Source organism: Microbacterium excoecariae (assembly GCF_011326725.1).
GTDB lineage: Bacteria > Actinomycetota > Actinomycetes > Actinomycetales > Microbacteriaceae > Microbacterium > Microbacterium excoecariae.
This window is the reverse complement of sequence record NZ_JAANCO010000001.1, coordinates 1,933,322-2,164,007: the sequence shown is the minus strand read 5'-3', so window position 1 is coordinate 2,164,007 and position 230,686 is coordinate 1,933,322. Positions and strand designations below refer to the sequence as shown.

195 protein-coding genes, 2 tRNA genes and 3 riboswitches (2 of these 200 cut by a window edge) are annotated in these 230,686 nt (G+C 72.5%); of the genes, 110 read left to right on the top strand and 87 right to left on the bottom strand.

The genetic code is table 11. The features are described from left to right. The 3 genes in view from sdhA to sdhC are tightly spaced (at most 20 nt apart) and all read right to left on the bottom strand, a layout consistent with a single transcriptional unit that may run on beyond the window. Nucleotides 1-779 carry the start of a succinate dehydrogenase flavoprotein subunit gene (sdhA, locus tag G8E01_RS09990; protein ID WP_166319232.1) on the bottom strand. The gene continues 1,051 nt to the left of window position 1, outside the view, so 779 of the gene's 1,830 nt are visible here — the first part of the coding sequence; it begins with the start codon at nt 777-779; its stop codon lies beyond the left edge, outside the window. Between the two features lie 20 nt (nt 780-799). Then, entirely contained in the window at nt 800-1,255 is a 456-nt protein-coding gene (locus G8E01_RS09985; RefSeq protein ID WP_166319230.1) for a succinate dehydrogenase hydrophobic membrane anchor subunit, read from the bottom strand. Beyond that, complete coding sequence (gene sdhC / locus G8E01_RS09980; protein WP_166319228.1) at nt 1,255-1,689, bottom strand: succinate dehydrogenase, cytochrome b556 subunit; 435 nt, start codon at nt 1,687-1,689, stop codon at nt 1,255-1,257. Before sdhC ends, G8E01_RS09985 begins: the two co-directional genes overlap by 1 nt. A 221-nt stretch (nt 1,690-1,910) precedes the next feature. Between sdhC and G8E01_RS09975 the strand changes: the two genes are divergently transcribed. The 8 genes from G8E01_RS09975 (at nt 1,911) to G8E01_RS09940 (ending at nt 11,352) form a co-directional block, all read left to right on the top strand. After that, nucleotides 1,911-3,023 carry a mannose-1-phosphate guanylyltransferase gene (locus tag G8E01_RS09975; protein ID WP_166319226.1) on the top strand — a complete coding sequence of 371 codons (1,113 nt, stop codon included), beginning with the start codon at nt 1,911-1,913 and terminating at the stop codon, nt 3,021-3,023. Between the two features lie 153 nt (nt 3,024-3,176). Then, nucleotides 3,177-4,292: a BMP family ABC transporter substrate-binding protein gene (locus tag G8E01_RS09970; RefSeq protein ID WP_166319224.1), complete on the top strand. Its 1,116-nt coding sequence runs from the start codon at nt 3,177-3,179 to the stop codon at nt 4,290-4,292. Between the two features lie 124 nt (nt 4,293-4,416). Then, nucleotides 4,417-5,931, top strand: coding sequence for an ABC transporter ATP-binding protein (locus G8E01_RS09965; protein ID WP_166319221.1), 1,515 nt, complete (start codon nt 4,417-4,419; stop codon nt 5,929-5,931). Then, on the top strand, nt 5,928-7,172 hold the full coding sequence (locus tag G8E01_RS09960; protein WP_166319218.1) for an ABC transporter permease subunit: 1,245 nt from the start codon (nt 5,928-5,930) through the stop codon (nt 7,170-7,172). Before G8E01_RS09965 ends, G8E01_RS09960 begins: the two co-directional genes overlap by 4 nt. Before the next feature lie 53 nt (nt 7,173-7,225). Beyond that, a complete protein-coding gene (locus G8E01_RS09955) occupies nt 7,226-8,467 on the top strand; it encodes an ABC transporter permease (protein WP_166319854.1) in 1,242 nt (413 codons plus the stop codon). 8 nt (nt 8,468-8,475) lie between these two features. Beyond that, on the top strand, nt 8,476-8,877 hold the full coding sequence (locus G8E01_RS09950) for a cytidine deaminase (RefSeq protein WP_166319215.1): 402 nt from the start codon (nt 8,476-8,478) through the stop codon (nt 8,875-8,877). Nucleotides 8,878-8,908: 31 nt separating this feature from the next. After that, on the top strand, nt 8,909-10,198 hold the full coding sequence (locus tag G8E01_RS09945) for a thymidine phosphorylase (RefSeq protein WP_166319212.1): 1,290 nt from the start codon (nt 8,909-8,911) through the stop codon (nt 10,196-10,198). A gap of 20 nt (nt 10,199-10,218) precedes the next feature. Beyond that, nucleotides 10,219-11,352: an adenosine deaminase gene (locus G8E01_RS09940; protein ID WP_166319209.1), complete on the top strand. Its 1,134-nt coding sequence runs from the start codon at nt 10,219-10,221 to the stop codon at nt 11,350-11,352. 64 nt (nt 11,353-11,416) lie between these two features. Here G8E01_RS09940 and G8E01_RS09935 read toward each other — a convergent pair whose 3' ends face one another. The 7 genes from G8E01_RS09935 to G8E01_RS09905 all read right to left on the bottom strand — a co-directional run bounded on the left by G8E01_RS09935 (nt 11,417) and on the right by G8E01_RS09905 (nt 20,141). Then, a complete protein-coding gene (locus G8E01_RS09935; RefSeq protein WP_166319206.1) occupies nt 11,417-12,193 on the bottom strand; it encodes a DUF308 domain-containing protein in 777 nt (258 codons plus the stop codon). 78 nt (nt 12,194-12,271) lie between these two features. Next, nucleotides 12,272-13,429 (bottom strand): mannitol-1-phosphate 5-dehydrogenase, encoded by a 1,158-nt coding sequence (locus G8E01_RS09930; RefSeq protein WP_166319203.1) that lies wholly within the window; start codon nt 13,427-13,429, stop codon nt 12,272-12,274. A gap of 1 nt (nt 13,430) precedes the next feature. Further along, nucleotides 13,431-15,434 (bottom strand): PTS mannitol transporter subunit IICBA, encoded by a 2,004-nt coding sequence (locus G8E01_RS09925; RefSeq protein ID WP_166319200.1) that lies wholly within the window; start codon nt 15,432-15,434, stop codon nt 13,431-13,433. Nucleotides 15,435-15,598: 164 nt separating this feature from the next. Further along, nucleotides 15,599-17,245: a phosphoenolpyruvate--protein phosphotransferase gene (ptsP, locus tag G8E01_RS09920; protein ID WP_166319197.1), complete on the bottom strand. Its 1,647-nt coding sequence runs from the start codon at nt 17,243-17,245 to the stop codon at nt 15,599-15,601. A gap of 5 nt (nt 17,246-17,250) precedes the next feature. Further along, nucleotides 17,251-17,526 carry an HPr family phosphocarrier protein gene (locus G8E01_RS12820; RefSeq protein WP_166319194.1) on the bottom strand — a complete coding sequence of 92 codons (276 nt, stop codon included), beginning with the start codon at nt 17,524-17,526 and terminating at the stop codon, nt 17,251-17,253. A 129-nt stretch (nt 17,527-17,655) separates the two neighbouring features. After that, nucleotides 17,656-19,314 carry a phospho-sugar mutase gene (locus tag G8E01_RS09910; RefSeq protein WP_166319191.1) on the bottom strand — a complete coding sequence of 553 codons (1,659 nt, stop codon included), beginning with the start codon at nt 19,312-19,314 and terminating at the stop codon, nt 17,656-17,658. Further along, nucleotides 19,311-20,141 (bottom strand): purine-nucleoside phosphorylase, encoded by an 831-nt coding sequence (locus G8E01_RS09905; RefSeq protein ID WP_166319188.1) that lies wholly within the window; start codon nt 20,139-20,141, stop codon nt 19,311-19,313. The genes G8E01_RS09910 and G8E01_RS09905 overlap by 4 nt, the downstream gene beginning before the upstream one ends. Before the next feature lie 80 nt (nt 20,142-20,221). On the opposite strand from G8E01_RS09905, the gene G8E01_RS09900 reads away from it, so the two are divergent. Next, nucleotides 20,222-21,646 carry an NAD(P)H-quinone dehydrogenase gene (locus G8E01_RS09900; protein WP_166319184.1) on the top strand — a complete coding sequence of 475 codons (1,425 nt, stop codon included), beginning with the start codon at nt 20,222-20,224 and terminating at the stop codon, nt 21,644-21,646. A 62-nt stretch (nt 21,647-21,708) separates the two neighbouring features. Here G8E01_RS09900 and G8E01_RS09895 read toward each other — a convergent pair whose 3' ends face one another. After that, entirely contained in the window at nt 21,709-23,478 is a 1,770-nt protein-coding gene (locus G8E01_RS09895) for an acetyl/propionyl/methylcrotonyl-CoA carboxylase subunit alpha (RefSeq protein ID WP_166319181.1), read from the bottom strand. A gap of 90 nt (nt 23,479-23,568) precedes the next feature. Further along, entirely contained in the window at nt 23,569-24,210 is a 642-nt protein-coding gene (locus G8E01_RS09890) for a Maf family protein (RefSeq protein WP_166319178.1), read from the bottom strand. Between the two features lie 47 nt (nt 24,211-24,257). Between G8E01_RS09890 and G8E01_RS09885 the strand changes: the two genes are divergently transcribed. From G8E01_RS09885 to G8E01_RS09825, 13 genes are all read left to right on the top strand, one after another. Continuing rightward, the gene (locus G8E01_RS09885) at nt 24,258-25,514 is read left to right on the top strand and encodes a class I SAM-dependent RNA methyltransferase (RefSeq protein ID WP_166319175.1); all 1,257 of its coding nucleotides are present in this window, start codon (nt 24,258-24,260) and stop codon (nt 25,512-25,514) included. A 32-nt stretch (nt 25,515-25,546) separates the two neighbouring features. Further along, nucleotides 25,547-26,209 carry a response regulator transcription factor gene (locus G8E01_RS09880; protein WP_166319172.1) on the top strand — a complete coding sequence of 221 codons (663 nt, stop codon included), beginning with the start codon at nt 25,547-25,549 and terminating at the stop codon, nt 26,207-26,209. After that, complete coding sequence (locus G8E01_RS13065) at nt 26,199-27,470, top strand: ATP-binding protein (RefSeq protein ID WP_166319169.1); 1,272 nt, start codon at nt 26,199-26,201, stop codon at nt 27,468-27,470. The genes G8E01_RS09880 and G8E01_RS13065 overlap by 11 nt, the downstream gene beginning before the upstream one ends. Then, nucleotides 27,467-28,465 carry a hypothetical protein gene (locus G8E01_RS09870; protein WP_166319166.1) on the top strand — a complete coding sequence of 333 codons (999 nt, stop codon included), beginning with the start codon at nt 27,467-27,469 and terminating at the stop codon, nt 28,463-28,465. The genes G8E01_RS13065 and G8E01_RS09870 overlap by 4 nt, the downstream gene beginning before the upstream one ends. Nucleotides 28,466-28,726: 261 nt before the next feature. Continuing rightward, nucleotides 28,727-30,358 carry an acyl-CoA carboxylase subunit beta gene (locus tag G8E01_RS09865; RefSeq protein ID WP_205827267.1) on the top strand — a complete coding sequence of 544 codons (1,632 nt, stop codon included), beginning with the start codon at nt 28,727-28,729 and terminating at the stop codon, nt 30,356-30,358. Next, entirely contained in the window at nt 30,355-30,555 is a 201-nt protein-coding gene (locus tag G8E01_RS12810) for an acyl-CoA carboxylase subunit epsilon (protein WP_155047416.1), read from the top strand. Before G8E01_RS09865 ends, G8E01_RS12810 begins: the two co-directional genes overlap by 4 nt. A 70-nt stretch (nt 30,556-30,625) precedes the next feature. Beyond that, nucleotides 30,626-31,432, top strand: a complete 807-nt coding sequence (locus G8E01_RS09855) for a biotin--[acetyl-CoA-carboxylase] ligase (protein WP_166319160.1) — start codon at nt 30,626-30,628, stop codon at nt 31,430-31,432. Between the two features lie 10 nt (nt 31,433-31,442). Further along, entirely contained in the window at nt 31,443-31,958 is a 516-nt protein-coding gene (locus tag G8E01_RS09850; RefSeq protein WP_166319157.1) for a PH domain-containing protein, read from the top strand. Between the two features lie 30 nt (nt 31,959-31,988). Continuing rightward, nucleotides 31,989-33,110: a 5-(carboxyamino)imidazole ribonucleotide synthase gene (locus G8E01_RS09845; protein WP_166319154.1), complete on the top strand. Its 1,122-nt coding sequence runs from the start codon at nt 31,989-31,991 to the stop codon at nt 33,108-33,110. An 87-nt stretch (nt 33,111-33,197) separates the two neighbouring features. Further along, nucleotides 33,198-33,668 carry a 5-(carboxyamino)imidazole ribonucleotide mutase gene (gene purE / locus G8E01_RS09840; protein WP_205827543.1) on the top strand — a complete coding sequence of 157 codons (471 nt, stop codon included), beginning with the start codon at nt 33,198-33,200 and terminating at the stop codon, nt 33,666-33,668. 50 nt (nt 33,669-33,718) lie between these two features. Further along, nucleotides 33,719-35,095: an LCP family protein gene (locus tag G8E01_RS09835; protein WP_166319852.1), complete on the top strand. Its 1,377-nt coding sequence runs from the start codon at nt 33,719-33,721 to the stop codon at nt 35,093-35,095. A gap of 88 nt (nt 35,096-35,183) precedes the next feature. Beyond that, complete coding sequence (locus G8E01_RS09830) at nt 35,184-36,071, top strand: ABC transporter permease (RefSeq protein WP_166319148.1); 888 nt, start codon at nt 35,184-35,186, stop codon at nt 36,069-36,071. After that, nucleotides 36,071-36,832: an ABC transporter ATP-binding protein gene (locus G8E01_RS09825; protein ID WP_166319145.1), complete on the top strand. Its 762-nt coding sequence runs from the start codon at nt 36,071-36,073 to the stop codon at nt 36,830-36,832. Before G8E01_RS09830 ends, G8E01_RS09825 begins: the two co-directional genes overlap by 1 nt. Before the next feature lie 21 nt (nt 36,833-36,853). On the opposite strand, the gene G8E01_RS09820 is transcribed toward G8E01_RS09825, so the two are convergent. Next, on the bottom strand, nt 36,854-37,777 hold the full coding sequence (locus tag G8E01_RS09820; RefSeq protein WP_166319142.1) for a glycosyltransferase: 924 nt from the start codon (nt 37,775-37,777) through the stop codon (nt 36,854-36,856). After that, nucleotides 37,774-39,075 (bottom strand): UDP-glucose dehydrogenase family protein, encoded by a 1,302-nt coding sequence (locus G8E01_RS09815; RefSeq protein ID WP_166319139.1) that lies wholly within the window; start codon nt 39,073-39,075, stop codon nt 37,774-37,776. Before G8E01_RS09815 ends, G8E01_RS09820 begins: the two co-directional genes overlap by 4 nt. Nucleotides 39,076-39,224: 149 nt before the next feature. Here G8E01_RS09815 and G8E01_RS09810 point away from each other — a divergent pair, with 149 nt between their 5' ends. Next, on the top strand, nt 39,225-40,868 hold the full coding sequence (locus G8E01_RS09810; protein WP_166319136.1) for a glycosyltransferase family 2 protein: 1,644 nt from the start codon (nt 39,225-39,227) through the stop codon (nt 40,866-40,868). Here G8E01_RS09810 and G8E01_RS09805 read toward each other — a convergent pair. Next, complete coding sequence (locus tag G8E01_RS09805) at nt 40,858-41,955, bottom strand: glycosyltransferase (RefSeq protein WP_166319133.1); 1,098 nt, start codon at nt 41,953-41,955, stop codon at nt 40,858-40,860. The two genes, G8E01_RS09810 and G8E01_RS09805, sit on opposite strands and share 11 nt — an antisense overlap. 107 nt (nt 41,956-42,062) lie before the next feature. On the opposite strand from G8E01_RS09805, the gene G8E01_RS13060 reads away from it, so the two are divergent. From G8E01_RS13060 to G8E01_RS09770, 7 genes are all read left to right on the top strand, one after another. Next, entirely contained in the window at nt 42,063-44,192 is a 2,130-nt protein-coding gene (locus G8E01_RS13060; RefSeq protein WP_166319130.1) for a hypothetical protein, read from the top strand. 36 nt (nt 44,193-44,228) lie between these two features. Then, entirely contained in the window at nt 44,229-46,268 is a 2,040-nt protein-coding gene (locus G8E01_RS09795) for a DUF6541 family protein (RefSeq protein ID WP_166319127.1), read from the top strand. A 34-nt stretch (nt 46,269-46,302) separates the two neighbouring features. Next, nucleotides 46,303-47,505 carry a UDP-galactopyranose mutase gene (gene glf / locus G8E01_RS09790; RefSeq protein ID WP_338100790.1) on the top strand — a complete coding sequence of 401 codons (1,203 nt, stop codon included), beginning with the start codon at nt 46,303-46,305 and terminating at the stop codon, nt 47,503-47,505. Continuing rightward, a complete protein-coding gene (locus tag G8E01_RS09785; RefSeq protein ID WP_166319121.1) occupies nt 47,502-48,434 on the top strand; it encodes a hypothetical protein in 933 nt (310 codons plus the stop codon). The genes glf and G8E01_RS09785 overlap by 4 nt, the downstream gene beginning before the upstream one ends. Beyond that, the gene (locus G8E01_RS09780) at nt 48,431-49,225 is read left to right on the top strand and encodes an ABC transporter permease (RefSeq protein ID WP_166319118.1); all 795 of its coding nucleotides are present in this window, start codon (nt 48,431-48,433) and stop codon (nt 49,223-49,225) included. Before G8E01_RS09785 ends, G8E01_RS09780 begins: the two co-directional genes overlap by 4 nt. Next, nucleotides 49,225-49,977 carry an ABC transporter ATP-binding protein gene (locus G8E01_RS09775; protein WP_166319115.1) on the top strand — a complete coding sequence of 251 codons (753 nt, stop codon included), beginning with the start codon at nt 49,225-49,227 and terminating at the stop codon, nt 49,975-49,977. Before G8E01_RS09780 ends, G8E01_RS09775 begins: the two co-directional genes overlap by 1 nt. Before the next feature lie 76 nt (nt 49,978-50,053). Beyond that, nucleotides 50,054-52,114 carry an acyltransferase family protein gene (locus G8E01_RS09770; RefSeq protein ID WP_166319112.1) on the top strand — a complete coding sequence of 687 codons (2,061 nt, stop codon included), beginning with the start codon at nt 50,054-50,056 and terminating at the stop codon, nt 52,112-52,114. An 8-nt stretch (nt 52,115-52,122) separates the two neighbouring features. Here G8E01_RS09770 and G8E01_RS09765 read toward each other — a convergent pair whose 3' ends face one another. Both G8E01_RS09765 and G8E01_RS09760 read right to left on the bottom strand, forming a co-directional pair. Further along, nucleotides 52,123-54,180, bottom strand: a complete 2,058-nt coding sequence (locus G8E01_RS09765) for an acyltransferase family protein (RefSeq protein WP_166319109.1) — start codon at nt 54,178-54,180, stop codon at nt 52,123-52,125. A 2-nt stretch (nt 54,181-54,182) separates the two neighbouring features. Beyond that, entirely contained in the window at nt 54,183-55,874 is a 1,692-nt protein-coding gene (locus G8E01_RS09760; protein ID WP_166319106.1) for a glycosyltransferase, read from the bottom strand. Between the two features lie 73 nt (nt 55,875-55,947). Between G8E01_RS09760 and G8E01_RS09755 the strand changes: the two genes are divergently transcribed. Together G8E01_RS09755 and G8E01_RS09750 are read left to right on the top strand one after the other, a co-directional pair. Beyond that, a complete protein-coding gene (locus G8E01_RS09755; protein WP_166319103.1) occupies nt 55,948-57,030 on the top strand; it encodes a glycosyltransferase in 1,083 nt (360 codons plus the stop codon). Nucleotides 57,031-57,094: 64 nt separating this feature from the next. Further along, nucleotides 57,095-58,885, top strand: a complete 1,791-nt coding sequence (locus G8E01_RS09750) for a glycosyltransferase family 2 protein (protein ID WP_166319100.1) — start codon at nt 57,095-57,097, stop codon at nt 58,883-58,885. A gap of 9 nt (nt 58,886-58,894) precedes the next feature. Here the strand turns inward: G8E01_RS09750 and G8E01_RS09745 are convergent, their stop codons facing one another. From G8E01_RS09745 to G8E01_RS09725, 5 genes are all read right to left on the bottom strand, one after another. Beyond that, nucleotides 58,895-59,347 (bottom strand): DapH/DapD/GlmU-related protein, encoded by a 453-nt coding sequence (locus G8E01_RS09745; RefSeq protein WP_166319097.1) that lies wholly within the window; start codon nt 59,345-59,347, stop codon nt 58,895-58,897. Beyond that, nucleotides 59,334-60,347: a glycosyltransferase family 2 protein gene (locus G8E01_RS09740; RefSeq protein WP_166319095.1), complete on the bottom strand. Its 1,014-nt coding sequence runs from the start codon at nt 60,345-60,347 to the stop codon at nt 59,334-59,336. Before G8E01_RS09740 ends, G8E01_RS09745 begins: the two co-directional genes overlap by 14 nt. Beyond that, nucleotides 60,344-62,254 carry a glycosyltransferase gene (locus G8E01_RS09735; protein ID WP_166319093.1) on the bottom strand — a complete coding sequence of 637 codons (1,911 nt, stop codon included), beginning with the start codon at nt 62,252-62,254 and terminating at the stop codon, nt 60,344-60,346. The genes G8E01_RS09740 and G8E01_RS09735 overlap by 4 nt, the downstream gene beginning before the upstream one ends. 66 nt (nt 62,255-62,320) lie before the next feature. Then, nucleotides 62,321-63,655 (bottom strand): O-antigen ligase family protein, encoded by a 1,335-nt coding sequence (locus tag G8E01_RS09730; RefSeq protein ID WP_166319091.1) that lies wholly within the window; start codon nt 63,653-63,655, stop codon nt 62,321-62,323. Then, complete coding sequence (locus G8E01_RS09725; RefSeq protein ID WP_166319089.1) at nt 63,652-65,127, bottom strand: O-antigen ligase family protein; 1,476 nt, start codon at nt 65,125-65,127, stop codon at nt 63,652-63,654. Before G8E01_RS09725 ends, G8E01_RS09730 begins: the two co-directional genes overlap by 4 nt. Nucleotides 65,128-65,187: 60 nt before the next feature. Here G8E01_RS09725 and manA point away from each other — a divergent pair, with 60 nt between their 5' ends. The 4 genes from manA to G8E01_RS09705 all read left to right on the top strand — a co-directional run bounded on the left by manA (nt 65,188) and on the right by G8E01_RS09705 (nt 71,037). Beyond that, nucleotides 65,188-66,327, top strand: coding sequence for a mannose-6-phosphate isomerase, class I (manA, locus tag G8E01_RS09720; protein WP_166319087.1), 1,140 nt, complete (start codon nt 65,188-65,190; stop codon nt 66,325-66,327). A gap of 146 nt (nt 66,328-66,473) precedes the next feature. After that, nucleotides 66,474-66,809 (top strand): WhiB family transcriptional regulator, encoded by a 336-nt coding sequence (locus tag G8E01_RS09715; RefSeq protein WP_166319085.1) that lies wholly within the window; start codon nt 66,474-66,476, stop codon nt 66,807-66,809. Nucleotides 66,810-66,874: 65 nt separating this feature from the next. Continuing rightward, nucleotides 66,875-69,652: a glycosyltransferase gene (locus G8E01_RS09710; protein ID WP_166319083.1), complete on the top strand. Its 2,778-nt coding sequence runs from the start codon at nt 66,875-66,877 to the stop codon at nt 69,650-69,652. Between the two features lie 8 nt (nt 69,653-69,660). Then, nucleotides 69,661-71,037, top strand: a complete 1,377-nt coding sequence (locus G8E01_RS09705) for a DUF5719 family protein (protein WP_166319081.1) — start codon at nt 69,661-69,663, stop codon at nt 71,035-71,037. 18 nt (nt 71,038-71,055) lie between these two features. Here the strand turns inward: G8E01_RS09705 and G8E01_RS09700 are convergent, their stop codons facing one another. Next, complete coding sequence (locus tag G8E01_RS09700) at nt 71,056-71,520, bottom strand: hypothetical protein (RefSeq protein ID WP_338100789.1); 465 nt, start codon at nt 71,518-71,520, stop codon at nt 71,056-71,058. 23 nt (nt 71,521-71,543) lie between these two features. Here G8E01_RS09700 and G8E01_RS09695 point away from each other — a divergent pair, with 23 nt between their 5' ends. Next, nucleotides 71,544-71,756, top strand: coding sequence for a DUF3499 family protein (locus G8E01_RS09695; protein WP_166319079.1), 213 nt, complete (start codon nt 71,544-71,546; stop codon nt 71,754-71,756). Between the two features lie 9 nt (nt 71,757-71,765). Here the strand turns inward: G8E01_RS09695 and G8E01_RS09690 are convergent, their stop codons facing one another. Then, the gene (locus G8E01_RS09690; RefSeq protein WP_166319076.1) at nt 71,766-72,602 is read right to left on the bottom strand and encodes an RDD family protein; all 837 of its coding nucleotides are present in this window, start codon (nt 72,600-72,602) and stop codon (nt 71,766-71,768) included. A 16-nt stretch (nt 72,603-72,618) separates the two neighbouring features. Here G8E01_RS09690 and G8E01_RS09685 point away from each other — a divergent pair, with 16 nt between their 5' ends. Next, nucleotides 72,619-73,614 (top strand): stage II sporulation protein M, encoded by a 996-nt coding sequence (locus G8E01_RS09685; protein ID WP_166319073.1) that lies wholly within the window; start codon nt 72,619-72,621, stop codon nt 73,612-73,614. A gap of 13 nt (nt 73,615-73,627) precedes the next feature. On the opposite strand, the gene G8E01_RS09680 is transcribed toward G8E01_RS09685, so the two are convergent. From G8E01_RS09680 to G8E01_RS09650, 7 genes are all read right to left on the bottom strand, one after another. Further along, entirely contained in the window at nt 73,628-74,059 is a 432-nt protein-coding gene (locus tag G8E01_RS09680) for a transcriptional repressor (protein ID WP_166319070.1), read from the bottom strand. 66 nt (nt 74,060-74,125) lie between these two features. Beyond that, nucleotides 74,126-75,577: a catalase gene (locus G8E01_RS09675; RefSeq protein ID WP_166319067.1), complete on the bottom strand. Its 1,452-nt coding sequence runs from the start codon at nt 75,575-75,577 to the stop codon at nt 74,126-74,128. Between the two features lie 84 nt (nt 75,578-75,661). Next, nucleotides 75,662-76,972, bottom strand: a complete 1,311-nt coding sequence (locus G8E01_RS09670; RefSeq protein ID WP_166319064.1) for a DUF58 domain-containing protein — start codon at nt 76,970-76,972, stop codon at nt 75,662-75,664. Between the two features lie 4 nt (nt 76,973-76,976). Next, a complete protein-coding gene (locus tag G8E01_RS09665) occupies nt 76,977-77,954 on the bottom strand; it encodes an AAA family ATPase (RefSeq protein ID WP_166319061.1) in 978 nt (325 codons plus the stop codon). Next, nucleotides 77,951-79,135 carry a DUF4350 domain-containing protein gene (locus tag G8E01_RS09660; RefSeq protein WP_166319058.1) on the bottom strand — a complete coding sequence of 395 codons (1,185 nt, stop codon included), beginning with the start codon at nt 79,133-79,135 and terminating at the stop codon, nt 77,951-77,953. The genes G8E01_RS09665 and G8E01_RS09660 overlap by 4 nt, the downstream gene beginning before the upstream one ends. Further along, entirely contained in the window at nt 79,132-79,770 is a 639-nt protein-coding gene (locus G8E01_RS09655; RefSeq protein WP_205827265.1) for a DUF4129 domain-containing protein, read from the bottom strand. The genes G8E01_RS09660 and G8E01_RS09655 overlap by 4 nt, the downstream gene beginning before the upstream one ends. An 8-nt stretch (nt 79,771-79,778) precedes the next feature. Continuing rightward, nucleotides 79,779-80,999: a DUF7847 domain-containing protein gene (locus G8E01_RS09650; protein ID WP_166319052.1), complete on the bottom strand. Its 1,221-nt coding sequence runs from the start codon at nt 80,997-80,999 to the stop codon at nt 79,779-79,781. Between the two features lie 93 nt (nt 81,000-81,092). Here G8E01_RS09650 and mtrA point away from each other — a divergent pair, with 93 nt between their 5' ends. The 5 genes from mtrA to hpf all read left to right on the top strand — a co-directional run bounded on the left by mtrA (nt 81,093) and on the right by hpf (nt 86,722). Further along, nucleotides 81,093-81,773, top strand: coding sequence for an MtrAB system response regulator MtrA (gene mtrA, locus G8E01_RS09645; RefSeq protein WP_166319049.1), 681 nt, complete (start codon nt 81,093-81,095; stop codon nt 81,771-81,773). 7 nt (nt 81,774-81,780) lie between these two features. Further along, nucleotides 81,781-83,478: an MtrAB system histidine kinase MtrB gene (gene mtrB, locus G8E01_RS09640; protein ID WP_166319046.1), complete on the top strand. Its 1,698-nt coding sequence runs from the start codon at nt 81,781-81,783 to the stop codon at nt 83,476-83,478. Nucleotides 83,479-83,489: 11 nt separating this feature from the next. After that, nucleotides 83,490-85,190, top strand: coding sequence for an LpqB family beta-propeller domain-containing protein (locus G8E01_RS09635; protein WP_166319043.1), 1,701 nt, complete (start codon nt 83,490-83,492; stop codon nt 85,188-85,190). Between the two features lie 89 nt (nt 85,191-85,279). Next, on the top strand, nt 85,280-85,978 hold the full coding sequence (locus tag G8E01_RS09630; RefSeq protein WP_166319040.1) for a ComF family protein: 699 nt from the start codon (nt 85,280-85,282) through the stop codon (nt 85,976-85,978). 84 nt (nt 85,979-86,062) lie between these two features. After that, the gene (gene hpf, locus G8E01_RS09625; RefSeq protein ID WP_155047458.1) at nt 86,063-86,722 is read left to right on the top strand and encodes a ribosome hibernation-promoting factor, HPF/YfiA family; all 660 of its coding nucleotides are present in this window, start codon (nt 86,063-86,065) and stop codon (nt 86,720-86,722) included. 4 nt (nt 86,723-86,726) lie between these two features. On the opposite strand, the gene G8E01_RS09620 is transcribed toward hpf, so the two are convergent. Genes G8E01_RS09620 through G8E01_RS09590 form a run of 7 tightly spaced genes read right to left on the bottom strand, consistent with a single transcriptional unit; the run spans nt 86,727 to nt 93,667 of the window. Continuing rightward, nucleotides 86,727-87,500, bottom strand: coding sequence for an ABC transporter ATP-binding protein (locus tag G8E01_RS09620; protein WP_166319848.1), 774 nt, complete (start codon nt 87,498-87,500; stop codon nt 86,727-86,729). Then, complete coding sequence (locus G8E01_RS09615; RefSeq protein WP_338100787.1) at nt 87,497-88,297, bottom strand: ATP-binding cassette domain-containing protein; 801 nt, start codon at nt 88,295-88,297, stop codon at nt 87,497-87,499. Before G8E01_RS09615 ends, G8E01_RS09620 begins: the two co-directional genes overlap by 4 nt. Then, a complete protein-coding gene (locus G8E01_RS09610) occupies nt 88,294-89,121 on the bottom strand; it encodes an ABC transporter permease (protein WP_166319037.1) in 828 nt (275 codons plus the stop codon). Before G8E01_RS09610 ends, G8E01_RS09615 begins: the two co-directional genes overlap by 4 nt. Beyond that, the gene (locus tag G8E01_RS09605) at nt 89,118-90,077 is read right to left on the bottom strand and encodes an ABC transporter permease subunit (RefSeq protein WP_166319034.1); all 960 of its coding nucleotides are present in this window, start codon (nt 90,075-90,077) and stop codon (nt 89,118-89,120) included. Before G8E01_RS09605 ends, G8E01_RS09610 begins: the two co-directional genes overlap by 4 nt. A gap of 7 nt (nt 90,078-90,084) precedes the next feature. Next, on the bottom strand, nt 90,085-91,599 hold the full coding sequence (locus G8E01_RS09600) for an ABC transporter substrate-binding protein (protein WP_166319031.1): 1,515 nt from the start codon (nt 91,597-91,599) through the stop codon (nt 90,085-90,087). Between the two features lie 20 nt (nt 91,600-91,619). Then, nucleotides 91,620-92,306: a DUF1684 domain-containing protein gene (locus G8E01_RS09595; protein ID WP_166319028.1), complete on the bottom strand. Its 687-nt coding sequence runs from the start codon at nt 92,304-92,306 to the stop codon at nt 91,620-91,622. A gap of 35 nt (nt 92,307-92,341) precedes the next feature. After that, nucleotides 92,342-93,667, bottom strand: coding sequence for a coiled-coil domain-containing protein (locus G8E01_RS09590; RefSeq protein ID WP_166319025.1), 1,326 nt, complete (start codon nt 93,665-93,667; stop codon nt 92,342-92,344). A gap of 165 nt (nt 93,668-93,832) precedes the next feature. Here G8E01_RS09590 and secA point away from each other — a divergent pair, with 165 nt between their 5' ends. Continuing rightward, nucleotides 93,833-96,568, top strand: coding sequence for a preprotein translocase subunit SecA (secA, locus tag G8E01_RS09585; protein ID WP_166319022.1), 2,736 nt, complete (start codon nt 93,833-93,835; stop codon nt 96,566-96,568). 88 nt (nt 96,569-96,656) lie between these two features. Beyond that, nucleotides 96,657-97,883 carry a pyridoxal phosphate-dependent aminotransferase gene (locus G8E01_RS09580; RefSeq protein ID WP_166319019.1) on the top strand — a complete coding sequence of 409 codons (1,227 nt, stop codon included), beginning with the start codon at nt 96,657-96,659 and terminating at the stop codon, nt 97,881-97,883. 4 nt (nt 97,884-97,887) lie between these two features. Here G8E01_RS09580 and G8E01_RS09575 read toward each other — a convergent pair whose 3' ends face one another. Further along, nucleotides 97,888-98,307 carry an Rv3235 family protein gene (locus G8E01_RS09575; RefSeq protein ID WP_166319016.1) on the bottom strand — a complete coding sequence of 140 codons (420 nt, stop codon included), beginning with the start codon at nt 98,305-98,307 and terminating at the stop codon, nt 97,888-97,890. 141 nt (nt 98,308-98,448) lie between these two features. Here G8E01_RS09575 and G8E01_RS09570 point away from each other — a divergent pair, with 141 nt between their 5' ends. Next, nucleotides 98,449-99,036, top strand: a complete 588-nt coding sequence (locus G8E01_RS09570) for a hypothetical protein (RefSeq protein ID WP_166319013.1) — start codon at nt 98,449-98,451, stop codon at nt 99,034-99,036. A 7-nt stretch (nt 99,037-99,043) separates the two neighbouring features. Here G8E01_RS09570 and G8E01_RS09565 read toward each other — a convergent pair whose 3' ends face one another. Beyond that, entirely contained in the window at nt 99,044-99,310 is a 267-nt protein-coding gene (locus tag G8E01_RS09565) for a helix-turn-helix domain-containing protein (RefSeq protein ID WP_166319010.1), read from the bottom strand. Between the two features lie 97 nt (nt 99,311-99,407). On the opposite strand from G8E01_RS09565, the gene G8E01_RS09560 reads away from it, so the two are divergent. The 3 genes from G8E01_RS09560 to G8E01_RS09550 are packed head-to-tail and all read left to right on the top strand — an operon-like array spanning nt 99,408 to nt 102,706. After that, nucleotides 99,408-100,025 carry an SAF domain-containing protein gene (locus G8E01_RS09560; protein ID WP_166319008.1) on the top strand — a complete coding sequence of 206 codons (618 nt, stop codon included), beginning with the start codon at nt 99,408-99,410 and terminating at the stop codon, nt 100,023-100,025. After that, on the top strand, nt 100,022-101,200 hold the full coding sequence (locus G8E01_RS09555) for a nucleotide-binding protein (RefSeq protein WP_166319005.1): 1,179 nt from the start codon (nt 100,022-100,024) through the stop codon (nt 101,198-101,200). Before G8E01_RS09560 ends, G8E01_RS09555 begins: the two co-directional genes overlap by 4 nt. Nucleotides 101,201-101,203: 3 nt before the next feature. Continuing rightward, a complete protein-coding gene (locus G8E01_RS09550; protein WP_166319002.1) occupies nt 101,204-102,706 on the top strand; it encodes a histidine kinase N-terminal domain-containing protein in 1,503 nt (500 codons plus the stop codon). 47 nt (nt 102,707-102,753) lie between these two features. On the opposite strand, the gene G8E01_RS09545 is transcribed toward G8E01_RS09550, so the two are convergent. Then, complete coding sequence (locus tag G8E01_RS09545; RefSeq protein ID WP_155047469.1) at nt 102,754-103,002, bottom strand: WhiB family transcriptional regulator; 249 nt, start codon at nt 103,000-103,002, stop codon at nt 102,754-102,756. Between the two features lie 270 nt (nt 103,003-103,272). Here G8E01_RS09545 and G8E01_RS09540 point away from each other — a divergent pair, with 270 nt between their 5' ends. Together G8E01_RS09540 and G8E01_RS09535 are read left to right on the top strand one after the other, a co-directional pair. Continuing rightward, the gene (locus G8E01_RS09540; RefSeq protein WP_338100786.1) at nt 103,273-103,629 is read left to right on the top strand and encodes a histidine kinase; all 357 of its coding nucleotides are present in this window, start codon (nt 103,273-103,275) and stop codon (nt 103,627-103,629) included. 99 nt (nt 103,630-103,728) lie between these two features. Continuing rightward, nucleotides 103,729-106,227, top strand: coding sequence for an ATP-dependent Clp protease ATP-binding subunit (locus tag G8E01_RS09535; protein ID WP_166318996.1), 2,499 nt, complete (start codon nt 103,729-103,731; stop codon nt 106,225-106,227). 188 nt (nt 106,228-106,415) lie between these two features. Here the strand turns inward: G8E01_RS09535 and G8E01_RS09530 are convergent, their stop codons facing one another. The 5 genes from G8E01_RS09530 to xylA all read right to left on the bottom strand — a co-directional run bounded on the left by G8E01_RS09530 (nt 106,416) and on the right by xylA (nt 112,125). Next, nucleotides 106,416-107,153: a sulfite exporter TauE/SafE family protein gene (locus tag G8E01_RS09530; protein WP_338100811.1), complete on the bottom strand. Its 738-nt coding sequence runs from the start codon at nt 107,151-107,153 to the stop codon at nt 106,416-106,418. 32 nt (nt 107,154-107,185) lie between these two features. Continuing rightward, entirely contained in the window at nt 107,186-108,490 is a 1,305-nt protein-coding gene (locus tag G8E01_RS09525; RefSeq protein ID WP_205827264.1) for an O-acetylhomoserine aminocarboxypropyltransferase/cysteine synthase family protein, read from the bottom strand. A 74-nt stretch (nt 108,491-108,564) separates the two neighbouring features. Next, nucleotides 108,565-109,503 (bottom strand): quinone oxidoreductase family protein, encoded by a 939-nt coding sequence (locus tag G8E01_RS09520; RefSeq protein ID WP_166318987.1) that lies wholly within the window; start codon nt 109,501-109,503, stop codon nt 108,565-108,567. Between the two features lie 9 nt (nt 109,504-109,512). Then, on the bottom strand, nt 109,513-110,919 hold the full coding sequence (gene xylB / locus G8E01_RS09515; RefSeq protein WP_166318984.1) for a xylulokinase: 1,407 nt from the start codon (nt 110,917-110,919) through the stop codon (nt 109,513-109,515). 12 nt (nt 110,920-110,931) lie between these two features. Beyond that, on the bottom strand, nt 110,932-112,125 hold the full coding sequence (xylA, locus tag G8E01_RS09510; RefSeq protein ID WP_166318981.1) for a xylose isomerase: 1,194 nt from the start codon (nt 112,123-112,125) through the stop codon (nt 110,932-110,934). 130 nt (nt 112,126-112,255) lie between these two features. Here xylA and G8E01_RS09505 point away from each other — a divergent pair, with 130 nt between their 5' ends. After that, nucleotides 112,256-113,428, top strand: a complete 1,173-nt coding sequence (locus G8E01_RS09505; protein ID WP_166318978.1) for an ROK family transcriptional regulator — start codon at nt 112,256-112,258, stop codon at nt 113,426-113,428. Between the two features lie 44 nt (nt 113,429-113,472). Here the strand turns inward: G8E01_RS09505 and G8E01_RS09500 are convergent, their stop codons facing one another. Continuing rightward, entirely contained in the window at nt 113,473-114,072 is a 600-nt protein-coding gene (locus G8E01_RS09500; RefSeq protein WP_166318975.1) for a TetR/AcrR family transcriptional regulator, read from the bottom strand. 126 nt (nt 114,073-114,198) lie between these two features. Between G8E01_RS09500 and G8E01_RS09495 the strand changes: the two genes are divergently transcribed. Together G8E01_RS09495 and G8E01_RS09490 are read left to right on the top strand one after the other, a co-directional pair. Beyond that, entirely contained in the window at nt 114,199-115,023 is an 825-nt protein-coding gene (locus G8E01_RS09495; protein ID WP_166318972.1) for a sugar phosphate isomerase/epimerase family protein, read from the top strand. Beyond that, on the top strand, nt 115,020-116,147 hold the full coding sequence (locus tag G8E01_RS09490; RefSeq protein WP_166318969.1) for a Gfo/Idh/MocA family protein: 1,128 nt from the start codon (nt 115,020-115,022) through the stop codon (nt 116,145-116,147). Before G8E01_RS09495 ends, G8E01_RS09490 begins: the two co-directional genes overlap by 4 nt. 87 nt (nt 116,148-116,234) lie before the next feature. Here the strand turns inward: G8E01_RS09490 and G8E01_RS09485 are convergent, their stop codons facing one another. From G8E01_RS09485 to G8E01_RS09460, 6 genes are all read right to left on the bottom strand, one after another. Continuing rightward, entirely contained in the window at nt 116,235-117,680 is a 1,446-nt protein-coding gene (locus tag G8E01_RS09485; protein WP_166318966.1) for an aldehyde dehydrogenase (NADP(+)), read from the bottom strand. 38 nt (nt 117,681-117,718) lie between these two features. Beyond that, nucleotides 117,719-118,777 (bottom strand): mandelate racemase/muconate lactonizing enzyme family protein, encoded by a 1,059-nt coding sequence (locus G8E01_RS09480; RefSeq protein WP_205827531.1) that lies wholly within the window; start codon nt 118,775-118,777, stop codon nt 117,719-117,721. Nucleotides 118,778-118,779: 2 nt separating this feature from the next. Next, nucleotides 118,780-119,691, bottom strand: a complete 912-nt coding sequence (locus tag G8E01_RS09475; RefSeq protein WP_166318960.1) for a 5-dehydro-4-deoxyglucarate dehydratase — start codon at nt 119,689-119,691, stop codon at nt 118,780-118,782. Next, entirely contained in the window at nt 119,688-120,599 is a 912-nt protein-coding gene (locus G8E01_RS09470; RefSeq protein WP_166318957.1) for an NAD-dependent epimerase/dehydratase family protein, read from the bottom strand. Before G8E01_RS09470 ends, G8E01_RS09475 begins: the two co-directional genes overlap by 4 nt. Beyond that, entirely contained in the window at nt 120,596-121,951 is a 1,356-nt protein-coding gene (locus G8E01_RS09465; protein WP_166318954.1) for a Gfo/Idh/MocA family protein, read from the bottom strand. Before G8E01_RS09465 ends, G8E01_RS09470 begins: the two co-directional genes overlap by 4 nt. Nucleotides 121,952-122,018: 67 nt before the next feature. Then, a complete protein-coding gene (locus G8E01_RS09460; protein ID WP_166318951.1) occupies nt 122,019-123,092 on the bottom strand; it encodes a M24 family metallopeptidase in 1,074 nt (357 codons plus the stop codon). A gap of 68 nt (nt 123,093-123,160) precedes the next feature. Here G8E01_RS09460 and G8E01_RS09455 point away from each other — a divergent pair, with 68 nt between their 5' ends. From G8E01_RS09455 to G8E01_RS09435, 5 genes are read left to right on the top strand one after another with little or no spacing between them, the layout of a single operon-like run. After that, nucleotides 123,161-124,672 (top strand): family 43 glycosylhydrolase, encoded by a 1,512-nt coding sequence (locus tag G8E01_RS09455; protein ID WP_166318948.1) that lies wholly within the window; start codon nt 123,161-123,163, stop codon nt 124,670-124,672. 4 nt (nt 124,673-124,676) lie between these two features. Then, nucleotides 124,677-125,693, top strand: a complete 1,017-nt coding sequence (locus tag G8E01_RS09450) for a LacI family DNA-binding transcriptional regulator (protein WP_166318945.1) — start codon at nt 124,677-124,679, stop codon at nt 125,691-125,693. Beyond that, on the top strand, nt 125,690-126,502 hold the full coding sequence (locus G8E01_RS09445; protein WP_166318942.1) for a DUF6807 family protein: 813 nt from the start codon (nt 125,690-125,692) through the stop codon (nt 126,500-126,502). Before G8E01_RS09450 ends, G8E01_RS09445 begins: the two co-directional genes overlap by 4 nt. Next, the gene (locus G8E01_RS09440; protein ID WP_166318939.1) at nt 126,499-127,635 is read left to right on the top strand and encodes a Gfo/Idh/MocA family protein; all 1,137 of its coding nucleotides are present in this window, start codon (nt 126,499-126,501) and stop codon (nt 127,633-127,635) included. Before G8E01_RS09445 ends, G8E01_RS09440 begins: the two co-directional genes overlap by 4 nt. After that, complete coding sequence (locus G8E01_RS09435; RefSeq protein ID WP_166318936.1) at nt 127,632-128,951, top strand: serine hydrolase; 1,320 nt, start codon at nt 127,632-127,634, stop codon at nt 128,949-128,951. Before G8E01_RS09440 ends, G8E01_RS09435 begins: the two co-directional genes overlap by 4 nt. Here G8E01_RS09435 and G8E01_RS09430 read toward each other — a convergent pair. From G8E01_RS09430 to hrpA, 11 genes are all read right to left on the bottom strand, one after another. Further along, complete coding sequence (locus G8E01_RS09430) at nt 128,939-130,468, bottom strand: pectinesterase family protein (RefSeq protein ID WP_166318933.1); 1,530 nt, start codon at nt 130,466-130,468, stop codon at nt 128,939-128,941. The genes G8E01_RS09435 and G8E01_RS09430 overlap by 13 nt on opposite strands. After that, a complete protein-coding gene (locus tag G8E01_RS09425) occupies nt 130,465-131,403 on the bottom strand; it encodes a carbohydrate ABC transporter permease (RefSeq protein WP_166318930.1) in 939 nt (312 codons plus the stop codon). Before G8E01_RS09425 ends, G8E01_RS09430 begins: the two co-directional genes overlap by 4 nt. Further along, nucleotides 131,400-131,849 (bottom strand): hypothetical protein, encoded by a 450-nt coding sequence (locus G8E01_RS09420; protein ID WP_166318927.1) that lies wholly within the window; start codon nt 131,847-131,849, stop codon nt 131,400-131,402. Before G8E01_RS09420 ends, G8E01_RS09425 begins: the two co-directional genes overlap by 4 nt. Further along, nucleotides 131,846-133,144, bottom strand: coding sequence for a glycoside hydrolase family 28 protein (locus tag G8E01_RS09415; protein WP_166318924.1), 1,299 nt, complete (start codon nt 133,142-133,144; stop codon nt 131,846-131,848). The genes G8E01_RS09420 and G8E01_RS09415 overlap by 4 nt, the downstream gene beginning before the upstream one ends. Continuing rightward, nucleotides 133,144-134,652, bottom strand: coding sequence for an extracellular solute-binding protein (locus G8E01_RS09410; protein ID WP_166318921.1), 1,509 nt, complete (start codon nt 134,650-134,652; stop codon nt 133,144-133,146). The genes G8E01_RS09415 and G8E01_RS09410 overlap by 1 nt, the downstream gene beginning before the upstream one ends. Beyond that, a complete protein-coding gene (locus G8E01_RS09405) occupies nt 134,649-135,323 on the bottom strand; it encodes a YesL family protein (RefSeq protein WP_166318918.1) in 675 nt (224 codons plus the stop codon). Before G8E01_RS09405 ends, G8E01_RS09410 begins: the two co-directional genes overlap by 4 nt. Beyond that, on the bottom strand, nt 135,323-136,279 hold the full coding sequence (locus G8E01_RS09400; RefSeq protein ID WP_338100785.1) for an ABC transporter permease: 957 nt from the start codon (nt 136,277-136,279) through the stop codon (nt 135,323-135,325). Before G8E01_RS09400 ends, G8E01_RS09405 begins: the two co-directional genes overlap by 1 nt. Nucleotides 136,280-136,489: 210 nt before the next feature. After that, a complete protein-coding gene (locus G8E01_RS09395) occupies nt 136,490-137,470 on the bottom strand; it encodes an NYN domain-containing protein (protein ID WP_166318915.1) in 981 nt (326 codons plus the stop codon). Between the two features lie 121 nt (nt 137,471-137,591). Next, on the bottom strand, nt 137,592-139,802 hold the full coding sequence (locus tag G8E01_RS09390) for an NADP-dependent isocitrate dehydrogenase (RefSeq protein WP_166318912.1): 2,211 nt from the start codon (nt 139,800-139,802) through the stop codon (nt 137,592-137,594). Between the two features lie 110 nt (nt 139,803-139,912). Continuing rightward, on the bottom strand, nt 139,913-141,940 hold the full coding sequence (locus G8E01_RS09385; protein ID WP_166318909.1) for an acyltransferase family protein: 2,028 nt from the start codon (nt 141,938-141,940) through the stop codon (nt 139,913-139,915). Between the two features lie 44 nt (nt 141,941-141,984). Beyond that, complete coding sequence (hrpA, locus tag G8E01_RS09380) at nt 141,985-145,869, bottom strand: ATP-dependent RNA helicase HrpA (RefSeq protein WP_166318906.1); 3,885 nt, start codon at nt 145,867-145,869, stop codon at nt 141,985-141,987. Nucleotides 145,870-145,946: 77 nt separating this feature from the next. Here hrpA and G8E01_RS09375 point away from each other — a divergent pair, with 77 nt between their 5' ends. The 3 genes from G8E01_RS09375 (at nt 145,947) to G8E01_RS09365 (ending at nt 150,468) form a co-directional block, all read left to right on the top strand. Beyond that, the gene (locus G8E01_RS09375; protein WP_166318903.1) at nt 145,947-148,181 is read left to right on the top strand and encodes a glycoside hydrolase domain-containing protein; all 2,235 of its coding nucleotides are present in this window, start codon (nt 145,947-145,949) and stop codon (nt 148,179-148,181) included. 105 nt (nt 148,182-148,286) lie between these two features. Further along, nucleotides 148,287-149,558 (top strand): glycosyltransferase, encoded by a 1,272-nt coding sequence (locus G8E01_RS09370; RefSeq protein ID WP_166318900.1) that lies wholly within the window; start codon nt 148,287-148,289, stop codon nt 149,556-149,558. Nucleotides 149,559-149,631: 73 nt separating this feature from the next. Continuing rightward, nucleotides 149,632-150,468 carry an aldo/keto reductase gene (locus G8E01_RS09365; RefSeq protein WP_205827263.1) on the top strand — a complete coding sequence of 279 codons (837 nt, stop codon included), beginning with the start codon at nt 149,632-149,634 and terminating at the stop codon, nt 150,466-150,468. Nucleotides 150,469-150,526: 58 nt separating this feature from the next. Here the strand turns inward: G8E01_RS09365 and G8E01_RS09360 are convergent, their stop codons facing one another. Further along, nucleotides 150,527-152,059 (bottom strand): phospholipid carrier-dependent glycosyltransferase, encoded by a 1,533-nt coding sequence (locus tag G8E01_RS09360; RefSeq protein ID WP_166318897.1) that lies wholly within the window; start codon nt 152,057-152,059, stop codon nt 150,527-150,529. A 23-nt stretch (nt 152,060-152,082) separates the two neighbouring features. Between G8E01_RS09360 and rsmI the strand changes: the two genes are divergently transcribed. After that, nucleotides 152,083-152,898, top strand: coding sequence for a 16S rRNA (cytidine(1402)-2'-O)-methyltransferase (gene rsmI, locus G8E01_RS09355; protein WP_166318894.1), 816 nt, complete (start codon nt 152,083-152,085; stop codon nt 152,896-152,898). Nucleotides 152,899-152,902: 4 nt separating this feature from the next. On the opposite strand, the gene G8E01_RS09350 is transcribed toward rsmI, so the two are convergent. Beyond that, nucleotides 152,903-153,607 carry a FadR/GntR family transcriptional regulator gene (locus G8E01_RS09350; RefSeq protein WP_166318891.1) on the bottom strand — a complete coding sequence of 235 codons (705 nt, stop codon included), beginning with the start codon at nt 153,605-153,607 and terminating at the stop codon, nt 152,903-152,905. 113 nt (nt 153,608-153,720) lie between these two features. Here G8E01_RS09350 and G8E01_RS09345 point away from each other — a divergent pair, with 113 nt between their 5' ends. From G8E01_RS09345 to G8E01_RS09295, 11 genes are read left to right on the top strand one after another with little or no spacing between them, the layout of a single operon-like run. Next, a complete protein-coding gene (locus tag G8E01_RS09345; protein WP_166318888.1) occupies nt 153,721-155,103 on the top strand; it encodes a GntP family permease in 1,383 nt (460 codons plus the stop codon). 8 nt (nt 155,104-155,111) lie between these two features. Beyond that, nucleotides 155,112-155,882, top strand: a complete 771-nt coding sequence (locus tag G8E01_RS09340) for an SDR family oxidoreductase (RefSeq protein WP_166318885.1) — start codon at nt 155,112-155,114, stop codon at nt 155,880-155,882. 14 nt (nt 155,883-155,896) lie between these two features. Then, entirely contained in the window at nt 155,897-156,913 is a 1,017-nt protein-coding gene (locus tag G8E01_RS09335; RefSeq protein WP_166318882.1) for a zinc-binding dehydrogenase, read from the top strand. A gap of 25 nt (nt 156,914-156,938) precedes the next feature. After that, nucleotides 156,939-158,468 (top strand): gluconokinase, encoded by a 1,530-nt coding sequence (locus G8E01_RS09330; protein ID WP_166318879.1) that lies wholly within the window; start codon nt 156,939-156,941, stop codon nt 158,466-158,468. 46 nt (nt 158,469-158,514) lie between these two features. After that, entirely contained in the window at nt 158,515-160,089 is a 1,575-nt protein-coding gene (gene metG, locus G8E01_RS09325; RefSeq protein WP_166318876.1) for a methionine--tRNA ligase, read from the top strand. 8 nt (nt 160,090-160,097) lie between these two features. Then, entirely contained in the window at nt 160,098-160,976 is an 879-nt protein-coding gene (locus tag G8E01_RS09320) for a TatD family hydrolase (RefSeq protein ID WP_166318873.1), read from the top strand. Between the two features lie 35 nt (nt 160,977-161,011). Then, nucleotides 161,012-161,869 carry a 16S rRNA (adenine(1518)-N(6)/adenine(1519)-N(6))-dimethyltransferase RsmA gene (gene rsmA, locus G8E01_RS09315; RefSeq protein WP_166318870.1) on the top strand — a complete coding sequence of 286 codons (858 nt, stop codon included), beginning with the start codon at nt 161,012-161,014 and terminating at the stop codon, nt 161,867-161,869. Nucleotides 161,870-161,878: 9 nt separating this feature from the next. Then, entirely contained in the window at nt 161,879-162,946 is a 1,068-nt protein-coding gene (locus G8E01_RS09310; protein ID WP_166318867.1) for an aldo/keto reductase, read from the top strand. 13 nt (nt 162,947-162,959) lie between these two features. Beyond that, nucleotides 162,960-163,889, top strand: a complete 930-nt coding sequence (locus tag G8E01_RS09305) for a 4-(cytidine 5'-diphospho)-2-C-methyl-D-erythritol kinase (RefSeq protein ID WP_166318864.1) — start codon at nt 162,960-162,962, stop codon at nt 163,887-163,889. A gap of 25 nt (nt 163,890-163,914) precedes the next feature. Further along, nucleotides 163,915-164,676 carry a LamB/YcsF family protein gene (locus G8E01_RS09300; protein WP_166318861.1) on the top strand — a complete coding sequence of 254 codons (762 nt, stop codon included), beginning with the start codon at nt 163,915-163,917 and terminating at the stop codon, nt 164,674-164,676. Continuing rightward, on the top strand, nt 164,673-166,229 hold the full coding sequence (locus G8E01_RS09295) for a carboxyltransferase domain-containing protein (protein ID WP_166318858.1): 1,557 nt from the start codon (nt 164,673-164,675) through the stop codon (nt 166,227-166,229). The genes G8E01_RS09300 and G8E01_RS09295 overlap by 4 nt, the downstream gene beginning before the upstream one ends. A gap of 4 nt (nt 166,230-166,233) precedes the next feature. Here the strand turns inward: G8E01_RS09295 and G8E01_RS09290 are convergent, their stop codons facing one another. After that, nucleotides 166,234-168,012 (bottom strand): ABC-F family ATP-binding cassette domain-containing protein, encoded by a 1,779-nt coding sequence (locus G8E01_RS09290; RefSeq protein ID WP_166318855.1) that lies wholly within the window; start codon nt 168,010-168,012, stop codon nt 166,234-166,236. Nucleotides 168,013-168,028: 16 nt separating this feature from the next. After that, nucleotides 168,029-168,523 (bottom strand): MarR family winged helix-turn-helix transcriptional regulator, encoded by a 495-nt coding sequence (locus tag G8E01_RS09285; protein ID WP_155047502.1) that lies wholly within the window; start codon nt 168,521-168,523, stop codon nt 168,029-168,031. Between the two features lie 83 nt (nt 168,524-168,606). Here G8E01_RS09285 and G8E01_RS09280 point away from each other — a divergent pair. The 7 genes from G8E01_RS09280 (at nt 168,607) to G8E01_RS09250 (ending at nt 175,754) form a co-directional block, all read left to right on the top strand. Continuing rightward, nucleotides 168,607-168,678, top strand: a tRNA-Gln gene (locus G8E01_RS09280). A gap of 1 nt (nt 168,679) precedes the next feature. Continuing rightward, a complete protein-coding gene (glmU, locus tag G8E01_RS09275) occupies nt 168,680-170,140 on the top strand; it encodes a bifunctional UDP-N-acetylglucosamine diphosphorylase/glucosamine-1-phosphate N-acetyltransferase GlmU (protein WP_166318852.1) in 1,461 nt (486 codons plus the stop codon). Beyond that, nucleotides 170,115-171,149 carry a ribose-phosphate diphosphokinase gene (locus G8E01_RS09270; RefSeq protein WP_205827262.1) on the top strand — a complete coding sequence of 345 codons (1,035 nt, stop codon included), beginning with the start codon at nt 170,115-170,117 and terminating at the stop codon, nt 171,147-171,149. The genes glmU and G8E01_RS09270 overlap by 26 nt, the downstream gene beginning before the upstream one ends. 86 nt (nt 171,150-171,235) lie before the next feature. Further along, a complete protein-coding gene (locus G8E01_RS09265; RefSeq protein WP_166318846.1) occupies nt 171,236-171,970 on the top strand; it encodes a response regulator transcription factor in 735 nt (244 codons plus the stop codon). Then, on the top strand, nt 171,970-173,496 hold the full coding sequence (locus G8E01_RS09260) for a sensor histidine kinase (protein WP_240921239.1): 1,527 nt from the start codon (nt 171,970-171,972) through the stop codon (nt 173,494-173,496). The genes G8E01_RS09265 and G8E01_RS09260 overlap by 1 nt, the downstream gene beginning before the upstream one ends. A gap of 67 nt (nt 173,497-173,563) precedes the next feature. After that, nucleotides 173,564-175,024: an ABC transporter permease gene (locus G8E01_RS09255; protein ID WP_166318843.1), complete on the top strand. Its 1,461-nt coding sequence runs from the start codon at nt 173,564-173,566 to the stop codon at nt 175,022-175,024. A gap of 43 nt (nt 175,025-175,067) precedes the next feature. Next, on the top strand, nt 175,068-175,754 hold the full coding sequence (locus G8E01_RS09250) for an ABC transporter ATP-binding protein (protein ID WP_166318840.1): 687 nt from the start codon (nt 175,068-175,070) through the stop codon (nt 175,752-175,754). A 72-nt stretch (nt 175,755-175,826) separates the two neighbouring features. Here the strand turns inward: G8E01_RS09250 and gndA are convergent, their stop codons facing one another. Beyond that, nucleotides 175,827-177,278 carry an NADP-dependent phosphogluconate dehydrogenase gene (gene gndA, locus G8E01_RS09245; RefSeq protein WP_338100784.1) on the bottom strand — a complete coding sequence of 484 codons (1,452 nt, stop codon included), beginning with the start codon at nt 177,276-177,278 and terminating at the stop codon, nt 175,827-175,829. 445 nt (nt 177,279-177,723) lie between these two features. On the opposite strand from gndA, the gene G8E01_RS09240 reads away from it, so the two are divergent. Together G8E01_RS09240 and pth are read left to right on the top strand one after the other, a co-directional pair. Continuing rightward, nucleotides 177,724-178,320, top strand: coding sequence for a 50S ribosomal protein L25/general stress protein Ctc (locus tag G8E01_RS09240; protein ID WP_166318838.1), 597 nt, complete (start codon nt 177,724-177,726; stop codon nt 178,318-178,320). 85 nt (nt 178,321-178,405) lie between these two features. Further along, a complete protein-coding gene (gene pth / locus G8E01_RS09235) occupies nt 178,406-178,990 on the top strand; it encodes an aminoacyl-tRNA hydrolase (RefSeq protein ID WP_166318836.1) in 585 nt (194 codons plus the stop codon). Here the strand turns inward: pth and G8E01_RS09230 are convergent, their stop codons facing one another. Then, complete coding sequence (locus tag G8E01_RS09230) at nt 178,991-179,404, bottom strand: hypothetical protein (protein ID WP_166318834.1); 414 nt, start codon at nt 179,402-179,404, stop codon at nt 178,991-178,993. A 50-nt stretch (nt 179,405-179,454) separates the two neighbouring features. Here G8E01_RS09230 and mfd point away from each other — a divergent pair, with 50 nt between their 5' ends. The 4 genes from mfd (at nt 179,455) to hisS (ending at nt 186,402) form a co-directional block, all read left to right on the top strand. Next, a complete protein-coding gene (mfd, locus tag G8E01_RS09225) occupies nt 179,455-183,072 on the top strand; it encodes a transcription-repair coupling factor (protein WP_166318832.1) in 3,618 nt (1,205 codons plus the stop codon). Nucleotides 183,073-183,184: 112 nt separating this feature from the next. Next, nucleotides 183,185-184,357, top strand: a complete 1,173-nt coding sequence (gene nhaA, locus G8E01_RS09220) for a Na+/H+ antiporter NhaA (RefSeq protein ID WP_166318830.1) — start codon at nt 183,185-183,187, stop codon at nt 184,355-184,357. 64 nt (nt 184,358-184,421) lie between these two features. Continuing rightward, entirely contained in the window at nt 184,422-185,111 is a 690-nt protein-coding gene (locus tag G8E01_RS09215; protein ID WP_166318828.1) for a MazG nucleotide pyrophosphohydrolase domain-containing protein, read from the top strand. 34 nt (nt 185,112-185,145) lie between these two features. Further along, nucleotides 185,146-186,402, top strand: coding sequence for a histidine--tRNA ligase (hisS, locus tag G8E01_RS09210; protein ID WP_420826124.1), 1,257 nt, complete (start codon nt 185,146-185,148; stop codon nt 186,400-186,402). 19 nt (nt 186,403-186,421) lie between these two features. Here the strand turns inward: hisS and G8E01_RS09205 are convergent, their stop codons facing one another. Further along, on the bottom strand, nt 186,422-187,666 hold the full coding sequence (locus tag G8E01_RS09205) for an APC family permease (RefSeq protein WP_166318824.1): 1,245 nt from the start codon (nt 187,664-187,666) through the stop codon (nt 186,422-186,424). A 114-nt stretch (nt 187,667-187,780) separates the two neighbouring features. On the opposite strand from G8E01_RS09205, the gene nagA reads away from it, so the two are divergent. From nagA to G8E01_RS09155, 10 genes are all read left to right on the top strand, one after another. Then, a complete protein-coding gene (nagA, locus tag G8E01_RS09200; protein ID WP_166318822.1) occupies nt 187,781-188,935 on the top strand; it encodes an N-acetylglucosamine-6-phosphate deacetylase in 1,155 nt (384 codons plus the stop codon). Between the two features lie 98 nt (nt 188,936-189,033). Further along, nucleotides 189,034-190,314, top strand: a complete 1,281-nt coding sequence (gene eno, locus G8E01_RS09195) for a phosphopyruvate hydratase (RefSeq protein WP_166318820.1) — start codon at nt 189,034-189,036, stop codon at nt 190,312-190,314. A gap of 125 nt (nt 190,315-190,439) precedes the next feature. Further along, nucleotides 190,440-190,838, top strand: coding sequence for an FtsB family cell division protein (locus tag G8E01_RS09190; protein ID WP_240921407.1), 399 nt, complete (start codon nt 190,440-190,442; stop codon nt 190,836-190,838). 51 nt (nt 190,839-190,889) lie between these two features. Then, nucleotides 190,890-191,429, top strand: coding sequence for a DUF501 domain-containing protein (locus tag G8E01_RS09185; protein WP_338100783.1), 540 nt, complete (start codon nt 190,890-190,892; stop codon nt 191,427-191,429). Beyond that, the gene (locus G8E01_RS09180; RefSeq protein ID WP_166318816.1) at nt 191,426-192,748 is read left to right on the top strand and encodes a S8 family serine peptidase; all 1,323 of its coding nucleotides are present in this window, start codon (nt 191,426-191,428) and stop codon (nt 192,746-192,748) included. The genes G8E01_RS09185 and G8E01_RS09180 overlap by 4 nt, the downstream gene beginning before the upstream one ends. Nucleotides 192,749-192,771: 23 nt before the next feature. Then, entirely contained in the window at nt 192,772-194,121 is a 1,350-nt protein-coding gene (locus G8E01_RS09175) for an FAD-dependent oxidoreductase (protein ID WP_166318814.1), read from the top strand. Nucleotides 194,122-194,183: 62 nt separating this feature from the next. Beyond that, nucleotides 194,184-194,256, top strand: a tRNA-Leu gene (locus G8E01_RS09170). Nucleotides 194,257-194,321: 65 nt separating this feature from the next. Then, nucleotides 194,322-195,794: an alanine/glycine:cation symporter family protein gene (locus tag G8E01_RS09165; protein WP_166318812.1), complete on the top strand. Its 1,473-nt coding sequence runs from the start codon at nt 194,322-194,324 to the stop codon at nt 195,792-195,794. Between the two features lie 4 nt (nt 195,795-195,798). Next, nucleotides 195,799-196,818 (top strand): pseudouridine synthase, encoded by a 1,020-nt coding sequence (locus G8E01_RS09160; RefSeq protein ID WP_338100782.1) that lies wholly within the window; start codon nt 195,799-195,801, stop codon nt 196,816-196,818. Nucleotides 196,819-197,004: 186 nt separating this feature from the next. Continuing rightward, nucleotides 197,005-197,991, top strand: coding sequence for a TerC family protein (locus G8E01_RS09155; RefSeq protein WP_166318809.1), 987 nt, complete (start codon nt 197,005-197,007; stop codon nt 197,989-197,991). A 68-nt stretch (nt 197,992-198,059) separates the two neighbouring features. Here the strand turns inward: G8E01_RS09155 and G8E01_RS09150 are convergent, their stop codons facing one another. The 7 genes from G8E01_RS09150 to G8E01_RS09120 all read right to left on the bottom strand — a co-directional run bounded on the left by G8E01_RS09150 (nt 198,060) and on the right by G8E01_RS09120 (nt 207,039). After that, nucleotides 198,060-200,675 carry an exo-rhamnogalacturonan lyase family protein gene (locus G8E01_RS09150; RefSeq protein ID WP_166318806.1) on the bottom strand — a complete coding sequence of 872 codons (2,616 nt, stop codon included), beginning with the start codon at nt 200,673-200,675 and terminating at the stop codon, nt 198,060-198,062. Beyond that, nucleotides 200,672-201,334 carry a DUF1961 family protein gene (locus G8E01_RS09145; RefSeq protein WP_166318803.1) on the bottom strand — a complete coding sequence of 221 codons (663 nt, stop codon included), beginning with the start codon at nt 201,332-201,334 and terminating at the stop codon, nt 200,672-200,674. The genes G8E01_RS09150 and G8E01_RS09145 overlap by 4 nt, the downstream gene beginning before the upstream one ends. After that, nucleotides 201,331-202,212 (bottom strand): carbohydrate ABC transporter permease, encoded by an 882-nt coding sequence (locus G8E01_RS09140; protein WP_166318800.1) that lies wholly within the window; start codon nt 202,210-202,212, stop codon nt 201,331-201,333. The genes G8E01_RS09145 and G8E01_RS09140 overlap by 4 nt, the downstream gene beginning before the upstream one ends. Beyond that, nucleotides 202,212-203,189 carry an ABC transporter permease gene (locus G8E01_RS09135; RefSeq protein WP_166318797.1) on the bottom strand — a complete coding sequence of 326 codons (978 nt, stop codon included), beginning with the start codon at nt 203,187-203,189 and terminating at the stop codon, nt 202,212-202,214. The genes G8E01_RS09140 and G8E01_RS09135 overlap by 1 nt, the downstream gene beginning before the upstream one ends. A 62-nt stretch (nt 203,190-203,251) precedes the next feature. Further along, the gene (locus G8E01_RS09130; protein WP_166318794.1) at nt 203,252-204,784 is read right to left on the bottom strand and encodes an extracellular solute-binding protein; all 1,533 of its coding nucleotides are present in this window, start codon (nt 204,782-204,784) and stop codon (nt 203,252-203,254) included. Nucleotides 204,785-204,799: 15 nt separating this feature from the next. Beyond that, entirely contained in the window at nt 204,800-205,447 is a 648-nt protein-coding gene (locus G8E01_RS09125) for a YesL family protein (RefSeq protein ID WP_166318791.1), read from the bottom strand. A 176-nt stretch (nt 205,448-205,623) separates the two neighbouring features. Further along, the gene (locus tag G8E01_RS09120; RefSeq protein ID WP_166319832.1) at nt 205,624-207,039 is read right to left on the bottom strand and encodes an MDR family MFS transporter; all 1,416 of its coding nucleotides are present in this window, start codon (nt 207,037-207,039) and stop codon (nt 205,624-205,626) included. A 233-nt stretch (nt 207,040-207,272) separates the two neighbouring features. Here G8E01_RS09120 and G8E01_RS09115 point away from each other — a divergent pair, with 233 nt between their 5' ends. Beyond that, complete coding sequence (locus tag G8E01_RS09115) at nt 207,273-209,141, top strand: ABC transporter ATP-binding protein (RefSeq protein ID WP_166319830.1); 1,869 nt, start codon at nt 207,273-207,275, stop codon at nt 209,139-209,141. 6 nt (nt 209,142-209,147) lie between these two features. On the opposite strand, the gene G8E01_RS09110 is transcribed toward G8E01_RS09115, so the two are convergent. The 5 genes from G8E01_RS09110 to nadA are packed head-to-tail and all read right to left on the bottom strand — an operon-like array spanning nt 209,148 to nt 214,543. Continuing rightward, on the bottom strand, nt 209,148-209,837 hold the full coding sequence (locus G8E01_RS09110; RefSeq protein ID WP_338100781.1) for an NUDIX hydrolase: 690 nt from the start codon (nt 209,835-209,837) through the stop codon (nt 209,148-209,150). Continuing rightward, nucleotides 209,834-210,955: a cysteine desulfurase family protein gene (locus G8E01_RS09105; protein WP_166318788.1), complete on the bottom strand. Its 1,122-nt coding sequence runs from the start codon at nt 210,953-210,955 to the stop codon at nt 209,834-209,836. Before G8E01_RS09105 ends, G8E01_RS09110 begins: the two co-directional genes overlap by 4 nt. Next, nucleotides 210,955-211,806, bottom strand: a complete 852-nt coding sequence (gene nadC, locus G8E01_RS12795; RefSeq protein ID WP_338100780.1) for a carboxylating nicotinate-nucleotide diphosphorylase — start codon at nt 211,804-211,806, stop codon at nt 210,955-210,957. Before nadC ends, G8E01_RS09105 begins: the two co-directional genes overlap by 1 nt. Then, nucleotides 211,803-213,248, bottom strand: a complete 1,446-nt coding sequence (gene nadB / locus G8E01_RS12790; protein WP_240921237.1) for an L-aspartate oxidase — start codon at nt 213,246-213,248, stop codon at nt 211,803-211,805. Before nadB ends, nadC begins: the two co-directional genes overlap by 4 nt. Then, complete coding sequence (gene nadA, locus G8E01_RS09095; RefSeq protein ID WP_166318782.1) at nt 213,245-214,543, bottom strand: quinolinate synthase NadA; 1,299 nt, start codon at nt 214,541-214,543, stop codon at nt 213,245-213,247. The genes nadB and nadA overlap by 4 nt, the downstream gene beginning before the upstream one ends. A gap of 109 nt (nt 214,544-214,652) precedes the next feature. Further along, nucleotides 214,653-214,747: riboswitch (TPP riboswitch) on the top strand. Between nadA and thiM the strand changes: the two genes are divergently transcribed. The 6 genes from thiM to gcvP all read left to right on the top strand — a co-directional run bounded on the left by thiM (nt 214,736) and on the right by gcvP (nt 222,282). Beyond that, the gene (thiM, locus tag G8E01_RS09090; protein ID WP_240921236.1) at nt 214,736-215,557 is read left to right on the top strand and encodes a hydroxyethylthiazole kinase; all 822 of its coding nucleotides are present in this window, start codon (nt 214,736-214,738) and stop codon (nt 215,555-215,557) included. Its footprint overlaps the riboswitch before it by 12 nt. Further along, nucleotides 215,554-216,213, top strand: a complete 660-nt coding sequence (locus G8E01_RS09085; protein ID WP_166318776.1) for a thiamine phosphate synthase — start codon at nt 215,554-215,556, stop codon at nt 216,211-216,213. Before thiM ends, G8E01_RS09085 begins: the two co-directional genes overlap by 4 nt. Then, nucleotides 216,210-217,655, top strand: a complete 1,446-nt coding sequence (gene thiD / locus G8E01_RS09080) for a bifunctional hydroxymethylpyrimidine kinase/phosphomethylpyrimidine kinase (protein ID WP_166318773.1) — start codon at nt 216,210-216,212, stop codon at nt 217,653-217,655. Before G8E01_RS09085 ends, thiD begins: the two co-directional genes overlap by 4 nt. A gap of 72 nt (nt 217,656-217,727) precedes the next feature. Further along, nucleotides 217,728-217,819: riboswitch (glycine riboswitch) on the top strand. Beyond that, nucleotides 217,820-217,926: riboswitch (glycine riboswitch) on the top strand. 47 nt (nt 217,927-217,973) lie between these two features. Continuing rightward, entirely contained in the window at nt 217,974-219,083 is a 1,110-nt protein-coding gene (gene gcvT / locus G8E01_RS09075; RefSeq protein ID WP_166318770.1) for a glycine cleavage system aminomethyltransferase GcvT, read from the top strand. After that, on the top strand, nt 219,080-219,460 hold the full coding sequence (gcvH, locus tag G8E01_RS09070) for a glycine cleavage system protein GcvH (RefSeq protein WP_166318767.1): 381 nt from the start codon (nt 219,080-219,082) through the stop codon (nt 219,458-219,460). Before gcvT ends, gcvH begins: the two co-directional genes overlap by 4 nt. Then, a complete protein-coding gene (gene gcvP, locus G8E01_RS09065) occupies nt 219,457-222,282 on the top strand; it encodes an aminomethyl-transferring glycine dehydrogenase (RefSeq protein ID WP_166318764.1) in 2,826 nt (941 codons plus the stop codon). The genes gcvH and gcvP overlap by 4 nt, the downstream gene beginning before the upstream one ends. 67 nt (nt 222,283-222,349) lie before the next feature. Here gcvP and G8E01_RS09060 read toward each other — a convergent pair whose 3' ends face one another. Together G8E01_RS09060 and G8E01_RS09055 are read right to left on the bottom strand one after the other, a co-directional pair. Then, the gene (locus G8E01_RS09060; protein WP_338100779.1) at nt 222,350-222,769 is read right to left on the bottom strand and encodes an NUDIX hydrolase; all 420 of its coding nucleotides are present in this window, start codon (nt 222,767-222,769) and stop codon (nt 222,350-222,352) included. Further along, the gene (locus G8E01_RS09055) at nt 222,766-223,239 is read right to left on the bottom strand and encodes an NUDIX hydrolase (protein ID WP_166318761.1); all 474 of its coding nucleotides are present in this window, start codon (nt 223,237-223,239) and stop codon (nt 222,766-222,768) included. Before G8E01_RS09055 ends, G8E01_RS09060 begins: the two co-directional genes overlap by 4 nt. Nucleotides 223,240-223,256: 17 nt before the next feature. Here G8E01_RS09055 and G8E01_RS12785 point away from each other — a divergent pair, with 17 nt between their 5' ends. Next, nucleotides 223,257-223,850 (top strand): GNAT family N-acetyltransferase, encoded by a 594-nt coding sequence (locus tag G8E01_RS12785; RefSeq protein WP_240921235.1) that lies wholly within the window; start codon nt 223,257-223,259, stop codon nt 223,848-223,850. Next, the gene (locus tag G8E01_RS12780; RefSeq protein WP_338100778.1) at nt 223,847-224,272 is read left to right on the top strand and encodes a GNAT family acetyltransferase; all 426 of its coding nucleotides are present in this window, start codon (nt 223,847-223,849) and stop codon (nt 224,270-224,272) included. The genes G8E01_RS12785 and G8E01_RS12780 overlap by 4 nt, the downstream gene beginning before the upstream one ends. Before the next feature lie 117 nt (nt 224,273-224,389). Here G8E01_RS12780 and G8E01_RS09045 read toward each other — a convergent pair whose 3' ends face one another. Both G8E01_RS09045 and G8E01_RS09040 read right to left on the bottom strand, forming a co-directional pair. Continuing rightward, complete coding sequence (locus G8E01_RS09045) at nt 224,390-224,884, bottom strand: hypothetical protein (protein ID WP_166318755.1); 495 nt, start codon at nt 224,882-224,884, stop codon at nt 224,390-224,392. 170 nt (nt 224,885-225,054) lie between these two features. Further along, nucleotides 225,055-225,804, bottom strand: a complete 750-nt coding sequence (locus G8E01_RS09040) for a CPBP family glutamic-type intramembrane protease (RefSeq protein WP_166318752.1) — start codon at nt 225,802-225,804, stop codon at nt 225,055-225,057. Between the two features lie 217 nt (nt 225,805-226,021). Here G8E01_RS09040 and G8E01_RS09035 point away from each other — a divergent pair, with 217 nt between their 5' ends. The 4 genes from G8E01_RS09035 to G8E01_RS09020 all read left to right on the top strand — a co-directional run. After that, nucleotides 226,022-227,641, top strand: coding sequence for an ABC transporter substrate-binding protein (locus G8E01_RS09035; protein ID WP_166318749.1), 1,620 nt, complete (start codon nt 226,022-226,024; stop codon nt 227,639-227,641). A 149-nt stretch (nt 227,642-227,790) separates the two neighbouring features. Beyond that, nucleotides 227,791-228,720, top strand: coding sequence for an ABC transporter permease subunit (locus G8E01_RS09030; protein WP_166318746.1), 930 nt, complete (start codon nt 227,791-227,793; stop codon nt 228,718-228,720). Next, complete coding sequence (locus G8E01_RS09025) at nt 228,710-229,651, top strand: ABC transporter permease (RefSeq protein ID WP_155047529.1); 942 nt, start codon at nt 228,710-228,712, stop codon at nt 229,649-229,651. The genes G8E01_RS09030 and G8E01_RS09025 overlap by 11 nt, the downstream gene beginning before the upstream one ends. Beyond that, nucleotides 229,648-230,686, top strand: partial view of a dipeptide ABC transporter ATP-binding protein gene (locus G8E01_RS09020; protein ID WP_166318743.1) — the 5' portion only. 617 nt of this gene lie beyond the right edge of the window; 1,039 of the gene's 1,656 nt are visible here — the first part of the coding sequence; it begins with the start codon at nt 229,648-229,650; its stop codon lies beyond the right edge, outside the window. The genes G8E01_RS09025 and G8E01_RS09020 overlap by 4 nt, the downstream gene beginning before the upstream one ends.

Below are 230,686 nucleotides of genomic sequence, written 5' to 3'. Positions count from 1 at the left end.
CCGGTCGGGTGGAACTGGAAGAACTCGATGTCCTCGAGCGGCAGGCCCTTGCGCCACACGATGCCCACGCCGTCGCCCGTGAGGGTGTGCGCGTTGGACGTCGTCTTGAACATCTTGCCGAAGCCGCCCGAGGCGAACACGACCGACTTGGCCTGGAAGACGTGCAGGTCGCCCGTCGCGAGCTCAAGCGCGACGATGCCCGCGATCCGCGTCGTGCCGTCGTCATCCTTCACCGTGACGAGGTCGAGCGCGTAGAACTCGTTGAAGAAGTTGATCCCCAGCTTCACGCAGTTCTGGTACAGCGTCTGGAGGATCATGTGGCCCGTGCGGTCGGCGGCATAGCAGGCGCGGCGCACCGGCGCCTTGCCGTGCTCGCGCGTGTGGCCCCCGAAGCGGCGCTGGTCGATCTTGCCGTCGGGCGTGCGGTTAAAGGGCAGGCCCATGTTCTCGAGGTCGATGACGGCGTCGATCGCCTCCTTGGCGAGGATCTCCGCGGCGTCCTGGTCGACGAGGTAGTCGCCGCCCTTGATCGTGTCGAAGGTGTGCCACTCCCAGGAGTCCTCCTCGACGTTCGCGAGCGCCGCGGCCATGCCGCCCTGCGCCGCGCCGGTGTGGGAACGCGTGGGGTAGAGCTTCGTGACGACGGCGGTCTTCGCGCCGGGGCCCGCCTCGATCGCGGCGCGCATGCCCGCGCCGCCCGCGCCGACGATGACGACGTCGAACTGGTGGTGGTAGACGCCGTCGATGAGCTCGGCGTCGGGGTAGGTCTGAGAAGTCATTCCTCTGTCAATCTGTTTCGTCAGCCGACGGTGCCCTGCGCGACGCAGGCGTCCCAGAGCGTGCTGGACTCGGTGACACCGAGGCACGGGTCGAACGTGAACACGACGAGGGTGCCCAGGAGGATCATGAGGGCGGCGACGATGCCGATGACCCAGACGAGCACGGCGCGGGCCGTGCGGTTCAGCACGTAGTCGTTCACGATCGTGCGCATGCCGTTCGCGCCGTGGATGAACGCGAGCCACAGCATGAGAACGTCCCACCACTGCCAGAACGGGTTCGAGAGCTTGCCCGCGACGAAGGCGAAGTCGAGCGCGCTGATGCCGTCGCCGACCATGAGGTTGACGAAGAGGTGGCCGAAGATGAGCACGACCAGGAGCACGCCGGAGGCGCGCATGTAGAGCCAGCCCCACTTCTCGAGGTTGGATCCGCGGCGGCGCTGCGGGGCGCGCGGCGCGTCGAGGGTCTGCGCGGACATCAGTGCCCACCTCCGATGTGCGAGAGGACGTTCGGGATGTGGCGGGCGCTGAACCCGATCATCGTGACGGCCCAGATGCCGATGACGCCCCAGAACAGCTGGCGCTGATACTTCGCGCCCTTCGACCAGAAGTCGACGAGGATGATGCGCAGGCCGTTGAACGCGTGGTACGCGATGCCGGCGACCAGGACGACCTCGCCGAAGCCCATGATCGGGTTCTTGTACGTGCCGATGACCGCGTCGTACGCCTCGGGGGAGACCCGGATGAGCGCCGTGTCCAGCACGTGCACGAGGAGGAAGAAGAAGATGGCGACGCCGGTAATGCGGTGCAGCACCCACGACCACATGCCCTCGCGGCCGCGGTACAGAGTGCCGCGCGGGACCTTTGACGTGGTCTGGGACACATCCGGTGTCAGACGCGCGGTTGCGGACACGGTCGTCCTCTCTGATCGATTCGGGTGCCTCCGACACCCGCGCAGACACGCCGCGGCGTCCAGAGGACTACGCACGACGATACTCTCCGCACCCCGACGGCGGCGACGAAGGCGAGCCTAACTCTCTCGACGTCGAGAGAGATCTCCCGGTCGTCCGGGGAACGCGGCGGGCCCGCTCGGCGCGTCGCGGCCGCGAAACATCGGTGGGATACCGTGTCCGCATGGCCCACCCCATCGACGACTTCTTCGCCGTGATCCCCGCCGGCGGCATCGGCTCCCGGCTCTGGCCGCTCTCGCGCGCGGAGTCGCCCAAGTTCCTGCACGACCTGACCGGATCCGGGGTATCGCTGCTGCGCTCGACCTGGGACCGCCTGCTTCCGCTCGCCGGCCGCGACCGGATCGGCGTCGTCACGGGGCGCGCCCACGGCGTCAAGGTCGAGGAGAGCCTGCCCGACATCCTGCCCGAGAACGTGTTCACGGAGCAGGATCCGCGCGACTCGGCGGCGGCGATCGGGCTCGCGGCCGCCGTCCTCCTCCGTCGCGACCCGAACGTCGTCGTGGGCTCGTTCGCGGCCGACCACGTCATCAAGCGCCAGCGGGTGTTCGAGTTCACGGTGCGCCAGGCCGTCGCCGCCGCGCGCGAGGGCTACATCGCGACGATCGGGATCCAGCCGAGCGAGCCGGCCGTCGGCTTCGGCTACATCAAGACGGGGGAGGAGCTCGTCATCGATGAGGCTCCGCTCGCGGCCCTCGTGGAGCGCTTCGTCGAGAAGCCCGACCTGGACACGGCCCGCGCGTACTTCGCCGACCGCTCGTACCTGTGGAACGCGGGCATGTTCATCGCCCGCGCCGACGTGCTTCTCGACGAGCTCGCCGCGAACGAGCCCGAGCTGCACGCGGGCCTCATGGAGATCGCCGCGGCGTGGGACACGCCGGAGCGGGACGCCGTCCGCGACCGGGTGTGGCCGACCCTCAAGAAGATCGCGATCGACTACGCCGTCGCGGAGCCGGCCGCTGAGAAGGGCAAGCTCGCGGTCGTCCCCGGCCAGTTCGACTGGGACGACGTGGGCGACTTCGCCAGCCTCTGGAGCCTCGTCGCCGACGGGCACCGCGGCGACGTGACGGTCCTCGGGCACAACGAGAACGTGCTGTCGGACGAGTCGTCGGCCCTCGTGGTCTCGCAGACGGATCGCGTCGTCGCGATGATCGGCGTCGAGAACGTCATCGTCGTCGACACGCCGGACGCGCTGCTCGTGACGACCCCGGAGCACGCCCAGCGGGTGAAGGCGGCCGTCAGCTCGCTCCACCAGCGCGGGCGCGACAGCGTTCTCTGAGCGCTCGGCGGCGTTTTTGTAACTATCCCGTTTCGGCCGCAGAACCTGCTCGAATCGCCAAGGAAGTCCGGGGTAGCGTGTGCACAATGCCTCCGAAGCAGCGGCCCGCCTGGGGTCCGTGCGCGGCGAGGCCTTTCTCTTGAGGAGTTCAGCGTGACCAAGACGATCAAGCGCCAGGCCCTCGGCGGTCTCGCCGTCGCCAGCGCGGCGGTTCTGCTCGCCGGCTGCGGCTCGGCCCCCGAGGACAGCACGGCGGACGGCGGCGAGGAGTCGATCGACTTCCTCCCCTGCCTCATCTCCGACGAGGGCGGCTGGAACGACCGCTCGTTCAACCAGTCGGCCAAGGAGGGCATGGACCGCGCGGTCGAGGAGCTCGGTGTCGAGCCGATCGAGATGGAGTCGACGAATGCGAACGACTACGGCCCCAACCTCGAGGAGCTCGTCGCGCAGGGCTGCGACTTCATCGTGTCCGTCGGCTTCAACCTCTCGGCCGCGACGGTCGAGTCGGCGCTGGCGAACCCCGAGGTGAGCTACGCGATCATCGACGACTGGGCCGACAACGACTACGACGGCGAGACGGACGCGCCGAACATCCGCCCGCTCGTGTTCAACACGGCGGAGGCGGCCTACCTCGGCGGGTACGCTGCGGCCGCGTGGTCGGCGCAGTCGGGCGTCGAGAAGGTCGGCACCTTCGGCGGTGGCGAGATCCCGTCCGTCATGGTGTTCATGGACGGCTTCCAGCTCGGCGTCGAGAAGTACAACGAGGACAAGGACGCGGCCGTCGAGGTCGTCGGGTGGGACACCGAGGCGCAGTCCGGCCTCTTCACCGGCTCGTTCGAGGCGAACGACACGGCGCGCCAGACCGCGCAGCAGGTGCTGTCGCAGGGCGCGGACGTCGTTCTGCCCGTCGGCGGCCCGATCTACACGTCGGCCGTGGCCGCGATCCGCGAGTCCTACCCCGACTCGCTGATCCTCGGCGTCGACAGCGACATGGCCGTCAAGGAGCCGGACATCGCGGACGTCACGCTCGTGTCGATCATGAAGGCGATCGACCAGGCGACCTACGACGCGACGATCCAGGCGGCCGACGCGGGCGCCGACTTCGACGTCACGCCGTACGTCGGCACGCTCGAGAACGAGGGCGTGGGGCTGTCGAGCTTCCACGACTTCGAGGGCGAGCTGCCCGAGGGCCTGACCGACGAGCTCACGGCGCTGCAGGAGCAGATCATCGCCGGCGAGCTGACGGTCGACTCGCCCAACTCGCCGTAATTCGCATCGCCGCCTGATCCGCGGATCCGCACGGGGCGACTGGATATCCATCCGGTCGCCCCGTGCGACGTGCGAGCGCGGTTCCCCCTGTCTCTTACCCAGACCTTCGCGTTAGGTTGACCCCATGAAGCTCGAGCTCCGCGGCATCACCAAGCGGTTCGGCAGCCTCGTCGCCAACGACCACATCGACCTCACCGTCGCGCCGGGAGAGATCCACGCGCTGCTCGGCGAGAACGGCGCCGGCAAGTCGACCCTCATGAACGTGCTCTACGGCCTCTACCAGGCCGACGAGGGCGACATCCTCATCGACGACGAGCCGCGCGCCTTCCGCGGGCCCGGCGAGGCCATGGCTGCCGGCATCGGGATGGTGCACCAGCACTTCATGCTCGTGCCCGTCTTCACGGTCGCCGAGAACGTGGCCCTCGGGCACGAGACCTCGACACGCACGGGGTCGCTCGACCTCGAGGTCGCGCGCCGTCAGGTCCGCGAGGTTGCCGACCGCTTCGGGTTCCACGTCGACCCCGACGCGATCGTCGAGACGCTCCCCGTGGGCGTGCAGCAGCGCGTCGAGATCATCAAGGCGCTGGCGCGCGACGCGCACGTGCTCGTGTTCGACGAGCCGACCGCGGTGCTCACCCCGCAGGAGACCGACGAGCTGATGGCGATGATGCGTCAGCTCCGCGCGGAGGGCAAGGGCATCGTCTTCATCACCCACAAGCTCCGCGAGGTGCGCGAGGTGGCCGACCGGATCACCGTCATCCGCCGCGGCGCCGTCGTGGGCGAGGCCTCGCCGACCTCGACGAACGCGGAGCTCGCGAGCCTCATGGTCGGCCGCGCGGTCGAGCTCACGGTCCACAAGGAACCCGCGCAGCCCGGCGAGGGCGGCCTACGCGTCAGCGACCTGCGGGTACGGGACGCCGAGGGCAATGTCACGGTCGACGGCGTGAGCTTCGACGTGCGGCCGGGGGAGATCCTCGCCGTCGCGGGCGTGCAGGGCAACGGCCAGACGGAGCTCACCGAGGCGCTCATGGGGCTCGAGGAGCACGTGGACGGATCCGTGCGGCTGGGGGACACCGAGCTGCGCGGCCGGAGCGTGCACTCGATCCTCGAGGCTGGCGTCGGCTTCGTCCCGGAGGACCGCACGGTCGACGGGCTCGTCGGATCCATGACGATCGCCGAGAACCTCATCCTCGATCGCACCGACACCGGCGAGTTCACCCGCGCCGGGACGCTCCATCGCGCCGCGATGCGGGAGTTCGCGGAGGCGCGGATCGAGGAGTTCGACATCCGCGCGCAGGGCCCGGGCGTGGCCGCGGGCACGCTGTCGGGCGGTAACCAGCAGAAGGTCGTGGTCGCGCGCGAGATGAACCGCGACATCCGGCTCCTCATCGCCGCGCAGCCCACGCGCGGCGTGGACGTCGGATCGATCGAGTTCATCCACAGCCGCATCGTGCGCGCGCGCGACGAGGGCATGGCGGTCATCGTCGTGTCCACCGAGCTCGACGAGGTCGTCGCGCTCGCGGACCGCATCGCCGTGATGTATCGGGGCCGGATCGTCGGCATCGTGCCCGGCGACACCCCGCGCGACACGCTCGGCCTCATGATGGCCGGAGCCGACATCGAGGAGGCCGCCGCGTGAGCGCCGACACCGCACCGTCCACCGCCGCCCCGCGCACGAACGCGGTGATCCGCGACATCCTCCGCGGGAGCGTCGTCACGACGATCCTCGCGTTCGTGATCGCCTTCGTCGTGGGCGGCGTCCTCATCGCTGTGACGAGCGCCGAGGTCCGCGAGGCGGCCGGCTACTTCTTCGCCCGGCCCGGCGACACGTTCGCCGCCATCTGGGACGCGGTCGCGGGCGGCTACGAGGCCCTCTTCCGCGGCGCGATCTACAACACCCGCGCGGACGACTTCGCGACGGGGATCCGCTCGCTCACCAACTCGATCGGGTACTCGGCGCCGCTGATCGCCGCGGGGCTCGGCGTCGCGCTGGCCTTCCGCGTCGGCATGTTCAACATCGGCGCCCAGGGCCAGATCATCTTCGGCGCGGCCTTCGCCGCGCTCATCACCTTCCCCATGGGCCTGTCGGCCCCGCTGCAGATCGTCATGACGATGCTCGGCGCGGTCGTCGGCGGCGCGGTATGGGCCGGCATCGTCGGCGTGCTGAAGGCGCTCACGGGCGCGCACGAGGTCATCCTCACGATCATGCTGAACTACGTCGCGGTGTACCTCGTGACGTGGATGGTCTCGACCGCCGGCGTCCTGCAGCGCGAGGGCAGTAACCAGCCCATCTCGGAGGCGACCCCCGAGGCCGCGATCTTCCCGAAGCTCCTGGGGCCGCAGTATCCGGCGCTCGACTGGGGCTTCGTGTTCGTGCTCCTCGCGGCGGTGTTCGTGTACTGGCTGATCGAGCGCTCGTCGCTTGGCATGCGCATGCGGGCCGTGGGGGAGAACCCGCACGCCGCGCGGGCCGCGGGCGTGAACGTCGAGCGCATCTACGTCTACGCGATGCTCTTCGCCGGTGGGCTCGCGGGCCTCGCCGCGGCGCAGCAGATCCAGGGCGCCGTCACGAGCGGATTCACGAGTTCGATCGACGCGGGCTTCGGGTTCGATGCGATCACGGTGGCCCTGCTGGGGCGCAGCCGCGCGTTCGGCACCGTCGCCGCGGGACTCCTCTTCGGCGCGCTGAAGGCCGGCTCCTACTCGATGCAGGCATCCGAGGGGATCCCCGTCGATATCGTGCTCGTCGTGCAGGCGGTCGTCGTGCTGTTCGTCGCGGCGCCCCCGCTCGTGCGCACGATCTTCTTCCTCCCCCAGACCGAGCAGGAAAAGCAGGCGAAACAGCGGGCCCGACAGGCCAGGAAGGCGGTGGCCCAGTGAGCGACACGACCTCCTCCCCGAGCGCAGTGACGCCGGACGAGCGGCCGATCGAGATGCGCCGCGTGCGCACGCGCTCGTGGAAGCTCGCGATCACCCTCGGCGCCGTCACGGTGCTGCTTGCTCTCCTCTTCGCCTTCTCCCCGCGGCCCGGCCTCGCGGTCTTCCGGCTGGCGGGCGGCCCCTCCACCCTCCAGCTCGGCGACGTGTCGGTGCCCGCGATGCCGGCCGCGTTCGGGAGCCTCGTGCTGCTGGCGGCGCTGTCGGTGTGGGCCGTCGTCGACACGCTCGCGTACCGCCGCACGACCATCTGGGTGCCGATCGCCTACGCGGCCTTTGGGATCTTCGGATTCCTTGCCTGGGCCGGCGCCGACGGCCTCATCCCGGTCGTGAGCCTGCTCTCGGGCGCGCTGTCGCTGTCCGTCCCGCTCGTGCTCGGCGGCCTCGGCGGCGTGATCGGCGAGCGCGTGGGCGTCGTCAACGTCGCGATCGAGGGGCAGCTGCTGCTCGGCGCGTTCAGCGCGGCCGTGCTCTCCTCGATCACCGACAACCCGTTCGTCGGCCTGCTCGGCGCCATGGTCGGCGGCGTGCTCGTCGCGCTCGTGCTCGCGGTGTTCTCCATCAAGTACTTTGTCGAACAGGTCATCGTCGGTGTCGTCCTGAACGTTCTCGTCCTCGGCCTGACGACGTTCCTCTACGGCATCGTGCTCGTGCCGAACGAGCTGGTCCTCAACCGTGCGACCCGGTTCCCCAAGTGGCCGATCCCCGGCCTCAGTGAGATCCCCGTCGTCGGCGCGATCCTGTTCAACCAGACGTTCGTCGTCTACCTCATGTACATCCTCGTCGGCGTCGTCGCCTGGGGCCTGTACCGCACGCGTTGGGGGCTGCGGGTACGCGCCGTGGGCGAGCATCCCCAGGCGGCCGACACCGTGGGCATCAAGGTCAACCCGACGCGCTTCTGGAACGTCACGTTGGCGGGTGCCATCGCCGGCGCGGGCGGCGCATACTTCACGCTCGTGTCCGTGCCGCAGTTCGGCGAGAACATGACGGCGGGCCTCGGCTTCATCGCGCTGGCGGCGGTGATCTTCGGCCAGTGGGATCCGATCAAGACCGCGCTCGCGGGCCTCCTGTTCGGGTTCGCGAACCAGCTGCAGGGGCTGCTCGTGGTGTTCGGCACGCCGATCCCCAGCCAGTTCATGCTCATGCTCCCGTACCTCGTGACCATCCTCGCGGTGGTCGGGTTCGTCGGGCGCTCGCGGGCTCCGGCGGCGTCCGGCAAGCCCTACCGGAAGGGGTGACGCCCCTCGTGAACGAGATTGACTGGACTGCGCTGCGCGGCGCGGCGACCGACGCCATGGCGAAGGCCTACGCGCCGTATTCGGGATACCCCGTGGGCGCGGCGGCGCTCGTCGACGACGGGCGGATCGTCGTGGGGTGCAACACGGAGAACGCGTCCTACGGCGTCGGGCTGTGCGCCGAGTGCGGCCTGGTGTCGAACCTCGCCCTCTCGGGCGGCGGGCGCCTCGTGGCCTTCACCTGCGTCAACGGCAAGGGCGAGACCATCATGCCGTGCGGCCGGTGCCGGCAGCTCCTGTACGAACACGCCCACCCCGACATGATCCTCGAGACGGTCTCGGGGATCCGCACGATCGACGAGGTGCTGCCCGACGCGTTCGGGCCGCGCGACCTCGACCACATGGCCGGCTGAGGCCGGCCCACGCACCACACGAAAGAGGACGATGAGCGAGCCCTTCGACGCCGTCGACGTGATCCGGATGAAGCGCGACGGCGGGACGGTCCCCGAGCCGGCGCTGCGCTGGCTCGTCGACGCGTACACGCGCGGATACGTCGTCGACGCACAGATGTCGGCGTTCACCATGGCCGTGCTGCTGAACGGGATGTCGCGCGAGGAGATCCGCGTGATGACCGACGCGATGATCGCGTCGGGGGAGCGGATGAGCTTCGCGGGCCTCGGCAAGCGCACGGCGGACAAGCACTCGACCGGCGGCGTGGGCGACAAGATCACCCTGCCGCTCGCGCCGCTCGTCGCGGTGTACGGCGTGGCCGTGCCGCAGCTCTCCGGCCGCGGCCTGGGGCACACGGGCGGCACCCTCGACAAGCTGGAGTCCATTCCCGGCTGGCGGGCGGCGCTGTCGAACGACGAGATGTTCGCGCAGCTGCGCGGCGACGTGGGCGCCGTCATCTGCGCCGCGGGCACGGGCCTCGCCCCCGCCGATAAGAAGCTCTACGCCCTGCGCGACGTCACGGGCACGGTCGAGGCGATCCCGCTGATCGCCTCGAGCATCATGTCGAAGAAGATCGCGGAGGGCACCGAGTCGCTCGTGCTCGACGTGAAGTTCGGCTCCGGCGCGTTCATGAAGGACGAGGCCCGGGCACGCGAGCTCGCGGAGACGATGGTGGCCCTCGGCGCCGATTCGGGCGTGAACACCACCGCGCTCTTGACCGACATGTCGACGCCGCTCGGCCGCACCGTCGGCAACGCCAACGAGGTGCGCGAGTCGGTCGAGGTGCTTGCGGGGGGCGGTCCCGCCGACGTCGTCGAGCTGACCGTGGCGCTCGCGCGCGAGATGCTCGCGATGTCGGGCGTCGACGCGGACCCGGCCGAGGCCCTCGCCGACGGCCGCGCGATGGACCAGTGGCGCCGCATGATCCGCGCGCAGGACGGGGATCCGGACGCGCCGCTCCCGACGCCGCGCGAATCGCACGTCGTGACCGCCGAGCGCGACGGCGTGCTCTCGGCCCTCGACGCCTTCGACGTCGGCGTCGCCGCCTGGCGCCTCGGCGCGGGGCGCGCGCGGCCGACCGACGACGTCGTGCACGCCGCGGGCATCGATCTGCACGCGAAGCCGGGCGACGCCGTCCGCTCGGGCCAGCCGCTGTTTACCCTCCACGCCGACGACGCGGGCCGATTCGACCGCGCGCTCGAGGCGTTGAACGGCGCCTACGCCATCGGCGATACTCGACCCGTGGTCGCGCCGATCGTGCGCGATCGCATCACCGCTCGATGACCCGCCGGCAGGAGAAGCCCATGTCCCGTCCCCCGAAGAAAGCCCGCGGATCCCGTCACGAGGCGCTGATCGATGGCGTCCCCGTGCGCAGCCTCCCGAAGGTGTCGCTGCACGACCACCTGGACGGCGGCGTCCGGGCGGCCACCGTGCTCGAGCTGGCGCGCGAGCGCGGCATCGAGACGCCCGCCGACACGGCCGGCGCCCTCGCGGACTGGTTCGCCGAGACGGCCGAGTCGGATTCGCTGGAGGACTATCTCGCGACGTTCGACCTCACGATCGCCGTGATGCAGACGGCCGAGGCGCTCACACGGATCGCGCGCGAGTACGTGCTCGACCTGGCGAACGACGGCGTGATCTACGGCGAGGTGCGCTGGGCGCCCGAGCAGCACCTCGAGGGCGGCCTGACCCTCGACGAGGCCGTACAGGCGGTGCAGGACGGCCTCGAGGAGGGCGAGGACGAGGCCGAGGACGGCGGGCACTCCATCCGCGTCGGCCAGATCCTCTCGGCGATGCGCCAGTCCGACCGCTCGGCGGAGATCGCGCGGCTCGCGCTGGAGTTCCGCGACGCGGGCGTCGTCGCCTTCGACCTCGCGGGCCCCGAGGACGGCTTCCCGCCCTCGCGGCACGCGGAGGCGCTGGACCTGCTCGCGCGGGAGTTCTTCCCCGTGACCCTGCACGCGGGCGAGGCGGCGGGGCTCGACTCGATCCGCGGCGCGCTGCTCGACGGCCGCGCGCTGCGCCTCGGGCACGGCGTGCGCATCGCGGAGGACCTCGAGGAGATCGAGACGGAGGGCGACGAGGTGCACGTGCAGTTTGGCGAACTCGCGCGTTGGGTGCGGGACCGGGAGATCCCGCTGGAGCTGTCGCCGTCGTCGAACCTCGGCACGGGCGCGATCGCCGCGTGGGGCACCACGATGGAGGATCACCCGTTCGACCTGCTCTATCAGCTGGGCTTCTGCGTGACGGTCAACACCGACAACCGCCTCATGAGCCGCACGACGCTGACGCGCGAGATCTCCCGCCTCGCGGAGGCGTTCGACTACGACCTCGACGATGTCGAGCAGTTCCAGATCAACGCCGCGAGCGCGACCTTCCTGCCCGTCGAGCAGCGCGAGGAGCTCATCGACCTCATCAGCGAGGGCTTCGACCGGTAGGCCCTCCGCGAAAAACCGGGCGGTCGGCGCATGCGCCGACCGCCCGGTTTTTCGCGTGTGGGGGTTACTCCAGCCCGCCGAGGTCGACGCCGCACACGGCCGCGAGCTCGGTGCTCGCGCGCTCCATCTGCGCCGTGGCCTCCTGCATCTCGGCGGGGCTGTCGAAGTCGAGCAGGTCCTCGTAGGCGTCGGCCAGGTCCTCGAGCGGCGCCCGCACCTCGGAGGTCGTCATCTGGTCGGCGAGGTCGTCGAAGATCTCGTCCACCGCCGAGGCCGAGCCGAGGATGCCGGGGTCGACCCCGAGCAGGAGCTCGCAGTCGGCCTCGACGTCGGATCCGCTGCTGTCGGGGACGGAGGACTCGGGGCTCGGCGGGACGAGGTCCCCGTACTCGTCGAACGCGGTCGTGGCGACGCCGAAGATCGCGGCGACAGCCACGACGACGCCCGAGACGATTCCGACGACGCCGCCCGCGATCGCGACGATGAGCGCGGCGATGCTCATGCCCTTGCCGGCGGCGCGGCGCGCGAGGGCGACGATCGCGAGGACGAGCCCCGCAATGAGGAACGGCCAGCCGATCAGGGAGATCGCGCCGATCACGCCCGCGCCGGGCAGGAACACGAAGAAGCCGGCGCTGAGCAGCGCGGCCCCGAGGATGGCGAAGACGAGCGCGAGCACCGGGAGCGCGCGCCCGGGGCGCTCGCGCGGCGCGCGCCCGCCCTGCGGGGGCTCACCGGGGGCGGTCGGGTACGCGGGGGCGGGGTAGGCGGAGGCCGGCGGCGCGGCGGCGCCGGCGGGGGAGGGGTCCTGCGGGAATCCGGCGGGGGGCGTGGGCGTCGTCATGAGTCGATTCTCGCGCGTGCGAGGGGCACAGCGCACGCGCGGGGCGGAAGTGTCGGGACACCCCCACCCCGACGCGGGTCACGCCATGTGGCGCGCGACGACGTCGCGGACGGCGGCGAACAGCGGGTGCGCGGCATCGAGGCCCGTGACCTCCGACGTGAACGCGTCCGCGTCGCCCGCGGCGAGCCGCTCGTGCATCTCGACGGCCTGCGGATCCGCGGGATCCGTGAAGGCGAGCGCCGCGTCGATCGCGGCGACGAGCCCCGCGGTCGGCAGCCCGCGCTCGGCGGCCTCGGCCGCCGGCCCCACGAAGCGCTCGTGCCGGGAGAGCTTGCGCAGCGGCTGCCGCCCCACGCGCTGGACGGTGTCCGGCAGGGCGGGGTTGCGGAACCGCCCGAGGATCGTGGCCCGGTACGCGGCGAGATCCTCCGCCGCGAAGCCGTGCTTCGCCGCGAGAACGGCGCTCGTCTCCTCGATCGCCGCCGCGACGGCCGCCGCGACGTCCGGGTGCGCGAGCGCGTCGGAGATCCGCTCGATGCCCGCGCGCGCCCCGTGGTAGGCGGTCGCCGCGTGCCCCGTGTTGACAGTAAACAGCTTGCGCTCGATGTACGGCGCGAGGTCCTCGACGAAGTGGGCGCCCGGAATGACCGGGAGGTCGTCGCCGAACGGGCCCCGCTCGATCGCCCACTCGAAGAAGGGCTCGACGGTGACGTCGATCCCGCCGTCCGCGGGCTGGCCCGGAACGATCCGGTCGACGGCCGTGTTCGCGAACACCGCGCGGTCGAGGAGGTGTTCCTCGTCCGCGCCCGCGAGCTCGGCCACGTGCGCGCGGAGGGAGTCGGTCGCCCCGATCGCGTTCTCGCAGGCCATGACCTGCAGCGGCGCGCGCCCGGCGTCGCGGTTCCGGAGGCCCGCGAGGACGTGCGGCGCGATGAAGCGCAGCACCGTGGGGCCGACCGCGCAGGTGACGACGTCGGCCGTGGCGACCTCCGCCGCGACGGCGCCGGGATCCTCGGCGCTGTTCACGGCCCGGAACCCCGTGACGGTGACGTCGCGCCTGCCGTCGCCGACCTCGTGCACTGTGTAAGTCTCCGCGGCGTTGATCGCGTCGACGAGCGGCCCGGCGACGTCTGAGAACACCAGCTCGTAGCCGCCCTCGGCCAGGAGCATGCCGACGAAGCCGCGCCCGATATTGCCGGCGCCGAAGTGCACGGCCTTTTTGGTCCTCTCCGCCACGTCAGTTGATCCCGTCCGACAGGAGCGCGTACAGCTCGTCGGCCGACCCGGCCCGCCGCAGGCGCTCGACCATCTCGTCGTCGCTGAACTGCTGCGCGACGCTGGCGAGGATCTCGAGGTGCGCGCCGCCCTTGCCGGCGATCCCGACGACGAAGGTGGCCGTGTCGCCGTCGCCCCAGTCCACGCCGCCGTCGTAGCGGACGACGGAGAGGGCCGAGCCGAGGACCGTGTCCTTCGCCGCGTCCGTGCCGTGGGGGATGGCCAGGCCGTTGCCCATGTAGGTCGACACGGTCTCCTCGCGGTCGCGCATCGCGGCCGCGTATCCGCTCGTCACGGCGCCCGCGCCCAGGAGGATCCCAGCCGCCTCCTCGAGCGCCTCGTCGCGCGTGGCGGACCCCTCGTGGATCCGCACGTACTCGGGCTTCAGCACCCCGTCGGACGGGGCGGGCTCCGCCGGTGCGGGTGCGGCGTCGGGCGCGGCGCCCGCGGTCGGGGCGCCCGCGCGCTGGGCGCGGATCATCTCGACCACCTCGTCGTATTCCGGGGCGTTCATGAAGTTGCCGACCGAGACGTGCACGGCCGCGGGCTCGTTCTGCTTCGCGCGGTCCGTCAGCTGGGCCTGCGTGACGACGAGGTCCGCCGTGCCGTCGAGGGCGGCGATCGACTTGTTCGTCACGCTCACGCCCTCGATGCCGGCGTCCTTGACCTTCTTGCGGAGCACGGAGGCGCCCATGGCGGACGAGCCCATGCCGGCGTCGCACGCGAACACGACCCGCTCGATGCGCGTCGCCGTCGCCGTGCCGCCGGCCACGAGGCCCGAGAGCGCGGCGGATCCCTTGCCCTTGTTCGCCTGCGTCTGCGCGACGGCGGAGGAGAACATCGCGTCGCCCGCGGCGAGGTCGCGCTTGCGGCTCGCACGGAGGATCACGGCCGCGATGAGGAAGGTGACGGCGGCCGAGACGGCCACCGCGAGGATGACGCCGACGTAGTCGCCGCTCGCGGTCTGGAGCATGACGGCGATGATGGATCCCGGCGAGGCGGGGGCGCGCAGGCCGGTCTGGAACAGGACGTTCACGGCCACGCCCGACATGCCGCCCACGATGACGGCGATGAGCAGGACCGGCTTCATCAGCACGTAGGGGAAGTACACCTCGTGGATGCCGCCGAAGAAGTGGATGATCGCGGCGCCCGGGGCGGATCCCTTGGCGGCGCCCACCCCGAAGAAGGTGAACGCGAGGAGGAGCCCCAGGCCGACGCCCGGGTTGGCTTCGAGGAGGAAGAGCACGGACTTTCCGGTCTCGTCCGCCTCCGCGATCCCGAGCGGCGTGAGGACGCCGTGGTTGATCGCGTTGTTCAGGAAGAAGACCTTGGCGGGCTCGATGATGATGCTCGTCAGGGGCAGGAGGCTGTTGTCGACGAGGAAGGCGACGGCGTTGCTCAGCACCCCCGTGATCCAGTTGACGACCGGCGCCAGGACGTAGAACGCAAAGATCGCGGCGAGGAAGCCGAAGATTCCGGCGGAGAACATCGACACGAGCATCTCGAAGCCCGCGCGCACCTTGCCGTCCCACAGCAGGTCGAGCTTCTTCATGAGCCAGGCCGCGAGCGGTCCCATGATCATGGCGCCGAGGAACATGTGGATCTCGCCGAGCGGGGCCTCGCCCTCCGGCAGGCCCGCGTTGATGTTCGCGATAAGCAGGTCGCTTCCCGCGATCGCGCCGATCGTCGCCATCGCGCCCACGACGCCGCCACGCTTGTCGTAGATCATGAACCCGCCGGTGTAGGCGATCAGCAGCGGGAGGAGGTAGTGGATCGCCGGGCCGACGATCGTCGCGAGGTCGGCGTTCGGCGTCCAGCCCTGCTCGATGAAGAACGCCGTGAACAGGCCCCACGCGACGAGCGCGGGGATGTTGGGCATGACCATGCCCGACATGAAGGATCCGACCCGTTGCACGGCGACGCGGAATCCGTCGGGCGCCTTCGGGTCTGCGGTCTGCGTGGACATGGGAATTCCTGCCTTCGTCAGAGTGTGTCGGGGTCCCCGCGGTCCTTGCGCGGACGCCTGTGTGCGACAACCTATCGCCCGGGCGAATCGGTGCGCCAGGGGGTGACCTTTCGCGCCTGACGGGCCCGCCGCGCGCGGCGCGGCGGGCCCGTCAGGCGCGCGGATCAGGCGGCGGCGCGGGCCGCCTCGCGCGCCTCGTCCGCGCTGCCGGTCGCGAGGGCGGCCGCCGCGATCCGGCGGGCCTCGTCGAGCGTGTGCGCGAGCAGCGCCTGGCGCACGTCCGCGAGCGCCGAGGGCGACATCGACAGCGTCGAGACGCCGAGGCCGACGAGCACGACCGCGAGCAGCGGATCCGCCGCGGCCTCCCCGCACACGCCCACGGGCTTGCCGTTCGCGCGCCCGCCGTCCGCCACCATCTTGATCAGCCGCAGCGCGGCCGGATGCCAGGGGCTCTGGAGGTGGGCGACGCTGCCGAGCAGGCGGTCCGCGGCCATCGTGTACTGCACGAGGTCGTTCGTGCCGATCGACGCGAAGTCGGCCGTGGCCAGGATCTCCGAGGCCAAGAGGGCGCTCGAAGGGACCTCGACCATCACGCCGACGGTCTTCAGCCCCAGCTCCCGGGCGAGCGAGGTGAAGTACTCCGTCTCGGAGGTCGTGGCCACCATGGGCGCCATGACCCACAGGTCGGCGTCGGTCTCGGCGTCCGCCTGGGCGAGCGCCGTCAGCTGGTCGCGCAACACGTTCTCGCGGTGCTGGAGCGCGCGGATCCCGCGCCGGCCGAGCGCCGGGTTCTCCTCGTCGGCGTCCGTCAGGAACGGCAGCGGCTTGTCGGCGCCGGCGTCGAGCACGCGCACGACGACCTTGCGGCCGGGGAACGCCGCCAGCATGCGCCGGTAGCTCTCCCGCTGGCTCTCGACCGAGGGGGCCTCGTCGCTCGAGAGGAACAGGAACTCCGTGCGGAACAGGCCGACGCCTTCGGCACCGAGGGCCGCGGCCTCCGCCGCGCCGTCGGGCGAGCCGAGGTTGGCGAGTAGCGGCACGGGCGTGCCGTCCGCGAGGGCCCCGGGCGTGAGCGGCGCGGCCTGCGCGGCCGCGCGCGCGGCGCGGCGCTCCTCGGCCTCCGCGCGCTCGTCGTCCGTCGGGTCGGAGACCACGCGATCGTTCGCGGCGTCGACGAGCACGCTCTGGTTGTCGGCGAGGTCGATGTCCCCCGTGCCGACGACCGCGACGATGCCCTTCTCCCGCGCGAGAATCGCGGTGTGCGAGGTCGGACCGCCCTCGGTCGTGACGACCGCGAGGACCTGCTCGAGGTCGAGGAGCGCGGTGTCCGCGGGGGCGAGGTCCTCCGCGACGAGCACGAAGGGGTGGCCCGGCTCGGGCACGCCCGGCGCCGGCACGCCGCGCAGGTGGGCGATGACGCGCTGGGCGACGTCAGCGAGGTCGGCCGCGCGCTCGCCCAGGTAGCCGCCGAGCGCCTGCAGCTGCTCCGCGAACTCGGCGAACGCGGCGTGGACGGCGTACTCCGCTGTGCTGCCCGCGTCGATGCGGGCCGCGACGGAGTCCGCGAGCGTCGGGTCCTCGGCCATCATGGCCTGCGCCTCGAGCACGTCCTGAGCGGATCCGCCCGCCCGCTCGCCGCGCGCGTTCAGCTCCGCCGCGACGGCCTGGACCGCCTCGGACACGGCCGCCTTTTCGGCGTCCGCGCCGCGCGCGGAGGGGGCGTCCGAGGGGGGCGCGAGGCGCCCCGCCATGTGCGCGACGGGCCCGACGGCGACGCCCTGGCCGATTCCGACCCCGTGGATCTCGGCCACGCGGCTTACTCCGCGTCCGTGTCGGTCTCGAGCATCGCCGTGAGCTGCTCGAGCGTGGCCTCGGCGCCGTCGCCCTCGACCGACAGCGTGACGACGTCGCCCGAGTTCGCCCCGAGCGAGATGACGCCGAGGATGCTCGCGGCGTTGACGGGGGATCCGTCGCCCTTGGCGATCGTGACGCTCTGACCCGAGTTCTTGGCGGCCTCCGCGAACATCTTGGCGGGGCGGGCGTGCAGCCCGTGCGACGACGCGATGGTGACGGTGCGCGATACGGCGGTCATGGGTGTTTCCTCCCGATCGGCGGCGCACGGCGCCGCCAGACTCCGGGTCGCCGATTCGCGACCCCTGTGACATTGTGTCCCGGCGCCCGGCGCGTCTCAACCGGAGCGCGCCGAGCGTGTCTCGCTCCCCTAGCGCGAGCGCTCGTCCAACAGCGCGCGCACGGCCTCCTCGATCGCGGCGAGCGAGCGGCGCGCTCCCTCGGGGGACTCCCCGCGCGCGTCGAGATAGGCCTTGAGCTTGGGCTCGGTGCCGCTTGGCCGGAAGATCACGCGCGACCCGCCCCCGAGCGCATAGCGCAGGATGTCCCCGGCCGGGGACCCGTCCGCGGGCCGCGCGAGGTCCTCCGCGCGGGCGACCTCGATCGGCCCGAACGCCGCGGGAGGATCCGCCCGGAGCGACGCCATGACGCGCCCGATCACGGACAGGTCGGCGACGCGCAGCGACACCTGCGCGCTCGCGAGGTGGCCGATCTCGGCGGCGACGTCGTCCAGGAGGTCGGCGAGGGTGCGGCCGGCCGCGCGCGCCTCGGACGCGAGGCCGAGCACGGCGACCGCGGCGGAGATCCCGTCCTTGTCGCGGACCGTCTCGGGGTTGACGAGGTAGCCCAGGGCCTCCTCGTAGGCGAAGACGATGCCGGGGGCGCGCGAGATCCACTTGAACCCCGTCAGCGTTTCGTGGCTGTCGATCCCGTAGTGGGCGGCGATCGCCGCGAGCCCGGGCGAGGACACGAGCGAACAGGCGAGCGAGGCGCCGGGCGTGCCCGCCGCGGCGCGCGCGGCGCGGCGGCCCAGCAGCAGCCCGACCTCGTTACCGGTGAGCGCGCGCCAGCCGTCCGGGCCCGGGATGGCGACGGCGACGCGATCCGCGTCCGGGTCGTTCGCGATCACGAGCTCCGCATTTTCCCGCTCCGCGGTCGCGAGCGCGAGGTCGAGGGCGCCGGGCTCCTCGGGGTTGGGGAAGGCGACGGTGGGGAAGGCGCCGTCCGGCTCGATCTGTTCGGCCACGACGACCGGGGCGGGGTAGCCCGCGGCCGACGCGACCCGATGCACGGTCTCGGATCCGACCCCGTGCATCGCCGTGTACACCCAGCGCAGGTCGCTCGCGCCCGCGGGCGCCGGCGCGACGCGCGCGGTCGCCTGGACGTACGCCGCGACGACCTCCTCGTCCGCGATTGCGTATCCCGTGTCGCGGGGCAGGTCCGAGACGGGGGAGGCGGCGGCGACCTCGTCGATCCGCGCGGCGATCTCCGCGTCGACGGGCGCCACGATCTGCGATCCGGCGTCGGCGCCGCCGAGGTACACCTTGTACCCGTTGTCCTGCGGAGGGTTGTGGCTCGCGGTCACCATGACGCCCGCGGCCGCGCCGAGGTGGCGCACGGCGAACGCGAGGACGGGCGTGGGGAGCCGGCGGGGGAGCAGGATCGCCTCGAGCCCCGCCGCCTGGAAGAGCTCGGCGGAGTCGCGAGCGAACACGTCCGAGTTCTTCCGGCCGTCGTAGCCGACGACGATGCGCGGCCGCCCGCCCGGCGCGCGGTCCCGGAGGAAGCGCGCGAACCCCGCGGCGGCCTGCGCGACGAGGACGCGGTTCATGCGCTGCGGGCCGGCGCCGAGCGCGCCGCGCAGCCCGGCGGTCCCGAACTGCAGGCGGCCCGTGAAGCGCTCCTCAAGGTCGCGGCGCGCCGCGTCGTCGCCCCCGTCGGCGGCCTCCATCAGCGCCGTGAGCTCGGCGCGCGTCTCCGGATCCGGATCCTGGGCGAGCCAGGCGGTCGCGCGCTCGCGGGGCGTCATCGGATCCGCCCGATGACGTCGGCGAGGAGGCGGGAGATGCGGCCCTCGGCCGCCCGGCCCGCCTCGATGACCTCGGCGTGGCTGAGGGGGTCGGGGGAGATGCCGGCGGCGAGGTTGGTGATCAGCGAGAAGCCCAGCACCTCCATGCCCGCCTCGCGCGCCGCGATCGCCTCGAGCGCTGTCGACATGCCCACGATGTGCCCGCCGATGGCCTTGGCCATCTGGACCTCGGCCGGCGTCTCGTAGTGCGGGCCGCGGAACTGGCAGTAGACGCCCTCGTCCAGCTCGGCGTCCACCTCGCGCGCGATGCCCCGCAGGCGGGCCGAGTACAGGTCGGTGAGGTCTACGAACGTCGCGCCCTCGAGCGGCGAGTCGGCCGTCAGGTTGATGTGGTCGCTGATGAGGACCGGCTGGCCCGCGCTCCACGTGTCCTTGATGCCGCCCGCGCCGTTCGTCAGCACCATGGTGCGGGCGCCCGTGGCGGCCGCCGTGCGGACGCTGTGGACGACGCGCCGCACGCCGTGGCCCTCGTAGTAGTGCGTGCGCGCCCCGATCACGAGGACGTGCCGGCCGTCGGGCGTCACGACGCTGCGCAGCGTCCCCACGTGCCCCTCGAGCGCGGGCTTCGAAAAGCCCGTGACCTCGGTCGCGGGGATCACCCCGACGGTCTCGCCCAACAGGTCCGCGGCGCGACCCCAGCCGCTGCCCAGCGTGACCGCGATGTCGTGGCGCTCGACGCCCGTGAGCCGGGCGATGTCGGCGGCGGCGACCTGCGCGATCTCGAACGGGTCGGCCGGGTGGTCCAGCGGGTGCGTCTCGTGCGTCATGAGGAACACCCTAACCAGCCGCGCCGCGCGCGGAATGGGTGGGGCGGGGGCGCGGCTCGCGATGGGGAACAATGGAGGTCATGACCTTCGACTTCGAGCGCAAGCAGCGGATCGCGATCATCGGCGGCGGGCCGGGCGGCTACGAGGCGGCCCTCGCGGGCGCGCAGCTCGGCGCGGACGTCACCCTCGTCGAGAGCACGGGCGTCGGCGGATCCGCGGTCCTCACGGACGTCGTCCCCTCCAAGACGCTCATCGCGACCGCCGACGCGGCGCGCGCGATCGACGACGCCGGCGACCTCGGCGTGCAGTTCTATGCGCGCGGCGAGTCCGGCGCGCCGCTCAAGCCCGAGGTGGCGATCAACCTCCTCGCGATCAACAAGCGGATCCTCGCGCTCGCGGGCCAGCAGTCCGAGGACCTGCGCGCGCGCCTGATCGAGGAGGGCGTGCGCATCATCTCGGGCCACGGCCGGCTCGCGGGCGAGGACGCGGTCGTCGTGTCGACGGGCCCCGGCGGCACGGACTTCGACCGCATCGAGGCCGACACGATCATCGTGTCGGTCGGGGCGTCGCCGCGCGAGCTCCCCGCGGCGCGGCCGGACGGCGAGCGCGTGCTCACCTGGAAGCAGATGTACAACATGCCGTCCGTGCCCGAGCACCTCATCGTGGTGGGCTCCGGCGTGACGGGCGCCGAGTTCGCGTCGGCATATATGAACCTCGGGTCGAAGGTGACGCTCGTCTCCAGCCGCGAGCAGGTCCTTCCCGGCGAGGACGCCGACGCGGCGGCCGTGCTCGAGAAGGTCTTCACCCGCGGGGGCATGACGCTGCTCGCGAAGTCGCGCGCCGAGCGGGTCGAGAACACCGGCGACGGCGTCGTGGTGACCCTGTCCGACGGCTCGAGGGTCGAGGGGTCGCACTGCCTCATGGCGGTCGGATCCGTGCCCAACACGGCCGGCCTCGGCCTGGAGGACGCGGGCGTCCAGATGTCCGAGTCGGGCCACGTCCTCGTGAACCGCGTCGGGCGCACCTCCGTCTCGCACATCTACGCGGTCGGGGACTGCACGAGCCTCGTGCCGCTCGCGTCGGTGTCCTCGATGCTCGGGCGCACCGCCGTGTTCCACGCGATGGGCGACGCCGTCATCCCGTTCTCCGAGCACAAGATCGCCGCGAACATCTTCACCTCGCCCGAGATCGCGACGGTCGGCTGGACCCAGCACGCCGACGCGGTCGTGCACAAGCTCCCGCTCGCCGAGAACGCGCGCGCGAAGATGATGGGCGTCAAGGACGGGTTCGTCAAGCTGTTCGCGCGCGCGGGATCCGGCACCGTCATCGGTGGCGTCGTGGTCGCGCCGAAGGCCTCCGAGCTCATCTTCCCGATCGCGATCGCGGTGGACCGGCGCCTGACGGTCGACCAGGTCGCGCGCGTGTTCACGGCGTACCCGTCGCTCGCGGGCTCCATCACCGACGCGGCGCGCGCCATGCACGGCGTGAACCTGCGCGGGTTCTGACCGGCGCCACGCGCGCGAAAAGCGCCGCCCCGCGCCATGCGGGGCGGCGCTTTTCGCGCGCGTCAGACGATCTGCAGGAGCGCGTGACCCGAGCTGACGGTCTGACCGACGGGGGCGTTGATCGCCTGGATGCGGCCGTCCTTGTGCGCGTGGATCGGCTGCTCCATCTTCATCGCCTCGAGGACGAGCAGGAGGTCGCCCGTGACGACGTCCTGGCCCTCCTCGACCGCGAGCTTGACGACCGTGGCCTGCATGGGCGAGGTCACGGTGTCGCCCGACGCGCCGCCCGCGGCGCTCGCGCCCTGGTGGCCGCGGCGCGACGGCGGGGCGCTCGCGGGGCGCCCGACGGATCCGGCGGGCTGGGTGATGCGATCCGGCAGGCTCACCTCGAGGCGCTTGCCGCCGACCTCGACGACGACGCTGTGGCGCGCCTCGGGGCCCGCGGCATCGGCGGCCTCGCCGTCCCACGGCGCGATGACGCCCGCGAACTCCGTCTCGATCCAGCGCGTGAACACGCCGAACACGCCGTCCTGCGCCGTGAAGGCGGGATCCGACACCACCTTGCGGTGGAAGGGAATGACGGTCGGCAGGCCCGCGATCTCGAACTCCGCCAGCGCGCGGCGCGAGCGCTCGAGCGCCTCCGCGCGGTTGCGGCCCGTGACGATGAGCTTCGCGAGCATCGAGTCGAACGCCCCGCCGATCTCGTCGCCGGTCGTGACGCCCGAGTCGACGCGGACGCCCGGACCGCCGGGGATCTTGAAGGCGTGGATGGGGCCGGGCTGGGGGAGGAAGCCGCGCCCGGGGTCCTCCCCGTTGATGCGGAACTCGAAGGAGTGCCCCTGCGGCGTCGGGTCGTCGTAGTCGAGCGTGCCGCCCTCGGCGATGCGGAACTGCTCGCGCACGAGGTCGAGGCCCGTGACCTCTTCGCTGACGGGGTGCTCGACCTGGAGGCGGGTGTTGACCTCGAGGAAGGAGATCGTGCCGTCGGCGCCGATGAGGAACTCGCACGTGCCCGCGCCGACGTAGCCGACCTCGCGGAGGATCGCCTTCGATGCCGTGTAGAGGATCTCGTTCTGCTCGGCCGTGAGGAACGGTGCGGGGGCCTCCTCGACGAGCTTCTGGTGGCGCCGCTGCAGCGAGCAGTCGCGCGTGGAGACGATGACGACGTTGCCGGCGGCGTCCGCGAGGCACTGGGTCTCGACGTGGCGGGGCTTGTCGAGGTACTTCTCGACGAAGCACTCGCCGCGGCCGAACGACGCAACGGCCTCGCGCGTGGCCGAGTCGAACGCCTCGGCGACCTCGTCGAGCTCGCGGGCGACCTTGAGGCCGCGGCCGCCACCGCCGAACGCCGCCTTGATGGCGATGGGGAGGCCGAACTCCTCCGCGAAGGCGACGACCTCGTCGGCCGTCTCGACGGGGCCGGGCGTGCCGGGCGCGAGCGGCGCGCCGACCTTCTCGGCGACGTGCCGCGCGGTCACCTTGTCGCCCAGCGCCTCGATCGCCTCGGGGCTCGGGCCGATCCAGGTGAGGCCGGCCGCAATGACGGCGCGGGCGAACTCCGCGTTCTCGGCGAGGAAGCCGTAGCCGGGGTGGACCGCGTCGGCGCCCGAACGCCGGGCGATCGACAGGATCTTGTCGACGTCGAGGTAGGTCTCGGCGCTCGTCGAGCCGTCGAGCGCGTAGGCCTCGTCGGCGCGACGGGCGTGGAGCGCGTCGCGGTCCTGGTCGGCGTAGACGGCGACCGAGCTGATTCCGGAGTCGCGGGCCGCACGAATAATGCGGACGGCGATCTCCCCACGGTTGGCGATGAGCACCTTGCGGATTGCGGGCATGATCTCGAGCCTATCCAGCCGGGCCCGGCTCGATTTGAGCGACCTCGACAACAATCCCGGGGGAACCTGTGTGGGGTCGTACCAATTGGGTTAGGCCGAGGCGGACCAGAGCGCCGTCCACTCGGCGCCCAGCTCGCGCGCGAGCCGCCTGACGGTCGACAGCGACATGCCGACCACGGTGGACGGATCGCCCTCCACGCGCTCGATGAACCCCGCGCCGCGCCCGTCCACGGTGAACGCCCCGGCGACCTCGAGGGGTTCCCCCGTGGCGACGTAGGCCGCGATCTCGGCGTCCGTGACGTCGGCCGCGAAGCTGACGCGCGCCGTCGCGACGGCCTCCGCCTCTGCGGGCTCCCCGGATCCGACGCGGATCACGCAGTGACCCGAGAACAGCTCGCCCGTGCGCCCCCGCATCTCCCGCCAGCGCTCCGTCGCGGCGGCGGCGGTGTGCGGCTTGCCGTACACGCGCTCGCCCCGGACAAACATCGAGTCCCCGCCGATGACGAGCCCCGCGAAGCCCTCCTCGGCCAGGCGGCTCGCTACGGCCCGCGCCTTCGCGGTCGCGAGGACCTGCACGTGTTCGGCGGGGGAGACGGCGGCGCCGCGCGCGCGCTCGAGGTCCGCGATCACCCTCTCCTCGTCCACCCCGGGGGATTCGAGGCGGGGGTCGATCCCCGTCTGGAGCAGCAGGGCCCGTCGGGCGGGCGAGGTCGAGGCGAGGCACACGAGCATGCCCCCAGCGTAGGGGCGATGTCAGGCGGGTCTGCGAGGATGACGGGATGCAGACAGGCGACGTGCTCGAGCTCGATATCACCGGCGTGGCGCACGGGGGCGTGTTCGTCGCGCGTCAGGGGGCATCGGACTCCGAGCCAGGGCGGGTCGTCTTCGTGCCCGACACGCTGCCGGGCGAGCGCGTGCGCGCGCGCGTGACGCAGATCAAGAAGTCGTTCGCGCGCGCCGAGACGCTCGAGGTGCTGGAGGCGAGCGCGCACCGGCGGCCACACGTCTGGGCGCAGGCGGACGTCGCCGTGCCGCCCGCGGAGCGCCCCGGGGGCGCCGACTTCGGGCACATCGAGCTCGGTCATCAGCGCGAGCTGAAGACGAGGGTGCTCCGCGAGGCCTTCGAACGGTTCGCGCGCGGCGCGGTCCCGACCGCGGTCGCCTCCGCGGGCCCGGACGAGACTCCGGACGGCACCCGCTGGCGCACCCGCGTCAGCCTGCACGTCGACACCCAGGGGCGCGTGGGGCCGTTCGCGGCGCGGAGCCACGACGTCGTCGAGGTGAGCGCGCACCCGCTCGCGACATCCGCCATCGAGCGCGCCGCGCTCGGGCTGGCGGGGTTCTCCGCGGGTCGGGTGGACCTCGTCGAGGCGGCCGACGGCGAGGTGACGGTGGTGCCGCGGCCCGCGCGCCGCGCCCGCGGCCGGGCGCCGCGCCGCGCGGTCGTCTCCGAGGTCGTCGGAGGGCGCACCTTCCGCGTCGACGCCGACGGCTTCTGGCAGGTGCATCGCCTGGCCGCCGGCCGTCTCGATCAGGTGGTGCGCGAGGCGTTGGCAGAGCTGGAGCAGGCGGAGGGCGCCCACCACCTCGACCTCTACGGCGGCGTCGGACTCTTCGCCGCGGCGCTCGCCGAGCACGGTTCCGCCGCGCGCGTCACGACCGTGGAGTCCGCTCCGCGGGCCACCGAGCACGCGCGCGAGAACCTCGCCGGGGTCGACGCGCGCGCCGTGACCGCGCGCGTGGAGGACTTCGTCGAGGTCCTCGCCGACACCGCGGACGCGGGGGAGCGGGCGGCGCTCGCGCGGGGCGTGACGCTGCTGGATCCGCCGCGCTCGGGCGCGGGCCTGAAGGTGGTCGAGGCGATCGCGCGCCTCGAGCCCGCCGCCGTCATCTACGTCGCGTGCGATCCCGTCGCCCTCGCGCGGGACGTGGGCGCGTTCCGCGCGCTGGGATACGACACCGATCGGGTGCGAGGGCTCGACCTGTTCCCGTCGTCGCACCACGTCGAGTCGGTCTGCGTCCTGCGCCGAGCGTGAGCGCGGCCGGGCGTCCCGGTACGCTCGGTCACATGACCACGGTTGCGCTGATCGACGATCACGAGTCGGTGCGGCTCGGCCTGGCCGCGGCGCTCGCCCGTGACGGCCAGGTGGTCGTCTTCAGCGGCCCGACGGTCGGTTCCTACGAGTCGTTCGCGGCGGCGCGGGGCGCGGGTGCGGACGTGGTCCTGCTCGATCTGACGCTCGGCGACGGGACCACCGTGACCGAGAACGTGTCGCGGCTCGCGTCGGCGACGCGCGTGATCATCCACTCGGTCGCCGACCGGCCGACGGTCGTGCGCGAGGCGCTCGCGGCGGGCGCCGCGGGCGTCGTGAGCAAGGCGGCGCCCCTCGAGGACGTGCTCGGGGCCGTCCGGACCGTCGCGGCCGGCGAACCGCTCGACAACGTCGAGTGGGCGAGCGCGGTCGAGAGCGATCGGGCGTTCGCCGACGCGCAGCTGTCGCACCGCGAGCGCGAGGTGCTCCGGATGTACGCGGCCGGCCTGCCGCTCAAGGCGGTCGCCGGGCGCCTGAACATCGCCTACTCCACCGCGAAGGAGAACATCTCCCGCGTCCGGGCGAAGTACGTCGAGGTGGGGCGCCCCGCGCCCACCAAGGTCGACCTGCTCCGCCGCGCGCTTGAGGACGGCATCGTGCCCGCGGCGCGCGCGGAGGCGGACACCCGTGGCCCCTGACGGCGCGGCCCTCGCGCGCCACGCCGAGGCGGCGGGAGCCGCGGCGATTGAGCGCGCCTGGCAGCAGATGGCGCCGGACCAGGCGCCGGGCCGCCGGCGCGGGTTCACCGGCGCGCTCCTGGACCGCGCCATCGAGATCACGGTGGCCGTCGGATCCCTCGTGATGGGGGCGCAGGCGGCCGCCGTCGCGTGGCAGGACCCCCTCGCGCGCGCACACACGCTCCCGCTCGTCGGCGGCGTCCTTCTCCTCCTCGTCGCCATGGCCGTCGCGTGTGTGGCGGGGCGCGGCGCGCGGACGCTTGCCGCGGTGTACGCCGTGGCCATGCCGCTGTCGATCGTGGCCTGGGCGGTGTTCACCCCCGTCGCGCCGCCCTCGCTCATCGAGGAGCCGTGGCCCTATTTCCTGCTCGCAACGGCCACGGGCGCCGCCATCGTCGCGTGGGGTCTCCCCGCGCAGCTCGTGGTGGCGACCGTTCCCGCCCTGGTCTTCGCGGCCGCGCGCATCGCGACGACGGGGGGCGGCGCGGACGTCTGGGCCCAGCTGTTCTACGACGTCTCGATCGCGCTGCTCCTCAGCCTCACCTTTGTCGTCGTGGCCACGATGCTGCGCGGCGTGGGGGCGGGCGTCGACGAGGCCCGCCGGGCCGCCGTGGAGACCTACGGCCGCGCGACGGCGACCGAGGCCTCCGAGCGCGAGCTCGTCGAGATCGCGGGGCTCATGCACGACAGCGTGCTCGCGGCTCTTCTCGCAGCCGCGCGCGCCGAGTCGCCGCGCGAACGGGAGCTCGCCGTCGCGATGGCGCGCGAGGCGCTCAACCGCCTGGCCGATGCCGAGTCGGACGAACCCGTGGGAACGAACGAGGACGTCGACGCTCGCGCCATCGCGGCCGAACTCGAGCGCGCGGCGGCGCAGCTGGGGGTCGCGCTGACGGTCGCCCCGCCGGAGGGACCCGCTCCCCGGATCCCCGCGCGCGCGGCCCGGGCGCTCGTCCTCGCGGCGACGCAGGCGGTTGCCAACGCGGTCGAGCACGCTGACGCCCGCGGGCTCCGCGTCGCCGTGGAGGCGACGGCGACCTGCGTGCGCGTCGTCGTCTCGGACGAGGGGCCCGGCTTCGACCTTGAGGCGATTCCGGCCGACCGTCTGGGCATCCGGGGATCGATCTTCGCGCGCGTGGCCGCGGCCGGCGGCGATGTCGAGGTGCTGCCGGGCCCCGACGGCACCCGCGTCGTGATCTCCTACGATTCGGAGGCTGCGACGTGAAGGTCCGCCTCGCCCTGTCGCTCCTCGGGGGCGCGCTCGTCGCGTACTTCTCCGTGCGCGGCATCGTCGGCGCGCTGACCCACGGCAACGCCGGGGGCGCGTTCGTCGCCGTGGCGATGTTCGTCGCCGCGGCGCTCGTCGCGCTCCTCGCGCCCGGGTCCGCCCGCCGGACGCCGCACGGACCCGGCACCATGGCGCTGTGGGCGGCGCTCATCACGTGCGCGGTCGCCGCGCTGCTGCCGCTCGTCGCCACGCGCGGCATCCCGCCGAGCGACGCGCCGCAGGTGACCTGGTTCCTCGGGGCCGGCGGCGTCCTCATGACGATCGTGTGTGCACGGCGCCGGGCGGCGCTGGCATGGGCGGGGATGATCGCCCATGTGTGCGCCGCGACGACGGTGATGTCCGACCTCCCCGGGGTCCTGACGGCCGGTGGCATGGGATCGCTCCTGTGGGTCGGCATCGCGCAGCTGCTCGTCGTGTTCACCGACCGCGCCTACCGCGACACGGCGCGCCTCGCCCTCATCCAGCAGCAATCCTCCGCGTGGGAGGCCGTGCAGGACGGGCGCAGCCGCGAGCGGCGCGAGCGCGTGCAGGTCGCGATCGGGCTCGCCGGTCCGGTGCTCGCGCGCGTGATCGATCAGCGCGGGCTCCTCGGGGCGGACGAGAAGGCGGACGCCCTCTTCGTGGAGGCCACGCTGCGGGACGAGCTGCGCGGGCGCGGCCTCCTCGACACGCGCGTGCGGTCCCAGCTCGCGCGGCTGCGCCGCTCCGGCGTCGTGGTCTCGCTCTACGACGACGGCGGCCTCGAGGCGCTGGATGCCGCCGAGATCCAGGCGGTGCGTGGCGAGCTTGAGGCCGTGCTCGCCGGGGTCGAGGCCGCGCGCCTGATCGTTCGCACGTCGCGCTCGAGCGACGTCGTCGTGACGGTCGTGGGCCGCGGGTCCGACGGCGAGGACGACGTGACGGCGTGGCACGAGATCGCCCGGCCCCGATAACGCGGGAGGGCCCGGGGCGGCGATGCCGCCCCGGGCCGCGGTGCGAGACGATTACCCGAAAACCGCCCGCGAGTGAAACCGAACCGGATCCGCCTACCCTGGAGCGGAAACGTCGGCGAACGCTGTGCGTTCTCCCTGAACGATACGGCCCTTTTCCGGCGAGCACAGTCGGCCGTTTGGGGGACAAATGCGACCGCCGCCGCGCGCCGGGCGCGCAGGAGCATGGGGCATCGCGACACAGGGACGGCGCGTGCGTTGTGTATGTCCGCCAAGGGTGGGGCGGGGCGCGCGGATAGGGTGGAACGCGTGACCGAACCCGACATGTCGACAACCGCTGGCAAGATCGCCGACCTGCGCGCCCGCTACCACGAGGCCGTCGTCGCGCCCGAGCAGAAGGCCGTCGAGAAGCAGCACGCCAAGGGGAAGCAGACCGCCCGCGAGCGCGTCGAGCAGCTCGTGGATCCGGGCAGCTTCGTCGAGCTCGACGAGTACGTCCGCCACCGCACGACCTCCTTCGGGATGGACCGGTCGCGGCCCTACGGCGACTCGGTCGTCACGGGCATCGGCGCGATCCACGGGCGGCCCGTCGCGATCTTCTCGCAGGACTTCTCGACCTTCGGGGGGTCCCTCGGCGAGGTCGCGGGCGACAAGATCGTGAAGGTCATGAAGTACGCCCTCCAGGGCGGCATGCCGATCGTCGGCATCCTCGACTCGGGCGGGGCGCGGATCCAGGAGGGCGTGCTCGCCCTCGGGAAGTACGCGGAGATCTTCCGCCTCAACACGCAGGCGTCCGGCGTCATCCCGCAGATCTCGATCGTCATGGGTCCCGCGGCCGGAGGCGCCGTGTACTCGCCGGCCCTGACGGACTTCGTCATCATGGTCGACAAGACGAGCCAGATGTTCGTCACGGGCCCCGACGTCATCAAGACGGTGACGGGCGAGGACGTGGGCATGGAGGAGCTCGGCGGCGCGCACACGCACAACTCGCGCTCGGGCGTCGCGCACTATCTCGCCGACGACGAGGGCGACGCGCTCGACTACGCGCGCTCGCTCATCGGCTACCTGCCCGACAACAACATGTCCGACGCGCCGGACTACACCTCGGAGTTCGAGTTCGAGACGACCGACCTGGACCGCGAGCTCAACGGCGTGATCCCGGACTCGCCGAACCAGCCGTACGACATCCACGGCGTCATCGAGCGCATCGTGGACGGCGCGGAGTTCCTCGAGGTGCAGCCCCTGTTCGCGCCGAACATCGTCATCGGGTTCGGCCGCATCGAGGGGCGCTCGGTCGGCATCATCGCGAACCAGCCGCAGCAGATGGCGGGCACGCTGAACATCGACGCCGGCGAGAAGGCCGCGCGCTTCATGCGGTTCTGCGACGCGTTCTCGATCCCGATCGTGACGCTCGTCGACGTGCCCGGCTATCTCCCGGGCACGGACCAGGAGTGGACCGGCGTCATCCGGCGCGGCGCGAAGCTCCTCTACGCGTACGCCGAGGCCACCGTCCCGCTCGTGACCGTCATCCTGCGCAAGGCCTACGGCGGCGCGTACATCGTGATGGGATCCAAGCAGCTCGGCGCCGACGTGAACCTCGCCTGGCCGACGGCGGAGATCGCCGTGATGGGCGGGCAGGGCGCCGTGAACATCCTCTACCGCGGCGAGATCAAGCGCGCCGAGGAGGCCGGTGAGGACGTGCAGGCGGTGCGCGCCAAGCTGGCCGACGAGTACACCTACAGCGTGGCGTCGCCGTTCCTCGCGGCCGAGCGCGGCGAGCTGGACGGCGTGATCGAGCCGGCGCAGACCCGCGTGATGATCGCGAAGGCCCTCCGGTCGCTCCGCCACAAGCGCGCCGAGTTGCCGCCGAAGAAGCACGGGAACATCCCGCTGTGAGCGAGGACAGCCCGCTCATCCGCGTCGTCGCGGGGAACCCCACCGACGAGGAGCTCGCGGCGGTCGTCGCCGTCGTCTCGGAGAGCTTCGTGCACGAGGTCGAGACGGCGACCGTGCCCGAGCCGGCCGACCGCTGGGCGCGCTCCGGGCGCATGCGGCGGTATCGCCGCCGCGAGTGGGGGCGCTTCGCGGGCTGAGCGGATCCGCCCCGCCTCGCTCGCACCGCGTCAGCGTCGTCCGGCGCGGGCGCGCCCGTAGGCTCGAGGCATGTGGAATCTCGCGCGCGCCGTCTCGCCCCGCATCGAGGAGGTCCCCTCGACGGGATCGACGAACGCGGACCTCGCCGAGCGGATCCGCGCGGGGGAGGCCTGGCCGCACCTCGGGGCCTACCTCACGCGCGACCAGCGCGGCGGCCGGGGGCGCCTGGGCCGGGCCTGGCGGGCGCCCGCCGGATCGTCCCTCGCGATCTCCGTGGCGCTGGACGCCCGGCGGATCCCGCCGGAGCGCCGCGGGTGGATCCCCCTGGTCGCCGGCGTCGCCATGCGCGACGCCGCGTCGCGGCAACTTCCCGCTCCCGCCGGGGTGAAGTGGCCGAACGACGTGCTGGTGGGGGAGCGCAAGCTGTGCGGCATCCTCGCGGAGGTCGCGGGCCCGGCGATCGTCGTCGGGAGCGGCGTGAACACCCGGATGCGGGAGGACGAGCGACCGGTACCCACGGCGACCTCGTTCGCGATGGAGGGCGTGCGCGTCGACGAGGATCGCCTGCTGGCGGACTACCTCGGTCGCCTCGGCGAGCTGTCGGCCCGCCTCGAGCGCGCCTCGGTCCGGGACGTGGTGAGGGACGCCTGCGTCACCCTGGGCCGCGAGGTCACGGCGCACCTGCCGGGCGGCGACACCGTGACCGGGGTCGCGAGCGACATCGACGAGGACGGGCGCCTCGTCCTCCTCGCGCCGGGCCCGCGCGCGATCGACGCGGGCGACGTCGTGCACGTCCGCCCGGCACAGACCGGATCCGCCGAGAGCGTCGCTCCCTCGCCCGCGCGCCGGTGCGCCGCCGGCCCGCCGCGCGCGTGAGAATGACCGCATGAGGGATGGCTCGCCGCAGCAGGAGTTGCGCATCGCGACGTTCCGCGGATCCGCGGCGCGCCTCGCCGTGCCCGCGCTCGTGTTCATCGCGGTCGTGGGCGTTACGGGCTACCTGCTCGGCAACCTCCCCTCCCCGTTCGAGGACTGGATGCTCCTCGGCGCGGCGGCGGGGGTCGTCCTCGTCGCGGTCGTGATCCCGTGGTGGGTGTGGGCGTCCAGGCAGTACATCCTCACGACGCGGCGGATCATCGCGACCCGCGGCCTGATCTTCCGCCGCCGGCTCGAGCTGGCGCACGCCGGCGGCTACGTGATCGGCCTCACGCGCGGCCCGCTGCAGCGCGTCAGCGGCACGGGCACGCTCGTGCTGAGCGCGGGCGGACAGGAGATCGAGCTGCGGCGCGTGCACAATCCGCGCCTGATCAGCGAAACGCTGTCGGATCAGATCGAGATCAGCCAGATTCTCGCGCACCGCGAGGCGCAGGAGCACGCGGCGGATCCCTCCCTCGGCGGGTGAGGCGCCCGCCGGTCTGAGAGGATAAGGGCCATGACGAAGCGTGTCGGCGTAATCGGTGGGGGGCAGCTCGCCCGGATGATGATCGCTCCCGCGGTCGAGATGGGCGTGGAAATCAGGGTGCTCGCCGAGCAGCCCGGGATGTCGGCCCGGCTCGCCGAGAGCGCGGTGGGCGACTATCGCGACCTCGAGACCGTGCGGGCGTTCGCGCGCGACGTCGACGTCGTCACCTTCGACCACGAGCATGTGCCGCAGGAGGTGCTCCGCGCGCTCGTGGACGAGGGCGTCGCCGTGCATCCCGGGCCGCACGCGCTGCAGTTCGCGCAGGACAAGCTCGTCATGCGCCGGCGCCTCGCCGAGCTGGGGGTTCCGCAGCCCGACTGGGCCGGCGTCGCCTCGCGCGCCGAGCTCCAGGCCTTCCTCGACGATCACGGCGGTCGCGCCGTCGTGAAGACGCCGCGCGGCGGATACGACGGCAAGGGCGTGCGCGTCGTCGCCGACGCCGCCGAGGCCGACGACTGGTTCGCGGCGTTCGCCGGCGAGCGGATCCTCGTGGAGGAGCTGGTCGACTTCCGCCGCGAGCTCGCGCAGCAGGTGGCGCGCCGCCCGAGCGGCGAGATGCGCCCGTACCCGGTCGTCGAGACCGTGCAGAAGGACGGGGTGTGCGCCGAGGTCTTCGCGCCCGCGCCGGGGATCGGCGAGCGCGCCGTCGAGGTCGCGGCCGAGATCGGGACCCAGATCGCGGCGGGCCTGAACGTGACCGGGATGCTCGCGGTCGAGTTGTTCGAGACGGCCGACGAGCGCCTGCTCGTGAACGAGCTGGCCATGCGCCCGCACAACAGCGGCCACTGGACCCAGGACGGCGCCGTGACGAGCCAGTTCGAACAGCACCTGCGCGCGGTCCTCGATCTCCCGCTGGGCTCGCCGGACCCGCGCGCCGACGCGGTCTGCATGATCAACATCCTGGGCGGGCCGGCCGGCCAGGACATCGACGAGCGCTTCGCGGACGCTATGGCGGATCAGCCCGAGGCCAAGGTGCACACCTACGGCAAGGCATCGCGCCCGGGCCGCAAGGTGGGGCACGTCAACGCGACGGCCGACTCGATCGAGGAGGCCGCGTACATCGCGCGCGCCGCCGCCGCCTTCTTCGCCTGACGCGTGCCGCTGAGTGTCCTTCCCATGCAAGGCCCCTACGCTGTTACGGTGCTGAACTCGTCTGAAACGCCCCTCGTCGGCGTCGTCATGGGATCCGACTCCGACTGGCGCGTCATGCAGGATGCGTCCGCCGCGCTCACCGACCTGGGGGTCGCGCACGAGGTAGAGGTCGTCTCGGCACACCGCACCCCGGACAAGCTCATGTCCTACGCCCGCGGCGCGCGCGCCCGCGGCCTCCGGGCCATCGTCGCGGGGGCGGGCGGTGCGGCGCACCTCCCGGGCATGCTCGCGTCGATGACGCCGCTGCCCGTGATCGGCGTTCCGGTTCAGCTCGCGACGCTCGACGGCCTGGACTCGCTCCTGTCGATCGTGCAGATGCCGGGCGGGATCCCCGTGGCCACGGTCTCCATCAACGGGGCGAAGAACGCCGGGCTGCTCGCCGCGCGCATCCTCGGATCCGCGGATCCCGAGGTCGCCGACCGGATCGAGGCGTACGCGCGCGACCTCGAGGCCCAGGTGGAGGAGAAGAACCGCCGCCTCAAGGACTCGCTGGCGTGACGCGCGTCGCCGAGGCCCGGCCCGGCGAGAGCCTCCTCTCCGCCCAGCCGATGCGCACGCCCGACGTCGACGACGCGCGGCTCATGACGCGGCGCGCCTGGTGGCTCGTCGTGCTGAACTTCGTCATTCCCGGATCCGCTCAGGCGGTCGCGGGCGGGCGGCGGCTCGGCAAGGTCGGCCTCGCCGCCACGCTCGTCATGTGGGCGCTGGGCGCGCTGACGCTGCTCGGCGTCCTCCTGTGGCGCTCGGCCACCATGTCGCTGCTCCTCCACCCCGTCACGCTGTGGATCCTGGGGATCCTCGTCGCCGCGTACGCGGTGCTGTGGGTCGTCCTCTCGCTCGACACCCTGCGCCTCGTGCGCCTCGTGCGGACCCGCACGCCCGCGCGCTGGGGGATCGCCGCGCTGGCGATCGTGCTCGCCGTGCTGCAGGGGGCGACCGGGGCCGTCGCCGCACCACGGATCTTCGCGGCCGCGGGCGGCCTCGGCGCGCTCTTCACGAACGCGGCGCCCGTCGTCCCGCCCAGCGACGGCTACTACAACGTGCTGCTTCTCGGCGCCGACTCGGGCGACGGGCGCGACTCGATGCGGTTCGACAGCATCTCCGTCGTGTCCGTGAACGCCGAGACCGGCGCCGTTACGATCACGGGGATCCCGCGCGACCTGCAGCACTTCCCGTTCAGCGAGTCGAGCCCCATGACGGAGCTCTACCCGAACTACTTCGAGGGGCACTCCGACCCCTCCTGCGGGTGGTCGAGCGGCATCAACCAGCTGACCAACGCCGTCGTCTCGTGCCGCGAGGACGGCGGCGCGGGGCTGTACCCGGACGCCGCGGACGAGGGATCCACGCCCGCGATCGAAGCGACTAAGGACGCCGCGGAGGGCCTCCTCGGCATCGACGTGCACTATTACGTCGCGATCGACATGCAGGGGTTCGCGTCGCTCATCGACTCGCTCGGCGGCGTCGACATCACGGTCGACGAGCGACTCCCCGAGGGGCCGGGGCCGGCCTACGAGGGGCAGAGCGCCGAGGAGTGGGCGACGGGATGGATCGAGGAGGGCGAGCAGCACATGGACGGCGAGACCGCGCTCTGGTATGCCCGCTCGCGGTACACGACGAGCGACTGGGATCGCATGGAGCGCCAGCGCGAGCTGCAGGCCGCGATCATCGCGCAGATGACGCCGCAGAACGTGCTGTCGCGGTTCCAGGAGGTAGCCGCCGCCGGCACGAGCGTCGTGAGCACCGACGTGCCGCAGGGCCTCGTCTCGACCTTCGTCGACCTCGCGGTGGACGCGCGCTCGCAACCCGTCACGACCCTCGAGCTGAACCCCGACGCCGGGGTGGACCAGGAGTGGCCCGACGCGGACGCGATCCACGCCATGATCGACGAGGCGCTGCATCCCGCGGGCGCGGACTCCGCCGAGTGAGCGCGCGACCGGCTCCCAGGCTCCGCACGGGCCGGGAGATAGGATCCAGTGTGACGTTCTGCGGAAGAGTACTGCGAGGCGCAACAAGGTGACCACGATCGATCTGTCCGACTTCGAGCGGCCGGGCCGCGGGCGCGGCTTCGTCGACGTCTTCCGGCGGCGCTACCTGCTCTCGCTCCTCGTGCGCAAGGGCACCTCGACCCGCTACCGCAACTCGGTGCTGGGGTGGACCTGGTCGTACGTCAAGCCGCTCATCCAGTTCTTCATCTACTACGCCGTCATGGGGTTCATCTTCGGCCTCGACCGCGGGCTGAACAACTACCCGCTGTACCTCTTCTCCGGCTTCATCATGGTGAGCTTCTTCAACGAGGCCTTCGGGAACGCCACGAGCGCGGTGGTCGACAACAAGGCGCTCGTCAAGAAGATCTATCTGCCGCGGGAGCTCTTCCCGATCTCGGCGATCATCGGGGCGTTCATCCACTTCCTGCCGCAGCTCGCGATCCTCCTCGTCGTCGCGCTGAGCTACGGATGGGTGCCGTCGATCGTGCACATCGGCGCCGCCCTCCTCGGCCTGGTGATCGTCGGCCTGACCGCGCTCGGGCTGGGCCTGTTCTTCGCCGGCCTGAACGTCCGTTACCGCGACGCGAGCAACTTCGTCGAGGTCCTGCGCCAGCTCGCCACGTGGGCCTCGCCCGTGCTCTACACGTGGAAGCTCATCGAGGAGAACCTCGACAGCTGGATCCTGACCGTCTACATGATGAACCCGATCACGATCGCGGTCGAGCTGTTCCACTACGCCTTCTGGGAGCCGACCGTCGAGCCCTTCGCCGCGGGCACGAACGAGGGCGGATGGTTTGGGTTCGCGCCGCACTTCGACCTGTACACGATCGGATCCGTGATCCTCGCCCTGCTGTTCGTCGTGATCGGGCAGCTGACCTTCCGCCGCTTCGAGCGCACTTTCGCCCAGGACCTGTGATGTCGAACACTCTCGAACAGACCACGACGGCGCGACCGTCGATCATCGTCGACCACGTCACGAAGAAGTTCCTCAAGCGGAACACGCACTCCTTCAAGGAGGCGTTCGTGGGGTGGACGAAGGGCAAGAAGGTCCGCGCCGACTACTTCCGCGCGCTCGACGACGTGAGCTTCCAGGTGGGGGAGGGCGAGGCGGTCGCCGTCCTCGGCTTCAACGGATCCGGCAAGTCGACCACCCTCAAGATGGTCTCCGGCGTGCTCGAGCCCGACGCGGGACGCGTGTTCACGCGCGGCCGCGTCGCGGGGCTCATCGAGGTGGGCGCGGGGTTCCACCCGGAGCTCTCGGGGCGCGAAAACGTCTTCCTCAACGCCGCCATTCTCGGCATGTCGAAGAAGGAGACGGAGGCACGGTTCGACGAGATCGTCGCCTTCAGCGAGATCGGCGACTTCATCGACCAGGAGGTGAAGCACTACTCGTCCGGCATGTTCATGCGGCTCGCCTTCTCGGTGGCCATCCACGTCGACCTCGACGTGCTCCTCGTCGACGAGGTGCTCTCGGTCGGCGACGCGCCGTTCCGGAAGAAGTGCAACGACAAGCTGGAGGAGCTCACGCGCCAGGGCGTGACGATGCTCGTCGTGAGCCACAACATGCAGACCGTGCAGCGCCTCTGCTCGCGCGGCATCGTCATCCACGAGCACAAGGTGCTCTTCGACGGCCCGATCGACGAGGCCGTCGAGGTCATCCGCACGACGCCGCACTGAGCGCGGCGCCGCGCGGTCGGCCTACGCCCCGCGCGCGCGGCGGGCGAGGCGCTTGAGGGTGCGCAGCGTGCGCTCCGGCAGCGAATACCGCTCGACCTCGCGGATGATCCGCTCCTCGGACTCCCGGATCCGGTCGTCGATCATCTTCGACAGGAACAGGACGAGGCCGTCGCCGTTGTCGCGGACGTAGGCGCGCAGCGCCTCGTCGCGGATGCGGGCGTCGTGCAGGCGGTGGTCACGGCCGGCCGCGATGACGCTGTTGCCGTGGGCGCCGCCCTGGCCGGGGCGCTGGTGCCAGTAGGCGTAGGGCGTGGTGTCGTCGAGGTACTCCAGCGGCGCCTCGCGCAGCAGCTTGAGGTAGAAGTCCCAGTCCCCGATCACGGGCAGGGCCTCGTCGTACAGGCCGTGGCGCTCGTGCGCGGACCGGCGGTAGACGAATCCGATCGGCACGAACCGGTTGTAGAGGAGTTCGTCGGCGAGCGTCGGCATCGGCAGCTGCGCCTCCCACAGCTCGCGCTCGAGGACGCGGAAGTCGTCGCCGTCGGGCTCCTCGCGCACGAGCTCGATGCGGGAGACGACGCCCGCCCGATCGGCGTTCTCCGGCGCGTCGAGATAGGCGACCGCGCGCTCGAGGAACTCGGGGTGCCACGTGTCGTCGTCGTCGTGCAAGACAAGAAGATCGGCCGTGCTCGCGAGCACGCCCGCGTTCGCGCTCACCCAGCGGCCGTGGGAGCGCTGTCGGTGCAGCACCCGGACGCGGTCGCGGAAGCGCTCGGGCACGCGCGCGATCGCCTCGTCGACGGGCGCGGTGGCGCCGCCGTCGTTGACGATGACGCACTCCCAGTCCTCGAGGGTCTGGGCCGTGATGCTCGACAGCGCCCGCGCGAGAAATCGCGGCCGGTCCTTCGTGCGAACGACGACGGCGACGCGCGGCTCGGTCGTCACCGGCCCATTCCCGTGTAGGTCCACCCCGCCTGGCGCCAGGCGGCCGGGTCCAGCACGTTTCGGCCGTCGAACACGACCGGTCGCGCGACGAGCTCGGCGGTCGCGGCGGGGTCGAGCTCCTTGAACTGCTTCCACTCCGTGACGACCGCGACGGCCTCGGCGTCGGTGAGCGCCTCCTCGAGGCTGTCCGCGTAGGTCAGCTGCGGGTGCGCGCGGCGCGCGGTCTCCATGGCCTGCGGGTCGTAGGAGACGACCTCGGCGCCGAGGCCCTTCAGCCGCACGGCCACGTCGAGGGCGGGAGAGTCGCGAATGTCGTCGCTGTCGGGCTTGAACGCGAGGCCGAGCACGGCCACGCGGCGGCCGAACACCGGTCCGTCGAAGGAGTCCACGACCAGGTCGACGAGGCGCTGGCGGCGGCGCAGGTTGATTTCGTCGACCTGCTTGAGGAAGGCGACCGACTCGCCGCGACCGAGCTCCTCGGCGCGCGCGGTGAAGGCGCGGATGTCCTTCGGGAGGCAGCCGCCGCCGAAACCGACGCCGGCGTTGAGGAACTTGCGGCCGATGCGCACGTCGTGGCCGATGGCGTCGGCGAGCTGCGTGACGTCGGCCCCCGTGACCTCGGCGATCTCCGCCATCGCGTTGATGAAGCTGATCTTCGTCGCGAGGAACGAGTTGGCGGCGACCTTGACCAGCTCGGCCGTCGCGTAGTCCGTGACGAGGCGCGGGGTGTCGCGCTCGAGGATGGACGCGTACACGGCGTCGAGCGTGGCGACGTCGTCGTCGGCCGCGTCCCCGCCCACGCCGTAGACAAGCCGGTCGGGGGCGACGGTGTCCTGGACCGCGAAGCCCTCGCGGAGGAACTCCGGGTTCCACGCGAGGCGCAGCCCGGCGGGGCGGACGACGCCGGCGAGGCGCTCGGCCGTGCCGACGGGCACGGTCGACTTGCCGACGACGAGGGAGCCCGCCGTCGCGTGGGGGAGGAGGTCGCCGATAGCCGCGTCGACGTACGTGAGGTCGGCGCCCGCGCCGTCCTTGCGCTGCGGCGTCCCGACGCCGATGAAGTGGACCTCGGCGGAGGCGGCGTCGGCGTAGTCGGTCGAGAAGGAGAGGTTGCCGGAGTCGAGGCCCGCCTGCAGGATCTCGTTGAGCCCCGGCTCGTAGATCGGCGCCTTGCCCGACGAGAGCGTGGCGACCTTCGCGGCGTCCACGTCGATGCCGACGACCGTGTGGCCGAGTGAGGCCATCGCTGCCGCATGCACCGCGCCGAGGTAGCCGCATCCGATCACGCTCAACTGCATGGAATCTCTCCTTCATGGGGATCGTCGTCGCGCGCCGACGGCGCGCCCCTCACATCCTGCCACGGCGCGGGGGCGCGAACCCTCTGCGCGCCGCGAGGTGAGGGATCCCTCATCCGGGCCTCAGCGGGGCCGCCTATCCTGGATCCGCTATGCGCGAATCTTTCGGCGCCCCCGGCGCACCGCTTGTCTCCGTCGTCGTCCCGACCCACGACGTCGCGCCCTGGGTGCGCCAGAGCCTCGAGAGCATCCTCTCCCAGCGCGTCGACATGGAGGTCCTCGTCGTCGACGACCGGTCGACCGACGAGACGGTGGACATCGCGCGAGCCTTCGCCGCGCGCGACGAGCGGGTGACGGTGCACGCCGCCGAGACGCCGGGCGGCGGATCCGCGCGCAACGCCGGCGCCCGGCTCGCCCGGGGGCGCTACCTTATCTTCGCCGACGGGGACGACCTCATCCCGGACGGGGCCTACGCGGCCCTCGTCGCGAGCCTCGAGCGCACCGGGTCCGACATGGCGGTCGGCGACTACATCAAGTTCCGCGCCGTCGACACCTGGCGCCCGACCGCGGCCATGCCCGCCTTCTCGCACCACCGGTCGGGGATCACGCTCGCCGACGAGCCGACGCTCCTCTACAGCCGTCCCTGCTGGAACAAGGCCTACCGGCGGGAGTTCTGGGAGGCTTCCGGGATCGTCTTCCCCGACGTGCCGCGCTCGAACGACATCGTGCCGATGGTCTCCGCGCTCGTCGGGTCGGCATCGATCGACATCATTCCGGACGTCCTCTACGTGTATCGGGAGCGGCCGGGTGCAGGGTCGATGACCGCGCGCGCGGGGGCGTCCGCGTCGCTCGTGAGCTACCTCACGCAGGAGACCGCGTGCGCCGAGCTCGTGCGCGCCGAGCGCAGCGCGGAACTCGATCGCGTGTACGCGAACCTCGTGTGGGACCGCGATGGCTTCCAGGCCGTCGCGAAGTTCCTCGCCGCGTGGGAGCCGGGGGACGGCGACGGCGCGGTCGCGGGCCAGCTCGCGCGCCTGCTCGCCGCGACCGGCCGGCCGGGCGGCAACGTGCACCCGCTTCGGCGGCTTGCGCTCGAGCTCGCCGCGTCCGGGCGCCTCGCCGCGGCCGCGGTGGCCGCCTCGGCGGCCGAGGGATCCCCGGCGCCTGCGTCGGCGGTCGCCGGATTCATCGATCTCGCCTCGGACGACCCCACGGCAGGGCTGCCAGAGCCCGAGCGGAGCGTGATCGCCGAGCGGTTCGCGCGCCAGTTCGCCACGCGGGCGGCCGATCCCGCGTGGCGGGAGGCGGCGGCGGTCGCGCGGGAGGCGTGGGGCCCGCGCGCGACGCTCTTCTCGCCGGATCCGCGGGGCGAGCAGGCCGCGCGCGAGGCGGGGCGCCTCACGCGCGTGGCCGGGGGCCCGCTGCTCGTCGTCGAGGGTCGGGGTCACGAGCCGGGCGGTGCGCCCGCCCTGTTCGACGGCGAGGCGTCGATCGCCGAGGGCGCGGCGCGGGTGATCGATCCCGTCAGCGTCACGTGGACGGGGGACGACGCGTGGTCGGCCGTGTATCCGGTCGCCGCGCTCCCGCTCCACCGTCCCCTGACGCCGGTCCTGCGCGCGCCGGGCGGGGAGTGCGTCCCCGTGCCCGGCGAGCCGCCGATCCCGCCGTACGCGCCCCGCGACGCGTTCCTGTACGACGTGCAGGACGGGATCCTTGTCGTCCGCCGGCGCCGCCACTGGATTTTGCGGGCGGCCCGGCGCGCGGCGATCCTCGCGCGCGCCCGCCTCAGGCGCTGAGCGCGCGCGAGGACTCGGCGGTCAGCTCGGCGAGGAGCGCGGCGTAGCGGCGCGAGGTCTCCCACGGCGAGATCGGGCCGAGGAACGCGTCGAAGGACTCCGCCGTGACGCCCGCGAACAGCGCGGGGTCGGCCAGCAGGTCCGCGAGGGACTCGGCGGGGCGGGCCGGGTCGAAGAACGCGACCCACGGCTCGCCGGCGAACTGGCGCTCGAGGTGCGGATCCGCGGGCAGGACGACGGGAACACGGAAGGTCGCCGCGAGGTGCACGCTGCCGGAGTTGAGGATCGCGCGGTAGGGGAACACGGCGACGTCGGCCGCGGCGAACCAGCGCGCGATGTCGCCGTCCGGGACGAAGTCGAGGTGCGTGGCCGCGGCAAGGCCCGGCGGAATCGTCGCGGCAAAATCCTCGCGGGACATTTCCTTGACCGCGCCCGCGACGAGGAGCCGCACGTCGCGGTCGTCGCGGCGCGCCGCGGCCGCGGCCGCCGCGCCGACGAGCGCGTCGACGCCCTTGTAGGGGCGGATCTGCCCGAGGAACAGCACGGCCAGGTCGCGCGGGGCGAGGGAGAACGACGCTCGCGCGGCGTCCTGGCCGAGCCCCGTGTCGTACACGCCCTCGTAGCTGGGGTGGGGGAGGATCCGAACCTTCTCCGGGTCCAGCCGCACGATGTCCGCGAGGGCGGCGGGGGTGTGCGGGGCCATGATGTGGATGAGGTCGGCGTGGGACGCCACCTCGCCCATCAGCTCGATCTCAAGCTCCCGGAAGGTGAGCTCGTGCGGCAGGCGGTTGTGCACCGTCCACAGCAGGCGGACCCCGCGCTCCCGCATGCGCTCCAAGAGGCGGCGCACGGCGCGGAGCCGGCGCTCCGCGGCGGCCCGCGTCTGGGCCTGCTGCAGGATCGGCGTCGTCCAGTGCAGGTGCACGACATCGCCGCGGTTCAGCGTGCGCGCCGCACGCATGAGGTCGTCGTACGTGTTCGCGCCCTCGATGCGGTACCCCGCCGCCGTCCCCGCGAGCTGCAGGAGGTTGAGAAACGGATTGTCTCGATACGCGGGAAACACGAGCACGCGGGGACCGGAACGCATGGATCGATCGTAGGCCGCGCGGCTGGGTGGACGGACACTGGGGGATCCGGTGTACTTCTGTCACACTGGTGCCTATGCGTCGCATCCGTCACCACTATGATTCCGCCGTGCGCGGGCGCGCCTTGTTGGCAACGGCGGTCATCGCCGTGCTGTGCGGGGCCCTGCTGCCGACGACGGCGAGCGCGGTGACGTCCACGCCGTCTCCCACGCCGACCCCCGTCGAGACAGCGGCCCCCGAGGAGACGGCGGCGCCCGCGGAGCCGGAGACGACCCCCTCGGCCGATCCCACGGCGACGCCCTCCGCGCCGGCCGAGGAGGACGCGGCGCCCGCCGAGGACGTCGCACCCGACGAGGCGCCGAGCGAGGACGCGACGGCCGAGGAGGACGACGCCGCGCGGCTCGCGACCGAGGACGCCGGCGATCAGGCGATCCCGACCCCCGAAAACGGCGACTACATCGGCTCGAACACGGTCGACGAGGTCGACCCGGGCGGGTACCTCGCGGCGATGGGCGACGAGTTCCAGACGACGTCGCTCGTGGGCTTCGACGCGGGCGACATCATCGACAACGCGACGATGTACACGTCGGGAACCATGTCGGCGTCGCAGATCCAGACGTTCTTCAACGGCAAGGTCCGCTCGTGCCAGGCGGGGTACACGTGCCTCAAGGACTTCTCGATGCGCACCACATCGAAAGAGCCGAACAGCTACTGCACGTCTCGATACGCGGGCTCGTCGCGCGACACCGCCGCGCAGATCATCTCGAAGGTCGCGAAGGCCTGCAACGTCAGCGAGAAGGTCCTCATCGTCATGCTCCAGAAGGAGCAGGGCCTCATCACCCACGTCTGGCCGAGCGACTTCCGATTCGACATTGCCATGGGCTACGCCTGCCCCGACACGGGGCCCGGAAACAGCGCGAACTGCGACGCGACCTATTTTGGGTTCCAGAACCAGATGTACATGGCGGCGTACCAGCTGCAGCGGTACACGAAGGACTCCTACTTCAGCTGGTACCCCGTGGGCCGCTCGTCGCAGGTGCTGTGGCACCCGAACTCGAGCTGCGGATCCGCAGCCGTCACGATCAAGAACGACGCGACCGCGGCGCTGTACTACTACACGCCGTATCAGCCGAACCGCGCGGCGCTGAACGCGGGCTACGGCGTCGGCGACAGCTGCTCGTCGTACGGCAACCGCAACTTCTACAACTACTACACGGACTGGTTCGGCCCGACGCACGGCGGCGGCCTGCCCTTCGTCGTCGACGGGGCGATCGCCTCGAAGTGGCGCGCGCTCGGCGGGCAGGATGGCGCGTTCGGATTGCCGACCGGATCCGAGGTGTGCGGTCTCGTGGACGGCGGGTGCTACCAGCGATTCGAGGGCGGCGCGATCTACACGTCGGCCGTGGGCGGCACGCGCGCGGTGCTCAACTCCATGCTCGCGGCCTGGTCCCGCGCCGGCAAGGAGCAGGGGGAGATGGGATACCCGCTCTCGGACCGTTCCTGCGGGCTCTCGGGAGATGGCTGCTACCAGCGCTTCGAGTCCGGGGCGGTCTACTGGTCCTCGGGCAACGGCGCGCACGCCGTGACGAGCCGGATCCTCGCGGGCTGGTCCGCCGTGAACAAGGAAAACGGCGCGCTGCTGTACCCGACGACCGACATGGTCTGTGGCCTCGCGGACGACGGGTGCTACCAGGCGTTCCAGCGCGGTGCGGTGTTCTGGTCCGACGCGACGGGCGCCGCGGCGATTACGAACCGGATGACCCCCGCGTGGCGCGAGGTCGGCAAGGAGTCGGGAGACCTCGGCTACCCGACGTCGCGCATGATGTGCGGCCTCGTCGATGGCGGCTGCTACCAGCTCTTCCAGGGGGGCGCGACGTTCTGGAGCTCCGCGACGGGCGCCCACGCGATCACCGACGCGATGATGCCGACGTGGCGCGTGAACGGCAAGGAAACGGGCAAGCTCGGCTACCCCACGGAAAGCACGAGGTGCGCTCTGGCGGACGACGGCTGCGCGCAGCAGTTCGCGGGCGGCCAGATCTACTGGTCGGAGGCCACGGGGTCGAAGCCCGTGTGGGGATCGATGATGCTCCGCTACGACGAGCTGGGCAACGAGGAGAGCTGGCTGGGGTACCCGCGGACGCGCGAGCGATGCGAATACGCCGACGGCGGGTGCCGACAGTTCTTCGAGAACGGCTGGATTCACTGGACGCCCGGGAAGGGCACGAGGGTCGGCACGTGATCCGCACGGGCCCGATCGGCATGAGCGGTCGCCGCGGTGACCTGGGCTGAGATCGTCCCCGCCGTCGCCGCGGCTCTGGTGCTCTTGACCGGGCCGGGGCTGATCGCCACGGCGCCGCTCCGCCTCGGAGCGATCGCCCGCGTCGCCCTCTCCGGGCTCGTGTCGGTGGTCTGCCTGGGCGCGGGAGCGGCGCTCGGTGGCGTCGCCGGATGGGCGTGGCACCCGTGGCAGGCGCTGGTGATCGCCCTGCCGCTCGCGGCGCTCGCGGTCGTCGCCCGCCGTGTCGTGCCCCGCGGAACGCTGTCGGCCACGCGCGCCCGGCCCGGGGTGCTCGCGGGGGCGTGGATCGGCGGCGCCGTCGTGATCTGCCTGGTCGCGCTGTCGGGGGTTGCGTCTCCCGAGCGGATCTCGCAGACGTACGACAACGTCTTCCACCTCTCGGCGGTGAGCGCCATTCTCGACGGGTTCTCGGGGTCGCCGCTCACGCTGCGTTCCCTGATCGAGACGGGCGGGACGGGGCTGGCGTATTACCCCTCGGGGTGGCACCTGATCGTCGCGGGCACCGCTCAGCTCTCGGGGGCGTCCGTGCCCGCGGCGTTCCATGCCGCGTGGATCGCCGTCGCGATCGGCGCGTGGATGCCCGGCGCGGCGTGGCTCACGCAGGTTGTCGTCCCGGCCGCGGCGCGCGGCGTCGCGGTCCCCGCCGCGCTCGCGCTCTCCAGCGCGTTCGGCGCGTTTCCGTATGCGCTCCTGTCGTGGGGCACCATCTACCCCACCTACCTCGCGCACGCACTGTTGCCCGCCGCCGTGGCGATCATGGTCGCGGCGATCCGCCTGGGCGGCACGGCGCGGGCGCCGCGGGCCGGTGTCGTCGTCGCGGCACTCGCGAGCGCGGCGCTCGTCGCCGTCCTCGCGCTCGGCATCTCTCACCCCCGCGTGATCCCGACCTGGGTCGTCATCGGGGCGCCTTTCGTGGTGGCCCAGGTCGCGCGCGCCGCGCGCCGCGCCTGGCGCGCGGGCGGGCGCCTACGCGCCGTGGCCGTCCGGGCGCTCGTGGGGACGGGGGTCGCGACCGTCGCCGCGCTGGGCGCCGCGTTCGCCTACGCGGTCGTCGGTCTGGGGTTGTTCGACGAGCCGATCTCGGATCGGCTGAGCGGCCCCCAGGCGGCCGCCGTGCAGGGGGTGGGCGACGGGGTGTTGCAGGTCATCCTGCAGGCGCCGATGACGGGTGACGGCGCGGCCGTGGCCGCCCCCAGCCTCCTCCTCGCGGCGCTCGTCGCAGCCGGGGCGGTCGCGGCCTGGCGCGCGCGGCGGGCCTGGCTCGTGGTCGCGTTCGTGCTTGTCGCTGCGCTGTTCGTGCTCGCGGCGGGGTCTGACGGGGTGATCGCCAAGCTCGCCACCGGCGTCTGGTACAAGGATCGATTCCGACTGGCGGCGGCGATACCCGCCGTGGCGGTTCCCCTGGCCGCGTGGGGCGCGCTGGTGTGGGGGCGGATTGCGGCGCGCGCGCTCGGGCGCCGCGGCGAGGTGCGCCCGGTCGCGGCGGTGGCCGTCGCGGTTGCGGCCATGACCACCGTCGTCTCGGCCGTCGTCCTCGCCCAGACGGGATCCTCGGCCGCGATCGCGCGGGTGTTCTGGCAACCGGATGAGCGGGCCGACGCAGCGGTCATCTCGCGGGCGCAGGAGGACTTCTTCGCTACCGAGGTCCGCGCGAATGTGCCGGCGGATCAGCGGGTCCTCGGGGATCCGTGGGACGGATCCGCGCTCACGGGGCTCTACGCGGATCGCGAGCCCGTCTTCCCGCACGTCAACGGGCAGTGGGACGCCGACCGCCTCGCGCTCGCCTGGCACCTGGAGGAGATCGGGGACAACCCCGACGTGTGCCGTGCGCTCGACGCGCTGCGCGTGCGGTACGTGCTCTACGACCCGCACGAGTTCGGCGGGGGAGACCCGTCGGGCAATCACTTCCCGGGGCCGCACCGGGCCGTCGAGGCGGGGCTGTTCGAGCGCGTGGCCACGGACGGGGTCACCGAGCTGTATCGCATCGATCAGTGCGGCGACCTTCCGGCGGGTTGATCTCTCGCGCACGTGATCCGTTCGTGACATTCGGATGGGCCTGTCGGGTTTCCCGCGGCGTCGATGGAAGAATGAACGCATGGACACGGATCTTCTTGTCGTCGGCTCCGGCTTTTTCGGACTGACCATCGCCGAGCGGGCCGCGAACGCGGGCCGCAAGGTCACCGTCATCGACCGCCGCTCCCACATCGGCGGCAACGCCTACAGCGAGGCCGAGCCCGAGACGGGGATCGAGGTGCACCGCTACGGCGCGCACCTGTTCCACACCTCGAACGAGACCGTGTGGGAGTACGTCAACCGCTTCACGTCGTTCACGAACTACGTGCACCGCGTCTACACGAACCACTCGGGCGTCGTCTACCCGATGCCCGTCAACCTGGGAACGATCAACCAGTTCTTCCAGGCCGCGTACTCGCCGGATGAGGCCCGCGCGCTCGTGAAGGAGCAGGCGGGCGAGTTCGACGCCGCTACCGCGCAGAACTTCGAGGAGAAGGGCATTGCCCTCGTCGGCCGCCCGCTGTTCGAGGCGTTCTTCCGCGACTACACGGCGAAGCAGTGGCAGACGGATCCGAAGAAGCTGTCGGGCGACATCGTCAGCCGCCTGCCCGTCCGGTACACGTACGACAACCGGTACTTCAACGACACGCACGAGGGCCTCCCGACCGACGGCTACACGGCGTGGCTCGAGCGGATGGCCGACCACCCGAACATCACGGTGCGCCTCGACACCGACTTCTTCGACGCCTCGCAGCCGTTCCACAAGCAGGCCGTCGTGGGTCAGCTGCCCGTCGTATACACCGGCCCCGTCGACCGGTACTTCGACTTCGCGGAGGGCGCCCTCAGCTGGCGCACGCTGGACTTCGAGGAGGAGGTCCTGAACGTCGGCGACTTCCAGGGCACCCCCGTCATGAACTACCCGGACGCCGACATCCCCTTCACGCGGATCCACGAGTTCAAGCACTTCCACCCGGAGCGCGCCGAGAGCTACCCGACCGACAAGACGGTCATCATGCGCGAGTTCTCGCGCTTCGCGGAGCGCGACGACGAGCCGTACTACCCGGTCAACACGGCCGACGACCGCTCGGGCCTGCTGGCCTATCGCGACCTCGCCAAGGGCGAGCGGGACGTGCACTTCGGCGGCCGACTCGGCACGTACCAGTACCTCGACATGCACATGGCGATCGGCTCGGCGCTGTCGATGTGGAACAACAAGCTCGCGACGGGGCAGGGCGCATGACCTTCTGGCGCAAGTGGCGGCGTGCCGAGCCGGAGGCCGCTCCCGCGGAGCCGCAGGCCGCGGCGCCGCAGACCACGCTCGTCCCGGAGATCGTCCTCCTGTCGGCCCCGCGCAGCGGCACGAATTTCTTCTGCGAGTGCCTCGTCGACCTGCCCGAGATTATGGGCCTGTACGAGATCTTCAACCGGGGCGGCGTGTACGGCGCCGACCGCGGCAATCAGCTCGCGATCCTGTCCGAGGTGAGCGGCGTCGAGGCCTCGGCCGCCTCGGATCCGGAGCTCGTCGCGCTGTTCCGCGAGCACCCGCTCGAGGCACTCCGGGCGCTGCGCGAGACCGCCGAGCGCGTGGGGCAGAGCGTCGTGTCGTACAAGATCTTCCCGAACCAGCTTTCCGACGAGGCGCTCGAGCGGATCCTCGCGGACGACCACCGCATCCCGCTGATCCTCGTCCGCAGCCGTCTGGACGTGTTCGTCTCGTACGAGAAGGCGCGTCAAAGCAAGACGTGGAAGAACGCCGACACGAGTGCGATGCGTCCCACGATCGATGTCGACGAGTTCGTCGAGTGGGCGCGGGGCAACGACGCGTGGTTCACCTCGCTCGCCGACACGCTCGACCGCCTCGGGCGGCCGTATCGCATGCTGTCCTACGCGGAGGACGTCGACGTCCCCAAGCCGCAGCTCATCGCCGATCTGCACGCGACGCTCGTCGAAGACGGCGTGGCCGTGTCCCTCCCGGCCAAGAGCCCCGGCGTGCGCTTCCAGCGACAGGATGTCGTCGCCGAGCCGTTCGCCAAGGTCGCGGGTGGCGAAGAGCTGCGGGCCGAGCTCGTGGCGCGCGGCCTGCTGGACTACGCGCTCGGCGAGCCGCTCTCGGGCCGCGGGGGCCGGCACGGGCTCGTGGCGGCCACGGGGGGAGACACCGCGTCGTGACCGCGCCCGCCGTCGGGTCGCCGGGCACGCCGCGGCGCTATCTGCACTCGCTGTGGCTCCTGTCGGCGCGCGACCTCCGCGTGAGGTACTCGACGAGCTGGCTCGGGTACCTGTGGAGCGTCCTGGATCCGCTCGTCATGAGCGGGATCTACTGGTTCGTCTTCACGGTGGTGTTCCACCGTTCGGTGGGGGCCGAGCCCTACATCGTGTTCCTCATCGCGGCGCTTCTGCCGTGGGTGTGGTTCAACGCGTGCGTGAGCGATTTCACGCGGGCGTTCAACAAGGACGCGAAGCTCGTGCGTTCGACCGCGATCCCCCGGACGATCTGGATCGGGCGGATCGTGCTGTCCAAGGGGATCGAGTTCGTGCTCTCGCTCCCCGTCCTCGCGCTGTTCGCGGTCGTCGCGAGCGGAACGCAGTTCGGGTGGGGGATTCTCTGGTTCCCCGTGGCGGTCCTCGTGCAGACCATCCTGCTCGTGGGGCTGGGCTTGATCATCGCGCCGCTCTGCGTCCTGTTCACCGACCTCGAGCGCACGACCCGGTTGATCCTCCGCGCGCTGTTCTATGCCACACCGATCATCTACGGCGTGCATGACCTGCCGGGGATCGCGCGCGATCTGGGGATCCTCAACCCGCTGGCCGGGATCCTCACGATGTATCGCGCCGCGTTCTTCCCCGAGCAGTGGGACAGCCTCGCGGTCGGCATCAGCGTCGTCGTCAGCGTCGCGACGCTCGGCATCGGCCTCGCCGTGTTCCGCCGCCTCGAGCGGCCGCTGCTGAAGGAGCTGTGATGGTCGCGACACCGGAGGAGCGCGCGATCTCGGTCGACGGGCTGGGCGTGCGATTTCGCCGCAACAGGCGCGGCCGGCGCTCGATCAAGGCGATGTTCGCCGACGCGTCCCGGCGCGCGCCCGCCGGGGAGTTCTGGGCGCTGCGCGACGTGACCTTCTCGGTGCGGCGGGGCGAATCCATCGGCGTGGTCGGGCGCAACGGCCAGGGCAAGTCGACCCTCCTCAAGCTCGTGGCGGGCGTGCTCCTGCCCGACGAGGGATCCGTGACGGTGTCGGCGGGGGTGGCACCGCTGATCGAGATCACGGGCGGCTTCGTCGGGGACCTGACGGTGCGCGAGAACGTCCGCCTCACCGCCGGCCTGCACGGCATGAGCGCGCGCGAGGTGAGCGCGAGGTACGACTCGATCATCGATTTCGCGGAGCTTGCCGACTTCCAGGAGACCCCGTACAAGCACCTCTCGAACGGGATGAAGGTGCGCCTCGCGTTCGCCGTCGTCTCGCAGCTCGACGAGCCGATCCTGCTCGTCGACGAGGTGCTCGCGGTCGGCGACAAGGCCTTCCGAGACAAGTGTTACCGCCGCATCGACGAGATGCTCTCGGAGGGGCGCACGCTCTTCTTCGTCAGCCATCGGGAGGCGGATCTCGCGCGGTTCTGCGAGCGCGGGCTGTACATCCGCGATCACCGCCTCGCGCTCGATGCCCCCATCGCCGACGTGCTCGCGGCATACCGGGCCGACACGGAGGGCAGCTAGGTCGTCCCCCTATGCGCGGGCGCGGTTCCGTGCCCGCGGTGAGGTTCGGCACCGCCCGAGGTGGCAAGATGTTGTGGTGACGCTCCACGCACGCCCGCTTCGCGCGACCCCTCCCGATCCACTCGCGCGGCCGGCCGCGACGCGCATTGCCGAGGTCGACGGGCTGCGCGGGATCGCGCTCACCCTGGTCGTCGTGTTTCACCTGTTCGGCCACGGCCGGGTGTCGGGCGGCGTCGACGTCTTTCTCACGGTCTCGGGGTTCCTCCTCGTGCTCTCGCTCGGCCGCGCGCTGCGCGATGGCCGGCCGCTCGGCATCGTCGCGCGCTGGGCGCGCACCTTCGCGCGCCTCGCCCCGCCGGCGGCCGTCGTCCTGCTCGCGATCACCGCGCTGACCTTTACGGTGTACTCGCCGTGGTTGCGGGAGCAAAACCTCGTGGAGGTCGTCTCGTCGGCGCTCTACGTGGAGAACTGGCAGCTCATCTCGTCGCAGTTGTCGTACGGCGCGGCGGGGCCGCAGACGAGCCCGCTGCAGCACTTCTGGTCGCTGTCCGTGCAGGCGCAGTTCTTCCTCGTGTTCCCGCTCCTCGCGAGCGTGGTGCTCTTCTTGCGCGCCCGCAGCGCCCGCACCCTGGTCTTCTGGACGCTGCTCGCCGCGGCCACGGCGGCGTCCTTCGCCTATGCGTGGCACCTCAACGCGCTCGCGCCGTCGGTCGCGTACTTCCATTCCCTCGCCCGCTTCTGGGAGCTGGGAGCCGGCGGCCTCCTCGCCGCGGCGGTTCTCGCGGGATGGCGCCTCCCGCGGCCCGCGCGGGTCGTCGCGGGCTGGGCGGGCCTCGCCATGATCCTCGCGAGCGGATTCCTCTTCGACGGCGGGGCCGCCTACCCCGGGCCCGCCGCGCTCGTGCCGGTCGGCGGCGCGGCGCTCGTCTTGCTGTCCGCCGAGGGCGGGCCGGGGTCGCCGTCGCGGTTGCTGAGCAGTCGCCCGCTGCGCGAGCTCGACGCCGTCTCCTACGGCCTGTATCTCTGGCACTGGCCGCTCCTCATCGCCTTCTTCACGATCAAGGGGCGCGACGAGCTCGGCTGGCGCGGCGCGCTCGTCGTCCTCGGCGCCTCGGCGCTCCTCGCAGTGCTCACCCGGGTCGCGTTGTCTCGGCCGATCGCGCGCGTGACGGGCCAGGGCATGCGCCGTTCGCTCGCGGTCGCGCTCGTCGCGATCGCCGTGGCCGCGGTCCCGGCGGGCGTGGCCGCGGCGCGCGCCCAGGCGGATCCGCCCGCGGTCGCGCTGGACTCGTGCGCCGGGGCCGCGACGCTCGACCCGGCGCGCCCGGACTGCCGGAACGCGGACTTCGCGGGAGAGATGACGCCCGCGCTCGAGGATCTCCGGCGCGACGACGCCAACCGCGCGGAGTGTTGGGGCGGGCCCGAGGTGTACGAGATGCGCCTGTGTGCTCTGGGCGAGACCGAGGGGTACAGCGCGCGGATCCTCGCGGTCGGCGACTCGCACAACAACGTGTTCCTGGACGTCTACGAGGACATCGCCGAGGCGCGGGGGTGGCGCATCGACGCCTCCGGACGAGCCGGCTGCAAGTGGGTCGCGCCCGAGACGCCGATCTCCGGGAAACAGCCAGAGGACGAGGCGGCGTGCCGCGCGTGGCGCACGGAGATCGGTCGGCTGGCCGCGTCCGGCGACTATGACGCGATCCTCACGGTCGCCTCGTCCAAGCACCGCGAGAAGCCCGTGGACCCCGATCAAAGCCCCGAGGAGTACCACACGGAGATCACGGTGGACGCGTGGGCGGACCGGGGCGGGGCCGAGACGCCGATCCTCGCGCTCGTCGACAACCCGATCTTCCCGGAGGACGCGCTCGGGTGTCTCGCGGACCCCGCCGCGGTCGAGGCCGGGGAATGCGAGCTACCGCGCCGCGAGGCGCTCAAGCCGACGGGGATCGAGGAGGCGGTCGCGCAGACCGAGAACGCCTACCTCATCGACCTCACTGACCTCGAATGCGACATCGACGTGTGCCGCATGGTCCAGGGAGGCGTCATCGTCACCCGCGACGGGGCGCACCTGACGGCGTCCTACGCGGCGACGCTGGCGCCGTACCTCGATCGCGCGCTCGGGCGCCACGTCGGGTAAGGGCGGCGTCAGCGGAGGAGCGCCTCGCGAAGCTCGTCCGCCAGGAGCGGCCCCACGGTGGCGGCGTACGTCGCCGAGAGGTGATGCGCGTCTCGATACACCGCGACGCCCCCGATGACGGGAGGGCAGGCGGCCTCCGTGCAGTACGCGTCGGTGAGATCGATCGCGCGCGCGTTTTCGGACTGCTCCACGGCGCGGCGCTTTCCGTCGTCGACGAGCGCCTCCGCGCGGGGGAGCGCGCACCGCGCGGTGGCGGTGGTCGGGTCCTCGGACACGCACGCAACGGGGCTCTCCGGGTAGCGCGGATTATCGATGAGGGCGAGCACAGGAACCGAAACGTCCGGGCGCAGGGCCCAGGCTTCGACGAGCCCACGCACCTGGGCGTCGTCCGCCGGCTCCGCCCCCGCCGAGCTGGCAACGAGGATCCCGTCGACGTCGTCGCCGGCCTCGGCGATGAGGTCCGCGAGGTGGCCGCGCCACGTCTCGCACGCCTCAGTCTGCTCGTCGGTGGCGAGCTCCAGGTCTTCCGTCGTCCACGGACACCCCGCGTGCCCGGCGACGTCGATGCGCCAACCCAGCTGTTCGGCGACCGCCTCGTACGCCGGGATCATCGCGTTGTTGTGGGAGTCTCCCACCGCGATGATCCGCACGGGCGCGTCCTCCGCCCCGAGCGTGCACATGTGCACGTCCGCCTCCTCCGGCTTCGCCCAGCACCCGGGGGCGTTGCCGTCGTCGCTCGCGATGTCGCCCAGCGCGGGGACGACATCGACGCCGGCGTCCGCGACCGCGGCGTCGGAGGGATCCGAGCCGTCGGGTCGGCAGTCCGGCGCCATGGCGGCCGCGCCGAAGCAGGGGGGCGGATCCGCGACGAGTGCCTGCGTCGCCTCCACCACGCGCTCCTCGGAGCGCACGAGCCCCGCGACGCCGCCGAGTGACAGGACGAGGACCGCGGCCATGCCCGCGGCGCTCCACGCCGCGATGGTGCGGGGGCGGCGGCCGTGCAGGAGGCGCGGCGACGAGCGCACGCGGTCCTCGACGAACACCGTCGACGCCCAGGCGAGCGCGATCGCGACTGCCGCGATCGCGACCTTGTCGAGCGTCGTGAGCGCCCGGGAGGTCGCGAACGGTACGAGCACGATGAGGGGCCAGTGCCAGAGGTAGACGGCGTAGGACACACGACCGAGGAAGGCCACGGGCGCGAGGCGGCCGGCGGCGGCGAGCGGGGCGTGTGCCCCACCCCAGATGGCGGCGGCGGTCCCCACGACGGGAACGAGCGCCCACGCGCCAGGGAAGGGATCTGCGCCGCTGAGACCCACGGTGGACCAGGCAATCGCTGCCACGCCCGCCGTCGAGACCACAGCGCCCGCGCGGCCCGACGTCAGGGGCGGGGCGAACGCGAGCAGGGCGCCCGCGCCGAACTCCCACGCGCGGGAGAACGTCGAGAAGTACGCCTGCCCGGGGGCGGCGGCGAGGAGCCACACGCTGTGGGCGAAGCTCGCGACGGTCGCGACCGCGATGGCGACGAGGATCACGCGGCGCCACGGGAACCGCCGGAACAGCGCCATCGTCATGACGAGCAGGAGCGGCAGGAGGACGTAGAACTGCTCTTCGGCCGACAGCGTCCAGAAGTGCTGCACGGGGGAGGCCTGGTTCTCGGCAGCCAGGTAGTCGACGCTGTCGACGAGGAGGCGCCAGTTCTCGATGTACAGCGCCGAGGCGGTGATATCGCCGAGGAACTGGCGCCAGAGCGCGGTCGGCACGACGACGACCACGGCGATGGCCGTGACCGCGAGCACGAGGAGCGAGGCGGGGAGGAGGCGCGCGGCGCGGCGCGCCCAGAACGCGCCCAGGGCGATCCGGCCCGTGCGGTGCCGTTCGCGAATGAGGTGCGACGTGATCAGGTAGCCGCTGATCACAAAGAACACGTCGACCCCGACGAATCCGCCCGTGAGCCGGTTCGGCCAGAGGTGGTACAGCAGGACGCTCGCGACCGCGAGGGCGCGCAGCGCCTGGATGTCGGGCCGGAACGACGCGCGGGCGGCGTCGGCCGGGGCGCGCCCCGCCACGGTCAGCGCGTGACCAACCGGCGCAGTCGGCGCAGCAGCCGCGCGGGGGCGCCCCCGAGCACGCGGTTGGTCCCGCGCGCGGCGCGACCTGCGCGACCGCCCGTGGCGCGGTTGAGGGACCGTGCGGCCTGACGGGGCAGAGAACCCTGCTCGCGGAGCTGCTGCTCGGCGGCCTCGGCGCGCTTTCGCATCCGCCACAGGTCCTTCTCGAGGCGCGGGACCCGCGGGTCCTCCCGCACGACCTTCGCCTCGAGATCTTCGGCCTCGCGGAGGTCGAAGAGGTGGGCGCGCTCGCTCGAGGCCCACTCGAAGCCCGCGATGCGGTCCACGACGTCCTCGAGGGCGAGCTCGTCGGTCACGTAGCGCCGCGCGCGGGCGACGACGGCGGAGTTCCAGATCGTCACCGCGTCGTCGTTGTCGTGGCCCGGCGTGAAGAACCGGATCGCCCCGAGCCAGGGCTGATCGATGAGCCGATACATCTCGTGGATCGATTCGGGCGAGAGCCCCGCGGTGATCGGCATGTCGACGCGGAAGGGGGAGGGGAAGACCGTCTCGGGCGCCTCGGTCGCGAACTCGACGCGCGGATCCGTACGGAACCACTCGCGCACGAGATACAGCTCGTTCATCGGATCCGCGAGCATGCGACGGCGCCCCTCGTGCAGCTCGGACCACGGCCCGACGAGCACGACCCGGAGGTCGGTCTGGGTGTTGTTGAGGATCCGGTCGACCGCCGGGCGCGCCCAGGCGGCGGTCTCGGCGGTCACCTCGGTGACGACCGTGACGAGGGGCACTTCCCAGACGCGGCTCTCCGCGCGCCGGCGGTACCGGGGGATCGGCATGCGCTGCGCGAAGTGGACGTCGTTGTGCCAGGAGACCTTGGCGGCGTGGTCCTGGACCGTGCCGCGACCCATGTGCCACGAGAGGGCGTCGTGCGCGGGGATGAACACGGCACCGGCCTGCCACAGCTGGTAGGCGATCTCCGTGTCTTCGCCGAGGTGCAGGCGCGTGTCCTGGCCGAAGGTGCGGTCGTATACCTCGCGCGTCACGGACGCGCAGGCGCCCATGTGCGTCGAGTAGTTGCGGCCGTGCGAGTCGTTGAGGTCGTCGGTCTTCCGGTAGATCTCCTCCGACCAGTGCTCGTGGAGCGTCGAGCGGTCGTAGTCGTCCGCGATCGTGCCGTCGAGGACCTTGCGGTAGACCTCTTCCGGCGTGTAGTCCCACTCCTCGATGAAGCCCTTGTCGCCGATCGTCGCGGCCTCGGGGATGAAGTGCGCCCACTTGGCGTGCTGGCGCACGTTGTCGCGGAACAGGATCATGTCCGAGTCGACCCAGTAGATGATGTCGCCGGTCGTCGCCTTGATGCCGATGTCGGTGGCGTTCGATCGGCCCCACCCGTCGTTCACCTCGTGCACGCGGATGAGGCGCGTGTTGGGGTGGGCGTACTCGCCGATCTCGACGGGCTCCTCGCCGCCGCCGTCGTCGAGGACGACGACCTCGAGGAGATGCTCCGGGTAGTCCTGTGCGGCGAGCGACGCGAGCGTAAACTCCAGCGTCTTGCTCTTGAACGCGGGGATGATCACCGAGACGGACATCGTCGGCTCCCACCCCTCCGGCAGCGTTCCGTCGAAGGTGTCGCGCCAGCGGTTGCGGGTGACGATCGCGGGGGCGTCGGTGCGAAGATCGGCAGAAGTCACCCCGAAAGTGTAGCCCGACGGGTCCTGACGCCCCGCCGGGAATGCCGAGGGGCGGGCCGATAGACTCGCCCGCATGCCCGACGCGCCCTACGAGACCCGGATCTTCAACTACCCGGGATGGCTCGATAACCCGTACGTCCGGATGCTGCAGGCCGTCGCGATCGAGCGTGGGTTCGAGCCGACCGGGCGCACGACCTTCCGCGACACGTTGATCGAGCTGACGAGCCCGGAACGCCGCGGCCTCGTGCACGTGCAGTGGCCGACGCCGGTCACGGAGGACGCCGAGGACGAGGCGGACGCCGAGCGCCGCGTCGATCTGTTCCTCGACGCGCTGTTCACGGCGAAGACGCTCGGGCGTCCGATCCTGTGGACGGTGCACAACGTCCTCCCGCACGACACCGCATACCGCCCGCAGGCCGTGCGACTCCACCGGGTGCTGGGAAAGCTCGCCGACGCGATCCACGTGCTGAGCCCGCACACGGTCGAGCATGCGCGACACTTCTACTCGATCCCGCCCGAAAAGGTCGTCCTGATCGAGCACTGCAGCTACGACGGTGTATACGGTGACCCCGTCCCCGCCGCCGAGGCGCGGGCGGCGGTCGGCGCGAGCGCGGACCGGGCGACGATCATGTTCTTCGGGTGGATCCGGCCCTACAAGGGCATCGTCGACCTCTCCCGCGCGACGAAGCTGGCGGTCTCGCGCGGCGCGAACCTCGAGGTGCTGATCGCCGGGCGGCCGCTCGGGCCCGTGCAGAACGCGCTGAAGTCGTTCGACGAGAGCGGCGCCCGCATCACGCGCCACCTGAAGCGCGTGCTCGACGAGGACCTGCCGTCCTGGTTCGGCGCCGCGGACGTGCTCGTCCTGCCGTACCGTCGCGTGCTCAACTCGGGGACGATGCACCTCGCCGCCACCTACGGCGTGCCGGTCCTGCTGCCGAACGAGCCGCACCTCGTCGAGGACTACGGCGACCAGGCGTGGATCCGCTTCTTCGATCACGACGATCCCGCCGAGTCGATCGCGGGCCTCCTCGCCGACGAATGGTTCCTCGCGCCCGAGGCGCGCGCAGCCGCCCGCGCGTTCGCGGCCGCCCGCCCGCCGCGCGCTATGGGCGAGGCCTACGCGGACCTCGTGACACGCCTGATCGAGCGCCGCTGAGCGCGCCCGCGACGCGCGGCTAGCCTGTTCCGTGACCTTCTCTCGACACCACAAGGGGATGCGCATGCCCAGAATTCGACGCACGAGCCCCGCCTCCGGCGACCCCTCGCGGGACGGCGGCCGGATCCGCGTCTCGACGGAGGAGATCGACGCGCTCGTCGGTCGGCCCGAGGCCGCGGGGGGCGTGCTCGACCTCGAGCTCGAGGGCGTCGACGCGCTACGCGTCCTCGCGCTGCCGCGGGACCCGGTCGTCCGCGTCACGCGCCTGGATGTGCGGCTCGCCCACTGGGAGGCGCCCGTGCCGCGCTGGCGCGGTCGCCTGGGCCAGATCCGCGCGCTGTCGCGTTTCTCGTCCGACTTCGACGTGCGCCGCTCCCGGGCGTCCGCGACCGTGACGGTCACGGAGCCCACAACCGTGACCGAGATCGCGGCGGCCCTGATCGGGGTCTTCGCGCCCGACGCGCCCCACGCGGGCGCGGGCTTTCCGCTCGTCGCGGTCGCGCCCGGCGCCGGTCGCGAGGCGCTGGCGCTCCTGCCCACGCGCACCGTCTCGCCCGTGGAGCCGATGGTGGACCGGCTGCAGGGCGTGGGCCTCTTTCGCGCCGACGTCGCGATCGGCGGGCCGCGTCGCCTCGCGGAGGAGGTCGCGACGCACCACCTCACGACGGACGAGGCGGTTCACGGGCGGCCGCGCACCGAGCTGCCCGTCCTCGACCTCCTGACGCACAACCCGATCGGTCGGCCGCTGACGTTCCAGCCCTCCCCGCCGGCCAGGCGGCTCGTCGTGGACGGAAACCGCGCCCGGATCCTGCCGATCGAACCGGCCACGGCGCACCCCGTCGACTTCGACGTGCGCCGCCCGCTGGACGCGCCCACCGTGCGCGCGCTGCGCCGCGTCGAGAGCATCGATCTCTCGGGGCTCGAGCGGTTGCCCGAGGGGCTGGCCGCCCGCTTCGCGGAGATCACGGCGACCGACACGATCCTCCACAGTCTCCCCGCCGCCGTCGACGTCCCGGCGGAGGCCCTCGCCCCCGCGCTCGCGGACGTTATCCGACGTCCCTACCGCCAGCAGCTGGGCCTCGAGCGGGACCGGCGCGCCGTCGAGGGGCGCCGCATCGCGATGCACGAACACGGCGGATTCTTCCGGCTCGCGAGCGCCGTGGCGTCCGCGACGGGCACGCGGTATCTCCCGCGCGTGAGCGTCGTGCTGTCCACGATGCGCACGGAGCTCGTGCCCGGCGTGCTCGAGATGATGGCGCGCCAGACCTATCCCCACATGGAGGTCGTGGTCGTCGTCCACGGCGTGCCCGCGCCGAACCTCGACGGCGTCGACCTGGGCGATCTCGCGGTGCGCATCGTCGAGGTGCCGGGATCCGTGTTGTTCGGCGGCGCGCTCGCCGAGGGCGTGCGCCACGCGTCCGGCGACCTGATCACCAAGCTCGATGACGACGACTGGTACAGCGAGCATCACGTGTCCGATCTCGTGCTGGCCGCGCTGTACTCGCGGGCGGACATCGTCGGCAAGACGACCGAGTTCCTCTATTTCGAGGAGGTCGGACAGACCGTCCACCGGACCTTCGCGACCGAGCGGTATCACGATCAGGTCGCGGGCGGCGCCATGCTCCTCTCGCGGTCGACGTTCGACGCCCTCGGCGGGTGGCGGCCGACGCCGAACTCGACGGATCGCTCCGTGCTCATCCGCGTCGAGACGCAGGGCGGGGTCGCGTACCGTACCCAGAGCCTCGGGTACATGTACATTCGTCACGCGTCGAAGCACACCTGGGAGCGGACCGCCTCGCAGCTCGTGCAGGGGTCCTTCGAGCAGTGGCGCGGGTGGCGCTCGCCCGAGGTGTGAGCCGCGTCATCAGGCGTCGAGCCGCCTGACGACGCGGGCCGGCACGCCGGCGACGAGAACGTCGTCGGGGACGTCCTCGGTCACGATCGCGCCCGCGGCGACGATGGCCCCGGCGCCCACCGTGACGCCGCCCAGGACCGTGGCGGACGCGCCGATCCAGCAGCCGTCGCCCAGCACGATGGGGTCGTGTCGCACCGTCCCGGCGCGCCGCTCGTGCGGGCCGATCGCGTGCGAGTCGGTCACGAGGCGGACGAAGGGGCCGAGGTTCACGCGGTCGCCGATCGTCGTGTGGGGGCGCACGTAGGCGTCGCGGTTGATGAACGCGTCCTCGCCGATAGCCACGGGGCCGGTGAACTCCCCGCCCCGATAGATCTTCGTCCGCGCGCCCACCCGCACATCCGAGGATCCGTGGTTGAAACGCACGGTCTTGTCGACGCGCGCGGTCTCGTCAACCTCGAGCATCGTGGTCCGCCGCCTCGAGCGGGGGCATGATCGCGAAGCTCTTGTCGCGCGCGATCCGGAGGCCGTCGCGCATGCCCCGCCAAAGGTTGCGCCACCCCGTGCCCGTGACCTTGCGCTCGACGAAGCCGAGCCGGATCAGCTCCTTCGCGAACGTCGCGGCGGTGCCGATCGCGAACCGCACCGGGCGGTAGTCGCCGTGCGCCGCGTAGTAGTGCCGCATGATGCCGCGATTGCGCATGATGTAGTAGCGATACATGTCGCTCGACGCGTTGAGGTGGCGCGTGCCCATGTCCCACTGCTTGATCTCGCGGGTGCGCTGCAGGACGAACTCGTTGACGATCGCGCAGGGCGTGTGGAGCGATGCGAGATAGCCGTAGACCGTGTCGTCCCAGTAGATGAAGAAGCGCGGATCCGGCAGGCCGAGCTTCGCCACGAGGTCGCGGTGAATGAACATCCCCTCGAAGCACCCGGAGTTCATCTCGCGGTACCCGGAGTCGTCGAAGTCGGCGGGCGCGAACGGGATCGGAATGCCGAGCGAGGTCGAGACCCGGTACTGCCAGTAGAACTCGGAGCCGTCGTAGTCGTACCGGCGGCCCTGGATGCTCTGGAACCGCGGCGTCCAGCGGCCCATCGCCGCGAGTCCGTCCGGGAGTACCTCGACGTCGTCGTCCATGAGCCAGATCCACTCGGAGCCCAGCTCGTACGCCGTGCGCATCCCCTCGCTGAACCCGCCGGATCCGCCCGTGTTCTCGTCCAGGCGCCGATAGACGAGCTCCGGCCCGATCCGGTCGCGGAAGCCCGCGACGACCTCGGTCGTGTCGTCGGACGAGGCGTTGTCGATGACGACGACGCGGCCCGGCTGCGGATCCATGCGGTCGACGGACTCGAGGAGCCGCGCGAGCAGGTGGGAGCGGTTGAACGTCACGACGACGATCGTCGCGCCGTTCGGGTCGAACTCGGGTGCGCTCACGGGGGTGGACCTTTCGCGGGAGGCGGTCATGCGTTGTGCTCGAAGTGCGCGCGCCAGGCGGGCTCCGAGACGAGGTCGTCGAGGGCGGCGCGATACTCGCGCGCCAGCCGCGGCCACTGCCGCGCGAGCTCGCGGTGGAGCCGCAGCGAGCGCCGCAGGAGCCGGCGATAGGCGCGTCGGTCGCGCGTGTAGATCTGCGTGCCCGAGCCGTCCGCCGCGCTCACGAGCGCCGAGTCGACGTGGGAGACGCGCCACCAGTCGGCGTCGCGCTTGCCGAACTCCACGTCCGGCACGTCCGCGTGGTGCGCGGCGGGTCGGCGGAGGAATTGGGTGACGAGCGTGCGCGCCGTGAACACGGCGCGGGCGAGGCCGACGGGGCCCGCCTTCTCGCCGCGGCGGGGGAGCGGGAACACGCGCATGCCGCGACGGGAGCGCGGGACGTCGTCCGGATCCTGGTGCACCACGGTCTCGGGGAACGACGCCGCGAGCGCCCGCGCCTCGGGCATGCGGGTCGTGAGCGTGCGATGCAGATGGGCGGGCCCGGACAGCACGTCCTCGAGGGCGAGGTGGCGCAGCTCGGTCGGGTAGTACTGCATCATCATGAGGTGCTTGAGGTCGGCCCGGCGGCTGTGCCGCAGAACCGTGCCGCCCCGCGGGGCGGTCGAGTGCAGCAGCGCCGCGACGAGCCGGCCGCGCGCGTGGTAGTACGCCTGCCAGTCGATCGCGTCGTCCTTGCCCACCCAGGACACGTGCCAGAGCGCGGCGCCCGGGAGGGAGACCGTCGGGTAGCCCGCCTCGCGGGCGCGCAGGCAGAACTCCGCGTCGTCCCACTTGAGGAAGGCCGGAAGGGCGAGCCCCACGGACCGGATCACCTCGGTGGGGATGAGGCACATCCACCACCCGTTGTAATCGGCGTCCATGCGCGCGTGCAGGAGCGGCGACTGGCGCAGGTTCGCCTGGCGGAAGTCGTGCGGCATCACGTCGTCGTGGAGCGGGCGCCACATGAACGGCTCCTCGTCCACGACCTCGGCCCAGGCGTTGAGCTTCGCGCGGTCGAGGAGGTCGAACATGTGCGCGCCGACGATCGTCGGGGTCGTCGCGTAGCGGCCGAACAGGACGGAGCGCCGGATGGCCTCGGGCTCGATGCGCACGTCGTCGTCGAGGAGCTGCACGAAGTCGCTCTCGGGTCGGCGGAGCGTCTCGACCATGGCGCGCGAGAATCCGCCGGATCCGCCGAGGTTCGGCTGCGTGATGACCTCGAGCGCGTCGCCGAGCGCGGCGGCCGGCGCCGCGAATCCCTCGTGTGCGTCGACGCGGCGGGTGCCCTGGTCGATGAGGAAGATCCGGTCGACGACCTCGAGCGCCTCGGGGCTCTCCGCGAGCGCGCCGAGCGTCGCGACGCAGAAGTCCGGCTTGTTGAAGGTCGTGATGCCGACTGACGCGCGGCCCGTGCGCACGGGCGCGTGGTCCGTTGTCCACTCGGCCGAGACGACCGTCGCGTCCTCGGAGCCCGCCACGACGTCGAACCAGATCCAGCCGCCGTCCGAGAACTGGGTCAGCGGCAGGTCGAACACCGTCTCGGCGTCGCCCGCCACCTCCGCCAGGTCGACGCGCTGCGAGATGCCGGATCCGTTGGAGCGGTACACGAGGACCGTGGCGGGTCCGCTCGTGCGGACCGTGAGCGCGATCCGGCGCACCCCCGTCCAGTGCTGCCAGTACGACGCGGGAAACGCGTTGAAGTACGTCCCGAAGGATGTCCGCCCGCCCGCGCGCACGCGGGCGCTGCGCCGGCCGAGCACGTCGCCGATCTGCGTGTTGCTCGCGACCCGCACGGGTTCGCCATCGATCGTCGACCACGTGTCGGCGTCGAGGTACAGCGGCAGGAGGTCCGGGTCATTCTCCGTGGGGAGGACGACGTGCTGGAGGACGGTCGGCATAGGCGCATTGCTCCGAAAAGTGAGGAATCGGTGGCCCGCTCGCGCGCGGACAGGCCGTGACGAACTCTACCCGGCCCGCCCCGCGTTGCCCTGAGGCCGGAGCGGGGGCGGCACCGGCGCGGCCGGGTCGAGGCGCGCGCGCCACGACCGTTCGCGGCCCGCGCGCACGGCGCACACGACGAGGAGGAGCCATCCGATGTCGTGCAGCGCGTAGCTCTCGAAAACGGATTCGACGAGGATCGCGATGAGGACGAGCGGAAGCCACGCGTACACGACGGAACGGCGGTCGGCCGCGGCGAGCCAGGCGCGACCGAGCGCGAAGAGCCCGACGAGGAGGAACAGCAGCAGGCCCACCCACCCGAGCTGCAGGAGCACGTCGAAGTACGCGCTGAGCGCGGATCCGTGCGCGCCGCCGAGCTCGACGGCAAGGATGTTCGTCGGGAACGGCTCGCCCCGCCAGGATCCGAACAGCCCCCAGCCGGTCACCGGCTTGTGGCGGACCCAGTCGATCAGCGCGTTCCAGAGGTCCGCGCGCGCGGCGAACCCGGACCGCGCCGCGAAGAAGCGGATGATCGCGTGCCGGAACCAGAACGCGAGGGTCACGAACACGAGCGCACCGCCGGCGAGGGCCAGGTGGACCCGCGCGCGCCGCCCGCGCGGGGCGCGCCGCGCGAGGGCGAGCGCGAGCTCCGCGAGCACGAGCGTCGCCGCGAGGACGACGGCGACGGGGGAGCCGGAGAGCACCGTCATGAGCCCCGCCAGGACGAGCGACGCGACGGCGACGGGCCGGGCCACGGCGCGCGCCCGCCATTCGATCGCGAACGTGACGAGGGCGAGGACGGCGACGAAGCCGAGGAGGTTGCGGGTGACGAACAGGCCCTGGACGGGGCCGCCGTACGCGAGATCCCCCGCGATCCCCAGGCGGCCGAGCGGCTGGTCGAGGAGGATCCCGAACAGGACCTCGAGGGCGAGCGACAGCGCCAGAAGGGTGCGGAAGACGTCGCCCGCGGCGCGCGCGATCTGCAGCGTGTCCCGGAGGTGCGCGATCGTCGCCCCGATGAGCGCCCACGCGGCGAGCGACAGCCACGCCGCGACGGCGCGCGCGTGCGCCCCGTCGATGGCCCACACGGCGCTCGCCGCGGCCCAGGCGAGGAAGGCGACGAGGGTCGTGGGGGCGAACCCGACGAGCGACAGCTCGTCGCGCCGGGCGAACAGCGCGGCGCCGCCGAGGACGGCGAGCCCCGTCACGATCGTGGCAAGCGTGACGGGCCCGTTGACGCGATCGATCGCCGCCGTGAGGAGGCCCGCCCCCAGCGCCGTGACCGTGTACGCGCGGGCGAAGGCCGCGGACCGCAGCGAGGTCGCGATGGCCGTCCGCGCAGCCCGGCGCATCGAGGTCATGAGGCGGGCGTGACCGCGGGCTCCGCGACGCGCGGAACGCCCCGGCGCGGGCGGCGGCGGCCGATGTCGGCTCCGGAGTCGGGGTGGGTGAGGACGGGGGAGACCTTCAGCTTCGCGACGAACATGACCACGACGAGCCACCCCCAGAGCATGACGGGGTTCGATTCCGTCAGGCCCTGGGTGAGGAGGGCCCAGACGACGAGGATCGGCACGAGCGTCAGGGGGGAGTATGCGCGCTCGGCGTGCGCGTCCCACCGCGGGCGGTCCACCGCGAAGAACCACGCGCGCCACAGGGCGGATCCGTACACCGACGCGACGAGCACGACGCCGAGCGCGCCGAGCTGCAGGAACGCGTCCAGCCACATGTTGTGCGCCTGGAACACCGTGATGTCGTGGTCGACGATCCAGCCCGCGAACGCGGGGTGCCAGGGGACCCAGGGGGAGGAGAACCCATTTCCGACGACGGGGTGGGTGGCCGCCCGTTCCCACACGGCGGACCAGATCGCATCGCGGCCGGTGAGCCCGCCGTCGCGGCCGAGCGCGTCGAGGACCGGCCCGCGCAGCGCCCACGCGGCGGCCGCGAGCGCGACCGCGAGCGCCGTGAACGCGGCGTACACCCGGGTCCGGCCGCGCGCGGTGCGCTGGCGGCGCATCACGAGCGCGACGAGCAGCACGCCCGCGGCCACGGCGCCCGCCGCGAGCGCCGTCGCCGACCCCGCGCGCGCGAGCATCCACAGCGCGAGCGCGATCCAGAGGCCGTGGAACACGAGGGTCTCGGCGGAGGCCCGATCGAGGATCGCGAGGCGCAGGCGGGCGCCGAAGACGATGAGCGCGAGGAGGGCGAGCATGCCGATCAGATTCGCGTTGCCGACGATGCCCTGGATGCGATCGCCCACGAGCCAGTCGTCGAAGAGGTTTCCGCGGACCCAGTACCAGTGCGGATCCGGCGTGCCCTCCGTCGCGAAGAAATTCGGCAGGATGGGGTGGCCGACGAAGAGTGCGACCCAGGCCTCGAACGCCAGCGAGGCGCCGAGTACCCAGCGCAGCGCGACCTCGAGGGCGCGGATGATCTCGCCCCACGTGAGCATGTCCGCGAGGAAGAGCGCCTGCAGCGTGAACGCGACCATGACGGCCCCGGTGCCGACCGTCGCGAGCGGCCAGGCGGACCAGGCGGTCGACGCGAGCGCGAGGGCCACGTAGGCGAGCGCGACCCAGGGCAGGCGGCGCCAGGGGTATGCGCGGCGCCCGCGCCGGCGGGCGAGGTGGGGGATCCAGATGCCGAGCGTCCCGAGCACGCACGCGGCGATGAGGGCCGCGGCGCCGACCGCGCCGAGGAGGTTGTACCACCAGGAGTACGCGAGCGCCGAGAAGAGCATGAACGTCGCGTAGGCGCGCAGCGCGAGGTGCGCCGTCGACTCGCGCCGGGGCGCGCGCGGCGCGGGAGCGACGGGGTGCCGGGTGCGGTGCGCCATGCCCCTCAGACTACGCGGCCGCGTGCGCGGGCCCGACCCGCTCGGCCCTACTCTGGAGACATGCTCGCGACACTCACCAACGCCCCGCGCGGATTCGACTGGGGCTCGCGATCGCTGATCGCGGATCTCGAGGGGCGGGCCCCCGCCGACGCACCCGAGGCCGAGGTCTGGTTCGGCGATCACCCGTCCGACCCCGCCGACGTGCTCGACGGCACGGGCCGCACGCTCGAGGCGTGGATCCGCGACGAGGGCGTCGGTGACGGCGCGCGGCTGCCGTACCTGCTCAAGCTCCTCGCCGCGTCGAAGGCCCTGTCCATCCAGGTGCACCCGACCAAGGCGCAGGCCGAGGCGGGGTACCGTCGGGAGACCGACGACGCGCCCGCCGTGCGCAACTACGTCGACGACAACCACAAGCCTGAGATGATCGTGGCGCTCAGCGACCGGTTCGTCGCGCTGTGCGGGCTCAGGGAGCCCGCGGCGACGAAGCGCCTGCTCGCGGCGCTGGGGGAGGCGGCCGCTCCGCTCGCGGCGCGCGCGACCGACGCGGCCTCCCTGACCGACGCCGTCGGGTGGCTCCTCTCGGGCGAGGCGGACGAGGTCGTGGCCGCGATTCTCGCGGCGCTCGGCGATGCCCGCTCGACAGAGTTCGCGACCGAGTTGTCGGTCGCGCGCGACAACGCCGCGGACTTCCCCGGGGACGCGGGCGTCGTCGTCGGCCTGCTCATGAACCTCGTCGTGCTGCGGCGCGGCGAGGGCCTCTTCCTCGGCGCGGGCCAGCTGCACTCGTACCAGTCGGGCCTCGGGGTCGAGATCATGGCCGCGAGCGACAACGTGCTGCGCGGCGGCCTCACGTCGAAGCACATCGACGTCGGCGAACTCATGCGCATCCTCGCGCCCGAGGCGGGCCCCGTGCCCGTCGTGCTGCCGCGCGCCTTCAACGGGGGGAGCCATGGTTTCGAGGAGTACCCCGCGCCCGTGCGTGATTTCCGCCTGCTGCGCGCGGAGGTCTCGCCCGCGCGGCCCGCGCGTGTCGCGGTCTCGGGCCCGGCCATCGCGCTGTGCGTCGCGGGATCCGTCACGGTGCGCGAGGGGGCGGACCAGGCCACGATTCCTGCCGGACGGGCGGTCATCGTCGCGGGCGCGGGCGAGGTGAGCGTCGAGGGATCCGGCGAGGTTTTCCTGGCCGAAGAGGGCGCGTAAGCCCCGCGCGCGACACGCCGATATCCCCCGCACCTTCAATCCGCGCATGAACCCTCTACGATCTGCGACTTGAATTTCGCGAATCACACGGGTGTAATTACCCAGGGAAGGTACCTGCATCAGGACTGTCCGAGGGGGAGAGCACCATGACCGCACCGCACAACCGTTCCGAGGCGCCGGCCGACTGGTTCGTCGACCCCGTCGAGCTCGGGGTCCCGGGCGTCCCGCGTCGCGGGGACGACGAGGGCGACGACGGCGCGCTGTCGTGGCAGTCGGAGGCGCTGTGCTCGCAGACGGATCCGGAGGCCTTCTTCCCGGAGAAGGGCGGCTCGACGCGCGACGCGAAGCGGATCTGCGACTCGTGCGACGTGCGCGCGCAGTGCCTCGAGTACGCGCTCGAGAACGACGAGCGGTTCGGGATCTGGGGCGGTCTCAGCGAGCGCGAGCGTCGCCGGCTCAAGCGCGCGCAGCAGGCGTCCTAGACTCGCCCGACAGCCCGCGTGTCCCTGGCGGCGTGACGCCGCGCGGCGCTTAGGCTTGCGGGGTCATGCCCGCCCCAGTTCACGTCGTCCTCATCGCGCGGTCGTCCCCCCACGCCGCGGCGGATTTCGAGCGCTCCCTCGCGGCGCTCCGCACACAGACCGTCCCGATCGCGGGGCTCACCGTGGTCGTGTGCGGCGACCCCGCGCCCCTGCGCCAGGCCGTCGACGCCTCGCGGGCGCAGGCGGCGGTCCAGGCGCCCGAGAGCATCCCCTTCGGCGGCGCGGTCGAGCTCGCCCTGGCGCGCGTGCCGGCCGGTCGCGCCGTGTGGCTGCTCGACGAGGGAACGCTCCCGGAGCCGGCCGCGCTGGCGGAGCTGACGGCGGCGCTTGAGCGGCAGCCGTCGGTCGCCCTGGCCGCCCCCAAGGTGGTCCGCGCCGCGAACCGCCGCGTGCTCGAGTCGTTCGGCGTGACGATGACGGCCTCGGGGCGCAGCGTCGAGCTCGCGCGGGGTGAATACGACCAGGGCCAGCACGATCACGCGGACGACGTGCTCGGCGCCGACGTGCGCGGGATGCTCGTCCGCGAGGACATCGTGGCGCAGCTCGTGCCGGACCGCGCGCTCCTCGGCGCGGATGAGGGTCTCGACATGGGCGTGCGCGCCCGTCTCGCCGGCCGGCGCGTCGCGCTCGCACCGCAGGCGCGGGTCCAGGTCGCGCCGCCGACCCAGCTCGCGCTGACGCGGGCCTACGTCGCGCGCGTGGCGTACCTGCACCGGCGGATCGCGTACGCGCCCATCGCGCTCGCGCCCGTGCTGTGGATCCTGCTCTTTCCCCTCGCGCTGTGGAGCTCGGGCGTCGCGCTCTTCGCGAAGAGGCCCGGGCGCGTGGCGCCCGAGTGGATGGCGGCGGCCACGGAGTTCGTGCGCGTCGGCGCGATCGTGCGCTCGCGCCGACGCATCGCCGAGGGGCGCACGGGGAGCTGGCGTCAGGTCGACCCGTTGCGCATCCCGCGCGGCGAGCTGCGCGAGCGCCAGCACGCCGCCGAGGACGCGCGGGCCGGCTCCCGGGCGCCCCTGCGCTTCTTCTCGGGCGGCGGCGCGTGGGCGGTGCTCGCGGCGCTCGCGGTGAGCGTGGCCGCGTTCGTGGCGTTGTTCACCTGGTCCGGGATCGGCGGGGGCGCGCTCCTCCCGCTCCGGCGCACGCTCGCGGGCCTGTGGTCGGACGCGCTGTTCGGCCTCCGCGCGGAGGGCGTCTTCGACGTCGGGGCCGCGGATCCCTTCGGAGCGGTCGTCGCCCTCGTGGGGTCGTTGTGGCCCGCGGCGCCCTCCTTCGCGCTCGTCATCCTCTGGGTCGCGGCGCTCCCGCTCGCCGTGCTGGGCGGGTGGTTCGCGGCGACCCGCGTCGCGAACGGATCCGCCGCCCGGATCGCCTTCGCCGTGCTGTGGGGCGTCGCGCCGCCGTTCTGGGACGCCCTGATGTCGGGACGGCCCGCCGCCGTCCTGCTCCACCTGCTCCTGCCGTGGCTCGCCTTCGCGGTCGCCGCGGCGCACCGATCCTGGACGACCGCCGGCGCCGCTTCGCTCCTCCTGGTGGGGGTGCTCGCGTGCGGGCCGTGGCTGTGGCCGCCCGTCCTCGTCGCTTGGGCCCTCGGGATTGTCGCGGCGGCCGTCTGGGCGAAGCACGCGGTCGGCCGCGTCATCTGGGTGGTCGTGCCGTCGGTGGCGATGTTCGCCCCGCTCGTGGTCGAGCAGGTGCGCCGCGGCACGCCCTGGGCCATCCTGGCCGATCCGGGGGCCGCCTCGCCCGCGGATAGCGCCATCGGGGCGGGGGCCTGGGAGGGCCTTCTCACGGGGTTCGGCGCGCCGGCCGACCTCGCCGAGTCCCTCTCGCCGTGGTACCTCGTGCTCGCGGTCCCCGTCGTGCTGCTGGCCCTGGCAGCGCCCGCGACCCGGCGCACGCGGCTCGCGGTGAGCGCGCTCGCCGTCGCGGCGCTCGGCGCGGCATCCGCGCTCGTCGCCCCGACGGCCCTGCTGTCGTTCGCGAACGGCCAGGCCGTGCCCGTGTGGGCCGGGTCCGCCGCGAGCCTGGCCTGGCTCGGGCTCGTCGCGGCGAGCGCGATCACGATCGATCGGATGGGGACCCTCGGCGTCCGCCCCGGCCTCGTGGCCGCCGTCGCGGTGGCGCTCGCGGCCGTGGCGATCGTTCCGCAGGCGACCGCGCTGCACCGCGGCGGGGCCGCGATCCACGACGCGAGCGACACGACGCTGCCCGCGTACGTCGCCGCCGAGGCGCAAAACGATCGCGAGATCGGGACGCTGGCGCTCACGCCGCTCGCCGACGGATCCGCGGCCGCGAACGTGATCTGGGGCGCCAGCGAGACGCTCGGGGGGCGCTCGAGCGTCCAGGCGACGGCGCTGGAAGCGACGGACGAGGACGCCTGGTTGGCGTCGCTCGCCGCCGACATCGTGTCGGGCGGCGCGACCGCGGTGACGGAGCCGCTCGCTCAGGCCGGGATCTCCTTCGTGCTTCTGCGCGAGGAGCCCGGGCCACAGAACGCGGACCAGCGGGTGATGGCGCTCACCGCGACCGCCTCCATGGACCAGCGCAGCGGTTTCGTGCGGGTCGGGGAGACGGCGAGCGGCGTGTTGTGGCGGGTCGACGGCGACATCGCGGAGCGCGACGGCCTCACGGCGGCGGAGACGACCGCCGTATGGCTCGTCACCGCGCTGCAGGTCGCGCTCCTCCTCGCCGCGCTCCTCCTCGCCTTCCCGACGCGCGCGACCCGCGCCGCGGTGTCCGCGTCCCCCCGCATCATCGGCGAACGGCAGGAGGCCGACGTATGAGGATCCGCGTGAGTCCCGCGCGACTGTCCGGCGTCGCGGCGGGCCTCGTCCTCGCCGTGGCGGTCGCCGCGGTCGCGGTCGCGCCCTGGCCCACGCTGACCGGCCGAGGCGGCGGCGAGGCGGCGGCACCGCGCGTCGAGGTGGCGCCGGTTCCCGCCGAGATCGTCATGTCGTGCGACGGCGACATCGTCGCCCTCGGCCGCGACGCCGCCGACGCCTCGGGCATCTCGTCCGCCGCCGGCACGACGCTGACGGCCGAGAACGCCCGCGGCGAGGAGCCCGCGGTGGCGGACGCGCTGGAGTTCGAGGGCGTTGGCGAGGCGCCGGTCGTCTCGCAGCGCCCGGACGGCGACGAGGGGATATCGGTCGCCGGCGCCGTCTCCGCGTCGCTCGACGAGGAGGACCTCGGCGGGTACGCGATGTCGGCGTGCCGCCCCGGCGCCTCCGAGGCCTGGCTCGTCGGCGGCGCGACCGCGACGGGGACGACCGGCATCATTACGCTGGCCAACTCCTCCGACGTGACGGCCACCGTGACGATCGAGGTCTTCGGCGTCGACGGCGGATCCGTTCCCCCGGGCGGAGAACTCGCGCTCCCCGCCCACACGACGCGCGCCATTCCCGTGGCGAGCATCGCGGGCGGCGAGCAGGCGCCCGTGATTCGGGTGACCTCCGAGGGCGCCCCCGTGCGATCGGCCCTGCAGACGAGCATCATCGACACGCTCGAGCCGCGCGGCATCGACATCCAGGCGCCGACGACGCCGGCCACCTCGGCCGTGATTCCGGGCGTCGTGGTGACCGATCAGGCGACCGAGACGCCGGGCGCGGAGCCCCTCCTGCGCCTGCTCGGCACCTCGGGGGAGGCCCAGCAGGTCACGGTGGCGGTGATCGACGAGGAGACGGGCGAGACCGCGTCCTCGACCGCCGTCCCGATCGAGAACGCCGCGCCGATCGACGTCGCGCTCGACGGGCTCGAGCCCGGGCGTTACACCGTGCGCGTGGACGGCTCCGAGGCGCTCGTCGCCGCCGTCAAGGAGACCGGGACGCGCGACTTTGCGTGGCTCGCCGCGCCCGAGGCGGTCGAGGGCGAGACGCTCGTCGCCGTGCCCGAGACGGAGAACGGCCGCGCTCGGATCTCGGTGGCCGCGGCCGCCGACGGATCCGCCCGGGTGCGGGTGACGCGGCTGGGTGCGGACGAGGAGGAGGTCCTCGAGGTGGCCGCGGGCGCCTCGGAGTCGCTCGTCCTGGACGCGGACGCGACCTATCGCGTGGGCGTCGAGGACGGCGCCGTCTTCGGCATGGTCTCCTCCGCCACCGACGAGGCGATGGGGGCGTTCCCGGTCGCGCCGGACGTGGCGACGCCGGAGCCGATCACCGTCGTTCCGTAGCGGTCGGGGCCGCGCGGCTCAGTGGTACGGATCCGCGCCGAGGTCGAACGGATCGCGACCGAGGTACTCGGCCGCGGCGCGGAAGACGGCGCCCTCGACGAGCGCGCGGCGGTGAAACTCGTCGGCCTGCAGGAGCGGGACGCCGTGCGCCTTCGATAGGCGCTCGATCGCGACCCGGTAGAGCACGATGCGGCGCCCGGGGACGTCGACGCTCCAGCGCGGGACGGTCTCGTCGGACTCCGCGATCGGCATGCTTGCGATCTCGAACCGCACATCGCGCAGGTCGCTCCACGTGCCGCGGAGGAAGTCCGCCGTCGAGGTCACCGTCATCTCGAATCGATCGAACCGAGAGCCGATCGCGGGCACGGGGGGTCGGGTGAGCGCGCTTCGCCCGACGCGGCCGTGCCGGCCATGGCGCCCGGCCGCGGGGCGGGGCACCGCCTGATCATGCTCGGCGCGGCGCGCGCGGTCCCACCACTTCATCCCCTCAGCATAGGCTCGAGCGCGTGGGCGACAGAATCTGTTCGAAGGTGGGCTGCGAGCGCGAGGCGCTCGCGACGATGACGTTCGACTACGCGGGCCGGATGGCGGCGCTCGGGCCGCTCGGCGCGGGCAACGATCCGCACGCGCACGACCTGTGCGCGCTGCACACCGACCGCCTGTCCGTGCCGCAGGGCTGGACCGTCCTCCGCCACGCGCTCTTTCGCGACGACGATTAGCTCTCGCCCTCAGGCGCCCCGGCGCGCGAGCGCTTCGGCGCGCGCGTTCTCCGACAGGAGCGCCTGGCGCTCGCGCGCCCGGCGCACGGCGGCGATCGCGGCGAGCGCCGCCTCGTCCGGCGCCGCGGGCTGGGGCGAGACGAACGGCGCGGCCTCCCGCACAAGCTCCGCGGCAAGCCGCGCGCGCACGGCGGGGTCCATGCGGTGCGCGCCCGCGGCGAACCGCGCGATGCGCTGGTCGGTGCGGTCCGGCAGCCGCGCGACGTCGGCGACGCGGGCCCAGGCGGCGAGCGCCGGCGGGACCTCGGGCGGCGCGGCCGGCAGCGGCGGGCGCCGGTCGCGCTCGCTGTGGGTGCCCGCGACGAGGTCGCCGAGGCGCTGCCCGCGCGGCGTGAAGGCCGCCACGACGAGCGCGAGGCCGCCGAAGGTCAGGTAGATCTCAAGCACGCCGACGAGGCCCCGCACGAAGGCGTGCCGGAACCCCACGGCGCCGCCGTCCGCGCGCACGATCCGGCCCCCGACCGCGAGGCGACCCAGGCTGCGGCCCCGCGTGAGCGTCTCGACCGTGATCGGGATCCCGGCGAAGCACACCACGTAGGCGACGATCGTCGCGATCTGGAGCGTCGCCTCGTCGAGCACTCCGCCCGCCGCGAGGCTCTGCAGGCCCCATCCGACGATGAGGAGGACGAGACCCCACCCGACGACCGCGTCGATCAGCCCGCCGACGACGCGCAGACCGAGCCCGAGCGGCTGCACGTCGAGGGCGACTGCCTCGCCCGTGAGCACCTCGTCGTTGTGCACCGCGAAGGCGGCGGTCGATCCGGTCGGGTGGGCGGTCGGCGACATGCGTACAGTAAATCAGGTGAACATCGATGCGCTGATCGACGTCCGCCGTGCCGAGTGGGACCGCCTCGACGCGCTCGCGCGCCGGCGCCGCCTCACCGGCGCCGAGACCGACGAGCTCGTGCGGCTCTACCGTTCCGCGTCGGCCGATCTGGCGACGATCAAGACCGCCCTCGGCCGGTCGGCGGCCGGCGATCACCTCTCCAGCGCGCTCTCCCGCGCCCGCCTGCGCCTGACGGGGGCGCCCGAGAACCCCTGGCGGCAGGTGCCGCGGTTCTTCGCCCTGCAGCTGCCGGCCGCGCTGTTCCGGCTGCGCTGGCTCACGCTCGCCATCGCGGCCGCGTTCGTGGCGATCGCCGGCCTCGTCGCGTGGTGGCTGCAGCAGGATCCGCAGACGATGGCCGCGCTCGGGGACGAGGCCCAGCTGCGGCAGTACGCCGACGAGGATTTCGTGGGCTACTACAGCGAGCACGCCGAGGGCGTGTTCGCGGGGCTCGTCTGGACGAACAACGCGTGGATCGCCGCGCAGTGCGTGATGTTCGGGGTGACGGGGTTCTGGCCGGCGTGGATGCTGCTGCAGAACGCGGTCGGGATCGGGACCTCCGCCGCGGTCATGACGTGGTTCGGGCGCGGGCCGGAGTTCTTCGCGTTCATCCTGCCGCACGGCCTCCTCGAGATGACCGCCATCTTCGTCGCGGGCGCCGCGGGCCTCCGGATCTTCTGGGCGTGGGTGAGCCCGGGGCGCGCGTCGCGCGGATCCGCGCTCGCGTCCGAGGGGCGAGCCCTCGCGACGGTCGTCGTGGGTCTCGTTCTCGCGCTCGCCCTGTCGGGTGTCGTGGAAGGCTTCGTGACGCGCCAGGACTGGCCGCCCGCGGTGAAGATCGGAATCGGCGCGGCGGCCCTCGGCGCGTTGCTCGCCTACATGCTCGGTGTGGGTCGGCGCGCGGCCCGCGCGGGGGAGACGGGCGACGTCAGGGAGTACGAGGCGGGGACGCCGCGGCTCGTCGCGGGCTGATGCCGGTGTCGGGCTACGCGGCGTCGCACGCCGCGCACACCGCGCGGTACGTCACGCTCGCCTCGAGTAGGCGCATGCCGTGATCGTGGGAGGGGTGCAGGCACGGGGCCCGGCCCACGGCACACGCGACGTCTTCCACCCGGCCGCACACGACGCACTGCATGTGGTGGTGGTTGTCGTCGGCCGCGATCTCGTACAGCGCGCTCGCGGCGCCGGGCAGGCTCACCCGCTGCGCGATCCCCGCGTCGGTGAGGTCGTTGACGATGCCGTGCACGGTTTGCACCGCGATTCCGGGGATGCGCGCGTGCACCGCCTCGTGGAGCTCGTCGACCGGCGCGTGCGGGCGACCGGCGAGCGCCTCGAGCACCGCGCGGCGCTGCATCGTGACGCGCAGGCCCGCGGCGCGGAGCAGGTCCGCGGCGTCGGGCATCGAGTCGGTGGTCACCGTCGCAATTCTACCGTGTTCTGAATGATTCGGATGAGCGGGGGCGGGTGCCCGCCCCCGCGTCCGTCATTCGCCGAGCGCGGCGCGGATCCCGTCGACGATCCGCGGGTCGACCTGGCCCCAGTACGCGAGGAAGCGTTCCCGGATCGCCTCGACCGTGAGCGCGCGGTACTGGCCCGCCAGCGTGTCGTGGAACCGCGATCGGGCGGCGTCCGAAAAGACCTCGCCGTAGAGGGTCGCGGCCTGCCCGAAATCGTCGTCCTCGCTGTGCAGCGTGTAGGCGCTGCGCACGAGCTCGCCGTCGGACTCCCAGGACGCCTCGACCGCGCGGGCCGGGTCGGCGCGTGGCCCGTCGAACGAGTTCGGCGCGTAGACCGGGGTCCCGGCGGGGTTCGCGTGATAGCGCATCGCGCCCTCGTGCTGGTACGTGAACACGGGCGCCGCGTGCGGCTGGTTCACCGGAAGCTGGCTGAAGTTCGCGCCGATGCGGTGGCGGTGCGCGTCGTTGTAGGCGAAGACGCGCGCCATGAGCATCTTGTCCGGCGAGATCCCCGTACCCGGGACCTGGTTGCCCGGCGAGAAAGCGGCCTGCTCGATGTCCGCGAAGAAGTTCTGCGGATTCCGGTTGAGCGTGAACTCGCCGACGCGGATCCGCGGGTAGTCCTCGAAGGGCCACACCTTCGTCATATCGAACGGGTTGAAGCGATAGGTCTTCGCGTCCTCGTACGGCATCACCTGCACGAACACGTCCCACGTCGGGTAGTCGCCGCGCTCGATTGCCTCAAACAGGTCGCGGCGGTAGTGGTCGGCGTCGGCCCCGGCCATCTTCTCCGCCTCGTCGGCGGTCATGAGCTCGACGCCCTGGCGCGAGACGAAGTGGTACTGGATCCAGAAGCGCTCGCCGTCCGCCGCGACCCACTGATAGGTGTGCGACCCGTAGCCGTTGAGGTGGCGCCAGGACCGCGACAGGCCCCGGTCGCCCATGAGGTAGGTCACCTGGTGCGCGGACTCGGGCGACAGGGTCCAGAAGTCCCACTGCATGTCCGCGTTGCGCAGCCCCGCGGCGCCCGTGCGCTTCTGGGAGTGGATGAAGTCGGGGAACTTCATCGCGTCCCGAATGAAGAAGATGGGGGTGTTGTTGCCCACGATGTCGAGGTTGCCGTCGGACGTGTAGAACCGCAGCGCGAACCCGCGCACGTCGCGCCAGGTGTCCGGGGACCCCTGCTCTCCGGCGACCGAGGAGAAGCGGAGGAGGACCTCCGACTCCGCGCCGGGCTGGAAGACGGCCGCCCGGGTATAACGAGAGACGTCCTCGGTGACGCGGAAGGTGCCGAAGGCACCGCCGCCCTTCGCGTGCGGATTGCGCTCGGGCACCCGCTCGCGGTTGAAGGAGGCCAGCTTCTCGACGAGGTAGCGGTCGTGGAGCGCGGTCACCCCGTCCGGGCCGGTCGTCAGCGAGTGCTCGTCGCTCGTGACGGGCGTCCCTGTCTGCGTCGTCGTGTAGTCGATCTCGGCCACGGCTGATCCTTTCCTCGGGAGGCGCCCGCGGCCACCAGCGGGCGCGCCGCTAGCTTGCCCCCGATGGGCCCCGGGTGCAAGGAGTTACAGGCGCCCGGCGCGCTTCAGGGCGAGGTATCGGTCGGCGATCCGCGGGGGGAGGGCCTCCGGCCCGTCGGCGAGCGCCTCCGCGCCCGCGCGCGAGATCGCGGAGGCGACGCGCTCGGCCTCGCGCAGGGCGGCCTCGGCGGCGGCGGCGTGGAACACCTCCGTCATGCTCCCCGCCGACCGCGCGGCCTCGGCGAGGCCCGTGTCGGTGACGGTGCCCACGATGACCGCGGTCCCGCCGCGGGCGAGGCCGGGGAGCCTGGCGAGGAACGCGCGCGAGCTCGTCACGTCGTCCTGCGCCGTGAGGAGGACGACGAGGCTGGGGCGCCGGGCCATCCGGCGCGCCTCGGCGAGCGCCGCGTCCCAGTCCGTGTCGATGAGACGCGCGTCGACGCCGGCGAGCGCGTCCGCGATCGCCGGGAGCAGGTCGGCGCCCGACGCGCCCGACACCCGCGCGCGGGCCTCCCGGTCGAAGGCGACGAGGTGCACGTGATCTCCCGCGCGGTCGGCGAGCGCCGCCACGAGCATCGCCGCCTCGAACGTCGCGTCGAGGCGCGTGCCGTCCTCGACGCGGGTGGCCGCCGTCCGCCCCGTGTCGATCACGATCGTCACGTGCCGATCGCGCTCGGGGCGCCAGGTCCGGACGACCGTCTCGCGCGACCGCGCCGTCGCGCGCCAGTCGATCGACCGCACGTCGTCGCCCGGCACGTACGCGCGCAGCGAGTCGAACTCCGTGCCGCGCCCCCGCACGAGGAGGGACGTCGACCCGTCGAGCTCGCGGAGACGCGCGACGCGGCTGGCGAGGTGCCGCCTTGCCCGAAACGGCGGGAGCACGCGGACCCGCGCCTCCGAGGCGATGCTTGCCTGCCGCCCGGCAACGCCGAGCGGTCCGAGCGTGCGCACCGTGACGAAGGCGCTCACGATCTCCCCCCGCCGCCGGGGAAGGAGGCCCACGTCGAGGGTCCGCGATTCGTGCGGGGGGATCCGCGCGGTCAGGCGCTCCGCGGGCGCACCCGCGGTCGGCTGCCACGCGTCGCGGGCGCGGAGCGACACCGTGCGCCCGCCCGTGTTGACGAACCGGATCCGCGTGAGGACGGATTCGCCGAGCCGCGCGCGCGCCGGCGCGTCCCGGCCGATGCGGAGGGCGTCGGGCCGCGGCGCCGCGAGCGCGTCGATCGCCGCGACGGTGACGCACACCACCACCCACGCGCCGAGGATCCCCCAGGCGCGCGGCGCCGTGGCGCCGAGCGCGACGAGCGGCACGGCGCCTGCGGCGACGAGGAGGGGGAAGCGTCCGGTGACGAACACGTCGCTAGCGGGGGACCGGGGTCTGGGCGAGCGCCGACCGCAGCACGGCGTCCACGGAGACGCCCTCGATCTCGGCGTCGGGGCGCAGCTGGATCCGGTGGCGCCACACCGGCACGACCATCGCCTGGACGTGATCCGGCGTGATCGCCGGGTAGCCGCCGAGCCACGCCCACGCCTTCGCCGCGGCGAGGAGGGCCGTGGCGGCGCGCGGGCTGGCGCCGAGCTCGACCGACGGCGCGTCGCGGGTGGCCCGCGCGAGGTCGACGATGTAGGCCAGCACGTCGGCCGTCGCGGATACGGCGTCCACGGCGGACTGCGCCGCGAGGATGTCGGCGGGCGCGAGGGCCGGCTCGATGGCCTCGAGGTGGCGGGGCGAGAAGCCCTCTGCGTGGCGGCGGAGCACGCCGATCTCGGTGTCGCGGTCCGGGACGGAGATCGTGAGCTTCAGGAGGAAGCGATCCAGCTGCGCCTCGGGGAGGGAATACGTGCCCTCGTGCTCGACGGGGTTCTGCGTCGCGGCGACGAGGAACGGCTCGGGCAGGGCCCGCGTGACCCCGTCGCTCGAGACCTGGCGCTCCTCCATCGCCTCCAGGAGCGCCGACTGGGTCTTGGGCGGCGTCCGGTTGATCTCGTCGGCGAGGAGCACGTTGGTGAACACGGGGCCGGGCCGGAAGGCAAACTCTCCGGCCGTCGCGTCGTAGACCAGCGAGCCGGACACGTCGCCCGGCATGAGGTCGGGCGTGAACTGCACGCGCGCCGTGTCGAGGCCCAGCGCGCGGGCGAAGCTGCGCACGAGCAGCGTCTTCGCGACGCCCGGCACGCCCTCGACGAGCGCGTGGCCGCGCGCGAGCAGGGCGATGAGGAGCCCGCTCACGGCGCCGTCCTGGCCCACCACGGCCTTGGCGACCTCGCCGCGCACGCGCGCGATGGCCTCGCGGAGGCGGTCGGCGTCGGGGCCGGGCGTCTGGGCGGAATCGGTCATGTCGTGGGTCCTTCCCCCGGATCGTCAGGTGAAACGGCGCGCTCGAGCGCGCGCAGGTCGTGGGCGAACAGGTAGAGCGCCGCCTCGTCGCGCGGGAGGTCGGCGAGAAGCACGCGGGTGGCGGCCGGGTCGGCGCGACCGCTGGCGACGATCGCCTGGGCGGTGGCCGGCGCGGAAAGATCGGGCGCGAGCGCCAGGTGCCGGCGGATCCGCGCAAGGGCGCCGTCACGGAGCGCCGCGGCCGCGTGGTCGGCCTCTCCCGCCGCCCGATAGAGCCGGGCGCGTCCCTCGAGCGTCTCGGACTGGCGCACCGTGACGGGCAGCCGCTCGGCCACGAGGGGTCCGAACCGGCGCCCGCGCCAGAGCGCGGCGGCGACGACCACGAGGACGCCGAGGGCGCTCGCCGGCGTGACCCACGCGGGCGTGAGATCCCCCAGCCCGGGCGCTGCGCCGGTCGCCCCGGCGTCGGTCGGCGAGGGGACGTACCAGACGACCTCGTCCGTGCCGCCGATGAGGCCGAGCGCGAGCGCCGCGTTGCCCTCCTCGGCGAGGACCGCATTGGCGAGGACCGCGCGGCCATCGAGCGCGGCGATCCAGGACCCGGAGGCGAGCTCGGCACGCACGAGGCCATACCCCTCGTCGACGGGGTAGCACGCGGTGACGCCGCCCGTCGCGCCCGTCGCGTACGCGGCGCCGACCGTGGCCGCGCCCGCGTTCGATGCGGCCGGCAGGTCGCACGCGGGGCGGACGGGCGAGCCGTCGCCGAGCCCGCCGTACCCGATGCCGGGGAAGAATGCGCCGAGCGCGAGGGTGTCGGCATCGAGGAGCACGGTTCCCGCGGCCCCGTCCGCGAGGGCGCGGAGCGCGTCGACGTCGACCAGGCGCGCGTCCGTGACGACGAGCGTCGCGTCCGGCGTGAGCGCCGCGCGCGCCTCGTCGAGATCGTGCGCCGGGGTGACCCGCGCGCCACGGCCTTCCAGGAGCTGGACGACGGCGCGCGCGCCGTCGTAGCGCGGGCTGTCGGGGGAGAGGGGATCCGGCGCCGTCCACTCGCGCTCGAGCGCGACACCGATGCCCGCCGCGGCGAGCACGAGGATCGCGATCGCGGCCCAGGCCGCGATGGCCCGCGCCCGGCGACGCGGGCGCGGGGACGGGGCCGTATGCGCGGGCAGGACGGTCACGCGAACGCCTCGTCGGGAGCCCGGTCGGGCCGGGCCGCCTGGATGCGGGCGTCGAGTTCCGCGATCCGGTCCGCCTGCGCGCGCGTGCCCGCGCGGCGGAGGTAGCGCACGTCGTCGAACGCGTCCGTGGCGGCCTGAAGCGCGGACCGTTCGCGCGCGAAGAAGCCCTGCGCGCGCGGGCAGAACGCCTGGGCCGTCTCGCCGGGGCGTTCCTCGACGAGGCCGCGTTCGCCGAGACCGCGCGCGAGCGCGCGGTACCCCGCGAGGACGGCGGTGTCGAAGTCCCCGTGCGACCGGGCCGCGGCGGCCTCGCGGCGAAGCTCCGCCGCGGGGCGCGCGTCGCCGTCGAACAGCGCGGCGGGGCCCGGCACCTGGCCGCCGCGCTCTCCGCGGGGAAGGCCCCAGATCCAGAACGCGAGAAGCACCGCGACGGCGACGAGCGCGATCGCGAGGACGGTCCACCAGGGGCTCCACCCCGTGCCCGCGACGTTCGGCGAGAACAGGGACTGCACAAACTCGCCGATCGCCTGCGCCACGCGATCGAAGAGCGTCGGTTCGGCCTCCCGATAGACGGGATCCGCGAGCTCCTGCTCCGCCCACTCCCGCGCGTCGTCGCGATCGACGAGCGCGGCCACCCCCCGCATCACGTCGGCGGCGCGGGCGGCGCCCACGTTCCCGGGCCGGGTTGCGGCGCCGGCCGGGGAGGGAGGGGCTCCGGGTATGCGCTCGGCGCGGGGGCCGCGGCGGGGGAGGGTGCGGCGTAGACGGGGTGGCCCACGGCGGGCGCCGTCGCGGGGGAAGCCGCGGCCCGGTCCCGCTCCACGGTGTAGGGGTCGCCCGACGCGCCGCCGGATTCGACGTACCGCTGCATGCGCAGGTCGATCCCCTCGTCGCGCATGCGCGCATCGAGATAGGTCAGGGCGCCGCCAGCCGACAGCACGATCGTGAGGATGGCCGACACGACGAAGGAGAACACCGACACGAGGAAGGTGACCCCGAGGGATCCGGCGATCGCCGCGGCGGAGGGCTCGCCGCCCGCTCCCGTCGCGAACGGGATGAAGAGCCCGATGACGATCTGCGACACGAGCGACCCCAGCCCCGAGACGACGCCGGCGGCCGTGTTCGTGATGACCGCGAGGATCGCGACAACGCCGAACGTCGCCCAGAACCGCCCCCGCGTAAGGGCCCAGGAGCGGCGGATCCCGGCGATCGGGCCGGCGCCCTCGAGGACGATGGCGGAGGGGACGAGGAACAGCTTCGTGCCGAGCCAGGCGTACACGACGAGCCCGCCGAGGATCGCGGCGAGGATGACGAACACGAACGCGACCCAGGCGGGCGGCGTGTTGACCAGCGCCAGCGCGACGGCGGGAACCGCCAGGAGCGCGAGCGCCAGGGTCGTGGCGAGGGCGACGAGCAGCGAGTATCCGAACAGCCGCCAAAACGCGGGCCCGACCCGCCTCCAGAGGCGGGAGAGCGGCGCGCGCTCGCCGAGCGCCGCGTGCGCGACCTCCGCGACCACGACACCCTGGGCGAGGATGGTCACCGCCGAGAGCGCGAACGCCATCACGAGGCTCGAGATGAGCACGATCGCGGTGGCGCCCCACATCAGCTGCTCGAACTCGGGGGACGTCGGGGACACGGTGTCGGCCCGGGAGAAGGCCGCGAAGGAGATCCCGCCGATTGCGGCGAGGAACAGCACCATCGCGAGGGTCTGCACCCCGACGACGAAGAGCAACAGCACCTTCGGGTTACCCTTCAGCACCCGGAACGATGCGCCGAGGATCGTTCCGAAACCGTAGGGATACAGCGGCACGAGGCCCGGGCGTGGCGCGGGCGTCCAGCCCGGCGTCGATGGATATGTCACGTGAATCCTCCCCGCGCCTATCGTTCCACACGCCCTCGGCCCGCGCGCGGTGTGGCACGGCTCGTCCGGCGGCGCGCCGATTACGCTGGGGGCATGACTGGACGCATCCTCGTGGTCGACGATGACACCGCTCTCGCCGAGATGATCGGCATCGTCCTCGGCACGGACGGTTTCGAGACCGCGTTCTGCGCGGACGGCGAGGCGGCCGTCGCGGCCTGGCGCGCGGAAAAGCCGGACCTCGTGCTTCTGGACCTCATGCTCCCGGGCAAGGACGGCATCGCGATCTGTCGCGAGATTCGCGCGGAGAGCGGCGTGCCGATCATCATGCTCACGGCCCGCTCGGACACGACCGACGTCGTCTCGGGCCTCGAGGCGGGCGCCGACGACTACATCGTCAAGCCCTTCAACCCGCAGGAGCTCGTGGCGCGGATCCGCACCCGCCTGCGCCCCGTCCTCGCGGACGACGCGCAGAGCCTCCGGATCGGCGACCTCGCGATCGACGTTGCGGCGCACGAGGTGCGACGTGGCGACGCGGCCATTTCCCTGACACCGCTCGAGTTCGAGCTGCTCGTCGCCCTCGCGTCGAAGCCGCAGCAGGTGTTCACGCGCGAGCAGCTCCTGGAGCAGGTGTGGGGGTACCACTACAAGGCCGACACGCGACTCGTGAACGTCCACGTCCAGCGCCTTCGCTCGAAGATCGAGATCGACCCCGACAACCCGCGCATCGTCATGACGGTGCGCGGCGTGGGGTACCGCGCCGGCGCCGTCGCCTGACATCGACATGCCCCTGTTCCGGCCCCGCGTGCGCGCGATCGCCCGCATCGCGCGGCGGGCGCTGCGGCGGCCGGTCGTCGCGTGGCGACAGTCCATGCGCTTTCGCACGATTCTCCTCACGACCGCGACGACGACGCTCGCGATCCTCATCGCGATCGTGTGGGCCGCGCTCGCGATCCAGACCGACCTCTTCGACGCGCGCCGGCAGCAGGTGACGGAGGCGACCAACCGCACCATCGAGTTCACGCAGGAGAGCGTCGCGGACGCCGCGCCGCTCGCGACCGACCGCGCGGCGGTCCAGGCCCTGCGCAACACGATGCTCGACAACCTCAAGACGGCCTCGTCCTCGACCGAGTTCATCCTGGGCTTTCCCATCCCGGAGCAGTCGACCGACCTCGCGCCGAGCGCGTTCACGCTACGCCCCGACCTGTTCGGACCCGAGCTCCTCTCGGACGCCCTGCGGGAACAGGTCCGGACCGTGCCGGATACGCAGTGGTGGCAGTCGATCGCCCTCACGCTGGAGGACGGCAGCGAGATCCCCGCGATCGTGGTCGGGCAGCAGCTCGAGATGCCGGGGGTCGGCGTATACGAGGTATACCTGGCGTATCCGCTGGTGGACGTCGCCGAGACTCTGGCCTTCGTCCAGTTCACGCTGTGGATCACGGGCGTCGCGCTCGTGATCATCGTCGCGGGCATCATGTGGCTCGTGATGCGGGCCGTCACCGCGCCGATCGTCGAGGTCTCCGCGACGAGCGAGCGCTTCGCGGCGGGCGACCTCTCCGCGCGGTTGGCCGCGCACGGCGAGGACGAGCTGGCAAGCCTCGCACGCTCCTTCAACCAGATGGCCGACAGCATCGAGTCGCAGATCCGCGAGCTCGCCGAGCTCTCGCTCGTGCAGCAGCGCTTCGTCTCCGACGTCTCGCACGAGCTGCGCACGCCGCTCACGACGATCCGGCTTGCCGCCGGAGTGCTCTACGGCGAGCGCGGCAGCTTCGCGCCGATCGCGGCGCGCTCGGCCGAGCTTCTGCACGAGCAGGTGAGCCGGTTCGAGGAGCTGCTCACCGACCTCTTGGAGATCAGCCGCTACGACGCGGGATCCGTCGAGCTCGAGCGCGAGGACGTGGGCCTGTCCGAGATCGCGGCGGCGGTCGCGGGCGGCATGGCGGAGATCGCCCGACAGCAGGGGACGGAGCTGCGCGTGCGGCCGGCCGACGGCGACGACATCGTCGAGATGGACGCGCGCCGCGTCCGCCGCGTCCTGCGCAACCTCGTCGGCAACGCCATCGAGCACGGCGAGGGGCAGCCCATCGACATCACGGTCACGGCCGGGCGGGACGCCGTGGCCGTCGGGGTGCGCGACTACGGGCTCGGGATGCGGCCCGAGCACGTCGAGCGCGTGTTCGATCGGTTCTGGCGCGCGGATCCCTCGCGCCAGCGCACGCTCGGGGGTACGGGTCTGGGCCTGTCGATCGCGCTGGGCGACGCGACCCTCCACGGGGGCACGCTCGAGGTCTGGTCCCACCTGGGCGTCGGCACGCACTTCGTGCTCACGCTGCCGCGGGACCGCGACGCCGGGTTTGCGGTCTCTCCGATCGCCGTCGAGCCGCCGGAGGCGCTGACGGTGGGCGATCAGCTCGCGGGGAACGGCCCGACCACCGAGACGCTTGTCGTGCACCACGAGAACACGCGGGAGGGCCACGAATGAGGATGCGAGGCGTGTCGGTGGCCGCGGTGCTCGGGACGGCGATTCTGCTCGCGGGGTGCGCGGGGCTCCCGACCACGGGGTACGTGCAGCCGGGCGAGGAGGTCGGGAGCACGTCGTCCGACGTGCGCTGGCAATTCACGCCGGAGGGCCCTGCGGAGGGCGCCTCGCCCGAGGAGATCGTGCTCGGTTTCCTCGACGCGAGCGAGAGCCCGGCGGGGGATTGGGCCATTGCGCGCGAGTTCCTCACGGCCGACGCCGCGGCCGAATGGGAACCGGAGGCCCGCGTCACGGTCGACAGCGTCAACGAGCGCGAGGTGAGCGACTTCGTGGCGAGCGACGCGTCCGACGACGCGGGCGAGGTGACGGCGCGGGTCACCCCGACCGCCGTCGTGTCCGACGGGGGACAGTACGCCCCGAGCGAGGGCATCGTCCGCCGCCTCTCGTACGAGCTCGCGCTGGTCGACGGCCAGTGGCGGATCTCCGAGGCGCCCGATGGCGTCGTCGTGCAGAGCGGGAGCTTCGAGAGCATCTTCACGGCGCAGGCGGTGTTCTACTCCGCGCCCGGGGGCCGGCTCGTCCCCGACGTGCGATGGCTCGCCGACACGGGCCAGCAGACCCAGCGCCTCACGGAACTCCTCGTCGAGGGCGCCCCGTCGTCCTGGCTTGCGCCCGCGGTGACCACGGCATTCTCGGACGTCACGGTGGCCGGCACCGTCACGATCGAGGGCGGCGTCGCGGCCGTCGCCCTGTCGGAAGAGGCGCTCGAGGCGGCGGACGCCGTGCGGGCGCGGATGCGCTCGCAGCTTGAGAACACGCTCGCCGGCGTCGGCGCGACCGAGGTGCGGATGACGGTCGGCGGCGAGGAGCTGTCGGCGCCGCTCGACAACGTCGTCGACGTCCGGCCGGACGCGCGCGCCATCGCCCTCACCGAGGACGACTTCGGTTATCTCTCGGGCGGCGAGATCACCCCCATCGAGGGGCTGACCGAGGCGATGACCGCGCGGTTCACGCCCGACTCGGCGGAGGGCGATCCCGCCACCGCGATCACGGTGTCCGCCGATCTCGGCCAGGCGATCGTGCAGACCGCGAGCGAACAGCTGTGGCGGGTGCGCGCGGACGGGACCTTCGAGGCGCTGAGCTACGAGGGGGGCTGGGTGCGGCCCTCGCTGGATCCGTTCGGGTACGCGTGGGCGGCGCAGGCGAGCGGCACGGCACCCCTGCGCGTCTGGGGAGGCGGGGAGGGACGCGCCCTCGAGGAGGTGGCCGATTTCTCGGAGATCGTCGCGGTGGAGGTCTCGCGCGACGGGGCGCGCGTGGCGATCGCGGGCGTTCAGGACGACCGCTCGGTCCTCCTCGTCGCGGGCATCGAACGCGACGAGGACGGGGCGCCCGTGGGCCTCACCGATCCGATCGAGATCGGGGCGTACACGGAACCGATCGACGGCGTGGCCTGGGTGGCGGACGCCGTCGTCGCCGCGACGATCCCGTCGGACGGGCGCACCATCATCCGCGAGCAGATCGTGGGAGGAACATCGACGTCGATCACGGCGCCGTACGTCGTCACGGCCATGACGTACGGTAACCCTCAGTCTCGGGAGCGGATCCTCACCTCGGACGGCTCGCTGTATGTGCGCGCGACGACGGGCTGGGGACAGGCGGGACAGGGCGTCGTCGTGCTCGCCACGCAGATGGGCGCGCCCCCCGCGCTCTGACGCGTCCCCACCCCGCGCCGGAGGCGGCTTCTCCCCGGCGCGGGGTCGCCGTCGGGGTGGTGGGCGCGCGGATCCGCCAGGGTCGAGGAATGGATCCGATGCGCTCGCGGTGGCACGAGGCCCTCGGTCTCGTGCTGCCCGTGGGGTGCGCGGGGTGTGGGGCGCCGGGCGAGGCCGTGTGCAGGCTGTGCCGCGGCGCATGCCGGCCCGCGCCGCACGCGATCGCGCTGCCGGGGGACGCGGGCACGGCGTGGGCGGGTCTCGCGTACGACGGCGTTCCCGCGCGCGTCCTGCGCGCGCTCAAGCAGTCGGGGCGGACCGGCGTCGCCCGGGCGCTGGCTCCGGCCCTCGCCGCGGCGCTCGAGGCGGCCTCGGACGGCGGGCCCGTCTGGGCCGTTCCCGTCCCGCAGCGGCCGGAATCGGCGAGGCGGCGGGGGTTCCGCGTCGCCGAGCTGCTCCTCGGCGCCGCGGGCGTCTGCCCCCGCCGCGCGTTGCGCTGGCGCCGCGCCGTCGACGACCAGCGCGGCCTGGGGCGCGACGCCCGCGAGGAGAACCTGGCGGGCGCGCTCGTGGCCGATGGCAGCTGCGCCGGACGCGTCGTGCTCGTCGACGACGTGCTGACCTCGGGCGCAACCCTCGCGGAGGCCGTGCGCGCCGCGCGACACGCCCGGCTCACCGTCGTCGGGGTCGCCGCGCTGGCCGCCACCCCGGCCCGCGTTCCCGCGCGAGCGGCGGGCGGCGGGCCGCGCGAGGAGATTCATGCGGAACGGAAAGAAATCGATGGGTGACACGGCGGTGAACTCTCAGTACGGTGAGACCACGTAGCGACCGAGGTTCGCTCACTCCGGGCGAACCGGAATGGGAGGCACAGGATGGACACCAGCATCGTCGGCGTGGGCGTCAGCATCACCGATCGGTTCCGCACCGTGATCGATGAGAAGCTCTCGCGCGTCGAGACCCTCGCTCCCCGGGCCGATCGGCTCGACGTCAAGGTCACGCAGTCGGCGCACCATCGGGGGCGCGTCGAGGAGGCCAAGGTCGAGCTGACCGTGACCGGCAAGGGCAAGGTCGCGCGCTCGGAGGCACGCGCCGAGGACAAGTTCCAGGCGCTCGAGGTCGCCCTCGACAAGCTGACGACGCAGCTGCGTCGCGCGAAGGACAAGAAGGTCACGGATCGCCAGCGCCCGCACGGCGCGCACCTCGAGAAGGGCACGGGATCGCTGGCGGGCATCGACATCACCCCCGTCGACGCGGCGACCCTCCACGCCGTCTCGACCGGATCCGTTCCGGTGCAGGAGGAGCAGACGGAGGAGGAGTACTCGCCCGTCGTCATCCGCACCAAGACGTTCGGCCCGGAGTGGATGACCGTCGAGGAGGCCGTCGACCGGATGGAGCTCGTCGGTCACGACTTCTTCCTCTTCGTCGACGCGCGCACCGACCACCCGAGCGTCGTGTACCGTCGCCGCGGCTGGGACTACGGCGTCATCTCGCTCGAGACGCAGGCCCCGCCCGAGGAGCAGCTGGCGAGCTAGCCCCTCACGCGGGCGGGAGTCGCGGCACGGCCTCGACCAGCGCCCGCGTGTAGGGATGCCGGGGCGCGGCGAGCACGGTGCTCGTCGCGCCCCGTTCCACGATGCGGCCCCGCTCGAGCACGAGGGACTCACGGCACAGCTCGGCGACGACGCCGAGGTCGTGCGAGACCATCACGAGCGCCATGTCCTCGCCCTGGAGGAGCTCCTGCAACAGGTCCACGATCGCGACGCGGGTCGTGACGTCCAGCGCGCTGACGGGCTCGTCCGCGAGGAGCACGCGCGGCCGCGCGACGATCGCGCGCGCGATCGCGATGCGTTGGCGCTGCCCGCCGGAGAACTCGTGCGGGAAGCGGCGCGCCGCGTCTTCGGGGAGCCCAACGCGGGCGAGGGCCCGGGCCACGCGCGCGCGGGCCTCGGCGCCGCGGGCGAGACCGAGCGAGACGAGCGGCTCCGCGACGGTCGCGCCGACGCGTCGCCGCGGATCGAGGGACGCGCGCGGGTCCTGGAAGACGCACTGCACATCGCGGCGGAAGGCGCGCATGCGGGCACGGTCGCGGCGCGCGAGCGCCTGGCCGGCGTAGCGGACGGATCCGGCCGTCGGGTTCTCGATCCCCAGCAAGAGTCGGAGGATCGTGGACTTGCCGGCGCCGGACTCGCCGACGATCGCGAGGCGCCCGCCCGCGGGCACCTCCAGCGAGGTCTCGGAGAGCGCGGGCTCGGCGGATCCGCGATAGCGCACGGTGGCCCGGTCGAGGGCGAGGAGGGGGTCGGGGTTCATGCGGTCCTCCCGGGTCGGGCGGCGTTTTCGAAGCGCCGTGCGGCGGCGACGAGGTCGGCCGTGTAGGCCGCGCGCGGTCGCCGGAGGAGGACGTCGACGGGCCCCTCCTCGACCACGGTGCCGGCGCGCAACACGAGTCCGTGATCGGCGATCTGGGAGACGACGGCGAGGTCGTGGCTGACGAAGACGACGGCCATCCCGCGGGAGCGCGCGAGGCGGTCGATGAGGGCGAGCACCTCCGCCTGCACCGACACGTCGAGCGCGGTCGTCGGCTCGTCGGCGAGGAGGACCCGCGGATCCGCCGCGAGCGCGATCGCGAGCGCCACGCGCTGGCGTTGTCCGCCCGACAGCTCGTGAGGGAAGGCGCGCCGGATCCGCGGATCCGTCAGGGCGACGTCCGCGAACAGCCGCGTCGTCTCGTCGCGGAGCGCCGCGCCGCGCAGCCGCCGGTGCCGCGCGAGGGGGAGCGCGACCTGCCGCCCCACCCGCATGAGCGGGTCGAGCGCCGTCGCGGGCTCCTGGAACACCGGCGCGGCGACGCGCCCGCGCACGCGGACGAGGTCGCGCTCGGGCGAGGCGAGGGCGTCCACGCCGCCCAGGCGGATCCGCCCCGACGCGGTCAGCGGCTCCGGGAGCAGGCCGAGGATCGCGAGCGTCGTGAGCGACTTGCCGGAGCCGGACTCGCCGATCAGGCCGATCCGCTCGCCCGGGCGCACGGAGAAGCTGAGGTCGTCCACGAGCACCCGGTCGCCGGCGCGGATCGTGAGGCCGTCCACCTCGAGCACGGGCGCGGTCACGATGCCCTCCCGACGCGCGGGGTGCCGGGGTCGAGCACGTCGCGGAGGCCGTCGGCGATGAGGTTCACGCCCACGACGAGGACGATGAGGAGGATCCCCGGCACGATCGCGCCGGCGGGCTGCACGAGGACGGTTTGCTGCGCCTCCTGCAGGAGGCGCCCCCACGAGGCGTTCGGCGGCGGCGCCCCGAGGCCGAGGTACGACAGGCTCGCCTCGGCCAGGACTGCAAGGCCGAACTGCAGCGCGAGGCTGACCGCCAGCGTCGTCCACACATTGGGGAGGATGTGGCCGACAACGAGGCCCGGCCAGCGCGTTCCCGCGGCGCGCGCGGCGGTCACGAAGTCGGCCTCGAGCACGCGCCCCGCGAGGATCCGGGTCAGCCGCGCGATGATCGCGCTCTGCGCGATGCCGATCGCGAGGATGGCCGTGCCGAGGCTCGCGGGCTGCGCCGCGACGATCAGCATCGCGACGAGGAGCGTGGGGAAGGCGATGAGAATGTCGAGGAACGCCGCGATCGTGTCGTTGAGCCAGCCGCGCGCGAAGGCCGCCGCGATGCCGCACGCGACGCCGAGCACCGCGGCGATGGCCACGGCGCCGAGGCCGGATGCGAGCGCGATCCGGGCGCCGATCATGACCTGGGTGACGAGGTCGCGCCCGAGCCGGTCGGTGCCGAGCGGGTATCCGTCCGTCCCGGGCGGGACGAGGCGACCGCCCGACGTGTCGGACAGCGGGTGGGGGAGCCAGACGAACGAGACGAGCGCGATCAGGGCGATGAGTCCCGCCAGCGCGATGCCGGCGGCGAGCGTCGCGCGACGCCGCGTCATGACGCGGCCCCCGCCGCGCCGACGCGCGGATCGATGAGGCGCTGGCAGATGTCCGCGACGAAGCCGATGACGAGGACCGCCAGCGTCGTCACGACGAGCACGCCCTGGATCACGGGGTAGTCGTGCTGTTCGATGCCGGTCACGAGGAGGGATCCGAGTCCCGGGAGGGCGAACACCTGCTCGACGACGACGGCGCCGAGCAGCGCGGAGGCCAGCTCGATGCCGAGCACCGCGACCACGGGGGCGGCGGCGCTGCGCGCGCCGTGCTGGCGCATCGCCTGACCGAACGTGGCGCCCATTGCGCGCGCCGTGCGCACGAAGTCGCTGCCCGCGACGTCGAGCACCGCCGAGCGCACGTATCGGATGAGGGACGCGCTCATGACGATCGCGACGGTGACGACGGGCAGTACGAGGTCGGTCGCGGCGGCGAGCGGATCCGCCCATCCGTCGATGGGGAACCCGCCGGCGGGGAGGATCCGCAGGCGCAGCGCGAAGACCACGATGAGGATCATGCCGAGCCAGAACACGGGGACGGCGATGCCGAGCTGCGCCACGGCGCCGAGCGCCTGGCCGTACCACGTGCGCGCGCGCGTCGCGGCCACGTAGCCGCACGGCAGGGCGATGGCGACCGCGAGCGCGAACGCCGCGGCGGTCAGCGGGAGCGTGACGCGCAGGCGCTGGACGACCTCGGGGCCGACCGGCAGCCCGCTGACGAGGGACGTGCCGAGGTCGCCCGTCGCGGCCTGCGCGATCCACGCGGCGAACTGCGCGGGCAGCGGCTGGTCGGATCCCACCGCGGCGCGCGCCGCCTCGATCTGCTCCTTCGTCGCCCCGACGCTCGCGAGCGCGTTGGCGGGGTCGCCCGGCAGCACGCGGAGGAGGAAGAACACGACCACGCTCGCGAGCGCGAGCGAGACGAGGAGGAAGGCGGCGCGCCGCAGCAGGAATCGCGTCACGCGCGCGTCACGCCGCCTTCTCGATGTCGTACGCGAAGAACTGCGAGTTGAGGCCGTTGACGGGATAGCCCGACAGCGCCGACGAGGCCACGACGATCTGGGGGTACAGGTAGAGCCACTCGCTCGCGGCCTCCTCGGCCGTCGTGCGCGCGACGAGCTTCAGCAGCTCGGTCTGCTCGGCCTCGCTCGAGACGAGCTCGGACTGCGCGACCCACTCCTGGACCTCGGCGTTGTCGTATCCCCAATAGAAGTCGGGGTTGCCGTACCAGACGAGGTCGCGGTCGTTCACGTGCTCCTGCATCGTGGCCTCGAAGTCGCGGTTCTGATAGACCTTCGTGTACCACTCGTCCGAGGTGATCGAGTTGATCTCTACCGTGATGCCGACCTCGGCGAGCTGCGACTGGATGAACGTGGCGGCGGTCGGGTGCGGATCGTAGCTCGGCGTGTCGAGCGTGAAGGTGAACCCGTCTTCGTAGCCCGCCTCGGCGAGGAGGCCCGCGGCGCGGTCCGGATCGTACGAGTCGAGGTCCGTCAGGTCCTCGAACCACGGATCCGTCGGCGGCACCATCGAGCCGATGAGCGTGCCGTAGTCGCCCCACACCGACTCGAGGAGCTTCTCGTCGTCGATCGCGGCGGACACGGCCTGGCGGACCCGGACGTCGTCAAAGGGCGCGGCCGCGTCGTTGAACGCCAAAAGCAGCTTCGTCGTCGAGTTTCCGTCGGTGATCGTGAAGTCGTCGGTCTGCTCGAACTGCGCGAGCCCGTCCGGGGACTGCTGGCTCGTGACGACGTCGACGGCGCCCGTGAGGAGCGCGTTGTTCAGCGAGGTCGCGTCGCTGAAGTAGGTGAACACGACGCCGCCGTTGGTGGGCGCCTCGCCCCAGTAGTCGTCGTTGCGCACGAGGCTGAGGGCGGATCCGCGAGTCCAGGTGTCCAGCGTGTACGGGCCCGTGCCGTCGGCCTCGGAGGAGCGGTTGCCCTCAAACGCGCTGTTGACGATCCACACGTAGGAGAGGTTGTAGAGGAAAGAGATGGACCGCTCGGAGAGCGTCACCCGGACGGTCTGGTCGTCGACCGCGGCGACGGAGTCGATGACCTCCAGCTGGCTCTTGCGCGCCGACTGCGAGTCGTCCGCGATGACCTTCTCGATCGAGTAGACGACGTCGTCGGCCGTGAGTGCCTTGCCGCTGCCGAAGGTGACGCCGTCCTGCAGCGTGAAGGTGTAGGTCAGGCCGTCCTCGCTCACCTCGTGCGCGGCGGCGAGCAGTGGCTCGACCTCGCCCGAGTCGGCGAGACGGAACAGGCCCTCGTACACGTTGCCCGTGAGCGCCTCGGTCACGCCCTGCCCGCCGCCGGCGGTGTTGTCGAGGTTCTGGGGCTCGTACAGGGATCCGACGTAGATCGTGGCGTCGGCCTGGGTGACGCCGCCCTCATCGGGGCCGGGGTTCTGGCTCGGAGAGCACGAGGTAAGGACGAGCGCGCCGGCGAGTGCGGCGGCCGCGAGCGGGGTCATGAGGCGCATGGGGATCTCTCTGCTGTGTGTCAGTCGCGAAAGCGCGGCGTCTTTTCGCCGGCCGTGACGGGGACGGCGAGGCGGTTCTGGAGGGGAGGCATGGGGCAGTTGTACTGGTCGCTGAAACCGCACGGCGGGACGAAGGCGCGGTTGAAGTCGAGCGTGACGGCGCCGCCCGCCGGGTCGTCGACGAAGAGGAACCTGCCGGCGCCGTACGTGGCGGATCCGTTCGTCGGATCCCCGAACACGAGGAGGAGCCGGCCGTCGTCGTCGAACGCGCTGAGGGCGTACTCGCGCCCGGCGATCGAGGCGTGGATCGTGCCGGGCACCGCCTTCTCGCGCGTGCCGCCGTTGTCGCGGAGGTGCTCGAAGGCGACGGTGTGCCCGTCGGGCGCGCGCTCGTAGCGGGCGGGGATCACCCAGTCGGGGTCGTACGCGAAGCTGTCGACGCCGGCGAACTGGCGGATCGCGGGGGAGTCGGCGTCCCAGAACCGCAGCCCGTGCTCGGGTGCGCCCGTGTCGATGTTCTCGCGCGTGAGCGTCGTCACGCGCACGGAGGGCGCCAGGCCGTCGCGCGCGGCGTCGAGGTCGGGCGTCTCGCCGGGCCCCAGCCAGCGCGTCTCGACGAGCGCGAGGTTTCCCTCGGGGGCGGTGAGGGCGTCGTGGCGCGCGGCGCGCCAACCGTCCCAGGCGGCGCGATCGGAGGAAGCAGTCATCCGAATAATTCTACGAGCGATGTGGCGCCGCCGGCTCAGTCGAAGATGTCGCCGATGAGGCCGCCGAGGAGCGCCCCGCCGATGAGCCCGCCGATCATGTCTCCGCCGCCCATGCCGCCCATCCCGCCGCGGCCGCCGAAGCCGCCGCGGTAGCCCCGCATGCCGTCGTCGTACCCACCGTGACGGGAGGAGTCGATGTCGCGCTGCGCGAGCTGCATCGCCTCGTGGGCGAGCTGCGCCGCGCGGCGGGCGAGCGACTGCGCGCGCTCGCGCGTGTCTTCGTCGGCGACGAGCGTGCCCGCGTCGATGCGCACGCGCTCGGCCTCGGCCAGGCGCGTGCGCGCGTCGGCTCCCACCCAGCCGCGGTGCCCGTCGATAAGGCTGCGCGCGTGCGAGATCGCCCGGTCGGCCGCGTCCACGTCGTGGCGCACGTGGTCGATCGAGGGGATGTTGCGCTGCGCGCGCTCGCGGGCGGCGTCGAGCGCGGCGTTCTTCTCGCTGAGCGCCGCGAGCTCCGCGAACGGGTCGCTCGGGGTGCCGGCAGGGGTCACGGCGGCGAGTGCCTGCTCGAGCTCGGCGATCGCCTGGCGCACCCGGGCGGATCCGCTCTCCGCGCGCGCCTCGAGGAGATCGCCCCGGGAATCGGCGACGACGTCCGACAGGGTCGTCTGGGTGCGCATCGCCTCGATCTCGAAGTCGTCGACCGCGTCGAGGATCGTGCGCGCCCGGCGCACGGCCTCCGTCGCCGTCTCGAGGGCGACCATGGCGTCGTCGCGTCGCCCGTCCGCGCGCCGGCGCCCCGCGACCTCCGCGGAGTGCCGCGCGAACTCGAGCAGCTGTCGCGCCTCCGCGGGGTTAGCGCCGATGCGCTGGATCGCGGCAGGGGAGTACCGCTCGCCCAGCCGCGCGATGGTCTCATCGGCGCCGGGCAGCCGTTCGGCGAGCGACGCGGCCTCGGCGCGCACCCGCTCGAGGGTCTGCGGCGCCTCGCGGACCTTCTCGATGCGCTCGCGCAGCACCTCGGTCCGCTCGTCGAGCACGTCCTCCGCCCAGTCGCACAGCTGCGCGATGCGCGCGTTGCGCGTGCGGAGCTCCTCGGGGGTGTCGGGGATGTGGTCGTGGTTCAGCTGGTGTAGCTCGAAGGCCTCGCGCATATGCGTCGCGACCGCGTCGAGGCCGTCGCGCAGGTCCTTGGTCGCGGCGTCGCCGAGCTCGGCCGACGCGAACTCGAGCTCGTCGCGCGTCGTGCGGATCCGCTCGTCCGCCGCGACGAGCGCCTTCTGCGCGCGCACGGCGAGATCCGCGTCGGCGGCGTCCTGCTTCTCCTGCTCGACGCGCTTCCTCTTGCCCCAGAACACCATGCCTCGATCCTAGGCGCCCGGCCGATGGATCGGCCGGGGCGGTCCGAGCCCTGAGCGCGGACATAGGGTCGGGCGGATAGCATGGGCGGGTATGCCCGCGGCCGGACGGCGGCGGGCGCCGGCGAGTGATCAACGCACCCGCCGCATCGGATCGAGGAGTGACACGTGGCAAATCCGTTCGAGAAGCTGCTCCGCGCGGGAGAGGGACGGCTGCGGCGCCGCCTGCAGCGCGTCGTCGACGCGGTCAACGCGCTCGAGGAGGACTACGCGCAGCTCACCGACGAGGATCTGCGAAACGAGACCGCCGAGCTGCGTGCGCGCCACGAGAACGGAGAGAGCCTCGACCAGCTGATGCCTGAGGCGTTCGCCGCCATCCGCGAGGCCGCCAGCCGCACGCTCGGCATGCGGCCGTACGACGTGCAGCTCATGGGCGGCGCGGCCCTGCACCTCGGCAACATCGCCGAGATGAAAACCGGTGAGGGCAAGACCCTCGTCGCCACGCTGCCCGCGTACCTCAACGCGATCGCGGGCAAGGGCGTGCACGTGATCACGGTCAACGACTTCCTCGCCTCGTACCAGGCCGAGCTCATGGGGCGCATCTTCCGCGCCCTCGGCATGACGACGGGCGTCATCGTGTCCGGCCAGACCCCGGCGCAGCGCCGCGAGCAGTACGCCTGCGACGTGACCTACGGCACGAACAACGAGTTCGGCTTCGACTACCTGCGCGACAACATGGCGTGGCGCAAGGAGGACCTCGTCCAGCGCGAGCACTTCTTCGCCATCGTCGACGAGGTCGACTCGATCCTCATCGACGAGGCGCGCACGCCGCTGATCATCTCGGGCCCGGCCGCGGGCGAGGCCAACCGCTGGTTCGCCGAGTTCGCCAAGATCGCCCGCACCCTCGAGGAGGGCGTCGACTACGAGGTCGACCTGAAAAAGCGCACGGTCGGCGTCCTCGAGCCCGGCATCGAGAAGGTCGAGGACTACCTCGGCGTCGAGAACCTCTACGAGTCGGCGAACACGCCCCTCATCTCGTTCCTCAACAACTCGATCAAGGCGATCGCGCTGTTTAACCGCGACCAGGACTACGTCGTCATGAACGACGAGGTCATGATCGTCGACGAGCACACGGGGCGCATCCTGGCGGGCCGCCGGTACAACGAGGGCATGCACCAGGCGATCGAGGCGAAGGAGAACGTGCCGGTCAAGGCCGAGAACCAGACCCTCGCCACCGTCACGCTCCAGAACTACTTCCGCCTCTACGACAAGCTCGCCGGCATGACCGGTACGGCCGAGACCGAGGCCGCGGAGTTCATGTCGACCTACCAGCTCGGCGTGATCCCGATCCCGACGAACAAGCCGATGGTCCGCAAGGACGAGCAGGACCTGATCTACCGCACCGAGCAGGGCAAGTTCGCGCAGGTCGTCGACGACATCGCCGAACGCCACGAGACCGGGCAGCCCGTGCTCGTCGGCACGGTCAGCGTGGAGAAGAGCGAGCTGCTGTCCGCGCTGTTGTCCAAGAAGGGGATCCGCCACGAGGTCCTCAACGCGAAGAACCACGCGCGCGAGGCGGAGCTGGTCGCCCGCGCGGGACGGCTCGGATCCGTCACGGTCGCGACGAACATGGCCGGCCGCGGCACCGACATCATGCTGGGCGGCAACGCCGAGTTCCTCGCCGTCCAGGAGATGAAGTCGCGCGGCCTCGACCCCGACGAGACGCCCGACGAGTACGAGGCCGCCTGGGACGAGGTGTTCGAGTCCGTCAAGCGCACCGTCGACGCCGAGGGCGACAAGGTCCGCGAGGTCGGCGGCCTGTACGTGCTCGGCACGGAGCGCCACGAGTCCCGCCGCATCGACAACCAGCTCCGCGGGCGTTCGGGCCGTCAGGGCGACCCGGGCGAGAGCCGCTTCTACCTCTCGCTCGAGGACGAGCTCATGCGACGCTTCCGCTCGCCGCTGGCCGACGCGATGCTCGCACGCACCGATTTCGACGACTCGCAGGTCATCACGGGGCGAGCGATCACCGGCCTCATCCGCAACGCGCAGGCTCAGATCGAGTCGCGCAACGCGGAGTCGCGCAAGAACGTCCTGAAGTACGACGACGTCCTGAACCGCCAGCGCCTCGCGATCTACTCCGACCGGCGCGTCATCCTCGAGGGCGACGACATCGAGGGGCGCGTGGAGCGCTTCCGCGAGGACGCGATCACGCAGGTGATCCGCGAGCACACCGCGACCGGCCACAACGAGAGCTGGGACTTCGACGCGCTCTGGACGGAGCTCAAGGCCCTCTACCCGGTGGGCGTGACGATCGAGGAGGTTGCCGCGGAGGCCGCGGGCCGCAAGGGCGGGATCGATCAGGCGGGCCTCATCCGCGAGATCCTGAGCGACGCGCGGATCGCGTACGACGCGCGCGAGAAGGCGCTCGGCGAGAAGGCGATGCGCGAGCTGGAGCGCCGCGTCGTGCTGCAGGTGCTCGACCGCCGCTGGCGCGACCACCTGTACGAGATGGACTACCTCAAGGACGGCATCGGCCTCAGGGCCATGGCGCAGCGGGATCCGCTCATTGAGTACCAGCGCGAGGGCCACTCGATGTACGAGTCGATGATGGGCCAGATCAAGGAAGAGACCGTCGGGTACCTCTTCAACCTCGAGGTCAAGGTCGGCACCTCCGCGGACGGCGCGGAGCAGGTCGAGGCGAAGGGGCTCGAGGCGACCCCGGATGCGCCGCAGCAGCTGGCGTACTCGGCGCCCGACGAGGACGGGGCCGTCGAGGTCCGCGACGACACGGGGCAGGTGCGCAGCGGCGACACGGCGCGGGCGCAGCGGCCCGCGGGCGGATCCGCCGCGCCGCAGAACCGCGAAGAGCGGCGCCGGCAGGCCAAGAAGGACCGCGGCTAACGCGCGACGAGGGGGCCCGCGGCGGAGGGATCCGCCGCGGGCCCCGCGCGTGTCGCCCCGGGGGCTCGGGGGACCGTATCCTGGCAGGATGAACAGCCCCCGTCCCCTGGACCAGTCCTCCAAGCTCCGCAACGTTCTCTACGAGATCCGTGGCGCCGCACTGGCAGAGGCGACGCGGCTGGAGGCCGACGGGCACACGATCCTCAAGCTGAACACGGGAAACCCGGCGATTTTCGGCTTCGAGGCGCCCTACCAGATCGTGCGCGACATGCTGCGCGCGGTCCCGGCCGCGCACGGGTACAGCGACAGCCGCGGCATCGTCGAGGCGCGCCGGGCGATCGTCAGCCGGTACGAGAACGAGCCGGGGTTCCCGCGCGTCGATGTGGACGACGTCTACCTCGGCAACGGCGTGTCCGAGCTCATCACCATGACGATGCAGGCGCTGCTCGACGACGGCGACGAGGTGCTCATTCCCGCGCCCGACTACCCGCTGTGGACGGCCATGACGAGCCTCGCGGGGGGCACGCCCGTGCACTACCTCGCCGACGAGGACAACGGCTGGCAGCCCGACCTCGAGGACATTCGCGCGAAGGTCACCCCGCGCACGAAGGCCATCGTCGTCATTAACCCGAACAACCCCACGGGCGCGGTGTACTCGCGCGAGGTCCTCGAGGGCATCGTCGAGATCGCGCGCGAGAACTCCCTCCTGCTGCTCAGCGACGAGATCTACGACCGGATCCTGTTCGATGGCGCCACGCACATCCCGACCGCGTCGCTCGCGCCGGACCTGCTGTGCCTGACGTTCAACGGGCTGTCGAAGACCTACCGCGTGGCGGGGTACCGCTCCGGCTGGATGGTCATCACGGGGCCCAAGGGCCACGCGGGCGGCTTCCTCGAGGGGATCCAGGTGCTCGCCTCGACCCGGCTGTGCCCCAACGTGCCCGCGCAGCACGCCGTGCTGGCCGCCCTCACCGGAACGCAGTCGATCGACGCGCTCATCGCGGCGGACGGCCGCCTGCACGACCAGCGCGACGTCGCCTGGGAGGGCCTCAACGCCATCCCCGGCGTGAGTTGCGTCAAGCCTCAGGGGGCGCTCTACGCCTTCCCCCGCCTCGACCCGAACGTGCACGAGATCCACGACGACAAGCAGCTCATCTACGACCTTCTCGTCGCGGAGAAGATCCTGCTGGTCGAGGGCACGGGCTTCAACTGGCCGACCCCCGACCACCTCCGCGTCGTCACGCTGCCCGAGAAGCGCGTGCTCGCCGAGGCCGTGGAGCGCCTCGGCAACTTCCTCGCGTCCTATCGGCAGTAGGGGCTCAGAGCACGGCGAGGCTGGTGGCGCGCCAGCGCGCGTCGTAGCCCTCGAGGCGCAGCGCGACGGCGCGCGTGCGCAGCGGGGTCGCGACCACCGCGGTCGCCTCCACGACGCCGTCGGCGGGGTGGGAGACGTGCACAGAGCGGATCGCGTAGGTCGGCCGGAGCGCCGACTGCGCGCGGGCGCTCCGTGCACGGGCCGCGAGGTTGGCGCGGACGACGAGGGCGCGGTAGGGATCCTCCGCCAGCCAGCGGGCCAGCTGGTCGACCTCGCGGACCCCCGCGATGACCTCGAGCACGCCGCCCGCAAGCGTGGCGATGAGTGGTTCCGGATCCGGCAACGCGTCTGTGCGCGTGTGTTGCGGCGCGAACAGGTCGCGTATGTCGTTCTCGGTATGTCTGGTGCGAGCGCCAAGAGTCATCTGTTCCCCCCCGTACCGTTCGGCGATGCCCATGGATATCGGTGCCGCCTAGGACACCACGTCGGCGGCCGACGACGGGAGAGGCAGATATGCCTGTGGGCACCTCGGCGCCCGCTGCGCCCGACCGCTAGTCTCGCTCGCATGACGGACCCGACCGGGGGAGACTTCCTCGACGAGCTGGAGCGCCGCTTCGCCGAGGAGCGCGCCGCCGAGCGGCGCGCAAACCACGAGGAGGGGGAGCGGACGCGGCGCGCGGCGCGGACGCTGCGCGACCGGCTCGTGGGCCTCGCCGGCGGCGGCCGCGTCGTTCTCGAGCTCGTCGGCGAGGCGGCGGTCCCCGCGCGGGTCGTCGCGGTCGGCGCGGACTGGATCGCCGCCGAGGGGGACGACCGGGCGGGACTCGTCGCGCCGATCGACGCGGTCCTCGGCTGGCGGGGCGCGGAGCCCACCCGCGCCGCCGGACCCGAGGATCCGCTGCGCCGGCGCGCGGGGTTCGGGTACGTGCTGCGCGCGCTGACGAGGCGCCGGCAGGCGATCCGGGTGCACCGTCGCGACGGCCGCGTTGCCTTCGGCACCCCGCGCCAGGTCGGGGCGGACCACCTCGACCTCGCGCTCCACGACCTTGCGGGCACGCCGCGCGAGTCCGAGGTCACGGGCGTGGCGACCATCGCGTTCGCGGCGATTTCGTCGGTCCGGATCCCGCGGGCGGCGGACGTGCGGGAGTTGTGACGAGCGATTAGAACGGCGAGTGCGTGCCCCAGACCTCGGGCATGCTCGCGACGTTCGATTCGTGCCAGAGCGCGTGCCGGCGGCTTTCCTCGTTGCGGTCTTCGAGGTAGTCGCGCACGCTGTCCTTCTCGACGCGCCAGGCCGGCGGCGAGCCGACGCGCACGCCGCGGAGCGCGCCCTCCTCGATGAGGGCAACGACCTCGTCGGGCGCGATCGCGAGCAACTCGGCGACCGCGGAGGGCGTGAGCAGGTGCGCGCCGGGGCCTGTCGACATGCCTCCATTATGGGGCGTGCCGCGCCCGGACATCCCGCGCACGGGAGCCTGTGGATAACTTTCGGGGTGCCGCGAGAGAATCTGCCACGATCGCGGCATGGCAGCTACCGTTTCGCGGCGCCGGCGACGGCTCGATCCGCGGCTCTTCGTCGGCATCGTCCTCGTGTTGGGCTCCGTGGCGGGCGTGTGGGCGATCGTCGACGGGGCCCGTCACACGGAGCCGGTCCTCGTCGCCCGAGAGGCGCTGGTCCCGGGCCAGGCCGTCACGGCGGGCGACGTCGAGGCCGTCGATGTGCAGCTGGCCACGTCTCAGGGGGCCTACCTCACCCCCGACGACCTCGCCGACGGCGTCGTGGCCGTGCGGACCATCGCGGCGGGCGAGCTCGTCCCGGCCGCGGCCGTCGGGGCGGCCGGGACCGCCGGCACGACGACGGTCGTCGTCCGCAGTGCGCTCGAGGCTCCCGCGGGGGTCGTGCCCGGCACGCCCGTCGAGCTGTGGGCGGCGCCGCTCGTGGCCCCCGGATCGTACGGCGAGCCGATCGTGGTCGTCGAGCGCGCCGTCGTCGCGGCGGTCCTCGAGGACGACGGAGTCGTGGCCGATCCGGGATCGCGGCTGGAGCTGGTGATCGCTCGCGACGAGGTCGCGGAGGTCCTCGGACACACCGCGGGCGGATCCGCCCTCTCGGCCGTGCCCACGGCGGGCGGCGCCGGGTGAGCGTCCTCGTCGCGGTCGACCCGCCTATCGGTCCGCGCGTGGCGGAGGAGATCCGCGCGGAGGGCGTGGAGGTCGCGGCCCTCGTGCGCACGGACGAGCTCGTGGGCGCCGTGGCGGACCCGGCCTCCCGTGTGTGGGACGCGCTGCGCGAGGCCGACAGCGTTGTCGCCCCCGCGACGCGCCAGGTGCTTGCCCCCGAGGTCATCGCGATGTGCGACCGCAGCGGGGCGCGGCTCGTCATGCTCGCCGAGCGCCCGTCCGAGCGCCGTGCCGTCGCCGCGTTCGGCCTCGCCAGCCCCGTGTCGCCGGACGCGACGGGCGCGCAGATCGTCGCCGCGATCCGCGCGGAGGAGCTCGACGAACCGCGTCACGACGCCGTGGCGGAGGGGTCCGTGACGGTGGTGTGGGGTCCGCACGGGGCGCCGGGTCGAACGACCGTCGCGCTGGCGCTGGCCGCGGCGCGGGCCCGCGGCGGAGATCGCGTCGCGCTCGTGGACGCCGACACGCATGCGCCGTCCGTGGCGCAGCGTCTCGCGCTCCCGCCGGAGGCGCCCGGGTTTCCGGCCGCGTGTCGGCAGACCGACTACGGCGTCCTCGACGGCGCGGAGCTCACTCGGCTGAGCGCGCAGGTGTCGGCGGGGGACTGGGCGCTCGAGGTCCTGACCGGCATCAATCGGCCCGAGCGCTGGCCAGAGCTCTCCGCGCGGCGGGTCGCGGAGGCCCTGCAGGTCGCGCGCTCGTGGGCCGGCGTCGTCGTCGTGGATGTGGCTGCGCCCGTCGAGCGCGACGAGGAGATCGTCAGCGACATCGAGGCGCCCCGGCGCAACCAGGCGGCGCTCGCGGCGCTGTCGGCCGCCGACCGCGTGATCGCCGTGGGCCAGGCCGACCCGGTGGGCCTCGCGCGCCTCGTGCGCGGGCTGGACCAGCTCGAGGCCGCGGCGCCGCGCGCCGAGGTGATCCCCGTCGTCAACCGCGTGCGGCCGGGGCCGCTGGGGCTCGATCCCCGCGGCCAGGTCCGCGAGGCGCTCGCCCAGCACGCGGGGTCCGACGCCGTCCACCTCCTGCCGGATGATCCGGCCGCATGCGACAGGGCGCTGCGCGCGGCCGCGCCCGTCCTGCCCCGGCGCCGCGCCCCGCTCGCACACGCGGTGTCGCGGCTCGCGGCTACGCTGTAGAGGGTGTCGACCCTCAGCGATCTCCTCACCGCCCAAGACCGTCTCAGCGAGACGGACATCGAATGGCTCCACCGCGTGCACGGCGACGGCCAGCTGCTCGCCGATCTGGCCTCGGCCGACATCGTTATCTGGGGCCAGACCACGGACGATTCCTTTCAGGCCGTCGGACACGTGCGCCCGAGCGGATCCGCGACCCTCTTCTACCGCGACATCGTCGGCGAGAAGGTGCGCCCCCAGTGGCAGAGTCAGGTCCGCGAAGCCTTCCAGAGCGGGCTCATTGTCGACTCGACGAGCCCCGAGTGGTTTGAGGAGACGCCGACCCGGGTCAAGGCGGTGCCGATCGTGCGCCGCGGCGCGGACGGGCGCGCCGTGCTCGGCGTGCTGACGCGCCACACCAACCTCAGCGAGGTGCGCGCGCCGTCGCGCCAGCAGCTCACGTTCGACGAGTGCGCCGACGCGATCTTCGGCATGATCGCGACGGGCGACTACCCCGACACCACGGCGCCCATGGGGCCGCGCCGCGGCGCGCCCCGCGCGGCCGACGGCATGATCCGCCTCGACGTGGATGGCGTTGTCACCTTCGCGAGTCCCAACGGTCTGTCGGCCTTCAACCGCATCGGGTTCGTCGATGAGCTCGAGGGCGAGACGCTGTCCGACGTCGCCCGCACCATCATGCCGACCGAGCGCGATGCCTCGGCCGACGAGTCCTCGCTCCCGGTCCTCCTCACGGGGCGGTCCCCGTGGCGCAGCGACATCCAGGCGCGCGGCGTGACGGTCGCGCTGCGGATCATCCCGCTACGCGACCACGGCGAGCGCATCGGCGCGATCGTGCTCTGCCGCGACGTGAGCGAGCTGCGCAACCAGGAGCAGGAGATCATCACGAAGGACGCGACGATCCGCGAGATTCATCACCGCGTCAAGAACAACCTGCAGACCGTCGCGTCGCTGCTGCGGATCCAGGCGCGCCGCACGTCGAGCGACGAGGCGCGCGAATCGCTCCTGCAGGCGATGCAGCGCGTGGCGGCCATCGCCGTCGTGCACGACACCCTCTCCGAGGGGCTGTCGCAGAAGGTCGACTTCGACGAGGTGTTCACGCGCGTGCTGCGCCTCGTCGCGGAGGTCGCGGCGGCGCAGAACACGGTGGCGCACACGCGCAAGACCGGGACCTTCGGGACACTGCCGAGCGAGTACGCGACGCCCCTCGCCCTCGCGCTCACCGAGGTCGTCACGAACGCGGTCGAGCACGGTCTGGCGGGGCGCGAGGGCGACGTCGAGATCGTCGCCGAGCGATCCGAGCACACGCTGACCGTGCGGGTGCGCGACACGGGCAGCGGGCTGCCCGAGGGTCAGGTGGGGCGTGGGCTCGGGACGCAGATCGTCCGGACCCTCATCCAGGGGGAGCTCAGCGGATCCATCGAGTGGCAGACGATCTCCGGGACCGACACCGCGTTCGACGGCGGCACCGAGGTCGTCATCGAGATCCCGATGCGCTGGATCCGCTCCTGAGACGACGAACGCCCCGCCTCAGGCGGGGCGTTCGGTCGCGCGGAGGATCAGCTGGCGCGGCGGGCGCGCGCGGCGCGGCGCTTGAGCGCGCGGCGCTCGTCCTCGCTGAGGCCGCCCCAGACGCCCGAGTCCTGGCCGGTCTCGAGGGCGTACTGCAGGCAGACCTCGGTCACGGTGCACTGTGCGCACACGGACTTGGCCTTCTCGATCTGGTCGACGGCCGGCCCGGTGTTTCCGACGGGGAAGAACAGCTCGGGGTCGACGGTCAAACAGGCGGCTTTGTCACGCCAATCCATGTGGTGGTGCTCCTTGCGAGGTGGGGTCTTTCAGGGGAGATTCAGCGTTCATCGTCGGGTCGATTAGGCTGGATGTGCGACGGGGCTCGTGGCCACGCGCCCCACCACGCTGTGGGAAACACACCGTTAACAATTGTCATACAGGTGCCCCCGCCGATCAAGGGTTTTTCGAAATTGCCCGATCGCGAGCCGATCCCTCGGCCGGGCGCCCCCGGAAAGGCGCCCATGTCCTCTCCCTCTCTCCCTCGGGGCCGTGCGACATACCTGGCGGTGGGGCTCGTTGCGCTTGAGGCGCTCGCGCTCGCCATCGTCACCGGATGGCAGGTCGTCTGGGCCGCGTCGACGCCCGTCGCGTCGATGCCGACCGCGGTCGCGCTCATCGTGCTCTCTGCCCTCGGCGCCTTCGCGATCGCGGCGTTCGCGGTCGGCGTGTGGCGCGGGCGATCCTGGGGGCGCTCGGGCGGCATCGTCGTGCAGGTGCTGATCTTCGCGATCGCCGTCGGATCCGTCACGGGCGCGTACGCGCACTGGGGGATCGCGGCCCTGTTCGCCGCGCCCGCGATCGTCGGCTTCCTCGCGCTTCTCGGGTCCGCTCGAGAGGCGCACCCGTCCTCCCCGAGCGACTAATCGGGAATACCTCCGCCCGGGCGTCGTTGAACTTGACACGGCTCGGCTCAATATTTGAAAGTTGAGCCGTTTCGAGTCAATCTCACGAAGGGGAGGGCCATGCCCGACACCACCCAGCCCGACGACGGCGCGCGGTCGTTCGACGACTTCCTCGCGCGCTACCTGGCGTCCGAGCGCGCCCGCTCGGCGCGCTCGATCGATCTCACCCGAGTGCTCAGCGCGCGCACGATGGGCGTCGTGCAGGCCGCGGGGCGCTTCGCGCTGGAGCGCGGCCAGGCCGAGCTCGACGCGCTCCACGTGCTGTCGGGCCTCGTCTCGGAGCCCGGCATCGCGCGGGTCCTCGACGCGATCGGCGCGGATCCCGGCGAGATCGCGGCATCGGCGGAGGCCTCGCTCCCCGCGGCGGCGGCGGCCGCCGACGTCGACGCGGCCACGATGACGCCGGCGCTGCGGCGCGCGCTCCTCCAGGCTGTGCAGGTCGCGCGATCGACGGGGTCGACCTACGTGGATCCCGAGCACCTCTTCTTCGCCCTCGTTTTGGCCCCAGATGCGTCGGCCGGACGCATTCTCGAGGCGGCGGGCATCACGGCCGAGGCGCTCGTGCACGCCGCGCGGGGCGAGTCCGAGCCGGAGGCCGAGGTCCGCGAGTCGCCGCAGGCCGCCGAGCCCACCGCGCTCGAGCGGTACGGCACCGATCTGACCGAGCGTGCACGTCAGGGCCTGATCGACCCCGTCATCGGCCGCGACGCGGAGATCGAGCAGGCGATCGAGATCCTCGCGCGCCGCACGAAGAACAACCCCGTGCTCGTCGGCGAGGCCGGAGTCGGCAAGACCGCGATCGCCGAGGGGCTCGCGCGCAGGATCTCGGCGGGCGAGGTGCCGGCGGCGCTCGCCGAGGCGCGCGTGGTGAGCCTCGACATCGCCGGGATGCTCTCCGGCGCCCGCTACCGCGGCGACTTCGAGGAGCGCCTGACGTCGACGCTGGCGGAGGTCGCCGAGGCCGAGGGGCGCGTGGTGCTCTTCATCGATGAGCTCCACACGATCGTCGGCGCGGGCGGCGGGGAATCCGGCGCCATCGACGCGGGCAACATCCTCAAGCCGCGCCTCGCGCGCGGCGAGCTGCGTCTCATCGGCGCCACGACGCTCACGGAGTTCCGCCGGATCGAAAAGGACCCCGCGCTCGCGCGCCGCTTCCAGCAGGTGCGCGTGGGCGAGCCGGGCATCGACGACGCGATCGCGATCCTCGGGGGGCTCCGCGAGGCGTACGAGCGCCATCACGGGGTGCGGTTCACCGATGAGGCCCTGGCCGCGGCCGTGACGCTCGGCGCGCGCTACCTTCCCGAACGCGTGCTGCCCGACAAGGCGATCGACCTGATCGATCAGGCGGGCGCCCGGCGCCGCCTGCGGACGGGCCCGGCGGCGCGCCCGGACGATCTGCGCGCGCGCCGGGCCGACCTCGACGAGGCGAAGCGCGACGCGGTCGCGGCGGAGCGGTACGAGGACGCCTCGCGGATCCGCGACGAGATCGTGGCGGTCGAGGCGGAGCTGGCGAGCGCCGATGCCGCGGTGCCGGTCGTGGGCGCCGACGAGATCGCGGGCGTCGTCAGCCGCCTCACGGGGATCCCCGCGGGCCGCATCGGCGCCGCCGATCGCGAGCGCCTCGCCGGCCTCGAGGAGGAGCTGCACCGCCGGGTCGTCGGCCAGGACGAGGCCGTGGCGGCCGTCGCGCGCTCCGTGCGGCGCAGCCGGACGGGCATGGCGGATCCGCGCCGGCCGGACGGATCCTTCCTCTTCCTCGGGCCCACCGGCGTCGGCAAGACCGAGCTCGCGAAGGCCCTGGCGGCCAGCCTGTTCGACGACGAGGCGGCCGTCGCGCGCTTCGACATGAGCGAGTACTCGGAGAAGCACACGGTCAGCCGGCTCGTCGGGGCCCCTCCCGGGTACGTGGGCCACGACGAGGCCGGGCAGCTCACGGAGCGCGTGCGCCGCAACCCGTACTCCGTCGTCCTCTTCGACGAGATCGAGAAGGCGCACCCCGACGTGTTCACGCTGCTCCTGCAGGTCCTCGAGGACGGCCGCCTGACCGACGCGCAGGGCCGGACCGTCGACTTCCGGAACACCGTGGTCATCATGACCTCGAACATCGGCAGCGAGTTCCTGACCGCGCGGCAGGGCGCGATCGGGTTCTCCCGTGCGGGGGCCGACGCGGATTCGGACGACCTGCGGGCGCGCGTGATGGGGCGGCTGCGCGAGACGATGCGGCCCGAGCTCATCAACCGCATCGACGAGATCGTGCTGTTCCGCCGGCTCGAGGGCGAGCAGCTCGCCCGCATCGTCGAGCTCCTTCTGGAGGCGACGCGCGCGCGGGCGGCGGCGCAGGGCGTCGACCTCGTCGTCAGGCCCGCGGCGGTGGCGTGGCTCGCCGAGCACGGCCACGAGCCCGAGTTCGGGGCCCGCCCGCTCCGGCGCCTGATCCAGCGCGAGGTCGACGATCGCCTCGCCGACCTGCTCGTCGCGGGCGCGCCGCGCGAGGTCGTGGTCGACGCCGGGCCGCACGGCCTGAGCGTCGACGACGCCACCGAGGCCCAGGCGGCGTGAGCAATATGCGCGGTGAGAGCGAGCGATATGTCGCTGTCGGGGTCACTGATCGCGGCACAATGCGGTGAATGTTCACTCCGCGTTCAGCGGTCTGACAGAACGGCCGCATAGGTTTGATCCTGCTGTGAACGGCCCCGGGGGAGTGCTCCTCCCGGGGCCGTTGGGTTTTTCGGGGCGAGGCCCGCGCGTCAGACGAGCAGGTACAGGGCCCCGACGACCGTCAGCCCGATCACGATCGCATCGAACAGGCGCTGGCTGAGGCGCGTCACGGCCCAGCGCCCGATGGCGGCCCCGACGAGCACCGGAACGACGAGGAGGGCGTCCATCGCGAGGGTCGTCGGGGTGATGAGGCCGAGGCCGATCGAGAACGGCACCTTCGTCACGTTGACGATCGCGAAGAACCACGCCGCCGTGCCGAGGAACGCCTCCATCGAGAAGCGCGAGGCGAGGAAGTACATCGACATCACGGGCCCGCCCGCGTTCGCGACCATGGTGGTGAACCCGCCGAGGGAGCCGTAGAGGGCGCGGGCCCCCGCGCCCGAGCCGACGCGCTCGGCGGACGCCCTCCGGCGCCAGAGGGTGAGCGCGATGAGCCCCAACAGCACGATGCCGATCGTCCGCCTCACCCACGCATCGTCGGCGAGAGCGAGGAAGACGACGCCCGCGAGCAGCCCGACGATGACGGAGGGCGCGAGGCGCACGAGCGCGCGCCAGTCCGCGTGGCGGCGGTAGAGCCACAGCGCGAGCGCGTCTCCGACGATGAGGAGCAGGAGCATCGCGCCGGTCGACTCTTTCGCCGGCAGCACGCTCGCGAACAGGGCGATGCCCAGCGTGTTCGCGCCCGGCAGCCCGGTCTTGGATACGCCGATCGTGAGCGCGCCGATGGCCAGCGCGGCCCAGGCGACGGCGCCGAGGTCAGGAAGGATCACGAGCGACCACGCTAGCGCGCCGCCCGCGGTCAGGCCTCGCGCAGCGCGCGGTCGAGGTCCGCGATGAGGTCGCCCGTGTCCTCGAGGCCGACGGAGATCCGGATCGTCGCCCAGGAGATTCCGGCGGCCGCCAGCTGATCCGGCGTCATGTGGTTGTGGGTCATGGACGCGGGGTGACACACGAGCGTCCGCGCGTCGCCGATGTTCGCCACGAGCTTGATGGTGCGAAGCGCGTCTACCACGCGGGCGACCCGCGCGAACGCGGCCTCGTCGTCCGCGCCCGGATCCGCGAGCTCGAAGGCGAACACCGACGGCACGCCGCGGGGGTAGTACTCGGCGGCGCGCGCCGCGTACGGGTTGTCGGGAAGCCCGGGATGAAAGACGCGGCCGACGGCCGGGTGGTCCGCGAGAAAGCGCGCGATCTCGAGCCCCGAGGCGGCGTGCCGGCCGACGCGCAGGTCCAGCGTCTCCAGGCCCTCGAGGAGCTGGAAGGCGTTGAACGGGCTGAGCGCGGGGCCGAGGTCGGCGACGAAGCGGCTCTTGAGAAGCGTCGTCAGCGCCCCCGTCCGCCCGAACGCGTCCCAGAGCGCGACGTCGCCGAAACGCCAGTGCGGCTCGAACAGCGCGGGCCATTTCGCCGGATCCGCCGCGAAGTCGAAGGTCCCGAGGTCGACCACCAGACCGCCGAGCGATGTGCCGTGGCCGCCGATGAATTTCGTCGCCGAGTGCACCACGATGTCCGCGCCGTGGTCGCGCACGCGGATCAGGTACGGCGTGCCCACGGTGTTATCGAGGACGAGCGGGACGCCCGCGGCGTGCGCGATGTCGGCCACGGCGCGAATGTCGAGCACCTGGGCGACGGGGTTGGCGACCGTCTCCGCGAACAAGAGCCGGGTCGTGGGGCGAACGGCCCCGCGCCAGGCCGCGAGGTCGTCCTGGTCGACGAACGTGACCTCGATGCCGAGGTCGGCGAGGGTGGTGTCGAAGAGGTCCACGGTGCCGCCGTAGAGGGAGCTCGCCGCGACGATGTGCCCGCCACGGCCCGCCAGCGCGAGCGCGGCGACGGCGGTCGCCGCCTGGCCGGATCCCACGGCGGCGGCGCCGACGCCGCCCTCGAGCGCCGTGATGCGTTGCTCCAGAACCGCCTGGGTGGGGGTGCCGTTGCGGCTGTAGATGTTGCCGCGGCGCCGGAGCGCGAACAGCTCGCGGGCCTCCGCGAGCGACGAGAACTGGTATGCCGACGACTGATAGATCGGCGTCGCGACCGTGTTCTGCGGGGTCCCGGGGACGTACCCCGTGTGCAGCTGGGTCGTCGCGAATCCGTCGGTCGTCATGCCCTCATTCTCGCCCGGCGCACGCCCGCGGTCGAGCGCGTGTGACGCCCCGTGACCGCGCATGACGGCCCGCGTCAGGGAACGAGGAGGAGCTTGCCCGGCGCGCCCGCCTCGCCCGCGGACTGCGCGCGCCCGGCCTCGTCGAGCGAGAACGACTCGCCGATCTCGACGTCGAAGTACCCCGCCGCGATGAGCGCGAGGGCGACGGGGACGGCCTCGGCACGCCAGGCGTTCTGCTGCGGAGTGAGGGGGTGGCGCGACCCGCCGGCGAACGCCCGGAGGCCGAGCTCGTCGGCCTTCTGGCCGAGGACGATCGTGGCAATCCGGCTCGTGTCGTCGAGCAGCTCGATGGACGCCTCGAGCACGCCGTCGGCCCCGGCGCAGTCCAGGATGGCCGTCACGCCGTCGGGTGCGGCCTCGAGCACGCGGCCGGTGAGACCGTCGCCGTAGGTGACGGGCTCCGCCCCGAGGTCGCGGACGCGGCTCGCGCGGCCCGCGCTCGTCGTGGCGATCACGTGCGCGCCGAAGAGCACCGCGAACTGGATCGCGGCCTGCCCCACGGCACCCGACCCGCCGTGGATCAGCAGCGTGTCGTCCTCGCGGATCCCGAGCGAGCGCAGCGCCTGGTAGGCGGTGCCGGCCGGGATGCCGAGCGCCGCACCCTGCGCGGCCGAGACGCCGGCCGGGCGCAGGAACACGCGCGCGGCGTCGACCCGCACGTCGGTGGCGTACGCGCCGTCGGCGCCGAAGAACGCGACTGCGTCGCCCACGCGGAGGCCGTCGACGCCGTCGCCTACGGCCGTCACGACGCCCGCGCCGTCGGATCCGGTGCGCCAGGGACCGGCGCCCGCGAGTGGGCGCACGCCCGTGCGCAGCTTGCGCTCGATGGGGTTCACGCCCGCGGCCTCGACGCGGATGGCGACCTCGCCCGCCGCGGGGACCGGATCCGGAATCTCCACGAGCTCGAGGACCTCGGGTCCGCCGGTACGGGTGAACTGCACTGCCTGAGCCATGCCCCCACGCTACCCTGAGAGGCGGGCGCGGTAGCGGGTGCGCGTGCCGGGGCGCGGGTCCGCGGGCAGCTCCGCCTGGGAGGCGGCGGCCCACGACGGGCGCTCGCCCCCGAGCGCCCATGCCGCCTGCGTCGCCGCGCCGAGCGCGACGTACTCGCCGGGGGCGGGGACGACGACGGGCAGGCCGAACACCTCGGCCGCGATGCGCTGGGTCGCGGCCGAGGTGGCGGCCCCGCCCGTGAGGAGGACCCGCTGCGCCTCGACGCCGCCCGCGCGCATCGCGTCCAGCCCGTCCGCGAGCGCGCACAGTACGCCCTCGAAGGCGGCCCGCGCGAGGTTCTCCCGCGTGGTCGCGGCGAGCGTCATGCCGAACAGCGTGGCGGTCGCGTCCGGCCGATTCGGCGTCCGCTCGCCCTCAAACCACGGCTGGAGCACGAGCCCCGCGGATCCCGGATCCGCCGCGAGCGCCAGGCGGGAAAGCTCGTCGTGGTCCACCCCGAGGAGGGCCGCGACGGCGTCGAGCACGCGGGCGGCGTTGAGGGTCGTCACGATGGGCAGGTAGCGCCCGGAGGCGTCCGCGAACCCGGCGACCGTCCCGGTGGGGTCCCGGACGGGGCGCTCGGCCACGGCGAAGACCGTGCCGCTCGTGCCGATCGAGACGCCGACGTCGCCGGCGCGGGCCCCCATGCCGAGCGCGGCGCCCGCGTTGTCGCCGCACCCCGCGGCGACCACGCGGCCCGCCTCGTCCGCGACGGCGGCGTCGGGGGCGAGGATGCGCGGCAGGGCGACGCCTGCCGCGTCCCGACCGAGCGCCGCGGCGAGCAGCTCCCGGTCGTACTCGGCGCGCTGGGGGTCGAAGTAGCCCGTGCCGCTGGCGTCTGACCGATCCGTGACGAGCTCCTCCAGGACGGGGCCGCGCCGAGACTCGCCGGCGGGCCCGAACCCGCGCAGGCGCCACGTGAGCCAGTCGTGGGGGAGGGCGACGGCCGCGACGCGCGCGGCCGACGCGGGCTCGTGATCGGCGAGCCACCGCAGCTTCGTGATGGTGAACGATGCCACGGGCACGAGCCCCGTGCGTTCGGCGAACGCGCCCGCGCCGACCTCGCGGGTGAGGTCGGCCGCGGCGCCCGCCGAGCGCGTGTCGTTCCACAGGAGGGCGTCGCGAATCACCCGGCCGTCGCCGTCAAGCGCGACCATCCCGTGCTGCTGGCCGGCGATCGCCCACGCGTCGACGTCGTCCAGCCCGCCCGCGTCGTCGATCGCCGCGGCGAGCGCTTGCCACCAGTGCTCCGGATCCACCTCGGATCCGTCCGGGTGCGGCGCGCGGCCCGAGCGCACGAGCGCGCCCGTCTCGGCGTCGACGACGACGACCTTGCAGCTCTGCGTGGAGGAGTCGACCCCCGCGACGAGCCTCACGGCGCCGGGCCCTTAGGAGCGCGCGCCGAGCAGGTGCTCGGTCGCGAGCTGCTGCAGACGGACGAACCCGAAGCCCTTGCCGTCGAGGTACGCGTCGGCGTCGAAGTCCTCGTAGGCCGTGCGGTCGGCGAGCAGGTCGTCGTACGACTCGCCGGCCCCGAGCGTCGGCTGCCGCAGCTCCGCGACGCGCGCGGCCTCGAGCGCTTCGGCGACCTCGGGATCGGCCCGGAACGCCGCGGCGCGCTCCTTGAGCAGGAGGTACATGCGCATGTTGGCCGCGGCGGACTCCCACACGCCCGCCTCGTCCTCCGTGCGGCTCGGCTTGTAGTCGAAGTGGCGCGGTCCGTCGTAGGCGGGGCCGCCCTCCGGCGAGCCGTGCTCGAGGAGGTCGACGAGCGAGAACGCGTTGTGCAGGTCGCCGTGACCGAACACGAGGTCCTGGTCGTACTTGATGCCGCGCTGGCCGTTGAGGTCGATGTGGAAGAGCTTGCCGTGGTAGAGCGCCTGCGCGATGCCGGCCGTGAAGTTCAGGCCCGCCATCTGCTCGTGGCCCGTCTCGGGGTTGAGGCCGACGAGCTCGGGGCGCTCCAGCGAGTCGATGAAGGCGAGCGCGTGGCCGAGCGTCGGGAGCAGGATGTCGCCGCGGGGCTCGTTGGGCTTCGGCTCGATCGCGAACCGGATGTCGTATCCCTTGTCGGTGACGTAATCGCCCAGCAGGTCCACGGCCTCCCGGTAGCGCTCGAGCGCCGCCTGGACGTCCTTGGCCGTGTCGTACTCGGCGCCCTCGCGCCCGCCCCACATCACGAAGGTCTTCGCGCCGAGCTCGGCGGCGAGATCGAGGTTGCGGAGCACCTTGCGCAGCGCGAAGCGACGCACCTGGCGGTCGTTCGACGTGAAGCCGCCGTCCTTGAAGACGGGGGCGCTAAAGAGGTTCGTCGTCACCATCGGCACGACGATGCCGGTGTCCGCGAGCGCGCCCTTCAGGCGATCGATCTGCTTCTGGCGCTCCGCGTCCGTGGATCCGAACGCGAAGAGGTCGTCGTCGTGGAACGTGAGCCCGTACGCGCCGAGCTCGGCGAGCTTCTCGACGCCGTGCACGACGTCGAGCGCCGGCCGCGTCGGGCCGCCGAACGGATCCGTGCCGTTGTATCCGATGGTCCACAGGCCGAAGGAGAACCGGTCCGCGGGCGTGGGGGTGAGGGACATGTGAGACCGCCTTGTCGTCGTTGTCGTCGGTAAAAAGTTGTCTTCGGCAACATAACACGTGACGCGCCGTCCGGGGGACCCTCAGGCCCCGCGGACTGCCGGGCGGGGAGGGGCGGCTAGGGTAACGAGCATGACGAGCCGGGGGTCGAGCGGGGGAGACGTCCGCCGGGCGAACCTCGGATCCGTGGTGCGGCTCGTGCACCGCGACGGGGCGCTCTCGCGCGCCGAGCTGACGGCGCGGACGGGGCTGAACCGCTCCACGATCTCCGACCTTGTCGGTGCGCTGTCGGACGCGGGCCTGGTCGCCGAGCGGGAACCGGATCTCACCCGGCGCGTCGGGCGCCCGTCGCCCGTCGTCGAGCCCGGGCCGGGCGTAGTCGCCCTCGCCGTGAACCCCGAGGTCGACGCGGTCGAGATCGGGGCGGTCGCGCTCGGCGGCAGGGTCATCGCCCGGATCCGCCACTCGGTGGACCGGCTGGTGACGCCGGCCGAGACCGCGCGGTACGTCGGCGACGCGCTCGCCGCGTGGCGCCGCGGGCCGCTCGCCGGCGCCCGCGTTCGGGGCGTGGCCGCCGCCGTCCCCGGCCTCGTGCGCGCCGCGGACGGCCTCGTGCGCGTGGCGCCACACCTCGGGTGGCGCGAGGCCGACCTCGCCGGCGAGCTCGCGCGCGCGACGGGCCTGCCCGCCGTCGCCGCGAACGATGCCTCGGCGGGGGTCGTCGCCGAGGGGCTGTTCGGATCCGCCCGCGGCTGCGACGACGTCGTCTATCTCAACGGGGGCGCGAGCGGCATCGGCGGCGGGCTCATCCTTGCGGGCACGCACATCGTCGGCGCGGGCGGATACGCTGGGGAGTGGGGGCAGAATCAGCCCTCGATCTCCGCGGACGCGGATCGGCGCGTCCCGGGCGGCGTGCTCGAGGACGAGGTGAACCGCCGCCGGCTCCTCGCGGCGGTGCGGATGAGCGCGGCCGACGACGACGCCCTCGGCCGGGCGCTCGCCGCGGCGACGGGGCGGGACGTGGCGGACGAGGTCGCCCGGCAGCGCCGGATCCTCCAGGCCACCCTCGCCAACGCCGCGAACGTCCTGAACCCGCGCGTCATCGTTCTTGGGGGCTTTCTCGCGCTGCTCCGGGCCGCGGATCCGCGCGCGTTCGACCGCGGCGTGCGCGCCCAGACGCTCCCCGCTCCCGCGGAGAATCTCGACATTCGTGCCGCGGCGCTCGGCGCCGACCGGCTGCTGATCGGCGCCGCGGAGCGGGTCTTCGACGCGCTCGTCGCGGATCCGCTCGCGGATCCCCGCTGACCGCCGGGCCGTCCTGGCCTCGCGGGCGCTCCCGCGTCGCGCGTTCAGGGGTGCAGCAGCGCCGCGAAGGCGCCGAGTGTCTCCTGCAGCGAAATGGACGGATCCAAGAGCCACTGGATCTGCAGGCCGTCGGAGGCGGCGACGATCAACGCGGCGATCGGCTCCGGGTCGATGTCCGCACGCACGATGCCCGCGGCCTGATCGGCGCGAAGTCGCTCGGCCAGGTCCGCGCGCACCCGCTCGAAGCGCTGGGTGAAGTGCGCCTTTCCGGCCTCGCTGCCCGCCTCGAGCGACGCGGCCACGAGCGTGGTGTAGAGCTCCACCAGCCCCGGGACCCGGAGGTTCGAGACGGCCGCGCCCACGATGAGGTCGATCGCGTGGCCCGGCCGCGGGTCGTCCTCGCCGGCTGCGCGGCGCGCCTCGGCGTGCTCGTAGACGGCGACGAGGAGCTGCTCGCGCGAATCGAAGTAGTGCAGTAGCGCCGCGTGCGAGACCCCGATGGCCTGCGCGATGCGCCGCAGGCTGGTGCCGTCGGCGCCGCGCTCGGCGAAGACCTCTATCGCGCGGTCGAGGATCTCTCGGCGCCGGGCGACGCCCTTCGCATAGGAGCCCTGTCTGCCGATGACGGCGTCCTCGCTGGCCATGACGCCAACATAGTCGGTTAAAAACCTCCATAGGAAGGTTTTTGGTGTTAGCGTGACGATATGGCGCCCGCCGCGGCGGACGCGCGACCCGCTCGATCACAACGACGTACGAAAGAAGGTCACGTCATGGCATTGCCCGAAGCCTCCGTCCAGCTGTACAGCCTGGCTAAGGAGTTCACCGCCGACATGGACGGTTCCCTCGACAAGCTCGCGGCGATCGGTCTGCGGAACGTCGAGGCGTTCGACTTCGTGGGCCGTCCCGACGAGATCCGCGCCGCGCTCGACGGCGCCGGCCTCAAGGCTCCGACGGGCCACGCGCCGATCCTCTCGGACGAGCTCTGGACGCCGGACGGATCCATTCCCACGCCCGCCCCCGAGGTGGTGTTCGAGGCCGCGGCGAAGATCGGCATGACGACGGTCATCGATCCCTTCGTGGCACTCGACCGGTGGTCGACGGAGGAGGGCGTCGCGGACATCGCCGAGCGCTTCGCCACGCTCCAGGAGGTCGCCCAGGGGTTCGGCCTCCAGGTCGGTTACCACAACCACTCGCAGGAGTTCGTCGCGTCGTTCGACGGCGTGACCGCCTACGAGCGCTTCCTCGCGCTCACGGGCGAGGACGTGCAGATCGAGCTCGACCTGTTCTGGGCCGCGGCCGGTCAGCAGGACGTGCCCGGGCTCGTGTCTCGTCTGGGGGACCGGCTGGTCGCCGTCCACGTCAAGGACGGCATCGTGCCCTCGTCCAACCCGTTCGCGCCCGACGCCCCGGCGTTCGCCAGCGCCGAGCTCGATCAGCGCCACGCGGGCACCGCCGAGGTTCCCCTCGCGGCGTCCCTGCACGCCGCCACCGGCCTGCGGTACGCGGTCATCGAATACGACAACGCCCCGGGCGACGTCTTCGAGGACATCGCGGCCAGCTTCGCCTTCCTCCGGGACGGCGGGTACGTCGCGTGAGCGCCGTCGGCGTGGGCGTCATCGGCGCCGGTGTCATCAGCGACACCTACATCGAGAACCTCGCGTCCTTCCCGGACGTGGAGGTGCTCATCGTCGGCGACCTCCTGCCCGAGCGCGCGAAGGCGCAGGCGGAGAAGCACGGCGTCCCCGGGCATGGCTCGGCCGAGGACGTGCTCGCCCACCCGGGCGTGCAGGTCGTCGTCAACCTGACGATCCCCGCCGCGCACATCGAGGTTTCGTCGGCCGCGATCGCCGCGGGCAAGCACGTGTGGAGCGAGAAGCCGATTGGCCTCGACCGCGCGGGCGCGAAGAAGCTGCTGGAGGACGCGGCGGCGAAGGGGCTGCGCATCGGTCAGGCCCCCGACACCGTGCTCGGCCCGGGCTTTCAGTCGGCGAAGCGCGCGATCCAATCGGGCCTCATCGGCGAGCCGATGTTCGCCTCGACCACGTTTCAGACCGTCGGTCCGGACCTGTGGCACCCGGACCCCGCGTTCCTCTTCGCCGAGGGCGCCGGCCCGCTCCTCGACATGGGCCCGTACTACCTCACGGGTCTCGTGAGCCTTTTCGGCTCGGTCGACCGCGTCGCCGCCGTGGGCCGCAAGAAGTTCGAGGAGCGGGTGATCCGCTCCGGCCCGAAGGCGGGGGAGACCTTCGCCGTCGAAGTGCCCACCTCGCTGCAGGTCATCGCCGGATTCGAGAGCGGTGCCCAGTCGGCCAGCCTGCTGAGCTTCGACTCGGCCCTCGAGCGCCACGGCGTCTTCGAGGTGCACGGGACGGAGGGGTCCATCTTCCTCCCCGACCCGAACATGTTCGACGGCAAGATCCAGTACGTCAAGGCGCAGACGACGCTCGCCGACGGCGACTGGGGCGGCCAGGAGTTCCTCGACGTCGCGCAGGAGGGCGTGGTCGTCGGGCGCGGGCTCGGTGTGCTCGACATGGTGCGCGCGATTGCCGAGGACCGCCCGCATGTCGCCACGGGGGAGCTCGGGTATCACGTGCTCGACGTCATGCTCTCGGCGCAGGAGTCCGCCGCCAGCGGCGAGTTCCTCGCCGTCGCCAGCTCGATCTCGGCCCCCGTGCCGACCGTTCCGGCCGGCTTCGACCCCTTCACGGCGACGCTGTAAGCGCCCTCGGACGGCCGCGCGCTCCCGGCTCCTCGCGGAGCAGCGGGCGCGCGGCGCGAAACGGGGGAGTGAACCGTCGCGCCGGCGTCAGCGGGACGACGCGCCCGGGCTCCCGGGGAGGACCAGCGCGCCGTCGACCCGACGGGGGATCCCGAGCGGATTATTCTCGCGCAGTGCGGCGGGAAGGGCGCGCTCGGGCGCCTGCTGGTAGGCCACGGGGCGCTGGAATCGCCGCACCGCCGTCGCGCCGACCGAGGTGTGCTGGCTCGTCGTCGCGGGCCACGGTCCGCCGTGATGCTGCGCCCAGCTCACGGCGACCCCCGTCGGCCAGCCCGCGAACAGCACGCGTCCCGCGCGCTCCTCCAGCGCGGGGAGGATCCGACCGATCTCGTCCGTCTCCTCCGCGTGGAGGGTGGCGGTGAGGTTGCCCTCGAGGAGATCGAGGGCGGCGAGCAGGTCGTCCTCGTCGCGGTACCGGACGACCAGGGTGAACGGCCCGAACACCTCCTCGAGCAGGGTCTCGGCGTGCGCCGCGAGCGTCGCGGTATCGCAGGCGGCGACGAGGGATCCGTCGCCCGCGGCCACCGTGTCCACGCCCGGCACCTCGCGCACGCGCTCGGCCCCGGCCGCGAACGACGACGCGATGCGGTCGGTCAGCATCGGCCCGGCGTCGCCGACGTGCGCCGCGAGGCCGGCCTCGACGGCGGAGGCGGCCGGCACGAACACGACGCCCGGCTTGGTGCAGAACTGCCCGACGCCGAGCTGGAACGAGCCCGCGAGGCCCTCGGCCAGCGCCGCGCCGCGCGCGGCGTCCGCGGCGGCCGTGACGACGACGGGGTTGAGCGACCCGAGCTCGCCGAAGAAGGGAATGGGGCGCGATCGCGCGGCGGCGCGGTCGTGGATCGCGCGGCCGCCCGGGATCGAACCGGTGAATCCAATCGCGGTGATCTCATCGTGGTCCGCGAGCGCGAGGCCGGCGTCCCGACCCGTCACGAGGGCGAGGATCCCCGCGGGCGCCCCCGCGCCGACGAGGGCGTCGCCGAGAATGGCGGCGACGCGCGCGGACAGGCGCGGGTGCCCCGAGTGCGCCTTGACGATCACGGGGCAGCCGACCGCCAGCGCGGACGCCGTGTCGCCGCCAGCGACCGAGAACGCGAACGGGAAGTTCGAGGCCGCGAACACCGCGACGGGGCCGAGGGGGCGGAGCACCCGACGCAGGTCGGGGATCGGCGGCGTCGCGTCGGGGTTCGGGTGGTCGATCGTCGCCTCGAGGTAGGACCCCTCCTCGATGACGGTCGCGAACAGGCGCAGCTGGCTCGTCGTGCGCGCGAGCTCGCCCGCGAGGCGGGTGGAGCCGAGGCGGCTTTCCTCGTCGGCGAGCGGAACGAGCTCGCCCGCCGCGTCGTCGAGCGCCTGCGCCCCCGCGCGCAGCCACGCCGCGCGCTCGCGGTCGGTGGCGGCGGCGGAGGAGGCGAACGCGATCCGCGCGGCGCGGCAGAGCGCGTCGACGTCCTGGGCGGTCGAATCGGTCACGGAGGATCTCCTATCGTTCGGGATGCGGGACGGGGTGGTCAGGCGAAACGAATGCCGAGGCCCCGCGCGGGCCCGCCCGTGGCGATGCCCGCGCGGATGTCGAGGCCCGTGGGCGCCGCGAGGGCGCCGAGGTCGAAGAACCCCGCGTCCTCGACGTCCTCCACCCAGGTCTCGTCGGGCAGGCAGAACGCGAGCTGGGAGGACAGCTCCGGCAACAGGTGGGGCGCGATCCGCACCCCGCGCTCGCGGGCGAGCTCCGTGATCGCGAGGAACGGGGTGATCCCGCCCACCCGCACGACGTTCGGCTGGATGATGTCCACGGCGCCGGCGTCGATCGCGTCGCGGAACTGGTAGATCGTGTGGCGGTTCTCGCCGAGCGCGATCGGCACGCCGATGCGGCGCCGCAGCTCGGCGTGCCCCGCAATGTCGTCGGCGCGCAGGGGCTCCTCGATCCACGCCGGGTCGAAGCGCGACAGGGCGTAGATTGCGGTCGTCGCGCGCTCGAGGTCCCACCGCTGGTTCGCGTCGATCATGAGCGCCCGGCCCGCGCCGAGGATCTCGCGCACCGCCTCGACGCGGTCGACGTCGCGCGCGAGGTCGGCGCTGCCGACCTTGATCTTCACGGCGTCGAATCCCTGATCGACCCAGCGCCGCACCTGCGCGGCGAGCTCGTCCGCCGAGTAGTGCAGGTTCACGCCGCTGCCGTACGCCGGGAGCCGGTCGTGGGCGCGCCCGATGAGGTCGGTGACCGATCGGTCCTGCCGCCGCGCGGCGAGATCCCACAGCGCGAGGTCGAGGCCGGCGAGCGCGATCGTCGTGATTCCGCCGGAGCCGGCCTCGTGGAGGTGTTCCCACACGCCCTGCCAGATGCGCGGATCCGCCGGGAGACCGCGCGCGTGATCCGCGATGTCCCGCGCGAGGAGCTGCTCCACGGCGTGCGCGCCGATGGTCGGGGTCCAGCTGAATCCCCACCCGGCGCCGCCTGACGTATCGCGCACGACGGTCTCGACGACGTGCATCTCCCGCACGTCCTCGCCCCACGCCCGCCGCAGCGGGATCTCGACGAGGCGCGTCTCGAGCGAGGCGATCGCGGGCATGCTCACGCCGCGAGCTCCTCGCCGCGCTCGAGGATGCGGGCCAGCCGCGCGGTCTGCTCGGGCGTGGGATCCACAAGCGGCGCGCGCACGGATCCCGCCGCGATTCCGCCGAGGCGCACCCCCGCCTTCACGAGCGAGACGGCGAAGCCCGGCGTCTCGTCGCGCAGGGCGACGAGCGGCCGGAAGAACCCCTCAAGCAATTCCCGCTGCGTGTGCGTATCGCCCTCGCGCAGGGCGCGAAAGAAGCGCACCGCGGGCCGCGGGGCCATCGCGAAGGCGGCCGAGGAATACATCGGCACCCCGATCGCCTGGTAGGCGGCCTGGGTCATCTCGGCCGTGAGGAGGCCGTTGAAGAACAGCACGTCGCGCCCCGACCGCTCGGCCTCGAGCACGAACTGCTGCGCCACGGCCAGGTCTCCCGCGCCGTCCTTGATCCCCACGACGCGCGGGTTCTCGATCAGGCGCGCAACCGAGGCTGGCGTGAACTGCGCGTTGGCGCGGTGGTAGGCGATGAGCGGCAGGGGGCTCTCCCGCGCGATCCGCTCGACGTATGCGACGAGGCCCTCCTGCGGCGCCCCCACGAGATAGGGCGGCATGACGAGCAGGCCATCCGCGCCCTCCTCCGCGGCGATCCGGGCGCAGGCAAGAGCGTGCCCGAGGGGGCCGCCGGCCCCGCCGAGGACGGGGACGGATCCGCTCGTCGCGGTCACCGCCGCCCGGATCGCGACGCGGTAGTCCTCGAGCGAGAGCGCGTGAAACTCGCCTGTCCCGCACGCGGCGAAGACGGCGCCGGGCCCGCTCGCGACGCGCTCCGCGACGTGGCGCGCGAGCAGGTCCTCGTCGACGCGGTCGCGGTCGTCGAAGGGTGTGACCGGGAAGAACAGCACGCGATCGGGGATGGCCAGGTTCGTCATCGGGAAGCCTCCAGCGGCGGGGTGTGTCGGACGAGCTGGTCGCGCCACAACCGCGTGGCGCGCCAGCCGAGGAGCGCCGCGGCGCGGTCGCTCGAGAACACGGAGGCCGTGCCCGGGAGCTGGTCCGCGACGTCCGCGAGCGCGGGCAGGTGGGCGCGCACGGCGTCGGCCGTGTCGCCGTCGTAGAGGGCGTCGGGAGCACCCACGAAGAACGTCGCGCCGTTCGGCGCGGCCGTGGCCGCGAGCCACGCCGCGACGAATTCGCCCGCGTCGCGCGCGTCGACGTAGTTGAACAGGGCAACGGCCGACAGGGCCGGATCCGCGAGGCGCTCCTCGACCGTGTGTCCCTGCTGGGTCGGGGCGCCCTCCCACTCCTCGGGGGCGATGACATAGCAGGGCCGGAAGACGCCGAAGCGGACCCGGTCGCCGTGCTGGCGGACCGCCATTTGCACGATCGTCTCCATCGCGACCTTGGACGCGCCGTATCCGTTCCACGGCGCGGTCGGGTGGGCCTCGTCGAGCGGCAGGTACTCCGGGGCCCAGCCCCGCGGGGCCCCGTACCCCATGACGGTCGGACTCGACGCGAGCAGCATCGCCCCGGCCCCCGCGTCGAGGGTCGCCTGCAGCACGGAGAACACGAGCTGCGTGTTGACGCGGAAGATCTCCGGATCCGGCAGCGCGCCGGGCACCGCGATCGCGGCGAGGTGCACGACGGCGTCGGGCCGGATCCGCGAGAACGCCGCGCTCGTGGCGGCGGCGTCCAGGAGGTCCAGCCGCTCCTGCGCGGCCGGGAGGCCCTCGAGCGTCACGGCGTCGAGCGACGTGACCTCGTGGCCGGCGTCGACGAGGGCGCGGACGACGCTCCGGCCGAGGCGGCCGGCGCCGCCCGTGACGACGACGCGGCTCATCGCTCGCCGCGCGAATCGGCCACCGCGCCGGAGGCCGCGCCGATCTCGAGATCGGCCACCCGCACCGGGAGGCCGCGGTCGAGGGAGAGGTTGCCGGCCACGCCGACCACGACGCTGCGCACGCCGTCGGTCCAGTCGGCCGTGCGGCCGAGGGGATCGGATCCGGCGCCGCGGAAGACGTCGTCGAGGAGCACGCGGTCGCCGCCGCCGTGGCCGCCGACGCCCGCGGGGATCGGGACCTCCCGTGCGGGAGCGAAGTGGTTCTGCACGACGAGGCGCTCGCTCGCGGGCCGGGCCGCGTCGTTTGCGACGAGGTCGGGGCGCGCGCTCGGATCCACGACGGTGCGGCCGTCCTCGTCCACCTGCACGCTGCCGCGCTCGACGACGGTCAGCTCGGCGCGCCCCTTCGTGCCGTTGACGGCCACCGTGTACCCCTCCCACGGGGAGTGCGCGTTCAGCGCGTAGCTCAGCGTCGCGCCGCGCGCGTAATCGACGATGAGCGCGAGGTTGTCCTCGATCGTGATCCTCGCGTCGAAGACGTCGCGATCGCGGACGTAGCCGTCGTGGTGCTCCTGGTCGAGGTAGAGCCCGCGGAGCTTGTCGTCGGCGCGCATATCGAGGCTGAAGGCATCGCGCGCGGGGTCGTCCGTGGTCCCGCGCTCGGGCCGCGATCCGAGGCCGCGCCGGGCGGCGTTGTCCGCGCCGTAGAAGCGCAGCCCTCCCGAGGCGAACACCCGCGCCGGGACGTCGCCGATCCACCAGTTCACGAGGTCGAAGTGATGGCTCGATTTGTGGATGAGGAGCCCGCCGGAGTTCTCCTTCTGCCGGTGCCACCGGCGGAAGTAGTCCGCGCCGTGCGCCGTGTCGAGGACCCACTCGAAGTGGACGCTCGTGACGTCGCCGATCTCGCCCGCCGCGATGACCTGCTTGAGCGCCGAGTTGCGGGGGGAGTAGCGGTAGTTGAAGGTGATCGTCACGCGCCGGCCCGTGCGTTCGGCCGCGGCGGCGATCTCGCGGATCCCCTCTTCGTCGACCGTCAGGGGCTTCTCCACAACCGCGTCCGCGCCGGCCTCGAGGGCGGCGACGACGTAGCGGGCGTGCGTGTGATCGGGGCTCGTGACGATCACCACGTCGACGGCCTCCTCCCGCACGACGTCCCCGAGCCGCGCCGCATCGAACCGGCGCGGCGCGCCGAGCGCCGGGTGCGCCGCCGCGGACCAGTCGAGGCGGCCGGGATTCGGATCGGACCAGGCGACGAGCTCGGCGACGTCCGTGTAGTCGTTCGCGAGGGCGGCGAGGTACATCTGCGCGCGGGATCCGGTGCCGATGAGCGCGTAGCGGCGGAGGGGCATGACAATCCTTCGACTGTGAAGAAAGCGGTTTCTCAGGGGAGAGTATGGCGGGAAGACGCGGGCCGCGTCAATCCGATCGGGCGGCGTGGCGCGCCAGCGGGAGGGGGCGCGGGCGCCCCGCGACGACCGTGGTGGGCCACTCCGGGTCCGCCGTGAGGACCTCGACCTCCCCCTCGGAGACGAGCACCGTGTCTTCGACCTTGGCGCCCGGGACCCACGGGTTCCACGCGAATGCCTGCGGCGACGTCACGCGATCGGACAGGGCGGGGCTCGCCTTGGGGTCTCGGCCCGCGTACCCCGTCGCCCCGCCCTGGTGGTGCGCCTCCCACGCGCGCTCCGCGAAGCCGTGGCGGGGGTAGGCCGCGGCGATGTCGGCGAGGACCGCGGCGACCGTGCGGCCGCGCCGGGTCGCGCGGAACGCGTCGGCCTCGACCTCGCGCAGTGCCGCCTCGGTGTCGGCGCGCCTGCCGTCGGCGTCGAACTCCACCCAACGCGTCGCGCTGGCGTGGAGCCCGTGGCGCACCATCGTCACGACCGCCATCGCGCGCCCGCCGAGCGGGGCGTGCGTGGGGAGCGGGTGGGGCACGTTCTCGCGCGCCGACCCCGCGGCCAGGATCACGGCGGGCTCGGCGCCGATCAGGTACGCCTCGCGCGCGATCTCCGCCGCGAGCTCGCGCTCGGTCCAGCCCGGCAGCGCGCGCTCGAGGGCGCGCCGAAGCGCGCGCGCCGTGTCGGCGCCGAGCGCCCGGTAGCGGGCGACCTCCGCCGGCAGGAGGGCGGCGCGCGCGTGGCGCAGCTCGGCCGCGGCCTCGCCCTCCGTGAGCGCGCCGGCCGGTGCGGCCGCGAGGTCCCCGTGCCACGGGATCACCCGCCACGCGACGTCCGGCGCCTCCTCGTCCGCGAGGCGGTCCACCTCGTTCGCGAGGGTCGTGACGACGAGCGCCCCGTCGCGGGCGACGGTCGCGGAGAGCACGGGCGGGCCGCCGAGCGGCACCGCGGTGCGCGCGCCGCCGAGGAGCCACGCGAGGCTCGCGGAGGAGGTGAGGTGGAGGGCGTCGCGGTCATGGTCGCGGAGGATGCGCGTCAATCGCGCGGTCTTGGCGTCGCGCTCGGAGGCCGCGTCGTTGCGGGGGGATGTCATCGTGTCCGTCCTGGGGTCGGGGTGGATCCACCGTACCGGTAACCGGTTTCTCGTGTACTGTTCCGAGTGTGTCACGACTCATGGGCGAGTGCCGATACCGCAATCCGATCATCGACGCCGATCTTCCGGATCCCGACGCGATTCGCGTCGGGGACCGCTACGTCATGATCGCGTCGAGCTTCCACCGCGCGCCGGGGCTGCCCGTCTACGTGTCGGACGATCTGGTCACGTGGGAACGCGTCGGAAACGCGCTGGACCGCGTGGAGCCCGACGCCTGGTTTCGCCTGCCGCGGCCCGGTGCGGGCGTCTGGGCGCCGTCGATCCGATGGCACGAGGGCCGGTACGTGATCGTCTACCCGGATCCCGACCAGGGGATCTTCGTCGTGACGGCCGAGGATCCGGCGGGGCCATGGACGGTGCCGCGATGCCTCGTGGCCGGCACCGGCCTCATCGACCCGTGCCCGCTGTGGGACGACGACGGGCGGGCGTACCTCGTTCACGGCTGGGCCCGCTCGCGCGCCGGCCGCAAGAACGTCCTCACCGTGATGGAGGTCGATCCGGGCCTCACCCGACCGCTCGGCCCTGCCAGGGACGTGATCGACGGCGCGGCCCTGACGGGCTGGACGACGATCGAGGGGCCGAAGTTCTACAAGCGCGGCGACGAGTATCTGATTTTCGCGCCCGCGGGTGGCGTCGCGACGGGGTGGCAGGCGGTCTTCCGCGGCCCCACGCCGTTCGGTCCGTTCGAGGGGCGGGTCGTCCTTGCACAGGGCGGCACCTCCGTCAACGGCCCCCACCAGGGGGCGTGGGTCACGGGACCGGCGGGCGACTGGTTCCTGCATTTCCAGGACCGCGGCGCGGCCGGGCGGGTCGTGCACCTGCAGCCGATGAGGTGGGGCGAGGACGGCTGGCCGCTGATCGGTCGGGCGGTCGACGGCGGGCCGAGCGAACCCGTCCTCGAATACGCCTCGCCGCATGGCGCGCCGCAGCGATCGCGCTCGATCGCCCGCTCCGACGACTTCGCCGAGGGCGCGCCCGGCCCGACCTGGACCTGGCAGGCGAACCCTCCGCACGACGCGCTCGCGCCCGCGACCGGCCAGCTGCGGATGCGCTCGGCCGCGGACTCGGGGAGCCTGGCCGCGCTCCCGCGGGTGCTCGGGCAGCCGCTTCCGGGCGGCACCTCACGGTCCACCGTCGGCATGGTGCTGGACGGGGGCGCGGGCTCCCGCGCGGGGCTCGCCGTCCTCGGGCTCGACTACGTGTGGGCCGGCGTGCGCCGCGAGGAGGCCGGGACGAGCGCCGTCGTCGCCGTGCGCGGCCGCGACGACCTCGCGGAGCGCATCGTGGCCGCGGCGCCAGTCGACGGCGAGGTTCGCGTGACGCTCGAGGTGCGCGCGGGCGGCGCAATCCGCGCTCGGCTCGCGGCCGACGGGCGGGAGTGGACCGTCGACCCCGGGGCGCACGCCGCGGAGGGGCGCTGGATCGGCGCCGAGATCGCGTTGTTCACCGGAGCGCCCTTCGGCGCGCCCGACGCCGTCGCGGCGTTTACGCACTTCCGGATCGATGAGGGCGAGGATTGAGGACATGACCCGCAAGCGCGCCCGACGCACCCCCGCCCGCGAAACGACGATCTCCGATATCGCCGAGGCCGCGGGCGTGTCGAAGGCGACCGTTTCCCGCGTGATGAACGGCGTGGCGACCGTCGGCGAGGACATCGCCGAGCGGGTACGGCGCGCCGTGGAGGAGCTGGGGTACACCCGCAGCGAGACGGCCCGCTCGCTCTCGCTCGGCGTCAGCCGGACCATCGGCGTCGTCGTTCCGGACCTCGCGAACCCCATGTTCCATCAGGTGCTCCACGGCCTGCATCGCGCCGCGGCGCGGGATGACTATCGTGTGCTGATCGCGGACACGCTCGAGAACAGCGCGGGGGAGGCCGTGGTGGCCGTAGACGTGCGCAACCGCACGGACGCCGTCGTGCTCTTCGCGCCGCGCATGACGCGCGAGGAGCTCATCGCGCTCCTGCCGCGCGTCGCGCCCGTCGTCGTGCTGAACCGGACAACGGGGGAACGCGCGGGGTCGGTGCTCGTCGACTACGAGGCGGGCGTCCGCGAGCTGGCCGAACACCTCGTCGACCGCGGGCACCGGCGCATCGCCTATCTCGCCGGTCCGCCGGAGAGCCGTTCGAACTGGGCGCGCGAGCGCGGCCTGGAGAGCGTGCGCGCGGCCCGAGCCGACGTGGAGGTGCTCGAGATCCCCTGCGGCCACGCGTTCGCCGACGGCCACGCGGCCTGGCCCGCGGTGCGCGCGTCGGGTGCGACGGCGGTCATCGCGTTCAACGACGTCGTGGCGCTCGGGCTCCTCGGGCGCCTGGCGGAGGAGGGGATCCGCGTGCCGGGCGACCTCGCGGTCGCGGGATTCGACGACATTCCGTTCGCCCAGTTCTCCTCGCCGTCGCTCACGACGATGACCGCCCGCCTCGGGGAGATCGGGGAGCGGCTGTGGGAGACCCTCCGCGCCGAGATGCGCGGCGACGCGGACCGCACGCCGGTCATCTTCGCCCCGGAGCTCGCGCCGCGGGCGAGCACGGGAGGCCCCGCATGACCGAGCTGGCCCTCGCGGACGGAACCGTCGTCGCCCGCTCGCACCGCGGATCCGCGCTCGCGGCGACGCTCTCGCCGCGCCCCTACCTGACCGCCGAGACCCGCGCCGGCGTGCCCGTGACCGAGACCCGTCCGGCCGACCACCCGCACCACCTCGGCGTGAGCGTCGCGATCGCGGACGTCGACGGAACATCGTTCTGGGGCGGGCGAACGTTCGTGCCCGGACGCGGCTCGACGATGCTCGACAACCACGGGCGCCAGCACGTCGTGTCGGAGAGCCACGGCCCGGGCGCCCTCGACCAGACCCTGGCATGGACGGATCCCGCCGGTCGGACGCTCCTCACGGAGGCGCGGCGCATCTCGGCGCTGTCCCTGGGCGCCGCGTGGGCGCTCACCTGGGAGACGCGCCTCACCGCAGTGGGAGAGGCGCGGACGTTCGGCAGCCCGCAGACCAATGGCCGCGACGGGGCGTTCTACGGCGGGATCTTCTGGCGCGCTCCGTTTGCGGACGCGCGCGTGCGGACGGCCGACGGCGAGGGGGTCGGCGCGGCCCACGGATCCCGGTCGCCGCACCTCGTCCTCGAGCACGGCGACGTCGCGCTCGTGGCCGTGACGCGGTCCGGGATGCCGTGGTTCGTCCGCGCCGAGGGATACGTCGGGTTCGGGCCGGCGGTCGCCGTGTCGGGCCGCCGCCGGCTCGCCCTCGGCGACGAGCTCTCGCTGGATCTCACGGTGGCCGTCTGCCGGCCCTCCGACGTGGACGGGGTGCTGGCGCACACGGCTGGCATGACCCCGGAGGCGGTCCGATGACGCCGCGGCTCGCCGTGATCGGTACGGGCGGACACGGGCGTACCCATCTCGCGCGCGCTGCGCGGCTCGACGGCGCAGGGATCGTGCGCCTCGTCGCGGTCGCGGACCCGCACCCGCCGGATCCGGCCGACCTCCCGGCGGGCACGCGGCGGTTCCCGGACGGCGCGGCGCTCCTCGCCGCCGGGCTCGCGGACGTCGTCGTGATCTGCACCCCCATTCACACCCACTACGCGCTCGCCGACGCGGCCATGTCTTCGGGCGCGGACGTCCTGCTCGAGAAGCCCACCACCGCGACGCTCGCGGAGTTTCGGGCGCTTGTGGGCCGCGCGGAGCAGCTCGGCCGTCTCGTCCAGGTTGGCTTTCAGAGCCTGGGGTCGAGCGCGATCGCGGCCGCGCGCGAGCGCATCGCCGCCGGCGCGATCGGCGACATCGTGCGGTGGTCGGCGACGGGCGCCTGGGTCCGCGACGCGGCGTACTGGTCCCGGTCGGCGTGGGCGGGCCGGCGCATTCTCGACGGGCGCGTCGTGGCGGACGGGGTCCTCACGAACCCGCTCGCCCACGCGACGGCGACGGCGCTCGCCATCGCGGGCACGACGCGCGAGGAGGACGTGCGCCGCGTCGGGCTGGAGATGTGGCACGCGAACGATATCGAGGCCGACGACACGTCCGTGGCGCTCCTGGACCTCGCGGACGGCCGCCGACTGACCACGGCTGTCACCCTCGCGGCGGAGCGGCACACGCCGCCCTTCGTCGAGGCCGTCGGCACCCGCGGCGCGCTGCGGTTCTGGTACAAGGAGGACGTCCTCGAAAGGCGCTCCGAGGCCGGCGAGGTGGTCGAGCGGTGGGGCGCCAGGCGGACGGACCTCCTGGAGAATCTCCTGGCCGCGCGCGCGGGGGACGCGCCCCTGCTCGCGCCCGCCGGCGAGACCGGGGCCTTCATGCGGCTCGTGGACGCGGTCATGGCCGCTCCCGCCCCGCGCGCCATCCCCGCGGCGATGCGGCGCGAGGTCGACGACGACCTGGGGCGCCGCCGCATCGTTCCGGGCATCGAGGAGGACCTCGCGCGCGCGTTGCGGAGCGGGGACACGTTTTCCGCGACCGGCGCTCTGTTCGCCCGCGGCGGTGCCGCGTGACGGGCGCGCTGGCGGAGCTCGTCGCCCGCGCGCGGGCCGACGACATCGCGCTGCACTCGCTCGAGGCGACGCTCGACGGCTGCGTCATCGCGAGCGCGGCGCCCGCCCACGCGTCGGTGCACACCCCGCACCGGATGTATTCGGTCGCCAAGAGCCTGACCGGCCTGGTCGTGCTCGCGCTCGCGGAGGAGGGGCGGATCGACCTCGACGACCCGATCGCGCGATTCTTCCCCGAGGCGGGATCGGTGCCGCGCTTGACGGCCGAGACCCGGATCCGCGATGTCCTCGCCATGCGCGGGCCGCACGCCCGGACCACCTACCGCGAGGAGGAGGGCGACTGGCTCGCGTCCTACTTCCGCGTGGCCCCGACCCATCGCGCGGGCACGCTGTTTACCTATGACACGAGCGGGTCCTACGCCCTGTCCGCCCTCGTCGAGCGGGTCGAGAGGGCTCCGCTGGAGGACGTGTTCCGCGCGCGGATCTTCGCGCCGCTCGGCGCGGGGCGCGGCATGCGGGTGCTGACCGGGCCCGAGGGCATCGGCCACGGCGGGTCCGGTCTGATCTGCACGCCCCGCGATCTCTTGACGATCGCCACCGAGGTCACCGCTGGCGGAGGGCGCGCTTTCGCGCCCTCCGTGGTGCGCCAGGCGCTCGCGCGCGCCTCCGACGCGGCCACGCAGACCTGGGGAGGATCCCTGCGCGCGGGCTACGGCGCGCAGATCTGGCTGCCTCCCGGCGGCGGCTGGATGATGTTCGGGCTCGGCGGCCAGGTCGCGTTCGGCGATCCGGCCCGCGGCCTCGTGCTCGTCGTGACGGCCAATGCGCAGGCGTGCCAAAGCGGCGACCAGCGCCTCGCGGGGCTCGTGCGCGACGCGGCGCGCGAGCTGGATCCCGCCGACCCCGCCCCGGCTCTCGAGTGGCCGGCGCCCGCGCACGACCCGGCCCGAGCCGTGCCGGGTGCCGGGGCGTGGGGGCGCATCGCCGGCGAGGGGGCGCCCGGCGTCATCCGCGCGGCGCTCGGGCGCGAGCGCGCCGAGATCGAGGCGGGCGAGCTCCGGCTCGACGTCCCCCTCGGCGTGCCCGCGCCGGTCGAGGTGGCGGGGCTCGGGCGGGGCGTGGCGACCGCGGGGTGGTCCGGCCCGGGGGTCCTCGATGTCGTCGTCGACATCAGCGCCGACGACATCGCGCGCCTCCGGGCGCGGTTCGTGGCGACCGCGGACGGCCTGCTCACCGTTCAGGCGCAGGGCTTCGGACCCGCGGTGGGCCGGGCCCACACGTGGGTCGGCACGTTCCGCCCGGACGCTCAGGCCGGCTGAGCGGCGCGTGCGCGCGGCCTGATGCCGAGCGCGCGCAGCTCGCCCGCGACGATCCTCGCCACGGCGCGGGCCCCCCGCTCCGATAAATGCGTATCGTCGGCGACGCCCTCGGGGTAGGCATCGGCCTCGCCCGGGGCGAGGTGCAGAAAGAGCGCGCGCGACGCCGCGTCGGTGCCGGAGCGGATGAGTCGACGCGTGGCGAGCGAAAGGTCGAGGAGCGGCACGCCCTCCTCGCGCGCGACGGTGCGCGCGCGCTGGGGATACCCGTCGTGCGTCGTGACGATGTCGGTGGCCCGTACACCCCGGCGCTCGACGGGGGTCGCGATGACCGGGATCGCGCGCCGCGCGCGGGCTCCGGCGAGGAAGCGTCGGAGGCCGGCGGGGTAGCCGGAGGGGACGTCGGCGTGGCGCGGCCCCGGCTTCGCATCGTTATGCCCGAATGCGACGACGAGCGCGTCGCCCGGCGAGAGGGAGGCGAGCGCCTCGTCCGCTGCGGGTGAGTCGAGGAAGCTGCGGGTGGAGGCGCCCGAGACGGCGGCGTTGACGACCTCGAGGCCCGATTCGTCCGCCAGGACCTGGCCCCACCCCGTACGCGGCGCGCGCTCCGGGCCGTACGCGCTGGCGGTTGAATCCGACACAATCACCACGCGGCCCGTCGGTGCGGGCGGCCCGTCCCAGCCCGCGAGCCAGCTCTCGGGCGAGGGCCCGGGGCCCGCGTGGACGCGGAAGCGCGCGTCGCGCCAGGAGAAACCGCCCATGTCCGCGAACGGATCCGCGGCGACGTGCGCGCCGAGCGCGCACCCCGCAAACTCCGCGCTTCCGAGCGCCTCCGGCGACCCGCCCTGATGCCAGGGGCGGGCGAGGAAGACGGATCCGTCCGGCGCGTCGGCCGTGAACCGGACGCCCGAAAACAGCAGGCCGCGCGGCACCTCGCGGATCGTCGACGGCGCGGCCACGTAGCCCGGCCCCGTTGCGTGGATCGTGCCGCCGCGCACGACGGCCGTCGCGCGTCCGTAGATGACATCCACGTCGCCGCGGATCTCGCAGTCCTCGACGAGCACGTGGCGCACGGCGGCGCGGCTCGGGCTGTCCAGCAAGAGCGTGTCCTGCTGGCCGAGGAGCCGGCAGCGCTCGATGCGGATCCGGTCGCCGCGCGTGCGCAGGGCGGGGGACTGCGTGTCGCGCGCGCCCGGACGCCGCGCGCGGTCGAACGAGTTGACGACGGTGATGCCCCGGAGCGTCGTGTCGTCGGCGTCCAGCGTCATGGTCGCGGCGTCCTGCGCGAGGGGCATGCCGTCGCGGGCCAGGTCGCCCTGGCGCAGCCCGAAGGTGACGATCACGTCGCGAGGGTCGCCGGTCTCCGAACGGATGAGCAGGGCGCGCTCCCGCGGTGCCACGACGACCTGCTCCTCGTAGGTGCCCGGCCACACGACGATCTCGGTTGCGTCCGGGTCCGCGACGGCGAGTTGGATCGCGCTCAGCTGTCGTTCGCCGGGCCCCACCTCGACGCGGGTCATCCCTTGACCGACCCGATCAGCGCGCCCTTCACGAAGAAGCGCTGGATGAACGGGTAGACGAGGAGCATCGGCAGCGTCGCGACGAAGATGACGGCCATCTTCACGGACTGCGCGGGCGGCACGACGTCGACGGCGGCCTCGTTCGCGTTCAGCCCGCTCGCGACGATCACGATCTGGCGCAGGAGCACCTGGATGGGCCACTTCGTCGAGTCGTTGATGTACAGGATCGCGTTCTGGTACGTGTTCCAGTAGTAGACGCCGTAGAACAGCCCGATCGTGGCGATCGAGGCGAGCGAGAGCGGCAGGACGATGCGGAGAAACACCCCGATCTCAGAGCATCCGTCGATGCGCGCGGCCTCCTCGAGGCTCTCGGGGATCCCCTGAAAGAAGCTACGCATGATGACGAAGTTGAAGGCGTTGATCGCGACGGGGAGGATCAGCGACCAGAGCGAGTCGATGAGCCCGAGGGAGTTGACGACGATGAAGGTCGGGATCATGCCGCCCGAGAAGAGCATCGTGAACACGACGAGGAAGTTGATCACGCGCCGGCCGCGCAGGTGCTTCTTGGACAGCGCGTAGGCCATGAACGCGGTGAGCACCAGGCTCAGGAACGTCCCGACGACCGTGACGAAGACCGACACCCCCATCGCCCGGAAGATCGTCGGTGTCGACAGGATGTAGCGATACGCGTCGAGCGTGAACGTCCGCGGGAACAGGATAAAGGGGCGCGTGGCGAGTTCGCCCGGCGTCGCGAGCGAGCTCGCGAGGACGTTGACGAACGGGAGGACGCAGGCGAGCGCGAACGCCGTGAGCACGATCGCGTTGACGATCGCGAAGATCCGGCGGCCGGGGGTGCGGCGCTTCGCCGCGAGCCGCGTCCGGATCGGGACGGTCTCGTCGCGCACGGGCCGCGAGGGCAGGGGGGTGAGGGTCATGAGGGACTCCCGTCGAGTGGGCGCGCCGCGAAGAGCCCCGCGGCGAGGAAGAAGAGGAACGCGAGCGGGTACAGCACGAGCTGGCTGCCCACCAGGCACGCGAGGCCCGCCGCGACGAACCACCAGGCCGCGGACCGACTCGTCGGACGGATCCGCGAGAAGAAGAAGCCGAGGGCCGTGAAGGCGAGGACGGCCACGAGCGAGAAGCCGAACCAGCCCGCGAGCGTCTGGACCGCCTCGATTTCGCCGCCCGCGGGGAGGGCGACGCCGGCGCCCTCCAGCGCGGGGATGATGTCCGCGCGCAGGGTGTCCTCGTCCGCCCCGGCGACGACCGCGGCGAATCCGCCCTGAAACACGAGCGCCAGCGCCGCGCCGATTCCCGCGATGGTGCGCTCGAGGCGTCGCGTCCGGGGCCGGGCATGGGTCACGGCGGTCACGGCGGTCACGGCGTCGCGGCTTCCGCGAGGCGGACCGTCCGCTCGTCGAGGACGAGCTCCGGGCCCTCCGGATCCAGGATTCGGACCCCCCGGAGTCGCACGCCCGTCGCGAACTGCGCGTGGAGCCCGCGGCGCGCCATCGCCGGCACCCCGTCGGCCATCGCGGGCACCTCGGCCACCGAGCGGTGCGCGAAGGTCACGACGACGTCGTCGAGCACGAGGTCCTCGAGCGGAGCTTCGGGCAGGCCCGAGACCCACCCGGCCGCCGCGCGGGCGTTCGTCGCGGTGACGTGGGCGATGTGGATCCGGCGGATGCGCGGCGTCCCCGCGTCGACGGGGTGCGGCGCGCGGTCTGCGACGTGCGGGAGCTTGCCTTCCTCGCCGCAGAAATAGAACGGGTTGATGACGAGGGGGCAGGAGACGTCGTCCATGACGACGTGCGCGACGCGCACGTCTTCGACCGTGCCGCCGCGCCGTCGCCGCGTCTTGATCCGGATCCCCCGGTCGGTTCCCTGGAAGACGCAGCCCGTGACGACCACGCCGCGGACGCCGCCCGACATCTCGCTTCCGATGACAACGCCGCCGTGACCGTGCACCATGGTGCAGTTCGAGATCGCGATGTTCTCGCAGGCGACGGGATCCGAGGAGCCCTCGGCGCCCGCCTTGATCGCGATGCAGTCGTCGCCGACGTCGATGTGGCAGTCGCTGATGCGCACCCCCGAGCACGACTCCGGATCGATTCCGTCCGTGTTGGGGGAGTCGGGCGGATTGAGGATCCGGATCCCGGTGATCCGCACGTCGCGGCACAGCAGCGGGTGCAGTGTCCACGCGGGGGAGTTGAGGAGGGTGACATCGGACACCGTGACCCGCGTGCAGCCGTGCAGGCCCACCAGGGTGGGACGCGGGTAGGCGAGCGCGGCGGGCGAGGTGCGGAACGTGCGCCACCACGCCGGGCCCCCGCCGTCGATCGTGCCGTGTCCGGTGAGGGCGATATCGCAGGCGTCCGAGGCCCACAGGCAGGGAGCGTGCACGCGCTGCGCGCGCCCCTCCCAGCGGGCGTCGATCGCGGGGTAGAGCTCCGGTTCCGGGACGAAGCGCAGCACGGCGCCACGCTCGAGGTGCAGCTCGACGCCCGAGCGCAGCCGGAGGGATCCGACCTCCCGCACGCCCGCCGCCACGCTCACGCGACCGCCGCCGCGTGCCGACGCCCGATCGATGTTCGCCTGCAGGGCGGCGGTCGCCTCCACGACCGCCGCGAGGTCGGGGCGGGCGAGGATCCGCTCGGCCGTCGAGCCGCGCACCATCAGCCGTTCGCCTGCTCGTACGCGGCCGTGAACTCCTCGGTGATCTGATCCAGGCCCTGCGCGCCGAGCGAGTCGATGACGGCCTCGTACTCGGCCATGTCAATCTGGCCGACGATGTACTGGTTGTACGCGTCGTTCGCCTGCTGCTCGATCGACGACCACGACTGGTTGTACGTCTCGGAGGTGAGCGGGAGCGTCGGATCCGTCACGACGAACTCGTCGTTCTCGGCCATCTTCTCGTTGCCCTCGTTCACGTAGGGCGTCGTGTCGTTGAAGGTCATGACGATCTCCGACGGGCGCGATGAGGAGTACGGCTGCACCTCGCGCTCCCACAGACCCTGGTCTTCGATCGTGACGACGTCCGCGTCGTCAATCGAGTAGTGGGTCCCCTCGATGCCGTAGGTCATGAGGGTGAACGCCTCGGGCTCGATGAGCTTGTCGATGAAGCCGAGGACCGCGCGCACGTCCTCCTCGTCGGCGACGCGCGACTTCGGGAGGGCCAGCCACCCGCCCATGCCGCCGTTCGTGTCCGTGAGGATCCGGCGCGGGACGTCCTCGTAGGTCACGTCGTTCACGAGCGCCCACGCCATGGGGGTGTCGGGGTCCGCGCTCAGCGCGATGTTCATGTAGTTCTTGGCCTCGAACAGCCCCGTGACCACGATGCCACCCGTGCCCCGGGCGATCGCGTCCTGCTGGTTCTGCTTCGCCATCGTGACGAACTCGCCATTCACGCCGCCGTCCTCATACAGCTCGCGGTACCACTCCATGGCGTCCTGGAACGCGTCGGTCGTGAAGGCGGGAACCACGGTGCCGTCGTCCGTGACGGTGAACTTCTGGCCGGCGCCGAAGTATCCGGCGAGCGAGCGGAACCCGACGAGGAAGCTCTCCTCGCGGTCGATGAAGCCCGTCGTGTCATCCTCGCCGTTGCCGTCGGGGTCGTCCTCCGCGAAGGCGCGCGCCACCTCGCCGAGCTCCTCGATCGTGTGCGGGACCTCGAGCCCGAGGTTGTCGAGCCAGTCCTGCCGCACCAGCACGCCGTACCGGGCCTTCGGCTTTTGGAACGGCACGCCGTAGAGCTCGCCGTCGATGCGGGCCGCGTCGAGGGTCTGGGGGTCGATCTGGGACAGGTTGTCGAACTCGTCGAGGTACTCCTCGACGTCCCAGAACTGGCCGGACGTCAGCGCCTGACGCACCGAGGTATTGGTGATGTTCGTGAGCGAGACGATGTCCGCGAGCGAGTCGGAGGCCAGCGCGGCGTTGATCTTCTCGTCCTTGGACGCGTCGGGCACCCACTGGAACTCGATATCCATGCCCGTGTGCTCCTCGAGCGCCAGCTCCACAGGGCTTCCGGGATCCGGTGTTGTCGGGGTGTGCAGCATGGTCATCCAGGTGATGCTGTCGCGATCCTCGCCCGTGGCACCGCTCGTGGCGGATCCGCCGCAGGCGGTGAGGGCGAGCGAGCAGGCGGCGAGCGTGGCGACGCCCGCAGCGATGCGCGTGGTCTTCATCGTGCTGTTCCTTTCGACGAGGCGAGCGCGTCGTTGCGCAGCGCCGGGGAGAGCGATGGCGAGGGTTCGGCGTCGGTGCCGATCTGCCGGTAGGCGATCCGAGTGACGAATCCGACGGCGGCGGCGGGGATGCCGACGCCGAAGAAGGGGAGGAGGAAGGGGGCGAAGGAGGCGAGCGCCCAGCAGGCGGCGGCCGCCGCGGTCGAGGCGAGGATCGTCCAGTGCAGGGAGCCGACGGCGACGAGCAGGCCGGCGGCGACCGGTCGCGCGACGCCCCCGACGTCGGTCGCGGCCATGGCGGAGAACCCGAATCCCCACGCGAGGGCCAGGACGCCGAGCGCCGCGACGTTCGCGAACTGGAGGATCCACGACGTCTGCCAGAAGATGTTCGCCACGACGATCCCGGTCGCGACGGTCAGAATTGCCCCGAGCGCGCTCGCGCGGGGGAGAGCGGCGCGGGCGTGCCGCACGAAGGCGCGCGTGATCGGCGGCGTCTCGCCGAGCCGGAACCACCGGTCGATGTACGCCGAGAGCGCGTAGGAGGCCGGTCCGATGCCCGCGATCACGAGCCCCGCCAGGGTCACGGCGACCCAGAGGATGTTGAGGTAGGCGATGCGATAGAAGCCCGTCAGGAAGGCGTTCAGTCGCACGAACCCCTCGAAGGAGAACATCAGTACACGCCCTCCTCGCCGAACTTCTTCGCCATGCGGTTCGCGGCGATCACGAGCATGAGGCCGACGAGGCCCTTGAAGAGGCCGACGGCGGCGGCGTAGCTCATCTGGCCGTTCTGGATGCCGGTCGTGAACACATAGGTGTCGAAGATCTCGCCGACCTGTCGGTTGAGCGAGTTGAGCACGAGGAACATGTGCTCGAATCCGAGCTCGAGGAAGTCGCCGATCGAGAGGATGAACATCACGACGATCGTCGGGCGGATCGCGGGGAGCGTGATGTGCCAGGTCTGGCGCCAGCGGCCCGCGCCGTCGATCTCGGCAGCCTCGTACAGCTGCAGGTCGACGGCCGTCATCGCGGCGAGGTACACGATTGTGCCCCAGCCGGCCGTCTTCCAGATTTCCTGCGCCACGTACATGGGGCGCAGCCATTCGGGATCCGTGAGGAAGGGCACGGGCTCGCCGCCGAGCGAGACGATGACGTTGTTGACGCTGCCCCCGTCCGTCGTGAAGAGCACGTAGAAGAGCGAGACGACGATGACCCACGACATGAAGTGCGGCAGGTAAATCACGGTCTGCACCGTGCGCTGGAAGGCCTTCATGCGCACCTCGTTGAGGAGCAGGGCGAGAACAATCGGGATCGGGAACGAGAACACGAGGAGCAGCACCGAGAGGATCACGGTGTTGCTCAGCAGGAGCAGGAACGTGTCCTCCGAGAAGAAGCGCACGAAGTGCTCGAGGCCGACCCAGGGGCTCCCGAACACGCCGAGATACGGCGAGTAGTCCTGGAACGCCATGACGAGCCCGCCCATGGGCAGGTACTTGAAGACGAGAAAGTAGGCGATGCCCGGAATCGCCATGAGGTACAGCGTGCGGTGGCGCCAGATGTATGAGTGGCGGAAGCCGCGCCGTCGCGGCGGGATCGTCGGCGCGGGCGCCGTCATCAGGTGATCGGTCACGGGACGGATCCGGGGTGCCGCGGGCGCCGTCACTGCGCACCGCCTCGCGCTGCCGTCGTGGGCATCATGGTTCGCCTCTCTGCGTTCCGCTCAGAAACCGATTTCCCTCCTCGCGCGGCGCTGCGCGAAGAGTGTCGGGAACCGGTTTCTCAGGAGCGTAACAGCCGGATCCGGCGGGGGCAAGGCCCGCCCGATCCGGCGGCGCGGAGGCTACGCCTTCAGGCGCACGAGGCGCTCGTGGCCGTCCTCGCGGACCTCGGCCAGCTGGTCGCGCGAGGTCAGGAAGTCGTTGAAGGAGCGGTAGCCGAGCGCCTTCTCGCTGAACGAGGGATCCATGCGTCGGATGTGCTGCTTGACGGCGGAGGCGTACAGGAAGCCCTGCGCGTCGCCCTTGTCCTGCCCGACGCGCAGCGCCCGCTCGAGGAGGCGGGTCGCGACCGCGTGAAGGTCCTCCGGCGGGGTGTCCCCGAACGCGGGCACGGCGTCCTCCGACGCGGGCTCCTCCGCGGGCCGCGCGGACCGGCGCCGACGGGTCGGCTTCTGATCGCCCTTCTCGGGCGCGGGAGGGGCCTCCTCCACGGGCTGCTCCCGCTTCTTCTCGGCCTTCGCGGGCTTCTCGATCGGGGGCACGCCGGGGAGCGTGTCGTACGGCTCGAACGCGTCGCACGCCGCCGCGAGCGACTTGGCGGTCGAGCCCGCCACGCCGACGCCGATCACGTAGCGGCCGAGCCGCTTGCAGCGCTGCGCGAGCGGCACGTAGTCGCTGTCGCCCGCGACGACGATGACGTGCGTGAGGTCGGCGAGGCGGAACATGTCCTCGACCGTGTCGACCGCGAGCCGGATGTCCGCGCCGTTCTTCGCGTAGGCGGCCGCGGGGAACAGCTGCACGAGGTCCACCGCGCGGCCGACGAGCTGGCGGCGGTAGATCGCGTTGACGGGGGAGGACCAGTCGGCGTACGCGCGCGTGAGCACGAGCGTGCCGTAGCTGGCCGCGTAGTCGAGGATGGCGCCCACGTCGACCGTGGCGGCGGCGAGGCGCTCGGCGATCTCCGGCTCGGTCGGATCCTCGGCGATGCGTGCGCGGTCGCGGTTGTAGGAGTTGCGCCCGTGCACCCGGTCGTACCAGCTCATCACGATGTTGTCGAAGTCAAGGTAGACGGCTACGCGCCCATCGTCCTGAGGTGAGGTCATGCCTCGAGCCTACGCGCCCGAACTCACGGAAACCCGAGCCGCCTCGGCCCGGCAACCGCCGAAGGCTCCCCGCGTCCCGCGCGGTGGGCGCGGGACGCGGGGAGCCTTCGGCGAAGGGGCGTCAGAACGCGTCGATCGCGGCGTTCAGCGTGGCCGACGGACGCATGACCGCCGCGGCCTTGGCGTCGTCGGGGCGGTAGTACCCGCCCACGTCGGCCGGGCGGCCCTGCACGGCGATGAGCTCGGCGACGATCTTCTCCTCGTCGCCCGCGAGCGAGCTCGCGAGAACGGAGAAGGCCGCGGCCAGCTCCGCATCCTCAGTCTGCTGGGCGAGCTCCTGGGCCCAATACAGCGCGAGGTAGAAGTGCGATCCGCGGTTGTCGATCGTCCCGAGCTTCCGGCCGGGCGAGCGGTCGAGCTCGAGGAAGGTGGCCGTCGCGGCGTCGAGCGTCGCGGCCAGCACACGGGCCTTGTCGTTGTCGGTCGTCTGCCCGAGGTGCTCGAGCGACGCCGCCAGGGCGAAGAACTCGCCGAGCGAGTCCCAGCGGAGGTAGTCCTCCTCGACGAGCTGCTGGACGTGCTTCGGGGCGGATCCGCCCGCGCCCGTCTCGAAGAGCCCGCCGCCCGCCATGAGCGGGACGATCGAGAGCATCTTCGCCGACGTGCCGACCTCGAGGATCGGGAAGAGGTCCGTGTTGTAGTCGCGCAGGACGTTGCCCGTGACCGAGATCGTGTCGAGGCCCTGGCGGATGCGCTCGAACGACAGGGCGGTCGCCGCGGCCGGCGCCATGATCCGAATGTCGAGGCCGTCGGTGTCGTGCTCGCCGAGGTACTCGGTGACCTTCGCGATGAGCTCCGCGTCGTGCGCGCGGTTCTCGTCGAGCCAGAACACCGCGGGCGTGCCCGAGAGGCGCGCACGCGTGACCGCGAGCTTCACCCAGTCGCGGATCGGCGCGTCCTTCGTCTGGCAGGCGCGCCAGATGTCGCCCGCCTCGACGGCGTGCTCGATGACGACCTCACCGGATCCGGTCACGATGCGCACCGTGCCGGCCTCCGGGATCTCGAAGGTCTTGTCGTGCGAGCCGTACTCCTCGGCCTTCTGCGCCATGAGGCCGACGTTCGGCACGGTCCCCATCTCGCGCGGGTCGAGAGCGCCGTGCGCCTTGCAGTCGTCGATCGCGGCCTGGTAGACGCCGGCGTAGGACGAGTCGGGGATGACGGCGAGCGTGTCGGCCTCCTCGCCCTCCGGGCCCCACATGTGGCCGCCGATGCGGATCATGGCGGGCATCGAGGCGTCGATGATGACGTCGCTCGGGACGTGCAGGCCCGTGATGCCCTTGTCGCTGTTGACCATCGCGAGCTTCGGCCCGGCGGCGAGGCGCTCGTCGAAGGCGGCGCGGATCTCGGCGCCGTTTTGCAGGGCCGACAGGCCCGCGAAGATGGCGCCGAGGCCGTCGTTCGCCGAGAGGCCCGCGGCCGAGAGGTCGTCACCGTACGCCTCGAAGACGGGGGCGAAGTACGCGCGCACGACGTGGCCGAAGATGATGGGGTCGCTGACCTTCATCATGGTGGCCTTGAGGTGGGCGGAGAACAGCACGCCGTCCTCCTGGGCGCGACGGACCTGCTCCGCGAGGAATGCGTCGAGCGCCTTCGCGCTCATGAAGGTGCCGTCGACGACCTCGCCGGCGAGCACCGGCAGCGCGCTCTTGAGCACGGTGGTCTCGCCCGAGGCGCCGACAAGCTCGATGCGGAGGGTGTCGTCCGAGGGGGAGACGTAGGACTTCTCGTTCGAGAAGAAGTCGTTCTCGCCCATCGTCGCCACGCGGGTCTTCGAGTCCGCCGACCACGCGCCCATGCGGTGCGGGTGCGCCTTGGCGTAGGCCTTGACCGCGCCGGGCGCGCGGCGGTCGCTGTTGCCCTGCCGGAGCACGGGGTTGACCGCCGAGCCCTTGACCTTGTCGTAGCGCTGGGCGATGTCCTTCTCGTCCTCGCTCTGCGGGTCCTCGGGCAGGTTCGGGACATCGAAGCCCAGCTGCTGGAGCTCCGCGATCGCGGCTTTGAGCTGGGGGATCGAGGCCGAGATGTTCGGCAGCTTGATGATGTTCGCCGACGGATCCTCGGCGAGCTCGCCGAGCTCCGCGAGCGCGTCTCCGATGCGCTGATCGGCCGCGAGGCGCTCGGGGAACTGCGCGAGGATGCGTCCCGCGAGCGAGATGTCGCGCGTCTCGAACTCCACGCCGGCCTTCTTCGCGAACGCCTCGATGATGGGCAGCAGCGAGTAGGTCGCCATGAGCGGCGCCTCGTCGGTGTTCGTGTAGATGATCTTGGACATGCTTCGGTGGCGCTCCTGATGTCGGGGTGTGCCGGTACGGCCCAGCAATCTCTCGACATCAAGATACCAAGCCCGCGCGGGGCGGCGCAGGCGCGTGTCCCGCGCGGGCCTCAGGCCGCCGCGCGCGCGATCGCGTCGGCGAGGTACGGGCCGATGCTCCGCGCCCACGTCGCGGTCGTGTGCCCCGCCGCGTCGCGGTAGACGAGGACGCCTCCGATGATCCCGTCGCAGGCCTCCTCGGTGCAGTAGAGGTCCGTGAGGTCGACGACCGGGACCCCGGCGCCCTCCGCCGCGGTCTGGAGGGTGTGCTCGGGGTCGAGGGCCTCCGCCGCCGCCGTGGCGCACGCGCTCGCGGGCGAGACCCCGAGGCGCGTGGTGCACGCGATCGCGTCCTCGGACGGGAGGGGGTTGTCGGCGACCACCACGACCGTCGTACCCGCCCCCGCGATCGCCTCGAGCATGGCCTGCTGCGACGGGACGTCAGGCGAGTACGCGCGGGAGGACGTCGCGATCACGAGGGCGTAGTCGCCGGAGGTCAGGCGCGCATTGATGTCGTCGCGCGCGCGCGAGCAGTCATCCGCGACGTCCGCGTTCTCGCGCAGGATGCACCCTCGCCCGACGTAGGTGTCGAGCGACCACTCGCGGTCCGCGAGCTGCGGCTCCAGCCCCGGCAGCAGCGCGGCGGCGTGGCTGTCGCCGACGAGCGCGACGCGCGTCGCGTCCGGGTCCTCGGATCCGTAGTGGCAGGTCTGCATCTCCACGTCGGTCGTGGAATAGCAGGCGTAGGCGCCGCCGGTGTCGTCGAGGAGGTCCGCGGGGGCCGGGGCGAGCGTCTCGATCGAGGCGTCCGCGCAGGCGTCCGGGTGCGCCGATGTGCCCGCGCCGCGGCAGTCGATCTCGCCGTCCGCCGTCTCGACGACGGCCGCGGTGGCGGGCCCGGCCGGCGCGCGCACGGCGTCGACCGCGACGAACGCGGCGGCCCCCGCGAGCCCGACGACCGCGAGCGATGCGACGGTGGGCAGCCACGCCCGCGTGGGGGCCGCGATCGCGCCGCGCCGGCGGAACCACGTGGCGCGGCGGGCGGGGTCCTCGACGAGGTGGTAGCTCGCGACCGACAGGATCGCCGTGGCGGCGAGGGCGACGACGCCGTAGGCGACGCTGCCCGCGGGGAGCAGGGTGACGAGGAGAATCGCGACGGGGAAGTGCCAGAGATAGAGGCTGTAAGAGATGTCGCCGACGTAGGTGACGGGGCGCACCGTGAGGGGCGCGGGCCCGCGGTATCCGCCGCCGCCCGCGACGATGACGAGCAACGCGCCGGCGACGGGGAGGAGGGCGAGGGGCGCGGGCCAGAGCGGGGAGTCCCCCGAGACGACGGCGAGCGACAGGGCGATGAGGCCGAGCCCGCCCCACGCGAGCGCGCGCCGGAGTCCGGGCGAGAGCGCGAGCGCGGGGGCGAAGGCGAGAAGCGCCCCGACCCCGAGCTCCCAGGCGCGCGAGAAGGTCGAGAAGTATGCGACGGCCGGGTTCGTGGCCGTCTCATAGAGCCCCCACCCGAAGGACGCCGCGGTGAGCAGCGCGATCGCGACGACGGTCGCACGGCGGGCCGACACGAGGCTCTTGCCCGCCCGCGAGGTGGCGAACACGACGATGGCGAGCATCAGCCACGGCCACACGAGGTAGAACTGCTCCTCGACGCCCAGCGACCAGAAGTGCTGCAGGGGGGAGGGCGGCGTGCCCTGCGCGAAATAGTCGACGCCCTCGGCCGCGAACCGCCAGTTGCCGACGAACAGCGCGCTGAACACGCCGTCGATCGCCACGCTCTTCGCCTCGGACCGCCCGAGGAGCACGAGAGAGGCCACGACCGTCGCGAAGATGACGATGGCCGCGGCGGGCAGGATCCGCTTCGCGCGCCGGGCGTAGAAGCGGCGGAACGAGATGCGCCCCGTGCGGTCGATCTCGCGCAGGAGCAACCCGGTGATGAGGAACCCGGAGATCACGAAGAACACGTCCACGCCGACGAATCCGCCGCTCGGCCAGGCGAAGACGTGGTCGGCGATCACGGCGAGCACAGCGACGGCGCGCAGCCCCTGCACGTCGAGGCGCGGGGCATGCGCGGGGGCGGGAGCGGCGGGGGGCATGTGCGCCGATTATAGGGACGCCGGCCGAAAGGAGCGTGCGGGCATCAGCCCGCGAGCGCCTTCTGGATCCGCTGCACCGAGACCGTCTCCGCCGTGCCGAGCCGCTGGGCGAACAGCCCCACCCGGAGCTCCTCGAGCATCCACCGGGCCCGCTCGAGGCGCGGATCCGCGTCCTCGCCGAGCGGAACGGTGCCGCCCGCGTCGTCGAAGGCCCGGGCGGCGCGCTCGAACTCGGTCATCCACGCGCGATCGCGGCCGGGCGCGTCGGGGAGGGCGGCGAGCCGGATCCGCGCCCCCTCGAGGTACCGCGGGAGGTGGCGCAGGCGCTCCAGGCCCGTCTGCGTCACGAAGCCCGCGTGCACGAGGCCCGCTACCTGCGCCCGGACGTCGCTCAGCGCGCCGAGGAGCGCCATCGACGTCGTCTTCTTCAGGTCGCGCTCGACGTCGCGCCACAGCGTGAGGATCTTCGCGACGAGGGAGACCGCGGCGAACACGTCCTCGACGGATCCGGCGGTCACCTCGGCCCGCAGCGCCTCGAACGCGGCGCGGTCGCGCACAGCGCCGCGGCGGGCGATCGCGGCGTCGAAGAGGGCGGCGCGACAGTCCTCGATGACGGCCTTCGGCGACGGCGCGGGCGCGGCGGCGAGGGCGAGTTTCTCGGCCGAGGAGAGGTGCTCCTGCACGTACGACACGGGGGAGGGTACCGTCAGCAGCAGGAGTCGCCGGAGGCCCCTCCGCGTGAGCCGCTCTGCACTCTCGGGCGTCGCCTCGAGGCGCACGGCGACCGAGGTCTTCTCGTCGACGAGCGCGGGGAAGCCGCGCACGATGCCGCCGGCGACGCGGGTGTCGACGGAGGCGGGGAGTTCCCCGAAGGTCCAGTCGGTCAGGCCCGTCTTCTCGATCGGCGCGGGCGCAGGTTGGGCGGCGCGCCCCGGTCGCGGCGCGGGGGCCTCGAACTGGCGCGCGACCGAGTCTCGGGCGCGCCCCGACAGCTCGCGCTGCAGCGCCGCGAGGTCGCGCGAGGACCCCGCGCGGCGGCCGCGGGCGTCCACGGCGCGGTAGGACATCGTGAGGTGCGCGGGCACCCGCGCGAGGTCGAAATCGCTCGCGGACACGCGCTGGTTGGCCTGGCGCTGCACGAGGCGCGCGAGCGCGTCGGCGAGCGTCGTGGCCGGCCGTCCGCCGGTGTCCTCGGGGCCCTGCCCCCGCAGCTCGGCCGAAAACTTCTCGGCCCAGTCCGCCGCGGGCACGACGTGCCGGCGCATCGCCTTCGGCAGCGCCTTCAGCATCGCGGTCACGAGCTCGTCGCGGAGCCCGGGCACCTGCCAGTCGAAGCCGGCCGGCTCCACGCTCGCGAGGAGGGCGAGCGGAATGACGGCCGTGACGCCGTCGTCGGCGGCGCCGGGCTCGAAGCGGTAGGCGAGGTCGAGTCGCTGGTCGCCCTGGCGCCACGTCGGCGGGAAGTCCCGGGCGTCGGCGGTCGCCTCGCCGTCCAGGAGGTCCGCCTCGCGCATCGAGAGCAGGTCGGGCCGCTCCGCGCGCTCGCGCCGCCACCAGGCGTCGAAGCTGCGCACGTCGAACACGTCGGCGGGGATCCGCTGGTCGTAGAACGCGAACACGGCCTCGTCGCCCGCGAGGATGTCGCGCCGGCGCTCGCGCTCTTCGAGCTTCTCGAGCCGACGCCGGAGGTTCGCGTTCTGGCGGAGGAACGCGGTCGCCTGCTTCGGGAGCGCGTGCGCGTCCCACTCGCCCTCGACGAGCGCGTGTCGCACGAACAACTCGCGGGCCGCGGGCCGGTCCACGCGCGCGAACTGCGCGCGCCGGCGCGGCACGATCTCGACGCCGAACAGCGTGACCTTCTCGTAGGCGATCGCCGCGCCCTGATCCTTCGACCAGTGCGGCTCCGAGAACTGGCGCTTGACGAGGTCGCCCGCGAGCTCCTCCGCCCACGCCGGGTCGATCGCGGCGGCCGTGCGCGCGAACAGGCGGGAGGTCTCGACGAGCTCGGCGGCCATCACGGCCTTCGGGCGCTGCTTCTTGAGCGCGGATCCGGGGAACACCTGGAACGACACCCCGCGCGCCCCGCGGTACTCGGCGGTGCGGCGGCCGCGCGGCCCCTGGGCCTTGCGCGTCTCCCGCTCGTCGAGCACGCCGATCTGGCTGAGAAGGCCCGCGAGCAGGGCGCGGTGGAGCGCGTCGGCGTCGGCGGATCCGGCGGGGGCCGCCGCCCCCTCGGTCGCGCCGCGGGTGAGGGAGCGCAGCTGGCGGTGCACGTCGAACCACTCCCGCACGCGCACGTAGTTGAGGAACTCGGCTCGCACGAGCCGTCGGAACGCGCTCGACCCGAGCTCCCGCTGCTGCTCCCGCAGGTAGTTCCACAGGTTGAGGAGCGACAGGAAATCGCTCGTCGGATCCGCGAACCGCGCGTGGGCGGCGTCGGCCTGCTCCCGGCGCTCCTCGGGGCGCTCGCGCACGTCCTGGATCGAGAGGCCGGCGACGACGGCGAGCACGTCGCCCGCGACGCCGCGGCGCTCGCCCTCGACGATCATCCGCGCGAACCGCGGGTCGATCGGCAACCGCGAGATCTGGCGCCCCGTGCGGGTGAGCCGCGGATCCGCGCCTCCCCGGCCGAGCTGGACCGCGCCGAGCTCCGTGAGCAGATCGAACGCGGCCTTCACGCCGCGCGAGTCCGGGGGCGTGAGGAACGGGAACGCCTGGATGTCGCCGAAGCCAAGCGCGAGCATCTGCAGCACGACGGCGGCGAGGGAGGTCCGGAGGACCTCGGGATCGGTGAACTCGGGGCGCGAGGCGAAATCGGCGTGCGAGAAAAGACGGATCGCGATGCCCGCGCTCGTGCGGCCCGCGCGACCCGAGCGCTGCTGCGCGGAGGCCTGCGAGACTTGTTCGATCGGGAGGCGCTGGACCTTCGCGCGCGCGGCATAGCGGGAGATGCGGGCGGTGCCGGCGTCGATGACGTACTTGATGCCGGGCACGGTGAGCGACGTCTCCGCGACGTTCGTCGCGATGATGACGCGGCGCTTCACGCCGGCCACGCGCGACGGCTCGAACACGCGGTGCTGCTCCGCGGCGCTCAGCCGGCCGTAGAGCGGCAGCACCTCGGTCGGGGCCGCGTCCTTCTGGAACGCCCCGCGCACGGCGTCCGCCGCGTCGCGGATCTCCGCCTCGCCGGGGAGGAAGACGAGGACGTCCCCGCGGGGCTCGCGATCGAGCTCCCGCAGCGCCTCGACGATGGCCTGAATCTCGTCGTCGACGTCGTAGGGGCGCTCGTCTATGTCCCCTTCCGGCGCCTCTTCGGCGTCGGGCCGGCCGATCGGCCGATAGCGGATCTCGACGGGGAAGGTCCGTCCCGAGACCTCGATGACGGGGGCGGGCGTGCCATCGGGTGAGGCGAAGTGGCGCGCGAACGAGTCGGGATCGATCGTCGCCGACGTGATGATGACCTTGAGATCCGGCCGCTCCGGCAGGATCCGCTTCAGGTAGCCCAGGAGGAAGTCGACGTTGAGCGAGCGCTCGTGCGCCTCGTCGATGATGATCGTGTCGTAGCGCGTGAGCAGGCGGTCGCGATGGATCTCGTTGAGAAGGATCCCGTCGGTCATGAGCGCGATCCGGGTCTCGTCCGACACCTGGTCCGTGAAGCGCACCTTGTATCCGACCGCGCCTCCGAGCGGCACGCCCATCTCCTCCGCGACGCGTTCGGCGATCGTGCGCGCGGCGAGGCGGCGCGGCTGGGTGTGGGCGATCCGCTCCCGCCCGAGCGACAGGGCGATCTTCGGCAGCTGGGTCGTCTTGCCGGATCCCGTCGCGCCGGCGACGACGACGACCTGGTGGTCCCGGATCGCGTCCGCAATCTCCGCGCGCGCGGCGCTGACGGGCAGCTCGGGCGGGAACGACAGCACGGGTTCGGACATAGCGTTTCAGTCTATCCGCGACCGCGCGCCGCACGCGCGTCATATTCCGGACACGTGGGCCCGCTACCTTCGGGGAGATGAAGCTCGCGGACGTCGATCCGTTCATCGGAACCCACCCCACCGACCTGCCTCAGCCGACGGGGCTCGCGGCCACCTGGTGGTGGCCCAAGCCCCAGATCGGCAACACGCACCCCGGCGCGACGTACCCGCTTGGCATGGTCTCCGCGTGCGCCTACTCGGGCGCGTACCCCACCGGGTACGGCGAGTACGCGCTGTCGACGGAGGGCGTGCCGCCCCGCATGCGCGAACGCCCGGTCGCGAGCGGGGTGACGCACTTCCAGCAGTCCGGCACGGGCGCAATCCGCAAGTACTACAACTATGTGCGCGTGACCCCGATGATCGACCGGCTCGACGAACTGGGCCGGGAGTGGGAGATCACGGAGGAGGCGGCGTCCCCCGGCGCCTACGCGTTCACGCTGTCCAACGGGATCCGCGGCGAGGTGACGGTGGGGCCGAAGTCGGCCGTCCACCGCTACACCTTCCCCGAGACCGCCGACGCGCGCCTCGTCATCGACCTCTCGGTCGGCGGCCTCGACATCCCGTACGGCGCGACCGTGCCGCTCCGGGCCCACCTCGAATCGCTCGACATCGGCCAGGCCCAGGGGGAGATCGTCGTGGAGGGCACGCCGCTCGCCCTGCACATGGAGGCGGACACCCCGCACTGGCGGCAGCTGCTCTGGTACGACCGGCGGCTCATGCCGGGCGGGCGCCGCCTCGACTTCGACGCGATCCGCCCGACGACCATGCGCCCCTTCGGGCTCATGTGGCAGGGATCCGTCACGGCGGGCCAGACGATCGAGCTGCGCATCGGGTTCTCGCTGCGCGGCGTCGACCAGGCCCGCGCGAACCTCCTGGGCGACTGCCCCGGGGGCACGGGATACGACGCCCGCCACGCCGCCACGCGGGCCGCCTGGTCGCAGCACCTCGACCCCATCGCGGTCGAGGGGCGCACGGACGCCGCCGCGCCCGACGCCCGCACCGTCCTCGGCACCGCGATGTATCACTCCTTCATCAAGCCGGCGATCGCGCCGAACGAGAGCCCGCAGTGGCCGACGCCGGGGCCCTACGCCTTCGACATCTGCACCATGTGGGACATCTATCGGACGCAGCTGCCCCTCGTGAGCCTCCTCGCGCCCGAGCGCAGCGCCGACCTCGCCAACGCGCTGATCCAGGTGTGCGAGGAGGAGGGGAACTTCCCCATTGGGTACCGCATGGCGAAGGGATCCGACCGGTTCTCCCGCCAGGCGTCGGGGCTCGCGCACACGATGCTCGCGGACCTGTGCGCCGCGGGGGTGCCCGGGATCGACTGGGACTGGGCCCTCGTCCACATGCTTGCCGACCTCCGGCGGGCCTACGGCGAGGACTTCCTCACGGGCGGCCGCGCCGAGCCCATCAGCCACACCCTCGACATCGCCTTCGCCTACTGGTGTACGGCGCGGGTGGCCGAGCGGGTGGGCGACGCGCGAGTCGCGGCTGAGTGCCGCCTCCTGGCCGGCCGCTGGCGCAACGCCTTCGACCCGAAGACGGGCCTCCTGCGCGAGTCCACCTTCTACGAGGGCACGAAGTACAACTACTCCTACCGGCTCACCCACGACATGGCCGGGCGGATCGCGCTCGCCGGGGGAGACGAGGCCTTCGTCGCGATGCTGGACCGCTTCTTCGGGTACGGCGCGGATCCCGTCGTCCAGCCGGGCGTGAACCCGTCGGGCGAGGAGATGGAGGCGGGCTATGCGCTCGGCCGCTTCGAGGGCCTGAACAACGAGCCGGACATGGAGGCCCCGTGGGCCTACACGTACGCGGGCCGGCCCGACCGCACGGCCGAGATCGTGCACGCGGCGCTCACGAATATGTTCGGGGTCGGGCGCGGGGGCCTCCCGGGCAACGACGACTCGGGCGGCCTGTCGTCGTGGGTCGTGTGGGCGAGCCTCGGGCTCTTTCCCGTCGCCGGCCAGGACCTCTTCCTCGTGAACGCGCCCGCCTGGCCGGAGACCGGCATCGACCTCCCCTCCGGCGAGCACCTTCGCGTGGAGGCGGTCGGGTTCGCGGAGGCGGGCGCGGGCGGGGGCCCGCGCTACGTGGTCGGCGCGCGGCTCAACGGCGAGGACCTGGATCGCGGGTGGCTGACCGGATCCGAGGTGCGCGGCGGGGGCGTGCTGCGCCTGGAGCTCGCCGCGCGACCGGGCGAGTGGGCGCGCGAGCACCGCCCGCCCTCGTACCCGTCCGAGGCCGCCGAGGTCACGCGGCGGCTGTGACGACGGACGTTCATCCGGCCCGTCCCCAGCCGTAACACGCCGGGTGCACCCGCGTTACACGCGGAACGTAGTCTCGGGCCACCCGGCACACAGTGAGGAGCCATCATGCACCGTCGACTCGTCATCGTTGTCCGAGCGGATCCGGTGATCTGCGGACACTCGGGAGAGGCACGAAATCTCGCGGAGGCCGCGATCGCGCGCGGTTTCGAGGAGGTCCGCATCGTCACCTGGCCGATCGAGCGCCTGGAGGCCGCGGGCCTGCCGCTGAAGCCGCTCGACACGGTCATGCCGTACAGCCCCGGCATCACGGTCGAGCGGCCGGACCCGGTCGGCGACTACAAGGTCGTCGACGGCCGCTACATCGGGGGACTGGTGGGGCGCCTCGTGGAGCTGTTCACGGACGGGGTCCCGACCGTGGCGATGTCGCTGTACCTTTCGCCGCACACGACCGCCGTCACCGACGCCGTCGAGGTCGCGCGCCGGACGGGCCTTCCCGTCGACGTCGTCACCATCGCGGAGGCCGTGGGCTCCGACGTCACGAACGTCGTTCGGCAGTGCGTGATCGAGGACCGCTTCGGCGCGGCCGCGCACGTCCTGGAGGGCTACCTCGCGAGCGACGTCTGCGTCGCCGTCAGCCAGTACACGAAGGACCTGATCGTCGAGGAGGCCCGGCGCCTGGACGAGCGGCACGGCACGGCCTACGCCCGCCGCTGCGCCGAGCGGATCGACATCTCGTATCCCGCGATCGATTCGTCGCTGTTCCTCGATCTGGACCCGGCCGAGGTCGAGGCGCGGCTCGCGGCGCGCGGCCTCGTGCGCGACGGATACGTGTTCTACCTCTCGCGCCTCGCGGCCGCGAAGGGCGTGGACGACCTCATCGACGGTTTCGCGGCCTCGGCCGCGACCGACAAGAAGCTCGTCATCGCGGGGCGCGGACCCGAGGAGCAGGAGCTGCGCGACTACGCGGCGGCGTCCCCGGCCGCGGACCGGATCGTGTTCCTGACCGACGTCGACGACGCCGAGAAGCCGTTCCTGTTCGCGGGCGCCGTCGCCTACGCCCTCCCGACGAAGCCGCGCCCGGAGTTCGTCGAGACGTTCGGGATCGCCCTGGCCGAGAAGGCGCTCGCGGGCGGCGGCCCGGCGATCACGACGACGACGGGCGGCGTGGGGGAGGCCGTGGGCGACACGGCGCTCATCGTCGACGTGGAGGCGCCCGCGCAGATCACGGCCGCGCTCGACCGGATCCTCCAGATGTCCTCCCTCGAGCGGGCGGACTGGGAGGAGAGGGCGCGGGCGTTCGCGCTGCAGTTCGACCGGATGAACGTCTTCGATCGGCTGTTCGCGCGCGTGGCGCGCCGGGAGCGGGTCGCGGCCTGAGCGTGCGGGACGCGGCGGGGCGGATTCGTCCTGCCCCGTCCCGCCCCTCCCGCGCGGGCCTATCGTGGGGGTCATGACCGTTCCCACCGTGACCCTCAACTCCGGCTTCGACATTCCCCAGCTCGGCTTCGGCGTCTTCCTCGTCCCCGCGGACGAGGCGGAGCAGGCCGTCTCCGAGGCTCTCGAGGTCGGCTATCGCCACATCGACACCGCCGCCATCTACCGCAACGAGGAGGGCGTGGGCGCCGCCATCGCGAAGAGCGGCATCCCGCGCGAGGAGCTCTTCGTGACGACGAAGCTCTGGAACGACCGCCAGGCGGGCGAGGAGCCGCACGCCGCGATCCGCGAGAGCCTCGACAAGCTCGGCCTCGACTACGTCGACCTCTACCTCACGCACTGGCCGACGCCCGAGAAGAAGACCTTCGTGAACGCGTGGGAGAAGCTCGTCGAGATCCGCGACGCGGGGCTGTCGCGGTCGATCGGCGTGTCCAACCACCTGCCCGAACACCTCGACGCCGTCGTCGCCGCGACCGGCGTCGTCCCGGCGGTCGACCAGATCGAGCTGCACCCCGCCTACCAGCAGGCGAACGTCACCGCCTGGGGCGAAGAGCACGGCATGAAGATCGAGTCGTGGGGCCCGCTCGGCCAGGGCAAGTACCCGCTGTTCGAGAACGCCGCCGTCGTGGCAGCGGCAGAGGCGCACGGCAAGACGCCCGCGCAGGTCGTCATCCGCTGGCACCTCGACCGCGGCTTCATCGTGTTCCCGAAGTCGTCCCGCCGCGAGCGGATGGCGCAGAACTTCGACGTGCTCGACTTCGCCCTGTCTGCGGACGAGATCGCCGCGATCGACGCGATCGACCCGGGCGACGGGTCGGGCCGCGTGGGCTCCCACCCGCTCGAGTTCAACTAGGGCACCGCGAAGGGCGCCGGATCCCCTCGGGGTGTCCGGCGCCCGTCGTCGTGCGGGCCTACAGGAACCAGCTCGGGAGCCAGAGGTGCGCCCGGTAGAGCGGCTCGGGGAGCGGCCAGCCCGTCCCGAAGGGCAGGAAGAACAGGGCGACGACGACCGTGGCTCCCAGGACGATCGAGGTCACGGCCCGCCACGTGCGCTGCGCCGCGTCCGCCCGCGCCTGCTCGCGCTGGATCTCCCCGACCGAGGCGTCGCGGAGCAGCACGAGCGGCCGCGGCGCCCGGATCCGCTGCAGCGCGAGCGCGTACGCGAGAGCCACGAAGGGGAGGACCGTGACGGCGTAGAAGCTGAACATCGTGCGGCCGGGCAGGAAAAGCCACGGTGCGTAGGTGGCGGCGACGCCGACGAGGACGAACGCCTCCGCTCCCCGCGCCGGGCGACGGCGGATCGCGCGGACCACGAGGCGGATCGCGAACGCGGCCACCGCCGCGGCGCCCAGCCACCACGTGAGGGGGTTCGGGAGGGCGGCCATCAGCGCGACGCACTCCCTGCCGCCCGCGCACGACGGGGTCTCGCGGTACATCAGCGTGGGGTTGAGCATCGCGATCCACTCGATGGCGGGGCTCGCGTACGTGTGCGGCGAATCGACGCCCGCGTGGAAGGCGAAGACCGCCCGGTGGTACTCGACGAGCGCGGCGAGCGGGTTCGCGGACGCTGCGCGCCCGTACCCGCCGGACGTGACGAGCCAGCCGCTCCAGGCGACGAGGTAGGCCGCGGCGGCGGGGGGCACGAACAGGAGGAAGGTCGACGGGCCCTGACGGCCGATCGCGGAGGGCGCCCAGAGCCGGATCCCCGCGCGCCGCCGGTCGATCGCGTCGGCCGCGACGAGGGCGATGCCCACGACGGCGATCGCGTAGAGCCCGGACCACTTCACGGCGGTGGCGCACCCGAACGCGAGGCCCGCCGCGAGGATCCACGGGCGCGCCCAGACGACGGGCCCCGCGATCGGATCCCGCCCCGCCCCGGCCCGGATCGCGCGCACGGTGCGGTCCCGGTCGAGGAGGACGAACCAGAACCCCAGCAGAAGGAACACCGCGAGGTGCGTGTCGAGCAGCGCGACGCGGCTCATCGCGATCGCCAGGGGGTCGATCGCGACGAGGCCCGCGGCCACCCCCGCGATCACGGCGGAGCGCGACAGGCGCAGGCCGACGAGGTACACGAGCCCGACGAGGAGCGTCCCCGCGACGGCCGTCGCGATGCGCCAGCCGAACGGGCCGTCGCCGAACGCGGCCATCCCGAGCGCGATGATCCACTTTCCGAGCGGCGGGTGTGCGACAAACGAACCCGCGGCCGTGTACCCGGACGTGTCGCCCGCCTCGAACGCCGGGTTCGGGTCCTGCCCCCACGTGCCCTCGTAGCCGAGGTGCCACAGCGTGAGCGCGTCCTTGACGTAGTAGGTCTCGTCGAAGATGAGGGCCTCGGGGCCGCCCACCCCTGGGATTCGGAGGGCCGCCGCGGCCGCAAGGACGGCGACGGGCACGGCCCAGCGGGCGAGACGCGCGGGGCTATCGGCCGGAGGGCGAACGGTCACCCGGCCAGCCTAGGCTGAGTCGCATGATCATCCTCGCGGGCACCCCGATCGGCAACCTCGGCGACGCGTCGCGCCGCCTGGTCGAGCTGCTGAGCGAGGCGACGGTCGTCGCCGCCGAGGACACGCGGACCACGCAGCGCCTGCTCGCGGCCCTCGCGATCGACAACCGGCCGCGCCTGATCCCGCTCCACGACCACAACGAAAAGCGCGTCTCGCCGGAGATCGTCCGCCTCGCGCGCGAGACGGACGTCGTCGTGCTGAGCGACGCGGGCATGCCGACCGTGAGCGACCCGGGCTACGGCCTCGTGCGCGCCGCGCGCGAGCAGGGGGTGGAGGTCACGGCGGTCCCGGGCCCGAGCGCCGTGCTCACGGCGCTCGCGGTGTCGGGCCTGCCGACCGATCGCTTCGCGTTCGAGGGCTTCGTCCCGCGCAAGCCGGGGGAGCGGGCCCGCGCCTTCGCGGCCGTCGCGGCGGATCCGCGGACCCTCGTGTTCTTCGAGGCGCCGACGCGCACGGCGCAGACGCTCGCCGACATGGCCGAGGCGTTCGGGGCCGACCGGCCGGCGGCGGTCGCGCGCGAGCTGACGAAGCTCCACGAGCAGGTCGTGACGGGCACGCTCGCGGAGGTCGCCGCGTGGGCCGAGGGCGGGGTCCGCGGCGAGGTGGTCCTCGTCGTCGGCGGCGCGCCCGCGCGCGAGGTGCCGCTCGAGGACGCGCTCCGGCGCGTGCGGGAGCTCGTCGGATCCGGCACGCGCCTGAAGGACGCCACGCGCGAGGTCGCGCAGGCGACCGGCCACGCGGCGCGCGACCTCTACGAGGCGGCCCTGCGCGCCGGGTGAGCCGTCAGCGCAGCGAGTGGTCCTGCTGGATCTCGTCCCAGACCGTCATCATGTGGTGGCGCGAGTGGGCCTCGGCGCCGGCGCCATCGGCACGACTGATGGCCGCGGCCACCGCCTCGTGCTCCTCGAGCGTGCCCGCGGCCGGAACGGACGGCGTCATGCCGAGGCGGGACCGGCCGGTCAGGACCTCCCGCACGGGCGCCCGTAGCGCGCCCAGCTGCGGGTTCCCACTGGCGGCGAGCAGCACGTCGTGAAAGGCGACGTCGGCCGCGAGGAAGGCGTCGCTCGCGCCGAGCCCGCGCGCCCCGAGGTGGCGCAGCTCCTCCGCGAGGCGGCGCAGCTCGGCCCGCTGCGCGTCGCTCGCCCGCTGGGCGGCGAGCCGGGCGGCCATCGGCTCGACGGCCACGCGGAGCTCCATGAGCGCCTCGAGCTGTTGCTGGCGGAACGGCCCGTGCAGGTTCCACGCGATGAGCTGCGGGGAGAAGGCATCCCACTCCTCCCGGGGGCGCACGGTGATGCCGACCCGCCGCCGGGCGGCGAGGAGCCCGAGGCTCTCGAGCACGCGCACGGCCTCCCGCACGACGGTCCGGGACGCCTGGAAGTCGCTCTCGAGGCGCGCCAGGGTGAGGACGGAGCCGGGCGGGATCTCGCCCGACGCGATGCGCGTGCCGAGGTCATCGACCACGCCGCCGTGGATGCCACCCGCCATCGGGTCCCCTCTCGCCTTCAATAGTGATACCTTACTGTGTCGATAAGTAATACTTTTTCGACGAGCGCGTCCGCCGACGGATCGCGCCCGTACCGAATTCAACGGAGAATCCCATGACCGAAGAGTGGACTCAGACACTCGGAGCAGGGCCGCTGCTGGGCATCGCAGCCGGCGCCGTCGTGCTCATTTTGTTCCTCGTCATCAAGCTGCGCCTGCACGCCTTCCTCGTGCTCGTGCTCGTCTCGCTGCTCACCGCGGTCGCCGCGGGCATCCCCACCGGGGAGATCGTGAGCACCCTCGTGGGCGGCTTCGGATCCACGCTCGGATCCGTCGCGCTGCTCATCGGCCTCGGCGCCGTGCTCGGCCGCCTCATCGAGTCCTCGGGCGGGGCGAAGGTCATCGCCGAGATGATGGTGCGCGTCTTCGGCGAGAAGCGCGCCGCGTTCGCGCTCGGCGTGACCTCGCTCATCCTCGGCTTCCCGATCTTCTTCGATGCGGGCCTCGTCGTCATGCTGCCGATCATCTTCGCGGTCGCGCGCCGCATCGGCGGCAAGAACCTGCTGCTGTACGGGTTCAGCGGCGCCGCGGCCTTCTCGGTCATGCACGTCTTCCTGCCGCCGCACCCGGGCCCCGTGTCGGCCTCGGAGTTCTTCGGCGCGAACCTCGGCGTCGTCCTCCTCATCGGTATCGTCATCGCCTTCCCGACCTGGTACGTCTCGGGCTACCTGTGGGGCAAGTTCGTCAACAAGCGCTTCCCGATGATCGTCCCGCCGCTGTTCGGCGCGAGCGACGACGACCAGCCCGCGAACCCGCCGAAGGCCGGCACCGTCATCGGGATCCTCCTGATCCCGCTCGTGCTGATCTTCCTCAACACGGGCCTCGACGCGCTCGGATCCATCGGTGTCGTCGACGAGTCCCAGGCGTGGGTGCAGGCGCTCATGCTCATAGGAAGCTCGCCGATCGCGCTGCTGATCACGGTGCTCATCGCGCTCCTCGTCCTCGGGAAGTTCCGCGGCGAGAACGGCTCGGCGCTGGAGAAGCTCGTCGACTCGACGTTCGGTCCCGTCGCCTCCGTCATCCTCATCACGGGCGCCGGCGGCATGTTCGGCGGCGTCCTGCGCGCCTCGGGCATCGGCGACGCGCTCGCCGACACGCTGTCCGACCTCGGGCTGCCGATCATCTTCGCGGCCTACCTCATCGCCGTGATCCTGCGCCTGGCGCAGGGCTCCGCGACCGTGGCGCTCGTGACGACGGCCGGCCTGCTGGCCCCCGCCGTGACCGGGGGATCGTTCAGCACGGTCGACGTCGCGGCGATCACGCTCGCCGCCGCCGCCGGATCCGTCTTCGCGAGCCACGTGAACGACTCGGGCTTCTGGCTCGTCGGGCGCCTCATGCAGATGGACGTCAAGACCACGCTCAAGACGTGGACGGTGCAGCAGGCGATCGAGTCCGTCGTCGGATTCGTCCTCGTCCTCGTTGTCTACGCGATCTTCTAGGAGGAGACATGTCCACCGACCTCTTCGACGTGTCCGGGCGCCTCGCGCTCGTGACGGGTTCCTCGCGCGGCCTCGGTCGCGCCCTCGCGACCGGTCTCGCGGAGGCGGGCGCGCGCGTCGTGCTCCACGGTCGCGACGCCGAGCAGCTCGCCGCCGCGTCCGCCGAGATCGGCGAGGCGACGGGGACCGCGCCCGCGACCGTGCGTTTCGACGTCACGGATGCGGCCGCCGTCGAGGAGGCGGTGGCCCAGGTCGTGGCGGAGCACGGGGCGCCCGACATCCTCGTCAACAACGCGGGTCTGCAGCGCCGCGCGCCGATCTCGGAGTTCCCGGTCGCCGACTGGGACGCCGTGATCGCGTCGAACCTCTCGAGCATGTTCTACGTCTCGCGCTTCGTGACGCCGCACATGGTCGAGCGCGGCTCCGGCAAGGTCATCAACATCGGATCCGTGCAGTCCAAGCTCGCGCGTCAGACGATCGCCCCGTACTCGGCGTCGAAGGGCGGCGTCGCGCTGCTCACGCAGGGGATGGCCGCCGACCTCGCGCGCTACGGCATCCAGGTCAACGCGATCTCGCCGGGCTACTTCGCGACCGACATGAACCGCGCGCTCGTCGAGGACGAGCAGTTCAACGGGTGGCTGGTGAACCGCACGCCGGCGCATCGGTGGGGCGACGTCCGCGAGCTGCGCGGGGCCCTGCTGTTCCTCGCGTCCGACGCGTCGAGCTTCGTCTCGGGCCAGAACATCGTCGTCGACGGCGGCATGACTGCGGTCGTGTGAGAGGGAGGGCACTGATGCGCACTGTATGGATCGATGGCAAGGACCAGATCGCCGTCCGCGAGGGCGAGGCGCCGGAGACGGGCGACGGCGAGATCCGGATCCGCGTTCAGCGGGTCGGGATCTGTGGGTCCGACCTGCACTACTTCTTCCACGGCGCGAACGGCGAGTACGTCGTGCGCGAGCCGCTGACGCCGGGTCACGAGCTTTCGGGCGTCGTGGACCATGATCCGTCCGGCGCCCTCGCGCCCGGGACGCCGGTCACGGTCCACCCCGCCCGGTTCGGGTCGGAGGTGCCGGGCACGGCGGACCAGCCGCACCTGTGGCCGGGCGGCTCCTACCTCGGGAGCGCCTCGACGTGGCCGCACACGCAAGGCGCGATGGCGGAGCTCCTCGTCGTTGACGCCGGCATGGTGCGGGTGCTGCCGGAGGGGCTCGGCGTCGACCGCGCCGTGCTCGCCGAGCCGCTCGGCGTCGCGCTGCACGCGGCGACCCGCGCGGGGGACCTCTCCGGCGCCCGCGTCCTCGTGTCGGGAGCCGGCCCCATCGGGCTGCTCGCGCTCGTGGCGGCCCGCGCGCGCGGCGCCGCGCACGTCGTCGTGAGCGACGTTCTGCCCGAGCCGCTCGAGCGCGCCCTCGCGCTCGGCGCCGATCGCGTCGTGCGCGTGACCGAGGAGGCGCTTCCCGCCGAGGAGTTCGACGTCGTCTTCGAGTGCTCCGGTGCCCCCGTCGCGATCAGCGCCGCCGGCGTCGCCGCGCGCCGGCGCGGCGTCGTCGTGCAGGTCGGCATGGTGCCGAACGAGCCGATCGGCGTCAACCTCGCGCCCTTCATCTCGAAGGAGATCGCGCTCCGGGGCGCTTTCCGCTTCCGCGACGAGATCGACGAGGCGATCCGGATCCTCGCGGCGGACCCGCGCGTCGGCGACGTCGTGACGCACGTGATCGATGTGGCGGAGGTCGACCGGGCGTTCGAGCTCGCGCGCGACTCGCGGCAGTCGGGCAAGGTGGTCGTGTCGCTCGGCGACGCGGCCTGAGCGAGTCAGAAGGAGAAGGACCACAATGAGCGCACCCGACGTCGTCGTCGGCATCGACATGGGCACGACGGCGACGAAGGTCGTCGCGTACACGGTGGACGGCCGCGCGATCGCGCAGGCCTCGCACGGATACCCGCTGTCGGAGCCGCACCCGGGCCACGCCGAGCAGGACCCGCATCAGATCCTCGACGCCGTCTATCGCGGGCTTCGCGAGGTCGTGGCGGAGATCGGCGCGGCGCGGGTCGCGGGTGTCTCCTTCTCGAGCGCGATGCACTCGATCATGGCGCTCGACGCCGACGGCGCGCCCCTCACCCCCGTCGTGACGTGGGCGGACACGCGGGCCGCCGAGGACGTCGCACGGCTGCGCGACTCCGGCGCCGGGCTCGCGCTGCACCGTCGCACCGGCACCCCGATCCACCCCATGTCGCCGCTGGCGAAGCTCATGTGGTTCCGGCGCACCGATCCGGACCTCGTCCGGCGCGCCGCGACGTGGGCCGGGATCAAGGACTGGGTGCTGTGGCGCATGGCGGGCGAGCTCGTCATCGACCACTCGCTCGCCTCGGCGTCGGGCCTCATGGACATCCACGCGGTGCGCTGGGACGACGAGGCGCTCTCCCTCGCGGGGATCCGCGCCGAGCAGCTCCCCGGACTCGTCCCCACGACCGCCGTGCTGCGGGGCGTGACCGCCGAGGCGGCGCGGGAGACGGGCCTGCCGCGCGACGCCGCGGTCGTCGTCGGTGCCGGCGACGGCCCGCTCGCGAACCTCGGGGTCGGAGCGGTCCGCCCGGGCGTGGTCGCGTGCTCCGTGGGCACGAGCGGCGCCCTGCGGGTCGCGGTCGACCGGCCCGCCGTGGACCCGAACGGCGGCGTGTTCTGCTACGCGCTGACGGAAAACCGGTGGGTCACGGGCGGGGCCATCAACAACGGCGGCGTCGTGCTCGACTGGGTGCGCTCGGAGATCGCCGGCGGCGACGCGGGCGTCTCGACCGCGCAGCTGCTCGACGAGGCGATGACCGTTCCCGCGGGCGCGGGCGGGCTCGTGATGCTCCCGTACCTCCTCGGCGAGCGCGCCCCCCGCTGGGGAGGCGTCGCGCGCGGCGCGTACGTCGGGCTCACCCGCGCGCACCGGCGCGCGCACCTCGTCCGCGCCGCCGTGGAGGGCGTGGCCCTCCAGCTCACGCTCGTGCTGCAGTCCATGCGACAGGCGGACCTGCCGATTTCGGAGATCCGCGCGACGGGCGGCGTGACGAAGCACCAGATCTGGCGCCAGACCTTGGCCAGCGCCTTCGGGGGCGCGATCGGCATGCCCGACGGGCACGAGGGATCCGGTTTCGGCGCGGCCCTGCTCGGGATGGAGGCGCTCGGCGCGATCGAGTCGATCGACGTGGCCGCCGAACTCGTGCCCGTGCGCGACGTCGTCGAGCCGATCGCGGCGGACGCGGGCGTGTACGGCGAGCTCCTACCCGTGTTCGAGCGCCTCTACGGAGCGCTGTTGCCCGCGAACATCACGCTCCAGGACATCGGCTCGCGCCTGCCGCTTGCGCACGGCTCGTGAGGCCAGCGCGCAGGAGCCGTCGCGGGACACCCAATAGACTAGAGGCGTGACTTCCGGCGGTTCGTTCTATATCACCACGCCCATCTACTACCCGAGCGATGTCCCGCACATCGGGCACGGGTACACGACGGTGGCCGTGGACACCCTCGCACGCTGGCACCGCCAGTCGGGCGACGACACGTGGATGCTCACGGGGACCGACGAGCACGGCCAGAAGATGATGCGCGCGGCCGCAGCGAACGGCGTGAGCCCGCAGCAGTGGGTCGACAAGCTCGTCGCCGAGGCGTGGTATCCGCTCCTGGAGACGCTCGACGTCGCCAACGACGACTTCATCCGCACGACGCAGGAGCGCCACGAGGAGAGCGTGAAGGCGTTCATCCAGGCGATCTACGACCGCGGGTACATCTACGCGGGCGAGTACGAGGCGCTGTACTGCGTCGGGTGCGAGGAGTTCAAGCCCGAGAGCGACGTCGCGATGGGCACGGGGGCGTTCGAGGGCCTGAAGGTCTGCGCGATCCACTCGAAGCCCCTCGAGCTCCTGCACGAGAAGAACTACTTCTTCAAGCTCAGCGAGTTCGGCGACCGCCTGCTCGAGCTCTACCGCGACCAGCCCGACTTCGTGCAGCCCGAGTCCGCGCGCAACGAGGTCGTCGCCTTCGTGCAGCAGGGGCTCAACGACCTGTCGATCTCGCGGAGCGCGTTCGACTGGGGCATCCCGGTGCCGTGGGACTCCTCGCACGTCATCTACGTCTGGGTCGACGCGCTGTTGAACTACGCGACCGCGATCGGATACGGCTCGGATGAGGAGAACTTCGCGCGCCGCTGGCCCGGCTACCACGTGGTCGGCAAGGACATCCTGCGCTTCCACGCCGTGATCTGGCCGGCCATGCTCATGGCCGCAGGCCTGGAGGTTCCGAAGGGCGTCTTCGCGCACGGCTGGCTGCTCGTCGGCGGCGAGAAGATGTCGAAGTCGAAGGCCACCGGCATCGCCCCCGAGACGCTCGTGTCGACCTTCGGCAGCGACGCGTACCGGTTCTACTTCCTGTCCGCGATCGCCTTCGGCCAGGACGGATCCTTCTCCTGGGAGGACATGTCTGCGCGCTACCAGGCGGAGCTCGCAAACGGGTTCGGCAACCTCGCGTCGCGCTCGGTCGCGATGACCGCCAAGTACTTCGACGGATCCGTTCCGGAGCCGGGCGACTACACCGACGGCGACCTCGAGATCCAGGGGCTCGTCGAGGGCGCCGCGCGGCGTGCCGACGAGGCCGTCGCGCGGTTCCGCATCGACCAGGCGATCGACGAGATCTGGACGATCGTCGACGCGCTGAACGGCTACATCACGGAGAACGAGCCATGGGCGCTCGCGAAGAGCGAGGACCTGCGCGGCCGGCTGCAGACCGTGCTGTACACGTGCCTCGAGGGTCTGCGCGCGCTCGCGGTGCTGCTCTCGCCGATCATGCCGAAGTCGACCGAAACCTTGTGGGAGGCGCTCGGCGCGAAGGCCGCGCTCGGCGAGCTGCGCGCGCAGCCGCTGCGCGAGGCGGGGCGCTGGGGCCAGCTGAGCGCCGGCGCGACGGTGTCGAAGATCCAGCCGCTGTTCCCGCGCATCGAGGAGGACTGACGGCGCCGATGGCCGACACCTACGTCACGGCGCGGTCGACCTCCGGTCGGCGCGACCTGTCGCGCCCGGAGATCCCGGAGCCGCTCGCGGTCCCGGTGTACGACAACCACTGCCACCTCGAGATCGCCGACGGCGAGGAGGGGCTCTCGCTCGAGCAGCAGCTCGAGGCCGCGCAGGCGGCGGGGATCGCGGGCGTCGTGCAGGCGTCGGGGGACATCGCGTCCTCGCTCTGGGCGGCCGACGCCGCGGAGCGGGACCCCCGCGTGCTCGCCGCCGTCGCGATCCATCCGAACGACGCGCCCGTGTACGACGGCGAGGGGCGCCTCGAGGAGGCGATCGGCGTCATCGACGAGCTGGCGGCTCGCCCGCGCGTTCGCGCGATCGGCGAGACGGGTCTCGACTTCTTCCGTACGGGCGAGGAGGGGCGCCCGGCGCAGTTCTCCTCGTTCGAGGCGCACATCGCGCTGGCGAAGAAGCACGGCGTCGCGATGCAGATCCACGACCGCGACGCGCATCGCGAGGTCCTCGACACCCTGGCGCGGGTCGGCGCGCCCGAGCGCACCGTGTTCCACTGCTTCTCCGGCGACGCCGAGGTCGCGCGGGAGGCCCTCGACGCGGGGTGCTGGCTTTCGTTCGCGGGCAACGTCACGTTCAAGAACGCGCAGAATCTTCGCGACGCGCTCGCGGTCACGCCGCCCGAGCGGATCCTCGTCGAGACCGACGCGCCGTTTCTCACGCCGGTCCCGTACCGCGGGCGCCCGAACGCGCCCTACCTCGTTCCGCTGACGATGCGCTTCATCGCGGAGCACCTCGGCGCAGACCTCGACGCGCTCTGCGCCCGCGTCGCGCAGAACACGCGCGACGTGTACGGATCCTTCGACGCCTGAGAGGCCGCGGCGGCCGCGGGTGAGAGGATGGCGAGATGACCCCCGTACGCCTGTTGGGCGCCGCCGACATCCGCACGCTCGCGGCCGAGCTCGACGTCACGCCGACGAAGAAGCTCGGCCAGAACTTCGTCGTGGACGCCAACACCGTGCGCAAGATCGTCCAGACGGCGCGCGTGACGGGCGGCGAGCGCGTCGTGGAGATCGGGCCGGGGCTGGGGTCGCTCACGCTCGCGATCCTCGAGACCGGGGCCCGCGTGAGCGCGGTCGAGATCGACCCGCGCCTCGCCGCGCGCCTGCCGCAGACGGCGGCGGAGCGGGGCGTGCCGGACGGGCACCTTGAGGTGGTTCTCCACGACGCCATGACGGTCGAGGAGCTCCCGGGCGACCCGACCGTGCTCGTGGCGAACCTGCCCTACAACGTCTCCGTCCCCGTGCTCCTGCACTTCATGCGGACCTTTCCCCGCCTCGAGCGCGGCGTGGTCATGGTGCAGGCCGAGGTCGGCGAGCGCCTCGCGGCCGGCCCTGGGTCGAAGATCTACGGCGCCCCGAGCCTGAAGGCCGCGTGGTACGGGGCCTGGCGTCTCGCCGGCACCGTCTCGCGCCACGTCTTCTGGCCGGTCCCCAACGTCGACAGTGTGCTCGTCGCGTTCGAGCGCGCGGAAACGCCTGCCGGCACGCTCAAGGAGCGCGAGAGGACCTTCCGCCTCATCGACCTCGCGTTCCAGCAGCGCCGCAAGATGCTGCGGCAGGCGCTCGCGGGCGCGCTCGGCGGATCCGCCGCCCGCGCCTCGGAGATCCTCGAATCGGCGGGCGTCGCCCCGACCGCGCGCGGGGAGTCCCTCAGCCTCGCCGACTTCCTGGCCGTGGCGCGGGCGCAGGCCGCGCACGGGTAGCCTGAGGGCGTGACCGATTCGCCGAGATTCCACGCCCGACCCGTCGCAGAGCTGCACGAGCCGTACCACGCCGCGCGGGACCGCTACGACGGGGTGACGTACCGCCAGGTGGGCGATTCCGGGCTGTACCTCCCGCCGCTATCGCTCGGCCTGTGGTGGAACTTCGGCGACAACGTCCCGATCGACAACCAGCGCGCCCTGCTGCGCCACGCGTTCGACCGCGGCATCACGCACTTCGACCTCGCGAACAACTACGGTCCGCCCTACGGATCCGCCGAGAAGAATTTCGGCCGGATCTACCGCGAGGACCTCGCGCCGTACCGCAATGAGCTCGTGATCTCGACCAAGGCGGGGTACGACATGTGGCCGGGTCCCTACGGCGACTGGGCCTCGCGAAAGTACCTCCTCGCGAGCGCCGACGCCTCGCTCGACGCCATGGGGCTGGACTACGTCGACGTGTTCTACTCGCACCGCGAGGATCCCGTGACGCCGCTCGAGGAGACGATCGGCGCGCTCGACACGCTAGTGCGGCAGGGCAAGGCGCTGTACGTCGGCATCTCGTCGTATTCGCCGGAGCGGACGCTGAAGGCTAAGGAGATCGCGCGGTCGATGGGCACGCCGCTCGTCATCCACCAGCCCTCCTACTCGATCGCGAACCGGTGGATCGAGGACGGGCTGACCGACGCGCTCGGCACGGCGGGCATGGGCGCCATCGTCTTCACGCCGCTCGCGCAGGGCCTGCTCACGGGGAAGTACCTGGGCGACGGCACGGCGGCGCGCTCCCAGAAGCGATGGTCGGTCGGGGAACACCTCACGCCGACCGCCCTCGCGGGGCTGCGCGAGCTCGCCGCCCTCGCCGAGGCGCGCGGGCAGACGCTCGCGCAGCTGGCGATCCAATGGGTGCTGCGCGACGAGGTGGTGGCCTCGGCGCTGATCGGCGCGTCGCGCACCGAGCAGATCGACGAGAACCTCGGTGCGCTGGCGGGGCCCGCGTTCGACGCGGAGGAGCTGGGGGCCATCGACCGCGCCTCGGCGGCCCTCGCGGGCGACATCTGGGCCGCGCCCTCGGGCGAGTGAGTCGGGTGGGGGAATGACACTGGCGGAGACCTTCGACGGGGTGCGCGTCCGGGCGCCCGGCAAGATCAACCTGTTCCTCGAGGTCGGCGCGCTGCAGCCCGACGGGTACCACGAGCTGGCGACGGCCTTCCAGGCGGTGTCCCTGTACGAGGATCTCGTCGCGACGCCGTCCGACGATTTCACGATCGAGGTGTCGGGCACGGTGGACGTCTCGGGCGTCCCGACCGATGACCGCAACCTCGCGCTGCGCGCCGCGCGTCTGCTGGCGGCCGAGACGGGACACCCCGGCGGCGTCCACCTGGACGTGCGCAAGGAGGTGCCCGTCGCGGGCGGCATGGGGGGCGGATCCGCCGACGCCGCGGCCGCGCTCGTGGCCTGCGACGCGCTGTGGGGGACGGGCCTGTCTTCACGGCAGCTGCACGCCCTGGGCGCCCGCCTCGGCGCGGACGTGCCGTTCGCGCTCCAGGGCGGCACGGCGGTGGGATCCGGGCGCGGCGACCGGCTGAGCCCCGCGCTCGCGCGCGGCCGTTTCGAGTGGGTCATCGTGCCGAACCCGGACGGCCTGTCGACCCCCGAGGTCTACGCGGAGCTCGATCGGCAGCGCGCAGGCGGCGGCGCGGTGATCCCGGCGCCCGCCGAGGTGCCGGTCGTGGATCCCGACGTCCTGCACGCGCTCGTCGCGGGGGACGCCCGTCGGCTGGCCGGGGCGCTCGCGAACGACCTCCAGGCGCCCGCGCTGCGGATGCGGCGCGACCTCGCGGAGGTGCTGGACCTCGGCGAGCGCGAGGGGGCGCTGGCGGGCATCGTGTCCGGCTCCGGGCCGACCCTCGCCTTTCTCGCGGAGTCGGCGGAGGACGCGCGCGGACTGCAGCAGATGTTCGCGCGTCGCGGGCACGAGGCGCTGCACGTCTCCGCGCCCGCGCACGGCGCCCGCGTCGTCTGAGCTGCGCGCTCGATAGGGTCGGGTCATGCGGGCAGCCATCGACCTGAACAGCGACGTCGGCGAGTCCTTCGGGGCGTGGACGCTCGGGGACGACGCGGCCATGCTCGATGTCGTCACGAGCGCCAACGTGGCCTGCGGGTTCCACGGGGGCGACCCCACCGTCATCGCGCGTACCTGCCGCCGGGCGGTGGATCGGGGCGTCGCGATCGGCGCGCACGTGGGCTACCGCGACCTCGCGGGATTCGGCCGGCGCTTCGTGGACTATACGGAGAGCGAGCTCGCCGACGACATCGTGTACCAGATGGGCGCGCTCCAGGCGCTCGCGCGGCGCGCGGGAGGCGCGGTCTCCTACGTCAAGCCGCACGGTGCGCTCTACAACGCGATCGTGACGCACGAGGCGCACGCGCGCGCGGTGATCGCCGCGGTGGCGGCCGTGGACGACGCGCTGCCGGTGCTCCTGCTTCCCGGATCCGTGGCGCTCGAGGTCGCCGAGCGGCGCGGTCTCCGCGGCGTGCGGGAGGCCTTCGCCGACCGCGCGTACGCGCCCGACGGCTCGCTCGTGCCGCGGAGCGCCGAGGGGGCCGTCCTCCACGACCCCGCGGAGGTCGCGAGCCGGGTCGTGCGCCTGTGCGAGAAGGGCTCCGTCCTCGCGATCGACGGATCCGTCGTGCCGGTGCCGGCCGACAGCGTGTGCCTGCACGGCGACACCCCCGGTGCGGTCGAGCTCGCCCGCGCCGTGCGAGCGGGCCTCGAGCGCACCGGCGTCGAGATCGCGAGCTTCGCGTGACGCGGCCGGTGGGCGTGCGGCCCGCGGGCGAGCGTGCGCTCCTCGTGGAGTGCCGCTCGCTCGGCGAGGTGGCGGCCTTCCGCGCGCTCCTGGGCGAGATGTCCCTTGGGCAGATCGACGTCGTGCCGGCCGCGCGCACCGTGCTGGTGCGGTTCGGGAGCGCGCGGGCGGTGCGCCGGGCAGAGCCGCTTCTCGCGGGTCTCGACGCGCCGCCCGTCGCGCCGGAGCCGCGCCGCACGGTGGACATCGAGGTCGTCTACGACGGCGCCGATCTCGGGGTCGTCGCGGACCTCGCGGGCCTGTCGCCCGAGGCGGTCGTGGCCGCGCACCAGGCGTCGGCGTGGGTCGCGGCCTTCGGCGGCTTCGCGCCGGGTTTCGCGTATCTCGCGGGCGGCGACCCGCGCCTCGCGGTGCCGCGCCGCGAGAGCCCCCGCACGTCGGTTCCGGCCGGATCCGTTGCGCTCGCGAGCGAGTTCTCCGCGGTGTATCCGCGCGCGTCGCCCGGGGGATGGCGGCTCATCGGCCGCACCGATCGAGCCCTGTGGGACATCGAGCGCGACCCGCCCGCGCTGATCGCCCCGGGCGACGCCGTGCGCTTTCGTGCTGTGCGCGCGGGCGCGCGCGCCGCGTCCGGCACCGCTCTCACGGGCCCGGTCGCGGGGCCGATCCCCGGCCGTGCGGATCCGCGTCCGGGGTCGGCGATCGAGGTCGTTCACCCGGGTCCGCTGTCGCTTCTCGAGGACCGGGGCCGCCCGGGCTACGCGGCGCTCGGCGTCACGGCGTCCGGGGCGGCGGACGCCGCGTCCGCGAGGCAGGCGAATCGCCTTGTCGGCAACGGTGCCGACGCCGCGGTGATCGAGACGCTGGGCGGGCTGGAGGTGCGCGCCGTGGGGGACCAGGTGCTCTCCCTGGCGGGAGCGGCCCTCGACGCGTACGTCGGCGAGGACTCCGCCCCGTCCGGGGCGCCGTTCCTCCTGCGCGGCGGCGAGACGCTCCGCCTCGGGTCGCCGGTTCGCGGCCTGCGCGCCTATCTCGCCGTGCGCGGCGGGATCGCGGCGCCCGCCACGCTGGGCAGCCGCAGCAACGATCGCCTGAGCGGGCTCGGCCCGGCGCCGCTCGGCGCCGGCGATGCCCTGGCCGTCGGGGCCCCGCCGCGGGGCGCCGTCGGCGCGCCCGAGGCGCTGGCGTCGTTCGGCCCGGCGGCGCAGTTGCGGATCCGCTTCGGCCCGCGCGCCGACGCCTTCACGCAGGCCGAGCGCGCGCACCTGGTGGCGACGGCGTGGATCGTGAGCGCTCAGGCCGACCGGGTGGGCGCGCGCCTCGTCCCGGCGGACGGCGCCCGGCCGCTGCGCGCGCCGAGCCTCGACCTCGCGAGCGAGGGGGTCGAGATCGGATCCCTGCAGGTGCCGCCGTCGGGCGAGCCCGTGCTGTTCGGACCCGACCACCCGACGACCGGCGGGTACCCGGTCATCGCGGTCGTCGCGGCCGCCGACCTCCCGCGCGCGGGCCAGCTCCGCCCCGGCACGCGCGTGCGTTTCGTCCCGGAGCGCTGAGCGACTACTCGAGCGCCTCGCCCAGCTCGAGCCAGCGCTCCTCGAGCGCGTCGACCTCGGCGCCGATCGCCCGGAGGTCGTCGTTCAGCGCGCCGAGGCCGACGAAGTCCTCCTGGTCGTGCGCCGCCATCCGGTCGTGGATGCGCGCGGCGTCGGCGCGCAGGTTCGCGAGCTTGCGGTCGATCGCGCTCAGCTCCTTCTCCGCGGCGCGGCGCTCGGCGCCCGAGAGACCGGGCGCGCGGGCCGGCTCGGCCGCGCGGGCGGACGGGCCGGCCGCCCCCTCCGCGCGCCGCAGCTCGAGGTACTGATCGACCCCGCCGGGGAGGTGCCTGAGGCGGCCGCCCATCACGGCGTACTGCTGGTCCGTGACCCTCTCGAGCAGGTAGCGGTCGTGGCTGACGACGAGGAGCGTCCCCGGCCAGGAGTCCAGCAGGTCCTCCATCGCCGCGAGCATGTCCGTGTCGAGGTCGTTCGAGGGCTCGTCGAGGATGAGGACGTTGGGTTCGTCGAGGAGCACGAGGAGGAGCTGGAGGCGGCGCTTCTGCCCGCCGGAGAGGTCGCGGACGGGCGTGGACAGCTCGCTCGTCCGGAATCCCAGCCGCTCCAGCAACTGCGCGGGGGTGAGCTCCTTGCCCCCGGCGACGTAGGAGGTCTTCTGCTCGGCGAGCACCTCGCGCACCCGCAGGTCGGCGACCGCGTCGAGCTCGGACAGGCGCTGGTCGAGGTAGGCGATCTGCACGGTCTTGCCGCGCTTGACGCGGCCCGAGGTCGGGGCGACGGTGCCCGAGATCAGGCCCAGCAGGGTGGACTTGCCCGCGCCGTTGGCGCCCAGGATCCCCGTGCGCTCGCCGGGAGCGATGCGCCACTCGACGCGGGAGAGGACCTCGCGCTCGCCGTACGTCACGCCCGCCTCGAGGAGGTCGACGACGTCCTTGCCGAGCCGCGCCGTCGCCAGCTGGGTGAGCTGGACGGCGTCGCGCGCGGGCGGCTCGTTCTCGATGAGCTGGTTGGCCGCCTCGATGCGGAACTTCGGCTTCGAGGTGCGCGCGGGCGCGCCGCGCCGGAGCCACGCGAGCTCCTTGCGCATGAGGTTCTGGCGTTTCTCCTCGACGACCGCCGCCTGGCGCTGGCGCTCGACGCGCTGGAGCACGTAGGCGGCGTACCCGCCCTCGAAGGGGTCGACGATGCCGTCGTGCACCTCCCACATGCGGGTGCAGACGGCGTCGAGGAACCACCGGTCGTGGGTGACGAGGAGGAGCGCGCCCTGGCCGTCCGGCCAGCGGCGGGCGAGGTGCTGGGCGAGCCAGGAGATGCCCTCGACGTCGAGGTGGTTGGTCGGCTCGTCGAGCGCCACGACGTCCCAGTCGCCGACGAGGAGCCGCGCGAGCGCCACCCGCCGGCGCTGGCCGCCCGAGAGGGAGCCGACGTCCGCGCCGAGGTCGAGGTCGCCGGTGAGCCCGGCGAGCACGTCGCGGATCCGCGCGTCGCCCAGCCACTCGTGCTCGGGCGCGTCCCCGACGATCGCGTGGCGGACGGATCCGCCCTCCGGCAGGTCGTCGTCCTGGCTGAGCATGCCCACGCGGAGCCCCGCGCGGCGCGTGACCCGCCCGCTGTCGGCCTCGGACACGCCCATGAGGACCTTCATCAGCGTCGACTTGCCGTCGCCGTTGCGCCCGACGATGCCGACGCGGTCGCCGTCGGCGATGCCGATCGTGACGTCGTCGAGGACGACCTTTGCGGGGAATTCGACGTGGAGGTCCTCGCCGCCGAGGAGATGTGCCATGGAGGGGGAGTCCTGTTCAGTCGAAGGAGATCAGCAGGTGGCGCAGGAGCGCCGCGAGGCGCTTCTGGTCGGTCTTGTTCATGCCGGCGAGCAGGTCGGCCTCGGCGTCGATGAGGCGGGTGATCGCGGCGTCGACGCGGGTGCGGCCCTCCTCGGTGAGCGTGACGAGGACGCCGCGGCGATCGGATGGATCCGAGGACCGCTCGACGAGCCCGCGCTCGCGGAGCCGGTCGATGCGATTCGTCATCGTCCCGCTCGAGACGAGCGTCTGCTGGAGCAGCTGCTTGGGGCTCAAGCGGTAGGGCTCGCCGGCGCGCCGGAGGGCCGAGAGCACGTCCCACTCCCACGGTTCGATGTGCGTCCGGCGGAAGGCCTCGCGCCGCGCCCGGTCGAGGTGGTGGGAGAGGCGGTCGACGCGGGACAGGACCTCCATGGGGGAGAAATCGAGGTCGTCGCGCTCGGCGCTCCACGCGCCGACGATGCGATCGACCTCGTCCCGTTCCGTGCCCATCGAACGATTATCGCGCGCCGGGGCGCTCGGGCGGCAATCGGCCCGCTCGTGCAAGACTGGTGCGAGCGGCCCGAGGCCGCGGATCCGCCATGGTGTAATGGCAGCACGACGGCCTTTGGAGCCGTGAGGTCCGGGTTCGAATCCTGGTGGCGGAGCGTGACTGAGCACAATCTCGCAATCGTGGTGTTGGCGGCCGGGCGCGGAACGCGCATGAAGTCGGCCACCCCGAAGGTCCTGCACCGCCTGGGCGGGCGCACGCTCCTCGGGCACGTGCTGAGCCAGGCCGAGGCCCTCGGCACGCCGCACGTCCGCGTCGTCGTCCGGCACGAGCGCGACCGGGTCGTCGAGTCGCTCGCCGACTATCCCGGGGCGCGCGCCGTCGACCAGGACGAGGTGCCCGGCACGGGGCGCGCGGCGCAGCTCGGCGTCGCGGACCTGCCGGCCGATTTCGCGGGCGACGTCCTCGTTCTCTCCGGCGACGTGCCGCTCCTGGAGGCCGCGACCTTCCGCGCGCTGCTCGACGAGCATCGACGGCGGGAGGCGGCCGCGACGATCCTCGGCGCCGAGCTCGCCCAGCCGGAGGGATACGGCCGCGTCATCCGGGGCGCCGACGGCCTGGTGGAGCGGATCGTCGAGCAGAAGGACGCGACCGCCGAGGAGCTCGCGGTGACCGAGATCAACTCGGGCGTGTACGTCTTCCGCGCCGCGGCGCTGCGCCAGGCGCTCGCCGAGGTGGGCACGGACAACGCGCAGGGCGAGATGTACCTGACGGACGTCGTCCGGATCCTGCGCGGCGCGGGCGACGTCGTCGCCGCGGTCGCCGCGCCGGACGCGCTCGCGGCGCTCGGCGTGAACGACCGCGTCCAGCTCGCGGAGGCGACCCGGATCCTGAACGAGCGGGTGATCCGTCGCTGGCAGCTCGAGGGCGTGACGGTCGAGGATCCGCGCTCGACGTGGATCGACGACACCGCGACGCTCGCCCCCGACGTCACCCTGCTGCCGAACACGCACATCCTCGGCGCGACGACGGTCGCCGGCGGCGCGATCATCGGGCCCGATACCTCGCTGCGCGACGCCGAGGTCGGCCAGGGCGCGACCGTACGGCGCAGCGACGTCACCCTCGCGGTGATCGGCGAGAACGCGACCGTGGGCCCGTGGGCGTACCTCCGCGCGGGCGCCGAATTGGCCGCGGGCGCGAAGGCCGGCACATTCGTCGAGATCAAGAACTCGACCGTGGGCGAGGGGAGCAAGGTCCCGCACCTGTCGTACGTCGGCGACGCGACGATCGGATCCGGCGTCAACCTCGGCGCCGGCGCCATCACCGCGAACTACGACGACGTGCTGAAGCACCGCACGGTCATCGGCGACCAGGTGCACACCGGCTCGCATACGGTCATGATCGCCCCCGTTAGACTGGGCGATGGCGCCAAGACGGGCGCCGGCGCGGTCATCCGGAAGGACGTCCCCGCGGGGGCCCTCGCCCTCAGTGTCTCCCCCCAGAGGAACCTCGTGGGGTGGGTCGAGAAGAACAGAGCGGGAACGGCGGCGGCGGATGCCGCGCGGCGTTCCCGAGCCTCAGAGAAAGCGACCGATGGCCAGCAAGAACAAGACGGTTGACCTTGACCTTGACCGGGGGATCGCCCCGGGCATGGAGCAGAAGACCCGAAAGCGCATGGTGGTCGTCACGGGCCGCTCGCACCCCGAGCTCGCTGCCGACGTCGCCGAGTGCCTCGGAATCGAGCTCGCGCCCACCGAGCACCGCACCTTCGCGTCGGGCGAGATCTACACGCGCTTCGAGGTCTCGATGCGCGGCACCGACGTCTTCCTCGTGCAGTCCTTCGGCGAGAAGATCAACGAGGATCTCATGGAGATGCTCATCATGCTCGATGCGCTCAAGCGCGCCTCGGCCAAGCGCGTCACGGTCGTCGTTCCGTACTACCCCTACTCGCGCCAGGACAAGAAGGGGCGCGGCCGCGAGCCGATCTCGGCGCGCCTCATCACGGACCTGATCCACACGGCGGGCGCCGACCGCATCATGAGCGTCGATCTCCACGCCTCGCAGATCCAGGGGTTCTTCGACGGCCCCGTCGACCACCTCTTCGCCAAGCCCGTGCTGCTCGGCCACTTCCAGGAGACGTTGACGCCGGACGAGCGCGCCACCCTCACGGTCGTCTCGCCCGACATGGGGCGCGTGCGCGTCGCCGACACGTGGAGCGACTCGCTCGACGCGCCGCTCGCGATCATCCACAAGCGGCGCGATCCGAAGGTCGCGAACCAGGTGTCGGTGCACGAGATCGTCGGGACGGTCGAGGGGCGCACCTGCCTCCTGGTCGACGACATGATCGACACGGCGGGCACGATCGTCAAGGCGGCCCAGGCGCTCAAGGCCAACGGCGCGAAGAAGGTCATCGTCGGAGCGACGCACGCGATCTTCAGCGACCCCGCGGCGGAGCGGCTCCAGGACCCGGCCATCGACCGGGTCGTCGTCACGGACACCATCCCGATCCCGGAGCGCCGCCGCTTCGCGTCGCTGACCGTGCTGTCGGCCGCGCCGCTGCTCGCGCGCGCGATCCAGGAGGTCTTCGACGACGGATCCGTCACGAGCATGTTCGACGGGGCCGCCTAGACCGTACCCGCCCGGGCCGGGGACTCACAGGTCGGACATAGCCGACCCCATAGCGTTCGCATAGGTATGCGCGGACAATGAGAAGCATGACGAACCCCACCACCTCGACCGCGCTGACCCGGCCCGATGGCACGCCCGTACGCGTGCTGGTCGTCGACGACGAGCAGATGCTCACCGACCTGTTGTCGATGGCGCTGCGGATGGAGGGGTGGGAGGTCCGGACGGCGGGGAGCGGCACCGAGGCCCTGCAGTCGGTGAAGGACTTCCAGCCCGACGCCATCGTGCTCGACATCATGATGCCGGACCTCGACGGGATGGCCGTGCTCCAGCGCCTGCGGCAGCAGGACAACATGGTGCCCGTGCTCTTCCTGACCGCGAAGGACGCCGTGAGCGACCGCGTCGCGGGCCTCACGGCGGGCGGCGACGACTACGTGACGAAGCCGTTCAGCCTGGAGGAGGTCGTGGCCCGGCTGCGCGCGCTCATGCGCCGATCGGGCACGGCGCTCGCGGCGGAGCCCGAGCCGATCCTTCGCGTCGGCGACCTCAGCCTCAATGAGGACAGCCACGAGGTGCTCCGCGGCGAGGCGGAGATCGAGCTCACGGCCACGGAGTTCGAGCTTCTGCGCTTCCTCATGCGCAACCCGCGCCGTGTCGTCTCGAAGGCCCAGATCCTCGACCGCGTGTGGAACTACGACTTCGGCGGCAAGTCGAGCGTCGTCGAGCTCTACATCTCCTACCTCCGCAAGAAGATCGACGCGGGGCGGGAGCCGCTCATCCACACGGTCCGCGGCGTCGGGTACATGATCAAGGCCCCGCAGTGATGTCGCGCCGCCCGCGGGCGGCGCAGGCGCCGGACGCGCCCGTCAAGCCGCCCATGGCGCTGCACACGCGCCTGATGCTCGCGGTGTTCGCCATCGTCGCGGCGATCCTCGTCGTCGTCTCCGTCGTCACGGGCGTCATCCTCAACAACGTCCTCACCGGGCAGGTCGACAGCCGGTTGCGCGAGGCGACGAGCGCGCTGACCGGACAGTTCGGCATCACGATGCTCGACGGCACGGCGGGGGAGCAGCTCGAGCGCACCCGCGCGTCGCCCGGCATGCTCCTCGTCATCGACAGCCCCTTCACGGGGGCGACGGGCGCCGTCGTCGGCAACGACTACGACCGGTACACGCTCTCGGACGCCCAGATCGAGGGGCTCCTCAGCGCCATCGACGGCGCGGAGGGGCTGACGACCGTCACGATCAGCGGGCTCGGCCAGTTCCGCGTCATGGGGATCCCGTCCCAGGGCGGCGAGCCGGTGGCGGCCCTCGGCATGTCCACGGCCTCCGAGAGACTCACGCTGCAACAGATGTTCTGGTCGATCGGGCTCGCGACGATCGGCGGCATGCTCCTGCTCGGCGTCGCGACGTCCGGCATCATCCGGCGGGGACTCCGCCCGCTCCGTCGCGTCGCGGCCACGGCCACGCGCGTCTCGCGGCAGCGGCTCGACCAGGGCGACGTGCGCATCGCCGAGCGCGTCCCGGCGGAGGAGGCGGATCCGGCGACCGAGGTCGGACGGGTGGGCGCCGCGCTCAACACGCTGCTCGACCACGTGGAGGACTCGCTCTCGGCCCGCCAGCGTAACGAGGAGACGATGCGCCGCTTCGTCGCGGACGCGAGCCACGAGCTGCGCACGCCGCTCGCCTCGATCCGCGGCTACAGCGAGCTGTCGCTGCGCGACGGCACGCTCAGCGAGGGGAGCCGCCAGTCGCTGCAGCGCATCGAGGCCCAGTCGCAGCGCATGACGGGCCTCGTGGAGGACCTGCTCCTCCTCGCCCGCCTCGACGAGGGGCACGAGCTCGTCTACGACATGGTCGACCTCCGCCAGGTCGTCGTCGACGCGGTGGGAGACCAGGCCATGGCCGGGATGGAGCACGACTGGGGCGCCGAGGTGGGGGAGGAACCCGTGCTCGTCGCGGGGGACCGCGCGCGGCTGACCCAGGTCGTGACCAACCTCCTCGCGAACGCGCGCACGCACACCCCCGAGGGCACCTCGGTCACCGTCTCGTTGGCGACGACGGGCGAGGGATCCCAGACCCGCGCGATCCTCACCGTCGACGACACGGGGCCCGGGATCGATCCGGAGCTCCAGAAGACGCTGTTCACGCGGTTCGCGCGCGGGGACGTCAGCCGCGCGCGGAAGACCGGTGGATCGGGGCTGGGGCTCTCGATCGTCAAGGCGATCGTCGACGCGCACCACGGCGAGATTTCGGTGGACAGCCGGCCCGGAGCGACGCGGTTCATCGTGAGCCTGCCGGCCAAGCCGCAGGCGATTCAGGATTCATCACCTTCTCATCAGAACGGCTGACGACTCTCATCGACGCTGTTCATAGCGTTTCTCCTGGCCGCCCGAGCGGGCGGCGAAAGGAGACTTCATGTACGGCACCTATCTCCGGCGCGAGCTGGCCGGGAGGAAGCGCCAGACGGCCATCGTCGCGGCGGGCCTCGCGGTCGCGATCGCCCTCGTCATCATCGCCACCTCCCTGGCGCGCGGTGTGTCCGACGCGCAGGAGGAGGCGCTCGCGTCCGTGTACGGCGTGGGGACGGACCTGACCATCACGGGCGCCGCGGCGGAGCCGGGCGAGGGCGGCGGCCAGCGCTTCGAGTTCGGCGGCGAGCAGGCAGGCGAGGACGGGACCACCGAGCTGTCGCAGTCCACCCTCTCGGTGGAGCGCGGGCGCGGAACGCTCGACGCCGCCGCCAGCGAGACGGCCGCGAGCACGACCGGCGTGGAGGCCGTCTCGGCCGCGCTGGCGTTGTCGAACATGGAGTTCAGCGGCGAGATCCCGTCGCAGGCGTCGGAGTCCGGCGAGGCCGCCGCGCCCGGCGAGGGCGAGATGCAGGCGCCGCCCGCGGGTGGGTTCGATGGTGCGGGCGGGAGCGCCTTCGACCTGAACTCGCTGTCGGTCCTCGGCGTGGACGACGCGGCGACCACGGTCGGCCCGCTCTCCTCGGCGGAGGTCGTGGACGGCCGCGCTCTCCAGGCCTCGGACGCGGGCGCGCTCGTGGCGGTGGTCGACGAGACCCACGCGACGTCGAACGAGCTAGCGGTCGGTGACACGGTCGAGATCGGCGGCGAGGACGTTGAGATCGTCGGCATCGTGGCGTCGGCGACGGACGAGGCCGACACGGCCGCCGACGTGTTCATCCCGCTGGATGTCGCCCAGGACCTGTCGGGCGAGACGGACGCGATCTCGACGGTCTACGTCCAGGCGACCTCCTCGGACGCGATCGCCGAGGTGCAGGCGGCGCTCGAGGAGGAGCTGCCCGACGCCACGGTGAGCTCTGAGAGCGACCTCGCCGCGACGGTCTCCGGATCCCTCACGAGCGCGTCGAGCCTCATCTCGGGCCTCGGCACCTGGCTGTCGATCATCGTCTTGGCCGTCGCCGTGCTGCTGGCCGTGCTCTTCACGATCTCCGGCGTGTCGCGGCGGACCCGCGAGTTCGGCACGCTGAAGGCAATCGGATGGACGAACGGCCGGATCGTGGGCCAGGTCGCGGGCGAGTCGGTCGTCCAGGGCGTCATCGGCGGCGTCGCGGGCGTCGCGCTCGGGCTGATCGGCGTCCTCGTCATCAACCTCGTGCACCCGACGCTCTCGTCGTCGGCGGGCGACGCCGCGGCCAGCGGTCCCGGCGGCGGGGGCATGGGCGGCGGGTTCGGGGCGGCCCCGGCGGCCGAGACGGCGGCCGACGTCGTCCTGTCGGCCCCCGTCAGCGTGGGCGTCATCCTCGCGGCCGTCGGGCTCGCGATCGCGGGCGGCCTGGTCGCCGGCGCGATCGGCGGATGGCGCGCGGCGCGGCTCAGCCCCGCCGAGGCGCTGAGGTCGGTCGCCTGAGATGTCGACGATCGCACACACCCCCACAGACCAGGAGAAACCCATGACCGCGCTGTACACGCTCGATGCCGTCACGAAGACCTACGCGCAGAAGGGACGCGAGGTGCAGGCGCTCCGCGGCGTCGACCTCGCGATCGAGGAGGGCGAGTTCGTCGCGATCCAGGGTCCGACGGGCGGCGGCAAGTCCACGCTCCTGCAGATGCTCGGGGCGCTGGACTCGCCCACCTCGGGGGCGATCGCCTTCGGCGCGACGGACCTCACGGACGCCTCCCCGCGGGCACTCGGGCGCCTGCGCGCGGGCGAGATCGGCTTCGTTTTCCAGGGGTTCAACCTCATCCCCACGCTCACCGCGGCGCAGAACGTGGACATGGGGCTCGAGCCCCTGCGGCTCGACGCCGCCGAGCGCGCGCGCCGCGTCGCGGAGGCGCTGACGCAGGTGGGTCTCGCGGAGCGCGCCGATCACCTCCCCGCGGAGCTCTCGGGCGGGCAGCAACAGCGCGTGGCGATCGCCCGCGCGATCGCGGGCCGGCCCCGCGTGCTCCTCGCGGACGAGCCGACGGGAAATCTCGACGAGCGCACGCGCGACGAGGTCATGGCCTTGCTCGAGGGCCTGAACGCGAACGGGCTGACCCTGATCCTCGTGACGCACGACTCCGCGGTGTTCCGCCGCGCTCGGCGCCGCCTCCGCCTCGACGGCGGCCGGGTGAAGGACGTCACCGCGAGGGCCTGAGCTCCCGCTGAGAAACGAGGATCGCCCCCGCCGTGTGGCGGGGGCGATCCTCGTTTCTCGCACGGACGATCGTCAGTGCGTGTCCTCGGCCTCGATCTCGGAGCGGTCGCCGGACCACAGCGTGTGGAACGTGCCCTCCTTGTCGATGCGCTTGTACGTGTGCGCGCCGAAGAAGTCGCGCTGCCCCTGCACGAGGGCCGCGGGGAGGCGGTCGGCGCGCAGGCCGTCGTAGTACGCCAGCGAGGAGCTGAACGCCGGCGAGGGGATCCCCGCGACGGTGGCCGCGACGACGACGCGGCGCCAGGCGGCCTGGCCGCGCGTGAGCGCTTCGGCGAAGTAGGGCGCGGTCGCGAGCACCGGCAGGTCCGGCTCGCCGGCGTAGGCGTCGGCGATGCGGTTGAGGAACTGGGCGCGGATGATGCAGCCCTCGCGCCAGATCTTCGACACGGCGCCGAGGTCGATCGTCCAGCCGTACTCGGCGGCGCCGGCGCGGATCTCGTCGAAGCCCTGCGAGTAGGCGATGATCTTCGACGCGAACAGCGCCTGCGCGACGTCGGCGATGAAGGCATCGGCGTCGGCGACCTCGAACGGTTCGGCCGGGCCGGGCAGGGCCGAGGCGACCGCGCGCTGCTCGGGGTGCGAGGACAGCGAGCGCGCGAAGGTCGCCTCGGCGATCCCCGACACGGGGACGCCGAGCGCGAGCGCGGTCTGGACCGTCCAGGCGCCCGTGCCCTTGGCGCCGGCCTGGTCGAGGATGACGTCGACGAGCGGCTTGCCCGTCTCGGCGTCGACCTGGCGCAGGACCTCGGCCGTGATCTCGATGAGGTAGGACTCGAGCTCGCCCGTGTTCCACGCCGCGAAGATGTCGGCAATCTCGGCCGGCGTCTTGCCCGTGCCGCGGCGGATGAGGTCGTACGCCTCCGCGATGAGCTGCATGTCGGCGTACTCGATGCCGTTGTGGACCATCTTGACGAAATGACCCGCGCCGTCGTGGCCGACGTGCGTGACGCACGGCTCGCCGTCCGGCGCGACGGCGGCGATCGACTTCAGGATCGGGCCGAGCGTGACCCACGACTCGTCGGATCCGCCGGGCATGATCGACGGGCCGTTGAGCGCGCCCTCCTCGCCGCCCGAGATCCCGGCGCCGACGAAGTTGATGCCCGTCTCGCGCACCGCCTTCTCGCGGCGGATCGTGTCGGGGAAGTAGGCGTTGCCGCCGTCGACGATGATGTCGCCCGGCTCGAAGACCTTGACGAGCTCGTCGATGACGGCGTCGGTGCCCCGGCCCGCCTTGACCATGATGATCGCCGTGCGGGGCTTCGACAGCGTCGCCGCGAACTCCGCGTAGTCGAACGCGGGCAGGAAGCCGGCCTCGGGGTGCTCGGCGACCAGCTGGTCGGTCTTCTCGCGGCTGCGGTTGTACACCGCGACCGTGTTGCCCTCGCGGCTCGCGAGGTTCCGGGCCAGGTTCGAGCCCATCACGGCGAGGCCGACGACCCCGATGTTGGCTGCGGCTTGGTTCACGCACGTCTCCTTCGAGAAGGGGGATCAGGAATGACCCCAGGCTAGCCCGTCGCGGGGCCTCCCCGCGCCGTGGGCGAAACGGGAGGGGCGATCAGTCCTTGTAGGAGGACTGCCGTCCGAGCGTGAACAGGGCGCCGACGAACCCGATCGTCGTGCACGTGGCGAGGGCGGCGATGACGAGGGCGACGATGTGCGAAGCGTCCATGCGCGGGGGTCTCCGTAGGTGCTCGGGGGTGGGGCGCGCGAAACGCGCACAGGGATCGATCCTACCGCGTCGATCGGGTACGATAGACGACGACCTCGGCGAGGGAGGCGCTCCGGCGCTTCCGTTATCGACGCGGTGAAGCGGGCAGAACTGCTCTCCTCACGTCCTGCGTTGGAGTCGAGACACACGTTCACTCACGCGGCCCGCCTCGGTACGCGTGCACCGAGACAGGAGACACCCATGAGCGATGGCAACAAGCTCACCGTCCAGGTTCGCACCGAGTTCGGCAAGGGCTTCGCCCGCCGCCTGCGCGCCGCCGGCCAGATCCCCGCGGTCCTCTACGGCCACGGCACCGAGGTCAAGCACCTCGCCCTCCCGGGGCACCAGACGGGCCTGATCGTGCGTCACGCGAACGCCGTGATCGACCTCGACATCGACGGCGAGAGCCAGCTCGCCCTCGTCAAGGACGTGCAGCGCGACCCGGTGCGCCAGATCATCGAGCACATCGACCTCGTCGTCGTCACGCGCGGCGAGAAGATGACGGTCGACGTGCCCTACGTCACCGAGGGCGAGTCGTTCCCGGGCACGATCGCGACGCTCAGCGCGACCGCGATCACGGTCGAGGCCGAGGCGATGCACATCCCCGAGCACATCGTCGTGAACATCGACGGCCTCGAGGACGGCCAGCACGTCTACGCCAAGGACCTCACGCTCCCCGCCGGCGTCACGCTCGCCGACGACCCCGAGCTGCTCGTCGTGGGCATCTCCACCCCGAGCGTGTCCGCCGAGGACGAGGACGCCGAGCCGGCCGAGGACGGCGCGGAGTCGGCCGAGTAACGATTTCGAGATCGACACCGGGATGAGGGGGCGCGGGGACACCGCGCCCCCTCATCCCGTCTCGGCCACGAATAAGGAGAGCGCCATGGCGGAGACCTGGCTGATCATGGGCCTCGGGAACCCGGGCCCGCGATACGAGCGCACGCGCCACAACGTCGGCCAGATGGTCGTCGACGAGATCGCGGCCCGCCGTGATGCCTCGTGGCGGCAGCACAAAGCGGGCGCGCGCGTGGCCGAGGCGTGGCTGCGCCCCGGCGCCGCGAAGCTCGTTCTCGCGAAGTCGAACGGCTTCATGAACACCTCCGGCGGCCCCGCCGCGGCGCTCGCGTCCTTCTACCGCGTCGCGCCGGAGCGCGTCATCGTCGTTCACGACGAACTCGACATCCCGTTCGACCAGCTGAAGCTCAAGTCCGGCGGGGGCCACGGCGGGCACAACGGGATCCGCGACATCCAGAAGGCGCTCGGCACGCCCGACTTCGCGCGGGTGCGCGTGGGCATCGGCCGCCCGCCGGGGCGGCAGGATCCGGCCGACTGGGTGCTCGCCGAGTTCGGATCCGCGGAACGCCAGAACCTCCCCATCCTGGTGTCGGACGCGGCGGATGCCGCGGAGCTGATCGCCGACGAGGGCCTCACCGCGGCGCAACAGCGCGTGCACGCGCCGCGAGCCTGATCACCCGAAGAAGGGCACGAGGCCGAGAAGCCCCGCGAGGACGGCCTCCTGGGTCACCCAGGTGAGCGGGAGCCACGCGATGGCGGCGACGACGATCGCGGCGGCGCCCCACGCGCGGCCGCGCCCCACCGCCACCGCGACGATGCCCTGGACGAGGGCCCACGCCGCGATCAGCGCGTGGAGGATCCACGCCGCCCCCAGCCACGCGGCCGAGAGGGCCAGCGACCCGGCGCTCTCCCACAGCTGCGCCTGGGTGTCCTGGACGAGGTCCGGGTAGTCGGTGAAGCGCAGCGCCCGCGAGATGGACCACCCCGCGAGCGTGATCGCGGCGGCGCCGAGGACGAGCGAGGCGACCGCTCCGGCGAACGCCACGACGCCGAGCGCGCGGGGCCGCGGGGGCGGGGGCGTCGTCACGCGGCCATCCTACGGGCCGCGGCGTCGGGGGTCGCTCGTAGACTGGTGCCGTGACTCTTTCCGGGATCCTGCGCGCCCTCGACACGTCGTCCTCGTTCCGGGAGGCGATCGCCTGCTCCTCGGTCGACGCGGAGTTCTCGGCCGTGGACGGTCTGGACGCGCCCGCGCTCGCGGCGCTCCTCGAGCGGCGCCGCGGGGCCGGCCACCCGCCCGTGCTCGTGGCGATCGCGCCGACGAGCCGTCGCTCGGAGCAGTTGGCCGCGGCCCTCGCGGCCTACCTGCCGGCCGCCGACGTGGTCGACCTGCCCGCCTGGGAGACGCTGCCGCACGAGCGCCTGAGCCCGAGCCCCGAGGTCGTCGGCCGGAGGCTCACCACCCTCCGCCGGCTCGCGCGCTGGGACGGCGAGACCCCGCTCGTCGTGACGGCGTCCGTGCGCGCGGCGATGCAGCCGATCGCGCCGGGGCTGGGCGACGCCGAGGAGATCGTGCTCGCCGCCGGCGGCCGCGACCTGTGGCTGGAAGACATCGCCCCGCGCCTCGTGGAGCTCGCCTACCACCGGGTCGACATGGTGTCGCGCCGCGGTGAGTTCGCCGTGCGCGGCGGGATCCTCGACGTCTTCCCGCCGACGGCGGATCACCCGTACCGCGTGGAATTCTTCGGCGACGAGGTCGACGAGATCCGCGAGTTCTCCGTCGCCGACCAGCGCTCCGCCCCCGGAACGATCTCGCGGATCGAGCTCATGCCGAGCCGCGAGCTGCTGCTCACCCCCGAGGTCCGGCAGCGCGCGCGGGAGCTCCAGAACGACTACCCCGGGATCGGCCAGATGCTCGAGCGGATGGGAGAGGGGATCCCCACGGAGGGGATGGAGTCGCTCTCCAGCCTCGTCGCGGGCCCGCTCGTGAGCGTGGTCGACTACCTCCCGGAGGGTGCGTCCGTCGCGCTCGTGGACCCCGAGCGCGCGCTCGCGCGGGCCACGAGCCTGGCCGAGACGAACGCGGAGTTCCTCGAGGCCGCGTGGAATGCCGCCACGGCCGGCGGCGAGGCGCCGCTCGATCTGGCCCACGCCGGCTTCGTCGGCGTCGGGGACCTGCGCGAGGCTGCGTCCGCGCGGGGCGGCGTGTGGTGGACTCTGAGTCCTTTCGACTCCGGGCTGGGGGAGATCGCGGAGGAGCTGGCGGATGCGGGGGAGGCGTTCGCCCCCGGCGGCTCGTCCATGCGGATCCGGGCCGAGGCACCCGCCTCCTTCCAGGGCAACGTCGACGGCGCGACGGAGTTCGTCCGCGGGCTCGTCGCGGACGGGTGGGCGGTCGTCGTCGCCGGAACGGGCACGGGCCTCGTGGACCGGGCGCGCGACGTGTTGTCCGAGCGCGGCGTCGCCGCGCGGATCGTCGACGCGCTGGGCGAGGCGCCCGAGCGGGGGGTCGCGACGCTCCTGCGCGCGCAGGTCGAGAAGGGGTTTGTCTCGGAGGAGGCCCGGGTCGCCGTCCTCACCGATTCGGAGTTCTACGGGCGCACGATCGCGCAGGACGCGGGCGTCGTCAAGAAGCTCGCGTCCCGGCGGCGCAACGTCGTGGATCCGCTCCAGCTGAAGCCCGGGGATCCCGTCGTGCACGCGACGCACGGCATCGGCCGGTTCGTCGAGATGGTCCAGCGCGAGGTGTCCACCGGGGGTCGCGGCGCGCAGAAGTCGACGCGCGACTACGTCGTGCTCGAGTACGCGCCGTCGAAGCGCGGCTACCCGGGCGACAAGCTGTTCGTTCCCACCGATCAGCTCGACCTGCTCTCGAAGTACGTCGGCGGCGAGAACCCGCAGCTGTCGAAGATGGGCGGATCCGACTGGGCGCAGGCGAAGAAGAAGGCGCGCAAGGCCGTCCGGGACATCGCGGTGGAGCTCGTGAAGCTCTACTCGGCCCGCATGGCGTCGAAGGGCCACGCCTTCGGGCCCGACACGCCCTGGCAGCGCGAGCTCGAGGAGGCGTTCCCGTTCGCCGAGACCCCCGATCAGCTGCAGACGATCGACGAGGTCAAGCGCGACATGGAGCGCGCGATCCCGATGGACCGCCTGCTCTCGGGCGACGTCGGCTTCGGCAAGACCGAGGTCGCCGTGCGCGCCGCCTTTAAGGCGATTCAGGATGGCAAGCAGGTCGCGATGCTCGTGCCCACGACGCTGCTGGTCAAGCAGCACCTCGAGACGTTCCAGGAGCGCTTCGCGGGCTTTCCCGTGAAGGTGAAGGCCCTCAGCCGCTTCCAGACGCCGCAGCAGGCGCGGGACACCCTGCGGGGTCTTCTCGACGGATCCGTCGACATGGTGATCGGCACGCACCGGATCCTCACGGATCAGGTCGTGTTCAAGGACCTCGGCCTCCTCATCATCGACGAGGAGCAGCGCTTCGGCGTCGAGCACAAGGACGCGCTGAAGAAGCTCAAGACGAACGTCGACATCCTCGCGATGAGCGCCACGCCGATCCCCCGCACCCTCGAGATGGCGGTGACGGGGATCCGCGAGATGTCGACGCTCGCCACGCCGCCGGAGGAGCGCCACCCCATCCTGTCCTACGTGGGCCCGTCCAACGACAAACAGGTCGCCGCCGCCATCCGGCGCGAGATGCTGCGCGAGGGGCAGGTGTTCTACGTGCACAACCGGGTCACGAGCATCCAGCGCGTCGCGAGCCACCTCGCGGAGCTCGTGCCCGACGCGCGGATCGCCGTCGCCCACGGCAAGATGGGCGAGCACCAGCTGGAGCAGGTCGTCGACGACTTCTGGGAGCGCAAGTTCGACGTGCTCGTGTGCACGACGATCATCGAGACCGGCATCGACATCGCGAACGCGAACACGATCATCATCGACCGCGCCGACAAGTACGGCCTGGCCCAGCTCCACCAGCTGCGCGGCCGAGTGGGTCGCGGGCGCGAGCGTGCCTACGCCTACTTCGTCTACGACGAACATCGCCCGCTCTCGGAGACCGCGGCCGACCGCCTCGAGACGATCGCGGTCCACAACGATCTCGGCAGCGGGATCCAGGTCGCGATGAAGGACCTCGAGCTGCGCGGCGCGGGGAATCTCCTCGGCGCGGAGCAGGCCGGACACATCGCGGGCGTGGGATTCGACCTGTACCTGCGGATGATCGGGGAGGCCGTGAGCGAGTTCCGCGGCGAGGAGGGCGACGGGCCCGTCGAGCTGCGGCTCGAGCTGCCGCTCGAGGCGCGCATCCCCGACGACTACATCGATAGCGAGCGCCTCCGGCTCGAGGCCTACCAGAAGCTGTCCGCGTCGGCGACGGCCGGCGCCGAGGAGGACGCCATCGACCGCGTCGTGGAGGAGCTCGCGGACCGCTACGGCGAGCCGCCCGCCCCCGTGCGCGGGCTCGTGGACGTCGCGCGACTGCGTCGCCGCGCCGCGCAGTCGCACCTCTCGGACGTCGTCGCGATGGGCAAGAACCTGCGGATCGCCCCGGCCGCGCTGCCGGACTCGATGCAGGTGCGGCTGAAGCGCCTGTACCCCGGCGCGAAGCTCATCGGCTCGGGCGACGCGCTCCTCGTTCCGCTCCCCACGGCCGGGGGAGAGGCGCTCGCGGACGCGGACCTGCTGGCCTGGGTGCGCCAGCTGCTCGACGCGCTGTTCCCCCTCGCCGCGGCGGCCGGGGCGGGCCAGGCCCGCGCGCAGTAGCCTGACAGGTCACGGCGCGCGGTCCCGATAGGGTGGGAAGCGGTGTGCCGGGAAGTCTGGTCGGCGCCGCGGTCCGCACGGCCCGCGGTCAATCGGCAACCGAAAGGCATCGATGAAACTCCTTCGCTCCGAGCGCTTCCCCGCGTTCCTCCTCCTGGGGGCCGCCGCGCTCGGCCTGATCCTGGCCAATCTCCCGTTCGGCGAGGACCTCATCCACGCGAGTCACGTCGAGTTCGGTCCTGAGGCGCTCGGCCTGAAGCTCGAGCTGTCGCACTGGGTCGCCGACCTGCTGCTCGCCGTGTTCTTCTTTACCGTCGCCGTCGAGCTCCAGTACGAGCTGACGCGGGGGCAGCTCAACAGCATCGGCAAGGCCATCAAGCCCGCGATCGCCGCGGTGGGCGGCGTGATCGTCCCGATCGCGATCTACCTCGCGATCGCGGGGCGCGACGAATACGCCGTGCACGGCTGGCCGATCCCCACGGCGACCGACATCGCCTTCGCCCTCGGCGTGCTGGCGATGTTCGGCAAGGGCCTGCCGACGAAGGTGCGCGTCTTCCTGCTGGCGCTCGCGATCATCGACGACATCGTCGGGATCCTCTTCATCGCCATCCTCTTCACGACCGACCTGAACCTCCTGAACCTCCTGATCGGGTTCGCCCTGGTCGCGCTGTTCGCCGTGCTCAGCCGGTTCCGGTCGCGGCGCAACCAGGCGTTCGTCGTGCCCCTCATGATCGTGATCGCTCTCATGGCGTGGGCCTTCATCTACCTCGCGGGCATCCACGCGACGCTCGCCGGCGTCATGCTGGGCCTCGTCATTCGCCAGCACGAGGGCATGCGCGCGCGACACGCGCTCGAGCCGTGGGTGAACGGCCTCGTCCTGCCCGTGTTCGCCTTCTTCTCGGCGCTCGTCATGATCCCGCAGGTCGAGAGCGTCGCCGAGATCTCGCCCGCCATGTGGGGCATCGTCATCGCGCTCCCGGTGGGCAAGCTCATCGGGATCACGCTGTTCGGATGGCTGGCCAATTTCATCGGGCGGGACGAGAGGGGGCGGCCCGAGGTGGCCTTCGCCGACATCCTGCCCGCAGCGGCGCTCGGCGGGATCGGGTTCACGGTGTCGCTGCTCCTGTCGCGCCTCGCGTTCGCCTCGCAGCCCGAGGTGGCCGACGAGGCGGTGCTGGGCGTGCTCATCGGATCCCTCATCTCGCTCGTGCTGTCGGGATTCCTCGTCTCCTGGCGCGCGGCGCACCATCGCCGGGTCGCGGCGGAGGAGAACGCCGCCGCCTGAGGGCGCGCGCGAACGGCCCGTCGGGAGCGATCCCGGCGGGCCGTTCGTCGTTGACAATGGGGTCATGGCCTCCTCCGATACCCCCGAGCTCCTGCGCGCCGTCGACGTCATGCGGCGCGTGCACGACACCTGCGTGTGGTCGCGGCAGATGACCCACGACGCCCTGGCGCCCTACGCCACCGAGGAGGCGGCCGAGGTCGTGGACGCGATCGAGCGCGGCGATCGCGCCGGGCTGCGCGAGGAGCTGGGGGACCTGCTCTGGCAGGTCCTCTTCCACGCCGAGGTGGCCGCGGCCGACGAGGCCGACCCGTTCACCCTGGAGGACGTTGCCGGGACCATGGCGGACAAGATGATCCGCCGCCACCCGCACGTCTTCGCGGGCGAAGAGGCCGAGACTCCGGAGCGCGTGCTGGAGCTGTGGAACGCCGCGAAGGCCGCCGAGAAGCCCGCCGGCGCCTCGGCGCTGGACGGCGTGTCGCCCGCGATGCCCGCGCTCGCGCTGGCGCAGAAGGTGCTCGGTCGCGCGGAGCGCGCGGGCGTGGGCCTGGAGTTTCGCGAGGAGATCGCCGCGTCGGAGGCCATCGAGGCGGACTCGGGCGAGGTCCTCCTGCCCACAAGCGAGGAGGAACTCGGCGAGGTCCTCGCGGGGCTTGCGGCGCTCGCCCGCGCGCGCGGCTGGGACGCCGAGCGGGCCCTGCGCGGGCGCGTGCGTGCCCTCGCGGACGAGGTCCGGCGCGCGGAGGTGGAAGAATAGGGGCCCTATGGCAACCGTGAACCCGCCGCGCGGAATGCGCGATTTGCTCCCCGCCGACAAGGCCCGCCGCGAGCGCGTGCTCGCCGTCATCCGCGAGCGCTACCGCGCCCATGGGTTCGATGAGATCGAGACGCCCGTCATGGAGGACTACGACCGCCTGCACGCGGGCGTAGGCGGCGACAACGAGAAGCTGGCGTTCAACGTCCTGCGCCGCGGGCTCGACGCGGACGGCGTGCGCGCGGCGGCAGAGGACCCGGCCGGGCTCAGCGACCTCGGGCTGCGATACGACCTCACCGTCCCCCTGTCGCGCTTCTACGCGACCCACCGCGGCGAGCTCCCGAGCGTGTTCCGGGCCGTGCAGATCGCGCCCGTGTGGCGCGCGGAGCGCCCGCAGAAGGGGCGCTACCGCCAGTTCGTCCAGTGCGACATCGACATCATCGGCGACGCCACGGGCCGCGCCGAGTCCGAGCTCATCGCCGCGACGCTCGACGCGCTCTCGGCGCTCGGGCTCGAGGGCGCGAGCGTCCGCATCAACGATCGCCGCGCGCTCGACGCGATGCTCGAGGCGTTTGGCTTCCCCGAGGCAGCGCGCCCCGCCGTCCTCATCACGATCGACAAGCTCGACAAGATCGGCGCGGCCGGCGTCGCCGCGGAGCTCCGTCAGCGCCGGGCCGACGAGGCGGCCGTGGGCCAGCTGGAGGCCTTCCTCGGCGCGCTGCCGGCCGAATCCGCTCGCGGCGCCTTCGGGCCCGCGGAGATCCGCTCGCGTCTCCCCGAGGGCGTGCCGGACGAGGTTGTCGACCACCTTGTGTCGGTCGGCGATGCGGTCGCGAGCGCGACGGGCGGTGTCGCGCCCCTCGTCTTCGACCCGTTCCTCGTGCGCGGGATGGGCTACTACACCGGCACGATCTTCGAGATCGCCCACCCCCTCGTGTCGTATTCGCTCGGCGGCGGCGGCCGCTACGACGGCATGATCGGCCGGTTCCTCGGGCAGGACGTCCCGGCGGTGGGATTCTCCATCGGATTCGAGCGGATCGTCGACCTCGTGGAGGTGGCGGATCGCGCCGCGGCCCCCGCCGTGGTCCTCGTGCACGACCGCGACGTGCCGGTCGCCGAGCTCCTCGCGCACAAGGCCGCACTCGTGGCGACCGGCGCGCGCGTGCGCCTCGAGCAGCGCACGAAGAACCTCAAGAACCTGCTCGCCCGCGCCGAGGCCGACGGATACACGGCCTTCGCCACGGTGCGCGCGGGGGCGGCGCCGGGGTCGCTCGAGCCGCAGCCACTCGGCTGATCGGCCGGGGACTCACCCCTCAGAGCGCGCGGCGCTCGGCGACGAGGCGCGCCGCGCGCAGCGCGACTCCGATCGCGGTGACGGAAAGGCCGATCGCGATCGACTGCCACGGGAGCGTCGCGACGAGCACGACGCAGCCGATCGCCCCCGCCACCTGCAGGGCGCGGGGGTATCGGCGCACCGCGAGGCCCTGCCGGTGGGCCGCGGCGTTGGCGACGAAGTAGTACATCAACACGCCGAACGAGGAGAAGCCGATCGCCCCGCGCACGTCTGCGACGAGCACGACGGCGATGACCGCGGCCGCGATCGCGATCTCGGCGTGGTGCGGCACGCGCCGCGCCCTGCTGACCGCCGCGAGGGTGCGGGGGAGGTCGCCCTCGCGGGCCATGGCGAGGCTCGTCCGCCCGAGGCCCGCCAGGAGGGCCAGCAGCGCCCCGAGGCTCGCGAGCGCGGCGCCGGCCCGGACGACGGGGCCCGCCGCGTTCCATCCCGCGGCGGCCACGACGTCGGCGAGCGGAGCGGCGGATCCGGCCGCGCCCGCCGGGCCGAGCGCCACGAGCACCGCCACCGCGATGACGACGTACACCGCGACGGCGCCCGCCAGCGCGATGACGATTGCGCGGGGGATCGTGCGCGCCGGATCCACGACCTCTTCGCCCATCGTCGCGATGCGCGCGTACCCCGCGAACGCGAAGAACAGCAGCCCCGCGGACTGCAGGACGCCGTACACGCCGACGGGCACGCCGGGGTCTGCCGGCGGGACCGCCGGACCCGCGGCGACGCCCGCCAGGGCGACCACCGCGAGGACGCCGAGCACGAGCACCACGATGATCTTCGTCGCCAGCGCGGTGCGCGTGACGCCGAGCAGGTTGAGGCCCGCCAGCGCCGCGACGGCCGCCGCCGCGAGGGGCTTCTCCCACCCGGGGGCCACGTAGGCCGCGAACGTCAGCGCCATGGCGGCGGCGCTCGCCGTCTTGCCGATGACGAACCCCCAGCCGGCGACGTAGCCCCACCACGCGCCCAGCTCCGCGCGGCCGTAGGCGTACGTGCCGCCCGCGACGGGGTGTACGGCGGCCAGCTGCGCGGAGCTCGTCGCGTTGCAGTAGGCGACGAACGCCGCGATGACGAGGCCCGCGAGCAGCCATGCGCCCGCGGCCTCGGACGCCGGCGCGAAGACCACGAACACCCCCGCGCCGATCATCGAACCGAGGCCGATCGCGACGGCGTCCGGGAGTCTGAGGCGGCGGGCGAGCGTCGGCGACATACGCCGAGCGTAGTGACGGCGCCCCGCGCGGGCGCGCGCCACGCGCCACGCGTCGTGCGCTGTTCACCTCGGGTTCGCCCGCGGCGGGCGACGGGCGGGTGGCAAGATCGACGTATGACGCTGATCCACTCCGCTCGCCTCGTCTCGTCGGGCGAGGTGATCGACGACGGCTGGATCCTCATGCGGGACGGCCGGATCGCGGCCCGCGGCGCGGGCGGGACATGGCGCGAGGAGGCGGGGCCTGCGGGCCGCGTCGTCGACGCGTCCGGGCTCCTCCTCGCGCCGGGGTTCGTCGACATCCACGCGCACGGCGGGGGCGGCGCCCACTACGACGGGGATGAGGCGGAGATCCGGCGCGCGCTCGAGACCCACCGTGCGCACGGCACGACGCGGCACGTCCTCTCGCTCGTCACGGCCTCGCGCCAGGACCTCGCGGAGCGGCTCGGCCGTGTGGCGTCTCTCGCGCGCGCGGATCCGCTGGTCGTGGGCGCGCACCTCGAGGGGCCCTTCCTCGACGCCGCGCACAAGGGCGCGCACGCGGAGCACCTCCTGCGCGCGCCGACCGAGGAGGAGGTCGCGGCGCTCCTGGCCGAGGCGGCCGGGGCCCTCGTGCAGGTGACGCTCGCCCCCGAGCTTCCCGGTGCTGCGGCCGCCGCGCGACAGCTCCGTCGCGCCGGCGTGCGCGTCGCGGTCGGGCACACGGCGGCCGACTTCGCGGGCGCCGCGGCCGCGTTCGACGCGGGCGCGACGATCCTCACGCACGCGTTCAACGCGATGGCGGGGATCCATCACCGCGCGCCCGGCCCGGTCGTCGCCGCGCTGTCGCGCCCCGAGGTCACGCTCGAGATCATCAACGACGGCGTGCACGTCCACCCCGCCGTCGTGCGGATGGCGTTCGACGCTGCGCCCGGTCGCGTGGCGCTCGTGACCGACGCGATGGCCGCGGCGGGGGCGCCGGACGGGGCGTATCGGCTGGGCGAGCTCGACGTCGAGGTACAGGGCGGGATCGCCCGCCTCGCGGGAGGCGGCGCGATCGCGGGCTCGACGCTCACGCTCGACCGGGCGATCGCGCGCGCCGTGGACGAGGTCGGCGTCGGCGTGGCCGAGGCGATCCGGGCCGCGACGGAGGTGCCCGCGCGCGCCATCGGGCGCGGCGACGCGTTCGGGTCCCTCGAGCCGGGATTCTCGGCGGATGCCGTGCTCCTCACGCCCGGGTGGGGCGTCGCCGAGGTCTGGGGCGACGGGCGCGTTCTCCACGCCGCCCGGTGACGCGCCAGGCGGCGCCCATGTGACGGGCGTCGCCGAGGGTCCTAGACTGGCGGCGGGCGCTCGGCGCCCGACAACGTCACCTTCTAAGGAGTCATTCCGTGGCACAGATCGAAGCAGTAGGCGCTCGCGAGATCCTGGACTCGCGCGGCAACCCCACCGTCGAGGTCGAGGTCCTCCTCGACGACGGCATCGTGCAGAGGGCCGCCGTGCCCTCCGGTGCCTCGACGGGAGCCTTCGAGGCATACGAGCTGCGCGACGGCGACGCCGCGCGCTACGGCGGTAAGGGCGTGCTCAAGGCCGTCGAGAGCGTCGTGGACGAGCTCGGCCCGGCCATCGAGGGCCTCGACGCGTCCGACCAGCGCCTCGTCGACCAGGCGCTCATGGAGGTCGACGGCACGGCCAACAAGAAGCGCGTGGGCGCGAACGCCATCCTCGGCGTGAGCCTCGCCGTCGCGAAGGCCGCCGCCGACTCGGCCGACCTGCCGCTGTACCGCTACATCGGCGGTGCGAACGCGCACGTTCTGCCCGTTCCGGCGCTCAACGTCATCAACGGCGGCGAGCACGCCGACAACGGCATCGACATGCAGGAGTTCTTCCTCGTCCCGCACGGCGCCTCGTCGTTCGCCGAGTCGCTCCGCTGGGGCGCGGAGACCTACCACGTGCTGAAGAAGGAGCTGCTGAAGGGCGGATTCGCGACGGGCCTCGGCGACGAGGGTGGCTTCGCCCCCGACCTGCCGAGCAACCGCGAGGCGCTCGACTTCCTGCTCGCGGCGATCGAGAAGGCCGGGTTCACGCCGGGCAGCGACATCGCGGTCGGCCTCGACGTTGCCTCGACCGAGTTCTTCGACAATGGCGTCTACCGCTTCGAGGGCAAGGACTGGAGCGCGGCGCAGCTCACGGGCTACTACGAGGAGCTGCTCGCCAACTACCCCCTCGTCACGATCGAGGACGCGCTCGCGGAGGACGACTGGGAGGGCTGGAAGGAGCTCACCGGCCGCATCGGCGAGAAGGTCCAGCTCGTCGGCGACGACCTGTTCGTGACGAACCCCGAGCGCCTGAAGCAGGGCATCGATCAGGGCGTGGCCAACTCGCTGCTCGTCAAGGTCAACCAGATCGGCACGCTCACCGAGACGCTCGACGCCGTGGCGATGGCGCATGGCGCCCGCTACACGGCCATGATGTCGCACCGCTCCGGCGAGACCGAGGACGTCACGATCGCCGACCTCGCGGTCGCCGTGAACTGTGGCCAGATCAAGTCGGGCGCGCCCGCTCGGAGCGACCGGGTCGCGAAGTACAATCAGCTCCTGCGCATCGAGGAGGAGCTCGGCGACGCCGCGACGTTCGCCGGCCGCGGCGCCTACCCGCGCTTCCAGGGCTGAGCGACATCACGCACGACGAGAGGGGGAGCCGCATGTCATCACGCGCGGCTTCCCCTTCGCGTTCGCCCCGGGTCGACGTGCGGGGCTGGCTCGGGGGCATCCGTCTCTCGGGATTCGCCGTGATCATGGCCGGCCTCGTGGTGCTCGGGGCGTTCGTGCTCGTGCCGTCGGTCGGCGGCTACATCGACATGCGCCAGCAGATCGCGCAGGCGAGCGCCGGCGTGGCGGCGACCGAGGACGAGATCTCCGCCCTCGAGCTCGAGCAGGCGCGGTGGCAAGACCCGGCCTACATCATGACGCAGGCTCGCGAGCGCCTCTACTACGTCCTCCCCGGCGAGGTCGTGTTCCTCGTGCAGGACGACCTGCCGGTCGACGCGGCGGCGGCCGCGGAGCCCGACGCCGTGGATCCCGAGGTCTCCGAGCGCGAGGACGACTGGATGGGATCCATGCTTCGCTCGGTCGTGGGGTCGGGGCTCGCCGAGCAGGCCACCGCGATCGACCCCGACGTCTTCCCCGAGGACTAGGCCCGACCGCCCCGCCAGGGTTTCGCCGGGCGGGGCCGGTACCCTCGGAGGGTGACCACGCCCCCCTTTGACGCCGTCCGCCCCGCCGAGCTTCGCGTGCTCACCGCCCAGCTGGGCCGTGAGGTGCGCGGCGTGGTGGGCATCGCCGCGCGCTGCGTATGCGGCAACCCGACCGTCGTCGCCACGGCGCCCCGCCTCCCGCAGGGCACGCCGTTCCCGACGTTCTATTACCTCACGCACCCCGAGGCCACGGCCGAGATGTCGCGCCTCGAGTCCGGCCAGCTGATGGTCGAGTTCACCGAGCTCCTGGACGCGGACGCGGACGTGCGCGCGGCCTACGCGCGGGCGCACGCGGCGTACCTGGCGGATCGCGCGCAGTACGGCGACGTGGCGGAGGTCGAGGGCATCTCCGCCGGCGGCATGCCGACGCGCGTGAAGTGCCTCCACGCGCTCGCGGGGCACGCGCTCGCGGCCGGCCCCGGCGTGAACCCGATCGGCGACCTCGCGCTCGAGCGTTCCGCCTGGTCGCCCGAGCGGTGCGCGTGCGCGGAGCCGGGGGCGGCGCTGATCGAGGGCGACCCCGCGGCATGAGACGGGCGGCCCGTGCGATCGCCGCGGCGTGCGCCGCGCTGGCGATCGCGTGTGCCGTCGCGCTCCCCGGGGCCGCGGCAGCCGCGGAGCGCACCCCCACGCCGACCCCGACGGAGGAGCCCGACCCGACTCGCGCGGCCGAGTACTGGCTCGATGCGTACGGGATCGAGGACGCGTGGGACACCGCGCGCGGCGAGGGCGTGACGATCGCCGTGATCGACAGCGGCGTCGCGGCGGACATCGATGAGCTCGACGGAGCGGTCGCGGGCGGCACGGACGTCTCGGGGGTCGGGACGGCTGACGGCCGCACGCCGCTCGGGAGCGACGTGCACACCCGGAGCCACGGCACCTGGGTCGCCTCGCTCGCGGCCGCCAGGGGGACGGGCGACGACGAGGGCATGATCGGCGTGGCGCCCGAGGCGGACGTCCTGGCGGTGTCCCTCGGGTTCGGATCCGTCAGCGACGTGCCGTTCTCGGACCAGGTGGCCGACGCGATGCGGTGGTCGGTCGACAATGGCGCCGACGTCATCAACCTGTCGTTCACGACGAACCAGACGCAGTGGGACGAGAGCTGGGACGACGCGTTTCAGTACGCCTACGACAACGACGTCGTCGTGGTCGTCGCGGCGGGCAACCGCGTGAGCGGCACGACTATGGTCGGGGCGCCCGCGACGATCCCCGGCGTCCTCACGGTCGCCGGCGTGGACCCCGACGGGCGTGCGAGCGAGGACGCCTCGACGCAGGGCATCACCATCGGCGTCTCGGCGCCGAGCGAGCAGCTGCTCGGGATCAGCCCGACGGGGACGGTCGAGCAGTGGAGCGGGACGAGCGGATCCGCCCCGATCGTCTCCGGGATCGCGGCGCTCGTGCGTTCGGCGTACCCCGGCCTCGACGCCGTCAACGTCATCAACCGCATCGTGCAGACCGCGGACCCGGCCCCCGAGCAGACGGGGGAGCGGGATCCGCTCTACGGGTTCGGGATCGTCGACGCGCGCGCGGCGATCGAGGACGACGTGCCGTTCGTCTCGGAGAACCCCATGGGCAGCCTCGCGGAGTGGGTGCGGATCAACCGCGCGGCGGGGAGCGAACCGGAGGTCGCCGCGACCCCGACGCCCGACCCCGTCGAGCTGCCCGCGCTGCCGCCCGCGGACGGCCCCGCCGAGGCGGGGAGCCCCTTCCTCCCGTCCGCCGAGAGCCTCCGGGACGTCACGCTGCCGCTCGTGGCGCTCTCGGCCGCTGGTATCCTGTTCGTGCTCGGCGTCGTCGCAGTGTCCCGGCGCATTCGTTCGGCTCGCGCGCAGCGCGAGCCGAACCCCTGACAAGTCCAAGGAGATAAGTTTCCGTGCCCAAGATTCTCATCGTCGGCGGCGGATACGCCGGTTTCTACACCGCGTGGAAGCTCGAAAAGCACCTGCGAGCCGGTGAGGCCGAGGTCGTCATGGTCGACCCGCTCCCGTACATGGCCTACCTGCCCTTCCTCCCCGAGGTCGCCGCGGGCGCCATCGAGCCGCGTCACGCGGTCGTCTCGCACCGCCGCCACCTGAAGAAGACGCGGATCATCAACGCCAAGGTGACGGGCATCGACCACGCGAACAAGACGGCGACCATCTCGCCCGAGGGTGCGGAGCCGTGGCAGTACGAGTATGACCACATCGTCGTGACCGCCGGATCCGTCTCGCGCACGTTCCCGATCCCGGGGATCGCCGACAACGCGATCGGCATGAAGTCGATCGAGGAGGCGGAGTACGCGCGCGACACGCTGATCGCGAACTTCGAGAAGGCCGCGGCGCTCCCGAAGGGCCACCCGTTGCGCAAGCGCCTGCTGACGACGGTCGTCGTGGGCGGCGGCTTTGCGGGCATCGAGACGTTCGCCGAGCTGCGCTCGGCGGCCAACGCGCTGCTCGAGAAGTTCCCCGAAATCGACTTCGAGGAGACCGAGTTTCACCTCATCGAGGCGATGGGCCGGATCATGCCCGAGGTGTCCCTCGAGACGGCCGAGAAGGTCATGAAGGACCTCGCCCGCCGCGGGGCGCACGTGCACCTCGACACGCAGTGCGCCGACGCGACCGACGGCGTCGTGAAGACGAACACGGGCGAGGAATACCCGAGCGACCTCATCATCTGGACCGCGGGCGTCATGGCCAACCCGCAGGTCGTGAACGGGAGCGATCTGCCGCGCGAGGCGCGCGGGCGCATCTCGGCGCAGGCCGACCTCCGCGTCGTCGACGAAAACGGCGTCGTGGTGGAGGGCGCGTGGGCCGCGGGCGACGTCTCGGCGGTGCCCGACCTCACGGGCGGCGGCGTCGGCGGCATGTGCGTGCCGAACGCGCAGCACGCCGTGCGCCAGGCCAAGCGGCTCGCGAAGAACCTCGTGGCCGTGCTGCGTGGCGAGGAGCCCGTCGACTACGTGCACAAGAACATGGGCGCGGTCGCGGGCCTGGGCCTGTACAACGGCGCCTTCCAGTCCGGGAAGATCGCGCTCACGGGCTTCTTCGCGTGGGCCGCACACCGCGGGTACCACGGCCTGGCCATGCCCACGTGGGAGCGCAAGTGGCGCGTGCTGTGGGGCTGGTACCACAACTTCTTCCTCGGCCGCGACCAGGTGCAGATCAAGGCCGTCGAGCGGCCGCGCGCCTTCTTCGAGGCGTTCGCGTCCCGGCCGAAGCCGAAGGCGGACGACGCGCAGGCGTGACGCCCAGCGCGGGGCGCCCCGGAGCAGGTCTGACGACCGCCGGGGCGCCCCGCGCGTATCCGGCCCCCGTAGCCCAATGGCAGAGGCAGCCGACTTAAACTCGGCACAGTGTGGGTTCGAGTCCCACCGGGGGCACCCCATTCGCGCGCCGGGCCGCGCCCTTGCCGCCCGCACGCGTCCCGACGGGCGATACTGGCGCGATGGAATCCGTGGCAACCTGGCTCGCGACCAATGGCGACCTCTTCTGGACGTGGGTCGTGCTCCCCATCGTCGTTCTCCTCGGCCTGTACCTGACGATTCGCTCGGGCGTCGTGCAGTTCCGCCTCTTCCCCGAGATGTTCCGCACGCTGGGGGATCGCACCCCCCGCGACGCGAACGGGGAGCCGCAGTCGGTCTCCGCGTTCCAGGCCTTCACGATCTCGGCGGCCTCCCGCGTCGGAACGGGCAACATCGCGGGCGTCGCCACGGCGATCGCCGTCGGCGGCCCCGGCGCGGTGTTCTGGATGTGGCTCATGGCGTTCATTGGCGCGGCGTCCGCCTTCGCCGAGTCGACGCTCGCCCAGCTGTTCAAGGTGCGCGACCGCGACGGTTTCCGCGGGGGCCCGGCCTACTACATGCAGCGCGGCCTGAACGCGCGCTGGCTCGGCGTCATCTTTGCCGTCATCCTCATCGTCTGTTTCCCCATCGCGTTTAGCTCGCTGCAGGCCAACACGATCGCGGCGGCGCTCGACGGCGCCGTCGCGTCCGCGACCGGCGGATCCGCGCCCGCGTGGCTGCCGTGGGTGGCGGGCGTCGTCGTCGCGCTCCTCACCGCGCTTGTCGTGTTCGGCGGCGTGCGCCGCATCGCGCACGTGACGCAGGCTGTCGTCCCGCTCATGGCCCTCGCGTACCTGCTCATCGGCCTCGCCGTCGTCGCCGTGTCGTGGGAGCGGATCCCGCAGGCCGTGGGGACGATCTTCTCCGACGCCTTCGGCTACAACGAGGTCGTCGGAGCCGCCTTCGGATACATCGTGCTCACGGGCATTAAGCGCGGCATGTTCTCGAACGAGGCGGGGCTCGGATCCGCCCCCAACGCGGGCGCCAGCGCCGCCGTGACGCACCCGGTCAAGCAGGGCCTTGTGCAGTCGCTCGGCGTCTACTTCGACACGTTCCTCATCTGCTCGATCACGGCGTTCATCATCCTCACCGCCGTGCCCGACCTCGCGGGCGCGCCGGTGGGTCTCGAGCTGACGCAGATCGCGCTCGTCGGCGCCCTCGGGGACTGGTCGCTCCTGGCTCTCGCGGTCATCATCTTCCTGCTCGCCTTCAGCTCGATCATCGGCAACTACTACTACGGCGAGGCGAGCATCGAGTTCATCTCCACCCGCCGGTCGGTGCTCATGGGCTACCGCGCGTTCGTCGTGATCGCGGTGCTCGTGGGATCCGTCCTGTCCGCCGACGTCGTATGGAGCTTTGCGGACGCCGCGATGGGATTCATGGCGCTGACGAACCTCGTGGCGCTCGCCCTGCTGTCCGGGATCGTCTTCGCGCTCCTCAAGGATTACCAGCGCCAGCGCCGCGCGGGCCGCGACCCGGTCTTCACGCGGGACCTCCTGCCGGGGGTGTCGGGCATCGAATGCTGGCAGGACGAGCTCAGCGTGACGGGGCCGCTCGAGGTCCCGCACCGCCGCTGACCCCGTGCCGAGGTTCGGGAAGCGGATTCTCCCTCCGCGGGACGGGATCACGGCGGCGCGCCTGCGCGCGCCGGGCGGGTCCGCCACGCACGCGCAGCGCGACGACCCGGTGCCGGCGAGCGTCAGGGAGTGGCTCGCGGAGGTCGTGCTGCCGCGAACGCTGGGGCGCGAGCAGGCGTTCGGGGCGAGCCCGATCGGCCCCGAGTACTTCACAGGGCCGGGCGAGCTGACAGATCAGGAGGGGCGCCGCGTCGCGCTCGAGGATCCGCTCATCCCCGGCGGCTTTTACGTCTTCCACAAGCCGGTCCTCCCCGAGCGGCGCGTGCCGTTCGAGGTGCGCATCGTGCACGAGGACGCGGATCTCCTCGTCGTGGACAAGCCGCACTTCCTCGCCTCGACGCCGAACGGGATCTTCGTGCGCGAGTGCGTCGTCACCCGCCTGCGCGTCGAGCGGGGCGAGGACGACCTCGTCGCGATCCACCGGCTCGACCGCGTGACGGCGGGGCTGCTCGCGCTGTCCCGCCGCCCCGCGACGCGCGGCGCGTACCAGCGGATGTTTCAGGAGCGCGGGATGCGGAAGACCTATCGCGCCCTGGCGTTGCTTCCGGACGGCTGGCGCGAGGGCGACCCGCTTCCGCTCGGGGTAGAGCGGGGCGAGGAGGTCGTCTATCGCTCCCGCCTCGTCAAGCGCGACGGCCAGCGCCAGGTCGCGGAAGTGCCGGGGCCCGACAACGCCGCGACGGGGATCCGCCTCCTGGGCACCTTCGCGCACGGGGGCCGCCGGGTGGGGGAGTTCCGTCTCGTGCCGTACACGGGCAAGACGCACCAGCTGCGCGTGCACATGAACGCTCTGGGGCTGCCGCTGATGGGCGACCCGGTGTATCCGGTGGACACGGATCCGGACCCGTACGACTTCTCGCACGAGCTCCAGCTGCTGGCGGCGGAGCTCGCCTTCCGCGACCCGTTCACGGGCGCCGAGCGCCGCTTCGTGTCCGGGCTCGCGCTCGACGCGGCGCGCGCCTGACCGGGCGCGCGGCGGTTTCCCCTCCGGGGCCGTGTACGCTATCCGGAAGCAAGGGGAGTACTCCCGCCTGCGGCGCCCGCGTCAATACGGACACAACGAAGTCGTCCCGCGGCGCCGGCCCGGTCATCGCCGGGACGGAGGAGACCTTGGCGTCATTTCCGCGCCATCCACCCCGAGGAGTCCCTCATGGACGTCACCCCCCTGGTCTGGGCGATCACGATCGCCGTCACCATCGCGTTCTTCGTGTACGAGTTCTTCGCGCACGTCCGCACGCCGCACGAGCCGACCGTCGGCGAATCCGCCCGCTGGTCGGTCTTCTACATCGGCCTCGCGCTCCTGTTCGGCGTCGGCATCGGCGTCGTCTCCGGCTGGGGCTACGGCGGGGAATATTTCGCCGGCTATCTCACGGAGAAGGCGCTGTCGATCGACAACCTCTTCGTCTTCCTGCTGCTCATGACGAGCTTCGCGGTGCCGAAGAAGTACCAGCAGAAGGTCCTCATGATCGGGATCGTGATCGCGCTCGTCATGCGCGGCGCGTTCATCGCTCTGGGCGCCGGGCTCATCGCGAATTACTCGTGGATCTTCTACATCTTCGGCGCGCTCCTGCTGTTCCTCGCGTATCGCCAGGCCTTCGGCGACGACGACCACAACCCCGCCAACGGGCGCTTCATGCGCATCGTGCGGCGGTTCCTTCCGGTCAGCGACGTGTACGACGGCGACCGGCTCACGACGGTGCGCGACGGGTCGCGCCTGGTCACGCCCATGTTCATGACGATCGTGGCGATCGGATTCATCGACCTCGTCTTCGCCGTCGATTCGATCCCCGCGATCTACGGCCTCACGGAGGAGGCGTACATCGTCTTCACCGCGAACGCGTTCGCGCTCATGGGGCTGCGACAGCTGTTCTTCCTCATCGGCGGGCTGCTCGAGCGGCTCGTGTACCTCGCGCAGGGGCTCGCCGTGATCCTCGCCTTCATCGGCGTCAAGCTGCTGCTGCACGCGCTCCACGTCAACGAGCTGCCGTTCATCAACGGCGGCGAGCACGTGGAGTGGGCGCCGGAGATCCCGATCTGGTTCTCGCTGCTGTTCATCGGCGTCACGGTCGCCGTGGCCACGGTGGCGAGCCTGGCCAAGACTCGTCGCGACGAGGTCCGCGCCGCCGAGAGCGAGTAGGTCCGCGGCCGATTACGACGCAGACGCCCGCCCCCTCGCATCGAGGGGGCGGGCGTCTGCGTCAGGCGTCACGCCGTCTCGGGGAGCCGATCGCCGAGGAGCGCGACCAGCTGGATGGCCGCGAGGCTGTACTGGGCGGCGTCGTTCGTCGAGACGCTGGGGAGCTCGTCGACGGGGGCGTGGGCCTCCGGTGGGAGCACGCGGCGCACGGCGAGCTCGCGTCGGTGGACGAGCCACTCACCCATGCCGTCGAAGGCGCGCCAGGCGAGCCGAACGAGCCGATCGTCTCCCGTCGCGGCGGCGGCGTACGCGGTCAGGCGCGAGTGCGCCTGTTCGAGGTGGATGCCGGCCAGCGGCGCCCCCAGCTCGCGCTCCTGCTCCTCCGGCGATGCGAGGAAGAGGCGGCAGTACCGGATCCACGCCTCGCGGAAGCCGGGAACGTCGACGAGGGCGATGAGCTCGCTGCAGATCTCCGCGAGCCCGAACACGGCGCTGAGGTGGGACACGGCGATGCGGTCGCGAGACGTGTCGAACCGGCCCGCGTCGAGGTCGTACAGCGCCTCTCCGGTCAAGAACCCCTGCGGGAGCGCCGCGATGTCCGCCATCGTCCCGAGCAGCCGGTCGCGGGAGCGCTCGTTTCCCGTTCGCTCCCAGTCCGAGAGCCATGTCGCAGCGAGCGCGCCCCAGTCCGTCCCGAGCCCGACCGCGAGCCCCGAGCGCTCGGGGCGATAGGTCGCGGCGTCGGAGCGCACCTTGCGGGTCGGGTCCAGCGCGAGGAAGGTCTCGTCGCTCTGGGCCAGCTCGTCCAGCAGGTCGCCCGTGCGCTCGTCCGCCGTGAGGAAATGGAAGAAGCGACGGTAGACGGGGCTCGAGATGCGCAACTGCTTCGCGGAGCACCCCCAGTGCTGGACGTTGTGCCGGGATCCGAGACCGCGATATCGCCCCGCGTGATAGACGTCCACCTCGCCCGTGTGCCGCGTCATGGCCTCGGCCATGCGGAACACGTCGGCGCGGCCCGTGCGCAGGTAGGAGTACCAGAGCCAGAGGTCGGGGGAGAGTTCGGAGTTGTCCCACGCGTAGCCGCCGACGTCGTAGCGCCAGACGTGTCGGTCCTCGTCGTAGGCGTGCATGACGTCGCCGTAGTTCCAGAAGCCGTACCAGCGTCGCTGCTCCGGTTGCGAGAGATAGAAGTCGAGCAGGAGCTCAACGCTGTCCTCGATCTCCGCCCGGACCGGGGTGTCTCGGGACACGGGCGTGACATCGCCCAGCACGCCCGCGCCGCACAGCCACTCGGGCGTGGCCTGGAGGAGCGGCGGCCGCTGCGCGTGCGAGACGGCCTCCGCGAGACGCGCGTTCGAGGGCGTTGCCCCCCACGCGAACAGCGTGAGCTCGTGCGTGCGCGCTACGCCGTGCGCGTCGCCGAACCCGGGCTCGTAGTCCTCGTAGGTGATCTCCAGCGCGTCGAGCTGGTCCGCGTACCCCTCCTGACCGAGACCATCGTGGTAGAAACGCATGTCCATGGGGGCCGCGTCGGGGGCGTGCAGCCACGCGGTCAGGGTCGCGTCCTCGCCCGCGGCGCCGCGCACGTCCAGGCGCCCGGGGTGCGACTGCCAGAACCCGCGTACGGAGAGCCCGAGCCCGCCCGACGGATCGCTGAGCGAGACGGTCCCCTCCGCCCGCGTGCCGGACGCCGCGTCGATCCAGGCGTGACCGGCACGGGTCCGCTTGCGCAGGGCGAACCCGTCCGCCGTGAGCTGGGAGAGCGAGTAATCGCCCCACTCCGGGACGAACCCGAGGCGCCCCGTGACGCGCGGCGACCACGCGTCGAGCGGCGGGGTCGCGCGGCCCGCGACCTGCGCCGCGCGCACCGAGGCGCCGGGGTCGCGCCTGAGGCCCGTGACGCCGCGCACAGCCTCAGCGAACACGCCCCCGTCGGCCGTGGCGAAGCGCACGTGGCGGTCGTGCGTTGCGGCGCGGAGCGGAACATCGCACCGGAGTCCCAGGCCCGCGAGGAAATCCTGCTCGGCGTCGCCGTCCCACACGAACGAGTGCACGATGCGCACGCTCTCGGCGTCCGCGAGGAAGACGAAGCGCAGGGTGAACGGGAGCCAGCGCCGCGCGCCGCGCTCCTCGGCGTGCTGTCCGTCGACCCGAACGACGGCCCGCACGGGGCCGTCCTGCTCGAGGACGACGCGGGTGGTGACGGAGCGGTACGTGGCGCGGGGGCCGGGCTGATCGTCGGCCGCGGATTCTTGCAGGAGGCTCACGAGCCGGCCGGCTGCGCCGACCGTGACGCCGTCGCGCGCGACGCTGCGAAAGACGGTGTCGCCCGCGCGGTCGAACACCATCCGGACGCGCCCGGTGTCGACCGTGACCGTGTCCCCGTCGTCGACGGCGCGGATGCCCGCGGCGGAGGGGGCCGCGTCCGCGATCACGCGCGGGTGTGCGATCGCGGGGCCCGCGCCGATCGCGAGGCCCGCCCACTTGAGGCTTCCGTCCGGCCAGGTCGCGAGCGGCCAGGCCTGCGTGGGGACGGGCCCCTCGGTGCCCGCGACGGTCAGCTCGGCGGCATCGCGGATGAGGCCGCGCGGCACGGGGACTCCCCACGTGCAGCCCTCGACGTGCCCGCCGGGCGCCTCGTCGTCGAGCCAGCGGAGCGGGATATGGAGCGGGGGAGTGGTCACAGTTCGTGCACCTCCAGGTTGCGATAGCGGGCGACGAGCGGCGACATCTGGCGGAATCCGATCCGCCCGGCTGCCGGGCGCGCCTCGGCTGGGGCGTTGTCGGTCCATGTGAATAGGGTGAGGCCGTCGATGGCGAACTCCACGCGCGGGCCGTCCTTCGTGATCTCGATGCGGTAGAACGCCCCACGGGCGTCGACCACGGGCGGAAGCGGATCCGCCCCCTGCGCGACGAGGCGGAACCCGGGGGAGGCGCGGAGATTGGTCGTGTGGAACGCGCGCTCGTCCTCCCACCGTCTCCGGAAGTAGGACACGTGGTAGGTCCGGATGTCACCGGAGTGATACTGCGGGTAGGAGCCGTCGCGCGGCGCGCGGTCGGCGTCGAAAATGCCGCCCGAGGTGGCGCCCGCCGCGCCGAAGAACGCCATCGCGAGGCCCGGCTCGCTCACGGGGGAGAAGTCCCACGACGCTCGGATGCGGTCGGGGAACACCTCGGGGCACCACAGCGTGAAGTGATCGTCCCACTCGCCGGACGACGACAGCTCGAGGGCGTCCGCCGCGGCCGCGGCCGCGGCGGGCCCCTCCGCGACCCACCCGGCGATATCGTCGGGACCGCCGAGCGGGTTGCGGTAGAGCAGGGTTCCGGAGTCGATCGCGCTCATCCCTTCACGGATCCGATCAGCATGCCCTTGGCGAAATGCTTCTGCAGGAACGGGTAGAACAGCAGGATGGGGATGGTCGCGACGATGATGACCGCGAACTTGATGCCCTCCGCCGGCGGCAGCTCGCCCGGGTTGTTCTCCAGGACCGACAGGTCGGTGGCGCTCGTGACCTGGCGCAGGAACATCTGCAGCGTCCACATCGAGTTGTCGGTGAGGTACAGCAGCGGCGACATGAAGTCGTTCCAAATGCCGACGGCGTAGAACAGCGCGAACGTTGCGAGCACGGGCTTCGACAGCGGCAGGATGACGCTCCAGAGGGTCCGCATCTCGTTGGCGCCGTCGATCATCGCGGACTCCTCGAGCTCGTTCGGGAGCTGCTGGAAGAAGTTCTTGATGATGATCAGGCTGAACGGGTTGATCGCCAGCGGCAGGATGAGCGCCCAGTAGCTGTTGAGCAGCCCCAGGTCCTTGACGACCAGGAACGTCGGAATCATGCCGCCGGAGAACACCATGGTGAACACGATGAGCGAGAGGATCAGGCGCCTCCCGGGCAGGTTCTGCTTGGACAGCGGGTACGCCATGGACGCCGTGAGGAGCAGCTGCACGGTCGTACCCACGGCCGTCACGAGGATCGTGGTCACCAGAGCGCGCAGGAATGCCGGGCTCGACAGGATCGACTCGTAGGCGCGCAGGCTCCAGGTCTCGGGCCAGATGAAGAACGGTCGCGTCGCAATTTCCGCCTCGGTCGCGAAGGAGCCGGCCAGCACGTAGAGGAACGGGACGAGCGCGATGACGCCGACGGCGGTGAGGAGCACGACGTTGACGACGTCGAACGCCCGGCCGGCGCGGGTGTTGAAGCGATAGCGTTCGCGGGCCATCAGAAGATCCCCTCCTGGTTGAAGCGGCGCGACAGCCAGTTGGCGCCGAAGATGAGCACGACCCCGATGACCGCCTTGAACAGGCCGACGGCGGTGCTGTACGAGTACGAGCCCTGCGTGATCCCCATGAAGTAGACGAAGGTGTCGAACACGTCGGCGACCTCGCGATTGAGCGAGTTCGTCATGAGGTAGATCTGCTCGAACCCGGTGTTGAGCACCTGGCCCATCTGGAGGATGAGCATGACGATGATGGTCGGCCGGATCGAGGGCAGCGTGATGTGCCACACGCGGCGGAATCGGCCCGCGCCGTCGATGATGGCGGCCTCATACTGCTCCTGGTCGACCGATGCGAGCGCCGCGAGGAAGATGATGGTGCCCCAGCCCGTGTTCTTCCAGATCTCCTGCAGCACGATGATCGGCCGGAACCAGTCGGGATCCGCGAGAAAGTCGACGTTCGTTCCGAACAGGCCGTTGAGGAGGTGGAACAGCGGACCGGTGTCGAGCGCGAACAGGAGGTAGGTCAGCGAGGCCACGACCGTCCACGACAGGAAGTGCGGGACGTAGATGAGGGTCTGGACGGTGCGCTTCAGCAGGTTGAGTCGCAGCTCGTTGAGGAGGAGCGCCATCACGATCGTCAGGGGGAACGCGATGACGAGGTTCAACAGCGCGAGGATGAGCGTGTTCGCGAGCAGGCGCGGGAAATCGGGGCTCTGGAAGAAGTCGACGAAATGGTCGACGCCGACCCAGGGGCTGCCCCACACCCCGAGGAAGGGCACGAAATCCTTGAAGGCGATGACCGCGCCGAACATGGGCGCGTAGCGGAACAGCGCGAAGTAGATCAGCCCGGGGAGCAGGAGGAGATAGAGCCACTTGAAGCGCGTGACGTGCACGCGGATCCCGGAGCGGCGCCGGCGCGCGGGAACGACGAGCGCCTCTGTGCGGTCGGACGTGGGCGGGGTATCAAGGAGAGTCGACATGGAAAATCCCATCGGTCGCCGGGGCGGGCCCGCGGGCCCGCCCCGATCGTGATGCGTCGGCCTTACTGGTCGCCCGCGAGGTCGTTGATCTCGGCGATGACGTCGTCGCCGCCCTCGGCGCGCCACCGGGCGATCTCGGACTCGAGCTCCTCGCGGGAGATCTGCCCGGCGATGTACTTCAGGCGGGCGTCAGAGACGATGACGTCGAGCTGCGCGCCCTTGGAGACGTAGGTGGGAGAGACGAACGCGGCGGCCTCGTTGAAGACGGCGAACTCCGTGTCCGCCTCCTCGATCGCGAGGCGCTTGTCGTACATCTCCTGCTCGTACTCGGTCGGCTGCGCGGGCCGGAGGCCCTGGAAGCCGGTGACGTTCGTGCCGAGCTGGGCGAAGCTCATCACGTCGTCCTTCAGCTGCGTCGGGGCGTCGTCGATCGCGACGGCGAGGCCCTCGTCGTTCGTCTCATAGGTGACGCCCTCGATGCCGTTGTTCATGAGCCGGGCGACCTCGGGCGAGTTCATGTCGTTCAGGATCTCGAGCACCTGGCGCAGCTGCTCCTCCGTCTGGACCTGGGCCTTCGGGATGGCGAGGAAGCCGCTGTAGCCGTCGGTCGGGTGCGCGTACAGCTCGCCGTCCGGGCCGGTGAGGTTCCCCGAGACGTCGACGTACTGGTCGTAGCCCTCCGGGTCGGACTCCTTGAGGAGCCCGATGAGCTGTTGCGCGCGCGAGTGCACGTCGATGATGATGCCGCCCTCGCCGTTGAGGAACGGCTCGTTCCAGGAGGCGGAGTCAAACGTCGCGTAGTCGGCGTTGACGTAGCCGCCGTCTACGAGCGCCTTCTCGTACTCCACAGCGTCGAACCACTCGTCGGTCGTGAAGTTCGGCACGAGCTCTCCGCCGAGCTCCGTCCACTTGTTGCCGGCGCCAAACCACGTTTCGATGACGTCGTAGGGGCTGTTGGAGCCGATGGCCCCGGGCCACTGCGGGATGATCAGCCCGTAGGTGTCGTCCGCGCCGTTGCCGTCGGGGTCGTCCTCGGTGAACGCGCGCGCGACCTCGGCGAGGTCGTCGGTGGTCTCGGGCATTTCGAGCCCGAGGTTCTCAAGCCAGTCCTTGCGCACGATGGCGGTCGCGCGCATGAGGTCGCGCTGGCGGAAGATCCCAAACACCTGGCCGTTGACGCTCGACGACTCCTGCACCTCGGGGAAGGTCGTGTCGAGGTTCTCGTAGTCGCCGAGGTAGTCCGTGAGGTCCCAGAAGGCGCCGGCCTGGGCGTTCTTCACGAAGCCGGGGGTCTTGCCCTGGATCACCATGACGTGCGGGACGTCGTCGCCGGCGAGCGTGATGTTCGTGCGGTCCTCGTACGACGAGTTCGGCGCCCAGTTGATGTCGAGGTCGACGCCGATTTCCTCCTCCACGGCCGTCTCGATCTCGTTGCCGTCCTGCGGGGCGTTGGTCACGAGGTACGGGGCCTGGATCGTGAGGCTCTCGATCTCGCCGCCCGCGTTTGCGGATCCGGAGGATCCGCCGCAACCGGCGAGCGTCACCGCGGCGACGGCTGTGCCCGCGATGAGGGTGAGGCGGGTGGGTGTGTGCATGGTGAACTCCTTCGTTCAGGGGTGGTGCGGAAGAGAGGACGTGGGGGAGGTGCGCTCGGCGAGCGCGCGCTCGTTCGCGGCGAAGAAGGCGGAGCCGAGCGCGGCGTTCGCGACGACGATCGCTCCCATCGAGACGAACGGGATCAGCCCCGGCACGGCGGCGCTGGCACCGACGATCAGCGCGCTGACCGCGAGGAGCACGAGCACGTGCGCCAGGTTGCGCGCGGCCCACCGCATGGCGGTCGGGACGTAGGAGCCGAGTCGGAGGTCATAGCACGCGTACAGCGGGACGAGGGCGTGGACCACGATCGTCACGAGCGCCCCGGCGGCGATCGCTGCGACCCGGAGCGGGCCCGGACCGAGCGCGAGGACGTTTCCGATCAGCAGCGCGGCGGCCACGAGGAACGGGCCGAGGAGCGCGTTCGCGCGGAGGAACTCGCGGCGCCAGGCGGACGCGAACTCGCGAACCGGGCGGGTGCGCTCGCCGCGCAGCTGGCGGCGCGTGAGCTCGGCGGCGGCGAACGTCGCGGGCGCCGCGCCGAAGAGTCCGAGGCCGGCGAGGGTGAATACCCACCAGAGGGCGTTGATGGTGACGACCCACAGCACCCATTCGCTGGCCGCGTGGGCGCGCAATGCCCAGGTTGGCCCGTGTGTCGCGGACATGTCATCTCCGATGCGGGGCGCTGTCGTCGTCGTCGACGCGCCGGCGACGGTGCCGGCAAGCGCTTTCCGTGAAACGTATCACACCCGCTGTCGTCGGGACACCCGGACCTGCGCGCAGGAAAAAGCGACGCCCACCCCCTCGCATCGAGGGGGCGGGCGTCTGCGTCAGGAGGCGATCAGTGGCCGACGTGGGGCGCCGCGTCGTCCTCCTCCGGCTTGCGGATGAAGAACGCGAGGACGACCGGCACGAGCGCGATGAACGCCGCGACGAGGAAGGCGGCCTGCGCGCCCGGCGCGCCCGCCTCGGGGGTCGGAAGGCCCTCGAGCTCGCCCGCGTGCAGGTACGTCGAGTAGATCGAGATGAGCAGCGCGGTCCCCGCGGCGCCCGCGACCTGCTGCAGCGTGTTGAGCGCCGCGGATCCGTGCGAGTACAGCCGGCGCTCGAGCGAGCCGAGCGACGCGGAGAACAGAGGGGTGAAGGATCCGGCGAGCCCCAGCGACATGATCATCTGGATGCCGACGAGCATCCAGACGGGGGTGTCGACCGTGGCCTGCGCGTAGAAGAACATCGCGGCCGCGATCATGATCGTGCCCGGGATGAGGAGCGTGCGCGGGCCGCGCGCGTCGTAGATCCGTCCCATCACGGGGCCGAGGACGCCCATGAGGATCGACCCCGGCAGGAGGACGAGACCCGACTGGGTCGCGTCGAGCCCGACGACGTTCTGGAGGTACTGCGGCAGCAGGGAGAACGTGCCGAACATCGACAGCGCGACGACCGCCATGATGATCACCGACAGGACGTAGTTGCGCGAGAGGAAGACCCGCATGTCGAGCAGCGCGTCGTCCTTCGTCTGCAGCACGAGCTGACGCCACACGAACAGCGCGAGGAACACGACGCCGGCGGCGATGATGATCCACGGCAGCGCGCCGGGGCCGGAGGATCCGTCCGCGCCGTGCCCGCCGAACTGGCTGAGACCGTAGACGATGCCGCCGAAGCCCAGGGCGGAGAGGATGATCGAGGCGACGTCGATGGGCGCGTGCGTCGTCTCGCCAAGGTTCGTCATCCACTTCGCGCCGAGACCCATCGCCACGAGCGCGATGGGCAGGATGATCCCGAAGAGCCAGCGCCACCCGAGCGTGTCGAGGACGACGCCCGAGAGGGTCGGGCCGATCGCGGGGGCGAGCGACATAACCATGCCGACGCGGCCCATCATGCGCCCGCGGGAGCGGGCCGGGACGACGTTCATCATGGTCGTCATGAGCAGCGGCATCATGACGCCGGTTCCGGCGGCCTGGATGATGCGGCCGACGAGGAGCGTGAGGAATCCGGGGGCGACGAGGCACACGAGCGTGCCGAGCGCGAAGGCCGAGATCGCCGCGAGGAAGACCTGGCGCGTCGTGAAGCGCTGCAGGAGGAAGCCCGTCGTGGGGATCACGACGGCCATGGTGAGCATGAAGGCGCTCGTGAGCCACTGCCCCTGCTCGGGTGGGATCCCGAGCGTGACGTTCAGCTCGGGAATGGCGATGGCCATCGTCGTCTCGTTGAGGATGGCGACGAAGGCGGCTACGAGGAGCAGCCAGATGACCCGCATCCCTGCGGGGTCGATCGTGTCGTGCGTCGCGCTCGGGGCGCGCACGGGTCCGGTTCCGGTCGTCAAGAAGTACTCCGTGTATGAAGGGTCCGAGTCCGCCTCGGGCCAGGCGAAAAGGCGCCTCGCAGGCAGACGTTCAAGACTAACCGCCCTTCGGTTTCCGGCATTCCGTTGCCGGCGAGATTTACGCGGATTTCACCCCCACCGCGCGGGCATAGGCTCGAGCCGTGAGCATGGGACGACCGATGGGTGGAGGGCGCGGGATGCGGCCGATTGACGAGCGCGCGCAGCGCCGGCTGAACGCGGAGGCGCCCCGGGTGGATCACCTCGGCTCTCGCGTCGCGGGGCTGTTCCGCCCCTACGTGCCGCGCATCGTCGTGACGGCGCTCCTCGTCGTGATCGGGGCGGCGCTCGGCGTCGTGCCGCCGCTCGTGATTCAGCGCGTCTTCGACGACGCGCTCTTTCCCGCCTCCGGCGCGGTGAACATTCCGCTCCTCGCCGCGCTCGTCGGGCTCATGATCGGGCTCTACGTCGCGAGCGCGCTGGTCCAGGTGGTGCAGACCTGGTTCACGGCGAGCGTCGGTAACCGCGTCACGGGCGACCTGCGGGTCCGCATGTTCGAGCACCTCCAGTCCATGGAGCTGTCGTTCTTCGCGCGCACGAAGACGGGCGTGATCCAGTCCCGGCTGCAGAACGACGTCGGGGGCGTGTCCGGGGTCCTCACGAGCACGGTCACGAGCATTCTCGGGAACACGGTCACGGTGATCGCCTCGATCGTCGCGATGGCCCTCATCGACTGGCGGCTCACGATCCTCGCGCTCGTTGTCATGCCGCCGCTCGTTCTCATCCAGCGTCGCGTGGGGCAGGTGCGCGCGCGGATCGCGTCCGAGACTCAGCAGTCCCTGTCGGAGCTGACGGCCATCACGCAGGAGACCCTGAGCGTGTCCGGGATCCTGCTGTCGAAGTCGTTCAACCGCCAGCGCGCGGAGCTGGCCCGCTACGGGGCGGAGAACGACAACCAGATCGCGCTCCAGGTGCGCCAGACCATGAGCGGGCAGGGCTTCTTCGCGGTCGTGACCGTCCTCATGTCGGCGATTCCCGCGATCATCTACCTCGCGGCGGGCTTTCTCATCGCGGGAGAGGTCGGATCCATCACCGCCGGCGCCATCGTCGCGTTCACGACGGTGCAGGCGAGGCTCCTCATGCCGCTGACGAGCCTCATGCGCGTCGCTCTCGAGGTCCAGACGTCGGCGGCGCTGTTCGCGCGCATCTTCGAGTACCTGGACCTGACGCCCGCGATCGTCGACCGGCCGGATCCCCTCCCGCTGGCCGCCGCGCCGGGGCCGCTCGGGCGCATCGAGTTCCGGGACGTGACGTTCCGATACCCCGACGCGTCCGCCGAGTCCGCCCCGACGCTCGATGGCGTGAGCTTCGTCGCGGAACCCGGGCAGCACGTCGCCTTCGTCGGTCCGTCCGGGGCGGGCAAGACCACCGTCCTCTATCTCACGCCCCGCCTGTATCTCGCGGCCCACGGATCCGTCCGCTTCGCGGGCGCCGACGTGCGGGACCTGGCCGGCGAGGACATCGTCGATCACGTCGGCATCGTGAGTCAGGAGACGTACCTCTTCCACGCGACGATCCGGGAGAACCTCCGCTACGCGAAGCCCGACGCGACCGACGCCGAGATCGAGCGCGCCTGCCGCCAGGCGAACATCCACGAGCGCATCGCGGGCTTCGAGGCGGGATACGACACGGTTGTCGGCGAGCGCGGGTACCGGCTCTCGGGCGGCGAGAAGCAGCGGATCGCGATCGCGCGCGTGCTCCTCAAGGACCCGCCCGTCCTGCTCCTGGACGAGGCGACAAGCGCGCTCGACACGGTGAGCGAGCGCGTGGTGCAGGAGGCCATCGCCTCGGCGGCGCGCGGGCGTACGACCCTGACGATCGCGCACCGGCTGTCGACGGTCATCGGCGCGGACGTCATCCACGTGCTCGACGGCGGGCGCATCGTCGAGTCCGGGACCCACGAGACCCTCGTGCGGGCGGGCGGGCTCTACGCGGAGCTCGCGGCCGAGCAGCTCGCGACGGGGCGCGCGCTCGAGTAGGCCGCCCTACGCGCTCAGGGGGCCGCGGTCTGCCATCTCGACGTCCGCGTTGTATCGGAACAGCCGAGCGGGTCGGTGCGGGCCCGTCCGGAAGCCGTCCGTCGGGAGCAGGGCCTCGGATCCCTCGAGCAGGCGCCGAAAGTTGGACGGATCGAGCCGCCGGCCGAGCACGGTCTCGTAGACCTGCCGCAGCTCGGCGAGGGTGAACTCGTCGGGCAGGAGGCCGGCCGCGATACGGCTGTATCCGACCTTGTTGCGGAGCCGCCACACCGCGTAGTCCACGATCCGGTTGTGGTCGAAGGCGAGAGCCGGCAGGTCGTCGACGTCGAACCACGTGACGTTCTCCGGGGCGTCGGCCGCGGCGCGCTGCCGCTCGACGAGGTCGCTGCGCAGCAGCGCCCAGTACACGACGGAGACGACGCGGGTGGGGGAGCGGTCGACGTCGCCGAACGCGTAGAGCTGTTCGAGCCAGCTCGCCTGCAGCCCCGTGGTCTCGCCGAGCGTGCGCCGCGCGGCGTCCTCGAGCCCCTCGGCGCCGCCGAGCCACCCGCCGGGCAGCGCCCACTGCTCGGCGAACGGCTCGCGGGTGCGCCGGACGAGGGGGATCATCAGCACGTCGCCGTCCGGGCGGGCGCGGAGCGAGAAGATCACGGTGGACACCGCCACGCGGATATCGTCGCCTTCTGTGCTCGTCACACCGCGAGCCTACCCACCGCGGCCGCGAGCGCCTCGGCGACCGGGCCGAGAGGCCGCGTATCGTCGTGCGCCAGCGAGAACCGCACGGCCGTGCGGGCCTCGTCGGGCGTGAGGCCCAGCGCGAGCAGGACGGGGGACGGATCCGTGCTCCCCGCGCGGCAGGCGGATCCGCTCGAGGCGATCACCCCGTCGCGCTCGAGCTCGACGAGGAGCGCCTCGCCGTTGACCCCCGGCACGCAGAAGCTCGCGATCGAGGGCAGGCGCTCGGTCGGGTGGCCCGTCACGACGACCTGCGGGATCCGCCCCTCGACCTCGCGGATGAACGCGTCGCGCAGGCCGCGGACGCGCCGGGCGTTGTCCTCCCGGTGCGCCTCCGCCGCGGCGAGCGCCGTGGCGAGCCCGACGGCGCCCGCGACCGACTCCGTGCCCGCGCGCCGTCCGCGCTCCTGGCCGCCCCCGTGCAGGAGCGGCTCCACGGGGATCCGCGACCGGATCGCGACGAGCCCCGTGCCCTGCGGGGCGCCGATCTTGTGGCCGGCGAGCGAGACGGCGTCGGCGCCGAGGGACGACAGCGGCAGCCATCCGGCGCCCTGCACGGCGTCGAGGTGCAGCGGGACGCCCGCCGCGCGGCAGACGGCCGCGATCCGGGCCGCGGGCTGGACGGTGCCGATCTCGTTGTTCGCGAGGCCGATCGTGACGAGCGCGGTGTCGTCGGTGAGCGCGGCCGCGACGTCGTCCGGGTCCACGCGCCCCGTGCGGTCGACGGGGACGACCGTGACCCGCGCGCCGTGGAGGCGCTCGAGGTAGGCCACGGATTCGCGGACGGACGAGTGCTCGATGGCCGTCGTCACGATGTGCCGCCCGCGGGCGGCGAGGACGATGCCCTTCACCGCCAGGTTGTTGGCCTCCGTGCCGCCGGAGGTGAACACGACGTCGGCGGGCCGCATCCCGACGACGGCGGCCGCGACCCGGCGCGCGCGATCCAGCGCGGCGTGCGCGGCCCGGCCCACGTCGTGCGCGCTAGAGGGGTTGCCGTACCCGGTCGTGAGAAACGGCGCGATCGCGGCGCGCACCTCCGCCGTCACCGGCGCCGACGCGGCGTTGTCGACGTAGCGCATCAGGCGACGCGGACGTCGAGCCCCAGGTCGATCGCCGTGGCCGAGTGCGTCAGCGCGCCCACCGAGATCACGTCGACCCCGGTGGCCGCGATCTCCGCCACGCGCCGGAGCGTCACGCCGCCCGAGGCCTCGACCTGCGCGCGCCCGGCGACCTGCCGGACGCCCGCCCGGAGATCCGGGAGCGAGAAGTTGTCCAGGAGGATCGTGTCGACGCCCGCCGCGAGCACGGGCTCGATCTGGCCCAGCCCGTCGACCTCGACGACGACGTGGGCCGTGTGGGGGAGGCGGGAGATCCCCGCGCGGAGCGCCTCCGTCAGCGACGCGCCGCTGGCGGTGAGGACGGCCAGGTGGTTGTCCTTCACCATGACCGCGTCCGACAGCGAGAACCGGTGGTTGGCGCCCCCGCCCGCCCGGACGGCCGCGCGCTCGAGGACGCGCAGGCCAGGCGTCGTCTTGCGCGTGTCGGCGATGCGCACGCCGGTGCCGGCGACGGCCGCGACGAACCGCGCGGTCAGGGTCGCGACGCCCGAGAGCCGCTGCGCGAGGTTGATCCCGACCCGCTCCGCCTGAAGGACGCTCCGCGCCGGCCCCGCGACGCGCGCGAGCACGTCCCCCGGCTGGAAGGGGGTGCCCTCGGCGGCCACCTCGAACACGCGGATGGCCGGATCCGTGAGCGCGAACGCGGCGCGGAACGCGTCCCCGCCGCTAAAGACGCCCGCCTCGCGGGCGACGAGGTCGGCCGTGGCCGTCGAGGGTTCGGGGAGGAACGCGGCGGCCGTGAGGTCGCCCCAGGGGGCATCCTCGCGCAGCGCCCGGGCGACGATGTCGTCGACGAGCCCTTGCGCGATCACGCGGCGGCCCTCGCGTCGTCGTCCGTGCGCGCATGGGCGCCCACGGATCCGCGCCGGCGGGCCGCCGCATCGACCACGGCCCGCGCGACCGCGAGGAGGTTGCGATCCTCCTGTGTGGCGCCCGCGCCACCCCACGCGTCGAGGGTGCGCCGCGCGTCGGCGAGGCCGCGGGCGTCGCGGAACAGACCCGCGGCCGCCCACATCACGGCCTGCAGGTCGGCGCGGGCGAACGCTCTTCCCTCCGCCTCGATCGGCGGAACCGGATCCGGGCGCCGCGGCGCGGACAGCGTCGCCGTCGCCGCGTCGCGGCCGGCCCGAGCGCCGAAGACGGCGCCCTCGAGGAGGGAGTTGGAGGCGAGGCGGTTCGCCCCGTGCACGCCCGTGCGCGCGGTCTCGCCCGCGGCCCATAGGCCCGCGACCGTCGTGCGCCCGTCAAGGTCGGTGACCACGCCGCCCATGAGGTAGTGCTGGGCGGGGGAGACGGGGATCGGCTCGCGCGCCCAGTCGAGCCCCGCTCGCCGGGTCGCGGCGTCGATCGTCGGGAATCGGCGGGCGAGGAACGCCCGGCCGAGGCCGGTCGCGTCCAGGAGCGCGGGGACGCCGCCCTGTCGCGCCTCGACCCGGGCGAGCGCGCGGGCGACGGCGTCGCGTGGGGCGAGGTCTCCCGCCGGGTGAATCCCCGCCATCACGGGGCGCCCGTCGCGGTCGACGAGCCGGGCGCCCTCGCCGCGGACGGCCTCCGAGACGAGAAAACGCCCCCCGCGGGCGAGGACGGTGGGGTGGAACTGCACGAACTCCATGTCGGCGACGCGGGCGCCCGCGCGGAGGGCGACGGCGATCCCGTCGCCCGTCGCGACGGCGGGGTTCGTGGAGGTCGGGTACGCCTCGCCGATCCCGCCCGTGGCGAGGATGACGGCGTCCGCCTCGAGGATCCGGCCGTCCGTGAGGAGCGCCCCGCGGGCCCGGCCGCGATCGAGGAGGAGCTCCGCGACCATTGCGCCGGAGAGCAGGCGGATCCCCCGGGCGTGGCACGCGTGAAGCAGCGCGCGGGAGATCGCGCGGCCGGTCGCGTCCCCGCCGGCGTGCAGGATGCGGGCCCGCGAGTGGGCGCCCTCGCGACCCCGGGCGAGGGCGCCCGCGGCGTCGCGGTCGAACGCGACGCCCGCGTCGGCCAGGGCGCGGACGGCGCCGGCGGATCCGTCCACGAGCGCGGCGACCGCACGAGCGTCCGCGAGCCCGGCGGACGCGACCATCGTGTCGCGGGCGTGCGCGGCGCGGTCGCCTGCGTCCACGGGGCACGCGATGCCGCCTTGTGCGTGCCAGGTGGATCCGGCCGCAGGGTCCGCCTTCGTGACGATCTCGACCTCCGCGCCCGCCGCGTCCGCGGCGAGCGCCGCCGCGAGGCCCGCGACGCCGCTGCCGGCGATGAGCACCCGCGTCATGAGGGGGTCGCCGCGAGCATGCGGTCGAGCGCCACGCGCGCGGGCCGGGCGACCTCGCCCGTGACGCGGATGCGATTGACGACCTCGCCGTCCACGAGCTTCTCGAGCGCCCAGGCGAGGTAGGCGGGGTGGATGCGGTACATCGTCGAGCAGGGGCAGACGACGGGGTCGAGGCAGAAGATCGTGTGCTGCGGGTTCTCAGCCGCGAGCCGGCGCACGAGGTTGATCTCCGTGCCGATCGCGAACGTCGTGGGCTCCGTGGCGCCCTCGATCGCGCGGCGGATGACGTCGGTGGATCCCGACTCGTCCGCCGCGTCGACGACGTCCATGGGGCACTCGGGATGCACGATGACGCGCACCCCGGGGTGCTCCGTGCGCGCCTGGTCGATCTGCGCGACCGTGAAGCGGCGGTGGACCGAGCAGAACCCGTGCCAGAGCAGGACCCGCGACGCGCGCACGTCGCGCTCGGAGGATCCGCCGAGGCGCCGGCGGGGGTTCCAGAGCGGCATCTGGTCGAGAGGGATGCCCATCGCCCGTGCGGTGTTGCGCCCCAGGTGCTGGTCGGGGAAGAAGAGCACGCGCCGGCCGCGGGCGAGCGCGGTCTCGAGCACCGCGCGGGCGTTCGAGGAGGTGCACACGATGCCGCCGTGGCGCCCGACGAATCCCTTGATCGCGGCCGAGGAGTTCATGTACGTCACGGGCACGACGGGGACGAGGCCGTCGTCGCCCGGCTCGTCGAGGGGCCCCAGCACGTCCTCGAGCTGCTCCCAGCAGTCCTCGACCTCGTCGATGTCCGCCATGTCGGCCATGGAGCAGCCCGCGCCGAGGTGTGGCAGGACGACGGCCTGGTCGGGTCCCGAGAGGAGGTCCGCCGTCTCCGCCATGAAGTGCACGCCGCAAAAGACGATCGCCTCGGCCTCCGGGTGCTCCGTCGCCGCGCGCGCGAGCTGGAAGGAGTCCCCGACGTAGTCCGCGTGCTGGACGATCTCATCGCGCTGGTAGAAGTGCCCGAGGATCACCGCGCGCTCGCCGAGGGCCTCCTTCGCGCGGCGGATCCGGTCGTGCAGCTCCTCGTCGGACGCCGCGCGATAGGACGCGGGCAGCTCTCCCTGGACCGGCGATGCGGGCGGGAAGGCGTCCGCCATCGACGAGCCGGGGCCGTACCCGGGAACGCGGTCAAACTCCCAGGGCGGCGCCTGGAGGTCGGTCGTGCAGGAGTCGTCCGTCCCGGCGACGAGGGCGGCGGCCACGGAGGCGTCGGCGCGGGAGGCGAGGGTGATGCGGGTGGCGGGCATGAGGATCCTCGAACGGGAAAGGTCGGTATGACCTGAAGATGTGCCACACGTTAGGTGCTTTCGACCATAAGGGCAAGTCGGGGGCCTGCGGACCCGTGCGATAGGGTCGTCGCGAGACACGGGGTGTCCCCGCCGGGGACTGAGAACACACCCGCTGAACCTGATCTCGGTGACACGAGCGGAGGGATGTCCATGCACACTGTTGCGCGCCCGAACGGCGTCGACCTCGCAGGCCCGCTGGAACGCATGCGGCGCGAGGCGCCTCTCGTCCAGTGCCTGACCAACGCCGTCGTGACGAACGTCACGGCGAACGCGCTCCTCGCGGCGGGGGCGGCGCCCGTCATGGCGGACCTGCCGGGGGAGGCCGCGGAGTGCGCAGCGGCCGCCTCCGCCGTCCTCGTCAACGTCGGCACGCCGCACGACGCCTCCCGCGTGGCGATGCGCGAGGCTGTGGCCGCGGCGCGCGCCTCCGGAACCCCGTGGGTGCTCGACCCCGTCGGCGTCGGCGCCCTGACCCTGCGCACGGGCTTCGCGCGCGAGCTCCTCGCCGACCGGCCCGCCGCGATCCGCGGCAATGCGTCCGAGATCCGGGCGCTCGCGGGGGAGGCCGCGGCCGGGCGCGGGGTGGACGCGACGTGCGACGTCGACTCGGCCCTCCCCGCGGCGCGCCGGCTCGCGCGCGAGACGGGCGCCGTGGTCGCGGTCAGCGGGCCGCAGGACCTCGTCGTCGCGCGCGAGCGGGAGCTGCGGATCCCCGGGGGCAGCGCGTGGCTCACGCGCCTGACCGGAGGCGGGTGCTCGCTGGGCGCCCTCGTCGCGGCGCTCGTCGCCTGCGCCGCCGACGCGGGCCCGACCGCGGGCGTGGCGGCCGCGCACGCGCTGTACGCCGAGGCGTCCGAGCGCGCCGCGGGCCGCGCGGACGGTCCGGGATCCTTCGCCGTCGCATTCCTCGACGCGCTCGCCGAGGTGGCGCCCGCCGACCTCGCGGCCCGCCCGATCGAGGTGGCCGCGTGAGCGCCCGCGCGGCGCTCGCCACCTACGTCGTGGCGGACCTCGCGACGCTCGCCGGGCGGGACGTCGCCGCGGTCGTGGCCGCGGCGGAGGCCGGGGGAGCGGGCACAATCCAGCTGCGCGCGAAGCGGCTGGGGGCCGGGGCGTTCCGGGACCTGGTGGCGGAGTGCGCCGCGGCGCTGTCCGGGACGGCGCGCCTTCTCGTCAACGACCGGGTGGACGTCTACCTCGCGGCCGCGGCGGCCGGCGCGCGGATCCACGGCGTCCACGTCGGACAGTCCGACCTGTCCGCCAGCGACGTTCGCGGGCTCGTCGGCCAGGGCGCCGTCGTGGGGGTGAGCGCCAGCACGCCGCGCGAGATCGCCGCGATCCACGCGCTGCCCGCGGGGACCGTCGACTACATCGGCGCGGGCGCCGTCCGCGCGACGCCCACGAAGCCCGACCATCCGGATCCCCTCGGCTGGGCCGGACTCGCGCGCGCGTGCCGCGCGGCGCGGGAGGTGCCGGTCGTCGCGATCGGGGGCCTCGGGGCGGGGGACGCGGCATCGGCGCGGGCGGCGGGCGCCGCCGGCGTCGCCGTCGTGCGCGCCGTGTGTCGCGCGGAGGACCCGCGCCGGGCCGCGGCGGACCTCGCGGCCGAATGGCGGGCGGCCGCGTGACGCGCGTTCCCCACGTCCTCTCGATCGCGGGGTCGGATCCGTCGGGCGGCGCCGGGATCCAGGCGGACCTGAAGTCGATCGCCGCGTGCGGCGGGTATGGCATGGCCGCGATCACGGCCCTCACGGCGCAGAACACCCGGGGCGTGCAAGCCGTGCACGTTCCGCCGCCGGGCGTGCTCGTCGCCCAGCTCGACGCGCTCGCCGCGGACGTGCGGATCGACGCCGTCAAGATCGGGATGCTCGCGGACCGGGCGACGATCGACGTCGTGCGGGGCTGGCTCGCGGGGCCGTCGGGGGCGCCCCGGGTCGTGCTCGACCCCGTCCTCGTCGCCACGAGCGGGGACCGCCTGCTTCGCGCCGAGGCCGAGGGCGCGCTCGACGCGCTCCTCCCGCTCGCGGACGTCGTGACGCCCAACGTCCCGGAGCTCGCCGCCCTGGTGGGGGCGCCCGGTGCGCGCACGCGGGACGAGCTGTCCGCGCAAGCGCGGATCCTGGCGGCGCGGCACGGCGTGCGGGTGCTGGCGAAGGGCGGACACCTGGACTCGGCGGACTGCCCGGACGCCCTCGTTCACCCCGGGGGCGAGATGGTGTGGTTCGAGGGCGATCGCATCGACACGCCGCACACCCACGGGACCGGATGCTCCCTCTCCTCCGCGCTCGCCACGATCGCCGCGGCGGAGGCCGACTGGGTCTGGGCGGCGCGCCTCGCCCGCGACTGGCTCCGCGGTGCGCTCGCGGCCGCCGACGCGCTCGACGTGGGGCACGGATCCGGTCCCGTCGATCACGCCCACGCCCATCGCGCGGGCGCCCTGCCGCCGCGCCGCCGGGCCGAGTGCGCGTCGTGGTGGGAGGACATCGCGCCGATCCGGGCGGACATCGACCGCGATCCGTTCGTCGTGGCGCTCGGGGACGGGTCCCTGTCGCAGGAAAGGTTCGCGCACTACCTCGCGCAGGACGCCGTCTACCTCGGGGCCTATGCGCGCGTGCTGGCCGGGCTCGGCGAGATCGCGCCGAGCGCGGACGAGCGCGCCTTCTGGGCCGCGTCCGCGCGAGCGTGCGTCGAGACCGAGATGGCGCTGCACCGCTCGCGCGTCGCCGGGGATCCGCCGGAGCCCTCGCCGGAGACCCGCGCCTACCTGGGACATCTCGAGGCGGCCGCGGCCGCGGGCGACCATGGTGTCCTCGCGGCCGCCGTCCTGCCGTGCTTCTGGATCTACGACGACGTGGGGAGGCGGCTAGCCCGCGCCTCACGGCCAGGGCACCCCTACGAGGACTGGCTCCAGACCTACGACGACCCGGCGTTTCGCGACGCCACGCGCGAGGCCATCGCCTGGACCCAGCGGGCGGCGCACCGCGCCGACGACGCCGCGCTCGAGCGGATGCGCGAGGCGTTCGTCGTCTCCGCCCGCCACGAGCGCGCCTTCTTCGCGCAGCGCCCGTGACGCGCGGCGGGGCCGTGGTGCAGGCGGCCCCGCCGCGGGTACGCTGAGGGCGCACAACCGAATACAGGCCGCACGATCCGCGCGGGAGAGTACCGGGGTACCCCGGTCACCGAAGGAGCAAGCCTCCCCGCCAATCTCTCAGGTGCCGTTACCGCTGACGGATCCGGCCGCTCTGAAAAGAGCAGCGCACGTAGTGCCGCGCTGCCGCCGACGGTGAAAGGCGCGACCCCGGTCGCGTCGAAGCTCTCAGGTTCATGACAGAGGGGGAGTTCTCATCGCGCCTCGACCGGGGCGCGTCCGCCCGACCGGGAGAACTCCATGTCGTCCCCTCCACCGCCCCTCCGCGAGACGCCGCTCGCCGCCGAACACGCCGCGCTCGGCGCGACGTTCACCGACTTCGGCGGGTGGCGCATGCCCGTGCGCTACACCTCCGATCTCGCCGAGCACCGCGCCGTGCGCGAGCGCGCCGGCCTCTTCGACATTTCCCACATGGGCGAGATCCTCGTCTCGGGCGCGGGCGCGGGATCCTTCCTCGACGCCGCGCTCGCGGGCCGGCTCTCGCGCGTCGCGGTGGGGCGGGCGAAGTACACGATGATCCTCGCGCCGGACGGCGGGATCATCGACGACCTCGTGATCTACCGCCTCGCGGACGACGCGTTCCTCGTCGTCGCTAACGCCGGTAACCGCGAGGACGTCGCCGCCGCGCTCGCCGAGCGCGCGTCCGGCGCGGCGGATGTCGCGGTCGACGACCAGTCGGACGCCTACGCCCTCCTCGCCCTGCAGGGTCCCGCATCCCGGCGGATCCTCGAGCGCATGGGCGAGATCGACGGGGCCGAGGGCCTCGGCGAGGTGAAGAACTACGGGTTCGCGTGGGCGAGGTTCGGTGGATCCGACCTTCTCGTCGGCCGCACGGGCTACACGGGCGAGGACGGCTTCGAGCTGTACGTGCCCGCGGCGCTCGCCGCGGACCTGTGGCGCGCGCTCCTCGCGGCCGGGGCCGAGGACGGCCTCGTGCCGGCCGGCCTCGCCGCGCGCGACACGCTCCGCCTCGAGGCGGGCATGCCGCTCTACGGGCACGAACTCGGCCGGGGCGTCGTTCCGGCCCAGGCCGGCCTCGGGCGCATCATCCCCGCCGACAAGACCGGGTTCGTCGGCGAGGAGGCGACCGTGCCGCGGCCGGGCGCCCGCGTGCTCGTGGGTCTGTCGAGCGAGGGCCGCCGCGCGGGCCGCGCCGGCTACGCCGTCTACGCGGGCGACCGCGTCGTCGGCGAGGTCACGAGCGGCGCCCTCAGCCCCACCCTCGGCCACCCCATCGCGATGGCGTACGTCGATCCCGACGCCGTCGACGCGGCGCTCGCGATCGACGTCCGCGGCACGCACATCCCCGCGACCCGCACCGACCTTCCCTTCTACCGGAGCCAGAAATGACCGATCTCACCGCCCTGTCCTACACCGCCGAGCACGAATGGGTCGCCGTCTCGGGCGACATCGCGACGATCGGCATCACCGACCACGCCGCCGAGCAGCTCGGCGACGTCGTCTACATCGACATGCCGACCGTCGGCCAGGAGATCGCCGCGGGCGACGTCATGGGCGAGATCGAGTCGACCAAGTCGGTGTCCGAGCTCTACGCGCCCGTGTCGGGCACGGTCGTCGAGGTCAACGACGCGGCCGACGCCGACACGGCGCTCGTGAACGCGGATCCGTTCGGCGACGGCTGGCTCGTGAAGGTGCGCGTGGACGGCGACGTCGCGGGCCTCCTCGACCGCGCCGCCTACGCGGCGCTCACGGGGGCCGACGCGTGACGCGCCCGTTCCTCGAGCGCCACGTCGGCACGATCGGCGCGCAGGAGCGCATGGCCGCCGCGATCGGCGCGGAGGGCAGCTCCGCTCTCGGCGTCCTCCGCGCGGCCGTGCCGGAGGCGATCCGCTCCGCCGGCGCGGCGGGCGCCGTCCCGGCGGAGGGCGTGAGCGAGGCACAGGCCCTCGCGGAGCTGCGCGCTCTCGCGGCGAAGAACCGCGTCGCGAGCCCCCTGATCGGGCTCGGGTACAGCGACACGATCACCCCGGCGGTGATCCAGCGCAACGTCTTCGAGAACCCGTCCTGGTACACCGCCTACACGCCGTACCAGCCCGAGATCTCCCAGGGGCGGCTCGAGGCCCTGCTGAACTTCCAGACCATGGTCGCGGACCTCGCGGGCGTGCCGGTGGCGAACGCGTCGATGCTCGACGAGGCGACGAGCGCGGTCGAGGCGATGCTGCTCGCCCGACGGGCCGTGCGCGGACAGGCCTCGCCCGTCTTCGTCGTGGACGCCGACGCGCTGCCCCAGACGAAGGCCGTGCTCGCGACGCGCGCGTCGGCGGTCGGGATCGATCTCGCGGAGCGCGACCTGGCGGGCGGCGAGGACCTGCCGGAGGCGTTCTTCGGCCTCCTCGTGCAGTATCCGGGGGCCTCGGGCCGCGTCTGGGATCCGTCCGCGGCGATCCAGGCGGCGCACGACCGGGGCGCCCAGGCGGTCGTCGCGGCGGACCTCATGGCCCTCGCGCTGATCGCCTCGCCCGGCTCGCTGGGCGCCGATATCGTCGTGGGGTCCACGCAGCGCTTCGGCGTGCCGCTCGGCTTCGGCGGGCCGCACGCGGGCTTCATGGCGGTGCGCCAGGGGCTCGAGCGACAGCTGCCGGGGCGCCTCGTGGGCGTGTCCCGCGACGCCGACGGCCAGCCCGCCTACCGCCTCGCGCTGCAGACGCGCGAGCAGCACATTCGCCGCGAGAAGGCGACGAGCAACATCTGCACTGCGCAGGTGCTCCTGGCGGTCATGGCCTCGATGTACGCCGTGTACCACGGCCCGGACGGGATCCGCGGGATCGCGACGGACATCGCCGCGCGCGCGGCCGGCCTGGCGGCCTCGCTCCGCGACGGCGGAATCGCGCTCGTGCACGGCGAGTTCTTTGACACGGTGCGCGCGGTCGTTCCCGGCAGGGCCGCGGAGGTCGTGCGGCGGGCGGACGCCGACGGCGTGCTGCTCCACCTCGTCGACGCGGACACGGTCGGCGTCTCGGTGGGCGAGGCGACCACGCCGGCCGACCTCGCGGCCGTCGCGGCGGCCTTCGGGGTTCCGCCGGTCGAGGCGGCCGGATCCGCCCTCCCGGGCGCGCTGGCCCGCCGCGACGCCTACCTGACGCACCCCGTGTTCCGCGAGCATCGCTCCGAGACGGCCATGATGCGGTACCTGAAGCGCCTCGCCGACAAGGACTACGCGCTCGACCGCGGCATGATCCCCCTCGGGTCTTGCACGATGAAGCTCAACCCCGCGGCGGCCATGCAGGCGTCGTCGTGGCCCGAGTTCAGCCGGATCCACCCGTTCGCGCCAGCCGAGCGCGTGACGGGCTACCTCGAGATGATCCGCGAGCTCGAAGAGTGGCTCGCCGACCTGACGGGGTACGACGCCGTGTCGCTGCAGCCGAACGCGGGATCGCAGGGCGAGCTCGCGGGGCTCCTCGCGATCCGCCGCTTCCACGATTCCCGCGGCGACGGCGGGCGCGACGTGTGTTTGATCCCCTCGTCCGCGCACGGCACGAACGCGGCCAGCGCCGTGCTCGCGGGCCTGCGCGTCGTGGTGGTGGCGTGCGACGAGCGCGGGAACGTGGACCTCGCGGACCTGCGGGCGAAGATCGCCGCGCACGCGGGCACGCTCGCGGCGCTCATGATCACGTACCCGTCCACGCACGGGGTGTTCGAGCACGACGTGCTCGAGGTGACCGCCGCCGTCCACGAGGCGGGCGGGCAGGTCTACATCGACGGCGCGAACCTCAACGCCCTCGTCGGGCAGGCGCGGTTCGGGGACCTGGGCGGGGACGTCTCGCACCTCAACCTGCACAAGACGTTTGCGATCCCGCACGGCGGCGGCGGCCCCGGCGTTGGGCCCGTCGCCGCGAAGGCGCACCTCGCGCCGTTCCTCCCGTCGCACGCGATGGCGCAGGAGCACCGCGAGGGCATCGGCCCGGTGTCGGCGGCGCCCTACGGGTCGCCGAGCATCCTGCCGATCACGTGGGCGTACATCCGGATGCTGGGCCGCGAGGGCCTCGCGGAGTCGACCGCGTCCGCCGTGCTCGCGGCGAACTACGTCGCGGCGCGCCTGTCGGATCGCTTCCCGATCCTGTACACGGGCGACGACGGTCGCGTGGCGCACGAGTGCATCGTCGATCTCCGCCCGCTCCGCGAGGAGACCGGCATCACGGTGGACGACGTGGCCAAGCGCCTCGTCGACTATGGGTTCCACTCGCCGACGATGTCGTTCCCCGTCGCGGGCACGCTCATGGTCGAGCCGACCGAGTCGGAGGACCTGGGCGAGCTCGACCGGTTCTGCGACGCCATGATCCGGATCGCGGACGAGGCCGCGCGCGTGGCGGCGGGGGAGTGGCCCGCGGACGACAACCCGCTCGTGGGCGCGCCCCACACCGCGGAGTCCGTCGCGACGAGCGACTGGCCGCACGCCTACCCGCGCGAGCTCGCGGCCTTCCCGGCCGGCCCCGCCGGCAAATACTGGCCCCCCGTGCGCCGCATCGACCAGGCCTACGGCGACCGCAACCTTGTCTGCGCCTGCCCACCCATCGAGGCGTTCGCCTAACCCTAAATCCACAATTCTCCGACAACTCTTGCCCCCTGAGGCGGAGATTTGTCGGAGAATTGTGGACTTAGGCGGCCGCGGCGCGCAGGGCCGGCAGGATCCGCGTCACCATGAGCGGCGCGAGGTCGTCCGCGAGCGCCCCGTCCGGATCCACCCAGCGCAGCTCCTCAATCTCCGCGGCGGGCGCGTGCACCTTTACGGGAGGATGCGTGAACACCGTTCCCCGCACGGCGTATCCGCCTTCGTTCGCGGCGGGCGCCTCGAACACGCCGAGCAGGCGCATGGCGGTCGGCTCGAGCGCGACGCCGAGCTCCTCGCGGATCTCGCGCACGGCCGCGTCCACGGCGCTCTCGCCCGGCTCGGGCTTGCCGCCCGGCTGCATGAACATGCTCGTGCCGCGCTTGCGGACCGTGAGGATCCGTCCGTCGTCGGGGTGCCGCAGCACAACGGCGCTCACGTGGATCCGCCGTGCCTCGTGATCGATCACGCGGTGAACCTCGCGGATCCCTCGTGCTCGAGCGCGACGCGGATCCGCTCGCGCATGTCCGGGTCCAGGCCGGCCGCGTCGAGCTCCGAGACGCGGCACCACCACGCCCGTGTGTTCTCGCCGTCCGCGGGGTAGGGCTCGCCTCCGTCCGCGCGACACCGGACGACGATGTCGAGGTACTGCGATTGGTCCCCGTTCGGATAGGTTATGGGCGGCAGCGCGTGCACCCACACGAGCGCCTCGGGCTCGGCGGTGATGCCCGCCTCCTCGCTCACCTCGCGGATCCCCGCGGTCATCGGATCCTCGCCCGGGTCGATGATGCCGGTCACGGGCGTCACGCGGCCGTTGTCCGCGCGCTTCACGAGCAACACGTCGTCGCCGCGGACCACGACGGCGGTGACGCCCGCCAGCCAGAGGGGATCGTGCCCGATTTTCGCGCGCAGGTTGAGGACGAATTCCGGAGTTCCCATGACGATAGGTTATGCGGATGAGCTTCGAGCACACGCCGCTCCTGGAGAACACCCGCGCCCGGCTCGAGCCGCTCGCGCCGGAACACGCGGCGGATCTGCGCCAGGCGTCGGCCGACGGCGATGTGTGGCGGCTGTGGTTCACCTCGATCCCGGCGCCGGGCGACGTCTCGGCGGAAATCGACCGTCGCCTCGCCCGGCAGCGGGCGGGCGAGATGGCGCCGTGGGCGATCGTCGACACTGCGTCTGGCACCGCGGTCGGCATGACCTCGTTCTGCTCCCTCGATGCGCTGAACAGGCGGCTGGAAATCGGATACACCTGGTTGCGGCCGTCGGCCCAGGGCACCGGCATCAATCCCGCGGCGAAGCTCCTGCTTCTTGAGCGCGCGTTCGACGAGCTCGGATGCATCGCGGTCCAGTTCTGCACGCACTGGCACAACCACGCCTCGCGCCAGGCGATCGCCCGGCTGGGCGCGAAGCAGGACGGTGTGCTGCGCAGCCACCGCATCATGCCCGATGGACACGTGCGCGACACGGTCGTGTTTTCGATCCTCGCGGGGGAGTGGCCCGCGGTGCGGCGGGGGCTCGAAGCGCGCGTGGAGCGGGCGCGGTGACGGTCCGGATCCGCTCCTTCGCTCCCGGCGACGAGGACGCGGTCGTCGCGCTGTGGGAGGCCGCGGCGCTCACGCGTTCGTGGAATGATCCGCGGGCCGACATCGCCCGGGCGCGCTCGGTGTGGCCCGACCTCCTCCTCGTGGCGGATGCGGGCGGTGCGGTGGTGGGATCCGTCATGGCTGGCTACGACGGGCACCGCGGGTGGCTGTCGTATCTCGCGGCGGATCCTGCGCGGCGCGGCGAGGGCATCGGGGCGGCGCTCGTGGCGGAGGCGGAGCGGCGGCTCACGGCGCTCGGCTGCCCCAAGGTACAGCTCATGGTTCGTCGAGAAAACGCGGGCGTGCTGGGGTTCTACGACGCGCTCGGCTACGAGCCGGTCGAGGTCGAGATGCGCGGGAAGCGCCTGATCCCCGACGCCTAAGTCCACATTTCTCCGGCATGTCTACGCTCCTGGGGGCAAGAATCGCCGGAGAAATGTGGACTTAGGGGGTGGCGAGGAGGGACGCGAGGGAGCGCAGGCGCGCGTTGTCTCGGGGCTTCACCTGCTCGACGCCCGCGTCGCACAGGATCCGTTCCAGGCGCTCGGGCTCGCGCACGTCGGCCCAGCCCCACCGAGCGAAACCGCGGGCGACTCTGCGGAGGTCGCGCGGATCTCGCCCGCCGACACGGCGACGAGGTCGTCCGTGCGGAAGTGGGCCTGCACGGATCCCGTGATGCGTGCGCGCCCGCGCGCCTCGGCGAGGATGTGCACGTGTCGCGGGTGCCCGAGGACCGGGAGGCCGTGGAGCGCGCACGCGGAATCCAGGGCGAAGACCGCCTGAGGTCGCCGCGCGGCCACGGCGTGCACGCGGGCGAGGTATCGATCCCAGGGTGGGAGCGGATCCCACTCGACGGCATCGGCATAGACCCCTGGTTCGACGCGCGCGAGCGCGCGGCCGTGCACCGCGTGATCGAAGGACGGCCCGAGCTGCGCCCTCGAGAACAGCGACACGGGGCTGGAGCGAAGCCGGGCGAGGGTCGAGACGAGCGTCATGCACTCACCCTGCCCGGCGTAGGCCCGTGGCTCGCGCGCAAAGGCCGCCAGTGGGGACGATCGGATCCACACGGCGCCCTGTGAACGAGCCCGCCGCCCGCGCAAGTCCACATTTCTCCGGTATGTCTACGCCCCTGACGGCAAGAATTGCCGGAGAAATGTGGACATGGCTAGGGGAGGTAGGGCGCGGCGAGCGGATACCCGACGAAGGCGAACGTGTCGAGCAGGGCGTGGGCGATGACGAGCGGCATGACGCGGCGCCACCGGAGGTACACCCATCCGAACACGAGCCCCATGACGACGTTTCCCACCGCCATCGCCGGGCCCTGATACAGGTGGTAGAGCCCGCGCAGGAGCGCGATCGCGGCGAGGATCCGCCACGCGCGCCAGCCGAGGTCGTCGAGGCGCTCGCCGAGATATCCGTTGAGGATGACCTCTTCGAGAAGCCCCGCGCGCGCGGCCGAGAGCACAAGGAGGGGGATCGTCCACCACGCCGCGTCGAGGGATCCGGCCTGCACCTCGAGCGTGAGACCCGCGAGCCGGCTCGCGGCGTAGAGCGCCAGGCCCGGGATGCCGATCGCCGCCAGCAGCAGGATCGCGACCGCCGCGTCGCGGCCGACGCGCGAGAAGTCGAGGCCGATGCGGCGGAGGGCGTTTCGGCCCGGCTCCCAGAGCAGGTAGACGACGAGCGCCACGAGGCAGAGGTCGAAGAAGACGTCGCACACGCGGTACACCGCGTCCCACACCGCCTGGTCGGCGCGCTCGGGGTTCAGCGCGGTCGCCTGCTCCGAGAGCGCCGCCTCCGCCGTCGCCGACCGCACGAACGAGAGCACGGAGTAGAGCGCCGACTGCCCGAGCGAGAGCGCGAGCACGATCCCGATTTCCCAGCGGATCCGGGTGCGCGAGAGCGAAGTGGTCACGTCAGTAGGTTGTCACGAAAGCGTGTGGGTCGAATCGGACGCCTTCCCAGCAACCTTGGAGCAATCTGCCAAGCACCCGCGGGTCTGAATAAAGCCTGTGTAACGGTTCGGAGAATGATTTGGAGCAATCCGAACCAGCGCCTAAAGTCAACCGCGCAGTCCGCATGTCACAGCATGACCCCGCGGGCGGTATTCAACCCTTCTACTAGGAGCACACGTGAAGCGCAACAAGATCGCCCTCTCGGGCCTCGCGCTCGTCGGTGTCGGCAGCCTCGCCCTGGCGGGCTGCTCGAGCGACAGCGGCGACACCGGCGGCGGTGAGGCCGCCGGCGGCGGCATCATCACGGCGAACGGCAACGAGCCGCAGAACCCGCTGATCCCGACGAACACCAACGAGGTCGGCGGCGGCAAGATCCTCGACAGCATCTTCGCCGGCCTGATCTCGTACCAGGCTGACGGTGCGGTGCAGAACGAGGTCGCCGAGGAGATCACCGTCGACTCGCCGACCCAGCTGACCGTCAAGATCCGCGAGGGCCTGACGTTCACGGACGGCGAAGAGGTCACGGCCGACAACTTCATCAACGCCTGGAACTACGGCGCCGCGCTCGACAACGCGCAGCTGTCCAGCTACTTCTTCGAGGACATCGAGGGCTTCAGCTGGGACGAGAACGTCGAGGAGCTGTCGGGCCTGGAGCAGGTCGACGACTACACCTTCACGATCACGCTCAACAAGCCGGCCTCGGACTTCGCGCAGCGCCTGGGCTACTCGGCCTACTACCCGCTGCCCGACGTCGCGTTCGAGGACATGGAGGCCTTCGGCGAGAACCCCGTCGGCAACGGCCCGTACATGCTCGACGGTGAGGACGCCTGGCAGCACGACGTCCAGATCGACCTCGTGACGAACCCCGACTACGACGGCCCCCGCGAGGTACAGAACGACGGCCTCCAGATCGTCTTCTACTCGACGCAGGACGCGGCGTACTCGGCCGTTCTCGGTGGCGACCTCGACGTCATCGACGCGATCCCGGACTCGGCCTTCGAGACCTACCAGGACGAGCTCGGCGACAACTGGGTCAACGACCCCGCCGCGATCTTCCAGTCCTTCACGATCCCCGGCTGGCTCGAGCACTTCCAGGGTGAGGAGGGCCAGCTGCGTCGCCAGGCCATCTCGATGGCGATCGACCGCGAGGAGATCACGGACGTGATCTTCCAGGGCACCCGCACGCCCGCGAGCGACTTCACGTCGCCCGTGATCGACGGCTGGACCGACGAGCTCGAGGGCGAAGAGGTCCTGTCCTACGACCCCGAGGCAGCTCAGGAGCTCTGGGCCGAGGCCGACGCCATCAGCCCGTACGAGGGCACCTTCACCCTCGCCTACAACGCGGACGGCGGCCACCAGGCCTGGGTCGACGCGACGGTCAACCAGATCGCCGGCACGCTCGGTATCGACGCAGTGGGCGAGCCCTACCCGGACTTCGCGGGCCTCCGCGAGGACGTGACCAACGGCACCATCCAGTCGGCCTTCCGCACGGGATGGCAGGCGGACTACCCGGGCCTGTACAACTTCCTCGGCCCGCTGTACGCCACGAACGCCGGTTCGAACGACGGCGACTACTCCTCGGAGGAGTTCGACCAGCTGCTCTCGGACGGCATCTCGGCCACCGATCCCGCCGAGGCGAACGAGTTCTACGAGGAGGCGCAGGCCGTCCTGCTCCAGGACCTGCCCGCGACGCCGCTGTGGTACTCGAACGTGACCGCCGGCTGGGCGGACACCGTGGACAACGTGGAGTTCGGCTGGAACTCGGTTCCGCTGTACTACAACATCACCAAGGGCTGACCCGAGCCCTTTCGTGAGCCGCGGGGCGGTGACGACAGTCACCGCCCCGCGGCCTGTGGTGTGACGGGGCCGCGATCCGGCCCCGCGTCGCCACGCGGGCGGCAACGGGCCGCCCGACAACCTGACCCATCCCCGAAGGGAGGATGAGGGTGGCTTTCTACATCCTCAGACGGATCCTGCAGGTGATCCCGGTGTTCCTGGGCGCCACCCTGCTGATCTACTACATGGTGTTCGCCATGCCCGGCGACCCCATCGCGGCACTGTTCGGCGACAAGGTTCCGCCGGACGCCCTGCTCGAACAGCTGCGCGAACGGTACCTGCTCGACCAGCCGTTCATCGTGCAGTACCTGAACTACCTCGGGGGGATCTTCCGCCTCGACTTCGGTGTCGGGTTCGACGGCCAGCCCGTCCTCGACACCCTGCTGCGGACCTTCCCCGTAACGCTCCGGCTCGCCGTCGAGGCGGTCGTCATGGCGTTCGCGCTCGCGATCATCATCGGCCTGGCCTCGGCGCTCGCGAAGAACTCGTGGTTCGACCACCTCATGCTCGTTATCGCGCTGATCTTCGTCGCGGTGCCCGTGTTCGTCATCGGTTTCGGCGCGCAGTTCATCTTCGGCGTCCAGCTCGGCTGGTTCAGCCCGACGGTGGGCGCGAACAACGGCTGGGCGGGCCTGCTCCTCCCCGCCATGACGCTTGCGGTCGGCGTGTACGCGACGAGCATGCGCCTGACGCGCGCCTCGACCATCGAGACCCTCGGGCAGGACTGGGTGCGCACGGCGTACGGCAAGGGCCTCCCGCGCCGCCGCGTGATCCCGGTGCACGTGCTCCGCAACTCGCTGATCCCCATGGTCACCGACATGGCTACCGTGTTCGGCATCCTCATGGTGGGCGCGACCGTGACCGAGGGAATCTTCAACATCCCCGGCGTCGGAAACACGCTCTACCAGGCGATCCTCAAGCACGAGACGCCGACGATCGTGTCGTTCGTGACCGTCTTCGTCGTGGTGTACGTCCTGATCAACCTGTTGATCGACCTGCTCTACGGCCTGCTCGACCCGAGGATCCGCTATGTCTCGTAACTCTCACTTCGTGGCGCCCACCGGCGCGGAAGAGGTCGTCGTCGACCAGGTGCGCGTGTCGGACAAGCGCAGCAACCTCTGGCTCGACGCGTGGCGCGACATGCGCCGCCGGCCCCTGTTCTGGGTCTCCGTCGTCGTGGCGGTGATCATCGTCATCGTCGCGGCGTTCCCGAGCCTGTTCACGAGCGTCCAGCCGTCGGGCGGCGCCTGCGTTCTCGCGAACAGCAACGGCGACCCGACCGCGGGGCACCCGCTCGGCTTCACGCGCCAGGGGTGCGACATCTGGTCGCGCCTCGCGTACGGGGCGCGCACGTCCGTCGTCGTGGGCCTGCTCGCGACCCTGATCGGCACGACCATCGGCCTCGTGATGGGGGCGTTCGCCGGCTTCTACGGCGGGTTCCTCGACTCGCTCCTGTCGCGCGTCGGCGACATCTTCTTCACGATTCCCTACATCATCGCGGCGATCGTCGTGATGACCGTGATGCCGGCGGATCAGCGCACCATGCTGACGCTCGCCTTCGCGATCGGCGGATTCTCGTGGGCCTCGACGGCGCGCATCGTGCGCGCCGAGATCCTGCGCGTGAAGCAGTCGGACTACGTCATGGCATCGATCGCGCTCGGCATGAGCCGCTTCAAGACGCTCCTCGTGCACGTCCTCCCGAACTCGATGGCGCCCGTCATCGTCGTGGCGACGATCAGCCTCGGCAACGCGATCGTCGCCGAGTCGGTACTGTCCTTCCTCGGCGTCGGCCTCGGCGGCGGGGTGGTCTCGTGGGGCGCGGACATCAGCCAAGCGCAGACCTCGATCCGCACCGCGCCGATGGCCCTGTTCTGGCCGTCGCTCGCGCTGACGATCACGGTCTTGGCATTCATCACGCTGGGCGAGGTCTTCCGAGACGCCCTGGATCCGAAGGCGAGGGCTGAGCGATGAGCGAGCCGCTTCTGTCCGTCCGCGACCTGCGCATTGCGTTCGGCCGCGGCAAGAACCAGCGCGAGGTCGTGCACGGCGTGGACCTCGACATCTACCCGGGCGAGACGGTCGCGATCGTGGGCGAGTCGGGATCCGGCAAGTCGACGACGGCGACCGCGATCATCGACCTGCTCCCGGGCACGGGCGCCGTCACGGGCGGATCCGTGTCGCTCGACGGCCGCGAGCTGACGGGCCTCGGACGCCGCCAGATGGAGCACATCCGGGGCCGGGAGATCGGCTACGTGCCGCAGGACCCGATGTCGAACCTCAACCCCGTGTGGTCGATCGGCTTCCAGGTGAAGGAGACGATCCGCGCGAACGGGCTCGCCTCGGGCCGCAAGGACGTCGAGAAGCTCGCCGTGGAGGTGCTCCAGAACGCCGGCCTCGCCGACGCGGAGCGCCGCATGCACCAGTTCCCGCACCAGTTCTCGGGCGGCATGCGCCAGCGCGCGCTGATCGGCATCGGCCTCGCGGCCGACCCGAAGCTCCTGATCGCCGACGAGCCGACGAGCGCGCTCGACGTGACGGTGCAGCGGGTCATCCTCGATCACCTGGCGTCGCTCACGCGCGACAAGGGCACCTCGGTGCTCTTCATCACGCACGACCTCGGCCTCGCGGCCGACCGTGCCGATCGGATCATCGTGATGAACCGCGGGCGCATCGTGGAGTCGGGGCCGAGCCGGGAGATCCTCGCGGATCCGCAGCACCCGTACACGCAGCGCCTCGTGGCCGCCGCGCCGAGCCTCGCCTCGACGCGGATCCAGACGCGGGTCGTCGAGTCGGGCGACATCGCCTCCACGACGGCGCTCACGGAGCAGAAGGCCGTGGTCGAGGTCGAGAACCTCACGAAGGACTTCTCGATCCGCAAGGGCGGCTTCCGCGCGGAGCCGTTCCGCGCCGTCGACGACGTGTCGTTCCAGATCCCGAAGGGCAAGACGCTCGCGCTCGTGGGCGAGTCGGGGTCGGGCAAGTCGACGGTCGCCAAGATGGTCCTCC

Bases quoted from the DNA above. Each gene is read 5' to 3' on its own strand.
- G8E01_RS09985 (WP_166319230.1), bottom strand. From the start codon at position 1,255: ATGTCCGCGCAGACCCTCGACGCGCCGCGCGCCCCGCAGCGCCGCCGC.
- G8E01_RS09975 (WP_166319226.1), top strand. From the start codon at position 1,911: ATGGCCCACCCCATCGACGACTTCTTCGCCGTGATCCCCGCCGGCGGC.
- G8E01_RS09965 (WP_166319221.1), top strand. From the start codon at position 4,417: ATGAAGCTCGAGCTCCGCGGCATCACCAAGCGGTTCGGCAGCCTCGTC.
- G8E01_RS09955 (WP_166319854.1), top strand. From the start codon at position 7,226: ATGCGCCGCGTGCGCACGCGCTCGTGGAAGCTCGCGATCACCCTCGGC.
- G8E01_RS09945 (WP_166319212.1), top strand. From the start codon at position 8,909: ATGAGCGAGCCCTTCGACGCCGTCGACGTGATCCGGATGAAGCGCGAC.
- G8E01_RS09940 (WP_166319209.1), top strand. From the start codon at position 10,219: ATGTCCCGTCCCCCGAAGAAAGCCCGCGGATCCCGTCACGAGGCGCTG.
- G8E01_RS09935 (WP_166319206.1), bottom strand. From the start codon at position 12,193: ATGACGACGCCCACGCCCCCCGCCGGATTCCCGCAGGACCCCTCCCCC.
- G8E01_RS09925 (WP_166319200.1), bottom strand. From the start codon at position 15,434: ATGTCCACGCAGACCGCAGACCCGAAGGCGCCCGACGGATTCCGCGTC.
- G8E01_RS12820 (WP_166319194.1), bottom strand. From the start codon at position 17,526: ATGACCGCCGTATCGCGCACCGTCACCATCGCGTCGTCGCACGGGCTG.
- G8E01_RS09910 (WP_166319191.1), bottom strand. From the start codon at position 19,314: ATGACGCCCCGCGAGCGCGCGACCGCCTGGCTCGCCCAGGATCCGGAT.
- G8E01_RS09905 (WP_166319188.1), bottom strand. From the start codon at position 20,141: ATGACGCACGAGACGCACCCGCTGGACCACCCGGCCGACCCGTTCGAG.
- G8E01_RS09900 (WP_166319184.1), top strand. From the start codon at position 20,222: ATGACCTTCGACTTCGAGCGCAAGCAGCGGATCGCGATCATCGGCGGC.
- G8E01_RS09895 (WP_166319181.1), bottom strand. From the start codon at position 23,478: ATGCCCGCAATCCGCAAGGTGCTCATCGCCAACCGTGGGGAGATCGCC.
- G8E01_RS09890 (WP_166319178.1), bottom strand. From the start codon at position 24,210: ATGCTCGTGTGCCTCGCCTCGACCTCGCCCGCCCGACGGGCCCTGCTG.
- G8E01_RS09885 (WP_166319175.1), top strand. From the start codon at position 24,258: ATGCAGACAGGCGACGTGCTCGAGCTCGATATCACCGGCGTGGCGCAC.
- G8E01_RS09880 (WP_166319172.1), top strand. From the start codon at position 25,547: ATGACCACGGTTGCGCTGATCGACGATCACGAGTCGGTGCGGCTCGGC.
- G8E01_RS09865 (WP_205827267.1), top strand. From the start codon at position 28,727: ATGTCCGCCAAGGGTGGGGCGGGGCGCGCGGATAGGGTGGAACGCGTG.
- G8E01_RS09855 (WP_166319160.1), top strand. From the start codon at position 30,626: ATGTGGAATCTCGCGCGCGCCGTCTCGCCCCGCATCGAGGAGGTCCCC.
- G8E01_RS09850 (WP_166319157.1), top strand. From the start codon at position 31,443: ATGAGGGATGGCTCGCCGCAGCAGGAGTTGCGCATCGCGACGTTCCGC.
- G8E01_RS09845 (WP_166319154.1), top strand. From the start codon at position 31,989: ATGACGAAGCGTGTCGGCGTAATCGGTGGGGGGCAGCTCGCCCGGATG.
- purE (WP_205827543.1), top strand. From the start codon at position 33,198: ATGGGATCCGACTCCGACTGGCGCGTCATGCAGGATGCGTCCGCCGCG.
- G8E01_RS09835 (WP_166319852.1), top strand. From the start codon at position 33,719: ATGCGCACGCCCGACGTCGACGACGCGCGGCTCATGACGCGGCGCGCC.
- G8E01_RS09825 (WP_166319145.1), top strand. From the start codon at position 36,071: ATGTCGAACACTCTCGAACAGACCACGACGGCGCGACCGTCGATCATC.
- G8E01_RS09815 (WP_166319139.1), bottom strand. From the start codon at position 39,075: ATGCAGTTGAGCGTGATCGGATGCGGCTACCTCGGCGCGGTGCATGCG.
- G8E01_RS09810 (WP_166319136.1), top strand. From the start codon at position 39,225: ATGCGCGAATCTTTCGGCGCCCCCGGCGCACCGCTTGTCTCCGTCGTC.
- G8E01_RS09805 (WP_166319133.1), bottom strand. From the start codon at position 41,955: ATGCGTTCCGGTCCCCGCGTGCTCGTGTTTCCCGCGTATCGAGACAAT.
- glf (WP_338100790.1), top strand. From the start codon at position 46,303: ATGGGCCTGTCGGGTTTCCCGCGGCGTCGATGGAAGAATGAACGCATG.
- G8E01_RS09785 (WP_166319121.1), top strand. From the start codon at position 47,502: ATGACCTTCTGGCGCAAGTGGCGGCGTGCCGAGCCGGAGGCCGCTCCC.
- G8E01_RS09775 (WP_166319115.1), top strand. From the start codon at position 49,225: ATGGTCGCGACACCGGAGGAGCGCGCGATCTCGGTCGACGGGCTGGGC.
- G8E01_RS09755 (WP_166319103.1), top strand. From the start codon at position 55,948: ATGCCCGACGCGCCCTACGAGACCCGGATCTTCAACTACCCGGGATGG.
- G8E01_RS09750 (WP_166319100.1), top strand. From the start codon at position 57,095: ATGCCCAGAATTCGACGCACGAGCCCCGCCTCCGGCGACCCCTCGCGG.
- G8E01_RS09745 (WP_166319097.1), bottom strand. From the start codon at position 59,347: ATGCTCGAGGTTGACGAGACCGCGCGCGTCGACAAGACCGTGCGTTTC.
- G8E01_RS09740 (WP_166319095.1), bottom strand. From the start codon at position 60,347: ATGACCGCCTCCCGCGAAAGGTCCACCCCCGTGAGCGCACCCGAGTTC.
- G8E01_RS09735 (WP_166319093.1), bottom strand. From the start codon at position 62,254: ATGCCGACCGTCCTCCAGCACGTCGTCCTCCCCACGGAGAATGACCCG.
- G8E01_RS09730 (WP_166319091.1), bottom strand. From the start codon at position 63,655: ATGACCTCGATGCGCCGGGCTGCGCGGACGGCCATCGCGACCTCGCTG.
- G8E01_RS09725 (WP_166319089.1), bottom strand. From the start codon at position 65,127: ATGGCGCACCGCACCCGGCACCCCGTCGCTCCCGCGCCGCGCGCGCCC.
- manA (WP_166319087.1), top strand. From the start codon at position 65,188: ATGCTCGCGACACTCACCAACGCCCCGCGCGGATTCGACTGGGGCTCG.
- G8E01_RS09715 (WP_166319085.1), top strand. From the start codon at position 66,474: ATGACCGCACCGCACAACCGTTCCGAGGCGCCGGCCGACTGGTTCGTC.
- G8E01_RS09710 (WP_166319083.1), top strand. From the start codon at position 66,875: ATGCCCGCCCCAGTTCACGTCGTCCTCATCGCGCGGTCGTCCCCCCAC.
- G8E01_RS09700 (WP_338100789.1), bottom strand. From the start codon at position 71,520: ATGAAGTGGTGGGACCGCGCGCGCCGCGCCGAGCATGATCAGGCGGTG.
- G8E01_RS09690 (WP_166319076.1), bottom strand. From the start codon at position 72,602: ATGTCGCCGACCGCCCACCCGACCGGATCGACCGCCGCCTTCGCGGTG.
- G8E01_RS09665 (WP_166319061.1), bottom strand. From the start codon at position 77,954: ATGACCGATTCCGCCCAGACGCCCGGCCCCGACGCCGACCGCCTCCGC.
- mtrA (WP_166319049.1), top strand. From the start codon at position 81,093: ATGACTGGACGCATCCTCGTGGTCGACGATGACACCGCTCTCGCCGAG.
- mtrB (WP_166319046.1), top strand. From the start codon at position 81,781: ATGCCCCTGTTCCGGCCCCGCGTGCGCGCGATCGCCCGCATCGCGCGG.
- G8E01_RS09630 (WP_166319040.1), top strand. From the start codon at position 85,280: ATGGATCCGATGCGCTCGCGGTGGCACGAGGCCCTCGGTCTCGTGCTG.
- hpf (WP_155047458.1), top strand. From the start codon at position 86,063: ATGGACACCAGCATCGTCGGCGTGGGCGTCAGCATCACCGATCGGTTC.
- G8E01_RS09620 (WP_166319848.1), bottom strand. From the start codon at position 87,500: ATGAACCCCGACCCCCTCCTCGCCCTCGACCGGGCCACCGTGCGCTAT.
- G8E01_RS09610 (WP_166319037.1), bottom strand. From the start codon at position 89,121: ATGACGCGGCGTCGCGCGACGCTCGCCGCCGGCATCGCGCTGGCGGGA.
- G8E01_RS09600 (WP_166319031.1), bottom strand. From the start codon at position 91,599: ATGCGCCTCATGACCCCGCTCGCGGCCGCCGCACTCGCCGGCGCGCTC.
- G8E01_RS09595 (WP_166319028.1), bottom strand. From the start codon at position 92,306: ATGACTGCTTCCTCCGATCGCGCCGCCTGGGACGGTTGGCGCGCCGCG.
- G8E01_RS09590 (WP_166319025.1), bottom strand. From the start codon at position 93,667: ATGGTGTTCTGGGGCAAGAGGAAGCGCGTCGAGCAGGAGAAGCAGGAC.
- G8E01_RS09580 (WP_166319019.1), top strand. From the start codon at position 96,657: ATGAACAGCCCCCGTCCCCTGGACCAGTCCTCCAAGCTCCGCAACGTT.
- G8E01_RS09575 (WP_166319016.1), bottom strand. From the start codon at position 98,307: ATGACTCTTGGCGCTCGCACCAGACATACCGAGAACGACATACGCGAC.
- G8E01_RS09570 (WP_166319013.1), top strand. From the start codon at position 98,449: ATGACGGACCCGACCGGGGGAGACTTCCTCGACGAGCTGGAGCGCCGC.
- G8E01_RS09565 (WP_166319010.1), bottom strand. From the start codon at position 99,310: ATGTCGACAGGCCCCGGCGCGCACCTGCTCACGCCCTCCGCGGTCGCC.
- G8E01_RS09560 (WP_166319008.1), top strand. From the start codon at position 99,408: ATGGCAGCTACCGTTTCGCGGCGCCGGCGACGGCTCGATCCGCGGCTC.
- G8E01_RS09545 (WP_155047469.1), bottom strand. From the start codon at position 103,002: ATGGATTGGCGTGACAAAGCCGCCTGTTTGACCGTCGACCCCGAGCTG.
- G8E01_RS09535 (WP_166318996.1), top strand. From the start codon at position 103,729: ATGCCCGACACCACCCAGCCCGACGACGGCGCGCGGTCGTTCGACGAC.
- G8E01_RS09525 (WP_205827264.1), bottom strand. From the start codon at position 108,490: ATGACGACCGACGGATTCGCGACGACCCAGCTGCACACGGGGTACGTC.
- G8E01_RS09520 (WP_166318987.1), bottom strand. From the start codon at position 109,503: ATGGCTCAGGCAGTGCAGTTCACCCGTACCGGCGGACCCGAGGTCCTC.
- xylA (WP_166318981.1), bottom strand. From the start codon at position 112,125: ATGTCCCTCACCCCCACGCCCGCGGACCGGTTCTCCTTCGGCCTGTGG.
- G8E01_RS09505 (WP_166318978.1), top strand. From the start codon at position 112,256: ATGACGAGCCGGGGGTCGAGCGGGGGAGACGTCCGCCGGGCGAACCTC.
- G8E01_RS09500 (WP_166318975.1), bottom strand. From the start codon at position 114,072: ATGGCCAGCGAGGACGCCGTCATCGGCAGACAGGGCTCCTATGCGAAG.
- G8E01_RS09495 (WP_166318972.1), top strand. From the start codon at position 114,199: ATGGCATTGCCCGAAGCCTCCGTCCAGCTGTACAGCCTGGCTAAGGAG.
- G8E01_RS09480 (WP_205827531.1), bottom strand. From the start codon at position 118,777: ATGCCCGCGATCGCCTCGCTCGAGACGCGCCTCGTCGAGATCCCGCTG.
- G8E01_RS09475 (WP_166318960.1), bottom strand. From the start codon at position 119,691: ATGACGAACCTGGCCATCCCCGATCGCGTGCTGTTCTTCCCGGTCACA.
- G8E01_RS09470 (WP_166318957.1), bottom strand. From the start codon at position 120,599: ATGAGCCGCGTCGTCGTCACGGGCGGCGCCGGCCGCCTCGGCCGGAGC.
- G8E01_RS09465 (WP_166318954.1), bottom strand. From the start codon at position 121,951: ATGCCCCTCCGCCGCTACGCGCTCATCGGCACCGGATCCCGCGCGCAG.
- G8E01_RS09460 (WP_166318951.1), bottom strand. From the start codon at position 123,092: ATGACATCCCCCCGCAACGACGCGGCCTCCGAGCGCGACGCCAAGACC.
- G8E01_RS09450 (WP_166318945.1), top strand. From the start codon at position 124,677: ATGACCCGCAAGCGCGCCCGACGCACCCCCGCCCGCGAAACGACGATC.
- G8E01_RS09445 (WP_166318942.1), top strand. From the start codon at position 125,690: ATGACCGAGCTGGCCCTCGCGGACGGAACCGTCGTCGCCCGCTCGCAC.
- G8E01_RS09440 (WP_166318939.1), top strand. From the start codon at position 126,499: ATGACGCCGCGGCTCGCCGTGATCGGTACGGGCGGACACGGGCGTACC.
- G8E01_RS09430 (WP_166318933.1), bottom strand. From the start codon at position 130,468: ATGACCCGCGTCGAGGTGGGGCCCGGCGAACGACAGCTGAGCGCGATC.
- G8E01_RS09425 (WP_166318930.1), bottom strand. From the start codon at position 131,403: ATGACCCTCACCCCCCTGCCCTCGCGGCCCGTGCGCGACGAGACCGTC.
- G8E01_RS09415 (WP_166318924.1), bottom strand. From the start codon at position 133,144: ATGGTGCGCGGCTCGACGGCCGAGCGGATCCTCGCCCGCCCCGACCTC.
- G8E01_RS09410 (WP_166318921.1), bottom strand. From the start codon at position 134,652: ATGAAGACCACGCGCATCGCTGCGGGCGTCGCCACGCTCGCCGCCTGC.
- G8E01_RS09405 (WP_166318918.1), bottom strand. From the start codon at position 135,323: ATGTTCTCCTTCGAGGGGTTCGTGCGACTGAACGCCTTCCTGACGGGC.
- G8E01_RS09395 (WP_166318915.1), bottom strand. From the start codon at position 137,470: ATGACCTCACCTCAGGACGATGGGCGCGTAGCCGTCTACCTTGACTTC.
- G8E01_RS09390 (WP_166318912.1), bottom strand. From the start codon at position 139,802: ATGTCCAAGATCATCTACACGAACACCGACGAGGCGCCGCTCATGGCG.
- G8E01_RS09385 (WP_166318909.1), bottom strand. From the start codon at position 141,940: ATGCCCCCCGCCGCTCCCGCCCCCGCGCATGCCCCGCGCCTCGACGTG.
- hrpA (WP_166318906.1), bottom strand. From the start codon at position 145,869: ATGTCCGAACCCGTGCTGTCGTTCCCGCCCGAGCTGCCCGTCAGCGCC.
- G8E01_RS09375 (WP_166318903.1), top strand. From the start codon at position 145,947: ATGAAGCTCGCGGACGTCGATCCGTTCATCGGAACCCACCCCACCGAC.
- G8E01_RS09370 (WP_166318900.1), top strand. From the start codon at position 148,287: ATGCACCGTCGACTCGTCATCGTTGTCCGAGCGGATCCGGTGATCTGC.
- G8E01_RS09365 (WP_205827263.1), top strand. From the start codon at position 149,632: ATGACCGTTCCCACCGTGACCCTCAACTCCGGCTTCGACATTCCCCAG.
- rsmI (WP_166318894.1), top strand. From the start codon at position 152,083: ATGATCATCCTCGCGGGCACCCCGATCGGCAACCTCGGCGACGCGTCG.
- G8E01_RS09350 (WP_166318891.1), bottom strand. From the start codon at position 153,607: ATGGCGGGTGGCATCCACGGCGGCGTGGTCGATGACCTCGGCACGCGC.
- G8E01_RS09345 (WP_166318888.1), top strand. From the start codon at position 153,721: ATGACCGAAGAGTGGACTCAGACACTCGGAGCAGGGCCGCTGCTGGGC.
- G8E01_RS09340 (WP_166318885.1), top strand. From the start codon at position 155,112: ATGTCCACCGACCTCTTCGACGTGTCCGGGCGCCTCGCGCTCGTGACG.
- G8E01_RS09335 (WP_166318882.1), top strand. From the start codon at position 155,897: ATGCGCACTGTATGGATCGATGGCAAGGACCAGATCGCCGTCCGCGAG.
- G8E01_RS09330 (WP_166318879.1), top strand. From the start codon at position 156,939: ATGAGCGCACCCGACGTCGTCGTCGGCATCGACATGGGCACGACGGCG.
- G8E01_RS09320 (WP_166318873.1), top strand. From the start codon at position 160,098: ATGGCCGACACCTACGTCACGGCGCGGTCGACCTCCGGTCGGCGCGAC.
- rsmA (WP_166318870.1), top strand. From the start codon at position 161,012: ATGACCCCCGTACGCCTGTTGGGCGCCGCCGACATCCGCACGCTCGCG.
- G8E01_RS09305 (WP_166318864.1), top strand. From the start codon at position 162,960: ATGACACTGGCGGAGACCTTCGACGGGGTGCGCGTCCGGGCGCCCGGC.
- G8E01_RS09300 (WP_166318861.1), top strand. From the start codon at position 163,915: ATGCGGGCAGCCATCGACCTGAACAGCGACGTCGGCGAGTCCTTCGGG.
- G8E01_RS09290 (WP_166318855.1), bottom strand. From the start codon at position 168,012: ATGGCACATCTCCTCGGCGGCGAGGACCTCCACGTCGAATTCCCCGCA.
- G8E01_RS09285 (WP_155047502.1), bottom strand. From the start codon at position 168,523: ATGGGCACGGAACGGGACGAGGTCGATCGCATCGTCGGCGCGTGGAGC.
- G8E01_RS09270 (WP_205827262.1), top strand. From the start codon at position 170,115: ATGGCCAGCAAGAACAAGACGGTTGACCTTGACCTTGACCGGGGGATC.
- G8E01_RS09265 (WP_166318846.1), top strand. From the start codon at position 171,236: ATGACGAACCCCACCACCTCGACCGCGCTGACCCGGCCCGATGGCACG.
- G8E01_RS09260 (WP_240921239.1), top strand. From the start codon at position 171,970: ATGTCGCGCCGCCCGCGGGCGGCGCAGGCGCCGGACGCGCCCGTCAAG.
- G8E01_RS09255 (WP_166318843.1), top strand. From the start codon at position 173,564: ATGTACGGCACCTATCTCCGGCGCGAGCTGGCCGGGAGGAAGCGCCAG.
- G8E01_RS09250 (WP_166318840.1), top strand. From the start codon at position 175,068: ATGACCGCGCTGTACACGCTCGATGCCGTCACGAAGACCTACGCGCAG.
- G8E01_RS09240 (WP_166318838.1), top strand. From the start codon at position 177,724: ATGAGCGATGGCAACAAGCTCACCGTCCAGGTTCGCACCGAGTTCGGC.
- pth (WP_166318836.1), top strand. From the start codon at position 178,406: ATGGCGGAGACCTGGCTGATCATGGGCCTCGGGAACCCGGGCCCGCGA.
- nhaA (WP_166318830.1), top strand. From the start codon at position 183,185: ATGAAACTCCTTCGCTCCGAGCGCTTCCCCGCGTTCCTCCTCCTGGGG.
- G8E01_RS09215 (WP_166318828.1), top strand. From the start codon at position 184,422: ATGGCCTCCTCCGATACCCCCGAGCTCCTGCGCGCCGTCGACGTCATG.
- hisS (WP_420826124.1), top strand. From the start codon at position 185,146: ATGCGCGATTTGCTCCCCGCCGACAAGGCCCGCCGCGAGCGCGTGCTC.
- G8E01_RS09205 (WP_166318824.1), bottom strand. From the start codon at position 187,666: ATGTCGCCGACGCTCGCCCGCCGCCTCAGACTCCCGGACGCCGTCGCG.
- nagA (WP_166318822.1), top strand. From the start codon at position 187,781: ATGACGCTGATCCACTCCGCTCGCCTCGTCTCGTCGGGCGAGGTGATC.
- G8E01_RS09190 (WP_240921407.1), top strand. From the start codon at position 190,440: ATGGCCGGCCTCGTGGTGCTCGGGGCGTTCGTGCTCGTGCCGTCGGTC.
- G8E01_RS09180 (WP_166318816.1), top strand. From the start codon at position 191,426: ATGAGACGGGCGGCCCGTGCGATCGCCGCGGCGTGCGCCGCGCTGGCG.
- G8E01_RS09165 (WP_166318812.1), top strand. From the start codon at position 194,322: ATGGAATCCGTGGCAACCTGGCTCGCGACCAATGGCGACCTCTTCTGG.
- G8E01_RS09155 (WP_166318809.1), top strand. From the start codon at position 197,005: ATGGACGTCACCCCCCTGGTCTGGGCGATCACGATCGCCGTCACCATC.
- G8E01_RS09145 (WP_166318803.1), bottom strand. From the start codon at position 201,334: ATGAGCGCGATCGACTCCGGAACCCTGCTCTACCGCAACCCGCTCGGC.
- G8E01_RS09140 (WP_166318800.1), bottom strand. From the start codon at position 202,212: ATGGCCCGCGAACGCTATCGCTTCAACACCCGCGCCGGCCGGGCGTTC.
- G8E01_RS09135 (WP_166318797.1), bottom strand. From the start codon at position 203,189: ATGTCGACTCTCCTTGATACCCCGCCCACGTCCGACCGCACAGAGGCG.
- G8E01_RS09130 (WP_166318794.1), bottom strand. From the start codon at position 204,784: ATGCACACACCCACCCGCCTCACCCTCATCGCGGGCACAGCCGTCGCC.
- G8E01_RS09125 (WP_166318791.1), bottom strand. From the start codon at position 205,447: ATGTCCGCGACACACGGGCCAACCTGGGCATTGCGCGCCCACGCGGCC.
- G8E01_RS09120 (WP_166319832.1), bottom strand. From the start codon at position 207,039: ATGCGGGTCATCTGGCTGCTCCTCGTAGCCGCCTTCGTCGCCATCCTC.
- G8E01_RS09115 (WP_166319830.1), top strand. From the start codon at position 207,273: ATGGGACGACCGATGGGTGGAGGGCGCGGGATGCGGCCGATTGACGAG.
- G8E01_RS09105 (WP_166318788.1), bottom strand. From the start codon at position 210,955: ATGCGCTACGTCGACAACGCCGCGTCGGCGCCGGTGACGGCGGAGGTG.
- nadB (WP_240921237.1), bottom strand. From the start codon at position 213,248: ATGACGCGGGTGCTCATCGCCGGCAGCGGCGTCGCGGGCCTCGCGGCG.
- nadA (WP_166318782.1), bottom strand. From the start codon at position 214,543: ATGCCCGCCACCCGCATCACCCTCGCCTCCCGCGCCGACGCCTCCGTG.
- thiM (WP_240921236.1), top strand. From the start codon at position 214,736: ATGCACACTGTTGCGCGCCCGAACGGCGTCGACCTCGCAGGCCCGCTG.
- gcvT (WP_166318770.1), top strand. From the start codon at position 217,974: ATGTCGTCCCCTCCACCGCCCCTCCGCGAGACGCCGCTCGCCGCCGAA.
- gcvH (WP_166318767.1), top strand. From the start codon at position 219,080: ATGACCGATCTCACCGCCCTGTCCTACACCGCCGAGCACGAATGGGTC.
- G8E01_RS09055 (WP_166318761.1), bottom strand. From the start codon at position 223,239: ATGGGAACTCCGGAATTCGTCCTCAACCTGCGCGCGAAAATCGGGCAC.
- G8E01_RS12785 (WP_240921235.1), top strand. From the start codon at position 223,257: ATGAGCTTCGAGCACACGCCGCTCCTGGAGAACACCCGCGCCCGGCTC.
- G8E01_RS09045 (WP_166318755.1), bottom strand. From the start codon at position 224,884: ATGACGCTCGTCTCGACCCTCGCCCGGCTTCGCTCCAGCCCCGTGTCG.
- G8E01_RS09025 (WP_155047529.1), top strand. From the start codon at position 228,710: ATGTCTCGTAACTCTCACTTCGTGGCGCCCACCGGCGCGGAAGAGGTC.